This is a genomic window from Lelliottia sp. (assembly GCF_045627565.1).
GTDB lineage: Bacteria > Pseudomonadota > Gammaproteobacteria > Enterobacterales > Enterobacteriaceae > Enterobacter.
Map to the genome: position 1 here is coordinate 1 of NZ_JAZQNX010000023.1, position 175,327 is coordinate 175,327.

The window sequence follows — 175,327 nt, forward strand, 5'->3', positions numbered from 1 at the left end:
GGTAAATACCGGGGGAAGCAGGCCGATCAGGAACGGCATCAAAAAGTCATGTACTACCGGCAGGTCAAGAAACTGAGCATCCGCGAAACCGCAGATGCAACAGGCTACAGTGCTTCGCAGGTTTGTCGGATACAATCGCTATATAAAAATAATGAACCAACCTGAAAAGCAGGGATAGCGGTGTTTATTTGCGGTATGGCTTTAGAGGTTAGTAGTATGATCAAGTCCGCAGTATGCCAGGAGTGGACAATGGTTCGGATTAATTTCTGTTAATAAGGAAGCATATCGCTACATATAATCTCCATAATTTGCCAAATATAAATCAATAATCCTCTGTCAGAATTTCCTTTCTGAACAGGAGATGTTATGAACAAAATAAACCATCAAATCAAATATATTGAGTATTTGTTGAGGAAATGCAGAGCAATTTTAACCAATGATATTTCATTTCATGCAGACAGGCTAACCAAGATATCTGGAACATATCCGGACTTTCGTAACCCAGTAACGCTTAATGAGAAAATTTGCCATCGCATTTTATTTAGACACGACCCATTTTATACAATGCTTGCTGATAAGCTTCTGGTCAGAGAGTATGTTGAAAAGCGGACAAATTTAATCAAGCTTAATCCTTTAGTAGGTGTTTATAACAGAGTTGATGATATTGATTTCGACAAACTCCCCCCTAAGTTTGTTTTGAAATGCAATCATGATAGTGGTAGCACGGTCATATGCACGGACAGAACGGATTTTGATCCCATTACGGTTAAAAACAAATTAAAACTATCGCTTAAAAAGAATATGTATTATACGACCCGAGAATGGCAGTATAAAAATATACAACCTGTGATTCTCTGCGAAATGTACCTTGATATTTTTTTCAACAAAAACAGGAATGTAACTCCAGAAATGATAAGAGTTCATTGTTTTCACGGTGTTGCATGTTTTATCGAGGCCGATTTTACTGACAGTGATGGAAACGGATTCATTAACGTTTATGACAGATCGTGGAATTTACAACCCTTTCAGATGGAGTACCCAAATACGCCATCCCCGGTTGATGAACCAGAATCTTTTCATCAATCTGTTATTGCTGCCCAGGAGTTAGCAAAAGAGATAGACTACTGCCGCGTCGATCTTATGCTAAAAGGAGAAGATATCTATTTCAGCGAAATAACTTTAAGTCCCAAAAGAGGCAAGCTTAAAATCACCCCTGCAATCTGGGACGCCAAACTCGGGAGTATGTGGGATCTGTCTCTTGCTAAAACAGGCCCAATCTAGCCTGTTTATTCATGCCCTTAAACAGGCCATGAGAGTTTGAAAAGTGAGCCATTTTCTTGCGTTATACCATAGCTAACATCTCCGCCGTGGGCACGCATAATTGCTTTAACTACCGACAACCCTAAACCACAGCCCTCTGGATTAACATTTTTAGCATATTCTCCTCGCTGAAAAGGCTGGAATAAGGACTTCTGGAGTTCTTCAGGAATTCCAGGTCCTTTGTCCTGAACGATAATAAAATTATCGTTTCCCACAATACCATTCTTTACTAAAAGCGTTTGTGATGTGGAATATTTTAAGGCATTGTCAAAAAGAGCGGCCAGGCACTGAGTAATACGTAAAGGATCGCAGATACAACGCTGACAGCTGAGTTCAGTCACTATGTTAAAGCGTTTTGTTTCAAAGTCGGGTAAAAAGGTATCAAGCGCACTGGTGATCAGTGTCGCAAGTTCAACTTCACTGAGCTTCAAGGAATATCCTGCTCCTCCAGAGGAACTCACGACGCGGAGATCCTCGATTAAGTTAGTCAGGCCTTCAGTTTGTTTAAGGAGGTTTCTGAACAGCAGCGGTTCTGGTTCGAATACGCCGTCAACCAGTCCCTGAAGCCTTCCCCGTAAAATAGTTACCGGTGTTCGGAGTTCATGTGCGATGGCAGCATTCCATAAATTTCTCTGTGCATCCAGCGTCTGCAATTTTTCCGCCATTTCATTAAAGTCATCGACGAGTTTATTCATCTCACCTAACTGCGAGCCCCGGCTATATGCTCTCGCGCTCAAATTTCCCTGAGAGATTTGTTTCAGGCTGTAAGCCACTTCATTCAGGGGTTTTAATATTCTTGAAGACAGTTTTACGGTAAAAAAGAGTGAAACCACCAGACTAGTGATGGAAGCGATCAAGATCCACATCCAGTCCAGGAATGTCATATTATCTTCATTGCCTGCGGCCATCCCTCCCGGTAGGTAGTCAATCAAGAAACTATAAAATAAGTACGAACCGAGTACAGCAATGACAATAATCACAAAGGTTAGCGACAACATATATGTCAAAATCTGACGACTTAGGATCGTTTCTTTGTTCATTTTTTGTCACCCAACCGGTAGCCTAATCCTCGGATGCTTTCCGGAATGCCCTTCAACCCGGCATGTTCAAGCTTTTTCCGAAGTTTACTCATATGACTGTCTACAGTGCGATCCAACGAGTCTCCCTCAGGCAAACACGCATCGAGTAACTCTTCGCGAGAACAAACTTTTCTCGGGTTTCTCGCCAGATAGGTCAGGAGCTTAAACTCTGTGGTGGTTAATACTGGCGTGGAAACCTCACCTTGAGCAGTGATTTCAACGTAAAACTCATCAGGATAAATCGTTATAAAAGGCGTTCTTAAAGGCCGTGAATGTGTAGACTCTGCAACCGGTCTGGTTCTGCGAAGTACAGCTTCAACCCTGGCAATAACCTCTGATGGATTAAAGGGTTTTATCACATAGTCATCAGCCCCGAGCCGTAGTCCCATCAGTTTATCAACGTCTTGATCAAGTGCTGTGACCATGATGACAGGGACATTAGTTTCCTTTCTTAACGTTGTAAGAACATTCCAGCCATCATATACGGGCAGGTGAATATCCAACAGCAGAAGGTCGGGCTTGTGTTGACGAGTAAGGTTGATCGCCTGCTCGCCATCTTCAGCTCTCAGGGTTTTCATACCTGCCTTATTTAAATAGCCCGTCAGTATGGCGGCGATGTCATCATCGTCTTCTGCGACGATAATCAGATTATTGTTCATATTTTTTCCACAGTGCTGATGACACCATACATTTTACCCTGAAAGACCTTTTATCGTCATGCTTAAAGATTTTTCATTTTGGCTTTATTTGACAGATATTGTTTGAAAAAGTTCATTAAAAAGTCATTGAAAACTTAACCTGCCACGCTCTCCATATCCACTACACATTTCATAAATAATTAATCAACATCACTAAGCAATAATCTACAACCATGTTGAGGGTTTGTACTGTTGTCTAAAGAGTGTTATGACGTTGACTAAATTTTTTTTCCGACGTGAGAATTTGATGGCCTCACTTTTATTTTGCATCGTTACATATGTGTTATTATCTGCCTGGCTTCACCTTGTGCATGCAATCAATGAAAAAGTAGAATCCACTTTACCCTCATCTTTACTGATTCGTGTTTTGATTATCATTGCTGTAATATCACTTACTATTCATAAAAAATCTGGGGTTTTAAAATATTTAATTGTAATGTCATTCGGTCTGGTTTTTCTATTTATAGATATCATCATTGCATTCCATCTGTTTTTGAATACTTACCCAGATATTTATGACTTTGTTTTTTATTATGAATCTTTTTTATTGATCTACTTTTGCGGACTCCCTTTTTGTTTATACATAAGAATGGTTTGATATTATGCATTGTCATGCATAATGCATAATGCATAACTTCAGGAGTGTGTACACATATCCTCCACAAAACATCCATTCACTATGGACATCATGACGTTACACTTAGCGCATATTTTTATGACAACTCTATTATGTTGCCTCGTTTCACTAGGTTGAAATAATTAACCAACGGCAGAATACTTTTACACTCCGATGCTTAATACACATTTATCATGATTAATGAAAGCAACAAAAGATCTACAGCCCCCGGGGTTTCTGTCTCACTTAAGAGACTTGCCTGGCGGAATCGAAAGAAATTGTGCATTACGTTCATGCTGGTAATTGCTGAAAACGTTGCATTCCTGCTCTATCCCATTTTGGCGGGCATGGCGATAAATGCCATTCTGGGCGGACAGACGTCAAATGCGGCTCTTTATGGCCTGATGGTTCTGTTCATGTGGTGCATGGGAGCCACCAGACGTAGTGTAGATACGCGAACGTTTGCACGTATCTACGCAAGTCTTGCTGTGACTGTAGTATTAGCCCAGCGAAAATATTCACTTAATCACTCGACTATTGCTGCGAGAGTCACTCTGTCCCGTGAATTTGTGGATTTCTTCGAGTTGCACCTTCCCGTATTGATCACCTCGATCATTTCCCTTTTCGGCGCAGCAATTATGCTGTTATGGATTGAGTTCTGGACAGGTATAGCCTGTTTGATCATCGTGGCAATACTGATGTGTTTCGCCTCAAGCTATGCCTGCAAAAATGAGACATTCTACAGGCGGCTGAACAATCGCCTTGAGAAAGAGGTCGATTATGTTAACAAGGCGTCTTTAGGTGCTCTTAAGCGACATTACGACACACTTGCCCGCCTGCGCGTGGTGTTATCCGACAGAGAGGCATTAGGATATTTATGCATAGGCCTTCTGGTCTCGGCTCTCTTTTCCATGACCATTATCAGGATGAGCATGGAATCCGGAATTAATGCCGGACATATTTATTCCGTCATGACCTATATGTGGATGTTTGCAACAAGCCTGGATGATGCACCACAACTTCTTGAGAAATTTTCCCAGCTCAGGGATATCGGTAAACGGGTTTCGACAGACGATGAGACCTCTTTATCAGGAAAACCATGCTGAATTTTTACCCTTTGTATGTTAACTGGAAGTATACCTGATGCCGCACTTTTTCATTGAGCGCCCCATCTTCGCATGGGTTATCGCCCTGTTTATTGTTCTGACAGGAATATTGTCTATTCCTCGTTTACCGGTTGCGCAATACCCTGCCGTTGCGCCGCCCGGCATTATCATTTCAGTGAGTTATCCTGGCGCCAGCCCGGAAGTGATGAATACGTCCGTCGTGTCTCTGATCGAGCGTGAAATTGCGAGTGTTGACAATTTACTCTATTTTGAATCTTCCAGTGACACGACGGGGATGGCGTCAATTACTGTAACCTTCAAACCCGGAACCGACATCAAACTCGCCCAGATGGATCTGCAAAACCAAATTAAAATCGTGGAATCTCGCCTGCCGCAGTCGGTAAGACAGAATGGGATAAGTGTTGAGGCAGCTAATTCAGGTTTTTTAATGATGGTGGGATTAAAATCCCAAAACGGAGACTATCAGGAAGCTGACTTAAGCGATTATTTTGCCAGGAATGTTACTGATGAACTCCGGCGCGTGCCCGGTGTAGGTAAAGTCCAGCTTTTTGGAGGAGAAAAGGCACTCCGAATATGGCTGGACCCGATGAAATTACACAGCTATGGGATCTCTGTTACGGATGTATTAAGCGCCATCAGTCAACAAAACGTGATTGTTTCACCGGGCAGAACCGGAGATGAACCTGCGGCTAGCGGGCAAGGTGTGACCTATCCAATAACGGTAAAAGGGCAACTCTCTTCGGTTGAAGAATTTCGCAATATCACGATTAAATCACAGGTCTCCGCCGCCAGGGTTACACTGGCAGACGTTGCCCGCGTGGAATCCGGGTTACAAAGTTATGCATTTGGGATCCGTGAAAATGGCGTGCCAGCAACGGCAGCCGCCATTCAATTGTCTCCTGGCGCAAATGCGATTAGTACTGCGTCGGGTATCCGCGCACGGTTAACAGAACTGTCCGGTGTACTTCCCGAGGGAATGACATTCACCGTGCCTTTCGATACGGCTCCGTTTGTAAAGCTATCGATATTGAAGGTCGTTGAGACATTTGTTGAAGCCATGGTTCTGGTCTTTTTCGTGATGCTGCTTTTCCTCCACAAGATACGCTGCACGCTTATTCCTGCGATTGTGGCCCCCGTGGCGCTGCTCGGCACTTTTACCGTAATGCTATTAAGCGGTTATTCCATCAATATTTTAACCATGTTTGGAATGGTGCTGGCCATCGGGATTATTGTTGACGACGCGATTGTGGTAGTAGAAAACGTCGAACGACTAATGGAAGACAAAAAAATGTCTCCACAGGATGCCACGCGAGAAGCGATGCGTGAAATTACGCCGGCCATCATTGGCATTACGCTGGTGCTTACTGCGGTGTTTATACCTATGGCCTTTGCCAGCGGATCCGTGGGTATTATTTATCGCCAGTTCAGCATTTCGATGGCGATATCCATTTTACTGTCCGCATTCCTGGCACTGACGTTAACCCCTGCGCTTTGTGCAACCTTGCTCAAACCACATGGTATTCATCAGGGTAAAAGCAGCGCATTTTCTACGTGGTTTAACGCTCACTTTCATCGCCTGACTTCGTTTTACGCCACTGGTCTGGGATTTGTTTTGAAGCGTACCGGCCGTATGATGATGATCTACGCTGCATTATGTTTGGCATTGTTTGCCGGTCTGTCTTCCTTACCATCATCATTTTTACCTGATGAAGATCAGGGCTATTTTATGTCCTCAATCCAGCTCCCTTCTGATGCCACGATGCAGCGGACACTTAAGGTTGTCGATACATTTGAAGAGGAGATCGCCCAGCGTCAGGCGGTAGAAAGTAACATTATGATCCTAGGATTTGGTTTCTCAGGATCAGGTCAAAATTCGGCCATGGCATTCACCACCCTTAAGGACTGGAAACAACGCAAAGGAACCACGGCACAGGAAGAAGCCGACCATATTCAGTCCCAAATGGCAAACGTGCCGGACGCGGTGACGATGAGTCTGCTGCCTCCGGCCATTTCTGATATGGGAACCTCATCCGGGTTCACTTACTATTTACAGGACAGAGGCGGGAAAGGATATCAGGCACTCAAGAAGGCTGCCGATGAACTTATTGTGCAGGCAAATCATAATTCTCAACTTGCTGATGTCTATATTGATGGGCTTGGTGAGGGTACAAGCCTTGCCCTGCATATCGACAGGGAAAAAGCGGAGGCCATGGGGGTGTCGTTTGATGAGATAAATCAAACCATTTCCGTTGCAACAGGTTCCAATTATGTTAATGACTATACCAATAATGGCCGGGTTCAGCAGGTTATCGTCCAGGCGGATGCGCCGTACCGGATGCAACCAGAACAACTGTTGGCTTTGTCTGTCAAAAACCGTCTGGGGCAGATGCTTCCGTTATCCACTTTTGTGACGCTTTCATGGAATATTGCACCGCAGCAGCTGATCCGCTATCAGGGATATCCTGCCATACGCATTACCGGGAGTGCCGCACAGGGAAAATCGTCGGGTACCGCAATGGCGGCAATGGACAAGCTGGCTAAGCACTTACCACCGGGGTTCGCCGGTGAGTGGGCGGGAAGTTCGTTACAGGAAAGGGAGTCCGCATCACAGCTTCCGGGTCTTATTGTGCTCTCGGTACTGGTGGTATTCATGGTGCTGGCTGCGCTTTACGAAAGCTGGTCCGTTCCCTTCGCGGTCATGCTCGTTGTTCCTCTGGGGCTGCTTGGCGCTGTGCTTGCCGTATCCGTTACGAATATGACGAATGACGTCTTTTTCAAAGTGGGCCTGATAACCCTGATTGGACTTTCCGCCAAGAATGCGATTCTGATTATCGAGTTCGCGAGACAATTGATGAATGAAGGAAAGAGCCTTATTGATGCGACATTGATGGCAGCAAAGCAGCGCTTGCGGCCAATACTCATGACTTCTCTGGCTTTCACATTAGGTGTTGTTCCGCTGATGCTCGCCAGTGGAGCCAGCGACAGCACGCAGCATGCGATTGGCACCGGTGTATTCGGCGGGATGATTAGCGGAACGCTACTGGCCATTTTCTTTGTTCCGGTATTTTTCGTGACGATCACCCGATTTACTGGCATGCAAAAAGGCAGACCTGGGAATAGCCGGAACGGCTAATCTCTGCCCTGTGTCCCGGCCAGTTTAAAGCAGGTTTCTTGCTGAACTGGCTGGCATAACATTATCAAGGACATTATGAACATCATTGTCACTCAAAGGTTAATCATTCGCCCTTTTAAGGCAGAGGATGCGGCAGCACTTTTCGATTACCTCTCTTCACCACGTGCTCCTTGCTTTAATGATGAAAAGTTACATTCGCTAGCCGAGGCGGAGAGCGACGTGGCTAAACGAGCCACGGACCCAGCGCAGTTTGCCGTTTGTCTAAAAGAAACTGATACGTTAATCGGACATTTTTTTGCGGACAATAGCGACGAGCCAGACAGCAATACCTGGTCAGTGGGCTGGCATTTTAATCAACGTTATGAACGTCAGGGATATGCGAGCGAGTCAGTTGCTGCACTATTTGATTATTTATTTAAAGTAAAAGATGCCAGGCGTTTGTATGCCTGGGTAGAAGTTTACAATCTGGCCTCTCAAAAACTCTGTGAACGTTTGCATATGCGGCATGAAGGTTGTTTTAAAGAGTTTGTCGCCTTTGAAAACGAGGATGGAAAGGCAAGATATGACGACACAAACATCTATGCGCTATTGCATAAAGAATGGACAAAGTAGAGGACTAAGAAAAATGTCAGTTCTTCGCTCAACACTTCCTGTCAACCTGGTTTCCATATCATAGATCTGATGTACAAAAAACGACCTTAACGTACAATAATTTTCGATATCCAAACTGACCCCTTGATAGCCGCTTTTGGCGCCCGAAGGAGCGGTCTGTTGAGCGTGTTAAACCAATAATCCGTGGCGGCAATGCTCGCTTCGCGCATTAAGCCTTGGCTCTGCCATTCCGGCGCAAGCCAGAACCCGCGATTGTTATCTTCCTCGTCGTACAAGCAGATGAGCCCTATCAATTCTTCTGGATTTTCATGTCGACGAATCGACCAAAACCAGGCGATTCCTTTTTCGACATCCGGCAGCGCGACGTGATTGACGTAATACTCCGCACCGTTGGGTGGATAGGGCCAGGGCACGCTGGCGACCATATAGCGAACAATTTCCCAGCGCGGATAAAGCGTCTGAATTTGCTCTGCATCCGTTGTTTCTAACGGTTTAAGTAACAAACGTTCCGTGGTGAGCGTGGGCGTGGCCATGTCAGGATCTCCCTTTTTAGTCGTTATGTTTTTGTTTACCTTCTGCTATTTTCATGAGTACCACATTCTAAAAAGCCTGAACAGCAGAGGAATGAATGACCTTAAGACGTGCAGTACCTGAGGAAGCTGAAAAACTGTGGCAAATTCGCAATCAGGCGATTCGCGCAGGCTGTCAGAGCAGTTATGACGCCGAGGTTATCGATCGCTGGACACCCGATCTGATGCCGGAAAGCTATCGTCAGGTGGTTATCGACAATCCTTTTTACGTTGCCGTTGATGAAAATGGCGAACCGGTCGCAACCGGTTATCTTGATCTGGCGATAAACAGCGTGGAGGCCGTATTTACTGTGCCGAACGCGACGGGCAAAGGGCTGGCCGGGAAGATTATTACAGCGATAAAAGAGGAAGCGCACCGACGGGGAATAAAACGGATAACACTCTCATCGACGCCCAATGCGCACGCTTTTTATCTGAAACAAGGATTCACCACGCTCGGTGAAAATCGCTATGTTTCAAAGCTTGCAGGAGCAGAACTGCGCTGTATCGATATGGCAATCATTATTGATAATAACGCCCGATAAACGGGCGGTTTCGTTACATTTTCTGAGCAATATCCCAGATAAAGCCAAAGGGAACTTTTAAGCGTGCTTTTAAATCACCCCAGAACATTTCAGTGGGTTCTTGCAGAGTAGTCGCGCCAGCGTCGACCATCTCATTTACCAAACTAACTGCATCATCAACGTACATATAAAAAATAAAATAACGATGTCTCCGGGCAGTACTGTGGTTTGCTCGGTATCGTCATTCCCGAATTAAGGCTCTCGTCTGGCAACGAAAAACAGTCGTGGAAAGGCCAGTAATATCTGTCCATTTTCCTGAATCGGATACTGCTGGACCAGCAGTTCATGATACCGCTCCAGAAACTTCAGCTGTTCATGTTCGCTTAATTCCTGCATCCACGGACGTAACCCCGTTGCACTGACCCAGTCAATAATGGCCTGATGGGAGCTCATCTTGTGATAGTACGTTGTCCGCCAGATATCCACATCGCAACCGGCTTCCGTCAAAATATCGTAGTAAGCATGAATGCCGGGCAGCGGTTCACGGGCACGATTCGGATAGCCCTGTTCGTAAGCGACTTCTCGCATCAGAACATGGCTGGGTTCATCTACGTTATCGGGCATTTGTACTGCCAGAACGCCATTGAGTTTGAGCTGGGAAATGAGGTGGGGGAGCAGCGCGTAATGATCTGGCACCCACTGCAGCGAGGCGTTGGCGTAAATGAGATCGACCGCGTGTTCTGGCTTAAATTGCCGGACGTCAGCCTCAATGAAGCGACATTCAGGCACCGCAACGCGCGCCTGTTCCAGCATCGCAGGCGAATTATCGACACCCATAATCCGGGCCAACGGCCAGCGTTGATGTAAAAGGGCGGTGCTGTTGCCAGGGCCGCAGCCTAAGTCGAGCACATCTGACACATCGTCGAGCGCAATGCGCGCGAGTAATTCCGAAGCCGGACGCGTTCGTTCCGCGCCATATTGCAGATATAAAGAGGGATTCCAGTCAGCCATGCGCACATCTCCGGGTTGCTTGTACAAAAAGTGTAGATGATCCGCTATTTTTGGTCTGTTTCGACGCTCAACTCAACCATACCATCGGCGCAGCAATTCTTCTTGCGATGGTGTCAGCTAATGCGTGTCTGATTCTCATCATTTTCTCACCACTATTTCCCGTTTTCAGATGTTGTGCTTAAATAGCTAAACCGGTTTAACAAATTTAGCTAAAGGTGAGCGTCATGAAGAAAATATGGGTTCTGGGCGATGCGGTTGTCGATTTGTTGCCCGATGGCGAAGGACGATTGCTGCAATGTCCAGGCGGGGCGCCTGCCAACGTGGCGGTCGGCGTTGCGCGTTTAGGCGGTGAGAGCGGTTTTATTGGCCGAGTGGGCGACGACCCGTTTGGACGCTTTATGCAACAAACGCTGATCGCCGAGAATGTGAGCGTGGATTCTCTGTATTTCGATGCGCAGCAACGTACATCGACGGTGGTTGTGGAATTGCAGCCCGACGGCGAGCGTTCGTTTACCTTTATGGTTCGCCCCAGCGCCGACCTGTTCTTGTCACCCCTGGATTTACCCGCTTTCCAGCAGGGGCAGTGGCTGCACACCTGTTCCATTGCGCTAAGCGCCGAACCGAGTCGCTCTACTACGTTTCAGGCGATGGATGCCGTTAAAAAGGCGGGCGGGCTAGTCAGTTTTGATCCCAATATTCGAGCCGATCTCTGGCAGGACGCCCACGTTTTGCGTGACTGTCTTGATCAGACATTACGCAAAGCCGACATGGTTAAGCTGTCGCGAGAAGAGTTAACGTTTCTTACCGGGCAACTCGCGGTCGAGGAGGGCCTGAGGCTGTTAGTGGATCAATACGCGGTGCCGACAGTGCTGGTTACGTTGGGTAAAGAGGGCGTTGTCGCCTGGCACAACGGTCAGATCACCACCTATGGCGCCCCAGTGGTCAAGAGCGTGGATACCACCGGTGCAGGTGATGCTTTTGTCGCTGGGATGCTGTATGGCCTGGCGAGCGGAACATCCGATTTCCCAACCATCATTGCGCAAGCGCAGCGCTGCGGTGCGCTTGCCACGACGGCCAAAGGGGCGATGACCGCATTACCCTATCGACGCGACCTGGATTAAAAGGACCTGTCCGCCGCGGCGCCTCGGTCTGAATTGTCGTGCGGGTCACATTTACTAAAACGGTTTAGCAAAAAAAGTTGCCCAAGCAAAATTGAGCGGTTTAGTATCTCCAAACTAAACCGGTTTAGCAATTTAGCAACTTTCAATAACCTCTTTTAGGGATGCGACAAAATGTATAAAAAACGCAGACTTGCCGTGATGATTGGCATGCTGGCCGGAAGCGCTTCTGTGTATGCTCAGACGGATATGAACAGTATCGAACACCGTCTTGCCGCGCTTGAACAACGCCTCCAGGAGGCCGAAGGACGTGCAACGGCGGCTGAAAAACGGGCGGCCGCCGCAGAACAAAAAACGCAACAACTCGTGGCCGTTCAGCAGCAAACGCAAACCAGCACCCACGACGTCGCACAGCGCACCGCTGCGTTAGAGAAGAAATCAGACTTAACCAGCGGGTTCGAGTTTCACGGTTATGCTCGCTCAGGATTGCTGATGAACGACGCAGCATCCAGCAGTAAAAGTGGTCCGTATCTGACTCCCGCCGGTGAAACGGGCGGCGCAGTGGGACGACTGGGTAACGAGGCGGACACTTACGTTGAGCTGAATGTCGAACACAAACAGACGCTGGAAAGCGGGGCGACGACGCGCTTTAAAGCCATGCTCGCGGATGGCCAAAAAACCTATAACGACTGGTCAGCCGACTCCAGCGATCTGAATATTCGTCAGGCGTTTGCAGAGCTGGGCAGCTTGCCTGATTTCAGCGGCCCGCTGAAGAGCAGTACCTTCTGGGCAGGTAAGCGTTTTGACCGTGATAACTTCGACATCCACTGGCTCGATTCTGACGTGGTGTTCCTGGCCGGGACCGGCGGTGGGGTCTATGACGTCAAATGGGATGACAATTTCCGCAGCAATTTCGCCATTTACGGGCGTAACTTTGGCAGCGAAGAAGAGATCGACAACAACGTTCAAAACTACATTCTGAGCATGAATCACTTTGCGGGTCCGCTGCAGGTGATGGTGAGCGGGATGCGTGCCAAGGACAACGACGACCGTCAGGATGCTAACGGCGATCTGATCAAAACCGATGCCGCGAATAAAGGTGTTCATGCGTTGGTCGGGTTGCATAACGACAGCTTCTACGGCCTGCGTGAAGGTTCTGCCAAAACGGCAGTGCTGTACGGGCATGGTCTGGGTGCCGAAGTGAAAAGTATCGGTTCGGACGGGGCTTTGCTGTCTGAAGCGGATACCTGGCGCTTCGCAAGTTACGGTGTCACGCCTCTCGGCGGCGGATGGCATATCGCTCCAGCACTGCTGGCACAGAGCAGTAAAGATCGTTACATCAAAGGCGACAGCTACGAATGGGTCACGCTCAATACGCGCCTTATCAAGGAAGTGACGCAAAACTTCGCACTCGCCTTTGAGGGCAGCTATCAATACATGGATTTGAATCCAGAAGGCTACAAAGACCGCAACGCGGTGAACGGCAGCTTCTACAAACTGACCTTCGCACCGACGTTAAAAGCGGGCAAGATTGGCGATTTCTTCAGCCGTCCTGAATTACGGTTGTATGCGACATGGATGGACTGGAGCAGCAAACTGGATAAGTACGCCAGCGATGACGCCTTTGGCAGCAGCGGCTTCAACGCAGGTGGGGAATGGAACTTTGGGGTACAGATGGAAACCTGGTTTTAACCCTTCACGCTCCCGCCTGGCGGGGGCGTCACTTACATCATAAAAATACGTTCAGGTAGAGGTGTCTATGGATTTCGATAAAGTTGCCCACGCGCTGATTCCGCTGCTCGGTGGAAAAGAGAACATTGCCAGCGCGGCGCACTGTGCCACGCGTTTACGCCTGGTCCTGGTCGATGATGCGTTGGCTGACCAGCAGGCGATCGGCAAGGTTGACGGGGTCAAAGGGTGTTTTCGCAACGCGGGGCAAATGCAGATCATTTTCGGCACCGGCGTGGTGAATAAAGTCTACGCGGCGTTCATTCAGGCCACTGGCATAGGTGAATCCACCAAGTCTGAAGCCGCCGACATCGCGGCGCGTAAGCTGAATCCGTTCCAGCGTATCGCGCGTCTGCTGTCGAATATTTTCGTGCCGATTATTCCTGCCATCGTCGCATCGGGTCTGCTGATGGGCTTGCTGGGAATGGTAAAAACCTACGGTTGGGTGAATGCTGACAACGCGATCTACATCATGCTCGACATGTGCAGTTCAGCAGCGTTTATCATTTTGCCGATCCTGATTGGTTTTACCGCCGCCCGTGAATTTGGCGGCAACCCGTACTTGGGCGCGACGCTTGGCGGCATCCTGACGCATCCGGCGTTGACCAACGCCTGGGGTGTGGCATCGGGCTTCCATACCATGGACTTTTTTGGTCTCGACATCGCCATGATCGGTTACCAGGGTACGGTATTCCCGGTGCTGTTGGCTGTGTGGTTTATGAGCCATGTTGAAAAACAACTCCGCCGCGTGATCCCGGATGCACTGGACTTAATTCTCACGCCGTTTTTCACCGTGATTATTTCCGGCTTTATTGCATTGCTGATTATTGGCCCGGCGGGCCGCGCACTGGGTGACGGCATCTCGTTCGTACTGAGCACGCTGATTGAACATGCGGGTTGGCTGGCAGGGCTGTTATTCGGTGGCCTGTACTCGGTGATTGTCATCACTGGTATCCACCACAGTTTCCACGCTATCGAAGCGGGATTGCTGGGAAATCCGTCGATTGGTGTTAACTTCCTGCTGCCGATTTGGGCGATGGCGAACGTGGCGCAAGGCGGGGCGTGTCTGGCCGTGTGGTTTAAAACTAAGGACGCGAAAATTAAAGCGATAACCTTACCGTCCGCATTTTCTGCCATGCTCGGTATCACCGAGGCAGCCATCTTCGGGATTAACCTTCGCTTTGTGAAGCCGTTTATTGCCGCGTTGATTGGTGGTGCAGCGGGCGGCGCGTGGGTGGTTTCGGTACATGTTTATATGACGGCAGTGGGCCTGACGGCGATTCCAGGCATGGCGATTGTGCAGGCGAACTCGCTGCTGAACTACATCATCGGCATGGTCATTGCTTTTGGCGTCGCCTTTGCGCTGTCTTTACTGCTGAAATACAAAACGGACTCTGAATAATGACGATGACTTCTCGCTGGCCTGCGGTACTGCAGGCCATCATGAAAGGCCAACCGCAAGCGTTAACTGACGATCATTATCCTCAGTGGCATCTTGCGCCGGTGACCGGATTGATGAACGATCCCAACGGTTTTATCTGGTTTGCCGGACGTTACCATCTGTTCTATCAGTGGAACCCGCTGGGCTGCGATCATCGTTACAAATGCTGGGGCCACTGGAGTTCGGCTGATTTAGTGCAGTGGCAGCATGAACCGATGGCGCTGATGCCGGATGAAGAATACGACCGTAACGGCTGCTACTCCGGTAGCGCCGTGGATAATCAGGGCGTTTTGACGCTGTGCTATACCGGCAACGTCAAATTTGATGACGGCAGTCGCACCGCATGGCAATGCCTGGCAGTACAAAATGAAGCCGGTGGTTTCGATAAGCTCGGTCCAGTATTGCCGCTACCGGAGGGTTATACCGGCCATGTGCGCGACCCAAAAGTGTGGCAGCACGATGGGCAGTGGTACATGGTGCTGGGCGCACAGGATTTACAAAAGCGCGGCAAAGTGCTGCTGTATCAGTCTGCTGATTTACACAGCTGGCAGTCCTGCGGCGAGATCGCGGGCCACGGCGTGAACGGCCTGGCCGATGCAGGTTATATGTGGGAGTGTCCTGACCTGTTCGAACTGGATGATACGCACGTGTTGATCTGCTGCCCGCAGGGACTGGCGCGCGAACCGCATCGCTATCGCAATACCTATCCCTCTACCTGGATGAGCGGCAATTTTCACTATGACGATGCGAAATTTGAACATGGCGCACTGCACGAACTGGATGCCGGGTTTGAATTTTATGCGCCGCAAACGACATTAGCGGCAGATGGCCGTCGGATCCTGATTGGCTGGATGGGCGTTCCGGACGGAGAAGAGATACTGCAGCCAACCTGCGAACACGGCTGGATCCATCAGATGACGTGTCCGCGCGAGCTGCATTTCCGCGACGGAAAGCTTTGGCAAACACCGATTCGTGAATTGCAACAGCTGCGCGAGGAAGAGCAAAGCTGGCACGGAAACGCAGCGTCAGCCCCCGCGCTGGACGCCGGGCGTCTTGAGTTCGAGCTTAAAACTGACGCGGCGGTGAAGGTGAACTTCGCCAATACGCTGTGGCTCTGCCTGGACGAAAAGGGGATTAAGCTGGAACGAAAAAGCCTGCGCAACGATGAGGTATTGACGCGTTACTGGGACGGAAAGGTCACCTCTTTGCGCGTTTTATGCGACAGATCCAGTGTCGAAATTTTCATTAATGAAGGCGAGGGCGTGATGAGCAGCCGCTATTTCCCGGGCCATCCGGCGCAAATACGCTTCGAAGGTGCGTCCGTCATCACATTACGCTACTGGTCGCTTCGCGCTAGCATGATAGAATGAGGGTTTTGGCAGCCGGGTCTAAGTCGTTGTGAGAAAAACAAAACGCATCACCATTAAAGACGTAGCAGAACTGGCGGGCGTATCGAAAGCGACCGCCAGTCTGGTTTTGAATGGTCGCAGCAAAGAATTACGTGTCGCAGAAGAAACGCGCGATCGCGTGCTTGCCATTGCAAAACAGAATCACTACCAGCCCAGTATTCATGCGCGATCGCTACGGGATAATCGTAGCCATACTATCGGGCTGGTCGTGCCAGAAATCACCAACTACGGCTTTGCAGATTTTTCTCATGAGCTGGAGACGCTGTGCCGCGAAGCCGGCGTCCAGTTGCTTATCTCCTGTACGGACGAAAACCCGGGGCAAGAGACCGTGGTGGTCAACAATATGGTTTCCCGGCAGGTCGATGGTTTGATTGTAGCCTCGAGCATGTTGAATGACGCCGACTACCAAAAGCTGAGCGAACAACTGCCCATCGTGCTGTTTGACCGACATATGAATGACAGTTCGTTACCGCAGGTGATTACCGACTCCATTACGCCAACCCGTGAACTCGTCGCCGACATCGCTCGGCAGCATCCGGATGAAATCTATTTTCTCGGAGGGCAACCGCGGCTTTCGCCGACGCGCGATCGTTTAGAAGGATTCAAGCAGGGGTTAGCGCAGGCAGGCGTCACCTTGCGTCCGGAATGGATTATTCACGGGAACTATCATCCAAGTTCCGGCTACGAGATGTTCGCCGCGCTGTGTGCGCAGTTGGGGCGTCCACCGAAGGCCGTTTTCACGGCTGCCTGTGGCTTACTCGAAGGGGTGTTGCGCTACATGGGCCAGCACAATCTGTTGCAAAGTGATATGCGACTGGCCAGTTTTGACGATCACTATCTTTACGATTCTCTGGCCATCCCGATTGATACGATACGCCAGGATAATCGCCAACTGGCGTGGCACTGCTTTGATTTGATTGGCAAGTTGATTGAAGGGGACGTTCCTGATCCGCTGCAACGCAAGCTCGATGCAACGCTCCAACGGCGGCATAAAACGGCAGGGTGATCCTGCGGTTCTTTCCAGCTTTTGAATGAGCATACAACGCCATAGTACGTCACTACGCTAAAGTTATTCCTCATTCATGGTAGATATAAAACGCTTCACTGTGTGCGAACGTTCAAACCGCCGCCAGCAAAGGGCGATATCAGTATCGATCCCAGGTGAGCTCAACGCATGATAGGTGACACTTGGCGGTGAAATGGCTGCCATCGACTCCGGTACCATGGCGAACCCACAGCCTGCGGCCACCATGCTTATGGAAGAGGAAAGCTGTGACGACTGCAATATTTTCTGCATATCAATTCCGGCTCGCTCGCAGCAACCGTAAACGCTGTCGTACAAGCACGGAGCAATCTCCTGCGGGAATAACACCATCGGCGTATCCCGCAATTGCTCCAGGGCTACATCACCACTTTCTGCAAGCGGATGGTTGCGATGTAACGCGACCATCATTTGTTCTCGGTCGAGGACTTTCACTTCAAACGCCTTGCTGCTCTCGCACGGTAGACGCACAAAGGCGATATCCAGTTCACCTTCCGCCAGCATAGTCGTCAGCGATGACATATTGGCCTCTACCTGGTAAACACGCACAGCCATATTCTGTTTCTGATATTTTCGGATAAGCGCGAATATTTTGGGATGAAAGGCGTCCGAACTGGTGATTCCGATCGACAGACTGCCGTTCAGCCCGCGCGCGATACCTCGGGCTTTTTCCAGCGCGGCATCGCTCAGCGCCAGGATTTTACAGGCGTCTTCATAAAAGGCTTCTCCCGCCTCGGTTAGCTCCACACCTCGTGTCAGGCGCCTGAACAACGGTGTGCCAACTTCATCCTCAAGCCGTTTGATCTGCTGACTCAGAGGAGGCTGAGAAATACCCAGCGCTTTGGCTGCCTTGGTGAAGTGTCGCTCACGTGCAACGGCGACAAAATACCGCAGATAACGAAGTTCCATATCTAAAACGTCTCAAACCAGCATGGGATCTATATTGGAACTCTCCGCTGAATCGGGTCAACATTTATTTAACCTTTCTAAATAAAGTTGAAGAGGACGAATACGATGTTGCATTCATCTGCATGCGACTGTGAGGCCAGTTTGTGCGAGACCCTGCGCGGGTTTTCCGCCCAACATCCTGACAGCGTGATCTACCAGACATCGCTTATGAGCGCTCTGCTGAGCGGCGTGTACGAAGGGGAGACCACCATCGCCGAACTGCTGGCACACGGCGATTTTGGTCTGGGCACGTTCAATGAGCTGGACGGCGAAATGATTGCCTTCAGCAGCCAGGTATATCAATTGCGCGCCGACGGCAGCGCCCGAGCCGCCAAACCCGAGCAGAAAACACCTTTCGCAGTAATGACCTGGTTTCAGCCTCAATACCGCAAAACCTTCGATACACCGGTGAATCGACAGCAAGTCCATGAGGTGATCGACCAGCAAATCCCCTCAGATAATTTGTTCTGCGCCTTACGTATCGACGGGAGTTTCCACCATGCGCACACCCGAACCGTTCCACGCCAGACGCCGCCATACCGGGCGATGACCGATGTGCTGGACGACCAGCCGGTGTTTCGCTTTAACCACCGCGAAGGCGTGCTGGTCGGGTTCCGTACGCCGCAGCATATGCAGGGCATTAACGTGGCAGGTTATCACGAACATTTCATTACCGACGATCGTCAGGGTGGGGGGCATCTGCTCGACTACCAGTTAGAAAACGGTGTGCTGACCTTTGGTGAAATTCACAAGCTGATGATTGACCTGCCTGCCGACAGTGCTTTTTTACAGGCTGATCTCCACCCCAGCAATCTGGATGCAGCGATCCGTTCCGTAGAAAACTAACAGGAGAACCACCGTGAACAGTGATAAACAGATACGGCAGTGGGCACATGGCGCCGATATGATTGTCGGCCAGCTGGAAGCGCAGGGGGTGAAGCAGGTTTTCGGTATTCCGGGCGCAAAAATCGACAAAGTTTTCGATTCCCTGCTGGATTCCTCCATCGAGATCATTCCCGTGCGTCACGAGGCGAACGCGGCGTTTATGGCGGCGGCGGTGGGTCGGCTAACCGGTAAAGCTGGAGTGGCGCTGGTCACTTCCGGGCCGGGTTGTTCGAATCTGATTACCGGCATCGCTACGGCTAACAGCGAAGGCGATCCGGTGGTTGCGCTGGGGGGCGCCGTGAAGCGGGCGGATAAAGCCAAACTGGTGCACCAGAGTATGGACACCGTTGCCATGTTCAGCCCTGTCACAAAATATGCCGTTGAGGTCAATTCACCAGACGCTATTGCCGAAGCTGTGTCGAACGCCTTTCGCGCCGCAGAACAGGGCAGGCCGGGTGGGGCGTTTGTCAGCCTGCCGCAGGATATTGTCGATCAGCCCGTCACAGGGGCGATTCTCCCTGCCAGCACCGCCGCCATGATGGGCCCTGCGCCGGAATCGGCCATTAATGACGTGGCGAAGCTAATCGAAAACGCCAAAAATCCGGTGATCTTGCTGGGGCTGATGGCCAGCCAGCCCGCGAACAGCGTAGCGTTGCGTAAGCTGCTGGAAAAAAGCCGTATCCCGGTTACCAGCACCTATCAGGCCGCCGGAGCCGTGAACCAGGAGCACTTCACCCGTTTTGCCGGGCGCGTCGGACTCTTCAATAATCAAGCCGGCGACAGGCTGCTGCATCTGGCCGACCTGATTATCTGCATCGGCTACAGCCCCGTTGAATACGAACCTTCCATGTGGAACCGCGGCGATGCCAGGCTGGTGCACATTGATGTCCTCCCAGCCTATGAAGAACGCAACTACGTGCCCGATCTGGAGCTGATAGGGGACATTGCCGCCACGCTGGATCTGCTCGCGAGCCGAATCGTGCAGAAGCTTGAGCTCAGTCCACGTGCGTCAGAAATTCTTGTTGATCGTCAGCATCAGCGCGATCTGCTCGATCGCCGTGGTGCATCGCTCAACCAGTTTGCCTTGCATCCGCTGCGCATCGTCCGGGCGATGCAGGACATCGTGAACAACGACGTGACGCTCACGGTCGACATGGGCAGTTTTCACATCTGGATCGCCCGTTATCTCTACAGCTTCCGGGCACGTCAGGTGATGATTTCCAATGGCCAGCAGACTATGGGCGTCGCGCTACCGTGGGCCATTGGTGCGTGGTTAGTGAATCCGGGTCGGAAGGTGGTTTCGGTATCAGGCGATGGCGGCTTCCTTCAGTCAAGCATGGAGCTGGAAACCGCTGTGCGTCTCAACGCCAACGTGCTGCACATCATCTGGGTGGATAACGCCTACAACATGGTGGCAATTCAGGAAGAGAAAAAATACCAGCGTCTTTCGGGCGTGGAGTTCGGCCCGGTCGATTTTAAAGTCTATGCCGACGCCTTCGGTGCAAAAGGCTTTTCCGTGGAAAGCGCCGACGCGCTTGAACCGACGCTCCGTGCAGCGATGGATGTCGATGGCCCGGCCGTGGTGGCCATTCCCGTCGACTACAGCGATAACGCGCTGCTGATGGGCCAACTCCATCTCAGCCAGATTTTGTGAATCATGATAAGGACAAAGAAATGCAAAAAGTTGCTCTCGTAACCGGCTCAGGCCAGGGGATTGGTAAAGCGATTGCGCTTCGCCTGGTGAAAGATGGCTTTGCTGTTGCCATCGCCGACTATAACGAAGAGACGGCAAAGGCCGTCGCCGATGAGATCGTCCAAAGCGGAGGCAAAGCTATCGCCGTGAAGGTGGATGTCTCGAACCGTGAACAAGTGTTTGCGGCGGTGGAGAAAGCGCGCACCGCGCTGGGCGATTTCAACGTTATCGTCAATAATGCGGGCATTGCGCCGTCTACACCAATTGAGTCGATCACGCCAGAGATTGTCGACAAAGTCTACAACATCAATGTAAAAGGGGTGATCTGGGGTATTCAGGCCGCGATTGACGCATTTAGAAAAGAGGGGCACGGTGGCAAGATCATTAATGCCTGCTCCCAGGCGGGACATACCGGCAACCCGGAACTGGCGGTTTACAGCTCCAGCAAATTCGCGGTTCGCGGGTTAACCCAGACCGCAGCACGGGATCTTGCTCCGCTAGGGATCACCGTTAATGCCTATTGCCCGGGCATCGTCAAAACGCCCATGTGGGCGGAAATCGATCGTCAGGTGTCTGAGGCGGCCGGTAAACCGCTAGGTTATGGCACAGAAACCTTTGCGAAACGTATTACGCTCGGCAGGTTGTCCGAACCGGAAGATGTGGCCGCCTGTGTCTCTTATCTCGCAGGACCCGATTCCGACTACATGACCGGCCAGTCCTTGCTGATTGACGGTGGGATGGTATTTAATTAAGCGCTACAAAGTTCTGGTATGAGTTTACCCCTGTAGATCTACAGGGGCCTTTTAATGACTGCTAAGTTAAGAACCTTATGAGAGCCAGTATTTGCCAGAAAATCCGCACCAATACTTCAGTGCGCATAATGTATATTATGTTAAATTCAATATCTGTTAACCAACTATTGAACCAGGCTCTATCTGTATCACTTACTAATCCACCTAACTCAATGATTCCCATACCTAAACTCAATAATGCTTGCGCTACGTGAATTCTGTGATTTCACCAGTACACTGATGAGCCAGATTTCACGCAGACAATCCGGAAATACAGGGATAATTTGCCGATACGCGCGCTTTCTTGTACCCTTCCCTTGCACTTCCATCACCATAATCAGAACTGGATTCATATGGCCGATCATCTTTCTAAAGACCCGTTGCATGGCATCACGCTTGAAATGCAAATCAATGCACTCGTCGCTCATTACGGCTGGGATAAACTCGGCAAACTGGTCAACATCAATTGTTTTAAAAGTGACCCTAGCGTCAAATCCAGTCTGAAGTTCCTCCGCCGCACGCCCTGGGCGCGCGCTGAAGTTGAAGCGCTGTATCTCGATTCCCGGGAAGATTTTGCATCTGATAACGATGACGATCATAACGATGACCCCTGGGCCAACAGTCGAATGAAAAAGAGCTGATCCGATAATGCCAAAAAACGTGAAACGTGCCGGCGCGCTCATCGCCGTTGCGCTGTTGCTCGCCAGTTGTTCGTCCAAACCGCCCGTCTCTTTAGTGACGCCTCTTCCGCCGGTGGCAAAACATCCATTGACGGTTAAGTCTTCCAGGGATTCAGGACCCATGCGCGGCGTTTGGCTTGCAACCGTTTCTCGTCTCGACTGGCCGCCCGTGTCATCCGTCAATATTAGCAATCCGACTACGCGCAACGTTGTGCAGAAAAAAGCGCTGACCGATAAGCTTGATAAATTGCAGAGTCTGGGAATTAACACTGTGTTTTTCCAGGTTAAACCGGACGGCTCTGCGTTGTGGCCATCGCAGATATTGCCGTGGTCGGACACATTGACAGGGAAAATGGGTCAAGACCCTGGCTACGATCCGCTGCAATTTATGTTGGATGAAGCCCACAAGCGCGGCATGAAAGTTCACGCGTGGTTTAATCCTTATCGCGTGACGGTCAATACCAAACCCGGAACAGTTGCAGAACTTAATCGCTCTATTTCGCTCAATCCCGCCAGCGTATATATTCTTCATCGCGACTGGATTCGCACGGCCAGCGATCGTTTCGTTCTCGATCCAGGTATTCCCGAAGCCAGAGACTGGATCACCAGTATTGTGGCCGAAGTCGTCTCGCGTTACCCCGTAGACGGCGTACAGTTTGATGACTACTTCTATGCTGAGACGCCGGGTTCAACGCTGAATGATAGCCTTACGTATCAGAAATATGGCAGCGGGTTCAGTTCTAAAGCGGACTGGCGACGGAACAACACCCAACAGCTTATTGAACAAGTTTCGCGAACGATTAAGCAGTTAAATCCTAACGTTGAATTTGGCGTAAGCCCTGCTGGCGTCTGGCGGAATCGTTCACATGATCCTTTAGGATCGGAAACGTCCGGTGCGGCGGCCTACGATGAAGCCTTTGCGGATACCCGTCTATGGGTACAAAAAGGGTTGCTGGATTACATCGCCCCTCAGGTTTACTGGCCCTTTTCTCGCAAAGCGGCTCGCTACGATGTCCTGGCAAAATGGTGGGCGGACGTCGTAAAACCGACCAATACGCGTTTGTATATTGGTGTCGCGCTTTATAAAGTGGGTGAATCGTCGAAGATTGAGCCTGACTGGACCGTCAGTGGCGGTGTGCCTGAGCTGAAAAAACAGCTCGATCTGAATGAATCAGTACCGCACATTGATGGCACGATTTTGTTCAGAGAAGACTATCTGAATCAGCCCCAGGCGCAGGAAGCGGTGAATTACCTGAGAACACGCTGGGGCTCGTGAAGAATAAAAGGCCTATTCCGGTTTCGGTCCGAACATATCCAGAAGCTGTTTCTGGTCCGGCATGCCAACCACCTGCTGAAGCTCATTTTTATCATTCATATAATAAATCGCGGGCGTCGCACTGGCACCCAGATCGTCCATCAGCTTCTGATGTTGCTGAAGCTGATTAAAGGTTTCTCTCGACCTGCTGCCCTCATATTTCGGCAGTGTTTTGCCACCCGATAATTCGTATGCTTTCCAGGCTGTAACGGGGTCGGCAGCATTCAGTATCGCCGTCGCGTTGGCGCCACTTTTTGGGTTTAAAAAAGCCACCAGCAGCGTATTTAATTGCACCTTCCCTGCTTTCACCCACGGCTGCGCTTCGGTCCAAAACGTCTTACAGTAAGGGCAGAAAGGATCGGCAAAAACAAACACTTTTCTCGGGGCGGTATCTGCGCCCTCTTTCAACGGCTGAGTTTTATTGAGTGTTTGCCACATTTCTCGTCCCAGTGGGATATAAATCTCCTTCTGGAAATATTCCTCGCTGATGTTTTTCCCTTTATCGTCATACAGATAACCAGAAATAACATGTTTGCCGTCTGGCGTAAGAAACAGCGTAACGCCCATATCCTGATATTGACCTATCCAGCTTTTAACTCCGCCGGGAGCATCAATTTCTTTAATGTTTTTGATATCCTGCTGCTCGGCAAAATGCTTCACGACGGCAGGAATATCACCGGCAGCAAAGCTCAATGCGGGTAAAAAAAGTGCGATAAAATAAAGACAACGTTTCATTTTTTCTTTCCGGATAATATCGAGTATGTGCGGCAGCATAATTATTGCGAGTCGGTTAACTGAGGCCAGTAAATATCGCCAACGCCATTCAATTGTGGCCGGGCGAATAAGAATCCCTGGAAACGTTTTATTCCGACAGATTCAAGCCAGCACCACTCGTCAATTTGCTCAACCCCTTCAGCCACAAGCGTAATCTCCATATCGGTACAGCAACTGATAATGGATTTCACAATTGCCTGCTTTGGACCGCTACGATGGATATTAGTGATAATCTCGCGGTCGATTTTAATCTTGTCCGGTTGGAATTTCGTGAGAAGCGATAATCCGGCATAACCCGAACCAAAGTCATCAATCGCCAGACCAATTCCCGCCGCACGGAGCTGTTTGATGGCACTATTGAACTGGTTGAAGCCAGAAATCATCTCATTTTCAGTGACTTCTACCACGACCTGTTCCGGCAAAAGATGGTGTTTTGCAATACTTTCCACTAAAAACTCGACCGCGCCGGGTACATTTACCAGCGACATTGGCAGTAAATTAATGGCAATTTTATGATCGCTGATACCGATTTTATCAGCCAGCGCGAAGGCATAGGCTTTCGTTTGCAGGTCGATTTCGTAAATACGGTTCGGGTCCAGGGCATTAAAAAAATGCTCAGGGCTACCGCCATCGTTGCCACGGATCAGGGCTTCGAGCGATGTGATTTTACCTTCAGAAGGATCGACAATCGGCTGGAAGGCAAACTGGCAAATTTGGCTGCTTATCAAACCATCAATGCCGTCACCAAAAGGCGCGTGTTCGCGTTCAAGCTTCCAGTTCTTGGGGCAATAAACTTTTCTGCTTCCCGATTTTTTACCTTGAGTAATAAAGGTCCGAATGAATTTAAATACCCGATCGTCTGAAGTCAGATAACTGTCGAGTTTGCTATAGCGCAATACCGACGCAAGCACCGATTTTGGGCTTTCTACCTGCAGATCAAATAATACCATTCCGACGTTATCAAACCGTCTTCTTGGCCCATAATCACGCAGAAGCTCTACGACACACTGGTGCCGTTTGTCTCCACGGATTTTATGAAAAAGCTTAACGACACTCTCTTCCGTTCCTTCGAGGATCTGCAGAAAGTCCGTCCCGTTACACAGCAAAATGCCGGTAATATTCAGCCCTGCGTTGCGTAGCTTTGCCTGCTCGACAAGTGATGTCAGCGAGAATGGTTCACAGGATGAATTTAACTGGCTTCGATAAATGAGTGTAGTCAGCACAGTAATAAGTCCCGTTTTGATAATTGCGCTTATAAGCGATTGTTTATCATAATTTATAGCTCAGGACTAATGATATTACCGGAATGTGACTTTTTCAGATTTTCTGTGGTTTATATAAGTTACGAAAATGTATACAGTATTTTATTCTGAACCTGTTAGCCTTTCCGCTTGTTTCGCCATACCGTTAAAAATCGCTTCGCTGATATGTGTCGGGAAATCAACCGGTAACGACTGACGCACCCGCTCGATAACCTCATTTGTCATACCGCCCATTTCGACCATCATCTTTTTCGCGCGCGTAGCAGAAAAACCAACACGCTCGGCCGTGGCCGGGAAATGACGTGGTTGAATTTGAGCCCAGTGGTATTGCCGGTTTTTGCCCTGCAACGCCATGGCCATTTTCGCTTTTTGCGCAGAAATACCCTTTGGCCCGAAGATGGGATAGGCCGACAAAATATCATAAAGCGGCGTCATCACGTAAGCCGAATCGGGTTCGATAAACACACTGTAATTTTTTGCATGTCCATCGATCGCGCCTATCAGCCAGTAAAATATCTGCGTGCGGAAAAACGTTTCGCGATCGTGGTTTGAACGGCGCGAGCCCAGCAGCAAGGTCATGATTTCAGCGATGCCTGGCCCGCCGTGAGATTCATATTTTAGCGCAGGTGAATAGCCGAGAGCCTGACACATATCTTCTTGCGGGAGGCGCATCAGCCACTTTCCGTCTCGCGACCATTTACGATCAAAACGCTCGACAATCAGGACTTTCTTGTCGGCATATGTCGCTAACGTTGCCTCCGCCACCGCAAAACCAAATTCACGTGCAAGATGTAAACACAGCCACTCATTCTCACAGCTTTCACTCAGATCAATATTGTTCTGCTCAATTTTCCCGATGGGGAGTTTGAAAATATGGCTGGTTGGCGTGCTGCCGGTGGGCCGTTGCCAACAATCCTGATGCCAGAGCAGCGCCGTTTTTTCTTGCGCGCCGGCAATGGAGATCCTGAAGTCCTGGTCGTCGGTCATCCCCAATGGCGCATTACGATACCCTTCCAGCAGTGCCGCAATCTCGTTATTGGAAAGCGGCGTGGCCTGCATGTGCGTCACAGGGGGTATTTCACTGTTTTCCGGATAGAGCTGGATTGCCCCAACACAATCGCGGCCAACGCTTGCCAGTAAATCGAAAGGATGATCCGTGGGGATTTTAAAGCGCGTTTGCATACGCGAGATAATCGCCTGCGAGTCAGGCAGCAAATTACTAAAGAAGTTATACACCACCTCACCTTCCTGACGACGCGGCGTTAATGGTAGCGACTGTGAAATCACGCGCGCACCCGGCGTGTCGAGCCATGTCTGCGCATATTGCCAGGACATCGCTCCTTTTCCGTTACGATACAGCGTACCGACAACCGTACCGTTCATCGCAACGGTCAGTTTACTGGTTTTCATTTACCACTCCTGCGTCCAGCTGCTGTCCTTTTCTGATACCTGACCCCGGGGCACGACGTGCAGTTCTAAATCCAGTGCTGAAAGCAGACGAAACAGCGTCTCCAGCTTGCTGGTATCCGGGTTTTGTTCAAAGCCTGATACTGTGGTTTGCTTCATCCCCACGCGTTCGGCGGCTTCTGCTTGAGTCAGTTCCAGCGCTTTGCGCTGATCTCTCATGGCACTGGCCAGCATGGTTGATGTGGTAATTTTCATTCTTGCTCCCTTTTTATCCCCGATCGCAGATAAAATAAAAATATCCCCTTGCGGGGATAAAAGCAAATTATACCCGCAAGAGGATATTTACGATTTATCCCCGCCAGAGGATATCCCGCTGACGCGCTGAATCTGGTCGGGCGTTAGTACGTTGCCATTACGATCCGTGACGCGCAGTTTGGCGACGGGTTGGTGTGCCGCATCCACCAAACGCGATACCGATTCACCTTCCTGGAACAGATGTTCTTCCCCCCACTGGCGCAGGGAGACAATCAGGGGAAGCAGCGATTTCCCCTTCTCAGTCAGATGATAGGCTTTATACGCGCCGCCTTCATTTGCCGGAGCCTGCAAGAATATGCCCGCCTCAAGCAGGATTTTTAAGCGCGCCGCCAGTACATTTTTCGCAACGCCGGTGCTTTTTTGGAAATCACTAAAACGGCTCATGCCATCGAAAGCATCACGAATAATCATCAGCATCCAGCGATCGCCCAATAAATCGACAGTGCGCGCCACCGGACAGGTGGTGGTGACAAACGTTTCTTCATGCGTCATAGCAAATACTCATAAAATCTAGTTGCAAATAAAAACCAGAATGGATAATGATTAACTGGTTTTTATTTAAAACCAGATTCAAGGATAAAGCAAATGACCTGTTCGGAATACCCTGGCGTGGCAGCACCGCTATCCTCTCGCCTGATTTTACTTTTTGCGACACTCTGCGCCTTTGCCGTGGCGAACGTTTACATGACGCAGCCGCTGCTGGACCAAATCGCCCTCTCACTCGGCGAGAGAGAATCCAGAATGGGCATGATCATCACCGCGACACAAACAGGTTACGCGCTGGGGCTGATGCTGCTGGTTCCCCTTGGCGACCTGTTTAACCGCAAACGGCTGGTCACGCTCATGCTACTGGCAAGTAGCGGGTTGTTGCTCGCCGCTTCCATGGCCTCTTCTCTTTACGGGTTAAGTGGCATGCTCAGTCTGGTGGGCGCGATGGCGGTGGTCGTGCAAATCATCGTGGCGTTTGCCGCCAGTCTGTCGGCCCCGGAAAGGCGCGGTCAGGTGACAGGCATCGTCACCAGCGGTGTGGTGATTGGCATTTTACTCGCGCGTCTGGTCTCGGGATTTCTGGCGCAGTGGGCGGGCTGGAGAGTCGCCATCATGGTCTCGGCCGGTGCGATGTTCCTGATGGCGTTGCTTTTCATCCGTACTGCGCCGAATGAACCGAAAAGGGAGCTTTCACCCTCGTACAGGCAACTGATGCTGTCGGTATTTTCTCTGTGGCGAGAAATCCCTGCGCTGCGGTCTCGCGGCATTCTGGCATTGCTGATATTTATGAATTTTAGCGTGCTATGGACATCCCTGGTTTTCCCGCTCAGCCATGCGCCGTTTAGTCTGACCACTGCACAAATTGGCCTGTTCGGTCTGGCTGGCATTGCTGGGGCACTGGCGGCAAGACAAGCCGGAATCCTGGCCGATCGTGGCCACGGACAACACGTCACCGGGATTGCGCTGGTGTTGTTATTGCTCTCCTGGCTTCTAATGGCATGGGGCGGATCATCGCTGATAGCGCTGACAGCAGGCATTATTCTGCTGGATTTTTCGGTACAGGCGGTTCACGTCACCAGCCAGAGCATGATTTTTGCAACAAGACCGCACGCCACCAGCAGACTGGTTGCCGCCTATATGTTTTTCTACTCGGTCGGCAGCGCCCTCGGTGCCCTGCTCGCCACCCGGGTCTGGAGCCTATTCGGCTGGACGGGCGTGTGTCTTCTGGGTGCGACGATTAGCGCGCTGGTGCTGCTTTACTGGCTGCTGATTGACAGGATTCGGCACAGCCAGAGAACTGATTAATCCGCTCCAACATATAGTTATAAAACGGGTTCGAGGTAACACGCATCAGCGAGTCCATTCCGACGACCAGCGTCGAGGTTTCTCCGCGCAGGGACATGTTGCCCAGATTGATCCCGTAGCGCTGCGGATCGGTGGGCTGGCTGCCGTAAAGATCGTCATTGGGTGGGAACGGAATCGCGACATGCGAAAGCGAGTAGAGATCGCGCGGATAGGAGATCGTCAGCGGCTGGACGCTTTCATCCCGTTCACCGGCGCGCGTGGTTCTGGCGACCGTCTCTAAACTCTGTGCCGAGGCATTGGTGACCACCGTGGTCGTGAACCGACGCGGCGTGGCCGGTAATAGCGATTCCGCTGCCACATACGCCCCCGGGCGGAACAGGGGTCGCAGCATCGCGGCCTGGTTTATATCGAAAAGAACCAGTGCGCTACCGTTTGCCGGTAACAGGTTAAACAGCGAATCCACCACGCCACGGGTACTGACGGTTGAATCCATAACAGACTGGAAAGCCAGAACCGGCGCAAGAGTCTCGAGCTTGCCACTGCGTGCATCGTTATTGAGCTGTTTCTGCAATGCCTGCGTCAGCAGCCAGGATTGGCGCGCCGCTTTAACCGGAAACGAATTGTATTTAAACGGATTATATTCCGGCAATACGCTCAGCCAGGCCGCTTTGGCGAACGGCGGCAACAACGCCGGTAATCCTGCCAGCCCGGCGAAACGAGCAAACGCATTCACGCGGATCATTGGAGACAGCAGAATTAGCTGCTGTGGTTGGCGCAACTGCGGATCGTCGAGCGCATCGAGGGCGTATTTCATCGCCAGCGCCCCGCCATTGGAATATCCCAGCAGATGCAAAGGCACATCCTTGCCTGCAAGACGGGTCGCTTCACGGACTGCCAGCCGAGTGACCGCCATCCAGTCTTGCCAGTCGACATCGGTGAGCGCACCCGGCGCCGTACCGTGACCCGGCAGACGCGGGGCAATCGCAATAAATCCCTGCTGCTGATAGTCACTGGCAAGGCTTTTCACGCTGTACGGCGAGTCCGTCAGGCCGTGCAGCAATACCACCACGCCTTTCGGCTTTGTACTCGGCATCAAAACAAACGAGCGATTACCCTCATCAGGAAAACGGCCCGACCATACCGGGCTATTACGATAGTAACGATTGAGCGGCGTTTTTTCGTTACCCTGTAACGTATCGGTCACGTCGGTCTGCAAATCATGGAAAATCGCTGTTTCACGCGCCAGATAATCATTAAAGGTGGCCTGATCAATCTCGCGTGCCGACATCTCATTCGCCGTCCATGTATGCCACGGCTGGAGTGCGGGACCCGTTTGCGACTTATAGATCCGGACGGCCAGAAGCACAATGACCACAATGCCCAACGCCTTTGCGCCATTTTTTAGTACAGCCAACAAACGCGTTCGTCTCCGCTGCGGCAGGTTAGTCATGATATGCCCTTTCATGAAAAATTCGTTTTCTATTAAATGTTAACAGAATAGCGGATAGACGAGGCATACGCCGCTGACGTAAAGTCAACGGATGCGCCTACTTATCGTTCTACTCTTTATTTCGGGTTCAGCTTGCGCGGCTCAGCTTGTGCCGCCGCCAGGTTTTACCCAGCCCTTCCCGCAAACGGCAAAAGGGAAATGCGTGCCCCTTCCCGCGCCGTATACCGGTAACCTGGATTTTCGCAGTAAATACGAAGGGTCTGACAGCGCCCGCGCGACGTTAAATCCGGAAGCAGAAAACGCCTTTCGTCAGCAGACAAAACACATTACCGATTTCGAACGCGGCATCTCGGAAATGGTCTGGCGCTATAAACGCAGCGGCGACACGAAAACCCTTAACTGCATTCTGGACGGTTACCGCCGTTGGGCTGACGCGGATGCGCTGACGTCTACCACCGCCAATCATACGGGGCGTTCAATGCGCAAATGGGCGCTGGCAACACTTGCCACGAGTTGGCTGGAACTGGATACCCCGCAAAAAAGCACAGAAACCGAACGCTGGCTGTCAAAGCTGGCCGATCAGGTGGTGAAGGACTGGGACGGACTGCCGCTGGAAAAAACCAATAATCACAGCTACTGGGCGGCGTGGTCGGTGATGGCCGCGTCAGTGGCGCTGAATCGTCAGGATCTGTTTGACTGGTCGCTCAAGGAGTACCGCATCGCGGCTCACCAGATTGATGACAACGGACAGTTGCCCAACGAACAAAAACGCCGTGCGCGGGCGGTGGCTTATCACAACTATGCCCTTCAGCCACTGGTGATGATCGCAAGCTTTGCAAAGGCAAATCAGGTGGACGTCACACAGGAAAATCACGGTGCGCTCACGCGGCTGGCAAGCTATGTTTTGCGAGAAGATAAAACCCATCTGGAATGGCTGGAGCCGTATTGTGCGTTATCGCACTGTGACGATGCGACGTTAACACTGCGCGACGCCAGCCGTCCCTTGAAAAACCGCCGTCTGGGGGGAGATTTGACGGCGTTATATCAACCTTAGATCTGCGCCATACCGCCGTCGACAAACAGCTCAACGGCATTGATAAAGCTGGCGGCGTCGGAGGCCAGAAATGCAACGGCTTTCCCGACTTCCGCTGGCTCACCAATCCGTCCCAGCGGAACCTGCGCCGCCAGTCCATCATAAAGCCCCTGGCGCTGCTCCTCAGGAACCAATCCGCCCAATCCAGGCGTTTTGACCGGGCCCGGACTCACCACATTGACCCGAATACCACGCCCCTGCAAATCCAGCGCCCATGAGCGCGCAAAGTTTCTCACTGCCGCCTTGCTGGCGCTATAAACGCTAAAGTTGGCCGTCCCTTTTACCGAAACGGTAGACGCGGTCAGGATGATGGACGAGCCAGCACTCAGAAGCGGTAACGCCTTCTGGACAGTAAACAGTACGCCACGAACGTTAGTCCCGAATATCCGGTCAAAATGCTCTTCGGTGATGGCACCCAGCGGCAGCATGTCCCCGCCACCGGCGTTGGCAAACAAAATGTCCAGACGCCCCGACTCTTCTGCGATCTGCGCGTAGACCTTATCCAGGTCGTCCAGACGGGAGGCATCCGCCCGAATACCCGTTGCCGACGCGCCAACCAACGCGACAGCATCGTCCAGCTCAAGCTGCCGACGTCCGGTGAGGTAGACTTTTGCCCCTTGCTCCGCCAGTTCCTGCGCGGTGGCAAGACCGATGCCCGTGCTCCCGCCCGTGACCAGGGCAATCTTGCCTGAAAGTGGTTGACTCATTTTCAATCGTCCTCGACGATGTTTCGAATAGGCTGTCAGTCAGCCGGTGAACACACTCTAGTCGCAGAAGAATTAATGAAAAATTAGCAAAAATAGAAAATACTCTTTCCATAGGTGGATAATCAGGTCTCTCAAGGAGAGCGTCATTGTGGATCAATTAATGGCTATGCGCGCGTTTACGCGGGTGGTGGAAACTGGCAATTTTACGCGGGCAGCGGATTCGCTGAACCTGCCGAATGCCACGTTAAGTAAGCTGGTAAAATCTCTCGAAGCCCATCTGGGAGTGCGTCTTCTACATCGCACCACCCGCCGCGTCGTCGCCACGCCTGAGGGACAGGACTATTATGAAAAAGCCTCGCGGGTGCTCATTGATATCGAGGAGATCGACACCGCGTTTAGCGCGTCACAGCGCAGGCCGAAAGGCTATCTGCGCATTGATATCGGTGGGTCTACCGCGCGCGAAGTGCTGATCCCGGCGTTACCGGATTTTTTACAGCGCTATCCGGAAATCAAAATCGATTTAGGCGTGTCCGATCGGCCGGTGGATCTGATTAGCGGTAACGTGGACTGTGTGATCCGTGGCGGCCCACTCGATGACTCATCGCTAATTGCGCGTCATATCGGTGATGCGACGATGGTGACCTGCGCGACACCGGGATATCTGAAGGCCGCGGGTGTGCCTGCCTATCCGGATGAATTACGAAACGGGCACAAGCTGGTGAGTTATTTATCGCCACTGACGGGCAGAGCATTCCCCTTTCGCTTTATCATTGAGGGTGAAATGCGGGAATTCAAAACGCAGCATCATATCGGGGTGAACGAAAGCAATGCGCATTTGGCGGCGGCCGTGGCCGGGATGGGGATTATTCAGACCTTTTGCTATGCGGCGAAAGAGGCCCTGAAAGACGGTACGTTGGTTGAGATCCTGCAGGCATGGCGGCCCGCGAGCTACCCTTTTCATGTCGTTTATCCGCAGAACCGGCACATGACGCATCGGCTAAGGGTTTTTATCGACTGGCTTGCCGAGATATTCCCTTCTGCACTGCGCGGTTAACGCCTCTGAATTAACGCGGCTGAAATGAGCCGGGCAGTCGCCCGGCTTCATGCATGGTACTTAGTTCAGTTTGTAATCCAGCGTGATTTCCGCTTTCAGTACCTGAGAAACCGGGCATCCCGCCTTGGCTTTTTGGATAATGCCGTCGAACTGTTTCGGATCAATGCCAGGTACCGTCACTTTGCTTTGTAACGCAATTTTGCTGATGGCAAAGCCGCTGTCGGTTTTGTCGAGGGAGACATCCGCGGTGGTATCGATGGAATCTGCGGTATATCCCGACTCACCCAGCATGAGCGAAAGCGCCATCGAGAAACAGGCTGCGTGCGCTGCGCCAATCAACTCTTCCGGGTTCGTCCCTTTTTCACCCTCAAAGCGGGTATTAAAGCCGTAGGGCTGCTGATTCAAAACGCCGCTTTCCGTTGAAACCGTGCCTTTGCCGCGTTTAATGTCGCCAGACCAGTGTGCTGAACCGTGCTTATGAATCGTCATTGATGCTCTCCTTTTGGCTTACAAAGGGTTAAGTATAGAACGTCGATTCCGTTCTGAGAGGAAGCCAGAAGAGTCTTAGACCTTAGCGCACAATTGCAGCAGATGATTTGACAGGGCATCGAGAAAAGCGCGCAACGCGGCGGGCTGATAATCTCTCGACAGATAAATACCATAAATCGCGATCGGTTTTGGCGTAAATTCTGGTAACACAGGTACAAGCGCCCCGCTGCTTAGCGCCGATTGCGCCTCCAGTTCGGGTAGCATAGCGATACCGCAATCGTTGATCGCCGCCTCCATCAGCAATGACGAGATACTGGCGCTCAAATTACCGCTGACGGCGGCTGTCACCACGTGCCCTTCCTCGGTAACAAGGTTCCAGGATTGTCCGGCAAAAAAACTGTAATGCAGGCAGTTATGCCCCGCCAGATCGTCAATCGACTGGGGAAGGCCTTTGTCTGCAAGATACGCCGGAGACGCACAAAGCACGGAACGACACTCCCCGAGACGACGGGCAATCATGCCGGGCTCCGGGTTATCGGTAATGCGAATCGCCACATCAATGCGTTCGCCCACCAGACTGACCGGATGATTATTAACATCCATCTCCACGCGTAGCTGCGGATACCGCGACAGGAAATCCGGCAACATGGGCGAGACGATTTGCATCGCCGTAAAATGCGCACAGGCCACGCGTAGCGTTCCGGCGGGGACATCCTTTGCCGACTGGTCTTCGATTTCCTGCGCCAGCTGAATGATATTGCGCACCTTCAGCAAGACCTTTTCTCCGGCGGGCGTGAGCGTCAGCTTGCGCGTTGAGCGGTGAACCAGACGCGTTCCCGCCCACTTTTCCATCTGCTCCAGATAGCGGCTCACCATAGGACGAGAAATCCCCAGTGCGCGCGCGGCGGCACTCAGACTTCCCAGCTCACAAATTCGGTTATAGACCTGGGCGGCGATAACGCGATCCATTTTAACGACTCCATCTGATCGATTTATGAAACTAAGCATGTCTTGTTTCAGGAATTCTCGCAAATGAAGATATCCGTACAATAGAGACTTCTGACAATATCGAGTATCGAGACAACATCATGAAACTGAACCGCCTTGCCCTGCTTTGCACCCTGTTGACGCCTGCTGTGTTTGCCGCGCCGTTGACGCTGGATACTTACAATCCGCAGGAGAAAGGCATTTTTGCTGTCTCCTCTACGCTGGTATCGGGGCCGAAAGAAGTGGTGCTGTTTGACGCACAATTCAGCGTGAAAGATGGCGAAGCGCTGGTCGAAAAAATTCGTCGCAGCGGCAAAACGCTCAGCAAAATTGTGATCACATCGGGTGATCCCGATTTCTACTTCGGCCTACAGCCGCTGGTGAAAGCATTCCCGAACGCCAAAGTGGTCGCCACACAAAAAGTGGTCGATCACATCAAGGAAACCAAAGATGCCAAACTGGCCTTCTGGGGGCCGCAAATGAAAGACGGCGCACCGACAGAGCTGATTGTTCCGCAGGTGATCGCGTCCACAACGTTTATGGTTGACGGCGAGAAAATTGATATTGAACAACCAGACAGCTACGCGGCCTATGTGTGGATCCCTTCGGCTAAAGCGATTCTCGGCGGCACCGGCGTTTCCTGGGGGATTCACGTCTGGACAGCGGATACCCAGAGCAAAGCGAGCCGCCAGCAGTGGCAAGAGACACTTACCGAAATGGCCGCGCGTAAGCCGGCGCGTGTGATCCCGGGTCATTACCTTGGAACGCCGACTGCAGGGTCAGAAGCCATTGATTTTACCCGCACTTATCTTCAGCAACTTGAGCAGGCTTTGACGGCGCATAAGGATTCAACAGCCGTGATCGGCACGATGAAAAAACAGTGGCCAACGCTTGCAGAAGACAGCTCGCTGGAGCTGAGCGCGAAGGTCAATACCGGCGAAATGAAGTGGTAACACGATAATATTCTCCTGCTATAGTGACTTTTTTATAGCAGGAGAAAAATATGCCTTCTACCGTCAGAGGAATTGATCATATCGGTATTACAGTACCGGATATTGAGCAAGCCACACTATTTTTCGAAAAAGCGCTAGATGCTCAGGTTCTTTATCGCTCCGTTGAACCCGGGGACGATAATATCGATAACGCATCACAAGAGAAAACGCTGCGTTTATTTCCCGGCACACAAATCCGCGCTATTCGTATGCTGACGCTTCCCCACGGCCCCGGTATTGAACTGTTCGAAATGCACGGCCCGGAGCAGCAGCCTGCCGCACGCCCGAGTGATTTTGGCCTTCAGCATTTTGCTGTGTATGTCGATGATTTTTCGCAGGCTATCGCCAGATTCATAGCGGCAGGCGGTGAAATATTTACGGAACCCAAACCGCTGACATTTCCCGATGAACGCGGTGAAGGCAACGCGTTCTGCTACGGAAAAACCCCCTGGGGCAGCGTGATAGAATTAATTTCCTGGCCCTCTCCGATGCCTTACGAAAAATATATCTCGTTACGTCGCTGGAAACCGTAATACACGTTAACAACGTGGTGATTATGATATTTTTATTTCCAGGATGAATCTGAGCCACAGTTGTAAAAATATTTGCCATTCTGAATGTGAATTACGAAGTGCAAGCCGAAGCATTAAATAGATAAAAACAGATAACGACACGGAGGCAGGCAGCATGTTTACTCATTACTCAGCAAATACACAATCCGCACAACCGGACCTCGTTCATGCCATTGAACAAGGCCTGCGCGCCGAACACGGCGCGGTCACTGAAGATGACATTTTAATGGAACTGACGCGTTGGGTCGAAGCCGCGGACAATGACATCCTCAGTGATATTTATCAGCAGACCATTAACTACGTCGTGAGTGGTCAGCACGCAACCTTGTCATAACCCAAGGGGTGACATTTCGTTTGCGAAAGCAAGCGTATCCTTCAAAACTCGCAACAGAATTGAGGAGTACACATGAAATCGAACCGTCATGCACGTCATATTCTGGGACTGAACTACAAGCTCTCCAATAAACGCAAAGTCGTGATTGAGGACAGCAACGAAACGGTAGTCACCCATGCGTCCGGCAGAAAACGTCACGCGGACAAATAAATCCCCGTCAGACTGACAACACCATCGGCAAAACCGATGGTGTTTTTGTATGTGCGCGACGAGTAATTAACATTCAGCTCCTTTATACTACCATCCGACCGCAGCCCTGCCAGCAAGCCAGAAAGATGACAACCTACAGTGCCAGGGACGGATATCTAAAAATCGAGTGAGTGACATGGACAAGAAAACAAAAAAACATCGTTCCCTTTATATTCCCTATGCGGGACCGGTTCTGCTGGAGTTTCCCCTACTGAACAAAGGCAGCGCGTTTAGCGCCGAAGAGCGCAGCAGCTTCAACCTGCTGGGCTTACTGCCGGAAGTGGTCGAAACCATCGAAGAGCAAGCCGAACGCGCCTGGATCCAGTATCAGGGTTTCAAAACCGAAATCGATAAGCACATCTACCTGCGAAACATTCAGGATACTAATGAAACCCTCTTCTATCGGCTGGTGCAAAATCATCTCGAAGAGATGATGCCGGTGATCTACACCCCTACCGTTGGTGCGGCATGTGAGCGTTTCTCCGAGATTTATCGTCGTTCTCGCGGCGTGTTTATCTCTTACGAGAACCGCCACAACATGGATGACATTCTGCAAAATGTGCCAAACCACAACATCAAAGTGATTGTGGTGACGGATGGCGAACGTATTTTGGGTCTCGGCGATCAGGGTATCGGCGGGATGGGTATTCCGATCGGTAAACTCTCTCTGTACACCGCCTGTGGGGGTATCAGCCCGGCGTACACGCTGCCGGTCGTACTGGATGTCGGTACGAACAACCAGCAACTGCTGACTGACCCGTTGTATATGGGCTGGCGTCACCCGCGCGTAACGGACGACGAGTATTACCAGTTCGTCGATGATTTCATCCAGGCGGTTAAACATCGCTGGCCGGACGTTCTATTGCAGTTCGAAGATTTTGCGCAGAAAAACGCGATGCCGCTGCTCAACCGCTATCGCGATGAAATTTGCTCGTTCAACGACGATATTCAGGGTACCGCGGCGGTCACCGCCGGGACGCTGATCGCCGCCAGCCGCGCGGCGGGCAGCCAGCTGAGCTATCAAAAAATTGTCTTCCTCGGTGCGGGTTCTGCGGGATGTGGTATTGCAGAGCAGATCATCGCCCAGACTCAGCGCGAAGGGTTAAGTGAAGAGCTGGCGCGTTCACGCGTCTTTATGGTTGACCGCTTTGGCCTGCTGACGGATGCCATGCCAAACCTGTTGCCGTTCCAGACCAAACTGGTGCAAAAGCGCGAAAACCTGAAAAACTGGGACACCGATAACGAAGTGCTCTCTCTGCTGGACGTGGTACGTAACGTCAAGCCCGATATCCTGATTGGCGTGTCTGGCCAGACCGGATTATTCACCGAAGAAATCATTCGTGAGATGCACAAGCACTGCGAACGCCCGATCGTGATGCCGCTGTCTAACCCGACGTCGCGAGTCGAAGCCACGCCGCAGGACATTATCGCCTGGACCGAAGGCAACGCGCTGGTCGCCACCGGCAGCCCGTTTGATCCGGTTATCTGGAAAGACAAACTCTACCCTATCGCTCAGTGCAACAACTCCTACATCTTCCCGGGTATTGGCCTGGGCGTGATTGCCTCTGGCGCGTCGCGCATCACCGATGAGATGCTGATGTCGGCAAGCGAAACGCTGGCACAGCACTCGCCGCTGGTGAAGAATGGCGAAGGACTGGTTCTGCCGGAACTCAAAGATATTCACATCGTGTCGCGCGCCATTGCCTTTGCTGTCGGCAAAATGGCGCAGCAGCAGGGCGTGGCGGTGAAAACCTCAGCCGATGCGTTGCAGCAAGCGATTGACGAAAACTTCTGGATGCCGGAATACCGCAGCTATCGCCGTACCTCGATTTAAACCCGATGACCAACTGGCCCTCTCTGCGCAGGAGAGGGTCAGGCACTGAATCGCAACGCCTTCTTCCCCGACTAGCAAAATTCCGCCGACCCCGTTACACTCCTTTTATCCATTAACTTGATGAATATATAAGGAGGCCAATTATGCTGTACTGTGAAATTTTCAATTTTTCACATACTTTAGGTGATCGCACTAGCTCAAGCGTTATCGACTTCATGTTGCGATAACTTCTGCTTGAGCGAAGACACCCTCTACTGAATCCCTTCTCTCGGGCTTACTGAGTTATCGTCAGCGACGTTTGACGAGGCATTTTCATGCCTGTAACACTTGAGTAAGCAACAATGAGCACATTACTAACTGCACAATCTTTACGTGTTGATACCGCGTTCGCGACGCTCTTCGACTCGCTCTCCTTTACCCTGAAAAAAGGCGACCGCATTGGTTTGCTGGGTGATAACGGCTGCGGCAAAAGTACCCTGCTGAAAATCCTCGACGGTACCGATTTTCCGGCTGTCGGCACGGTCGCACTCGCCGGACACTGTCTGATGTCACGCGTGGAGCAGCATCTGCCGGAGGCTGTTTATCCTCTGACGATGATCGACGCCGTGCTGGCGCAACTCCCGACGACTGAGCGCGATAGCCTGCGCTGGAAAGCAGAAACATTGCTGGCGACGATGGGCTTCACCGCGCCAGATATGGCCCTGTTCTCCGCGACGTTAAGCGGCGGGCAACACACGCGTCTGCTGCTGGCTCGCGCGCTAATTAGCGATCCCGATCTGCTGTTGCTGGATGAACCGAGCAACCACCTTGATCTCCCCACCATGCTGTGGCTGGAGCAGTTTTTGCAGAACTGGTCCGGTAGCTTTGTGCTGGTTTCCCATGACCGTCAGCTGCTGGACGCCGTCACCAACGGAAGCTGGATTTTGCGCGATAAAACGCTGCACGCCTTCGCGCTGCCCTGCACTGCGGCACGTCATGCGCTGGCGGCACGAGATGAAAGCGATGCCCAGCGGCATAAAGCGGAGCAAAAGGAGATTGATCGTGTTACGGCGAGCGCAAAACGGCTGGCGACCTGGGGCAAGGTCTACGACAACGAAGATCTGGCCCGCAAAGCCAAACAGATGGAAAAACAGGTCGAGCGCTTAAAGGAGAGTCAGACCGATCTCACCGTGGGCAGCCCGTGGACGCTCACGCTCAGAGGTGATGCGCTGCGCGCGGATCGCTTGCTGGAGATACAACATCTTGCCGTTCCACCTGCGCCTGGGTTAACGCCCCTGTTTAACGTTGATATCGCCCGGCTTAAAAGCGGCGATCGCATCGCGATTATGGGGCGCAATGGCTGCGGTAAATCTTCGCTGATGAAGCTTATCTGGCGACAATTTACCGCCGGGCAAGACACGGATGAACTGAAAATCCACCCGCGTGCCACGCTGGGTTATTACGACCAGACGCTACATCAGCTGCCGGATGACGCGCTGCTGCTGGACGCGCTTGAGCCGTTCGCGCCCGATCCGCAGGTCCGCAAAATGGCGCTGATTAGTGCAGGTTTTCCGTGGGCGCGGCACGCGCAAAAAGTCTCAACGCTCAGCGGTGGCGAACGTTCACGTCTGCTGTTTGTCGGACTCACGCTTGCCCGCTACAGCCTGCTGATGCTTGACGAGCCGACCAACCACCTGGATATGGAAGGTAAAGAGGCGCTGGCCGACACGCTGCAACAGTTTGAGGGCGGCGTGCTGCTGGTGAGTCATGACCGGCAGTTAATCCGTCAAAGCTGTAATCGATTCTGGCTGGTCGAGGATGGAAAACTGAGCGAATGGCACGATACCGACGCGGTCTTTGAACAGCTGCGCGAAAGCAGCGGCCTGAAACCGATCGCCACGTCGCGGTCTGTTGAAGAGGATCGCCTGCCGGAATGCGACGATCTGCTTGAACGGCTGGTGACGCTGGAATCGTTGCTGGCGGAGGATTTGGCGCGTAAGCCGAAGCATCAAAAACCTCAGCTTCAGGAACAGTGGCGAAAGGAAATTGAAATTCTGGAAGCCCAGCTGTAAATCGGTGCCCGGCGGTTAAACGCCGGGCGCATTTTTTATTGCGGTTTTTTCTCTTTCCAGGCATCCCATGCCTGTTTAATTTCTTGCTTCGCGGCGGCGGCATCGTTGAAACCGCTTAGCTCGACTTTTTTGCGCCCTTCTGGCAACGCTTTATAGACGCGGAAAAAGGCTTCCAGACGCTGTACTTCGATTTTCGGCAGGTCGCTGAGTTCTTTAATGTCGTCGTAAGTTGGGTCGATTTTGCTTGCTGGAACGGCAACGATTTTGTCGTCTTTCTCGCCGCCATCGACCATTTTCAGCACGCCAATTGCGCGCAGTTTAATGAGCGTCCCCGGTGCCAAAGGCGCACGCGTATAGAAAATGACGTCCAGCGGATCGCCATCGCCTGCCAGGGACTGAGTCAGCGAGCCGTAGTTAGCCGGATAGGCCACCGGCATCGACTGGAAACGATCGGCAATAATAAAACCGGTTTTGGCGTCGGTTTCGTATTTGATAATGCCGCCCGCCGGGATCTCGGTGACGGCATAGAATTCTTCCGGGTTATTTTCTGGCTGCGGAAATTCCAGAATATTTTGTGCCTGCACGGAGGCGGACAGGAGAACGCTGACGGCGATGATTTTTTTGACCAGATGCATTGTCTTTTAACTCTTCGGTTATTGAGAAGACAACACGTTACGTTTAGCAGATGACAGAACCATGACGCCTGCATGACAGAAAATCAGGCGTTCATATGAGACTTTTTCGGTGAAGATCAGGCCAGCGCGCTGTCATTAGCCTGATTACGTTTGCCTTTTTTATAGCCGTACATCAGTAACGAAGACATGGCCGCAAACGACAGAATGGCGGCGGGTAGCGTGACGTAGCTCCAGCTGTAGCCAAGCGTGATCATCATTCCACCAAAATAGGCACCGATGGCGCTGCCGAGATTAAACGCCACCTGGCCCCCTGCTGCTCCCAGTAATTCGCCGCCTTTCGCATTCTGCAGCAACAGAATTTGCAGTGGCGCAGAGAGCGCAAAAAGTCCTGCACAGCAGATAAAGCCCATCACCAGCGAGGCCGATTTGTGCTCGCCAAAGGCAAACAGCGCCACCAGCGACAGGACGATGACCAGATCGGTGGTAGCGGCAATGCGCAGCGGACTGTAGCGTCCGGATAATTTGCCGCTCAGCATATTCCCCAACACCATACCCAGCCCCATCACCATCATTATGACCGTCATGAAGGCTTCCGAAAATCCGGAAACATTCACCATAAACGGCTTCACAAAGCTGAACCACGCGAACACGCCCGCATTGCCAAACATGGTGGCGGCAAAAATTAACCAGGGTTCCGGCTTTTTCAAAAAGTGGAATTGCTCGATCAGTCTGGCGTCCGATTTGTCGTACAGCGTGGGAACCCAGAAAATAATCGACAGGATCACCAGGGCATCAAACGCGGCAATCATGAAAAAGGTGTATCGCCAGTTGTATTCATGTCCGAGCCAGGTCCCCAGCGGAACTCCAACCAGATTCGCGACCGTCATGCCGGCAATCATTCCGGCTACGGCCAGGGTTACTTTGCCCGGCGGCGCAATTTTAGACAGGATGATCGCCCCGACGCCGAAAAACGCGCCGTGGGGAAAACCGGACACCAGTCGCCCGATGGCCAGCCAGAGATAGGAGGTAGAAAAAGTAAAAATGACATTCCCAACGACACACAGCGCGACAAGGAAGAGCAGGATCGTTTTTAATGAGAATTTGCCTGAAAACAGCGCAATGATCGGTGCGCCAATAACTACCCCGAACGCGTAATACGAAATCATGCTTCCGGCGGAAGGGATCGTGATACCAGTGTCACGAGCCAGCTCAGTTAACACGCCCATAATGCCAAATTCAGCCATTCCCAGACCAAAAGTGCCAAGAGCCAACGAAAAAATTGTTTTTTTCATACCTCAACCACTGGTTAATCACTCGCGACGGGCATTATTAAATAATCTTGTATGGTGAGCCAGCTCAAATCTGTTGGCTGACAGTTTAATCCATTAATTCAGGTGCTTTATCCAACATTATTATAATTTGGTTGTTGCATGATATTTCTTTTAAATCAAAAACTTAAAAATTTAGCGTTGAAAGCGTAGCCTCGTGATGCGAATGGGAAATAAAAAGCCCCGGCAGGTGCCAGGGCATGAGAGAGTTTAAAGTGTAGCTTTTACAGTGTGCTTTCTGCCGCTGCTTTAGCGTGTGTAATAGCGCCAGCATTGAAAATGGGGTGCTCGTGATTGTTCGTTACGTCACGAACGCGGTAGATTTTCCATGCATCATCTTCACGGCGAAGAAATACTTCAAGGTGTATACTTCTCCCGCCACCCGCCCCCTCAATTACCTGGACGACTTCACCGTTTAAAAATGGCCTTGCGTTTTCCACTCGTAGCGCAGGTATCCATTCGCGAGAGTAATCCTGGGTATACGTAAAATAGTCAGACTCTATTAACTCTTGTTCAGCGATTTCCTGAATGGCACCAATGCGAGCAAGAGTATCAGCAGAAACATATTTATGCAGTTTGTCTGCAGGGTAAGCCCTGGCTTCATCGCTGCCGAATACGAAAAGATAGGATTTATAAAATGATTCGGTAGCGTTTTGCGCACTCTGATCTTGATTGGCAGCCGAACTGCATCCCACCAGCAACATAACGAATGATAAAAATATCCTTTTCATCAATACATCCTGTAAATTTTAAAGGATGGTTGCATTTTCCGGTACCCAGGCCCCGGATACATGCTTTTTTGAACAAAGTCAGAAATCCACTGCGTGCCGTCAAACATCGTCATGTGACCTATGCCATTTCCACCGGGGTATGGCTGTATCACAGCCACACCGCCAGAAATTAACGTTGAACCGGGCGGCAGCTCACTGAATCCAGCACGCAATAATTCCGCCCCATAATCTTTTGCATAATCTGTGTTCGATACCTTCACATCGCCAGCCAGAATGGCCAGGCGGGTAAACTTAGCACATTCACTATGAGAGTGCCCCAGCGCGTGTGAACGGAGATACGAAACTGCAGCTTCTTTATTCCAACTCATTCTTAGTTCCATTAAGTAAATAAGAATGAAATTATCATATTAATCACATACAAAAATCAGGGTTAAAAGTGCTAATTTCGTTGCGTCAGATTACGTATATTATGAGGTGGATTACACTTCATAGTGCGGCCTCGCTTTTCCCGCGCGCCGGACAACCTGAGGATGACAATCATGGGTAGCAAAAAGAAAACCAGTGTCGCTGTTGATGTCGAAAAGAAAGCAGCGCTTAAGACCCAAGAGTATGAAAAAGAACTGCGTCGCCTCTACGTGGAACTGGTGAAACTCCAGCAATGGGTCGTCGCGAAGGGCCTTAAGGTGTGTATCGTGTTTGAAGGGCGTGACGGCGCGGGAAAAGGCGGCACCATTAAGGCGATCACCGAGCGCGTCAGCCCCCGTGTTTTCCGGGTGATTGCCCTGCCCGCGCCGACCGACAAAGAAAAGAGTCAACTCTATTTCCAGCGCTACGTGCCGCATCTGCCTTCTGCCGGTGAAATCATCATTTTTGACCGCAGCTGGTACAACCGCGCAGGCGTTGAACGCGTCATGGGGTTTTGTACGCCGGAACAGGTTGAAAAGTTTCTGGACGGCGCGCCGATTATTGAGCGTGCGATGGTGGATGCGGGCATTATCCTGATCAAATACTGGCTCGAAGTGACGCCAAAAGAACAGGAACGCCGCCTGCGCGATCGCATTGATGACGGGCGCAAAACCTGGAAACTGTCGCCAATGGACATTAAGTCGTTCAACCGCTGGGATGAATACACCGAAGCGCGCGACGCCATGTTTGCCGCTACCGATACCGCCTGGGCGCCGTGGTATGTGGCGCGATCGGAAGATAAAAAACGCGTGCGGCTGAATATTATCTCGCACCTGCTTTCGCAGATCCCTTACAAATCGTTGCCCGCCGAGACGGTTAAGCTGCCGAAGCGTCGAAAAATTGGCAAGATTAAACCAACCGATTATCCATTCAGGTATATTTCTGAGCGGTTTTAAGCGCGTTTTGCTCTTCGTGCAGTCGTCAGAAATAGACATAAAAAACCCGCACCGAATGGCAATCTGGTGCGGGTAATCAGCAAAATAACAGGTTTTACTTAATCCCCTCCGTACTCTCTTTTTTGGCTTCCAGCCTTTCGACGTCACGATACCAGCGCGGATGGTGTTTCTGCGCCCAGCGGCGACTGACCTTCCCTTCAACCATGCCTTTAATCGAGCCTTTCACCCAGAATGCCATATACATATGAATCAGGATGGCGTGGATCAAAATAATGGCCGACGTCGCATGGATCAGCAGACTGTAGCGAATCACCTGGATTGGGAAGTAGTGCGCAAAATAAGGACGCCAGATGATCACGCCAGTCACCAGCAGCACAAAAATCATGCTCATGATGGTCCAGAACATCATCTTTTGCCCGGCGTTGTATTTGCCTACTTTCGCCACTTTATGCTCGTTGCCTTTCAGAACTTCAACAATCCCCTTCACCCACGGAATATCCTGCTTATCCGGAATGTTGTGATGAACGAAGCGCACGAACATAAACATCAGCACCACAAAGATCAGCACGCCAAAGAACGGATGCAGAATGCGCCCCATCTGCGGTGTGCCGAAGGTTTCGGTTAGCCATTGCAGCGTTGGGAAGAAAAACGAAATCCCCGACACGGCCACGAGGAAGAAGCAGATCACCACCGTCCAGTGACAGGCGCGGTCGATAAACGTCGTGCGCATTATCATCTTTGACTTACTCATGGCGATCCTCCTCGTCATCATCCACCTCTTTGTTGGGACCGATGCCTATGTAGTGGTAAATCAGCCCGGCGAAGGTGGCGACAAAACCGGCCGCGGCGAGCGGTTTCAACGCGCCTTTCCACAAACTGATAGAGGTATCAATGGCGGGGTCTTTGGGCAGCTTATGATAAAGCTCCGGCTGATCGTTGTGGTGCAGCACATACATGACGTGCGTTCCCCCGACACCCTGCGGATTGTAAATCCCTGCGTGGTTATAGCCGCGTGCTTTCAGCTTATCGACGCGCGCCTGCGCCACATCCAGCATCTCTTTTTTGGTACCAAAGTGAATCGCGCCGGTTGGACAGGTTTTCACGCAGGCAGGCTCCTGGCCCACACTCACGCGATCCACGCACAGCGTACATTTGTATACCCGGTTATCGTCTTTGCTCAGACGCGGTACGTTGAACGGACAACCCGCGATGCAGTAGCCACAACCAATACAGTTATCCTGCTGGAAATCGACGATACCATTGGCATACTGAATAATGGCGCCTGCCGACGGGCACGCTTTAAGGCAGCCCGGATCCTCGCAGTGCATACAGCCGTCTTTGCGGATCAACCACTCCAGCTTGCCGTTTTGATCCGTTTCGCTAAAGCGCATCACCGTCCAGGATTTGGCGCTCAAATCCGCGGGATTATCGTAAACCCCTACGCAGTGCCCGACCTCATCGCGAATGTCATTCCACTCTGAACAGGCCACCTGGCAGGCTTTGCAGCCCACACAGGAGGAGACATCGATAAGCTTGGCCACTTCCGCCTTAAAATCCCGCGCACGAGGCGCGGGCGTCATCGGGTTGGTCGCGGAGCGTTTGATGATGTCTTGTGTTTCCATTGCCATTTCCTCGCTCCTTAGGCTTTCTCGATGTTAACCAGAAACGCTTTGTATTCCGGTGTTTGCGAGTTGGCATCGCCGACGTTTGGCGTCAGGGTATTGGCGATATAGCCCTTCTGCGCCACCCCTTCAAAGCCCCAGTGCAGCGGAATACCGACGGTTTCGATCTGCTGACCGTTAACCTGCAACGTTTGCAGACGACGCGTCACTACCGCGACCGCACGAATAAACCCGCGCTTGCTGCTCACGGTCACGCGATCGCCATTGGCGATACCCTTCGATTTCGCCAGCGTTTCGCTGATTTCCACAAACTGTTCCGGCTGCGCAATCGCGTTGAGTCGCGCGTGTTTGGTCCAGGTGTGGAAATGCTCGGTCAGACGATATGTGGTCCCGACGTACGGGAACGTGTCTTTCTTACCGAGGCGCAGCGCGTCGTCTTCGTACAGGCGAACCACCGGGTTTGACACCACGTTCGGGTGCAGCGGGTTTGTCCCGAGCGGGGTTTCCATCGGCTCGTAATGTTCCGGGAATGGCCCTTCGGCCAGCTTATCGAGCGCAAACAGCCGCCCAAGCCCTTCCGGCTGCATGATAAACGGCCCGGTCGCGCTACCCGGCGCGGCAGTGTTGTAGTCAGGAATATCGTTACCCACCCACTTCGTGCCGTTCCACGCGATCAGCATCCGGTGAGGATCCCACGGCTTCCCGTTAATATCCGCCGAGGCACGGTTGTACAGCACGCGACGATTGAGCGGCCACGCCCATGCCCAGCCGAGCGTATTGCCCAGTCCTGACGGATCGGCATTATCGCGGTTAGCCATCTGGTTGCCCTGTTCCGTCCAGCTTCCGGCGTAGATCCAACACGACGATGCGGTTGAACCGTCATCGCGCAGCAGCGCGAAGCTGTTCAGCAGCTGGCCTTTCTTCGCCAGCAGCGTGCCGTTAGCGTCATAGAGATCCGCCAGCGCCACACCGTTGTTCTCTTTCGCCACCTCTTCCGATTCAGGATGATCCGGCTGTTTATAGTTCCAGCTCATCTTCAGCAGTGGTTCGACGCCTTTCCCGCCTTCCGTGCGGTACATTTCGCGCAGACGGTGGTAAATCCCCGCCAGAATTTCGCCGTCATTTCGCGCTTCGCCCGGGGCATCCTGGCCTTTCCAGTGCCACTGTAGCCAGCGCCCGGAGTTGGCAATCGAGCCGTCTTCTTCCGCAAAACAGGTCGATGGCAGACGGAACACTTCGGTCTGAATCGACGCTGTGTCCACATCGTTCATCTCGCCATGGTTTTGCCAGAAGTTCGACGTTTCGGTGACCAGCGGATCAATAACCACCATGAATTTCAGCTTACTTAAGCTGCGCACCACTTTGTTTTTGTCCGGGAACGACGCGACCGGGTTGAACCCCTGGCAGATGTAGCCGGTCACGTTGCCTTTATCCATCATGTTGAAATACTTGATGACGTCGTAGGCCTGGTCCCATTTCGGTAGCCACTCAAAGCCCCAGTCGTTCTCTTTCTGCGCGGCATCGCCGTAAAACGATTTCATCAGGCTGACGAAGAACTTCGGATAGTTGCCCCAGTAGTTGACCTGATCGGCAAGCGTCGCTTTCGGCGTGTTCGCCGTGAGATAGGTCTGCAGATCGGCGTGCTTATCCGACGGCAGGCTCAGATAGCCGGTCAGGCTGGTGGACAGCAAGCCGAGATCGGTTAACCCCTGAATATTGGAGTGTCCGCGCAGGGCATTTACGCCGCCGCCCGCCATGCCCATATTGCCGAGCAGCAGCTGAATCATCGCCATGGTGCGGATGTTCTGCGCGCCCACCGTATGCTGCGTCCAGCCAAGCGCATACAGGAACGTTGTGGTTCTGTTTGCCGCGCTGGTGGAGGCCAGCACTTCACAGATTTTCAGAAAATCGGCTTTTGGCGTACCGCAGATGTTTTCCACTACGTCTGGCGTATAACGGGAAACGTGCTGTTTCAGTAAGTTCCATACGCAGCGCGGATCGGTCAGAGTTTCGTCGCGTTTGGCAAAACCATTTTCGTCAAACTGATAGTTCCAGGACGATTTGTCATACTGGCGTTTTTCAGCGTCATAGCCGCTGAAGAGGCCATCATCAAAGGCAAAATCTTCCCGCACCAGCAGATTGGCGTTGGTGTAGTGTTTGACGTATTCGGCGTTGATTTTATTATTTTCAATCAGATACAGCAGCACGCCAGACAGGAATGTAATGTCCGTACCGGAGCGAATAGGCGCATAAATATCAGCGACAGAGGCCGTCCGCGTGAACCGTGGATCGACGACGATCAGCGTCGCGTCGTTATTGTTTTTCGCTTCCATCGCCCAGCGGAATCCCACTGGATGGGCTTCAGCGGCGTTACCGCCCATCACCATCACGACATTGGCGTTTTTGATATCAACCCAGTGGTTGGTCATCGCACCGCGACCAAATGTTGGAGCAAGACTTGCTACCGTTGGTCCGTGTCAGACGCGCGCCTGGTTGTCTACCGCCAGCATGCCGAGAGAACGCACGAATTTTTGCGTCAGCATGCCCGTTTCATTACTTGCCGCAGAGGCGCACAGCATCCCTGTGGACAGCCAGCGGTTGACGGTGACGCCCTGCGCATTCTTCTCGATAAAGTTGGCGTCACGGTCGGCTTTCATTAATTTTGCGATCCGGGAAAACGCCTCGTTCCAGGAAATGCGCTGCCATTTATCTGAACCGGGCGCACGGTATTCCGGGTAACGCAGTCGGTTATCGCTGTGAACATAATCGAGCAGACCCGCACCTTTCGGACACAGCGCCCCACGGCTAACCGGATGGTCCGGGTCCCCTTCGATATGATAAATCGCTTCTTTGGCGTTCTTCGCGCCATCGCCCAGGCTATACATCAATAGCCCACATCCCACGGAGCAGTATGTGCAGGTGTTGCGGATCTCTTTGGCGCGCAGCAATTTATAGTTGCGCGATTGAGCCAGCGCTAGTTTGGGAGCAAATCCCAACGCAGCAGCTGTTGTTCCGGCCATACCGCCCGCGCAGATTTTAAAAAACTTTCTGCGGCTGACGTCCATTGCGTTCCTCGTGATAGAAATGAGTCTTCGCGCCGCAAACTATCAGCTATATCACTGCATTTTTTGCGTCAAATCAATCTCAACCCTATTCGCCCCCTTAATAGTCGCCGCTGACGACTTTGAATAATCCTTTAGGATGAGTCACTTGCTGATTGGTTAGCGAAAGCCTCTGAAAAAATGCTATAAATTTGCCCCTTAATGACAGGTCTTTGGGAACGTAATGGACAGGAAAAGAGCAACACTGATTGGCCTCGCTGCGATAGTCTTATGGAGCACAATGGTGGGGTTGATTCGCGGTGTCAGTGAAGGGCTCGGGCCCGTGGGTGGCGCGGCAATGATCTACACGCTCAGTGGATTACTTTGTCTACTGACCGTTGGATTTCCTAATCTGAAGCGTTTTCCGCCGCGCTATCTTATTGCCGGCAGCGTGCTGTTTGTCAGCTACGAAATATGCCTGGCGCTGTCGTTGGGTTATGCCAGTAATCGCCATCAGGCAATTGAAGTTGGGATGGTAAATTATCTGTGGCCGAGCCTGACGATTGTCTTTGCGATCGTGTTCAACGGGCAAAAAACGAATTTATGGGTGATCCCCGGATTACTGATTTCGTTACTCGGTGTGGGATGGGTTTTAGGCGGCGAGCAAGGGCTGCATCTCGATGAAATTGTCAGCAATATCGTCTCGAATCCGTTGAGTTATGGCCTGGCGTTTGCGGGTGCATTTATCTGGGCGGCATACTGCACCGTCACCAGTAAATATGCCAAAGGACACAATGGGATTACGCTGTTTGTGTTACTCACGGCGCTGGCGCTGTGGCTGAAATATCTGTTCAGCGATCAGCCTGCAATGGTGTTTAGCGTGCCCGTGGTGATCAAACTGCTAATGTGCGGGGTGGCGCTGGGTTTTGGTTATGCCTCATGGAATATCGGTATTCTGCACGGAAATGTGTCGGTACTGGCGACCGTTTCCTATTTCACACCTGTGCTTTCCGCCGCACTCGCCGCCGTGTTGCTTAACGCCCCGCTTTCGTTCTCCTTCTGGCAAGGCGCGCTGATGGTCTGCTCAGGGTCGCTGCTGTGCTGGTACGCGACCCGAAATAAGCAACAATAAATGATACGCGCGGCGGAGAAATCTTCCGCGCTGATGTAACGGTTAAATATTTGTGATCGCGCGTAAAAATATTCATTTATCCACTCGTGTCTGCATTCATATCCTGTTTATATTTCGCCCGTTCGAAACGTCCTCTTACATTATTACTGACAGAAACTGACAACCCACAGGTATTAATTACCGCCTATTATTCCCGCCTGACATAGCGAGGCACGCAATAATTCATTACTGAACATTGCGGAAATATCTGTGTAATATCGCTTAAGTCATTGATTGTTCATTTGCATGAGTAATCATTGGATATCAATACTCCAAAATAACAGATAATCATTATAGGTAATAAAACCTTGCTGAAACTATAAATCTATTAATTATCATAAAATGGGAATAACCGAGTGTAGAATAATAAATAACCGATATCGGTTATTTCAGGGCATTTAATAGGATCTGTGTCACACTAATTGAAATTAAAAGTAATATCTTGAAACTTATTATTGAAAGAACACTACAAGATTCTTAAAAATAGCATGCCATTGACAAACCACTTCGTTGAGAAATTGTTTAGCAATGGCTCAGGACATGCTTAAAGAAAATTATAAGGATTATTAAAAATGAAACTTAAATTAGTTGCAGTGGCAGTGACTACCCTGTTGGCAGCAGGTGCGGTAAACGCAGCAGAAGTATTTAACAAAGACGGTAACAAGCTGGATCTGTACGGTAAAGTGACCGGTCTGCACTACTTCTCTGATGACACCGACAACGACGGCGACAAAACTTACGTGCGTCTGGGCTTCAAAGGTGAAACACAGATCAACGACCAGCTGACCGGTTTTGGCCAGTGGGAATATGAGTTCAAAGGCAACAACGACGAAACCAACGGTGACAAAGGCAACAAAACCCGTCTGGCATTCGCAGGTCTGAAATTCAACGAATTCGGTTCTTTCGACTACGGTCGTAACTACGGCGTGGCTTACGACATCGGCGCATGGACCGACGTACTGCCAGAATACGGCGGAGACACCTGGACTCAGACCGACGTGTTCATGACCGGCCGTACCACCGGCGTAGCAACCTACCGTAACCAGGACTTCTTCGGTCTGGTTGACGGCCTGAACGTGGCTGCACAGTACCAGGGTAAAAACGACCGTGACGACGTCACCAAAGCGAACGGCGACGGCTGGGGTCTTTCTTCAACTTATGAATTCGACGGCTTCGGCGTGGGCGCAACCTACGCAAAAGCTGACCGTACTGACGATCAGGTACGTTACGCAGCGCAGAGCGTTCTGAATGCGTCTGGCGATAACGCTGAAGTGTGGGCGGCTGGCCTGAAATACGATGCGAACAACATCTATCTGGCAACCACCTACTCCGAAACCCGCAACATGACGGTCTTCGGCGACAAGCATATTGCTAACAAAGCGCAGAACTTTGAAATGGTTGCTCAGTACCAGTTCGATTTCGGCCTGCGTCCGTCTGTCGCTTACCTGAAGTCAAAAGGTAAAGATATTGAGACTTACGGTGACCAGGATCTGGTGGAGTACATCGAGCTGGGCGCGAGCTACTACTTCAACAAAAACATGTCTACCTACGTTGATTACAAAATCAACCTGCTGGACGACAACAAATTCACCAACGATGCGAAAATCGCTACCGATAACATCGTTGCACTGGGCCTGACCTACCAGTTCTAAGAATTTGTAAGTTAAAAAGGCCAGCCCACGTGGCTGGCTTTTTTTATCGCGGTCATCTGGCGTGATAAAGGAGTACGCCATGCAACGCTATACCGGACGCTGTTTGTGTGGGATGAGCCATTTCAGCGTCAACATTGAAAATCTGGATGTGTATGCCTGCCACTGTACGACGTGCCAGAAATGGTCGGGCGGGATTGCCATGTATATTGAAACCGCAGTTGCGCCAGCGGTGGAACAAGGTTCAATCGCCCCTTCGCACTTCTCGTCGTCGGCCCGCGGTGAGCGCTGGTTTTGTCCCGGTTGCGGCTGTCCGCTCTGGTACGAACTGACGCCAACGGAACGCTATTTTGTCCCGTGGACATTGCTGGAGCTGAGTGAAGATGAACGCCGCCGACTGGTGTTAGCCGCCGAAATCTATACCGAAACACAGCCCGCGTTCTGGCGATTGACCGGACAATACGCGCGTTTTAGCGGCACCGAAATTGAAGCGCTGGACAAAAGCTGTTCGCTGACGGCGTAACCTCACTGCTCTTTGCAGACAGGAGATCGTGTCGATAAAGATAGTGCGTGATACCCGGCATGCTTCGCGCCGCCGGGCGAATGACTACTGTTTCACTTTCGCCAGGCTAAACCAAATCCCGATCGCAAGGATTAACAGCATCCCGCCTGCGCTTCCCAACGCCACACTGTGTGAGGTGATAAACGCGGATTTTGCAGCTTCAATGACCGAGTCTGCCAGCGCTGGCGTCAAATCCTGCGCCACTTTCACGGCTTCACCAATGGATGAGGACGCTTTTTCTGCCAGCGTTTCGTTCAATCCTTGCGGCAACACAATCGACGCCGAGAAGCTGCGGGTTAACAGCAGACCAAAAATGGCGATACCTAACCCCGCGCCCAGCTCATAAGACATGGTTTCAATCGCACCGGCGGCTGCCGCTTTCTCTTTTGGCGCGGCAGCCATAATGGCAGACGTGGATGCCAACAGTGCACTGGCGGCACTAAAGCCCAGCAGCACCATCAGGCTCCACGCTTGCCACTGCTGCGTACTGAAGTCGAGCATCGATAATCCCATGAAACTCACCGCACTCAACCCCATGCCGCCCACCGCCACAATCCGCAACCCCAGACGACCCACCAGCACGCCAGCAATCGGCCCACTGAATCCGCTGGCGACCATCACCGGCAGCATAAACTTGCCCGCTTCAAACGGTGTGAAACCGTGAACAAACTGCAACTCCTGAGCCATCAACAGTTCAAAACCCACCAGCGCGATCATGGCCGTCATCGCCATCACCACACCGCTTAAAATGATGCGATTGCAAAACAGGCGCATGTCGATCATCGGCGTGCTGGCGCGTAACTGAATACGCACAAAAGCAAACAGCATGACCGCGCCCGTCAGTAATGTCCCCGCAACCAGCCACGGCGAAAGCGCCCCTTTCAACGCCGTTTTGGCGCTGTAAACCAGCAGTAAAATCGCGACGATCAACATCAGCGCATGGCTGATATTCAGCGGCTGCTCGGGACGTCCCTGCTGTTTAGGAACGAGGCGTGCCGCAAGGGCGACAACCACAAGCACAATCGGGACGTTAATCAAAAAGACCGAGCCCCAGTAGAAATGCTCCAGCAGAATGCCGCCAACCAGAGGACCAAACGCCGCACCGCCCGACCCCACCGCTGCCCACACGCCGAGGGCAATATTACGGTGACGAGGTTCGGTAAACAGCGTGCGGATCCCCGCGAGCGTTGCCGGAATAATCATCGCGGCGCCAATCGCTAGCGACGCACGCGCAGCGATAAGCCAGCCCGCCGTTGGGGAGAACGCGGCGGCCAGCGACGACAACCCAAATAACACGCTGCCGAGCATGAGCAGTTTTTTAAAGCCGATGCGATCGCCCAGCGCGCCCATCGGCAACACCATCCCGGCCATCACCAGCGAATAAATATCAATAATCCACAGCAATTCGTTGCCGCTGGCTCCGAGCGTCATGCTCAATGTCGGCGCGGCGACGTGCAGCACCGTTGCGTCAATCGCCACCGGGATATACACCAGCACGATAATCACTAACGCTAACCACTGACGAAACATAAAGATCCTTTTTTTACCTTTTCTGGACACACGTCCAGGATGCGATCCTACGGAAAGTTGAACGCGTGTCCAGCTTTTTGTTACACTCGTTTCATTACCATTGAGAGTGATGAGAAATGACCTATCTAAGCAAGGACGAACGCAGAGAAGCTATCCTTCACACCGCCATGCGCGTGGCGCTGGATGAAGGGTTTAGCGGGATGACAGTCAGGCGGATTGCCGCTGAGGCACACGTCTCCGCCGGGCAGGTTCATCATCATTTCGCCAGCATCGGCGAGTTAAAATCACAGTCATTTATCCACCTGATTCGTGCCCTGCTGGATGCCGACGTGGTCCCTGAAGGAGCCAGCTGGCGCGACCGACTCCACGGTATGCTTGGTAGCGATGAAGGCAGGCTTGAACCCTACATTCGGCTCTGGCGCGAAGCGCAGTTCCTGGCCACTCGCGACCCGGAACTTAAAGGCGCTTATGTATTAACAATGGAAATGTGGCACCAGGAAACGGTTGCTATTATTCGCGCAGGTGCTGCTGACAATGCTTTTATTTTAAAAGACCGCCCTGAAAATATTGCCTGGCGTTTGATCGGTCTGGTTTGCGGCCTGGATGGTATTTATGTTCTGGATATGCCGGAAATCGATGATGCCGCATTTAATCAGCATCTCGACAAAGCAATAACACTTGAGTTGGTTTAATACTTCTTATGGAGTATTAAGATTGTTAAGTTTTACAATTAGTAACACTTAAAGCGAATTCCCATGTCCCTTCTAATCACCGGGGTTCGCTTTTTTATCTATCCTTCAGACGTATCCCAAAACATCCCAAAATTTCACAAAGTCACACTTTATAGCAACTGTCTGTTTTCACTTTCCTTTTCTCTACGATATGGGTCAGTACGAGGGCGATATGTCACAAAAAAGTGAGAAGAAAAATCATTACCTCTTAAGTAACTGGAAACCTGAAAACGCGGAATTTTGGGAGAACAAAGGCAAATATATCGCACGACGAAACCTGTGGATTTCCGTCGCCTGTCTGTTACTGGCTTTCTGCGTATGGATGTTATTTAGCGCCGTTGCGGTAAATCTCAATAAAGTCGGTTTTAATTTCACAACCGATCAGCTTTTTATGTTAACCGCCCTTCCTTCCCTTTCGGGTGCCATATTACGCGTACCTTATTCTTTTATGGTGCCGATATTTGGTGGCCGTTACTGGACACTATTTAGCACGGTTATTTTGATTATTCCCTGCGTCTGGTTGGGGATCGCCGTTCAGGATAGCGCCACGCCGTATTGGGTGTTTATCACCATTGCGCTGCTGTGTGGATTTGCCGGCGCCAACTTCGCCTCCAGCATGGGTAACATCAGCTTTTTCTTCCCCAAATCGAAACAAGGTAGCGCCCTGGGGATCAACGGCGGTCTGGGTAATCTGGGCGTCAGCGTGATGCAAATGGTCGCGCCGGTGGTGATTTTCTTACCGATGTTTTCCTTCCTGGGCGTTCACGGTGTGCTTCAGGATGATGGCTCCATGCTCGCGCTGGCCAACGCCGCGTGGATATGGGCACCGCTGCTGTTCCTCGCCACGCTCGCCGCATTTTTTGGTATGAACGATATTGCCAGTTCAAAAGCGTCCATTGCCAGCCAGTTGCCGGTACTGAAACAGCCACATTTATGGCTGCTCAGTCTGCTCTATCTGGCGACATTCGGCTCGTTTATTGGTTTTTCAGCCGGGTTTGCGATGCTGTCAAAAACGCAGTTCCCGGACGTGAATATTCTGCACCTCGCCTTCTTCGGCCCGTTAATTGGCGCGCTGGCGCGTTCGGCGGGCGGCGTAGTGTCGGACAAGCTCGGCGGCGTGCGCGTCACACTGGTGAATTTTGTTTTCATGGCCTTGTTCAGCGCCCTGCTGTTCCTGACGCTTCCAGGAACGGGTTCCGGAAACTTTAGCGCTTTTTATCTGGTCTTTATGGGTCTGTTTCTGACAGCCGGGCTAGGCAGCGGGTCCACCTTCCAGATGATTGCTGTCATCTTCCGACAAATCACAATCTACAAGGTAAAACTGCGCGGCGGTTCGGAAGAACAAGCCCAGCAGGAAGCGGTTACCGATACCGCGGCAGCCCTCGGGTTTATCTCTGCCATCGGCGCGGTCGGGGGCTTCTTCATTCCCAAAGCATTCGGCACATCCCTCGCCATGACCGGCTCGCCGGTGGGCGCGATGAAAGTCTTCCTTGTGTTCTATATCGTCTGCGTGCTGGTGACCTGGCTGGTCTACGGCCGTCGGCAAAAGCACGTCAAATCATAACAATCCAGTTCGACACTTTGTGAGCAGTGTAACCACGGGGCAGGAGTCGCTCCGTCAGGAGAAACGTCATGAGTAAACTGTTGGATCGCTTTCGCTACTTCAAACAAAAAGGCGAGACTTTCGCCGACGGACACGGGCAGGTGTATCACACCAACCGCGACTGGGAAGACAGTTATCGCCAGCGCTGGCAGTTTGACAAAATTGTGCGTTCGACTCACGGCGTTAACTGCACTGGCTCCTGTAGCTGGAAAATCTACGTCAAAAATGGTCTGGTGACCTGGGAAGTCCAGCAGACCGATTATCCCCGTACTCGCCCTGACCTTCCCAATCACGAACCGCGCGGATGCCCGCGAGGCGCGAGTTACTCCTGGTATCTTTACAGCGCCAACCGCCTGAAATATCCCCTGGTCCGTCGCAAGCTGATCGAACTCTGGCGTGAAGCGCTGGGCCAACACAGCGATCCGGTCCTGGCGTGGAACGCCATTATGAGCGACCCGCAAAAAACCCAAAGCTACAAACAGGCGCGCGGGCACGGCGGCTTTATCCGCTCTAACTGGAAAGAGCTGAATCAACTGATCGCCGCCGCTAACGTCTGGACCATCAAACACTACGGCCCGGATCGTGTCGCCGGTTTCTCACCCATTCCGGCGATGTCGATGGTCTCTTACGCGGCAGGCACGCGCTATCTCTCCCTGCTCGGAGGAACGTGCCTGAGCTTTTACGACTGGTATTGCGATCTTCCGCCTGCGTCACCGATGACCTGGGGTGAGCAGACCGACGTCCCGGAATCCGCCGACTGGTATAACTCCAGCTACATCATTGCCTGGGGTTCTAACGTTCCGCAAACGCGTACGCCGGATGCCCACTTCTTTACCGAAGTGCGTTACAAAGGCACCAAAACCATCGCAATAACTCCCGATTTTTCGGAAGTCGCGAAACTCAGCGACCAGTGGCTGGCCCCCAAACAAGGCACCGACAGCGCGCTGGCCATGGCGATGGGCCATGTGATCCTCAAAGAGTTCCACCTCGATAATCCGAGCGAATATTTCCTCAATTACTGCCGCCGTTACACCGACATGCCAATGCTGGTGATGCTTGATGAACGCGAAGACGGTAGCCTGGTGCCGGGCCGAATGCTGCGCGCATCGGATCTGGCCGAGGGGCTGGGCGAGCAAAATAACCCTGAATGGAAAACCGTTGCGTTTGATATCGCCGGTGGGCTGGTCGCGCCGAACGGTTCGATTGGTTTCCGCTGGGGCGAAAAAGGGAAATGGAACCTCGAACCGGTGGCTGCGGGTCATGAAATCGAGCTAACGCTGTCCCTGCTGATCACGCACGACAGCGTCGCTAACGTGGCGTTCCCCTATTTCGGCGGCAACGAAAATCCGCATTTCCGCAGCGTGAAGCAAGATCCGGTGCTGATCCGCAAAGTGCCGTCCAAAACCCTGACGCTGGCGGACGGACGCCAGCAACAGGTCGCCAGCGTGTACGATCTGGTCCTGGCAAATTACGGCCTCGACCGCGGTCTTGATGATGAAAACGCGGTTAAGGATTACAGCGAGGTGAAAGCCTATTCCCCCGCCTGGGGTGAGCAAATTACGGGGGTTCCGCGTCGGCATATTGAACAAATTGCCCGCGAGTTTGCTGACACCGCGAATAAAACCCACGGCCGTTCGATGATCATTTTGGGTGCCGGTGTGAACCACTGGTATCACATGGACATGAACTACCGCGGGATGATCAACATGCTGGTCTTCTGCGGCTGTGTCGGCAAAAGTGGGGGCGGCTGGTCGCACTACGTCGGCCAGGAAAAACTGCGTCCGCAAACCGGCTGGCTGCCGCTGGCGTTTGCCCTGGACTGGCACCGTCCGCCGCGCCAGATGAACAGCACATCCTTTTTCTACAATCACGCCAGCCAGTGGCGCTACGAAAAACTCACCGCGCAGGAATTGCTTTCTCCCCTCGCCGATGCGTCGAAATTTACCGGGCATCTGATCGATTTCAACGTGCGGGCTGAACGAATGGGCTGGCTGCCCTCCGCCCCACAGCTTGATGTTAATCCGCTGCATATCAAAGCGCGTGCCGACGCAGCGGGTATGTCGCCACAGGATTACACCGTTCAGGCGCTCAAATCTGGCGATGTCCGCTTTGCCTGCGAACAGCCGGATAACGGTAAAAACCATCCACGCAATCTGTTTGTCTGGCGCTCGAATTTGCTGGGATCATCCGGTAAAGGCCACGAGTACATGCTCAAGTATCTTCTCGGCACCGAGAGCGGCATTCAGGGCGACGATCTCGGTTCAACAGATGACGTCAAACCTGAAGAGGTGGAGTGGCAAACCGCCGCCATCGAAGGCAAGTTAGATCTGCTGGTGACGCTCGATTTCCGCATGTCCAGCACCTGTCTGTTCTCCGATATCGTCTTACCAACCGCCACCTGGTACGAAAAAGACGACATGAATACCTCGGATATGCATCCGTTTATTCACCCGCTTTCAGCGGCGGTTGACCCCGCCTGGGAATCGCGCAGCGACTGGGAAATTTATAAAGGGCTGGCGAAAGTGTTCTCCGAAGTTTGCGTTGGCCATCTGGGGACCGAAACGGACGTGGTGCTACAACCCTTGCAGCACGACTCCCCGGCGGAATTATCCCAGCCGTTTGATATCCAGGACTGGCGCAAGGGCGAATGCGATCTTATCCCCGGCAAAACCGCACCCAATATCGCCGTGATTGAGCGTCATTATCCACAAACGTATGAACGCTTTACCGCGCTCGGCCCGCTAATGGACAAACTCGGTAACGGCGGGAAAGGCATTTCGTGGAACACGCAAACCGAGATCGATTTCCTCGGCAAGCTGAACTACGTCAAGCTGGATGGCCCGGCGAAGGGGCGTCCGCGGATCGATACCGCGATAGATGCGTCTGAAGTGATTCTCGCCCTCGCCCCGGAAACCAACGGCCATGTGGCAGTAAAAGCCTGGGAAGCGCTCAGTGAATTCACCGGGCGCGAACATGCGCATCTGGCGCTGAACAAAGAAGACGAAAAAATTCGCTTCCGCGATATTCAGGCGCAGCCGCGCAAAATCATCTCCAGCCCGACATGGTCAGGCATCGAAAGTGAACATGTTTCGTATAACGCCGGTTACACCAACGTTCATGAACTGATCCCATGGCGCACGCTTTCCGGGCGTCAACAGCTGTATCAGGATCATCAATGGATGCGGGCCTTCGGTGAAAGCCTGGTGGCCTATCGTCCCCCGATTGATACCCGCAGCGTGACGCACATGCGCGAGATCCCGCCGAACGGTTTCCCGGAAAAAGCGCTGAACTTCCTGACGCCGCACCAGAAATGGGGCATTCACTCCACTTACAGCGAAAACCTGCTGATGCAAACCCTGTCGCGCGGCGGGCCGATTGTGTGGATCAGCGAAACGGACGCCTGTGAGTTAGGCATTGAGGACAACGACTGGATCGAAGCCTTCAACGCCAACGGCGCCCTCACCGCCCGCGCTGTCGTCAGCCAGCGCGTACCGCCAGGCATGACCATGATGTACCACGCCCAGGAGCGCATTCTGAACATTCCGGGATCCGAAGTGACCGGGCGACGTGGCGGTATTCACAACTCGGTCACCCGCGTGTGCCCGAAACCGACACACATGATCGGCGGTTACGCCCAGTTGGCCTACAGCTTCAACTATTACGGCACCGTCGGCTCTAACCGCGACGAGTTCATCATGATCCGCAAAATGAAAAATATTCACTGGCTGGATGGCGAAGGTCGGGATCAGGTACAGGAGGCGAAAAAATGAAAATACGCTCACAGGTCGGCATGGTACTGAATCTCGACAAATGCATAGGCTGCCACACCTGTTCGGTGACGTGTAAAAACGTCTGGACCGGGCGCGAAGGCATGGAATACGCGTGGTTTAACAACGTCGAAACCAAACCGGGCATTGGCTATCCGAAAAACTGGGAAGACCAGGAGGAGTGGCAAGGCGGCTGGGTTCGGGGGATAACCGGCAAGCTGACGCCTAAGCTCGGCGGACGCGTCGGCGTGCTGTCCAAAATCTTTGCTAACCCGTCGCTACCCGGCATCGACGATTACTACGAGCCGTTTACCTTTGACTATCAGGATCTGCACCGCGCGCCCGAAGGCGATCATCTGCCCACTGCCCGCCCGCGATCGCTGATCAGCGGTAAACGGATGGACAAAATCGTCGGTGGCCCAAACTGGGAGGAGTTGCTCGGTGGCGAGTTCGAGAAACGCGCACGCGACCGTAACTTCGAGAACATGCAAAAGGAGATGTACGGCCAGTTCGAAAACACCTTCATGATGTATCTTCCGCGCTTGTGTGAACACTGCCTGAATCCAAGCTGTGTCGCCACCTGCCCAAGCGGCGCGATCTATAAGCGCGAAGAGGACGGTATTGTACTGATCGACCAGGACAAGTGCCGCGGCTGGCGTATGTGTATCAGCGGGTGTCCGTACAAAAAAATCTACTTCAACTGGAAAAGCGGTAAGTCAGAAAAATGCATCTTCTGCTATCCGCGTATTGAATCCGGCCAGCCGACCGTGTGTTCCGAAACCTGCGTCGGGCGTATCCGCTATCTGGGCGTGCTGCTGTACGATGCGGATCGTATCGAAGAAGCGGCCAGCACCGAGCATGAAACCGATCTTTACGAGCGTCAGTGCGATGTATTCCTGAACCCACACGACCCTGCAGTGATTGAAGAAGCGTTTAAACAGGGCATTCCGCAAAACGTGATTGACGCCGCGCAACGCTCACCGGTGTACAAAATGGCGATGGACTGGAAGCTGGCTCTGCCGTTGCACCCGGAATACCGCACCCTTCCGATGGTCTGGTATGTTCCGCCGCTGTCTCCGATTCAATCCTACGCCGATGCCGGTGGTCTGCCGCAAACTGACAGCATTTTGCCTGCGGTCGAGAGCCTGCGCATTCCGGTGCAGTATCTGGCGAATATGCTCAGCGCGGGTGACACCGGCCCGGTGCTGCGCGCCCTGAAACGCATGATGGCGATGCGCCATTACAAACGTTCGCAAACCGTCGAAGGGGTGACGGACACCCGCGCGATTGACGAAGTCGGTTTGAGCGTGGAACAGGTCGAAGAGATGTACCGCTATCTGGCTATCGCTAACTACGAAGACCGCTTCGTGATCCCAACCAGCCACCGCGAAATGGCGCGCGACGCCTTCCCGGAGAAAAACGGCTGCGGCTTTACCTTCGGCGACGGTTGCCACGGCTCCGACACCAAATTCAACCTCTTCAACAGCAGCCGCATTGACGCCATTAACATCGACGAGGTGCGCAAACATGGGGAGGGGGAATAATGAAAATCCTCAAAATCATTGCTCTGCTGATTGAATATCCCGACGAGACGTTGTGGGAAAGCAAAGACGAAGCGCTGTCGCTGATCGCCCAGGATGCGCCAATGCTGCTGCCCTTTGCGCGGCAGCATCTTGAGGCGTCGCTTCTCGATAAACAGGCGCACTGGTGCGAAGTGTTTGAGCGCGGTCGTTCGACGTCGCTGCTGTTGTTCGAGCATGTTCATGCAGAGTCCCGCGATCGTGGCCAGGCGATGGTTGATCTCATGAGTCAATATGAGAAAGCCGGATTGCAGCTCGATTGCCGCGAATTGCCGGACTACTTGCCGCTCTATCTGGAATATTTAAGCCTCGTTTCAGACGCTGAAGCGCGGGAAGGTCTGCAAAACGTTGCACCGATTCTGGCGCTGATAGGCGGACGGCTGAAACAGCGTGACGTCGCGCATTATCAGCTGTTTGATGCCCTGCTGGCCTTTGCCCAAAGCCCTTTAACAAGTGACAGCGTCACAAATCAGGTATCGACGGAACAACGGGATGACACTCGCCAGGCCCTGGACGCGGTCTGGGAAGAGGAACAGGTGAAATTTATTGAGGACAACGCCACCGCCTGCGACAGTTCGCCGATGCAGCAATATCAACGCCGCTTTAGCCAGGACGTCGCGCCTCAATACGTGGACGTCAGTGCCGGAGGCCCAAAATGATGCAATTCCTGAACGTCTTTTTCTACGATATCTACCCGTATATTTGCGGCACGGTATTCCTGATCGGAAGCTGGCTGCGCTATGACTACGGGCAATACACCTGGCGCGCATCGTCCAGCCAGATGCTCGATAAGCGCGGCATGGTGTTGTGGTCGAATTTGTTCCATATCGGCATTCTGGGGATTTTCTTCGGCCACCTGTTCGGAATGCTGACCCCGCACTGGGTCTATTCGTGGTTCCTGCCGATGTCGCAAAAACAGTTAATGGCGATGATTTTGGGCGGCGTGTGTGGCGTGCTGACGCTGGTTGGCGGCGCGGGATTGTTGATTCGTCGATTAACCAATCCACGTATTCGCGCCACCTCATCGACTGCCGACATTTTGATTCTGTGCATCTTGCTGATTCAGTGCGTTTTGGGGCTGGCAACGATTCCGTTTTCGGCACAACATCCGGACGGCAGCGAAATGTTAAAACTGGTCGACTGGGCGCAGAGCGTGGTCACCTTCCACGGCGGCGCATCCGCGCATCTTGACGGCGTAGCCCCTATTTTTCGCGTGCACCTTGTGCTGGGCATGACCATCTTTCTGATTTTCCCCTTCACCCGACTGGTGCACGTCTGGAGCGCGCCGGTGGAATACTTGACCCGGCGATATCAGGTGGTGAGATCGCGGCGTTGAAGCGATGTAAAAAGGGAACTATTGATATTTGGTCTTTGTGAAAAATCAAACGGTGAGCTTGTTTTACTGACAGGCTTGCCGTTAGCAACTACTGATTAAGTGACTATGACTAACGTATTACTGTTTCAATGAATGACCTGCCTTAATCTTCGATAAATCATTTTATTTGGCATTATATCGCCAACAGTATTTAGAGATCGTAAAGCCTGTGAGAGATACAGGCTTTACTCACTCTTTAAAGCTATGGTTCTCAAATTATAGACAGGCCATGTGCTTATTTCCCCGCCTGCGGATGGGTCTCAAACCCGGCCATGACTGCCGTCAGTTCCGCCAGCGTAAACCCGTGTTTCGCATCATTAACGCCCAGCCCAAATCGTTCCTGCATCAACTCATACAATTCGCTGGCATCGGCCAGAGTGCGCTGCTCGACGACTTGCGTGCCCTGCCAGTGGGTAAAATGGAAATTGGTGAGCGTTAATTTTCCGCCATCCGCCAGGTGTCGACACATCAGCAGATGATGACGGAAGTGCGATTGCGGCCAGTGGGCGGACCAGAAATTCCCCATCACGTAATCGTTGAAATACTGCGTCACCAGATCGAAGTGATACATTGACTGCCAGTGATCGTGGTGGCGGAACTGCAGCACCCAGTCGTTGCCCTCGTTCATCAGGCGATACAAACCGTGCGGCGTGGCCTGCTCCTCTCCCGCGACTAACCGAATGGGTGCCGTCAGCGTTTGACCACCGAAACCGACATCGGCAATCCAGCGCTCGCCGTTCAACTCGACCAACAACAGGCGATGCGTGCGTGGTGGCATCTGCGGCGGATTAGACAGCACTACGCGGCCCAACACGCTGCGGACGTGAAAACCGATTTCCCGCAGAACGCGTTCGAAAAGTCCATTTTGCTCAAAGCAGTAGCCGCCGCGTCTGGCGGTGATCAGCTTATCCGCGACGTTTTGCTCGTCCAGATGAATTTCTCGCGGCAGGACGACATCAATATTCTCAAACGGAATAGCGCTGTTGTGCTGCAAATGCAGCGCACGCAGGGTATCGATATCCACTTGCGCTGGCTGATACCAGTCGATACGGGCGAAATAAGCACTCAGAAATGGGGACATCATAGGGTTCCTTGAAATGATTTCCCCTTTTTATAACCTATTTTTACGTCGCCACTGGCGCAAAAATGCTTTTTAGCGACGAACACCGCGCTGCATGATTCCGAGTGCTGTGAGCATCAGCACAAGCCCTGTCATCAGGGTGAGCGTCGCCATCGCCATCCCTTGCCCAATCGAGCCTTGCTCAAACTGACGCCAGATAAAGACGGACACGGTTTGCGTTCCGGCAGGCGCCAGCAACAGCGAAGTGACCAGCTCTCGCGAGGCAATCGCAAACACCATCAACATCGCCGCCAGCAAGGCCGGTGAGACCAGCGGCAGCACGATAAACCGCAGTGCCTGAAACGCAGACGCTCCATGCACGCGCGCGGCGGGTTCGAGATTACCGCCCAGTTGGCGTAACGCGCTCCCGACATAACGCGCCGGCCACGGCAGCAGCAGACAGCAATAGGAAAGCAGCAAAATCACCCAACTGTTATAGGGCGAAATCGTCCAGAACGGTTGATTCCACAGCAGGATTAACCCGACGCCAACGACCACGCCCGGCAGCGCCGCAGGCATCAGCGACAAGGCATCAATCACGCCACGCCCTTTGATCTTTTGCACCACAACCATCCAGGAGGCGAGAAGTCCGATGCCCCCCGTGATACAGGCGGTTCCCAGCGCCAGAGAGAGACTGGTTCCGAGCGCCGACAGCGCATCGCCCTGCTGGCTAAACAGCGCCGCATAATGTGACAACGTCACGTTGCCAGCCGTCACACCACCTGACAACGAGCCTAAAATTCCCGAAAGCGCCATCGACGCGCCCGGCAGAATCACGGCAATGATCCCAACCAACGCCATCACCAGCACAACCGGTAGCGCGAACGCCCCCGCGTCTGCGCCTCTATTTTCCGTGGGTTTGCCGGTAATACTCGTGACGTCATGATGCCCGGTCAGCTTTTTCTGTAATGCCCAGGCGCACAGCGCAATCACCACCAACACCACCGACAGCATCGATGCACCCGAGAGATCGACTGGCCAGTCGGCCAGTTTTTTCTCGATATCCGTCGTCAACATCAGCACCCCGGCACGCGTTCCCAGCGCCGCCGGAACGCCAAACTCTTCGATGGCCAGCGTAAACGCCAGCAACATCCCAGCCGCCAGCGCGGGAGAGAGCATCGGCAGCGTAATGTGCCAGAACGCCCTTGCGGCATTTGCTCCGTGAACGCGCGCCACCAGTGCCAGACGCTGTCCGCTGGCCAGTAAACTGCGCGAAACCGCAAAATAGATAACCGGGAAAATATTCAGCGCCATTACCAGCACAATCCCCGTTTTACTGAACAGCAGATCGTTGAGGTTAATACCCGTCAGCTGCTGCAAATAACCGTTGGTCTGGAGCACCAGCATCCACGACAGCGCCGCAATATAAGGCGGCGTTAAAAACGGAATCAAAAACAGCAGATCCCACAGGCGTGGCAGCGGCAAAGTAAAGAGCCCACGCGCCACGCCCAGCGGAAAGCCAATCACGGCGCTGACCAGCGCTACGCCGGCTGCAATCTGCAACGTCCCGCCCAGCATCGTAGGGAGCTGAGGTTCCGCCAGTAATGTGCTCACGCCACTGAACGCGCCCGAAAGCGATCCGGCGCTAAACTGCGGGAAAATCGCCTGTAAGAGAATAAAGGAGAGCGGAAACGCCACCAGAACCATCAGCACGGCGAGCGTCATACCCGAAATAAATCGCTGTTTCACGAGGGGATCCTGAAGACGGGGTTGCCCCCGTCGGATGAATTACAGGGAGAAAAGCGTGTTGAAGCGCTTGAGGATTGCGCTGCGCTCGCTGCTGCCATCATTTTTGACTGGCAGGATTTTCAGCTCATTCAGCAGAGGGCGTTTAGCCTGAACGTCTTCGCGCGCAGGCATCAGCCAGGCGTCGGCCACCATTGACTGCCCTTCCGGTGACAGGACGTAATCGACAAACGCTTTGGCGTCGTCAGCATGCTGCGTCGATTTCAGTATCATCATTGGGCGCGGGGCAATCACCGTCCCGCTCGCCGGGAAGATCACTTTCAGCGACTCACCCTGATGAATATTGCCATAAGAAACATAGTCGACCGCGCCAAACACTGCGGCTTTTGCGCCCTGCATTACCGGCGTGACGGCCTGTGCGTTTGGGCCGCTCACGACCATGCCGTTCTTCTTCAGTTCATCAAACAGCGTCCAGGCTTTGTCGCCCATCCCATTTTGCAGACCGATCAGCAAATCCAGCGACGCGCCCGACAGCGCCGGATCCGGCGTGGTGACTTTATCTTTGAACGCATCGGTGGTCAGATCCTGCCACTCTTTGGGTTCTGGCGTACCGCTTTTGGTGTTCCACACGATCCCCAACGCAGAGATCCCCTGCGCAACGTAATCGGCAGACTTCAGTTCAGCAGGTACTTTATCGGCATTTGCGCTCTGATACGGCAACAGCCATCCGCGAGTATGCAGATCTTCAGCCGTGTCCCACGACGCAGAAATCAAAATATCGGCCTGAGGATTGGCCTGTTCGGCTTCCAGACGCGCCATCACTTTGCCGGTGGTCGCCTGGAAAATATCCACTTTCACGCCCGTTTTCTTTTCGAAACCGGTCGCCAGATTTTTTGCCAGCGATCCTGGCCCTGCGGTGTAAACCGTCAGCGCATGCGCGCTGGACATCATGACGGTCGATAGCGCCATTGCGAGCAATGCTCCCTTTTGAGCGGAAAATGACTTTTTCATGCGAACTCCCCAGAGGATGAAATCAAACGATCGGCAGCGACGCTGCCAGCAGATAAATGCACGATCCGATCGGCCAAGATTTCAGCCTCCCGGCGATCGTGGGTGACATAGACAGCCGTCGTCCCGAGCTGGCGCAACAGCGTAGCCATCTCCAGACACAGAGATTCACGCAGTTCACTATCGAGATTGGAAAGCGGTTCGTCGAACAGCAGTACGCGCGGCTCCGCGACAATTGCACGGGCGAGCGCCACGCGCTGTTGTTGACCGCCCGATAAGCCCGCCGGTTTACGGTCAGCAAAATCACAGAGTCCAACGCGTGCCAACGCCTGCGCGACGCGGGAATCGCACTCCTGGCGTCTGACGTTGCGCATTTTTAGCGGGAACGCGACGTTTTGCGCGACCGTCATGTGCGGCCACAGAGCGTAATCCTGGAAGACCATGCCGATATCGCGCGCTTCTGGCGGGAGCGACCACCCTGCTTTCGCAACCAGCCGATCGCCAAAGCGGATTTCTCCCTGTGCGGGATGCGTGAGTCCGGCAAGCAGACGCAGCAGGGTACTTTTACCGCAGCCTGACGGCCCGAGCAGCGCAACCACGCTGCCTGCGTCAATGTGCAGATCGATTTGATTTAATACCGTGTTCGCACCAAAAGCGTAGGAAACGCCATTGAGCGTGATAGATGTGAACATATTGTTATCCTCTTTGGGATTTAATGTCCGACACTGTAGGCAGGCAACATGACGAACGCGTGACGGTTATGTTGCGACTTGATTTCACGCATAATTCAGTCGTTTAATGCCGTAAAACCTCTTTAAGGAATTTCTATGAGCCACTTTCGTCCCGTCGAGTTAAAACACGCCAGTCGCCTGCTGAATCACGGCCCGACGGTGCTGATCACCAGCCGTGACGAGGCGATTGATCGTCGTAACGTAATGGCCGCGGCCTGGTCGATGCCCGTCGAATTTGAACCGCCGCGCATCGCCATCGTGGTGGACAAAAGCGCGTGGTCGCGCGAACTCATCGAGCGCAGCGGGAAATTCGGTATCGTGATCCCAGGCGTAGCGGCAGCCAACTGGACGTATGCGGTTGGTAGCGTCAGCGGACGAGACGAAGACAAATTCAACGCCTACGGCATTCCGGCGATCAACGGCCCGGTATTAGGCCTGCCAGTGATTGAAGAGAAATGTCTGGCGTGGATGGAGTGCCGTCTGCTCCCCGCGACGTCCGCGGCGGAAAAATACGACACCCTGTTTGGCGAAGTGGTCGCAGCGGCAGCCGACGAACGTGCGTTCGTGGCGGGTCGCTGGCAGTTTGATGAAGACAAATTGAATACACTGCACCATTTGGGCGCGGGGACGTTTGTTGTCAGCGGGAAAACAGTGCGAGCCCCGGAATAGGCTGCCGCAACCGGTGAATCTGTGACAGTGGCGGTGATTCCTTTCACCGCATATTGTCTGCCTGACGAGCCTGAATTGTACGTCTACGATTTTTTGTCGGGCATACACACTAGCAACAAACCGACAAAAATTACGCTCACGCCTGCAAGTTTACCGACGCTGAACGGCTCATGCAGCCAGGGTAGCCCGATAGCGGCAGCCCATACCAGCACGTAGCTTAAGCTCAGCAGCGGATAAGCCTTACTCAGGGCAATACGGCGTAAGGCCATATACCAGCAGCCCATCGAAAAGACGTAGGCGAACAAGCCGATGACCAGTGCCACGGCACCTGGCGTCACGCTCATAAACGCCGACATTAATGCCTCGGTCTGGTCCACCGGCGGAAGTGACACCATCGCCCATTTCATCATGACCTGAGCACCACTGACTAACAGCACGCTCATTAATGCCCAAACGTAACCCATCATGCGGCCCCTCCCAGGAGGATAATCCCCACGATGATCAGCAAAACGCCCACCCCATGGCGAAGCGAGATGGGCTCATGCCAGATGAAACGCGCCGCGAGCGTGATAAAAATAAAGTTCAGGCTGAGCATGGGATACGCCACACTAACCGGCACGGTCTGAAGTACAAACAGCCACAGCAGCATGGCGCAGCCCAGTAGCACCAGGCTTAGCGCCAGCCAGCCCCAAACACGTTGTCGCACTCGCGTGTGGGCGGCCTGCTTTTGGCAAAGCTGGCCGCCACAACTCAGTAGGCTGGCAAACACAATGAGCATATAACTCATGGTGTTTTTTCATAGAAGAAGAGTAAATAACGCCCTTTCTGATATACCTTATCAGGCGCAGGCACGTCACTGTCTTCCGGGACGCTATCTTTCGACAACAATTTCACCAGGGAGACGTTGCCCTCTTTACGATGTAACGCCAGCCAACTGGCGAAGTCGTCGCGAGACACAAAGTTATCTTTCGCATCAGCAAAGGTTGTCAGGCCGTAGTCAAGCTCACCCGGTTTTGCATAAAGCGTAATATCACTGCGCTTCATTTCCCAGGCGATACCTGCGCCCACCCCGACGCTGTCGGCAAGAATATAACGGCTGCTCTCCAGTTCCGGGCGCACCCGATCAACAAAAGCCTGCGGATGCTTGGAGTAGACAACTTTATCGGGAATCATGCCACCGACTAACAGCGCGATACCCAGCGGACACAACGCCGCCCACTGCCAGAGCCGGGCGTTATTCCGCGTGGTCAAGTAACCGACCAGCGCCCACACCAGGAATGCGATGCTCGCCTGAATCACTTTCAGCACTTCATGGCTGGCATAAATCGGGTGTTTCGAGATTCCCCACGGTGCCAGAACCAGCAGCACGATAAGCGCACACACTGCGCCAAATACGGTGTTAATCCAACCATTCACTTTTAGCGTGCGTGGTGTCGCCACTAATTGTGTTGCATGGCGCGCCAACAAAATGGCCAGCGGTGCGAAACACGGCAGAATATAGGTCGGAAGCTTACCTTTTGCGATGCTGAAGAACAGCAGAGGCATCACCACCCAGCCCAACAGATACAGCGTTCCGCTTTCGAGATGACGCTCATTCCAGCTGCGTTTAAGCGCGCCGGGTAATAACGCGACCCACGGCAGACAGCCCGCAATCAGGAAGGGAATGTAATACCAGAAAGGGGCTTTATGCTGCGCATCATTTTCGGCAAAACGCTGAATGTGCTCAACCCAGAAGAAATAGTGCCAGAACGTCGGTTCCGCCTTCGCAATCGCCAGCGCCCATGGCAACGTTATCAACGTGGCGCTGATTACCGCCAGCGGCCCAAACAGCAGCACCTCTTTCCAGCGTTTTTGGGCAATCACCCACGGCAAGACGCCCAGTACCGGAACGGCTAAAGCGAGGAATCCTTTGGTCATGACGCCCATGCCACAGGCCAGCCCCAGCAGAATGTACCCCCCGGCTTTACCCGCACGCGTTTGCGCATTGGCGCCTAACCAAAAACTACACATCGCCGCGACCAGCCAAAGGGTAATCATGGGGTCAAGAACGGCATATGTCCCCACGCCATAAACCAGTAAACAGGTCAGGAAAATCACCCCGGACAGCACCGCCACGGTCTTGTCACGCCAGAGGCGGAAAGCCAGCCACGCCACCATCAGCGCGCTTAAGGTTGTGGAAAATACCGCACCGAATCTGACCGAGAAATTATTATGGCCGAAGATCATCTGGCTCAGGTTGTTAATCCAGTATCCCGCGACCGGTTTTTCAAAATAGCGCACATCCAAAAAGTGCGGAACGATCCAGTTTCCGACTGACAACATCTCACGGCTGATTTCCGCATAGCGGGTTTCATCAGGCTGCCACAGCGCACGAAACTCAAGTGGAAGCAGGTAAAGCAGAGCAAAACCCAATAATAGGACGAGCGAATACTGTGCTGATTTCATCCTTAAATACCCTAAATAATTCGAATGGTAAGCAGACGTATGACAGAGATTAGGGGTCGATAAGTTGTTGGCAACCTAACCAACCTTCTCGGCCAGGAATCGCTCCGCGTACCACTTTGCCCAACGGCAATGTCGATAAGTCGTCAGGCAACAGCTCGCTTAATGGACAAAACGTAATACCTTCTTGTGCGGCCATTTCAAGCAACTCGCTAAAGTGTTTGCGCATCACAATGCCTTCCACTTCAGCGTGGATGGTGTACACCGGGGTTCCGGTGTCTTGTTTGATGCGATCGAGGATAAACCGGTTGTAGTTTTCACGGTCGACGCCCTCGCCAATCACTTCATCCCAGGTGGGGAGCGTGACCGGAATTTGCACCGTCCCGGTGCTTCCGTCCGCTAACACCGGTCGAAACGGTGTCGTTCCCCGACAGTCGCTGTTATAGCGAAAACCGAAAGACTCTTTCGCTTTTACGACACGCTGGTCGGCGCGCCACCCGGCAACGGCTGAGCAGGTCACTGGCTGTTCAATAATTTGGCTCAACGAATCCAGCCCGAGACGAATGTGTTTCTCGAGATGGGCGTTATCCCAAACCCCTGCCCAGGTTTGCCACGCAAAGTGGTCCCACGCGTGCAGACCGACTTCATGGTGGTCCGCCGCTGCTGAGATAATGTCGGCATTACCCGCGCCAATCTGGCGGCCCGGCCAGGCCGTACCCGCCAGCAAAATATCCCAGCCGTAGAGCGATGCGGCTTTTGATCGCAGCATCTTCCACAAGAATTGCGGTTTCACCAGCCGCCATAAATGGCGGCCCATGTTATCCGGCCCAACGCTGAAAAAAAAAGTGGCCTGGATACCGTGCAAACTTAAGATCTCAAGAAGATGCGGAACCCCTTGCTGGGTACCGCGCCAGGTATCGACATCAATACGCAGACCAACTTTTCTCATGCCTGAGGTTCCGTCAATTCAACCGTTTTGAGGAAGAAGTCCAGGGTTTCGTCGATCGTTTTTTCCATCTCAACCGTTGGTGTCCAGCTGATTAAGCGGTGAGCGTTACGGATGCTCGGTTTACGATGTTCGACGTCCTGGTAACCCTTGCCATAATACGTGCTGCTCTCCACTTCGCGGAAACCGGCAAACGGAGGGAAATGGTTTCGTAGCGGATGTTTTTCAAAGCTCGCCAGCAGCATTTCAGCCAGCTCTTTGATGCTCGCTTCGTTATCCGGGTTACCGATGTTGATGATTTGCCCGTCGCAGTTGCTGTTTTTGTTCTCAATGATGCGGAACAGCGCTTCGATGCCATCGCTAATATCAGTAAAGCACCGTTTTTGACGCCCGCCGTCAATCAGCTTAATCGGTGATCCTTCGACCAGGTTGAGGATCAACTGGGTGATCGCACGTGAAGAGCCGATACGCGCCGCATTCAGGTTATCAAGACGGGGTCCCATCCAGTTAAACGGCCGGAACAGCGTAAAGCGCAGCCCTTCTTTTTCGCCGTAAGCCCAGATAACACGGTCGAGTAACTGCTTAGAAACCGAGTAAATCCAGCGCTGCTTGTTGATTGGGCCGACGATCAGGTTCGAGTGATCTTCATCGAACACCTTGTCGCTACACATACCATACACTTCTGACGTGGACGGGAAGATAATGCGTTTTTGGTACTTCACGCAGTCACGAATAATCTTCAGATTTTCTTCGAAATCGAGCTCAAAGACGCGCAGCGGATTACGGGTGTATTCGATTGGCGTGGCAATCGCCACCAGTGGCAGAACGACGTCACATTTTTTGATGTGGTATTCAATCCATTCTGAGTGAATACTGATATCCCCTTCCACAAAGTGGAAGCGCGAATTGCCAATGAAACGGCTTATCGCATCGGAACCAATATCCAGGCCATAGACCTCAAAGTTGTCGTCTTGCAGTAAACGTTCCGTGAGATGGTTACCGATGAAACCGTTCACGCCAAGAATCAGCACGCGCGTGCGGCGCTTGATGGCGGAAACCGGCTGACTGCTGATAATCGCGCCAGCAACCAGGCCCAGCGTTTGTGCCAGCTGCGAGCCTTGCATGTATACGCCGTTTTCGGTTTGCCCGGTCATGATTTCCAGTGCGCCGCCGCCGGTAGCAATCACCAGTGGGCTGACAGACAGCACGGTACCCGCTTTCGCGGCCTGTAATCCGTCCAGAGCACGTGCTTTCCAGACAATAAACTTACTGCCGCCCACATAGCCAAACGCCCCCGGCCACGGGTCAGTGACCGCGCGCACCAGGTTGCTAATCTCCTGCGCCGTCGCATGCCAGTCAATGCAGCCGTCCTGTGCAGTGCGGCGGCCAAAAATGCTGGCCTGGCTGTGATCTTGTTCAACCTCAGGGAAATGCCCGGTTTTGATCACCGGCAGAATATCTTTCAACAGGTCAGACGACGCTTGGGTCAGTTTGTGATGCAGTGTTAACGCCGTTTCTTCCGGCGCAATGGCCACACGATGTTGCGCCACAATGGCACCGGCATCGGCACGGCTCACCATTTTGTGTAACGTTACACCTGTTTCCGCTTCACCTTTCACCAGCACCCAGTTCAGCGGTGCGCGACCACGGTAATGCGGCAGCAGCGAACCGTGCAGGTTAAACGCCCCTGCCGTGGCGCTATTAAGAATTTCATCGCACAGCAAGTTGCGATAATAGAACGAGAAAATCACATCCGGCTGCGCGGATTTAATACGGTCAACCCAAAGCGGGTGATTTACATCGTTGGGAGCATAAACGGGAATACCGTGCTCAGCCGCGGTGCGCGCCACTGACCCAAAGAAATGATTTTCAGAAGGAGCATCAGGATGGGTATAAATTGCTGTGATGTCATAACCCGCAGCGACCAGTGCGTTAATGCCCGCACACCCAATATCGTGATAAGCGAATACGACAGCTTTCATTGTTGATTTTCCTTTGAAGTTGAAACAGAGCCGCGGCTAACGACGCGCTGAATAAAATAACGAGGACGGGCCCGGACATCGGTGTAAATGCGGCCGATGTATTCACCCAGCAGTCCCATGGCAACAAACTGCGCGCCGATAAACATAAACAGCACGGCAAACAGCATGAACACGCCATCCGCCGCCCATTGCGGACCGAAGGCAATACGTAAAACAACCAGCAGAACCGACAGCGTAAAGCCCAGCACGGCGATAATGCTGCCGAAGACGCTGAGCATGCGCAGCGGTGTGGTGGTCAGGCAGGTCACCAGGTCGTACATGAGGTTAATCAGGCGCATAAAGCTGTATTTTGATTCCCCAAATTCACGCTCAGCGTGATGCACAGGGATTTCGATAGCCTTACGCGCAAAGGTGTTGGCCAGAATCGGTATAAAGGTGCTGCGTTCGTGACAGTGTAACATCGCGTCGATAATATGGCGGCGATACGCGCGTAACATGCACCCATAGTCGCCCATCGCTTTACCGGTGGTGCTCTGAATGAGGCGATTAATCAGCCGCGAAGCGCGTTTGCGAAACCAGGTATCCTGGCGATTCTGGCGCACGGTACCGACAACGTCATAGCCTTCATCGGCTTTCGCCACCAGACGAGGGATCTCTTCTGGCGGGTTTTGTAAATCGGCGTCCAGCGTGACAATTAAGTCCCCGGTGACGTGGCTAAAACCGGCCATTATGGCGTTGTGCTGCCCGTAATTTCGGTTGAGCAACACGGCAACGATATGGCTACCCGGCTCTTCCGCGGCATCGCTGAGCATGCTGGCAGATTCATCGCTGCTCCCATCATCTACCAGCAGAATTTCGTAATCTTTGCCGAGCAATTCACATGCGGCAGTCGTGCGCCGGATAAGCTCAGGTAAACTTTCCTGCTCGTTATAAACCGGGATCACCACGGAGACTTTGTGGATGGCTTCTACTTTGGTCATTTTAATATCCTGCAACGTCACGCAAGGCAGCGATCACGCGGGTAACATCGTCATCAGTCATCGTTGGGAATAGCGGAATAGAACAAATACGATCGCTGTTCCATTCCGTATTTGGTAATACCAGTGCCGGATAGCGCTCACGGTAATATTTCTGGGTATGAGCAGCTCTAAAATGCAAGCCCGCACCTATTCCATTTGCTTTTAATGCATCCATAAGGCCGTTGCGGGAAATACCGCAAGTAGCCTCATCCACCCGAACAATAAACAGATGCCAGGCGTGTTTATGCGCCCAGGTCGGCTGGCTCAGCGGTAAAAAAGGTGTATTAGTCAATTCTGAGAGATAACGCTCGGAAATTTCTCTACGACGCGCATTATTTTGTTCAAGCTTTTTCAACTGGACCAACGCAATCGCGGCATTTATATCGGCGAGGTTATATTTATACCCAGGAGAAATGACTTCCGCCTGGGGTGCACGCCCGAGCGTCTGCCGATCAAAGGCATCAACGCCCAGCCCGTGAAACTTCAGACTCCGCATCCGGTTGGCCAGTTGCTCATCATCCGTCACGATTAACCCGCCTTCGGCGCAGGTCATATTTTTAATGGCGTGGAATGAAAAGATGGCCGTGCCGCGATGACCGACATGACTGCCTTTATAATATGTGCCAGCAGCGTGCGCGGCATCTTCAATGACCGGGATCCCGTGGCGGTACGCAACAGCGCGAATGGCGTCAATATCGACGGGAGCACCGGCATAATGTACCGGGACAATTGCCTTTGTTCGCGGCGTGATAGCGGCTTCAATCGCTTGTGGCGTCACCATCAGCGTGTCGCGGTCAACGTCGATCATGACGGGTTCCGCACCCAGTAACACAATCATATTCAGCGTAGATACCCAGGTGAGTGAAGGCGTAATCACCTCATCACCCGCTTGAATTCCCAGCGCCATCAGCGCGACATGTATACCTGCCGTCGCGGAGCTGACCGCAATCGAATGCTGATTGCCGGTTAACGCGCAAAACGCCTGCTCGAGCGCCTGATTTTTTGGCCCCGTGGTTATCCAACCGGACTGCAAAACCTCACTCACCGCAGCGAGTTCTTCTTGCCCCATCGCAGGGCGCGAGAAAGGAAGAAATTCATTCATTGAATAATCCCATAATTAGCCAGCAACGTATTACGTTCGTCCACAATATGTTTTTCCATTCATAAAATGTGCACAGGTTTTTATCATGAAGCACGAAAATTAAATGAAACGACAACGTGAATGATTCATAACGCAGCAACCTAAACAGTTGTTAAATTAAAGCCAATCTAGCAGGTGAACCTTAGCGAAATATTAAGAGGCATGACATTGCATAAAAAAACAGAAAGAAAAGAGAGATTCACGTTCAATTATGTCTAATGGTGACAAAAGGTAATATTTTCATTTTGGTCATATTATTGTCACTTAGGTAGTATTTAACTTTAGAAAGTAAACATCTTAAGGTTAAATTAAGGTTGGTAGTGAATAAATAATGAATAATGCATTTATTACCGCTTTAGCACTCCGCGAAATCTTACGATGGCTATTTCCAGCCTGTTTATTTGTATTGTTAATCCATGATTTTTCGCAGTTGTTCAGGTCACAGCCTGACAGAGATGTGTTACGCGGTTAATTTCGCTTGAGAACGGCCGCACGACGCCAGAAACAAACAAGGTAGATATGAAGCAAATCACGTTCAGCGACTTACAGCAACAAAGCGAGCAGGCTGCAAACTCCCCACGCTTGCGTGCCCATCGAAACGTCCACCCTGAATTGAGCGACCCGGTGCAGCGCCTGGCTATCGCAATGGAACCGGGCACCTACGTTCGCCCTCACCGCCATCCGCATACTTTTGAACTGCTGACCCCCCTGAGCGGACGCTTTCTGGTACTGAATTTTGATGACAAGGGTAACGTGACCCATCGTGTTGTGTTAGGTGAGGATTGCAAGGTGCTGGAGATGGATGCTGGCACCTGGCATGCCGTGTTGTCGATGGATAAAGGCGGCGTAATTTTTGAGGTGAAACACGGGGGATATCAGCCTGTAGCAGAGCAAGATTCTGCAGCCTGGGCGCCTGCTGAAGGCGAGTCAGGAACGGCTGAACTGATGACATGGTATCGTCAGGCGCAGGTGGGCGATGGCGGTTTTACCCTGTAATGTAGACTTTGCGTGCCTTGCTACGCACCGCCCCCAACGGCAACTGGAGGTGGCGATGTGAGAAACGAAAAACCCCACCGAAGTGGGGTTTAATTTAGGTCAGATTAACCGCGCTAACTTTTTGCGCGGCTGGCGATAATATCGTCTGCCACGTTGCGTGGCGCTTCGGCGTAATGGTGGAACTCCATGCTATAGGTCGCACGGCCTTGCGACATCGAACGTAATGTCGTGGCGTAGCCGAACATCTCTGCCAGCGGAACGTCGGCACGAATAATCTGGCTGCCAAAACGTTCATCCATGCCCTGCACCATTCCGCGACGAGAAGAGAGATCGCCCATGATGTTTCCGGCGTACTCTTCCGGCGTTTCAACTTCCACATGCATCACCGGTTCAAGAATCGCCGGATCCGCTCGGCGTGCGCCCTCTTTAAAGCCAAAGATGGCTGCCATGCGGAAGGCCATTTCTGAGGAGTCCACCTCATGATAGGAACCGAACGTCAGCGTCGCTTTGACATCGACCACCGGATAACCCGCCAGCACCCCGCTGTTAATGGCCTCGCGCAGGCCTTTTTCCACTGAAGGAATATACTCGCGCGGCACCACGCCACCTTTCGTGGCATCTGCAAAGACAAAACCACTGCCGGGTTCCAGCGGTTCAAGGCTCAGCACCACATGACCGTACTGCCCTTTACCGCCGGACTGACGCACAAATTTACCTTCAATATCGCTCACCGCTTTACGCAGTGTTTCGCGATAGGTCACCTGTGGACGGCCGATATTCGCCTCTACGCCAAACTCGCGTTTCATACGGTCAACGATAATTTCCAGATGCAACTCACCCATGCCGGAAATAATCGTCTGCCCGGACTCCTCGTCTGTATGCAACCGGAACGACGGATCTTCCGCCGCCAGGCGCTGCAACGCGATGCCCATTTTTTCCTGATCCGCTTTGGTTTTCGGCTCAATCGCGAGTGAAATCACCGGCTCCGGAAATTCCATTCGTTCAAGCGTAATCACCGCGGTGAGATCGCTCAGGGTATCGCCCGTCGTGACGTCTTTCAGCCCCACGCAAGCGGCAATATCGCCCGCACGCAGTTCATCCACTTCATGACGGTCGTTGGCGTGCATCTGCACAATGCGGCCGATACGCTCTTTCTTCCCTTTCACCGGGTTGTACACCGCGTCACCTTTTTTCAGCACACCGGAATAGACGCGGATAAAGGTCAACTGGCCGACGTAGGGGTCAGTCATTAACTTGAACGCCAGCGCCGAGAACGGTTCGTCGTCACTTGGATGCCGTTCCGCGTGTTCGCCTTTTTCATCCACGCCATCAATAGCCGGAATGTCGAGCGGCGACGGCATCAGCTCAATCACCGCGTCGAGCATGCGCTGCACGCCTTTATTCTTAAACGCGCTGCCGCACAACATGGGCTGGATTTCCCCGGCAATGGTACGGATGCGCAGCCCGCTGATGATTTCGGCTTCATCGAGATCGCCGCTTTCCAGATATTTGTCCATCAACGCGTCGCTGGCTTCTGCTGCCGCAGAGACCATTTTTTCTCGCCACTCCTGAGCCGTCGCCAACAGTTCATCCGGGACGGGCGCATAGCTGAACGTCATCCCCTGGGTCGCGTCATCCCACAAAATGGCGCGCATTTTGATGAGATCCACCACGCCGGTGAAATGTTCTTCTGCGCCAATTGGAATCACAATCGGCACGGGATTGGCCTTCAGACGGTCACGCATCATCTGTACCACGCGGAAGAAATCCGCGCCCTGACGGTCCATTTTGTTGACGAAGGCCAGGCGCGGCACGTGATATTTATTCGCCTGCCGCCAGACCGTTTCCGACTGCGGCTGTACGCCACCCACTGAGTCATAGACCATGACCGCGCCATCCAGGACGCGCATGGATCGTTCGACCTCGATGGTGAAATCGACGTGACCAGGGGTGTCGATGATATTGATCCGGTGCGGCTCATAACCTCTGTCCATGCCAGGCCAGAAGCAGCTCACGGCGGCGGAGGTAATCGTAATTCCGCGCTCTTGCTCCTGCGCCATCCAGTCAGTCGTTGCCGCGCCATCGTGGACTTCACCCAATTTGTGGCTCATTCCGGTGTAGAACAGGATGCGCTCGGTGGTCGTCGTTTTACCGGCATCGATATGCGCGGAGATACCGATGTTGCGATAACGTTCGAGGGGGATGGGTCGGGGCATGATGCGTCCTTAGTCAGTTTGACTTGAGATTGACGACCGGGATGGTCGCCTTCGTGTTCGTTTGCTATAATAGTCCTATTGTACGAGTATATACGAACTATTTTTTAAGGGAGAGGCTATCATTGGTATAGCTCAACCTGATTATTACGCCCAGGAGCACTATGATCCCGAATCACCCCGAGCCTGAACAAATACTGCTGGAAAACGTGCTGTTTGCCCTTGGAAACCCGTTAAGACTGGCGATTCTGCCCCTGATCGCCGATGGCAGTGAGTTAAGCTGCAATGCCTTACGTCCGCAGGAAGTCGCGAAATCCACCATGACGCATCACTGGCGTGTATTGCGCGACAGCGGCGTGATCTGGCAACGTCCACAGGGACGCGAGAATATGATTTCATTGCGCAAAGAAGATTTGGACGCCCGTTTTCCTGGGCTGCTGAACACATTGTTGCAGGTGATGTGAAAGAGTAAGGATTGCAGGGGCAGGTCTCTATCAGGCCTGAACCAAACGCCTGAAGAGTAAATGCTGGATATCCTGTCGCTGCGACAAGATAGCGTGTGCCGTGATTGTTATCCCTTTAACGGAATACAGAACGCGATACCCGCTCTGACTGTTAAATTCACGGTATTTCGCGCATCCGAGCTTCAACAATTCTGGACAAATGTGAGCCCCTTGCGGGAATTGTCTTACCGTTTTCTCGAATTGTTCCAGAATCTCGGCCATAACAGGCCGTGGTTGGACATCAATCCGTCGCAAAAAAGCGAAGATATCCTCCATGCAATATTTTGCCGTGAGTGTATATTCAAAAACCAAATCGCTACCGTTCATAACCTTTCCCTGTCTGTTAGACACGATGTTCAGTCAATCAGCCCATCCAGTAACTGATCTTTAGAAAAGACGTTTCCTGCTGCTTTGTCTTTTTCTGAGAGCGTGAGCAGTTTCAACAATGCGATAGCGTTTTGCCGTTCCTGATGCTGTTCGTAGGATTCAATCACATACGCAGGGACGCCATTTTGCGTGACCAAAATGGGTTCTGAGAGTTCCAATGTCGCGGCATTCTTCTTCACGAAGCTAATGGTTTCAACTTTCATAAGATCAACTTTGTTGCGTTCATAAGTTTTAATATAGACCATATTTAGACTACTCTCAATGAAATGATGCTCTGAAAAATCGGAAGGTATTCCCTCACCAACGTGGTGGTTTGATGAGAAAGTCACGTGATAACAATAAGAGGAAGCGAGAATCGCTGGAAGTCGCCTCGCAAATTAACAAAGCCGCCGGGCGGCGGCTTCAGGGCATAAGCATTACATCGAATAACCCGGCTTTTTAATCAGCTCATCCAGCTTCGGGCCGATCTCCGTATCCCAGACCTGCGCTTTCCAGTCTTCCTGCTGAACCTGATTCAACGCAACGGATACTGAGCTGTCTTTGCTGTTGAAATGGCGAATAATCACCTCGGCGATATCTGCCGCCAGCGCCGTTTTTTGTTCGTCATTCAGATCACGAGGGAAACATTTGATATCAACATGTGGCATTTTCAGGCTCCTTTATGAGTAGTATTCCAGGTTATCAGATTATTTCATCAGCCTTTAACACCTTGTGCAGTTTAGAAAAGCGTCAGAACCTCAACGCACCGACATTAAGCACAGCGTTAGTAAGTGATGCCGGGGGGATTGACCTCCGATTGTTCCACCGCCTCGCCTTGTTCCCCCCAGCGCGCCAATACTTTCTGGTATTCTCCGCGCTGGATTGCGCCATTGAGCGCGGCCTGCAAGGCATACACCAGCTCGTTTCCTTTTTTGGTGGTCGTCGCGACAAAGGCTTTTTTCGGACCCAACCCCACTACACGCGTTTTACCCGTGAGCGCCTCTTTATACGCCGATACCGACTGCGGCCCAAAAAACACATCCGCCCTACCAGACTGAATGTACAAATTGCCCGACGCATCATCGGTCAGATAGACCGGAAGCGCAGGTGCTCGCCCCGCTTTTTGGTTCTCTTCGTTCCAGCCCAGCAGAATACGTTCCTGATTCGTGCCGGAACCGACAATCACTTTTTTACCGGCCAGGTCGACGGCGCTTTGAATTGAGGTCACGTCACTGGTCGATTTAACGGAAAACGCGAGAGAATCAACGCGATACGTTGCAAAATCAAACTTCTGCTTGCGCTGTTCGGTCACCGCAATATTCACCAGCGCCACATCGTACCGCCCGGCGCTGATCCCGAGCGGCCAGTCTTCCCACGCGGTGGGTACGAGTTTGAGCTTTAAGCCCAGGCTGCCCGCCAGCAGGCGCGCAATCTCCGGATCGCTGCCGATGCGGGTTCGGTTGTCGCTGGCCAGCAGCGCCAGCGGCGGCGAGTTAAGGGCTGAAATCGCCACCGTCAGCGTGCCAGGCTCCACAAATTTGTAGTTGTGGGGGATCTTTGATACTGCCTGTTGATCGACGGTGACGGGCAACGGCTGTTCATTCGCCTGTAAATCAATGCTCGCATGGCTTACCGAAACGACGCCGAAAAACACCAGAAATCCATATTTCATACTCGCTCCTTACAGCACTTTTGACAGGAACTGACGCGTTCGCGCATGCGATGGTCGGTTTAACACTTCGTCGCTACTGCCCTGTTCCACGATTTTGCCATCCACCATGAACACAATCTGGTCCGCCACTTCACGGGCAAAACCTATTTCGTGCGTCACCACAACCAGCGTGGTTCCAGAACGCGCCAGTTTTTTGATCACATCCAGAACCTCGCCCACCAGTTCTGGATCGAGCGCAGACGTTGGCTCATCAAACAGCATGACCCGCGGTCGCAGGGCGAGCGCACGCGCAATGGCGATTCGCTGCTGCTGCCCGCCGGATAAATGCCGTGACCACGCATCGGCTTTATCCCGCAGGCCCACCACATCCAGCAGGTTGTAAGCCCTGTCTACGGCAGCTTTACGGCTCAATTGCTTATGCGCAATCGGCGCTTCAATCAGATTCTCCAGCACCGTCAGATGCGGAAACAGGTTGAAATTCTGGAACACATACCCGACGTTGACGCGCTGTTTGAGGATCTCTTTCTCTTTCAGCTCGTACAGCTTGTCGCCCTGACGGCGATAGCCAATGTAGTCCCCGTCTATCTGGATAAACCCTTCGTCGACCCGTTCAAGGTGATTAATGGTGCGTAAAAGCGTCGATTTACCGGAACCTGACGGCCCCAGAATGACGGTCACTGAACCCGGCGGGATCTCCAGCGACACATTATCGAGCGCTTTATGACGCCCAAAGAATTTGCTGACGCCTGTAATCGAAATATGTCCTTCAGGAGAGGCTGGCATGGATAGGCTCCTGTGTCGTGGTAACGGAACGGGCGCGGCTGGACGTACGAGATTGATTCACCGCCGAGCGGCGCTCGCTGCGGGCCAGCCCACGTTCAACAATGTGCTGAATAGCCGACAACACGGTGGTGATCACCAGATACCAGACGGCGCCCACCATCAGCAGCGGAATGACTTCCTGAGTGCGGTTGTAGATCATCTGGATGGTGTAGAAAAGTTCCGGCATCGCCAGGACGTACACCATCGCCGTGCCTTTCGCGAGGCTGATAATTTCGTTGAATCCGGCAGGCAAAATGGTGCGAAGCGCCTGCGGCAGAATGATGCGCAAAGTGCGACGCCATGCGGGTAAGCCCAGCGCAGCAGCCGCTTCATACTGGCCGTGATCGACGCCTAAAAATCCGCCACGAATAATTTCGGCGGTGTAGGCGCTTTGCACCAGCGTCAGTCCCACAACGGCCGTGGAGAATTGCCCCAGCACGTTGATGGTTTCAAAACTCCCCCATGTGATGCCGGTGAACGGCACGCCGAGCGACAGCGTGTCGTACAGATAGGAGAAGTTATAAAGAATAATCAGCACCACAATCAGCGGCAGCGAACGGAACAACCAGATATATCCCCACGCCAGGCTACTAAGCAGCCACGACGATGAGAGCCGCGCCAGCGCCAACATGCCGCCGATCACCACGCTCAGCACGGTGCCGATAAGCGTGAGTAAAAGCGTCTGCCCGACGCCTTCGAGGATCACCGGATCGAAGAACCAGCGTGCAAACACGGCCCATTCCCAGCGCGGATTGAACGCTACCGACTGGACGACGATCGCCAGCACGAACAGTGCCGCAATTGCCCCAACTGTGCGCCACGGATAGCGCGCCGGGACCACTTTGATGGTTTCAACGTTGTTCATCGTCGTTCCTCATGCGGTTTTACTGAACGCTTCGCGTACCAGTGTTTTGGTGAAGCGCAGCCGCCCGTCAAACGGCGGCTGGCTGTACTCTTCCGGATCCCGGTGCAGATCAAACTGGGCCGCGTAGCCTTGACTCAGATACAGTTTCACCGCTTCCGGCTGACGAAAACCGGTGGTGAGGTAGATCTGGCTGTAGCCTGCCAGCACCGCCCTGCGTTCCAGTTCCTGAACCACGCGTGCGGCCAATCCCTGCTGTCGCAGGGATTTGTCGGTCCAGATGCGTTTGATTTCAGCCGTGTGTTCATCAAAAGGTTTGTATGCGCCCGTGGCGATGATCTTGCCGTCACGCTCCAGGACGATAAACAGCCCCTGCGGCGACAGATACCACTCGGTCAGTTCCACTTCTGCATCTTTGGAAAAATAGTCGCCGTAGCGGGCGGAGTACTCGCCAAATAACCCGTCAATAATGGGCTGAAGATCGGCATCCTCCGGCGAAACGTCACGAAAAAGTTCGCTCATGTTGACCTCCTTAATCGCCTAATCCCGCCGGGTTCACTTCTGAACTCGGGATACGTTCCACACCTTCCCCCCAGCGGTTCAGCACTTTGTCGTAATCACCGTTTTTGATCACGCCATTGAGTGCCGTTTGCACCGGCTCAGCTAAACCGCTGCCTTTTTTCAGCGTCACCGCGATATGCGCTGCTTTTGGCCACCCGCCGTCCACGCTGCCGACCAGCTTGGTTTTACCCGTCAGCGCCGCTTTCCACGCCCCGATAACGTTCGGACCAAAAAACGCATCGGCGCGGCCAGACTGCAGCGCCAGCGTTTGGGCGGCATCATCTTTGGTATAAACCGGAGTAAACGGTTTGAGGCCCTTCTTCTGATTTTCGGCATCCCATGCCAGCAGGATCGCTTCCTGATTCGTGCCGGAACCGACGATAATACGCAGCCCTGCGATGTCTTCAGCCTTCTCAAGCTGCTTGATCGGGCTGGTCGATTTCACGTAAAAACCGAGCGAATCTTTGCGGTAAGTGGCGAAGTCGAACTTCTCTTTGCGCTCTTTGGTGACCGTAATATTGCTGATCGCGGCATCATATTTCCCGGACGTCACCCCCAGCGGCCAGTCTTCCCAGGACGTCGGGACGATATTCAACTCCAGCCCCAGGCTGTCGGCCACCAGACGCGCGATATCGGCTTCGCTGCCTATCAACGTTTTGTTGTCATCAGCAAAAACGGTCAGTGGCGGCTGACTTAACCCCGCGATGGCCACCGTAAATTTGCCCGGTACGGCAAGATGTAAACCGGCAGGTAACTGCGCGATGGCCTGCGGATTTTTCACCGTATTGACAGGCGTTTTATTGGCTTCGAGGCTCACGCCTGTGCCGTTAATATTCACATTCTCTGCCCAGACGGCAGGGGTAAAGGCCAGCGCGAGCGCCAGAACGAGCGATGATTTTTGCATAGCGGGTGTCTCTTATTGTTGTGTGAACTGATTTTTGGGTTGGTCTAAGCCCAGACTTTCTCGCAGCGTCGTGCCGGGATATTCGGTGCGAAAAAGGCCACGCGCCTGCAATACCGGAACGACCTGGTCGACAAAGCGCGGGAATGTGTCAGGTGTGCCGCCCTGAATGATGAACCCGTCAGAGGCATATTCTTCAAACCACTGCTGCAAACCGTCGGCCACCTCTTCCGGCGTACCGGAGAAACGCGGGCGCGGCGAGGCGGCTTCGAGCGCGACCTGTCGCAGCGTTAAGTTGCGATCGCGTGCGTTACGTTTGATTTCATCGGTAGTGCTGCGAAAACTGTTTTGCCCTAAATTTCCGATATCCGGGAACGGTTCATCCAGCGGGTACTGGCTAAAATCGTGGTGTTCGAAATAGCGCCCTAAATAATTCAACGCATCATTTATGGATACCAGCGCCGCGGTACTTTGATATTGCGCCTCCACGTCGTCAGCATCTTTTCCGACAATCACGCTGACGCCCTGGAATATATGTAATTCATCAGCACGACGTCCGTGTAATTCAAGCAGCTCTTTCACGTCGTGATAAAACGCTTTGGCTTCGCCTAACGTTTCGTGATGGGTAAATATGGCATCAGCATGTTTCGCTGCTAATTTTTTCCCGTCGTCGGATGCGCCAGCCTGAAAGACAATCGGACGCCCCTGCGGCGTGCGGCCAATATTTAATGGCCCAGCAACCTGGAAGAAATCACCGTGATGATCCAGCGTGTGTAATTTTTCAGGATTGAAGAACTGGCCGCTGTCTTTATTACGCACAAAAGCGTCGCCTTCCCAGGAGTCCCACAGGCCCTTCACCACATCAAGATATTCATCGGCGATGCGATACCGTAGGGCGTGCTCGGGATGCTTTTCGCGCGAGAAGTTCTTTGCAGAACCCTCCAGCGGCGACGTCACCACGTTCCAGCCCGCGCGGCCATTGCTCAAATGATCGAGGCTGGCGAACTGGCGTGCGACGGTAAAGGGTTCGCTGTAGGACGTCGATAACGTACCGACTAATCCCAGCCGCGACGTTAAACTCGCCAGCGCAGATAATACGGTCAGCGGCTCGAAGCGATTAAGAAAATGCGGAATGGATTTTTCATTAATATAAAGTCCATCGGCAACAAATAAGAAATCAAGCTTGCCCTCCTCTGCTTTTAACGCCGTTTCTTTAACGAAATGAAAATTAATACTGGCATCCGCTGTCGCCGCAGGATGACGCCAGGCAGACATATTTCCGGACGCACCATGTAAAATGGTCCCCAGCCGCAATTGTCGGGTTGCAGACATATTCACCTCTTAATAATTAAATATGATGTAGCGCTTTTTCTGCAAGCTGCGAGAAATAATGTGCCGCGGGTTCGATTAATGCTTCATCAGGATTAAATGCCGGATGATGCAGACCAAAAGGACTGGCACTACCAATGCTGACAAACGCACCGGGAATATGCTGTAAATAGACGGCAAAATCTTCGCCGCCCATGTGCAGGTCCGCGTGCTGTGTTTCGTAGCCGGTTTCCCGCGCAATTGAGGTCGCAAAATCAGCCCAGCGTTCGTCATTCACCAGCGCCGTTGGCCCGGCATACCATGTGATATCAATTTGGGCATTAAAGGCGCTGCCAAATCCGGCAGCGATTTCCCCTACGCGCGCTTTGACATTTTGTTGAACTTCAGTGCGATGGGTACGTAATGTGCCTTCCAGCTCAACGCTTTCTGGCAGGACGTTCCAGGTGTTTCCGCCTTCGATGCGCGTGACGCTCAGCACCACCGAATCCAGGGTGTTGATGTTACGGCTCGCCACGCTTTGCAGCGCCGTTACCAGCTGGCTGGCGAGTACGATGGCGTCCGATCCTTCGTGCGGTCGCGCCGCATGCGCCCCTTTACCGGTGACGCGAAAAACGAATCTGTCGACGTTGGCGTAGAACGGCCCGCCGCGCGTGGCAAATGCGCCAACCGGTAAACCGGGTTCGTTATGCATTCCAAAAATGGCGCTGATATCCTGCAAGGCCCCCGCGCGCACCAGGCTTTTCGCGCCGCCAAAGTTCTCCTCAGCAGGCTGGAAAAGGATCCGAACCCGTCCCTGAAGATCCGCTTCGCGGGCTTTGAGCTGTAATGCGGCGCCCAGAATCACGCTGGTGTGCACGTCGTGCCCGCAGGCATGCATCACGCCGGGATTTTGCGAGCTAAATGCGACACCGCTGCGCTCCTCAATGGGTAGCGCGTCGATATCCGCACGCAGGGCAATGTGCTTACTCCCCTTGCCGATTTCGGCGACAATTCCGGTCTGCAGATCGTAGGGCAAAATATTGATATCAGCCGCCGAAAGCCACTGGCGCAGACGCGCGGTGGTTTCGACCTCTTGCCCGGAAAGCTCGGGATGGCGATGCAGTTCCCGACGCCAGTCGATCAGCTGTTTTCCGAGGCTCATACCAGCACCTCGCCGGCGAATTTTGCCTGCGCCAGCAAGCGCAGAGATTGCGTGCGGGCGCTGCCATCCGCGACAGGCGTATCAATGATGAATTCATCGATTCCATAGGTCTGGTGCAGCGCTTCCAGTTGCTCAAGCACCGCATCGGCAGTGCCTTTGATCAACGACTGCGCGCGGCGGGCAATGCGTAACGGCTCACTTCCAGCCTGACGGGCAAAAGCATAGGCCTGCTCTTCGCTGGCGACGGTGACACGCTGCCCGTTGGCCAGCTCAACGCCCCACACTTCGACTTTTTCAGCCAGGACATCAGCCTGCGCCTGAGTCGGCGCGACAATCGCCTGCACCGCCACAATGGCATGACGGATGCTGTTTTCACGCCAGGTTTTAAGCACATCGCGCAGAAGATTCGCGTCGCCATTGAGATGCGCGGCAAAGACAAAATCCCAGTCAAGCTGAGCGGCCAGACGCGCACTTTCGACACTCGCGCCCAACAGGAAACGTTCCGCTGGCACGGTGGGCAGCGGTGTCGCCTGCACGGCGTCCTGCTGCACGTCGGAAACCGGTGAAAGCCAGTGATTCAACTGCGCCAGTTGATCGGCAAACGTGCCCTTTTCCTGTTGATTAAGGCCCTGCTGCAACGCGCGCGTTGACAGCGGCAGCCCGCCGGGGGCTTTACCGACGCCCAGATCCACGCGTCCCGGCGCAATTGAGGCCAGCACGTTGAAATTTTCGGCCACTTTATACGGGCTGTAGTGCTGAAGCATCACGCCACCGGAACCGACGCGAATACGTTTTGTCTGGCCCAGGATCCAGGCAATTAGCAGCTCAGGGGACGGGCTGGCGAGTTGAGCGGTATTGTGGTGTTCGGCAATCCAGAAGCGGTGAAATCCGAGCGCTTCTGCCTGTTTCGCCAGACTTAACGTGCGCGCCAGCGCATCGGCAGGCGTTTCATTCACCGCGACGGGGCTTTTATCCAGAATGCTGATTCGCCAGGACATGTTGTGTTCTCGTTTGACTTAACATGTCGTCATTATTAAGGGGGGATTTCACCTCTGAGAAACAATTAATTTACATTTGGTTTGCCAAAAATCAGAAATACAAAGCCACGCTAAAGGGATGACTTCAATTCTGTGATGAGTTTCTCGGCGTCCTGACGTGATGTTATGCGCACAAAACGGATGTGTGCGTATTTTGGGTTTTCCATATCAGCGATATAACGTACGCGATTGCTGCGCCAGGTTTTGATCGTCCACAGCAGCACCGACTCGCGGTTAAAGAACGAGCGGCGGAAACTTTCACGATTGCCCGTGCCAGGCCACAACTCCTGTTGCGACCAGGCGCGCTTTGCCGCGCGCGATACCGCCTGCCAGAGCGTGCGAGCAAAACCGTAATCCACCCACACAATGATATCGATCTCGCGCCACTTCACTGCTCGCGTGCGGTTATAATTGCCATCCAGCACCCAGTCGGGCGAGGCGCTGAGAGCAATTTCCAGTGTAATCAGAAACTGATCGTCTGGTGTACCCTGCCAGTCTGGACGCCAGTACAAGGTGTCCATTTCGATATAGGGAAGGGATAATTCAGCGGCGAGCCGCCTGGCTAACGTCGTTTTTCCGCTGCCGCTGGTACCGATAAGATTGATTTTCACAAGATTGACCGAGGGAGTTCAGAAAGTGTACTGAACTATCATAACGTTTTATGAATGTTAATGAAACGTCACGTCGGTAAGCCAATTTTTCGCGCGCATTCATAAATACCTGCTTATTTGGCTTAAGTGGAGTATTTCATTTGCCATTTAAAATAGATAATTCATTTGTTTGCAATTTCATTACATAAGAGAACTTTAATAGATAAAATATATTTAATTTAGGTTCTTTCTTGTTCACCCCATTCTGTGGAAGAATGCGCAGGCCGTAATAAACAGAACAATAACTTTTGTCTTGCCTGAACATTTTTCGGGCGGCTTTTTATATTTTTGACATCACCATGGAGTTTTTCATGAGAAATAACACTCCTGTTACACAAAGCGAGTATTTGCTTAACGAAGAATCGACGCTTATGTCGACCACCAATACACACAGTCATATTACCTACGCTAACTCTGCCTTTATTGAAGCCAGCGGTTATAAAGAAGAACATCTTATTGGTGAACCGCACAATGTGATTCGCCATCCCGATATGCCGCCTGAGGCATTTGGTGACATGTGGTTTACCTTAAAGCAGGGCCAGAGCTGGACGGGGCTTGTCAAGAACCGTCGGGATAATGGCGATCATTACTGGGTTCGCGCTAACGTTACGCCGGTATACCAGAACGATACGCTCACCGGCTACATTTCGGTACGTAATATCCCACCCCGTACAGAGATAGAAGCCAGTGAACGTCTTTACGAACGTGTGCGTAATAATGAATTAAACGGTCATCGTTTCTTTAAAGGATTGGTTGTTCGCCGGGGTTTATTTTCATTCCTTTCACTTTTTAAAAAACTCAGCACGGCAAAAAGAGTGAACTATGGGATTGGAATGACTGCCCTTTTATCATTACTAATCATTTTGATCTCCCCCGAAAGGATAATGCAAAGCGGCGGACTTGTTGCGCTCTTTTTATTGCTTGGGGTTTATCTTAATACGCAGATCAGTCGTCCTGTCAAAACGATAGTTCGTCAAATGCAACATGTCGTTTCCGGGCGTAAAACGGATTATTACCATTTTGATCGCGTCGATGAAATTGGCATGATGATGCGTCTGGTGAATCAATCAGGTTTAAATTTACGCTCGCTTGTGGATGACGTCGGAACGCAAATCGCCGGGATAAGTACGATCAGTCAGCAGGTCGAGAAAGAAGGAGCTTCTCTACAGGCGCGTTCTGAAGAGACGGCGGATGACCTGCAGCAAACGGCCGCTGCCGTGGAAGAGATTGCCAGCGCCGTTCAGCAAACCGCCCAAACCGCAGGCGAAGCCATTTTAATGGCGGATCGTACCAGCGCCAGCGCACACAGCGGCGAAACGGCCATGAAGCAAACCATCGGCATGATGCAGTCGGTGTCGAAAGACAACAGTCAGATTGTCGACATCATTGGGGTCATCGATCGTATCGCCTTCCAGACCAATATCCTGGCCCTTAATGCCGCGGTAGAAGCCGCGCGCGCAGGCGAAGCTGGACGCGGGTTTGCGGTAGTCGCTGCCGAAGTCCGTAATCTGGCGCAGCATTCCGCTTCAGCGGCCAAAGAGATCAAAACGCTCATTGAGAAAAACGTCGCCAGCGTGAACGCGGGTGTGAATATGGTGGAACAAACCGAAACGCATCTCACAGCGATGATCGGCAATGTGCTGCAAGTGACGTCGCTTATCAAAGAGATCGGTCACGCCACGCAGGAACAGACCCTGGCGTTGACGCTCATTAACGAGTCGATTTCCCGTATTGGCACGATGACCCATAACAATACGGGCATGGTGGATAATGTGACGAATGCAGCGAATCACCTGACGCAGCGCACCACGCGTCTGCAACAGGCGATTGCGGTCTTCGGCGGTTAACGACCCTGGTACTCTTCGTCAGACACTTTTTCTAGCCATTCCACCGGGCTGCCGTTGACGGATTCGGCGATGGCGATGTGCGTCATCGCGGTCTGTGAGCTGGCCCCGTGCCAGTGTTTCACCTTGGGGGGTATCCAGGCGATATCCCCCTGATTCAGCACCTGCGCCTCTTTCCCCCACTCCTGCAACCAGCCTCTCCCTTGCGTCACGATCAGCGTTTGCCCCAGCGGATGGGTGTGCCACGCCGTGCGTGCTCCTGGCTCAAACGTCACCGTCGCACCCCCCACAGCCGCAGGTTCCGTGGCCTGAAATGGGGAATCGATGCGCACCGTTCCGCTAAACCAGGCCTCAGGCCCGCGAACTGACGGTAATGATCCACTGCGTATAATTTTCATGCTGCCTCCTGTCTGGATAGTGCGTTAACAGTAGCGCAAAGACAGGCGCAGCATTAGAGAGCATAATCAGAAAGGAACCATGAATTGAATTCATAAATGGAGTGGCAAAATGCTCAAAGACAATTTCAACGATTTGCTGTCGTTTATGGTGGTCGCCCGAGAGCGCAGTTTCACCCGCGCCGCCGCCCAGCTTGGTGTTTCGCAGTCCGCGCTTAGCCACGCGATGCGTAATCTTGAAGCCCGTCTGGACGTGCGGTTGCTTACGCGCACCACCCGCAGCGTCGTGCCTACCGAGGCGGGCGAACAGCTCCTGCTGCGCTTAACCCCGCATATAGTGGAAATCGAACAAGAACTGACGGCGCTGCGAGACAGGCGTGACCGACCCGCAGGCAATATTCGTATCAGCGCTGGCGAGCACGCCATGTCAGCCGTTCTGTGGCCAGTGCTGAAACCCTTTATGGCGCACTATCCCGACATCAATATCGAAGTGACGGTGGATAATGGCCTGACAGACATTGTGGACGGCCGTTTTGATGCCGGTGTGCGCTTAGGGGAACAGATCGCCAAAGATATGGTTGCGGTGCGTATCGCCCCGGATATGCGGATGGCTGTCGTCGGATCAGCCGCCTATTTCGCTCAATATGGCGTACCGCAAACGCCTGAAGCACTGGAAAATCATCGCTGTATCAATATGCGTCTGCCGACTTTTGGCGGCTTGTACGCCTGGGAATTTGAACAAGACGGGCGTGAAGTGCGCGTGCGCGTGGACGGTCAGTTGACGTTAACAGTCTGCCGCAACGCCTGGATGCGGCCGTTGCCGGATTGGGTTTGGCCTATGTTCCGGAAGACACCGTCGTCGATCGGGTGGCAGACGCGCAGCTGGTACGGGTGCTGGAATCATGGTGCCCGTCATTCGAAGGTTATCATCTCTATTACCCCAGCCGTCGTCAGCACACGACGGCGTTTACTTTACTGGTTGAGGCACTGCGAAATGAAAACGCTCAGTGGTCAACTATTAAGCACAACTGATGAATGAATTTACCCTCAACCGGTTTCTTCGTCTGAAATGTACTCATAATTCAGTACGTTGTTTACCTCTTCTGCTCTGACCACACGATTTCCTTCGACTTGCATCACTTTCAGCCTGGTAATATTTTGCCTCGCTTATCGATTGCGGGTAGGATGCTTCGCCATGTTTTGCCTTATCCATACGCAGAATGACTGGAAAGGCGGCATGTGCCAGTGCAGAAGCAATCGTTTGGTTCGCAGACTGCCAGCGTACGGACATCCCTAAGATGATTCAGACAGGTAAACAGGTAACTCAATGAAAACAAGCAATAAAAACGCAGCTGACCATCACGCTGCGAAACGTCGCTGGTTGAACTCTCACGAAGAGGGATATCACAAAGCCATGGGCAACCGTCAGGTGCAGATGATTGCTATCGGCGGTGCTATCGGTACAGGGTTGTTTTTAGGTGCAGGCGCACGTCTGCAGATGGCGGGGCCTGCTCTCGCACTGGTCTATCTGGTGTGCGGAATTTTCTCTTTCTTCATTCTTCGTGCGCTCGGCGAGCTGGTGTTACACCGCCCGTCCAGCGGCAGTTTTGTCTCCTATGCGCGTGAGTTCTTGGGCGAAAAAGCCGCTTACGTCGCGGGCTGGATGTATTTCGTTAACTGGGCGATGACCGGGATAGTCGATATCACCGCAGTTGCCCTTTATATGCACTACTGGGGCGCGTTTGGTGACGTACCGCAATGGGTCTTTGCCCTTGGCGCACTGGCGATTGTCGGTACCATGAACATGATCGGTGTGAAGTGGTTCGCCGAAATGGAGTTCTGGTTTGCGCTGGTAAAAGTGCTGGCGATTGTCATTTTCCTGGTGGTTGGTACGGTGTTCCTCGGCAGCGGAAAGCCGCTCGACGGCAATGCGACCGGCTTCCATTTAATCACCGATAACGGCGGATTATTCCCCCATGGCCTGCTGCCTGCGCTGGTGCTGGTTCAGGGCGTGGTCTTTGCCTTTGCGTCCATCGAACTGGTCGGTACCGCCGCGGGAGAATGTAAAGATCCGCAGACCATGGTGCCAAAAGCGATTAACAGCGTGATCTGGCGTATCGGCCTGTTCTATGTTGGCTCCGTGGTGCTGCTGGTTCTGCTGCTGCCGTGGAATGCTTATCAGGCGGGGCAAAGTCCGTTCGTGACATTCTTCTCGAAGCTTGGCGTACCCTACGTCGGCAGCATCATGAACATTGTTGTGCTGACCGCCGCGCTCTCCAGCCTGAACTCGGGTCTCTATTCGACAGGACGCATTTTGCGTTCCATGTCGATGGGCGGCTCGGCACCTAAATTTATGTCGAAAATGAGCAAGCAGCAGGTGCCTTACGCGGGCATTCTGGCGACGCTGGTCGTCTACGTTTTCGGCGTGTTCCTGAACTATCTGGTTCCTTCTCAGGTGTTCGAGATCGTGTTGAACGTGGCGGCCATCGGGATTATCGCCTCCTGGGCCTTTATCGTGGTGTGCCAGATGCGTCTGCGCAAAGCCATTAAAGAAGGTAAAGCGGCTGACGTGGCCTTCAAGATGCCGGGCGCGCCTGTCACTTCCTGGCTGACGCTGCTGTTCCTGTTCAGTGTTCTGGTGCTGATGGCGTTCGACTACCCGAACGGCACCTATACCATTGCGACCATCCCGCTGCTGGCGGTGCTGCTGATCCTTGGCTGGTTTGGCGTGCGTAAGCGCGTGAATGAGATCCACAGCACTGCGCCGGTGATGGTCGAAGATGACCAACACGACGGCCCACTGGTTGAAGAAACGTCGCGTTAAGCGTTAAACAAGCCATAAAAAAGGGAAGGCATCTGCCTTCCCTTTTCTTTTACAGCTAGTGCGATTACAGCACGATGCGAATCACATCGTCAGGCTGAGTGGCTTCTTGCTGACGGGTCGATTTCTGCTTCACCGTCACGTACAGCGTTTTGCCATCCGGTGACAGCGCCAGACTGTTTGGGAATACCGGCGTATCAAGAGTTTTGATGACTTTATAGGTTTTGGTGTCGATGATGCTGACTTTACCGGCTTCGCGGTGCGTCACATACGCTTCGTTACGGATCGGGTTAAACAGCACGGCCAGCGACTCTGGTGCGGCGATCTTTGCCATCACGCTACCATCTTTCAGGTTAACCACCAGCACTTCCGGCTGCTTTGAATCCGTCAGAAACGCGCGTTGCCCTGCGGTATCCAGACTCAGGTTCAGGTAAAAATGCTCTTTCCCGTCGTCCTGCACTTTTTTACGGTTTATGACTTTGTGAGTGGCGGTGTCGATCGTAATCAGTTCGCCGTCGGCATTGGTGGTGTACAACCGTTTTGCCTGCGCATCCAGCGCCAGACCGGTACTGTACGTTCCGGTATTCGTAATGGTGTCTTTCAGTTTCAGCGTTTCACCATCAATTACCCAAATCACGCTCTCTTTACCCACCCCGGTGATGTACACGGTATTGGTGGTGTCATCCGCCACCAGTTCGCGTGGCTGGAGAGGCTTAATAGTTTCGGTACGCTTACGATCGTCCAGCACCAGACGGCCTTTCAGTTCACCCGTTTTGGCATCAATCGCCGTGACGGCGCTGTTGGTCGTATTGCCAAACCACAGCGTTTGCGTCTTGCTGTTGATGGTTGCGCCGAAAGGTTTCAGATCGTTATGGATCGCCAGCGTCACGTCGAGCGTGACAGGATCAAGACGATACACCACGCCACCTTTGTCCGTTTTACGGCTTTGCGTGGTGGCCACCCACAGGGCATTTTCCTGCTGGCTCACGGCCATTTCGTATGCGCCCTTGCCTACTGCTTTGCGCAGCATCTCTTCTGCAGCATGAACATTGAACGAACCCGCGATCAGTAAAGAACCTAACAGCAGTGAACCACGCAGACGCGGCGAGCATAGATGAGGTAATGACATGACGACTCCCTTTGATAAAAAATGTGTAATGCCGACAGTGCTTCCTTGAGACGAAGTCATCGCTTCGTTATGTTTATTGTTGAGAATAGTAATCATTATTCCCGTGAATGTGGAGTCATTGTTTCCTGTTTCGCTCTCCGCCCTCTTTTTTATCTACACTTCTATTAACGCAATGTGCTGTTAAAGTTTTCATAATGTTTACAAAAGATTTACCATACGCACATGTGTTCCATTTGGTTCGTCACTTTCTCAACTGGCTTTTATTCATGAAAATCATTTCCGCCCGGCAGGCAACGCTCTCCCTATTATGGGTTCCGATCATCCTTGCCCCCGCAGTTGCGCTCGCCGCACAAGAACAAACGATGATCGTCAGCGCGACTCCGCAGACCGTTTCTGAACTGGATACTCCGGCCGCCATCAGCGTGGTCAACGGGGACGACATGCGTCAGGCCGCACCGCGCATTAACCTTTCGGAATCTCTCGGCAGCGTGCCCGGCTTACAGATTCAAAATCGTCAGAATTACGCCCAGGATTTACAGCTTTCGATGCGCGGATTTGGGGCGCGTTCGACCTTTGGCGTGCGCGGTATCCGTATGTATGTGGACGGTATACCGGCCACCATGCCGGACGGACAGGGACAGACGTCTAATATCGATCTTTCCAGTATTGAGAGCGTCGAAGTGCTGCGCGGTCCGTTTTCGGCGCTGTACGGAAACGCCTCGGGCGGCGTGATTAACATCGCCACTCAGACGGGTCAGCAACCGCCAACGATTGAAGCCAGCAGCTATTACGGCAGCTACGGCACCTGGCGTTACGGTATGAAAGCGACGGGGGCGATGGGCGATGGTACCCACGCCGGTGACGTGGATTACACGGTGTCGACAACGCGTTTCACCACCAAAGGCTATCGCGATCACAGCGGTGCGCGCAAAAATCTCGCCAACGCGAAACTCGGCGTGCGCATTGATGATGCCAGCAAGCTGACGCTTATCTTTAACAGCGTTGACATGAAAGCCAACGATCCGGGCGGTCTGGATTATCAGGAGTGGCGCGACAACCCGCGTCAGTCGCCGCGCGGCGATCAGTACAACACGCGCAAAACCATCAAACAAACGCAGGCGGGTTTGCGCTATGACCGTCAGCTAAGCGAGCAGGACGATCTCAGCGTGATGGCCTATGCGGGCGAGCGCGAAATGAAGCAGTATCAGTCGATCCCTTATCAGCCGCAGCTTCGCCCTACCCACTCCGGCGGCGTAATCGACATGCAGCGTCACTATCAGGGTATCGATACCCGCTGGACGCACCGCGGTGAACTGCTGGTTCCCGTAACGGTCACGACCGGTCTAAATTACGAAAACATGCGCGAAGATCGTCGCGGCTACGAAAACTTTGTTATGCGTAACGGCGTTCCTGATTACGGTGTGAAGGGCGATAAACGCCGCGACGAACGTAATCTGATGTGGAATGTGGATCCGTATCTGCAAACCAGTTGGCAGCTCACGCAAAAACTGTCTCTGGACGCGGGCGTGCGCTACAGCTCGGTGTGGTTCGATTCCAACGATCGTTACGTGCAAGGCGCAAACGGTGATGACAGCGGCGAGGCGAGCTATCACAAATGGCTCCCGGCCGGATCGCTCAAATATTCTGTGACCGACGCGTGGAATCTTTACGCTGCAGCGGGACGCGGATTTGAAACGCCGACCATCAACGAACTGTCGTATCGCTCCGGTAACCAGAGCGGCCTGAATTTTGCGCTTAAACCGTCAACCAACAATACCTACGAAGTGGGCAGTAAAACGCGCGTGGGGAACGGTTTGCTGACGGCTGCCTTATTCCGTACCGATACTGACGACGAAATCGTGGTTGATGCCAGTTCTGGCGGGCGCACCAGCTATAAAAACGCCGGAAAAACGCGCCGTCAGGGCGTGGAAGTGTCTCTCGATCAGCAGTTTGCCGAGAACTGGAAGCTGAAAATGGCGTGGACCTGGCTGGATGCCACCTATCGCACCAACGTCTGTTCTGACGCCGATTGCAACGGCAACCGCATGCCGGGGATCGCGCGCAATATGGGGTATGCGTCATTTGGCTGGCAGCCGGAAGAAGGCTGGTACGCTGGGTCTGATATTCGTTATATGAGTGACATTATGGCGGATGACGAAAACAGCGCCAAAGCCCCTTCGTATACGCTTGTTGGCCTGAATACCGGATACAAATTCAATTACGGCAATTGGGGAATGGACGTCTTTGGACGCGTCGATAATCTGTTCGACAAAGAATATGTCGGATCGGTCATCGTCAATGAGTCTAATGGCCGCTATTACGAACCGGCCCCAGGCCGAAACTACGGCGTAGGGATGTCTGTTTCATACCGATTTGAGTGATAAAAAACCCCGGCAACGCAGTGTTGCCGGGGGATTTTTACGCGGCTCTGGCGTTCTGTTCTAAGCGGAACGCCGCCACCAGTGACTCCAGCAAGCGCGCCTGATCTTCCAGCGCTCCCGCTGCTGAAGATGATGCTCCCACCAAAGACGCGTTCTGTTGCGTCGTGCTGTCCAGTTCCATTACGGCGCGGGATATCTGCTCAATTCCGCGGCTCTGCTCCTCAGACGCCGACGAAATTTCGCCCATAATATCGTTCACGCGCGTGACAGAATGCACCACCTGCTCCATGGTTTGCCCGGCCTTGGTCACCAGATCGCTGCCCGTTGTAATGCGCGAGACGGATTCACTGATCAGCAGTTCGATATCTTTCGCGGCCTGCGAACTGCGCTGGGAAAGACTGCGAACTTCACTGGCCACGACGGCAAACCCTCGGCCCTGTTCCCCGGCACGTGCGGCTTCGACGGCGGCGTTCAGCGCCAGAATATTGGTCTGGAAAGCAATGCTGTTGATCACAGCGGTAATGTCGGCGATTTTCTTCGAACTGGTGTTGATATCACTCATGGTGCTGACGACATCGCGCATCACCCGGCCGCCCTGGGTGGCGGTCTGTGACGCTTCCGCGGCCAGTTTGCTGGCGTGGCGCGCGTTATCAGCGTTGTTTTTCACCGTTGCCGTTAACTCTTCCATACTGGCTGCCGTTTCCACGACCGCGGCAGCCTGCTGCTCAGTGCGTGACGAAAGATCGGTATTTCCCTCGGCAATCTCACTCGCGGCCAGCGACACTTGCGCGACGCTGGTACGCACTTCGCCAATCATAGCACGCAGCTTGTCGTTCATGCGCCCCATCGCGCCCGTCAATTTACCGAGTTCATCATCACCCTGCGGGTGAATATCCGAACTCAGATCACCACTGGCAATCAGTTCAGCCAGCTGCAGATTGTGCCTGACCGGATGGGTAATCTGACGGGTCACCCACCATGAAACCAGTATGCCAAACAGCACGGCGACGACACCGACAATTGCGGTAATGGTGCTTGAGCTGTTGGCGAGAGAGTCGTTATGGATTTTCACCAGAGCAATAATTTCGCGAATAGACGCGCTGCTGTCATCACCTGCGGTTTTGACTTTATCTTCAGCAACTTTTAGCGCTTGCTGCGCGGTTGTATCGTCTTTATTCGCGTTAAGCGCGGCCATTGCGGTTTGCATTTCGGCAACGCTGCTTTCAAAACGCGCCAGGTTTTCGGCAATAGCATTAATAATGACGCCTTCCTGAGGAGTCCATTCCAGTGTTTTTGCTTCTGCTGTTATTTCCGCCGCGTGTTTAACGTATTTCGCCATTAACTGGCCCGATTTTTCGTCTCCGTTATACAGAAATTTAAGACGATTAATCTTGGCCTGAAAAACTTCGATGTTAACGTTATAAATAAGGTTGGTTTGTTGATAGACGTCGCGAATTTCTTTAAAGCGTAATACGCTCATGATGGTTGATACCGCCACCAGCAGCAATACCAGACCAAACCCCGCCGCGAGCTTTCTGCTCATTTTTATATTACGTAATCGTTGGCTGAAACTCATCTTCCTGCTCCTCAAAAGGCAAACGTGCCTGATCCTTTATCGGCAGGATTTTCGGTTAATGCATAGCCATCTGGTCTTATCTGTCACAGAAATGAAATAACGTTCCCGGCAAACATTCGTCACCGGGAAAATAATTAAAAATGGAGATGGTTTATATATAAAACTAAAACTGAATTAAATAACTCCCTAACTAAAATATTGTTGCAATAAGAGCGCCGTTGACTCATCGATCAGTTTATCTATCGCTTTTTGACAGGCAACGACATCACCGCGCTCAAGATCGTCCAGCAGTTGATCGTAACGATAAGGGTATTTCGCGATGTCGTGTTCATCTTCATGAAGATAGTTAAAACAGGGACCAATGCGCACCCAAAGTTGTTCAATCAGCGAGGTCAACGTTGGCATATGGGCAAATTCGTAAAGCCTGAAGCGAAATAGGCGGTTAGCATGCAACGCGCGTTGTGCATTGCCGTTACGCATCGCTTCATGAAATTTCTCCGCCAGATCGCGTAATTCTTGTACTTTGCTGGCAGACATATTTTCACACGCTGCCGCTACCGCCATGGTTTCAAGCTGTTTACGAATGGCGTTAATTTCGGTGTAGCGTTCGAGGGTGATTTCCGGTACCAAAAATGCCTGAGCGGGGGTCGCTTGTAACGCGCCTGCAGAGACCAGTCGCAACAGCGCCTCACGCACAGGAGTGATACTGGTGCCTAATTTATCAGCAATTTCTTTTGTAATAAGTCTCGCACCGGGTTTAAGTGCGCCAGCAATCAGCGCTCCCTTAAGACTGACCTCCACCTGCATAGTGAGGCTCAGACGTTGTGCTTTTTCCAGGTTTTCCAAATCAAGCATGTTAATTTCCTTCTGCTTAAAATAAGCGCTATTCACCGCCCCGTTTTGCCCCCTAACGGTGCTCGCCAGATATATCCTGTATTTTCATGCCTGGTGTTGGGAATGTCGCAAAAAATTCAAGAATGCAAAATGATGTTAATTCACACAGCTCATCTCACTCTATCGAGAGAGTGGATGGCTATGCTTGTATTATTAAAGACATTATAGTCAAAAATTAAGAATATATTATGGCGGATATTTCCGCCATATAAGCTTCAATCATTATCGTTCGCGACGCGAATGACGACTTTGCCGAAGTTTTTACCTTCCAGCAGCCCGATGAATGCCTCAGGTGCGTTTTCCAGCCCTTCTGTCACCTGTTCGCGGTACTGAATTTTGCCTTCTTTGATCCAGCGCCCCATCTCGGTCTGGAATTCATCAATGCGATGACCATAATCCTGAGCGATGATGAATCCCTGCACGCGCAGACGTTTTTTCAGAATTGTCCCCATCAGCAACGGTAAACGATCCGGCCCTGCTGGGAGTTCGGTGGCGTTATAGCCGCTGACCAGGCCACACACGGGCACGCGCGCGGAGGTGTTGAGCAACGGCAGCACCGCATCAAAGACTTTGCCGCCGACGTTTTCGTAATACACGTCAATGCCGTCTGGGCATGCTTGCGCCAGTTGTTGCGCAAAATCATCAGCATGATGGTCAAGACAATGATCGAATCCAAGCACCTCAACGGCATGACGGCATTTCTCCGCACCGCCTGCAACGCCGACCACTTGACAGCCTTTAATTTTGCCAATTTGCCCGACGGTTGCGCCGACCGGTCCGGTTGCGGCGGCGACCACCAACGTCTCGCCAGATTTAGGCTGACCGATATCCAGCAGTCCCATATACGCCGTAAAGCCCGGCATCCCCAGAATCCCAAGCGCCCACGAAGGATGCTCAAGATTTTCGCCAAGCTTAACAAGTCCTTTACCGTCTGACAGGTCATACTCCTGCCAGCCGCTGTAGCTAAGCACCCATTCGCCTTCTTTATAATCGGGGTGCCTGGATTGCTCTACGCGACTGACCGTACCGCCCACCATCACCGCGTCAATTTCCACCGGCGGAGAATAAGACGGCGCATCGCTCATACGACCACGCATGTAGGGATCGAGTGACAGCCAGATGGTGCGCAACAACACTTGCCCTTCAGCTGGCGCAGGGACGGATTGTTCTTCTAAGCGAAAATTGTCCCCAACCGGCGCACCGTGCGGGCGTGACGCTAGCACCAGTCGACGGTTTGTTTTTGCAGATTGACTCATGGTTCGCTCCTTTTTTTACAAATGACCTTTAAGACTAGACCCTGTTTGCGGTGACTGCCTTAACATTACGAGCCAGACTGATTCAGCCGAACCACCAGATAAACGCATGGCAGCTGGCTTTCATTGATAAAACGGCAGTCGTTGGGCGGCCCCAATTCCAGACAATCCCCCGCCTGCATTTCATGGCGGGTATCTCCCTCCTGGAACACCAGTTCGCCCGATTGCAGCCAGATCAGCTGCCGCGCCAGCGCATACGAGGACGCGGGCATAGGCACATCGCTGCCCGCCGGGAGCTCAACCTGGACCAAATCGATAGGCAAATCGGTACGCGGTGAAACATGACGTCGCAGATACTGGCTTTGCGGATCGCGCCAGACCGGTTGATTGGCGAAGCGTAGCAGTTTGCCCTCTTGCATTTCCGCGCGGGCAATCAACGTCGACATGCTGATACCGAACGCGCCGGAAAGACGGGCCAGAAGCGTCGCTGTCGGGCTGCTTTCACTGCGTTCAATCTTGTGGATCATGGCGCGAGACACGCCCGCCCGCTCGGCGAGTTCGCTCAGTGACCAGCCGCGCGATTCGCGCTCGAGGCGGATACGCGCACTGATCCGGTGATTCATGTCGTCTGGCATAGTATTCATGACGTCATACTATAGTGTATGAAATCGATTTCAACGCCCTGTTAATAACAAAAAAATATGGCTTATGCTGTCGTGTTTATCAACGTCGTTTGTATAATATTGTGATAAAACTGTACCACTATAGTGAACACTCTATCCTGAGGTCCTCATGATCATCCGCCATGCCAGTAAAGAAGATTGCGCCGCTATCGGCGAGATTTATAACCACGCCGTTGTGCACACTGCTGCTATCTGGAATGACACCACCGTCGATACCGAGAACCGCATTGCGTGGTTTGAAGCTCGCACGCTGATGGGGTATCCGGTGCTGGTCAGTGAAGAAAATGGCGTGGTCACGGGCTATGCGTCATTTGGTGACTGGCGTGCATTTGACGGATTTCGCCATACGGTTGAACATTCGGTCTACGTTCACCCCGACCATCAGGGCAAAGGAATTGGCCGTGAGCTGATGAAAGCGCTGATTGGTGAAGCGCGAAACATCGGCAAACACGTTATGGTTGCGGGAATTGAGGCACAAAATCACGGCTCAATTCACCTGCATAAGACGCTCGGATTTGTGATTACCGGGCAAATGCCGCAGGTCGGGACCAAATTTGGCCGCTGGCTGGATCTCACCTTTATGCAGCTTCAGCTTGACGAGCGCATCGACCCGGACTCGATCTGATGAATCAGTCATTGACGCTGGTCTTTCTGGTCGCCGCCGGGATTGGTCTGGTGGTGCAAAATACGCTGATGGTGCGCATCACCCAGTCATCTTCCACCATTTTGATCGCGATGCTGCTGAATTCGCTGGTCGGCATTGTGCTGTTCGTCAGTATTTTGCTGATTAAAAATGGCGTGTCGGGATTCAGCGAACTGGCGTCGACGATTCGCTGGTGGACGTTGATTCCTGGTTTACTGGGATCGTTTTTTGTCTTCGCGAGTATCAGTGGTTACCAGTACGTTGGAGCAGCCACGACAATTGCGGTACTGGTGGCCAGTCAGTTGATTGGCGGGCTGGTGATGGACGTGCTGAAAAGTCAGGGAATCCCCCTGCGTGCGCTGATCGGCCCGATTTGCGGTGCAGTTTTACTGGTGATTGGCGCCTGGCTGGTTGCCCGACGCCAGTTTTAAACTTTACAGGATGGTACCGCCTTTGGTGAGCTGCTCCTGTCGCGCTTCGGCATCTTCTTTGTAATGCTTGCCGTGATGGGCAATGGCGTTGCGCAGGCGCTGCTGCTGGGTATAACGATCTTCACGGCTGAGTTCCGCGTCCTCGCTCAACTCAACCAACAATTCATTCATATGCGTAATAACACTTTCTTCCACAGCGGCATCCACACGCGCCGTCACTTCATCCAGATGTGACATTGTCACTCCTTATGTATCTTTCCTCTCCCTTTCGGGAGAGGACATGTTCATTAGTTCAGCTTCGCTTTCGAGAAATCGCTGCCCATCAGGCTGACGCTATAACCCGTCACGTTGCTGCGCGTGGCGAAGAAGGTTTTGCCGTTCGCCAGCGCAATCCACGGCGCTTGCTGGTAGAAAATTTCCTGCGCCTGACCGTAGAGCTTGGCACGTGCGGCCGGGTCACTGGTCAACTTCGCTTTCTGCACCAGTTCATTGTATCCCTTATCGCACCAGCGCGCGGCATTTGAGCCGGTTTTGATGCTGTTACAGCCCAGCAGCACATCCGCAAAATTATCTGGATCGCCGTTATCGGACATCCAGCCAAACAGCGCAGAATCATGCTCGCCTTTACGCATGCCAGACAAGTATTCGCCCCACTCATAGGAGACAATTTTCGCCTTCACACCCACTTTCGCCCAGTCGTTTTGGATCATCTCCGCGATACGGCGGGAATTTGGGTTGTAAGGGCGTTGAACCGGCATTGACCACAACGTCACTTCCGCGCCCTGCTCAAGCCCAGCCTGCTTCAGCAGCGCTTTCGCCTTCTCAGGATCGTAGCTGTAGTCCTTCAACTCTTTGTCATAGCCCATCATATTTGGCGGAATCGGTGACTTCGCCACCGTACCGGAGCCCATAAAGACGGCGTTCACGATCGCTTTTTTGTCCGTGGCATAGTTAAGCGCCTGGCGTACCAGCACGTTATCAAACGGTTTTTTCTCGGTATTAAACGCCAGATAGCCGACGTTCAGCGCATCGACAGAGTGCAGCGCCAGATCTTTATTCTTCTTGATCACATCAAACTGCACCGGTGATGGCGCAGGAATGATCTGACATTCGTTGGTTTGCAGCTTCGCCAGGCGGGTTTCGACGTTTGGCGTGATGGAGAAAATCAGGTGCTTGGTCGGCACTTCGCCATCCCAGTAATTTGGGTTCGCGATATAGCGGATCAGTGAATCGACTTTGTACTGTTGCAGCACATAAGGGCCTGTACCGATAGGCCAGGTATCCACGTTGTCCGGCGTGCCTTTTTTCAGCATCACGTCCGCATATTCCGCAGACAGAATCGAAGCAAAGTCCATTCCCCAGTCCGCCAGGAACGCCGCATTCGGTTCGGTTAATACAAACTGAACGTGATAATCATCGACCTTTTTAACGTCATGAATCAGTTTATCCAGGCCGACATCGTTGAAGTATTCGTAGTTGCCCTTCGACACATTATGGTACGGATGTTTAGGGTCTTTCTGACGCATCACCGAGAAAATAACGTCATCGGCGTTAAAATCGCGCGTCGGTTTGAAGAATTTGTTGCTATTGAATTTCACCCCTTTACGCAGGGCAAAAGTATAGGTTTTGCCGTCGGGTGAAATAGTCCAGGACTCTGCCAGGGAAGGAACCGGTGTATTTTTCACCGGATCAAAGTTGATCAAACGGTTATAAAGCACCTGCGAGCTGGCGACGAATGACGGGCCTGAACTGGCAATTTGCGGGTTAAACGACTCTGGTGAGGCTTCAGAGCAATAAATAATGGTATCGCTTTTTGCCGCCCACGCAGCACTTGCCGGTAACAGTGTGCTCAGCGCTAATGCGAGCAGCGTTTTCCCTGTAGACATGGTTATAAGCCTTTTCAATTTTATTATATAGAGGGCTAATAACAGCACAGGGACGGAACAGTGGCAAATAACGAAACACTATCAGGTTATTCTAAAGCAGATAATTTCGCTGATTTTCTCGCCACTACCCGCGTATTGATTTGCCTTAAGTGCCATTGTTCGTCAAGTACTACCGTCATTTTCTATGCGTTAAGAAATCGCCCCTTTTGGCGTCTCTTCGCCCGTTTGCTTGCCCTCCGATGTCGTTAAAGTAGAGGCGTGAAAAAGTCTACAGGACCAAATCGTGGCAAAAACACTTTTACGCAGCGGCAATCTGGATGATTTTCAGGCCGTTGGCGGCGGCGGTCAGGCCGTATTTGAATCAGCATTGCAAATCCGTGAGGCGCTTCGCCTGCGCAAACAACAGGCGATCGTCGATTGTCTGGCCATTCCGCAAGTTAACGACGGCGGCGATCGCGTTGACTGGTATTCTCCCGTGGATGGCGCGGTCACCGGCTGGAGCGCCGCCGACGAAGACGCGCGCTTCCGCGCCCTGCGCTACCTGGAAAACACGATCTCCAGCGTTGAATCGCTGAGCAAAAAGAGCCTTCAGTCGCCTAAAACTGCGCAGCAGCTCTTCGGGTCTCTGCTTTCCAAAGCATTCCAGTTCCCCGGTGAAAATTTCATTTTCCTGATTGAAGGCAAGCCCGTTATCGCGTTTTGGGGTTTTGTAAACCTCAATGAGAACGCGCGCGAGGATGTTCTGGATTGCCTGCGCGAATCACTCGCGCCTGAACCAATGCCTTCTCCGATCGAGGAAGAGCCAGAGCCGGAACAGCTCCCAGTGGTGACCTTTGAAGAAGCGGACGCTCCGCTGATTGCCCCCACACCTGCGCCAGCCGTTGTGCCAGCGCCTGTGACCACGGCGGTGCTTCGCGTTACGGAAGATGATTTGTACGATGCACAGCCTGCTAAATTAGCAACGAGTGAGCCGACTGCACCCGCTCATCCTGAACCGGCAGCCGTGACGAAAAAGCGCCGCGTTCCACTCTGGACCTTGCCGGTTGCGGCGGTGATTGTCGCCGCGGTCGCGGCACCACTGCTGTGGCCGAAAGCGGCACCGTCAGCCGTTCCTGTTCCAACACCTGCGCCTGCGCCGGTGGCTATCGCGCCAAAACCGGTGCAGCCAGTAGCCGAAATCGCCATGAATCTGCCGCTCCATCAGGCCGAAATTTTGCCTGTTGCCGCGCCCGCCGTGACGCCCGCGCCGGTAGAAGAAGCAGTGATCATTTCAGCCATTCCAAAAGATGCACTGGTGATGGACGCCATGCAGGTGAAAACCGGTTCGACCAAATTCCTCAACGGGACCTGGCGCGCACTGCTTGACGTAAAAGACCCAATTACTGGCAAACCGCCGTCAATGCGTTATCAAATTCAGAACAATAAAGGCACGGCGCGTGTGGTTCACGGCGATAATGTTGTTTGCCGAACGGACATTTTCTCGGGGCTGCACAGTAACGGCGAGCTGATGATTAAAAGTCGCGGCAACGCGCGCTGCTCGGATGGTTCTCGCTACCCGATGCCAGAGATTGCCTGTAAAGCAGGGACTAACGACGTGGCAGAATGTACTGCCCGTTATGATGCCAAAACCGTCGTTCCGCTGACGTTCAAGAAAGCAGGTGCCTGATTCTATGCTGGTAAATCTTTGCGACTACAAACAAAGCGTCACGCTGATTGCGAACAGCGGCGTACAGTTTCTCGATTTCGGCCTGACGCCTCAGGACTCAGCCAGCCACGGGCGTTTTGTGCGTAAAACCGCCAACGGTCCCCTGCTACGCCTGAACTACGATCTGGTGAATGGCCGCTATACCCTGCCAGGCGCGGGTGGTGGTCATCCTGAAGTGGTGAAGCCGGAAAACACGATCCTGCTACATCAGTCACTGACGGTGCTCGACGGCGTCTGGTTGCCGGTGCCTTTCTTACGCTTTAACCCGCCGCGTACCTTTGTGGACGGCCCGGACAACTGGGCGCGCGTTCAGGTGCGTAAGCTGGAAACCCCTGACGGCGCAGGCAACACCCACCGTGTGACATTTGCGCTCGACAGTCAAATTGCTGAACACGCCACCCACGGATTGTCGCCAGTCGAGAACGATATTCTCAACGGCACCCGTTTCGCGCTGGCGTGGCGTGATGAGGAAGTACTGAATTTCCTCGATCAGACCTGGATTGACGGCTGGTTGCGCGAAGCGTTCACCGGCTATGCTACGGGCGTAGAAAACCGCTCGGATCGCGATCTGCAGCAGGCCATGCGCGGCTTTGAATATCAGGCCCACTGGCTCAACCTGATGACCATGCTCGGCGAGCAAATCACCGTCCCGGAAGTCAAATTCGTCACGCACACGCTCAGCACACCGGCGATCCCCGTCGATTTGATTCTGGATGTGGGCAACACCCACACCTGCGGCGTGATCATTGAAGATCATGGTGATGCCAACGACGGTTTACGCCAGACAGCCGAACTGCAGGTGCGCTCGTTAAGCGAACCTCAGTTCCTGAATGAGCCCCTGTTTACCAGCCGTCTTGAATTTTCTGAAGCCCGTTTCGGCAAGCAGCATTTCTCGGTCGAAAGCGGACGTGAAGACGCGTTCGTCTGGCCTTCGATCGTCCGAGTCGGTGATGAAGCGCGCAAGCTGGCGATGCAACGCCTGGGAACCGAAGGCAACAGCGGCATTTCCAGCCCGCGCCGCTATCTGTGGGATGAAACGCCGGTGGTTCAGGACTGGCGCTTTAGCCAGATGAATAGCAAAACCCAGCGCGAGCCGCTGGCGACCGCCTTCCCGCTGATGAACCTAATGAACGATGACGGGCAACCGCTGTTTACCCTGCCTCAGGATGAACGCTTACCGGTCTTTTCACCGCAATACAGCCGCAGCACGCTGATGACACATATGCTGTGTGAATTACTCGCGCAGGCGCTGGGTCAGATCAACAGCGTTGCCACGCGCTTGCGTCTGGGCTTCCCGGCCTCGCCGCGACAGCTCCGCACGCTGATCCTCACCCTGCCGTCAGCCATGCCAAAACAAGAGCGCGAAATATTCCGCCGCCGTATGTTTGAAGCCATCGCAATTGTCTGGAAAGCGATGGGCTGGCACCCGCAGGATGAAGACTTTGCCAGCCGCAAACAGCAGGATAAAAGCGTGATTCCCGTTCCGGAAATCCAGATGGAATGGGACGAAGCGAGTTGCGGACAGCTGGTGTGGCTCTATAACGAAGCCATTTCCCATTTCGGCGGTCAGACGGAAGCGTTCTTTGCCTCTCTCGCCCGCCCGGATCGCGAAGCCGAACCGAATGCATCGCCAGGCCGTGCGCTGCGTGTTGCCTCGATTGACATTGGTGGCGGCACAACCGATATGGCGATCACCCATTATCAGCTTGATGATGGCTCCGGCAATAACGTCAAAATCACCCCGCAACTGTTGTTCCGCGAAGGCTTTAAAGTGGCGGGCGATGATACGCTGCTGGATGTGATTCAACGCTACGTCCTGCCTGCGCTGCAAACGCAGTTGCAGAAATCCGGCATTGCCGACGCGTCCCTGCTGATGGCGTCGCTGTTTGGCGATTCCGGACGCATTGATACCCAGGCGGTATTGCGCCAGCAAACGGCGTTGCAGCTGTTTATGCCGATTGGCCACGCCATTCTGGCGGCCTGGGAAAGCAGTGATATCGACGATCCGCTGGCGGGTTTGCATGCCACCTTCGGCGATCTGCTGTCGCAAAAACCGACGCGCAACGTGATGAACTATCTGCAACAAGCCATTGATCATGCGCTGCCCGCAGGCTCTGCCGCCTTCGATCTGTTTGCCGTCCCGCTGCACGTGAATTTCCATGAAATGCAGGATGCGATGCTGGCCGGTCAGTTTACGCTGGCCGCCCCGTTGCACGCCGTTTGCGAAGCGATTTCGCATTATACCTGCGATATTTTGCTGATTACCGGACGCCCTGGCTGTCTGCCTGGCGTGCAGGCGTTAATTCGCCACCTGCAACCTGTTCCGGTGAATCGCATCGTCTGGCTGGATAAATACCGCGTCCATGAGTGGTATCCGTTCAGCCAGCAGGGCCGAATTGGCAATCCAAAATCAACGGCGGCTGTCGGGGCAATGCTGTGCAGCCTAGCCCTCGACCTGCGTTTGCCGCGCTTTAATTTTAAAGCGGCCGATATTGGCGCTTATTCCACCGTGCGTTATCTGGGGGTACTGGACAACACGGTCAATACGTTGCGCGAGGAAAACGTCTGGTATCAGAATATCGATCTGGACAAACCTGGCGCGAAGCTCGACACCAAACTGCATTTTCCGCTACGCGGCAACGTGACGCTGGGATTCCGTCAGCTGGAAAACGCGCGCTGGCCAGCCACGCCGCTGTATACCCTGAGCATTAACTCTGCGGAACTGGCGAAAGCCATCGCGGGAGACGGTGTATTGAACGTGCGCCTTAAATTGACCGGTGGAACCAAACAAGAAGGCCCGGAGGCCTTTGAGCTGAGCGATGCCTGGCTACAGGACGGTACTCCGGTTCCGCCTGATGCATTAACCTTTAAACTGAATACCCTGGCTGACCGCCGTCATAGCGGAAGTCATTACTGGATCGACAGCGGGAGCGTATATCTGAAATGACAGCGAAGACTGCCACCACTCAGGCCTTAATCGGGTGGATCAATGAGACGCGCCTGCACGCCCCGATGCTGGATAATGACGCCGACGCGCTGCTGGCCCGACTGACCTCGGTGCAAGCGCGTGAACAGGCGCTGGACCGCGCTATCGCCGGTCACAGCAGTATCGGATTGTATGGCCACTCTCAGGCCGCTAAAGCGCATCTGCTGGTTGCGCTGTGTGGAAGCAGCAGCGGACGACTGGATGTCGCGCCCGGTTTACGTACCTTTGACTATTTTTCACACCTGAATCCGGGGCATGCGCTGACCAATATGGCCGTGCGCTTTACTCCGTTCACACCGGCGGTGATGGATGATGCTTTCCCTATCCGTTTGAGCCTGGTGACCGAAGCCGAGCTGGTTCAGCTTTTCATTGCACGCACTACCGTACTGGGGTTGATTCGTCCGGTTGAGAAATCGGTCATAGAGGCGCGTGTGGAAAAATGGCGCGCACTGCGTCAGCCGCAGGGTGTGCCGGGAATGACGGCACAAGAAGTCGGTGCCATTGCCCGATTCTGGCGAAGCACCGTGCCGGGATCAGAGCAGCAAATGGATGATGCCCTGTGGCACCAGTTTGCGCAGCTCATTCCGTCGCTTGATTTAAGCACCCGCGCCAGCGTCTGGTCGCTGTTATGGGGTGAGCAACAGGAACTGACGCAGCAGTGGCTGAAGCTGGCGCACGTTCTGCATCAAACCGGCCATGCCAGCGAACTGGCCGCGCCGTTGAGTCTTTTGGTTGATAATTTTGGTCTGCCGAGCGAAGGGTTCCTGACGCGCGGTGAGTTCACCTCTCCTGAAGCGCAGGAGGCCGTGCTGCATCCGCTGAACGACGGCGAGATGTTGAATGCCATCAGCATTCCCGTCGACGTCCTGGCGTTTTTGTCCCGCGAACTGGTCCTCCCGGCAGAAAACAGCGTGCTGGAAAATGTCGATATTATTGATATCCCTGCCCCTTCCGATACCGAATTGTCGCCGCTGGCGCAGGCAAAATATGTCTGGTTGCTGGAACATTATCGCCAGCAGATGCAGCCGGATGTGCTGGTGATTTGCAACGCGACCGCACAGCACGAGCAGACTGCCAAAACGGCAAAAGCCCTGCTGAACTGGGTCAAAGAGACGCAAGCGGGTGAAGAGTCTGCGCTGCCGGGGCTGGTCTGGGCGATCACTCCGCATGATGCGCGCTTCACCACCAAACAAAATCTGGATGAAGCCGTACAACAGCTGCTCGGAAAACCGGGCCAGCGTTGGGGGACGTTGCAGGCTCTTGATGCGCACAGCATGCAGCGCGTCGTGGAATGGCTGATACAGGCGACGCTCCCCGCGCAGCGTCAGTCGCGGCTTCAGGCTTTGAAAACAGCACAGCAACGTGAACGACGTGCCTTGATGCAGAGCTATCTCGCGCCTGCGACAGTAAAACCGGAAGCACAGCGCACCCAGGCTGAAGCAATGGTCCGCGCATTGCAGAACAGCGCTGCGCGCCACGGCGAACTGCTGGAGGGCTTGCTGCCCCCGCTTAAAGCATTCGAAACGCTGCTTGCCGTTCAGCAGCCGCGTGAAGAACAGGTTAACGGGCTTTTCACCGACGTTATCGACCTGTTTGCTGATAATGCCAGTGAGGCTGGTGATGTTTACCAGACCAAAGATAAAGCGCGTCTGGCGCATCGCGTTTGGGTCAATCATCTGCGTCAGTGGAGTCGCAACGACGCGGCGGCCAGCAGACTGGGCCTGGACATCAACGTGCTGCCGCAGATAGCGGATACGCTGGTGTTGAGCAGCTACCGACTGGATCTTCCGAAGATGCTGCAGACCATTGTCGAAGCGGATAAAAGCAGCGCCGCCCAGCTGCATGCAGCGATTGGGAATTTCATCGGCTGGCTCGGTTACGCGCAGACCCCTGAGTCGTCTCGCCCGGCGAGCCGCGTGCGTAAAGGTCAGGCTATTTTCGTGACGCCCGTGGTCAGCAACACAACGCCACGACTCACCCGCCTGGGCGAGCAACCGGTTCATGCTGCGACGATTTATGTCTATGATTGGCTGGTCGCACTCTACACGCGCGCAATTGAAAATATTGGGTATCAACATCCGCACGACATCACGCCTGCAGCGCGTAAAGCGTTACTGGCGATTGTAAAATAGCGCCTGACGCAGGAGGAATGATGACAGATACGCTAAACACGCCAGGGGGGAATTACGTCCCTGTCATTATTCATGAGGGTCTGGCGTACGTGAGCGGTCAGTTGCCGCGCCGGGGAGAAACGCTGCTGTACACCGGTAAGGTCGGCGCTGAGGTGGATCTCGCCAGTGCTCAGGAAGCGGCCGCGTTTTGCGCAGATTTGTGCCTGGATGCAGTCTCACAGGCGGTGGGTGGCGATGATAAAATCGTGCAGGTGTTGAAAGTGGTGGGGTATATCGCCTCAGCGCCAGGATTTATTCAGCAGTCGCAGGTGATGAATGGCGCGTCCGATCGGCTCGTTGAACGACTTGGCGTGCGGGGGCAACATGCCCGTACCTCCGTTGGCGTCGCCGAGCTGCCGCGCGGCGCGCCCATTGAACTGGAGATGGTTGTTGCCGTCAGGCAGTCATCACCCTTGAAAATTGCTTTGACTGAGGCTCTGTAAGGGGCCTCATTCCTTCCGTTTGTTCATCGCCCCTCTATGCTGTTTGGTGTTTCATTTTTTCATCTTGATAAAGGGTGAAATTTCTTACGCTCTGTTTCACCGCTTACTGCAAGCCTGCCCTCCCCACTGATTCCTGCTGGACGCCGCGTGGGTTTAAACCGCTTTAACATGACAAAATTTGCGCGTGACTGCGATCATGAAGATAGCTCATGTTGTCGTGAAATTTAGTCGCTTCCCCTCACTCATTGGCTCTGGCATAAAAGAGGCAATGTTAACGAATTGGCAACATGAAGACTGATTCTCCAAATACTGGAACATCCAGCGATAAAGTCAGTTTTTACGTCAGCACTCTGGAAGCGAGATTACTATGAATAAAAATTTCACATTCACAATTAAGCACAGTCGCTTCGATGAGAATTATAACCCGTCAGAAAATACGCGTATTACCACTAACTTTGCAAATCTGGCGCGCGGCCAAAACCGTCAGGAGAACTTACGCAATACATTGGCGATGATTGACAATCGCTTCAACACATTAGCGCATTGGGATAACCCTAAAGGCGATCGTTATTCTGTCGAACTCGACATCATCACCGTTGAGATGAATATTGATGTTGATGGTAATCGCACTCCCTTCCCTGCTATTGAAATACTGAAAACCAATATTCTGGATAAGAAAACGCATCAGCGTATTGAAGGGATTGTCGGTAATAATTTCTCTTCCTACGTGCGTGATTATGACTTTAGCGTGGTGCTGTTGGATCACAATAAAGATCAAGCTGAGTTTACCATTCCTGCTAATTTTGGTGATTTGCATGGCAACATCTTCAAATATTTCGCAAATTCAATCGAATACAAAGCCAACTTCAGCAAGCCTCCAGTGATCTGCCTGAGCGTTTCGAATAAAAACAGCTATGAGCGTACCGGAAACGAGCATCCTGTTTTGGGCTTTGAATATGCGCAAAATGGCTCTTCGCTGACTGAAGAGTATTTCAAAAAGATGGGTTTGCAGGTTCGCTACTTTATGCCGCCAAACAGCGCTGCGCCGTTGGCCTTCTTTTTCTCCGGTGATCTGCTGAATGACTATACGTTTATTGAACTGATCGGCACCATCAGCACTATGGAGACATTCCAGAAAATCTATCGCCCTGAAATTTACAATGCTAACTCGGTCGCTGGGCAATATTATCAGCCTAACCTGAATAATCAGGATCATTCATTAACCAAAATTGTTTACGATCGGGAAGAACGCAGCCAGTTAGCGATTGAGCAGGGGAAATTTACTGAAACGCATTTCATCAAACCCTATAAAAATATACTTGAGAAATTTTCTGCTCCTTGCGCGCTTTAATGAATTAAAAATAAAAAGGTCACCTGTTATGAAAACATTGCTCCCAACATCGACGGCTGGCAGTTTACCTAAACCGTCCTGGCTTGCTCAACCGGAAACCCTGTGGTCTCCGTGGAAACTGGAAAATGAAGAATTAATCGCAGGAAAACAGGACGCTCTACGTTTATCTCTGGACGATCAGCTGCGGGCCGGTATCGATATCGTCAGTGATGGCGAGCAAACCCGCCAACACTTTGTCACGACCTTTATCGAGCATCTCAGCGGTGTGGATTTTGAGAAACGCGAGGTCGTTAAAATCCGCAATCGTTATGATGCCAGCGTTCCAACAGTCGTCGGTGCCGTTGCTCGCCAGAAGCCCGTGTTTGTTGAAGATGCCAAATATTTGCGTCAGCTCACCACGCAACCGATCAAATGGGCGCTGCCTGGGCCGATGACGATGATCGATACGCTTTATGATAATCACTATAAAAGCCGCGAAAAACTGGCCTGGGAATTTGCCAAAATTCTCAACCAGGAAGCCAGAGAATTAGAGGCTGCGGGTGTCGATATTATCCAGTTTGATGAACCCGCCTTCAATGTGTTCTTTGACGAGGTGAATGACTGGGGAATTGCGGCGTTAGAACGCGCCATCGAAGGCCTTAAGTGCGAAACGGCTGTCCATATCTGCTACGGATACGGCATCAAGGCCAATACCGACTGGAAAAAGACGCTGGGATCTGAGTGGCGACAGTACGAAGAGGCTTTCCCAAAACTGCAAACCTCGAATATCGATATCATTTCACTGGAATGCCACAATTCACACGTTCCTATGGATCTGCTTGAGCTGATTCGCGGTAAAAAAGTGATGGTCGGTGCCATCGACGTGGCGACCAATACCATTGAGACGCCAGAGGAAGTGGCCAGTACGTTACGAAAAGCCCTTCAGTTTGTTGATGCCGACAAACTCTATCCTTCGACTAACTGCGGTATGGCGCCCCTCTCTCGTCAGGTTGCCAACGGCAAACTCAATGCACTGAGTGCTGGTGCTGAAATTATCCGCAAAGAACTCGCGACGAAATAACGTCTCGAGAGATTGCTAACACGACGTTTTTTCACAAACTCGTTGAATTATGTCCGCTTTTGCCCTCACGCCACGTATCGAATAACATCGGCCAAAAGCAACAGCGGACAATTCCCCTTTCCCGGACCAACCATTCGATCTCCTCCATCAGTTCCAATAAAATATGGATTTTCAGGATTACCTTATGGCGACACCAGCATGAGTCGACCAAGCTTATCCTTTTTGTTTATAAGGATGCCAGGCGATGAAACGCTTATTTATGTCGGTTTTCTCCAGCCCAGAGTCGTTACTGCAGGTGATGAGTCAGCAGGAGATTATTGAAGCCGTTGAGGACGGTGACCGTATTATTATTGACCAGGATGGAAATGCCTCGGTTAACTTCAAGAGCAAAGAGGTGCGGCAAGACTTCCTGCGCCACGTTAATGCTCTGAAGAGGGCTTAATATGGGAACGGCAATATTTATGGTGCTAATGGTCTGCGGATATTGGTATACCAGCCGCGATCTCTCCACCCGTTTTAAAATCAAGCGCTCCTTCGGTTGGGATGTCTATTTTCTTGTCGCGCTGTATGGCTGTATTTTCGTGTTGCAGGGCGTGATCGCCACCGGGCTGCTCTGGTTGCTGCTGCTTGGGCTCTCTTTCGCCGATAATCGGTTCCATTTTACCTCGCAGCACTATGCTAACTGGCAAATTGATTTTATGAACTGGAGCTTTTTGGGTATTCAGGCTCCGGTGATCCTCATGTTGGCTTTTGCGATCATTTTTTGTCTCTATCGCTCCAACTGGGCTGGCAGCGCCCGGCTGGACGGCGAAGGCAGGAAACAGTTGTATAAACGCCTGGCGCGTTCGAGCGGCATCGAACAGCTGCTTTATCAATGTATGGAAGAAGGCGAACTGGCGATGGTGACGCTTAAATCGCGGCGGATTTATATCGGGATGATACATACCGCGACGCTGGAATATGAAAAGACGGCGAATATCGTACTGATCCCGATGCTCAGCGGCTATCGTGATGGCAAGAAAATGGATATGCGTATTGAGCACAACTATAGCAAGTGGTACGCCGAACATGACATTACACTCGATTCAGAACCCAGAAGCGCAATGGCGTTCCGTAGGGTAATTATGCTGGATCAAATTGAAAGCCTTTCGCTGTTTGATCCCGCCAGCGCAAGCGCGCTGGACATGGAACAGCGGCCTGACACGGTGTGATGGTGAGCAGGACAGACTGCACGCAGCGCACGGTTAGCGTACAGTCTTCCTTTTACTGAACGTTATTCTTGAACGATAGCGCCAGCATCTTTCTTGATCTTCGGCCCTTCTTTTACGCTCAGATTAAGCCCTTTGGTTTCCAGTTCGGCATGACGAATGCGCAGTCCCTGGGCGGCCTCAATATTGACATTCGTAAAGTGGAAACCGCTGAGCGGGGCTTCCGGCGTACCAATGATATAGGCGGCCGCTTTGCTATCGCCAGTAGAGGTTAAATTCTCCACGGTGATATTACTGAAGTGCGGCGTTTTATATTTGTCGAAGGGCTGTTTTGGATCGCTGTCTGGCGGATAAATTTGTTCGCCGAGCGTAAAACCGCCCTCCTGAAGCAATTTTTCAACTTCAGCTTCAACAATAGGTGCGGCTTTATAATAGGCGGAGAAGACCAGGGGCACTTCGACGTTGTGCATTTTGGTGTTGCGATACACAATATTTTTCACCTCACCGCCCTTCCCGCGCGGACTTTTAATTCGGATGCCGTACATCGATCCTTCAAAGGTATTGTTTTCCACTAGCACGTTATTCACGCCGCCTGCACTTTCACTGCCAATGGAAATTCCGCGGCCTTGTTTCAAGGTATTATTGGCAATATAGATGTTATCCACCACGCCATCCGGGAAACGGGGATCGGCTTTTTCAGCTTTGATGGCGATATGATCGTCATTGCAATCGATATAGTTATTAGTGATGCGAATATTCTGACTGTCGATAGGATCAATGGCGTCCGTATTTGGCGCATGCCATGGAGAAAGAATTCGCGTACCGTTGATATCAACATTGTGTGCATAGCGAGTCACAACGTGGAAGCTTGGCGAATGGGTTAATGTGACGCCGTCGATCAGAATGTTATGTGAACGCGTGATGTAAATCAGCCGTGGACGGTCGGTACCGCCTTTTTTACCGGTCGCGCGGATGTTTTCTCTCCAGCGCTCCCACCACACAGCGCCCTGGCCGTCGATGGTTCCTTCACCGACGATAGCGACGTTTTGCGCGTCTGCGATACTGATAAACGGCAGCCAGCCGTTTTCCGCTTCGGCATATTTCGATTTCTCATCTGCACGATATGCAGCGACTTCGGTTGAAGCCACCAGCGTGGCGTCTTTTTCCAACTTCAGCTGAATGTTGTTTTTCAGAAACAGCGGATTGGTTAAGAAATTGCCCTTCGGCACCAGAACGGTCCCGCCGCCCGCGGCAGCGCAATCATCAATGGCTTTTTGAATGGCCTCGGTATTCAGCGCAATTTGCAGGCGATGGCCTTCAGCTCCGTATTGCGTGATATTACAAATTTTATCCGGAAACTTTACTGAACTCGCTGCCTGCGCGAGGTGAAAAGGTAATATGCCGACAGCCGCCGCCGCGACCCACAGAGGGAGAGTACGAGTGGACATAACGATATCCTTTCATCATTTTGGTTTATAGTTTTGTAAAACTAGCACCGCCGTTTCTTTTTATAGAGTGTGCCGATCACGGTTTGCGGCATGTTGTTAATTTGCCTGAAAATAGTGACGCATTTTTGGGCGGATGTATGAAGGATGGCGATTTTTGAAGGTTATTCGCCACCGAGTTGCGAGCAAAAAACCATAAGTAAGACATTTCTCTGCAGATCAGAAAATGGAGAGAGCCGGCCCCATTTGTCTCTTTTCGAAGTGATAGACGCGAAGGGGAAACAGCCTGCCGGAGAAAAATGACAGGCTGACTCATAACTATTGTTTCAACAAGCGTGGCAGCTGATTTTCCAGTTCAAGCAGGCACGCATCCATCATCTTTTGCGTTTCCTGTGCGACTTTCGCGTAGTTATTGGCTTTCCAGTCGCTCAGCGGCGCTGTTGCCCGCGCTGGGGAACATTCTGAAACGACATATGCACTCAACATGTTCCCGCCTTCCGGACGTTTATAGAACTTCACGCGGTAGGTTAAATCGTAGTTGGAATTGCTGGCCGACATATCGGTATAGACGAGTGACCACTGAGCGGCTGCAATAAACAGCGGCTGTTTGTAAGCATATCCGTTACCATTTTTCTCAAGCCAGGTCTTGATTTGGCTTTCCGCTTTCGGCCCTAAATAACGCGATGTTGGTTCTGGCATGGAATCAACGGACGAGCCTTTATAGTTATCCTTATCAAATGAGCTCGTGTTGATTCCCCCACCCAGCGCGACACTTAATATCGCTAATCCCATACCTGACCCAGAATGTGCCGGTGATACTTCACGCAGCTTTAGGTCCGCGTAACGATTGTTGTTCATGTCCACTGGTGTAAAGATCGTGGCGACATCCAGCGTACTGCCGTTAGCGGCCTGAACGTTGTGTGAGTTGACTTTTCCCGCGCAGCCGGTAAGAAAAGCTAAAGACATCGCGCCCGCTATGAGTAATTTGTTCATCGTTCGTTTAAATCCCTTTTATTAATAAATAACAATACCCAAGGTAGGGTCTCCTCTGTTATTACGGACAAATTAGAAAAACCTTTACCCTTATTGATTATTTTTTAAGGGAAATTAATGACCTTAATGTAAATTAGCATTTTGCCAGGGCTGAAGTGTGTGGGTATTAAGAATGAATGCACGCACACGTTCGCTGTCATTTACCACCATTGCTGACTTCTTCTAAAGTGCGGCCCATAAAAAAAGCAACGTGTTACCCGGCCTGCGAATCGTTATAGATCCCTTGAAAATTTAAGCGCGGGTTTATACGTTAAGGGCCGCATTCGCGGCCCTTCTGCTTTTTAGATCACAACACGGTTAGAACGCCTGCCAGTCCTTTTCGGAACCGCGCGGCGCTGCCGGTTTGCCTGGTATCACCGCTGGCGAAACCTGAGTGCGCAGAGGTGCGATATTCACTTCTGAATCCCGCAGCACAAAGACCCGAATACTTTCGATCAGGATGCGCGCCTGTTCTTTTAGCGAGCCACTTGCAGCCGAGGATTCCTCAACCAAAGAGGCGTTCTGCTGCGTCGTGGTATCAATCTGGCCCATTGTGATGTTGATCTGGGTGATACCCTCGCTCTGTTCGTGGCTGGCACGCGCAATTTCATCCACTAAGGTATGGACGCTTGAGACCGTATCAACGATCTCCTGCATACCGTTATCGGCCTGTGAAACCAGCCCACGACCATCGGCAATTTTGCTGACGGAGGCGCTGATGATGTCGCGGATTTCTTTGGCTGAAGCCGAGCTTCTTTGCGCCAGCGTTCTGACCTCTCCGGCCACGACGGCAAATCCACGCCCCTGTTCCCCTGCCCTGGCGGCCTCAACGGCTGCGTTCAACGCCAGAATATTGGTCTGGAAAGCGATGCCTTCAATAACGGCAATGATATCGCCCATCTTTTCAGCACCTTTATGAATCTCTTCCATGGCCGCTGAAACGTCATGCATACGATCGCTGTTGATTTTGACAACCTGTCCAGTTTCCGTGAACAACTCATTAACACGACGGACGTTGTCAGCCGTACTCTTGATGGTGGACGTTAACTGCTCAAGCGTCGCAGCCGTTTCGACCACGCCAGCCGCCTGTTCTTCTGTACGAGAAGCCAGATCCTGGTTACCCGCATCAATTTGATCCGCCGCAACAGAGATACTTTCTGCTCCGTGTCTTACCTGAAGGACCGTTGATCCCAGCTCAGACACCATCTCTTTCAGTGCGCTCATCAGCTGACCCAGCTCATCCGTTGAGTGAACCTTAACGTCTGTCGTCAGATCACCCTGCGCTGCCCGGCTGGCTACCGTCACGGCTTCCTTCAGCGGGCGCGTAATACTGCGAGTGATATACCAGGCGATTAACGATCCCAATACAATTCCGAAGAGAACTGACAACACAATCACCAGCTCGGTGAGATTCGACGCTTTCTTAATACTGTCGTGGGTGTCGTTGATAATCTGGTTTTGCAGTTCAAGAAGCGAGCGCAGAGTCTTGTTATATTCCTGCGTAACGGGCATAAATCGGGTAGATATGAATTCACTCATATTTTCATATTTTCCCTGCTCTGCCATCTCTAGCCCCTCTTTACGCAGGACAAGATATTTCGCTCGCGTCTCCTGAATGGCGCTGAAAAAAGCTTTCCCTTTTTCAAATCGCAAAAGCGGCTTGAGGGTGGATTGCACTTCCGAGGTTCTTGCAGTGTCGTTTTTAATATTATTGAGAATTTGCTCTCGCAATTTCGGGTCCTGCGTTGCCATCGCGGCGATGGTATTTCCGCTATTTCGGTCAACCAGGTTAATCCATTCTTGTACCAGTCGTTCCTTCTGTAAATCCTGATAGATCATAGTATTAACGCTAGTGCTGTTCGACTGCGTTAATTGCCATGAAATCATCCCCATGATGAGCATCATAAATAATACAAGAAAAAAACCTACACTCAGGCGGGTTCCAACACGCATGTTGCTAATTTTCATAACTCTCCCTTTTATAATAACTCTAATGATCATCCTGGAAATTAAGAGGTACGCTTAATGTCGACAAATCATTAGAAAGCCTTACGTTAATATCGGAGGAAATAGGTTTTTCTTCAGCACTAAATCAAAATCGGCTGAAATTAACAAAATAAACGTCGAGGCTATAGAGACTAAATCTCTGGCCTGCGCAGGGATAATGGAATTTTCGCGTAGCCTTGAAGGGATCACACGAAGAGATCACTAAAGATAAGGGTGTTTGGACATATTATCGTCACGAATAGATTATTTCAGGCGTGACACCACGAAGCACTGCGCCGGACAGCACTTAACGAGTCTGAGGTGTCGGCGTAAAAACGTGAAAGCGTGTTTAGAAAAGGGAGATCAGCAACGCGACGGGGAAACTCATAGGCCAGGTAGAACCGACCAGGACAGCGCTCAGAAAACGAATCCGCTTACGGTCTTTAGACAAAAACCAGGTGATGAGCGCGCACAGTGCCGCCATGACTCCGTAAAAGACCAACATTTTTTGATACAACGTCATTTTGTGCACCTTATCTAAAATAACCGCGCGCAATATGCGTTATATGTTGATACAGATCAAGTTTTAATGTTAAAGATTATCCCCTATAACTTTATGGATAATAACAATAGAGTAATTTGCATTACATCTTCCGGGTGTTTATTTCCCCCTTACGGCATGAACCCAAACGCTTCTCAGCGAACCCGACAATCAGGAAGGGTGTTTGTACCGTCATTTAAAGAAGGAATGGCTCCCCCTCTTTCTACCCCTTTAAAGTTGTATAATAAGTGCATCTTTTGCAAAGTGGCTTCGTCAGGGTCATGCTGTAATAGTCCCAGGATCTAGAGGGAGTTAATATGCTACGCATTCCGCAGAGTTGTATTCATACCCGTTCCACACCGTTCTGGAACAAAGACACCGCCCCTGCTGGCATTTTCCAGCGCCATCTTGATCAAGGTACGCGTCCGGGCGTTTATCCCCGTTTATCAGTGAGCAAGGGCGCGGTGCGTTATCTGGGCTACGCTGACGACGTTACCCCAAACCCTGACAGCGAACTCATCATTGAAGCCGGTCACTTCGGTGTCTTTCCCCCCGAGAAATGGCATCACATTGAATTGATGAGTGACGATACCGTCTTCAGCGTCGATTTTTTTGTCGAACCCGAGGTTTTGAAATCTCTTTGAACTTCTGAACGCTTATAAGGAAACACCTATGCTTCGTATTCCTGAAAATTTTGTCCACACCCGCGCGACGCCCTTCTGGAATAAAGATTCTGCGCCAAATGCCCTTTTCACCCATCACAACACGAAAGCAGGCGTTTATGGCCGCCTGTCGGTGATGCAGGGTGCGGTGAAATATTTCGGCTTTCCGGATGCCGACGCAACCGAACCCGATCTGGAACTCGTCATTGAAGCGGGTTCATTTGGTATTTCGCCGCCAGAAAAATGGCACCGCATTGAGCTTCTGACCGACGATACCTGCTTCAGTATTGATTTCTTCGCCGACCCGCAGGCAAACCTTCAAGGCGCAGGGCTGGGTAAAGTCGTAAACACACATAAGGGGTAACACTATGGGCAAAGCAACGTATACCGTCACCGTCACCAATAACAGCAACGGCGTATCGGTGGATTATGAGACGCAAGCCCCGATGGAGCTTTTGATTCCGGATGTCGCAGCAGACGTGGTGAAGGATTTAGTGAATACCGTTCGCGGTTACGACACTGAAAACGAGCACGACGTGTGCGGTTGGTAGGAGAATCGCCGGATGACATAACATCATCCGGCGCATGCTAAATCTTTCACAACCCTTAACAACATCATCAGTATTCCGCTTGCAACAATCTTATCCAAAACCCTTGCAGTGCGAATTCATCTCTCTTTGGCCTTTGGGTATCTATTTCTGTTAAGGCTACTTCTGTCACTAGAGTTGATTATTACTTGCTGTCGATTATACGGATTGCAGTACACAATCTATCACAATGAAAATCTGTATAAATAAACAGCAACTTAAACGTCAGTCTCGATCAGGCTTTAAGATAGTGCTATAGTCGTTCCCTTTAAAATTTTACTGATTTTGTTCAGATTACCTCACGGGACAACGGGGTCACACGATGCTGTTTAGCTCATCGATATTCATATTTATATTTTTACCTATCTCTTTTATGGGGTATTTTTTCCTTAATAATCGCAGGCTAATTTCTGCAGGAAAGTGCTGGCTTGTTGCATGTAGTCTTTTTTTCTATGGTTACTGGGATGTCAGTTATCTCCCACTACTTCTTGGCTCAATTTTCTTTAATTTTATGATTGGTGGTGCTGTTTCTCCATTCACAAAGGGTATTCGCCTTGGTATCTCGAGAGGTACACTGTTAGGTATTGCCATTAGTATTAACCTGGCTTTCCTGGGTTATTATAAGTATACAAACTTTTTCATTGAAAATATAAATAGTCTAACAGAGATAGAATTAACCTTTAGAAACATCATACTTCCTCTTGGAATTAGTTTCTATACTTTTACGCAGATTGCTTTCCTCGTTGATAGCTATCGTGGACAAGTCCAGGAGTACGATTTTATAAACTATGCTCTTTTCGTAACTTTCTTCCCACACCTAATTGCTGGACCTATACTTCACCACAAAGAAATGATGACTCAGTTCAGGTCAAAATGGACCTGGGCCATTCGTTATAAAAACGTATTTATGGGTTTATTCATCTTTAGTATTGGATTATTTAAGAAAGTTATCATTGCTGATAATTTCGCAATCTATGCAGATGCTGGTTTTGCTCCCGGTGCACAGCATGATTTTGTTAGTTCATGGGTCACGAGTTTATCATATACGTTTCAACTTTATTTCGACTTCAGCGGCTACTGCGATATGGCTATTGGCGCAGCACTTCTCTTTAACATATGGCTGCCCCTAAACTTCAATTCGCCCTATAAATCCCTTGATATACAGGATTTCTGGAGGAGGTGGCATATTACTCTCGGACGTTATCTCCGTGACTATATATACATACCGCTAGGTGGTAACCGCTGTTCTAATGTGCGTGTGCATATAAATCTTTTTGTGACGTTTGTTCTGGGCGGTCTCTGGCATGGAGCAAGTTGGATGTTTGTTATTTGGGGAGCATTGCACGGAGGTGCTTTAGTTATTCACCGCTGTTGGAAAAAACTTGGGTGCAATATGCCCTCACCCTTAGCCTGGCTGATAACATTCATTTTTGTGAACATCACATGGGTGTTTTTCCGTGCTCACTCTCTTGGTGATGCAAAGAAAATACTGTCCGGAATGATTGATTTTGGCTCGTTAAACGCAATGACAATGATACAAGCGCCTACAACGATGATCGAATGGAGCGGGACACTCGGTGATACGCTTGCGAATTATCTACCTGTACCTGTTGTAGAAAACTTTATCTGTCTGATACTTATATCATTTGCTTTCATTATGACTTCCTTTAAAAATGCCTACGAGTTAACAATTATCAAAGGTTCATATGTTGCAAAAACGATTTGGATGACAGTTCTTTTTATCATTGCAATGTTTGCGACTATCCAATCCACAAGCACAGTATTCCTGTACTTTAACTTCTGAGGAAAACGATGAAAAAGTACATTAACATTTTTTTACTTGCATCGTTTATAGGCTTGTCTATAGCACCTATTGTCAACATTTCAAATGACATTAGAGGCCCTAAAGACTTGAGTCAACAAGGCATATCATGGTTCAATCGGTCTAATTTATTCAATATGGATTTTACTCTTCCGTACCTTGGATATATCTATTACAGGCTTGGCCTTTCCATCTCTCCTGAGAATACAATGATTGGAAAAGATGGATGGTTGTTTCTTGGCGACCGCCATGCCTATGTAATTTCAGAATTAAGAGGCCAAAAACCTTTTAAACGCAAAAAAATAGAGGGGTTCGCAAACGCAAGGAGTCGCTGGGACCAGATGATTAAGGAACAAGGTGGCATTGGATATTTTGTTAGCGTAGCGCCGAATTCGCACACTATTTATCGCGAAATGATGCCTGAGTGGGCCGCAAAAGCCAATACAAGTCCAAATATCAATTACCTGTTACATCAAGCAAAAGATGATAAAACACTTGCCGACCTCAGTGAGTTAATTATCTCGCATAAGAACTCTTCACCGACTCCTCTGTATTATAAGACTGATACACACTGGAATGAATTAGGTGCATGGTATGGCTATCAGGCATTAAAGAATAAAATTAGCATGGCAGATCCGTCTTTAAAGTGGGTGGAGTATAGCAACATACACTTTAACTATAATGAGAGAAATGGTGGTGACTTAAGTCGTTTCTTACGAATTTCTCCTTTTATTAAAGATACTGAAGTTGCAGTTGAAATAAAGCCGAACTCAAAGCTGCATATTACTGACTGGGTAGGTAAAACTATCAGGGATAGTGACCTCTCTGACCGTCAAGAGAATATGACGCATGAGCTGATCATAAATTCCTCGAACGCGCTTAATAATAAAAAAGTACTATGGTTAAGAGATTCTTTTGGCATGGCACTTTATCCTTATATGAATGCAACATTCTCTACAATTATGCAAAAACACTACAAGGAAGTCTTAGAAGACCCCTGCCAGCTTAAGAGAGTGATTCGTGAATTCAAGCCAGATTTAGTTATAGTAACAGTGGTAGAGCGAAACTCGCTATCAACGTTCTTCGGTAATTATCCCGAAAAGAATAGCGTGGTTTTAGAGCAAAAACAGTTGTCCTGTAAAGGGTAAACGGCACTATCAATACTCTTTATATCTACTTAAGGTGGCTTCAATAAGTCAACATTGCAGCCACCTAAAACGTCTAGTGTTTGATCATCACGTGACGGACAACGGTATAATCTTCAAGGCCATACACCGACATATCCTTGCCATACCCCGAGAGTTTCATCCCGCCGTGCGGCATTTCGCTGACCAGCATAAAATGGGTATTCACCCAGGTGCAGCCGTATTGCAGACGAGCACTCATGCGATGCGCGCGCCCGACATCCTGAGTCCAGACTGACGACGCCAGCCCATATTGCGAGTCATTCGCCCAGTCCAAAACCTGCTCTTCATCGTCGAACTCGGTCATGCTCACTACCGGACCGAATACTTCACGCTGAACAATCGCATCTTCCTGTTTCGCTCCGGCCAATAGCGTTGGCTCGAAGAAATACCCCCCGCCCTCGACTTTATTGCCACCCGTCACCACGTGGACGTGACCTAGCGCTTTCGCCTCATCAACGGCTTTACAGACGCGCTCCAGGTGCGCTGCTGAGCTTAACGGCCCCAGTTCGGTCGACTCATCCTCTGGCGCACCGGTTTTCAGTGTGGCCACCGCAGCGCCCAGTTTTGCGACTAACTGCGGATAAATGCCTTTCTGCGCGTAAATACGACATGCGGCGGTGCAATCCTGGCCCGCGTTGTAAAAGCCAAAGGTGCGAACGCCATCGACCACGGCATCGATGTCCGCATCATCAAACACGATCACTGGTGCTTTGCCGCCCAGCTCCATATGCGTGCGTTTGATGGAAGACGCCGTGTGGTTGATGATGTGTTCCCCGGTGGTAATCGAGCCGGTCAGCGAAACCATGCGCACTTTTTCATGCCCGGTGAGCGGATCACCAACGGTTTTACCGCGTCCGAACAGCACGTTTAACACGCCTGCCGGGAAAATGTCTTTGGCCAGTTCCGCCAGTTTCAACGCAGTCAGCGGCGTGATTTCAGAGGGCTTGATGACGACACAGTTGCCCGCCGCAAGCGCCGGGGCCAGTTTCCACGCGGCCATCATCAGCGGATAGTTCCAGGGGGCGATAGAGGCCACCACCCCCACCGGATCGCGACGAATCATCGAGGTATGCCCTTCCAGATATTCCCCCGCTGCCAGTCCGTTCAGACAACGCGCGGCACCCGCGAAGAAACGGAATACATCCACCACGGCTGGGATTTCATCACTGATGACACAGTGCAGCGGCTTACCGCAATTCTGCGACTCCAGACGCGCAAAGGTTTCGGCATGTTCTTCAATCACGTCAGCAAGCTTCAAAAGGCATTCAGCACGCGCCTTAGGCGTTGTGTACCCCCATTCGGAAAAGGCACGATCGGCAGCCCTGACGGCGGCATCAACCTGAGCCGCAGACGCCTCGGCGATCTCCAGCAGCACTTCGCCCGTGGCAGGATTATAGACAGGCTGTTTTTCGCCTTCTCCATTGACCAGTTCACCATTAATCAGCAGTTGATTTTGCATAGTCTTGTCCTGTTGAAATCGAAGTTATTTTCCGCTCTCGGCGACATTTTCGCCGTCGCGGGTTAGCCACCAGGCTCCCAAAATTGGAATGGTTGTCACCAGCATGACCAAAAGCGCAACCACATTGGTGACGGGCACATCGCGCGGGCGGCTGAGTTGATTTAGCAGCCACAGCGGCAGCGTGCGTTCGTGTCCCGCCGTAAAGGTCGTGACGATAATTTCATCGAACGACAGCGCAAAGGCCAGCATGCCCCCGGCCAGCAGCGCCGAGCCCAAATTGGGCATCACCACGTAGCGAAAGGTTTGCCAGCCGTCCGCGCCCAAGTCCATTGACGCTTCCACCAGGCTCCAGGAGGTGCGCCGGAAACGTGCAATCACGTTGTTGAATACCACCACCACACAGAAGGTGGCATGACCGGTGACAATGGTGAAAAATCCAGGCTCCAGATTGATGGTTTTAAATGCCGTCAACAACGCCAGCCCGGTGATAATCCCCGGCAGCGCAATCGGCAATAACAGCAGCAGCGAGATGGCGTTTTTACCGAAAAACTCACTGCGCCACAGTGCTGCCGCCGCCAGCGTACCCAGCACCAGCGCAATGGCCGTAGATAACGCCGCAATTTGAAGTGACAACGTCACCGATTCAATGATATCTCCCCGCGATGCCGCCACGCTAAACCATTTCAACGTCAACCCTTTTGGCGGGAAGCTGAACGCGGCATCTTCGGTGTTGAAAGCATAGATGGCTATAATCAGCAGCGGAAAGTGCAAAAAGATCACTCCGCCCCAGGTGGCTATTTTCAGGAACAATGGCGCGCGTTCAGAGTGCATCGAATGCTCCCAGACGTTTCACAAACGCCAGATACAGTGAGATAAGGACAATCGGCACTAAGGTGAACGCGGCCGCCATGGGCATATTGCCAATCGCGCCCTGCTGGGAATAAACCATGTTGCCGATGAAGTACCCCGGTGGGCCAACGAGTTGCGGAACGATAAAATCGCCGAGGGTCAGCGAGAAGGTAAAAATCGAGCCCGCAGCAATACCCGGGATTGCGAGAGGCAGAACCACATAACGGAAAGTCTGACGGGGCCGCGCGCCCAGATCGGCGGAGGCTTGCAAGAGCGAGGGCGGCAAACGCTCCAGCGCCGCTTGCACCGGCAGGATCATAAATGGCAGCCAGATATAGACGAACACCAGAAATCGCCCAAGTCCGGATGTTGAAAGGGTGTTTCCGCCAATGGCTGGCAGCGTCAGCACTGACATCAGTACCGGCTCGAGTCCCATATACCCAAGGAACCACTGCGCGACGCCATCTTTTGCCAGCAGCAATGTCCACGCATAGGCTTTCACGATATAACTCGCCCACATCGGCAGCATGACGGCGATATAAAAAAACGCTTTCCATTTTCCGCGAGTGTAACGCGCCATGTACCACGCCATCGGGAACGCCAGAATCGCGCTGGCAATCGTGACGGCAATCGCCATCAGCAAGGTACGCAGAATAATGTCGTAGTTGGCGGGGTTAAAAAGCGCCAGAATATTTGCAAAGGTGAGATCCGGCGTCACCGACATGGTGAAATCGTCGAAGGTATAAAATCCCTGCCACAACAGCGTCAGCAACGATCCCATATACACGATGCCGAACCACATCAGCGGACCAAGCAGCAGTAAAAACAGGCCGAGCGACGGTTTGCGCCACAGCAGCGCGGTCATGTGGCTAACGGGACCGCGAGAAGAGCGGAGGTGCGATGCGCTCATATCCATCTCACCGTTCCTCTTGCAGCGGCACCATCGCCTCACGCGACCAGGATGCCTGCACCGGTTGGCCAGGCTCAAAACCTGAAGGCAAATCAGCCCCGCTCAAGTTTGCCTGACTCACCAGCAGTTTTGCACCATCCGACAGGCGCAGCTCAAAACGGGTTGCCGCCCCCTGATACTGCACCGCCTGCACGATGCCCTGAACCTGAACTTCGCCGCTCTCATTCAGGCGAATATGTTCCGGGCGCAGCGAGTACATGCCGTCCATGCCGCAAATCTGGCGCGCAACCGCGCTATCAAAAACATTAGAAGTGCCAACGAAACTGGCAACAAACGGCGTGCGCGGACGCATATACAGTTCACGTGGGGTATCGACCTGTTCAATGCGCCCGTTATTGAACACGGCAACGCGATCGGACATCGACAGCGCTTCGCCCTGATCGTGGGTCACGAAGATAAAGGTGATCCCCAGCTCCTGCTGCAGTTTCTTCAGCTCAAATTGCATTTGCTCGCGCAGTTTCAAATCCAGCGCGCCGAGCGGTTCATCAAGCAAAAGCACGCGGGGTTCATTCACCAGCGCACGCGCAATCGCCACGCGCTGACGCTGGCCGCCAGAGAGTTGAGAGGGTTTGCGTTTTTCGGCAAAGCCTAAACCGACCTTTTCAAGCGCCTCGCGAGCCTGAACCTGACGCTGCTTTTTATCGACGCCTTTCACCATCAAGCCATAAGCGACGTTTTCGATTATCGACATATGCGGGAATAGCGCGTAATCCTGAAACACCGTGTTCACGTCACGTTCCCACGGCGGGAGTTCGCTTGCCTCTTTGCCAAAGATTTTGATCGCCCCGCCGCTGAGCTGTTCAAAACCGGCAATCAGCCGCAAGCAGGTGGTTTTGCCGGAGCCCGAAGGCCCCAGCATAGAAAAGAACTCGCCGTCACGAATGCCGATGGTGACACCGTCCACCGCCCGCACATCACCGTAAAAACGGGACACATCGCTAAACTCTACTGCGTACGTCATGTTCTGCTCCTGGGCGATTAACGGCCACCCATAATGGCGATGTAATCTTGCGTCCAGCGGCTGTACGGAACGAATTTTCCGCCTTCCGCGATCGGCGTTTTCCAGAACATGATTTTGTCGAAATAGTTATAACCGTTGGTTTCGCAGCCTTTATCACCCAGCAATGTGCTGGCCTTACAGCCTTCGGCCACAACAGGTAGAGACCCAAACCATGCGGCCAGATCACCCTGCAATTTTGGCGTGAGCGACCAGTTCATCCACTTGTAGGCGCACATCGGATGTTTAGCCTGCGCGTGTAGCATAGTGGTGTCCGCCCAGCCGGTGACGCCCTCTTTCGGAAAAACGGTCGCCACGGGCTGATTGTCCGCTTTCAGGGCGTTGGCCTGATACGGCCACGCGCTCGACGCCACAACACCCTCGTTTTTGAAGTCGCTCATCTGTACGGTGGTGTCGTGCCAGTAGCGGTGAATCAGCGCGTGCTGATCGCGCAGCACTTTCAGTACCGCCGTGTATTGTGCTTCGGTGAGCTGGTAGGGGTCAGTAATGCCTAATTCTGGCTGCGTCGCTTTCACAAACAGCGCCGCATCGGCGATGTAAATCGGCCCGTCATACGCCTGCACGCGCCCTTTGTTGGACTTTCCGTCCGGGAGATTTTGCTCTTTAAAGACAACAGCCCAGCTATCAGGCGGTGTCGGGAAGGTTTTGGTGTTGTACATCAGCAGATTCGGGCCCCACTGATACGGCGTGCCGTAGACTTTCCCGTCGACGTTAAACCATTCACCTTTGACGATGCGTGGATCGAGCGTTTTCCAGTTGGGGATCAAATCGGGATTAATCGGCTGAACGCGTTTACCCATTATCAGGCGCAAGGAGGCGTCGCCGGAGGCCGTGACCAGGTCATAACCGCCCTTTGCCATCAGACTGACCATTTCATCGGAGGTCGCGGCCGTTTTCACGTTCACCGCACAACCGGTCTCTTTTTCGAACTGCGTGACCCAGTCGTAGTTTTTATCCGTCTGGCCGCGTTCGATGTACCCCGGCCAGGCGATAATATCCAGTCTTCCTTCGCCTTTGCCGATTTCTTTCGGCGGCTCTGCGGCTTGCGCGGTCATAATGGTCATGCCGAGCGCGCACAGGCTGCTGCGGGCAAATTTTTTGCTCATTCGTATTACTCCTGTCGCAATGAAAATTTGGCGGCAGCCGTGCCGTAAAATTATCTCCCTTCATAAACGTAGACCGCGCCAATGCGCTGCACCCGCAGGCCTTGGGAAATTTCATCAGGTTGTGACCGAGGGCGCATTCCCTGTTAACTGGATTATAGACAAGGAGTTAGCGGCGGGTGACGGTATGCAGATTTCCTATGACAGACGCTGGGAATAAACCCAACGCCTGCCACAGGATAAGAATTGTTTATTTCAGCGGGGAGGTTAAGAAATACGATCTGGGGGTTATTTCAGCATGCCGTGAATTAAGTGTGCCATCTGGATGACGGCGTGTTCTTCGCGCTCGCCCCATTCCCAGGACGTATTAAAACGGAAAAAGGGTGTCCAGGTATCTGAGGTTGAGAACATTTTGCCCGGGGCAATGCTGATATGGTGCGCCAGCGCCTGCTCGCTTAATTTTCCCGCGTCTAATGGCGCAGGCAATTCCAGCCACAAAAAATAGCCGCTGTCGTTGTGATGAATTTTGACGTCGGCAGGCATATGGCGCAAAAGCGATTGCCACGCCTGTTGTTTGCGCTCGGCAAGCGTGCGCCGCAGGCGACGGAGATGAGCGTCGTAACGTTTGGTGGCAAGATAATCCACCAGTGCAAGCTGCATCGGCGAACTGGTCGAAAGCGTACTCATCAGTTGCAACTGCTGAATGCGACGCGCATGTTTCCCTGCCGCCACCCAGCCGATACGAAATCCCGCCACCAGGCATTTGGAGAACGACGAACAGTGCAGCGTCATATCATGGCGATCCCACGCCTTCGCGGGCAGCGGTTTTTCACGGCCAAAGTAGAGTTCGCTGTAAACGTCATCCTCAATCAGCGTAACGTTGTGCTTCGTTAGCAGCTCAACAAGCTGGGATTTTTTCTGCGCACTGAGCGTGAAGCCGAGCGGATTTTGACAGTTCGTCATCAGCCAGCAGGCCTTTACGGGATAATCGTTTAGCGCCTGTTCCAGCGCGTTGAGATCAATTCCCTCACGCACGTCAGTGGCAATCGACAGCGCTTTCAGCTTGAGGCGTTCAAGCGCCTGAAGCGCGCCATAGAAACAGGGGTTTTCAACGATCACCCAGTCGCCCGGCTCAGTCACGGCTTGCAAACTCAGATTGAGCGCTTCCAGCGCCCCGGCGGTGATGACGATCTCTTCAGGGGAAATATTCATGCCCTGCTGGGCATATCGGCGCGCAATGGCATGGCGCAGATCGACATTGCCCGGCGGCAGATTTTCAATCACGCTCATTGCCGTCGCGGTTTTGCTGACGTTGGCAAGCGATCGATTGAGCTGCTGAAGCGGAAAAAGCCTAGGCTCGGGAAAGGCAGAAGCAAAGGGTAAAACGGAAGGGTCGCGACTGGCCTGAAGGACATCAAAAATATAGGTGTTGATGTCAACGACTTCATCGCGCATCACCTGCGCCGGAGGCGCAGGCTGCTGCTTAACGGGCCGCGGGGCAACGTAGTACCCCGACTGCGGGCGAGCAACGATTCGCCCCTGGCTTTCCAGCGTTTGATACGCATGACCCACGGTCATGAAACTCATGCCGCTGCTGGCAACTTGCTCACGCAACGACGGTAGTTTGTCTCCCGGCAACCACACGCCAAGTTCGATTTGCGAAATGATTTGCTGCGCCAGGCGCTGGTATTTTTTCATCGGTCTCTCCTCGCTGCACACCATAGTATATCAGCAGGAGAAAAAAGGCAGATTTTATGAACTGTTATAGTTATCTACAGACGGTTCTGAAACGACTTCATGATCGAATACGTTAAGCGTTTTATTACTTGCGATAATCCAGTGACGGTTGTTGGATATGCATCGCCGCAGCTAAATGATCCAACGTCACCATAGACGATTTGCAGAAAATGCATTTCGCGCCATGTGGATTTTTTTCTGACACATCAAAAATTGACGTGCGGTATTGGGAGCCGTGACAGCACGGGCAACGGAAATGGATATAAGAAATCATATGATTCTCCTGTACGTAAAAACGTAAATAGCTAATGGGCCTTTATGGCAATAGAGGTCTGAGACAAAACTAATCAGAGTGTAGGAGAAAGACCCAAGAGGCTGCGGAGAGGCACAACGTGATGAGAAATGCTTAGATGCTACGTCAGATATTTTTTTGGAATTCAAACCGAAGGAACATTAACGCACGTTGCAGAAAAGAACGCAACCCATTTTATGCATAAACGTCATAAAAAGGATTTTTTTATATTCCATGAGTCAGTCCCCCTTGCCCTATTTACCACACGAGGACTATATCAGATTAGTAAAGATTCTCACTTTCGCAAACTGTTATACCTAAATATCGCTTTTCTGACTCTGACAGTTCCCTTTTGCGCCCTATACCATAACAGCACACCGATTGACATTGAGGCTGTGCATGTTTGGTTTAGATGCTTTTCATTTAGCGCGGATACAATTTGCTTTTACCGTGTCGTTTCACATTATTTTTCCGGCGATCACCATTGGTCTCGCCAGCTATCTGGCCGTCCTGGAAGGTCTTTGGCTAAAAACCAAAAATCCGGTATGGCGATCGCTTTATCACTTCTGGTCAAAAGTGTTCGCCGTCAACTTTGGCATGGGCGTGGTTTCCGGGCTGGTGATGGCCTATCAGTTCGGCACAAACTGGAGCGGATTTTCACAGTTCGCAGGCAGTATTACCGGCCCGCTGCTCACTTATGAAGTGTTGACCGCATTCTTCCTCGAAGCGGGATTCCTGGGCGTGATGCTCTTCGGCTGGAACAAAGTCGGTCCGGGTCTGCATTTCTTCTCAACCTGCATGGTTGCGCTAGGGACGATCATTTCTACCTTCTGGATCCTGGCGTCGAATAGCTGGATGCAAACGCCGCAGGGCTATGAAATCGTCAACGGCGTCGTCGTGCCGGTGGACTGGTTTGCCGTGGTGTTCAACCCCTCGTTCCCCTATCGGCTGCTGCACATGTCCATCGCGGCATTCTTGAGCAGTGCGCTGTTTGTCGGCGCATCGGGAGCCTGGCATTTGTTACGCGGTAACAACACGCCCGCGATTCGTCATATGTTTTCGATGGCGCTATGGATGACGCTGATTGTCGCGCCAATCCAGGCGATGGTCGGCGATATGCACGGCCTGAATACGCTAAAACACCAGCCTGCCAAAATTGCAGCTATCGAAGGCCACTGGGAAAATCCCCCCGGCGAGCCCACGCCGCTGCTGCTGTTTGGCTGGCCGGATATGGAACAGGAACGGACTCGCTATGGCCTGGAAATCCCCGCGCTCGGCAGCCTGATTCTGACGCACAGCCTGGACAAGCAAGTTCCGGCGCTTAAGGATTTCCCAAAAGAAGATCGCCCAAATTCCACTATCGTTTTCTGGTCGTTCCGCATCATGGCGGGACTCGGGATGTTGATGCTGTTGCTGGGCGCTGTCGCGTTGTGGCTGCGGTATAAACAGCGCGTTTATACCTCTCGTCCGTTCCTGTGGTTTGCCCTGCTGATGGGGCCGTCTGGTCTTATCGCGATTCTGGCGGGCTGGGTGACGACCGAAGTGGGACGCCAACCATGGGTCGTTTACGGATTGCAACGCACCAAAGACGCGGTCTCTGCACACGGCGATTTGCATATGAGCGTGAGCCTGCTGGCCTTTTTCGTGGTGTACACGTCGGTGTTCGGCGTGGGTTACAGCTATATGGTGCGTCTTATCAAAAAAGGGCCGCAGGAAGACGAAACATTTGCCACGGAACATGATGGCCGTCCCGCACGTCCGTTGTCTGCCGCCAGTACAGAATTTGTCACTAAGGAGAAACCATAATGGGGATCGACCTTTCCGTTATTTGGTTCGTAATCATCGTATTCGCCACGCTGATGTATATCGTGATGGACGGTTTCGATTTGGGGATCGGTATTCTGTTCCCTACGACGCAGGACGCGGAGGACCGCGACGTGATGGTTAATAGCGTCGCGCCTGTGTGGGACGGGAACGAAACCTGGCTGGTGCTCGGCGGCGCAGCGCTGTTCGGCGCGTTTCCGCTGGCGTATGCGGTGATTATCGACGCCCTCACCATTCCGCTTACCCTGATGCTGATCGGCCTGATATTCCGTGGCGTGGCCTTCGAGTTTCGCTTTAAAGCCACGCCCGCCCATCGACCATTCTGGGATAAAGCCTTTATTGGCGGCTCAATACTTGCCACGTTTAGCCAAGGCGTCGTGGTCGGCGCGGTGATTAATGGATTTTCTGTCACTGGACGCGCCTATAGCGGTGGGCCGTTCGACTGGCTGACGCTGTTCAACCTGTTCTGCGGCGTCGGGTTGACGGTTGCTTACGCTCTTTTGGGTGCCACATGGCTGGTGATGAAAAGTGAAAAGCCGCTGCAGGCCAGCATGCGCCGAGTGTCAAAACAGCTGCTGCTGGGGCTTTTAGCGATCATCGCGGTCATCAGCCTGTGGACACCGATGGCTCATCAGAGTATTGCCGATCGCTGGTTTAGCGTGCCGAACCTTTACTTCTTGATGCCGGTTCCGCTGCTGGTGCTCGTTCTGAGCGGCGGATTATGGAAAACCCTGAATAACGCGAACAGCCACAATACGCCGTTTGTACTAACATTAGGGCTGATTTTCCTCGGGTTCAGCGGGCTGGGTATCAGCATATGGCCGTATATCATTCCGCCGTCGATAACGTTGTGGCAAGCCGCTGCGCCACCGCAGAGTCAGGGTTTTATGCTGGTCGGCGCGCTACTGATTATACCTATCATCCTGGTCTATACATTCTGGAGCTATTACGTGTTCCGCGGCAAAGTCCAACATGGGGAGGGTTATCACTGATGCAACAACCTGTCTGGAAACGCCTGATGTGGCTGGTCATTATCTGGGGCGGTAGCGTGCTGGCTCTGGCGGCGGTGGGTATGGTCTTCCGCGTGCTAATGACTGCCGCCGGTTTTAAATCACATTAATCTCCACTGTGCCGGGTAGCATGACGTCTGCCCGGCCCCCCCCTCGCACTTTCAGATAAACACCCAAGACAACCTACGCGCTATCGTTAAAAATATTCACAGTAATGATATTTGAGAAGAAACATGAAAAAGCTCGTTGCGGTAGGTCTGTTTTCGCTGGCACTGACTGGCTGTGTGAATCCCGGTAAAACCTCTGTTCAGCCGGAACAACTTCAGGGTCACAGATTTGTACTGGAGAGTGTTAATGGTGTTGCGGTGAAGCCCAGCGCAGTACCGCCAGAAATGAGTATTGGCGATAAAATGGCGATTTCAGGTGTGATGTGCAACCGCTTTAACGGTGACGGGAAACTGTCGGAAGGCGAACTAAAAGTCAAAACGTTAGCGATGACGCGTAAACTATGTGCCGATCCTACGCTCAATGAACTCGACAGTACGATCGGCAATATGCTGCGCAAAGGCGCGCAGGTTGATCTCACGGAAGATCAGTTAACGCTGGCAACCGCAGAACAGACGTTGATGTTCAAACGCGCTGATTAATCAGTACGTTCCGCAAGTACCTACGGCAAGCGATTGTTCACTGCAGCGTTTGCCGTTGGGTAACGCGCACATGCCAATGGCGGAACCATCAAGCTGACGAGCCACGGATAACGCCCCCCCCACCATGGCACAACTCGCCTGTCCGGAGCTGGACAACGCTGCTTTCATGCCCGGCGTAACATGTGCTGCTGTCGCCTGTTGAACCGGCTCATTGCTGCATGCAGACAGCAACAACGCCGCACACCCTACCCAAAACGCTGCGCGCATTCTCTCTTCCCCATTTAAATTGCGAAACCTATGCATCATAGGCATCACACGCCGCGCCGTCGAGAGCGACAGTATGCATTTATGCACTTCTGAAACATTTTCTGTCACTTTTTATGACATAAGTTTGATCTGCTCAATGCTGCGGTGAATAACAAGGACACAAAAGCGAAAATCGCAAATGCTGACCTTTGCTAAAATAAGGGAATAATTATCAGGACTCGTCGCCGTTTCACGGATCCCTCTTTTTTTGCGCAATGTAAGGGTGTCACATGATCACTATTGACGGTAATGGCGCGGCCGCGTCCGTCGCGTTTCGCACCAGTGAAGTTATCGCCATTTACCCTATTACACCGAGTTCGACGATGGCCGAACAGGCAGATGCCTGGGCGGGCAACGGGCTCAAAAACGTCTGGGGCGATGTCCCTCGCGTCGTCGAGATGCAATCAGAAGCGGGCGCTATCGGCGCTGTACACGGCGCGTTGCAAACCGGTGCGCTGTCTACGTCGTTTACCTCCTCCCAGGGTTTACTGTTGATGATCCCCACGCTGTATAAGCTGGCAGGACAGTTAACCCCGTTTGTTTTACACGTCGCCGCTCGTACCGTGGCGACCCATGCCCTGTCGATTTTTGGCGATCACTCTGATGTGATGGCCATCCGTCAGACGGGTTGCGCGATGCTTTGCGCCAGTAACGTGCAGGAAGCGCAGGACTTTGCGTTGATTTCTCACGTGGCGACGCTTAAGAGCCGCGTGCCCTTTATTCATTTCTTTGACGGTTTCCGTACTTCCCACGAAATTAATAAAATCGTGCCGCTGGCCGACAGCACAATTCTTGAGTTGATGCCGCAGGCGGAGATCGATGCACATCGCGCCCGGGCGCTCAACCCAGAGCACCCGGTGATTCGCGGCACGTCAGCGAACCCGGATACCTATTTCCAGTCTCGCGAGGCGACAAATCCCTGGTATAACGCGGTGTACGACCATGTCGAGCAGGCGATGAATGATTTCTCTGCCGCGACGGGACGAGAATATAAACCGTTTGAATATTACGGCCATCCGCAGGCAGAGCGCGTCATCGTCTTGATGGGCTCTGCGATCGGGACATGTGAAGAGGTCGTCGATGAACTGCTTTCTCGCGGCGAAAAAGTCGGTGTGTTGAAAGTGCGTCTGTATCGCCCGTTCTCGGCGAAGCATTTGCTGTCCGTTCTGCCAGAAAGCGTGCGTTCTGTTGCCGTGCTTGACCGCACCAAAGAGCCTGGCGCTCACGCGGAACCGCTCTATCTGGACGTCATGACGGCGCTGGCCGAGGCATTCAACACCGGCGAGCGCGAAACATTGCCGCGCGTGATTGGCGGTCGCTACGGTTTGTCCTCGAAAGAATTTGGTCCCGACTGTGTGATGGCGGTGTTTAACGAACTAAGCGTCGCGAAGCCAAAACCGCGCTTTACTGTCGGCATTTATGATGACGTCACCAATCTATCGCTCCCTCTGCCTGAAGATCCGCTGCCATCGAAAGCGAAACTCGAAGCGCTATTTTATGGTCTGGGCAGTGACGGTAGCGTCTCGGCGACGAAGAACAACATCAAGATTATTGGTAACTCAACGCCGTGGTATGCGCAGGGCTACTTCGTTTATGACTCCAAAAAAGCAGGCGGCCTGACCGTTTCGCATCTGCGCGTCAGCGAGCAGCCGATCCGTTCAGCCTATCTGGTTTCGCAAGCCGATTTTGTTGGCTGCCATCAGCTGCAATTTATTGATAAATACCAAATGGCTGAACGCCTGAAACCGGGCGGTATCTTCCTGATTAACACCCCGTACAGCGCCGATGAAGTCTGGTCACGTCTACCTCGCGAAGTGCAGGCGGTACTGAATCAGAAAAAAGCCCGTCTTTACACCGTCAACGCGGCAAAAATTGCCCGCGAATGTGGCCTGGCGGCACGTATTAATACCGTGATGCAGATGGCGTTTTTCCATCTGACCCATATTCTGCCGGGTGATAGCGCACTCGCGGCATTGCAAGGTGCCATTGCCAAAAGCTACAGCAGCAAGGGCCAGGATCTGGTCGAACGCAACTGGCAAGCCTTAGCGCTGGCGCGCGAATTGATTTCTGAGATCCCGCTGCAGCCAGTCAATGACGAAAGCCCGAATCGACCGCCGGTCGTTTCCGATGCCGCACCTGATTTTGTGAAGACGGTGACCGCCGCCATGCTGGCGGGTCTGGGCGATGCCCTGCCCGTCTCCGCGTTGCCGCCAGACGGCACCTGGCCGGTGGGAACGACGCGCTGGGAAAAACGCAATATCGCCGAAGCGATCCCTATCTGGAAAGAAGAGCTTTGCACCCAGTGTAACCACTGCGTCGCGGCCTGCCCTCACTCGGCTATTCGCGCCAAAGTCGTTTCGCCGGACGAGCTGGAGAACGCCCCTTCCAGCCTGCACTCGCTGGATGTGAAATCCCGCGATATGCGTGGACAAAAATACGTCTTACAGGTCGCTCCGGAAGACTGCACCGGCTGTAATTTGTGTGTCGAAGTTTGCCCGGCCAAAGATCGTCAAAATCCAGAGATTAAAGCCATCAATATGATGTCGCGCCTGGAACATGTGGAAGAAGAAAAAGTAAATTACGATTTCTTCCTCGACCTGCCCGAAATTGATCGCAGCAAGCTGGAACGTATTGATATCCGTACGTCGCAGTTAATTACACCGTTATTTGAATATTCCGGGGCGTGCTCGGGCTGTGGTGAAACGCCTTATATTAAGCTCCTCACCCAACTGTATGGCGACCGCATGTTGATCGCTAATGCCACGGGATGTTCCTCTATTTACGGCGGCAATTTACCTTCAACGCCGTATACCACCGACGCCAACGGTCGTGGTCCGGCCTGGGCGAACTCGCTGTTTGAAGACAATGCCGAATTTGGTTTGGGTTTCCGTCTGACGGTCGATCAGCATCGCGCCCGCGTCATGCGTTTGCTTGAGCAGTTTGCCGATGAGATCCCAGAGGCACTGAACACCGCGCTACACAGCGACGCGACACCAGAAGTTCGCCGTGAACAGGTCGCCGAACTGCGACAGCATCTGGCTGGCGTTGAGGGCGCTGAACAGCTCTTAACGGATGCCGACGCGCTGGTAGAAAAATCGATCTGGCTGATTGGCGGTGACGGCTGGGCCTACGATATCGGCTTTGGGGGGCTGGATCACGTACTGAGCCTGACCGAAAACGTCAATATTCTGGTTCTCGATACGCAGTGTTATTCCAATACCGGCGGGCAAGCGTCGAAAGCAACCCCGCTGGGCGCAGTAACCAAATTTGGCGAACACGGCAAACGTAAAGCGCGTAAAGATTTGGGCGTGAGCATGATGATGTACGGTCATGTGTATGTCGCGCAGATTTCACTGGGCGCACAGCTTAATCAGACGGTCAAAGCGATTCAGGAAGCGGAAGCATATCCGGGACCTTCTCTGATAATCGCCTACAGTCCTTGCGAAGAGCACGGCTACGATCTGACGCTCAGCCACGATCAGATGCGCCAGCTCACCGCCACGGGATTCTGGCCGCTGTATCGCTTCGACCCGCGTCGTGCGGATGAAGGCAAGCTGCCGCTGTCGCTGGACTCCCGTCCACCATCAGAGGCACTTGCCGAAACCTTGCTCCAGGAACAACGCTTCCGTCGTCTGAATGCTCAGCAGCCTGAGGTGGCTGAGCAGCTCTGGAAAGATGCGGCAGCGGATCTGCAAAAACGCTACGACTTCCTGGCGCAGATGGCCGGAAAAGCAGAAAAATCCGCAAGCGAGTAATAAAAAAAGCCCGGAGCATCAACTCCGGGCTTATCCAAAAATAAAATGACTGTTATTAATTCAACAAACCACACTCATCCTTTACACGGATAAAGAATCTTAAAGGCATAAAACGGCGCTAAGTCTACCGCCCACAAAGGCGATTGAATAATTTTTATTTATTATTCTTTCGTGCAAATCATTCACGTCACTAATCGCACATTTCATGATAGTAAAAGACTAACAGCATAAGAAAATTATAATAGATATATAATTCAGCATAAGCTTACGTTATAGCGAGAAACAGAATCCTTTACGCCGAGTAAAAATGAAAAACGTTAGGCGTTTGAAAAAACCGGTATAAATTAATCTGTCATCCAGACGTGATAAGTCAGCCAGTGGACTATCTCTTATTGCTGCACTCAAAGATTTAGAGTCTGAATTTCACCTTGCACTGATACGCCAACCTGATAGATGATAAATCTCCTGTTTTGAGCTGTAAGGGAGAACTCATCATGGTCCACCACCCTGTTAGATCGTCACGCATTGCCTCTATTGCCTACGATGAGCGTAGCGCTACGCTTGAGATCCGCTTTGTCGATCGCCGGACACTTCAATACCAGCGCGTGCCAGCCCGAATCTATAACGATTTTTTGCAGGTGGTGTCCAAAGGGCGATTCTATGATGGCGTGGTTAAAGGAAAATTCACTGAAGTCAAAGTGTAGTGCCAGCCTTTATTACTGAGGATGGTTTTTCACAGTTCGAAACGAAAGAATACCTACTACCCCGTCGCTGGTCCCATCTTTTGGATGATTCACGCCATCCATCACGCCTATTTCTGTAAAATCAAAAGGACTCACCCCTTCGATGCAGGCGACATTCACACCGTATTGATCGGGATTCGAGCGGCGTTGGTGAAACGTGTAAATTCCGCAGACAGCGCAAAAAAAGTGTCGGGCTTCTTGTGTGTTAAAACGATATTCCGTCAGCAAGTCTTTGCCTTCAATAATTTGGATTCCTGATAAAGTTGCAGTCACTACCACCGCGCCACGCATACGGCAAAAAGAGCAATTACATCGGCGAACGGTATTAAAACCGTCAGCCAGTTCAACCGTAAACTTCACGCCACCGCAATGGCATTGTGCATTCAGATTTTGTGACATCTTCTGCCCTCTTTTCGATCGGTAAAATCGGAGGCCAATAAGGCCTCACGTTAAACCACTGGTTTTGGCCATCGTCTGCGCTTGAGTTTCGGGATACACGACGAAAAGGTCATTCTGGTTCCGCATAACGAACATACGGCTCCGTGAGGATGGTTCTGTTCCAGGCTGAAACACGTAAAGAAGAACTTTTTGCTGGAACACACCGGGCACTGAAAACGGATGTTGGGGATATCACCTCCAATCAAATGAATGGAGTAACTACCATAACGCAAATTTATAGGTAGAAGGGATATATCGTCTGCAAACGGAGTGAAACGTCGCTGTAAAAGTAAAGGAGAAGACAGCGATCCCCGCTGCATTTTTCATGTTTACTCTCTTCATCCATCACGCCGATAGCCTGCCCATATTCATGGCACCGAATGGAAGTGCTCCGTTTGTTTGAAAGAGGTGGTGATGTCCACTTAACCGTTGCTATGAGCACGGTTAAGTGGAATTTTTTAGATTGGTTTACGTAACCGAAAACGTATATCAGGCCAGCTTGAATATAGAGACCGTGGTTTTAAGCACCTCAGATTGATCCCGAAGAGATTTAGCCGCTGCTGAAGCTTCTTCAACGAGCGAGGCATTCTGCTGGGTCACCGTATCCATTTGAGCAACCGCCTGGTTTATCTGTTCAATTCCACGGCTTTGTTCATTGGTTGAGAGTGCAATCTCAGACATCAGCTCTGAAACTTGTTTCACAGAAGCAATAATTCTCTCCATGCTTTTACCCGTCTGTTCAACGCGTTCGCTCCCCAGCAGCACCTGTTTTCCAGAAAGCTCAATAAGCTCTTTGATCTCTTTTGCTGCCATCGATGACCGCTGCGCCAGATTTCGTACTTCAGTTGCTACAACAGCGAAGCCGCGCCCCTGCTCACCCGCGCGCGCTGCCTCAACGGCAGCGTTGAGCGCCAGAATATTAGTCTGGAAGGCTATAGCCTCGATGAGACCAATAATTGATCCTATTTTCTCAGAACTCGCTTCAATCTCTTTCATTGACGTTACGGCAGTACCCACAATGGTATTGGCTTCCTGCGCAACGTTACGCATATTTCCTGCAAGGATATCGGCCTGGCGGGTATTGTCAGAGGTGTGTTTAACCGTTGACGTCAGTTCTTCCATGCTGGCCGCTGTTTCGCCAAGCGAGGCCGCCTGAGCCTCCGTTCGTGCAGAAAGATCGGTATTGCCAGCTGCAATCTCCTCGGAAGCAGAAGCCACACTTTGGCTCGAATGGCGCACCTGCGAAATTATGTCGGTAAGGGAAAGACGCATTTCTTCCAGAGAGGTAAGCATTCCTCCAATTTCATCTTTCGAACCCGTATCGAGAGGAAGATGCAATTCTCCGGCGGCCATTTTCTCGCAATGTTGTTTTGCCGAATCAAGTCGGGAAAGAAGACGACGCCTGATTAAAATAAAGATGGCGATCATTACCATGGTAAAAATCAAGGCAAAAACAGTAATACTCAAGATGCTGTTAAAGAACCTTTTTTGAGCTTCCTGATTAAGCTGTTTCGCATAACTCTCACGGAAAGAAAGCAATTTATCCAGGGTAATTTCGAACTCACGATCAAGCGCAGGAACCGTAGTAGCCATCAGCTGGTTAAAGCGGGCGGTATCTTTATCCTTTACTGCGTCAATGAGCAGAGTTAAACCTTCATCAAGGTAACGTGTCCAGGCTTTTTTATAGGGCTCCGATAATGCGTCTTCTCCGGCAATATGAGTAGCCGACTCATAGTGCTGGAAGGCAGCAACGGCTTTCTCCTTCACGCTCATGGCACTGTTAATTGAGGATTCCGCTTTTACGTTATCGCCAAGGGACATATAAATCATTGCTTCAGATAATTTCACTCGCAGTGTTCTGCTGTGGTTGATAGGGTCAATCACCGAAAGAACCACGCGGATTTCTTTGTTTACCCGATCAAGGGAATCATTACTCCGTGTGAGTGACCAGAGATTGGACGCTGAACTAACGAGGAAAATACCCAGTAAAAATATTAATACGATTAAAGAAAAACGTCTTACAGACACAATGCTCCCCTTGTTTGACATGGCAGTGAGATAATACGTTTTCAGCTCATTAAGCTTAGTTCTGAGAGTAGTTATCGGCGCCTGCATGACAATGTTGAGTCCTAAATTAAACAATCATTTATAAACAATCACTTAAGATAAACCACACAATGTATTCTCTGCTGAATAGAAGAGCATGCATACCTTTAGAGTCAGTAAAATGGGCAAAAAAAACAACAGATCTCTTGATTATCAATATTTGCCATTTCAATAGCAGGCAAAACATTAGCCATCAATTAATTTCGCTTTTTCAGCTCGATTTCTGAAAACCTCGTATTTTTCACCCATTAAAAATAGCAAGTAAAAATGAGATTGATGTTTTCGCTCATAAAGTCTTGAAATTCACTGTGCCAATAGAATTACATTGTCAATCGTTTTGATTTACTTTTAGTTTTGCATTGCCAGAAATATCCCTTTGAGGAATGCAGATCGCATATTCCACTTAGAATTCCTCATGGTTCATTTTTTTAATCAGTCGGTTGTTTTGACTGGGTATTTACGTTGCTGGCACGCCCAATTTTTGCGCCATGATGTCTGGCCTGAGAGTTATAAGCAGTTGATTTGTTTCAGCCAACGCAACAAGCTTTGATAGGGACAGTTTTTGCAGAACCTTTGCTAACTCCGCATTAATTCCAGAGAAGATGGCTGGTTCATCGCAATTGGAAATCCGTTGAATAAGAAGAAGATACGATAGATTCAAATAATGAATTTCTTTAAGACACTGAGAAGCGGAGTACATTACTATAACCTTTAAGAGATACGTTATGGGTCCTTCCATAGTTACGTTAAAAATGGTTGTCGACAGCAAAAAACACTTCGCCGGATTATAATTTAACACATGACATTTAACTCATTATCTGGCTTGCTTTTATACGAAATACATAACATTCCAATGACTCAATATGATTCAACAATGACGAGATTTTTCTGGTCAGTATGCCTCCGTGAGCAAACCTTTAGAGTGAGAGGCGTTTTTACCAGTGAAAACAGAATATTTTTGTCAGGTTTACCTGCCAGGATAATTTGCGTTAAGGAAGGCGCACTTTATCAAGTGATACCGAACGTTAAGGATATAGCCCCTACTTTGACTTATACCCATAGAAAATGAGAGGACGTCGCCTATGAGCTTCGCGTCACCGATATATTCTCTATAACTTACAAAAACACGTTATTTAGCTATGTTACAACAAAAACCTTAAGAAAAACTTAATATTAATAATTTTAAATTTCAGAGAATATATTCTCGCTCTGCCTGTTGCAATTATGAACAGTAAAATCAGCAACGCTTCAAAAACCCAGTCATTAATTGTTACCCCCCGCTCTGAATGATGAACAAATCCGATCGGTTCATGCGTCCTGAATACGGGACTTAATACCGTCACCGATGGCCGTCATCTATCTTCATATCGGGATAATATTTAGGTTAAGGAATGACAAATGTCTTGTTGAATACTGTCGTGACTTTCGCGTCTGCGGTGTGTCGCAAATGAGTATAAAGAGAATCAAATAGCCCAGCCTCAGTCAAGCAACTCACCTGGCTACTGAATGCATCCAGGCAAGCGGTGACCCGTTTATGGTTATATCTTCTTTCGTCGCTTTGCCGAGTACATCACCTCGTCACTTTCTTTAAGCATCTCCCCTAGCGACGCGTATCGGCCCGTACCACTGTGCAACATTCCATAGGAATAGTTAATATTGTAGGGCTTGCCAGACTCTCTGTTGTAATCATTCACACTGCTTCGCAGACCTTGCAAAAAAGAGTCAGCCTGAGCCTGGTGAGTAACGAGAACGGCAAATTCATCCCCTCCAAGACGCCCTGCGATATCTCCGGGACCAAGATGCTGGTACAACAGCGCAGAGAATACTTTCAACACTTCATCACCTTCAGCATGTCCCCAGAGATCGTTGATGGGTTTGAATTTATCGAGATCAAAAAAGATAACGCTGAATGCTGCATTCTCTTCATCAAGGTTGCGGAATCTTTTTTCGCCCGTGGTGTAAAAGCCACGGCGATTAGATATGCCTGTCAGGCTATCGGTCATGGCCATGCCAATCACCTTGAATTCATCCTCTACTATAAAGGCCAAATCCCGGAGTGAGGCATTATCATCGTCGTTAAAGCCACGTGGTTTGGTATTAATCAGACACAGCGCACCAGCAACCCCTCCATCAGGCAGATGGACGGGATAACCGGCGTAGAATCGTATGTAAGGCTCACCAATAACCAAAGGGTTATCATGGAAACGTTCATCGTTAACTGCGTCGTTAACAATAAAGGGGCCTTCCTGCAAAATGACATGACCACAAAAGGAGATGTTACGGGGCGTTTCACGAGTACCTAGCCCTTCACACGCCAGCAACCACTGGCGGTCGCGATCAAGCAGGCTAATCAGTACGACAGGTACCTGAAAAATTTTCTTTGCGATGCGGGTTAAGCGATCAAAACGTTCATCTGCACCTGTATCAAGAAGGTCTGCCAGATAAAGGGATTTTAATCGTTCTTCCTCATTTTCCGGGATGCCAGGAAATTTCATATGACCTCAAAAAGCTAAACACGTTAATGCCCGATGTTTTTATGCCGTCAAGACTGACTCCGTCTTATCCGTCGTTTGAATATAGTACAAATGAAACTGCCCGCCCTCCTGAACGCTGACGGGTATCGCTGCTTTGGGTTCGTCGCTGGTTTTCACCCCGTAAGATCAGTGCCAAAAGGGTTTGAGAAAGGTAATCGCGCCCTAAAACCATACGCCTCACTGAGCCGTATTGGCGCGCGATGGAACTCTGCTGTAAAACGTGCTGGCATTCGCCGCCGCAATCCGTACCATACACCGCACACTTTCGCATGCTGGTTGTTATCCGCAGGCGCTGACCCGTCTTTTATGACCAATCCGATGGGGCACGAAAATGCGCAGAGGGTGTATGAAATCTATGCTACAGGGATAGAAGTGGCAATGCTGAACCCTACGCTTGGCTTAAAATGGATTTGTCCCGCTGGTGCCCCATTTGATATTTGAGTAAAGAATACATGCAACAGAATCAAGAAATTACCAAGAAAGAACAATACAACCTGAACAAATTACAGAAGCGTTTGCGCCGTAACGTGGGCCAGGCGATTGCTGACTTCAATATGATTGAAGAAGGTGACCGCATCATGGTTTGCCTTTCAGGGGGTAAAGACAGTTACACGATGCTGGAGATTTTGCGCAATCTGCAGCAAAGCGCACCGGTGAAATTTTCTCTCGTGGCCGTCAACCTGGACCAGAAACAGCCTGGCTTCCCTGAGCACATTCTGCCGGAATACCTTGAGCAACAGGGCGTCGAATATAAAATCGTCGAAGAGAATACCTACGGGATCGTTAAAGATAAGATCCCAGAGGGAAAAACGACCTGCTCACTGTGTTCACGTCTGCGTCGCGGCATTCTTTACCGTACTGCGACAGAGCTTGGCGCGACCAAAATCGCACTGGGCCATCACCGCGATGATATTCTGCAGACATTGTTCCTGAACATGTTCTACGGCGGCAAAATGAAAGGCATGCCACCGAAGCTGATGAGCGATGATGGGAAGCACATTGTCATCCGTCCGCTGGCGTACTGTCGCGAGAAAGATATTGAGCGCTTTGCACAAGCGCGTGAGTATCCGATAATCCCTTGTAACCTGTGCGGTTCGCAGCCAAATCTGCAGCGTCAGGTGATCGGAGATATGCTTCGCGACTGGGATAAACGTTATCCTGGCCGCATCGAAACCATGTTTAGCGCGATGCAAAACGTCGTCCCTTCACATCTGAGTGACGTTGAGTTGTTCGATTTCAAAGAGATTCAACACGGTTCTGAAGTCGTGGCGGGTGGCGATTTGGCGTTCGACCGTGAAGATATCCCGATGCAGCCAGCTGGCTGGCAGCCGGAAGAAGATGATTCGCAGCTTGATGAGATGAGACTGAATATCATCGAAGTGAAGTAAAATCATGGCGTCTCAGATAGCGCATCTGAGACGCTTTTTTTATGGCTTATTTCAGCAAGCGAACCCGGCAAGTTTTGCCTTTGATCTTACCGTTCTGCAATTGCTTCCAAACTTTATTCGCCACAGACTGACGAACCGCGACGTAGACATGCGCGGGATGCACAGCGATTTTGCCGATATCCGCCCCATCAAAGCCCATATCTCCGGTCAACGCACCCAATACATCACCTGGACGCATTTTGGCTTTTTTACCGCCATCAATACACAGGGTCGCCATTTCCGCCTTGAGTGGGACAATACCGACGTTGCTCGACGCACTCTTCCAGTTCAGTTTTAGCTGTAGCATTTCAGACAGAATGTTGGCACGTTGGGCTTCTTCTGGTGCGCAGAGGCTGATCGCCAGACCGCTGTTGCCCGCACGCGCGGTACGCCCGATACGGTGAACATGCACTTCCGGATCCCACGCCAGCTCAAAGTTAACCACCAGCTCCAGTGATTTGATGTCCAGACCACGCGCGGCAACATCCGTTGCGACCAATACGCGTGCACTGCCGTTGGCAAAACGAATCAACGTCTGATCGCGATCGCGTTGTTCCAGGTCACCGTGCAATGCCAGTGCACTCTGCCCTGCCTCTTCAAGCGCTTCGCAGACCGCCTGACAATCTTTTTTGGTGTTGCAGAAAACGACGCACGACGCTGGCTGATGTTGACTCAACAGCTTTTGCAGCAGCGGAATTTTGCCTTTTTGCGAAGTCTCATAGAATTGCTGCTCAATGGATGGCAATGCATCGACGGAATCAATTTCGATAGTCGCGGGATTTTGCTGAACGCGTCCGCTGATGGCGGCAATTGCCTCTGGCCACGTGGCAGAGAAAAGCAGCGTCTGGCGCGTGGCGGGCGCAAAACGGATTACTTCGTCAATCGCGTCGCTAAAGCCCATATCCAGCATGCGATCGGCTTCGTCCATCACCAGCGTTTGCAGCGCATCTAACGAAACCGTGCCTTTTTGCAGGTGATCGAGTAAACGCCCCGGCGTGGCGACAATAATGTGCGGCGGATGCTGGAGTGAATCGCGCTGAGCGCCAAACGGTTGACCGCCGCACAGCGTCAGAATCTTAGTGTTCGGCAGAAAACGCGCCAGGCGACGTAATTCACCGGCCACCTGATCGGCGAGTTCACGAGTGGGACACAGCACCAGCGATTGAGTCTGGAATAGACCAGCGTCAATTTGCTGTAAAAGCCCAAGACCAAATGCGGCCGTTTTCCCACTGCCGGTTTTGGCCTGCACGCGAACGTCACGTCCTTCCAGGATCGCCGGAAGAGCGGCCGCTTGTACAGGGGTCATCGCGAGGTAACCCAACTCGTTAAGATTATCGAGTTGGGCGGCAGGCAGAACGTTCAGAGTAGAAAAAGCGGTCACAATGTAGTCTCAAGGTAAAAAGTCACAGTCATTTGGCGCGTATCCTCGCAGATCTCCGTGGCTGATGCGACAATTTAATCGGTTCTTCATCTGGCGGCGGGTCCGGCATGGGTTGCGGACGAGGAATAGGATCGGGAATTGGCACCGGTTCAGTGGGGATGGAATTGGATAGCGGCGTTTGCCCGTGGAGCAATGCTAATAATGCACTCATGTTACCCTCCAGTTTATCGGCTGACTCTCTTAGGGTAGACGCTGAGATCCTACAGGCAAAAAAAAGCCGACTAATTTAGTCGGCATTGTACGAATCAATTGTGCTATGCAGTAATTCAAAAAAGGAAGTAAGACAATATGGAGCGCAACGCCCATCGCTTGACGTTGCATTCACCTGCGGGAGTAATAGTGCACCGAAAGGGGTAAACGTTTATTGACTTCGCTCAAATAAAATAGCGTTTTGAAGCGGAGTCAACGCGAGAAAAACGTAAATTTACAGCCATTTACTACGATGCAACCACCACGCAACACCCCCTATCAAAACAACTAACATGATGCAGAAAGCCGAAAAACCGAACTGATAACCACCGCCTGGAATACCACCTAAGTTGACGCCAAAGAGTCCAGTCAAAAATGTGCTGGGTAAAAAGACCATCGCCATTAACGACATGGTGTAAGTTCGGCGCGACAATGACTCCTGCATCACCTGTGCAATTTCATCACTCATCACCGCCGTACGGGCGATACAGGAATCAATTTCATCCAGACCTCTGCCCAGACGATCGGCAATATCCTGCATTCTGCGGCGCTGATCGTCGGCCATCCAGCTCAGGCGTTCGCTGGCAAGGCGAGCATAGACATCGCGCTGGGGCGTCATATAGCGACGCATCACAATCAACTGTTTTCTCAGCAACGCCAGAGAACCCCGCGGGGGGATATGCTGATCGAGCAAATTATCTTCGAGATCGATAATTTTGTCGTGCAGCTCTTCAATAAACTCACTCGCATGATCGGTCAGCGCATCGCAGACATCGACCAGCCAGCCACCGCAGTCGGCAGGCCCTGTGCCTTCTTTAAGATCGTTAACCACGTCATCAAGCGCGAGCACTTTGCGCTGACGCGTGGACACAATCAGGCGTTCGTCCATATAAAGACGCATGGCAACCAGCTGATCGGGGCGTTCGTCGGTACTGCCATTAATACAGCGCAGTGTAATAAGGGTGCCATCGCCAAGACGGCTGACGCGAGGCCGCACGCTATCGCCCGCCAGGGCATCACGTACGTTATTGGGGAGCAATGGGGTTGAAGCCAGCCATTGCGCACTGTCAGGATGGGTATAGTTCAGATGTAACCAGCAAGGATGTTCACTGTCGATGACATCGTTATCTTCCAGGTGCCGCGCCCCACCCTTACCGTCAAGCAGCCACGCAAACACCGCGTCCGGAACGTTAACCTCGGATCCTTTAATGCCTTCCACAGCGCCTCCACCATTTCGAAATCATGGTTGTCAGTCTAGCCGTCACAAAATGTTATTCAACATTTAAGCGTGCCAGTGCGCTGAATCTACTGATAAATTGTTTCTCAAAACGTAAAAAAGCCCGGCGAACCAGGCTTCTCTCTATTAATACACTTGCTCGGCTCGTCGAGGGAAGATCGCCGAGGGAGAACGTTGTCGCGCCTGGCCCGTAAATTCATCCTTTTCTTCGAGTCTGAAGTTGCGGGTGCGCGCCTGTAACTCGATGACCTGGTTTTTCAGCACATCCGAGGAGCCCGATAACTCATCGACCATCGCCACGTTGCTCTGCGTCACGCGTTCAAGCTCAGAAAGCGCCTGCGTAATTTGCGTGATCCCTTTTTCTTGCTCGGCGGTCGTCGCCGATATCTCATCCATCAATTTGCTGACATGGCCTGAGCCGTTCACAATTTCGTGCATGTTCTTTTCTGCTTCTGACACAACAGTTACGCCCTGAGTGACATTATTGCTGGTGACATCAATCAGCGATTTAATGCTTTTTGCCGCTTCGGCGCTACGATGCGCAAGATTACGTACCTCTCCAGCTACCACTGAAAAACCTTTGCCATGATCGCCCGCTCTGGCCGCTTCTACCGCCGCATTCAGCGCCAGAATATTGGTCTGGAAAGCGATGCCGTCAATCAAAGTGATGATTTCCGTCATTTGCTGGGCACATTCGGTAATGGATTGCATGTTGTGCGCAACTTGCCCCATTAACTCCCCACCCTTGCGTGCCTGGACGGTCGCGAGATTCGCGCGCTCGCTGGCCAGCCGGGTATTGTCTGCATTATTCCGGGTGCTTGCTGCCATTTGCTCCATGCTGGCCGCGGTCTGGATCAGTGAGGCGGACTGCTGCTCTGTTTTGACCGAGAGTTGGGCGCTACGGGACGACAATTGCTCAGATAGGGTCATCGCAGTATGCGACGATGCCCTGATTTCGCGAACCAGAGTGGCGATATTGCTGGATAAACTATTGATACCAGGAATTAATCGTCCAGCGCAGTTATTACCAAACTCAGGAATGGAAACAGAAAGGTTACCTGACGTGACTTCTTCGATACTTTTTTTCACCGTATTGATGGGGGTCACAAGATATTTTGTCATATACGACCAAAGCAACAAAACCGCAAGAACATTAACAATATTAACTGCAATAAAAAGTGTTGTGCTTTTTGATAAAACCAAAACTAATCCGTCAATCATAAAAAGCACAATCATCAAAAAGTAAATAATAAAAGTCCTTACGCTAATATTTCTCAGCATAATTGATCCCACGCAGCGTTTTGGAGAAGGTATTATGTTTATAGCATTCGCCCTTTCTTTTTCCACCTATTTTTAGTGGTATTTGTTATTTGCATACTGAAATCACGGATTTAGCTTAAGTCAGAATAATGGCCTTTACGGTAGCTACAACCAAGCCATAAATGCTTTTACACTGTTATTTCAGGTGATAATGACAGATTCATTAGCCAAACCAACTAATAATCGAAATCGCTTTATTAAGAAGAGGTGAAACTAATCATTAACATCATGTAGCATCACTAAAATGAAAATAGAAGAATATATTCTGCACGTATTCATGGTGCAAAATATTAACCTGTTTGTTGTTGATTTTAGATAAGCAACTAATCTTGGAATTAGTTAAAGTAAGCGTAGCGGTGTTGAATCGTGCACCGAATGAACTCATACCGATTTTTATAGCATGGGATGACATAATGCTGGATGTGTCCTGGGACCCTGTCCTTATCGCCATCTCTTTCCTGGTGGCCTTTATCGCGTCATTTGTCGCATTAGACAGTGCAGGGAAAATCTCTGGTGCCAGCCGTAAAGCCGCGTTCTGGTGGCAAATGGCTGGCGGTATTACCCTGGGAATTGGCGTCTGGTCTATGCATTTTATCGGAATGCTGTCGATGAAAATGCCGATGGCCATGAGCTATGATTTTTGGCTCACCGCCACCTCGCTAGGCGTCGCTATCCTGGCCTCGACCAGCGCGATTCATATTGCGGTACCCGGTAACGCCCTTTCTCTTTTCCGTTGGCTGTTTTCCACGTTGATACTGAGCGCGGGCGTCGTTGCTATGCACTATATCGGGATGGCCGCGTTAATGGTCCACGATCAAATCATCTGGAATATGACTATCGTTCTGATTTCAGTGTTGATTGCAATCGTCGCCTCCGGCGCGGCGCTCTGGCTTGCCTTCCACTTACGCCACCGGCATAAAGGTGTGTTTATCAACCGTATCGCGGCAGCTATCGTGATGGGGTTAGCCATCAGCGCGATGCATTACACCGGAATGAGCGCGGCCGATTTTCAGCATAACGCACACACTCTTTCTGGTGGTGTAGGCGAACTGGATCTCTCTATCTGGGTTTCGTCCACCACGCTTGTTCTGCTGGGGATTATGCTCATTATTTCACTGGTTGACTCTCATTTCCGCACTCAGCGCCTGACGGATAATTTGCGACAGTTGAATAAGCAACTGGAGCTACAGGCTCGGTTCGATGCCCTGACGGGGCTTGCTAATCGCCATCAAATGGACATCAGCCTCCAGGACTGCTTGCATACCTCGTTGCTGAATAAAAAACAGTTTGCGGTCATGTTTCTTGATATAGACCATTTCAAGCTGATTAATGATGCCTGGGGGCATCAGGTGGGCGATGAACTGTTAATCAACGTGGCTCAGCGCATTACTGCCCGGCTGGTGCCGGGTATGACCCTCGCCAGACTCGGCGGTGATGAGTTTATTCTGCTTGTGCCCGACTGTGATGACGAAAAAATAACGACGCTTTCTATGACCCTTCTCGATGAGATTCGACGCCCCTTTGCGATCTGTGGTCATGCGATCAATATCACGCTGAGTGTTGGTGTCAGCCTCTACCCCCAGCACGGCGAAACGCTCCATGAACTCAAATTTAAAGCCGATGCGGCGATGTACCACATCAAACAAGAGGGGCGTAACGGCTGGGCAATTTACCGCCCTGAGATGTCGAAAAGTATAACGGCGGAACCTTCATTTCTTCAGGATCTCACTCAGGCGCTTGAGCGTGAACAGTTTGAGCTGTGGTATCAGCCTATCTATCTTGCCGACGCTAATGAAATTCACGGTTTTGAAGCGCTGATCCGCTGGCATCATTCTGAGCAAGGTGTGCTTCTGCCGGCTGTTTTTTTACCTTCACTGGAAAAAACAGGTTTAATCATTCCCGTTGGCGTCTGGGCGATTGAACAAGCCTGCAGGCAACTGCGATTCTGGACGGAGCAAGGCTTCAGTCAGTGGACACTTTCATTTAATTTGTCTCCTGTACAATTTGAGCAACAGGATATATTTGAGATAATCACGAGCACCATTCAAAAATATAACCTTGAGCCTTCACGACTGATTCTTGAGGTCACCGAAAGCACCGCGCTTAAAAATCTTGAACGTAGCATCGAATTGTTAAATGCCTTTAGCCAGGCGGGATTTATTGTCTCTATCGACGATTTCGGTACGGGGTATTCTAATCTGCTCATGTTAAATGTCCTTCCTGCCAAAGAGTTGAAAATTGATAAAAGTTTTATCGACAGCATGTTGGATAACAATAAAAGCCAGAAAATTGTCGAAACCATAATCAACGTCGCCCGTACCATGGATATGGTCGTGGTTGCGGAGGGAATTGAAACGGCAGAACAACAGCAGATACTGGCAAATCTGGGGTGTGATTATTTGCAGGGATATTATTTTTCACGCCCCCTACCAGCCGAACAAGTTCCCTGGCTGGTATTACAAAACAAATCCGATAAACAAATCATACCCATTGGCAAAAATCACGTGGACCTTCCCCACAATTCACAAAAAAATCATGCCTGATGTGAATAAGTAGAGTATGTTTCAATAAAGCCCACGCGTGTTCATTCCGTCGTGGACATCAGGCAGCGGTACTGATGATCGGGAACACTCTATGTCGCTACCCAGCTATGAAGCGCTCAATTTTATTAAAACACCCGTTTGGTTAGTCTCATCCGTTTCTGAGCAAGTCATATTCGCTAACTTAGCGGCGACAGCCTTGATGCTGAATAAATCACTCAACGATATGCGTAACGGGGTTTTTTCAGCAAATGCCCAGCATCTGCTTTCCATGTACGTCCCGGATCTTAAATCTGAACTGGATATCATCGAAGTCTGGACAGTCTGGCGCGACCAGCAAGAAACGACGTTAAGCTGTCGGCTGTCACTCGCTCATGACGAAAACATTGGCGACGTGATTATATTTGAGGGCATTGCGTCTCAAATGCCGACGGGACTTAAAGCCAGCCGGTCAGCAAATTATCAGCGCAAAAAACAGGGCTTTTACGCCCGCTTTTTTCTGACAAATAGCGCCCCGATGTTGCTGATTGATACCGCGCGTGATGGTCAAATTGTGGATGCCAATCTGGCAGCCCTGAATTTCTACGGCTACACCCATGATGCGATATGCAGCAAGCATACCTGGGAAATAAACACGTTAGGCCGTGATATTTTACCGATCATGAATGAGGTTGCGCGCCTTCCCGGCGGGCATAAACCGCTTAATTTTGTTCACCGCCTCGCGGACGGGTCAACCCGACATGTGCAAACTTACGCTGGGCCGATTGAAATCTATGGCGATAAATTGATGCTGTGTATCGTTCATGACATCACCGAGCAGAAGCGTCTGGAGCAGGAACTGGAACATGCCGCGATGCGAGATTCGATGACTGGCCTGCTTAATCGTCGGCAATTTTATCGCATTACCGAGCAAACCAACCCGTCTTATTTACCTCTTCAGGACCAGTTCAGCTTATTGCTGGTCGATACCGACCACTTTAAAAATATCAACGATGTCTTTGGCCATCTGAAAGGTGATGAAGTCTTGATTTCGCTTTCACGCACGCTCGAAGCCTGCAGCCGTAAGGATGATTTTGTGTTTCGCTGGGGCGGCGAAGAGTTTGTTATTCTGTTGCCGCGCACGCAGCTGGATGTCGCAATGCAGGTTGCCGAAACCATTCGTGCTGCGGTTGCACGCATCGCGATTCCCGGTCTGCCGCGCTTTACCGTGAGCATCGGAGTTGCACGGCACAATCCCGATGAAAGCATTGATGAGCTTTTTAAACGGGTTGATGACGCGCTGTACCGTGCTAAAAATAATGGACGAAATAAAGTGTTGGCAGCCTAAGAACTGGTGTAATGATAAAAGCCTCGTTACAATGCCCCGCTTAAATAAACGGATTTCAGGTGGGTAGCTTTTGCTATGGAAAAAACAGAAGTAATACTCATCCTAATTATTTTAGTGATAATTATATTTGGCTTGTGGTTTATTTTCAGCGGGCAAATGTGGCATTTAGTGGCGTTCCTGGAGAACTGGCTTTACCCTTCGATTGACGCGCCATGATGCACGTATAACCCTTTGTTTCAACTACCGGAATTGTCAGCTGTTGCTGCGTGAAAAAATGCGTAAGATGATAAATGTGACCCTCCGTGATGGGTTAACACAGCATTAATCATTGGCTTATGTTGCCCGTTCTCTGACGGGCTTTTTTATTTATACCGCCTGATAAATTAATGCTTTTCGATATACATCGTCCGGCTATAAGCCACGTCTTCCGCATTATTTATCGGATAGCCTTTCACCCACGGCTTAATTAAACGTCCGTTGGTATATTGATAAATGGGTGCAATCGGCGCTTTTTCTGCAAGAATTTTCTCTGCTGAATTGTAATCTGCATTCCGCGCTTTTACCGTTGTCTCCAGCGTCGCCTGATTGATGATTTTATCGTAAGCCGGATCGTTGAAACGTGAAATATTCCCGGTGTGCGTTGAGGTGAGTAGCGACAGGAACGTTGAAGGTTCGTTGTAATCCCCGACCCATGACGCTCGAATCACGTCGAAATTACCGGTGTTGCGGCTGTCGATGTACGTTTTCCACTCCTGGTTCTGCAGCTTCACGTCTACGCCAAGATTTTTCTTCCACATCGACGCCACCGCGATCGCGATTTTTTGATGGTTTTCAGACGTGTTGTAAAGCAGCGTGAGTTTAAGCGGGCGTTGCGGACCGTATCCTGCGGCTTGCAACAGCATTTTTGCCTGCGCGTTTAGCTCCGCTTGCGACATTTGCTCAAACGGTGATGGCTCGGCCGTAAACCCTGCCGTCACGTCAGGGGTAAAGTGCCAGGCCGGTTTTTCACCGGTACCCAGGACCTTCTCGGCCATGATCCGACGGTCAATCGTCATACTCAACGCCAGACGTACGCGCGAATCCGCAGTCGGCCCCTTTTGGGTGTTAAACGCATAATAATATGTGCCGAGCTGTGGCGGCGTATAAACCTGCCCCGGGATGTCTTTCAACAGCTTCTGATAAAGATTTTTCGGGAACGATTCGGTGATATCAATATCCCCCGCCAGATAGCGTTTCGTGGCTGATGACTCCTGGTTGAGCGGCACAAACGTCACTTTTTGCAGCACCGTTTTGCCGTTATCCCAGTAATGGGTATTGGGCTCAACAACCAGTTTTTCGTTCACCACGCGGTCTTTTAAAACATATGCCCCGTTACCCACCAGCGCGCCCGGTCGGGTCCAGTCTTTATTGCCTTCAACGTTGGCTTTCTGCACAGGATAAAAAGCAAAGCTCGCCGTCAGATTGGCAAACCACGGCAACGGTTTATCCAGCTGTACACGCAGCGTTTTGGCATCAACAGCCGTCACGCCCAGTGAATTGGGCAGCGCTTTACCATCGATAATACTCTGAGCATTAGTGATCCCCGCCAGCGCCGCAAACCATGCAAACGGAGAGGTCGTTTTAGGGTCGACCAGACGCTGCCAGCTGTAAACGAAATCTTCTGCCGTCACTGGCGTCCCGTCAGACCACTTTGCGTTATCGCGCAAGGTAAACGTCCAGGTGCGGTTGTCATTACTCTGCCATTTTGATGCGACACCTGGAATCAACGCGCCCTTTTCGTTCTGATTCACCAGGCCTTCAAACAGATCCCGGATAACCTGGATTTCTGGTAACCCCACGGCTTTAGCAGGGTCGAGCGATGCTGGCTCATCTTTGATATGACGCACCAGTTCCTGTTTTTGGGCCAGTACGGTTCCCGAAGGAACATCAGCCGCATGAGAAAACGATGAGAGCCCGCACAGCCAGAGTGCGGTACAGAGCAGCGAGACAGGATGCTTCATAAGATCCCCTTTAAAAGGTCGGTGACGAGCAGATGCGTAATTATTTGTTTCAAAACAGAGAAATGCAAACTTCTTACCGCGGAAAGGTGATATCTGGCTATTTTCTCCTCACGCTGAAACTATTTGATTAACCGCGAGTTTTACACAACACTGGCAGTCATGAGCCCTTTATCAGGATTTCGTATGTCACCCAACCGCCCAAGAACGGAACGTGGTGTATTTCCACGTGGAACCGAACACTATGGCCGCTCTTTTTTGGGCGCGCCGCTGATCTGGTTCCCCGCGCCACAGGCCGATCGCCACAGTGGATTGATTATCGCGGGTACGCACGGGGATGAAAATTCATCGATTGTGACACTTTCCTGCGCGCTGAGAACGCTAGCCCCTGAGCGACGTCGTCATCATGTGGTGCTGACGGTCAATCCGGATGGCTGTCAATTGGGATTGCGCGCCAACGCGTGCGGCGTCGATCTCAACCGTAATTTCCCGGCGGCCAACTGGCGCGCAGGCGAAACGGTATACCGCTGGAACAGTGCCGCTGAAGAACGAGACGTGGTGCTACTGACCGGCGAAAAGCCCGGCTCAGAACCGGAAACTCAAGCGTTGTGCCAGCTAATCCATCACCTTCATCCCGCATGGGTTGTCACGTTTCATGATCCGTTGGCTTGCATTGAAGATCCCCGTCATACGGAGTTAGGCGAATGGTTAGGCGAGGCGTTTTCGCTACCGGTAGTGACAAGCGTGGGCTACGAAACGCCAGGGTCATTTGGTAGCTGGTGCGCCGATCTCGGCCTCCACTGCATTACTGCGGAATTCCCGCCCGTCTCCTCTGACGAAGCGAGCGAGAAATACCTCGAAGCCATGACGGGTCTTCTGCGCTGGGAATCTCAGAGATGAAGCGTACCGGTGGTGAAATTCAACGCCGGTGAAACATCCACCGCGAGCCAGGTGGGTCCATCGAGATCGGCAAAGCTGACCTGCTCCGCCAGCGGAAGCGCAGCCGTTATGGCACGTGAGGTGCAAAGCATACAGCCCAGCATGAGTGCAAACCCCTCTGCACGCGCCTGTTTCGCCAGCGCCAGTGCTTCGGTTAAGCCCCCCGTTTTATCAAGCTTGATGTTAACCATTTCATAGCGCCCTTTCAGGCTCGCCAGATTTTCGCGTGTATGACAACTCTCATCCGCGCAAATGGGCAACGGATGGATAAAGTTCGCCAGCGTCGCATCATCCTGCGCCGGTAATGGCTGCTCGAGCATAGCGACCCCCAGATCCGCGAGCAGTTGGCAGCGAGCGGCCAGGCCTTCACTTTTCCAGGATTCATTGGCATCAACAATCAGCGTTGCATCAGGGACCGCGCCACGAATCGCCACCATGCGTTCGCTGATTAAATGATCGTCTATTTTCACCTTCAGCAAACGCGCTCCAGCCTCATACAATGCTTTCGCACTGGCGGCCATCTGCTGGGGCTCACCGATCACGACGGTTTGGGCCGTGACGATGGTTTGCGGTAAAACCACACCCGCTGCGCCGGAAATCGTCTGATGATTTTTCTGCGCTTCCAGCGACCAAAGTGCGCAATCCACGGCGTTACGCGCTGCGCCTGCAGGCAAAAGTCGTTGCAAAGCATTACGCGTCACGCCTTTTTCAAGGTCAGGCAAGATAGTCATAATTTGTGCCATAACGGATGCGAGACTCTCACCGTAGCGCGGATATGGCGTGCATTCCCCCACGCCCTTTATGCCATCTTCTTCAATTTCGACAACCACGACGCTCGCTTCACTGCGACTGCCACGAGAGATCACAAACGGGGTATGCAATGGCCATGCTTCTTCATAGACCTTGACGTTTCTCATCACTCGCTCCTGTAAGGCAAATTTGGTTTGCTGTGTTATCTGCTGATGTCATACACTACCTACGACGTTAACTATTTGTAAACAGGAAGATATCTATGTCACAACTCGTTCATTTTCAGGGCAACCCAGTTACTGTTGCAGGCTCTATTCCACAGGCTGGCAGCAAAGCGCAGGCTTTTACCCTCGTAGCGAAAGACCTGTCTGATGTAACGTTGGGCCAGTTTGCTGGCAAACGCAAAGTTCTGAATATTTTCCCAAGCATTGATACCGGTGTTTGTGCGGCTTCCGTGCGCAAATTTAACCATTTGGCGACTGAAATGGACAACACCGTGGTGCTGTGCATTTCCGCTGACCTGCCGTTTGCCCAGTCCCGTTTCTGCGGTGCAGAAGGTCTGAGCAATGTCATCACCCTTTCTACACTGCGTAGCCAGGATTTTGTCGAAAACTACGGCGTTGGGATCGCAGAAGGCGCTCTGAAAGGCCTGACCGCGCGTGCGGTACTGGTCATCGATGAAAACGACACCGTTGTTTTCAGTGAACTGGTTAACGAGATCACCAACGAACCGGATTACACCGCAGCGCTGGAAGTCTTAAAAGCGTAAGCGAAAAAAAAGCCTCCATCTGGAGGCTTTTACTTTTATGACTCGTCTGTTTTCTTCTGATTCAAACCGTATTCACGCAGCTTATTGGCGATAGCCGTATGCGAAACACCTAATCGCTTCGCCAGTTTACGCGTGCTGGGATAGTTACGATAAAGCTGGGTCAGCACTGAGCGTTCAAAACGACTGGTAATATCGTCCAGCGATCCTTCCATCGCTTCTTCGCCAACCGCCAGGGTTCCGGCATCATAATCTGGCAGCAGGACATCCTGAGGGCGTAATTCATACCCTTCAAGCTGGGTCAGTGCCCGATAGACCGCATTCTTCAGCTGCCTGATATTACCCGGCCAGTTATAGCGCGTCAGCATTGTACCCAAATCGGCGGAGAGCTTCGGACGCGGCACCCCCTGCTCGTCGGCAAAACGCGCCACGAACAGTTCGGTGAGCGGCATAATGTCTTGTGGACAATCGCGTAGCGGCGGAATATTCAGCGTCAGCACGTTCAGGCGATAATAGAGATCCTCGCGGAACACCCCTTTCTGAACCAATTCAACAAGATTCTTCTGCGTGGCGCAAATCACACGGACATCAACATGCACCTCATGATCTTCCCCCACGCGGCGGAACGTCCCGTCATTCAGGAAGCGCAGCAGTTTAGCCTGCATACGCGGTGACATTTCACCAATTTCATCCAGGAGAACGGAACCGCCGGTGGCCTGCTCGAAGAAGCCTTTTTTCCCCTCAGGGGCATGACCGAAAAGCTCGCTTTCGACCGCGTCTTCGGGAATGGATGCGCAGTTTAACGCCAGATAGGGTTTCGCCGCTCGCGGGCTGGCCGTGTGAACGGCATGGGCCAGCAGATCCTTGCCGGTTCCTGTCTCGCCAGTAATGAGCAGCGGCGCGGTGAGATTCGCCAGCTTGCGCGCCTGATCGACCACGTGTCGCATCTTCGGACTCACCGCAATCATCTGGCTAAATGCCCCCACATCCTGATTGGAAAGATTCTGCAACTGTCGGCCCATACGAATGGTAGATCGCAGCATGATCACCGCACCGGTGAGTACTGCAGCGTCGTTCTCGCCCTGCAAATGAACCGGCGTGATTTCCATCAGGAAATTTTGGCCGTTGATAACGACGTGTTCGCTTAGCGTGCTCTGCGGATTGCTGTCGAGCCAACGCTGAAAATTGAATCCCGTAATCAGCTGCGAAGCAAGATGGTTGCTGAGCTTTTCCTGGCTCTGGCCGAAAAGCTGACAGCTCGCCAGGTTGGTACGCTCAACTTTGCCTTTCAAATCCAATGATAAAAAGGGCTCGGGCATCGCTTCGAGCAGCGCGCTCAGCGCCAAATGTTCACGCTCAGATGGCATCCACGGCACGGTACGCACATCCGTAACGCCAGCGATACGCCGGATTTCTGCCATCAGGCTGCTAAAGGTATTGAATTCGATTTCGGCAAAATTGAGATAAATTCGTCCAATGGGATCGATGTCGATGCCGCGTAAATCAATGTCACGCAAAACAAGGAGATCGAGTAACTCGCGGGTCAGACCGATACGGTCCTGACAGAACACTTCCAGACGCATGGGAAATTCACTCTCTAAGCCAGTAGCTTTAAATAATAAGTCAGATATCGTCTGGCTGGAAGCTCGCTGTCAACAAATATTGACAGCGAGGTGTTTTTTTAGGCGTTTTACTGCGGCTTTTTGCTCAATGTCTCTTTCAACTGCCCGATCAGTTCACGACGGAAATCCCCAAGCCTCGGTTTGTCATCATTTAGCCAGGGTAACGGACGACACAACTCCATCGCCTTAATCCCTAATCGCGCAGTCAGCAGCCCCGCACCAATCCCTTGAGCTGCTCGAGTGGATAATCGCGCAGCCAGGTCCTGGGACATCCAGTCCATCCCAACTTCTCGTACCAGCTCACTGGCTCCGGCAAAGGCCATGTTCAGCAGCACCAGACGGAACAGGCGCAAGCGACTGTAATATCCGAGTTCAATACCGTAAAGCGTCGCAATGCGGTTAATAAGTCGCAGATTTCGCCACGCGATAAAAGCCATATCCACCAGCGCCAGAGGGCTAACGGCGATCATCAACGTGGATTCCGCCGCAGACCGGCTGATCTCCCGGCGAGCCTGGGAATCAAGAACCGGCTGGACGATAGAGGCGTAGAGCGAGACGATTTCGCGATCGCTCTGCGTTTCATGAATTGCGGCATACCAACGCTGAAGAGCGGGATGAGACTGATCAATGCCCGCCTGGCTCGCCAGTTTTTCACAAAAGACGCGCCCCTTCCCGGTCGCATGGCTGTGTAATAAATCACGCGCCTCATCACGCTCATGCGCGCGCTGACGTAAACGCCACAGGCGACGCCATTCTGTCGCGACCGAACCAACACCCGCACCGATGATAAGCGCCCCGGCGGCACAACCGCCCAAAGCCACCCAGTCCTGCGTTTGCCACGCATTCATGGTCCACTGAACGCCCTGGCCGACAACGCTGATGCCGAATAACGTCAGCCCTGCCGTGACCATTTTTCGCCATAAGCTGCGTTTTGGGCGAAGCGCTGCTTCCACGACAGCCTCTGCGGGTCCTTCATCAGACAGCAACTCTTCCGCCACGGCTGGCGCAAAGTTTTCGGCTTGCGGCCCGCTAAACGCCTGAGCCGCTTTAAAGGCTTCGGCCCGCTCCTGCTCCAGCGTGCCGGGAAAATCAATACGGGGCTTTAGGGGTTCCGTCATCGCAATTTATCTCCAATCAAAAACTCCAGCGCCGCATCCAGGCGAATGTGCGGCAACGGCTGGTCAACATTCATTATTTGTGGGCGGAACGCTTCAAACTGAAAACCCTGGTTTTGCCAGAAGGCTTGTCCCGGAAGACGCGCAGGGACTTCACCGGGATAAACCGTTAACGGTTCACCGTCGCTCAGACGGTTGCCGCGCAGCGCCGGGATTTTTTCGCCATTGACGTCAATCAGCCCACTCTGCGTCGCCTGTACGGACGCCAGGCCCAGACAATCCATGCTGATTCCTTCAAACGCCGCATTTTGCCAGGCGTCCTGAACCAGCTGTTGCAGCAGCGCAACCATATTGGCATGTTGATCGACGGTCACATGATCGGCCTTGGTGGCAGCGAACAGCAATTTATCGATCACCGGCGAAAACAGTCGGCGAAATAACGTGCGCTGCCCGTAATGGAAGCTTTGCATCAACTGCGTGAGGGCCAGGCGCATATCGTTAAAGGCATGCGGCCCGCTGTTAAGCGGTTGTAGGCAATCCACTAGCACAATCTGGCGATCAAATTTGAGGAAGTGATTTTTGTAGAACCCCTTCACCACTTTCTCGCAGTAATAGTTGAAACGCTCGCGAAGCATGCCGACGTTGGTGTTTTTATCGGCCATCGCCAGCTTTGATTCCCCCCAGGCATCAACATCAGGCCATGGGAAAAATTGCAGTGCAGGCGCCCCGGCCATTTCACCCGGCAGAACAAAACGCCCCGGCTGAATGAAATGCAGCCCCTCTTTTTTGCACTGGTGGAGATAGTCGGTCCAGGCTTGCGCGATCGCGGCCAGCCGATTCTCATCTGCAGGCGCCAATGGATCCAGCCCGGCGCACAGTTCCTGCCATTTTAGAGACCACTCCGCACGTTGGCCTTGTAACAACCCCGTCATCTGGCGAGACCAGCTCAGGTAATCCTGCGCCAGCATCGGTAAATCAAGTAGCCATTCGCCGGGATAATCGACGATTTCAAGATAGAGCGTCGAGGTGTCCTTGAAATGGCGGAGCAAAGAATCATTCGAGCGGAACCGCAGCGCCAGACGAATTTCGCTCACACCACGCGTGGGGGTCGGCCATGAAGGCGGCGTGCCATAAAGCTGCGCCAGCCCTTCATCATAGGTGAAACGCGGGATGCCAAAATCACGCTGTGGTACGCGTTTTACGCCGAGTAAACGTTCCTCGCGCGCAGCACTCAGCAAGGGCAGACGAGCTCCGGTATGCAGATTGAGTAACTGATTAACCATCGCCGTAATAAATGCGGTTTTGCCGCTGCGGCTCAAGCCCGTGACCGCCAGGCGCAAATGGCGATCAACGCCTCTGTTAACCAGTGAATTCAATTCATTTTTAAATCTCTTCATCGCCATCCTGTTTTGCCCCGAAGACTGTCGATATTGACTTCAGAATACAATAAATTGGGGCAGATCGTTGATTTTCAATTCAATCTGACTGTCATTCCCCTTTTTTCTGCCGTAATATAATAAAATTCCCGCTACGATGGAGTTGTCAGGTGTATGTCACCCACAATTTATGATATTGCACGTGTTGCCGGCGTCTCAAAATCAACCGTGTCCCGTGTTCTTAACAAACAAACGAATATCTCTCCTGAAGCACAAGAGAAAGTGCTAAAAGCAATCGATGAATTAAATTATCAACCCAACAAGCTCGCCCGCGCCCTCACGACATCGGGCTTCGATGCGATCATGGTTATTTCCACCCGTTCGACCAAAACAACAGCCGGTAATCCATTCTTCTCAGATGTTCTTCACGCGATAACCGCAAAAGCAGAACAAGAAGGCTTTGACGTTATTTTACAGACTTCCAAAAACAGTGAAGATGATTTACAGAAATGTGAAAGTAAAATTAAACAGAAAATGGTGAAAGGCATTATTATGCTGAGTTCACCCGCCAATGAAGCATTTTTCCCAAGACTCGATGCGCATGGAATTCCGGTTGTGGTTATTGGCAAAGTTGAAGGTGACTTTACGAATATTTTTTCAGTAGATACGGATAACTTCCATGACAGCATGATGTTAACCGAAAAATTTATTAAACAAGGCTATCGTGATATCGCCTGCCTGCACGCTCCGCTTGAATATCTCGTCTCAATTGATCGGCTGGCGGGTTATAAAACCTGCCTTGAGAATAATCATATTGCGTTCAATTCTGATTGGGTTGTAGACGGTGGTTATACGCATGAAAGTGCGCTGGATGCCGCCTGTAAATTACTTTCCGCTGCACATCCTCCTCGCGCTGTATTTGCCACAGACAGTATGAAATTACTGGCGCTATATCGCGCTGCGGATGAGTTAAATCTGATGATACCTGAACAACTTGTTGTTGCCGGATACACCGATCCCATGCTGTCACTGATTTTGACACCTGCCCCAAGTGGTTTTGATATCCCGACGCGAAAGCTTGGTGAAGAAAGCTGCGATGTATTATTTAAACGGATCGCGGGCAAACCCGCACCACAGCGAGTCATCGTAGAAACCCATTTCACCCAGACTGCCTCTGTAGCCTGAATCCAGGGGCATATTGCCCCTGGGAAAGCACACCTAAAATGCGTAATTCACGCCGACGCCAGCATAGTGGAATCGGTCGTTTTTACCTTCATCATGGTTTTGCCATTCGTAGGCATATTCCAGCGTCATTGAGAGGCCGTTGGCAAAATCATACGCATACAGCATGCCCAAACGATTAAAGTCATGTCCTTCACGTTCAGGATCGTCTTGCCAGTCCCAATTTGACCAGCGATCCAACCCAATGCGGGTGTAGGGCGTCAATGTGGTTTGCCCCAATGCAATAGGCAGATAAGCACGAATTTCCTGGGTGGAGAATTCCCCATTATTACGACCACCGTCAATATTAAAGCCGCGTTCTAAATAGTAATTTGTTTTAAAAGAAAACGTTTTATTAATCGTCCAGGTAAATCCTGTTTCAGTCTCAACACGACTATCAGAATAGCCTGTCTTTTCGAGATCGTTTGCAAACTGATACATTGCGAACCAACCGTTAAAGCGCCAGTTATCACTCAGTTTGAGATCCCAGTCAGGTTGGATTTTGTAGCGTTGCATATTTGCACTACCGTCTTTTGCACCATGCTCATCTTTAAAATGATAACCATAATTGCGAAATCCACCTGTCAAACCAAGCGTAAAGTCGTCACTGCCAATGAAGCGATAGCGTAACTCGAATTCCGGACGATCAAAATAGGTCCCTCGAGTCATGCTACTGTAATCAACGGGTCCTTCCTGATACATAGCAAGTGAGACCGTCCAGGCATCGTAGGTGGCATTAAACCAAACGGAAGGCTCATATAAACCATCTTTATCATCACCCTGTCCTTCGACATTTTCGATTTCATACATCGCGCCAATATTAAAATCCCATTTTTTAACGGCCTCTGATGCCTGGGCGTTCATCATTCCTGCGCATAATAAAAGCGCAGCATTTCTCAGTATAGTACTCATCAATATATTCCTTTATAAAATAAGAACGACAAAATCTGGAAATACTTTCCAGTCACTGACTATTTTTATCTTATGGCAATTTCTGTATCAGCATCGAAGAAATGGCTTTTATCCATTTCAAACTGAATTGCCAGATTATCCCCAGAACGATAATCCTGTATTGTGCCTGCGCGAAGCACTAACTCGTTACCTCCGACATTGGCATAAAGCATAAACTCCGCGCCTGTGAGCTCGGCCACGCTCACTTTCGCATGTATAACGGTTGCGCACTCTTGCGCGGTTATTATATTTTCAGGCCGAATACCTAACACGACAGCTTTTCGCTGATAGCCCATCATATTAAGCGTCATGAGTTTTTCTTGGGGTATTTCGAGGCGCAACGTTTCGGTGACGAAATAGTCGCCATCTATTGCACCACGAATAAAGTTCATGGCTGGCGAGCCAATAAACCCTGCAACAAACATATTGGCCGGTTCGTTATACACCTCCTTTGGTGCCCCCACCTGCTGAATAATCCCGTCCTTCATAATCACGATACGTGTCGCCATCGTCATGGCTTCGGTCTGATCGTGCGTCACGTAAATCATGGTGGTATTCAGTTTCTGATGAAGCTTGCTAATTTCTGCCCGCATCTGCACGCGTAGCTTCGCGTCAAGGTTTGACAGCGGCTCATCCATCAGAAACACGCCCGCTTCCCGCACGATGGCACGACCCAGTGCCACACGCTGGCGCTGACCACCAGAAAGCGCGCCCGGCTTGCGCTTCAGATAGTCACGTAGTCCCAGTATTTGCGCGGCCCAGCTGACGCGCTCCTCAATCACTTTCGGCACGATCTTTTGCATTTTGAGGCCAAACGCCATGTTGTCGTAAACCGTCATGTGCGGGTACAGCGCGTAGTTCTGAAAAACCATGGCGATATCACGCGCCTTAGCGGGAACATCATTCATCACCACATCCCCGATCGTCAGTTCGCCTGCGCTAATCTCTTCGAGACCGGCAATCATGCGTAACGTTGTGGATTTTCCGCAGCCTGATGGCCCGACAAAAACGATAAATTCTTTGTCAGCAATTTCGAGGCAAAAATCCTTCACCACATGAACCTGGTTATCATAGATTTTGTGGATATGTTTTAGAGATAGCTGAGCCATTTGGTCCCCTTATAAGCACACATGTGGGCCACGTTTCGCGTCCCAGAAATCGGACAAACGCTGCCAGGTCAATTCATCCGTTGAAGAGAGTTTTAAACCGGCATCGGTGAGATCATCTCCGATGCCGACAGAGAGCATTCCAGCGGCATTGATGGCCTCAATGCCCGCCTGTGCGTCTTCAATACCCATTGCCTGTGCCGGACTGATATCTAAACCCCGACAAGCTGAGAGAAAGATCTCTGGATGGGGTTTCGAGTGCTGGATGAGTGAAGCATCCGCGCAAAAATCAAAAGCATGAGTAATGCCAAGCGATGCAAGAATCGCCGGGGCATTGAGCGATACGGAGGCCAGCCCAATGCGCACATTGGCGGCCCGTATATCGGCAAGAATTCGTGCAATTCCCGGTAAAAGAGAACCGCTGTTTAGCCCGCGTAGAGACTGCACATAGAGCTCATTTTTGGCCAACGCCAGTCGATAGCACTCCTCGTGGCTAAAGGTATTTTCCAGCCCGCCATGACGCAAAATTCGCTTTAGCGAATCCATACGGCTGATTCCCTTTAGTCCAGCGTTAAAGCTTTCATCAATCGTGATACCTATTCTTGCCGCCACTTCCCGCCATGCAAGGAAGTGCAGGTGAGCCGTATCGGTTATGACCCCATCCAAATCAAAAATGATGGCCTTGAGCATCATGCCTCCCCGCGAGTGGTAGCGGTCCCATGAGCGGCTAAATAAAAGTCATCCACTGTGAACGTATGGCTATCTAAAATCGTCAACGTTTTGCCCCACACCGTCAGCGTGACGGGTTCGGTTGTGTTAACCATCAGAGTTTGATTTTCAACAATGATATTCAGATGGGCAGTCCGCCATTTAAGGGGGAATTGCAGCCGTTGCCATTGGCCTGGCAAACGCGGTGAAAGATGCAATTCACCATCAACGATCGTTACCCCAGCGAATCCCTGAATAACGCCTGACCAGATAGCGCCTGTTGCCGCAGCATGTATGCCGTCATCAGAGCTATGCGCATCACCGCCTAAATCAATGGCCGCGCCCTCTCGCCAGAACTGATAAGCGCTGGCGACTTCCCCGCTGCGGGCAGCCACAATGCCATGGACCGACTGACTCAGTGAAGAATCGTGAATAGTCAGGGGCTCGTAATAAGCCAGATTCGCCAAACATTGTGAGTGCGTAAACTTCTCAGGCAGCAAATAGGTGAGCATGACAACATCTGCCTGTTTAAGGATTTGCATCTCATTGACTTCCGTGCGCGAGTAGTCGAGCAAAATGGTTTGCTTGCCTGCTGTGTGTTTATAGCGACTCAGATTAATTGCAGGCTTGCTCATGAACGTATCGTCCTGCGGAATGACACCGGCTTGATTTGACGCAGGCAGCCACAATCTTTCCAGGAAGTTCTGTGCCGCCTGCTCGAATCGTTCATCTTTGCGTTCAAAATGACGCATTAGCTGCAGCGCATGTGCGACGTTATGCCATGCCATATAATTGGTATAGGCATTGTTATTCACGTGTTCGGTATATTCATCGGGCCCGATAACATCATGAATTTCCAGACGACCGTTAATGTCGATCGCGCGAGCAATCCAGAAGGTCGCGGTTTCGATAAGAAGCGTGAGTCCTTCGTTGCGCATGAAAGCGCTGTCGTGAGTGGCTTGCCAGTAAGCCACTACCGCCCAGGCGATATCCGCCACGATATGGTGTTCCGCCAGAGCAGAGGCCACTTTCTGCCTGACACCGGTTCTGATGTTGATAGCCGCAAACTCAGGCGTCTCTTCCTGCCCGTTGCTGGCACTTTCCCAGGGGAACAGTGCACCGGACAATCCATTACAGCGTGCTTTTTCACGCGCTCCGGATAGATTTAGCCAGCGGTATCGCAGTAAATGACGCGCGTTTTGTGGAGAAGTAAACAGATAGAACGGCATCAGGAATATCTCGGTATCCCAGAAAATATGCCCTTTGTATCCTTCTCCAGTCAGGCCCTTAGCCCCGATGCTGCACCGTTCATCCTGTGCTGGCATCATGGTATTCAGGTGCCACACCGCGTAATCCAGTGCGAGCTGGTCCTCTGGATGTTTAGAGCACACCGTGACGCGACTGGCTTGCCAGAGATTTTCCCAGGCACAGGCCGTCATTTCCAATAATGCGTCATATCCTTTGGCCGCATGTGCCGTCAGATCGCGCAGATTGTTTCGCGCAAATGACGCCTGCGAGAGTGTTTTATCGCTTCGGTGCGTGACCCAAACTATTTTCTCAAATGTAACCTTTTGCCCCTCTTCGACCTCAAAAGAGTGATGGCAATTTAACCGCCGGTTTTTCGCTGTAAACCAGCTTTCACTTTCTGTATCCAACTGACAGCGTGCCGAGATGACCACTTCCGCTGCGCGATCCTGAGTTTCATACACGCCCTGAATATATTGCTGATCGAACACCCGAACTGAGACCTCATCCAGATGCTGTCTGCCACTATTCGTTTGCGTCGCGTCAATCCCCGTCGATAGACGCATCTGCGCTGAGCCATCAAGCGGGGTGACGGAAAATTGCAACGCAATAAGTGACAGCTGATCCATCGAGACAAAGCGGCGGCTGCTAATCCGATATCTTTTCCCTTTTGATGAGCGCCAGACTACGCTGCGACGGAGTTCACCACTAGCAAATGCCAGCTCCCGCTCCCATCGCAAAACTTCCCCACTTACCAGCGTAAAATTCTCGCCATCGAGATACAGTTCGAGACCTAAAACATCGGGCAAATTCACCAGTTCATTTGTCTCATTGCGCCCCGCACGATGATACAACCCCGCCAGATACATACCTCGCGTTTGCTGCGTGTAATGCTCTTCGTGGGTGGCACGTACACCGAGATAGCCGTTGCCACAGCACATAATTGAGGCGTATTTGTTGAGCCTTTCTGGGTCAAATGTTGATTCGTTGAGAACGGAAAGGTTTAGCATAACGCCACCCTCTCCCGTTTTTCCGATGACTCATACAGCGCCGCGACCAGCTGTTGAATAACCAGTCCCTGCTCCGCATCGGCGATCATGACGGGTTCCCCCTGAACATGACGAACAAACGCATCCATGCTGCGAATATGCCGCTGCTCATCAGCTTCATCGCGTTGGAGAAGAGTGTGCAGTTCTCCGCCAACATCGTTATAAATATGTGCCGGGAACAGTGTCGCCCCTGCTTTATCACCGCAGAAGGAGACATTCATGATCGATTGCTCACGAATATTGAGCGCAAACGAGGTCTCGAGGCGCAGTATCCCGCCGTTGCAGAACTCAATCGTGCCGAAAAGTGCATCTTCTACGGTATAGGTTTTGGGATCCCATTCCCCAAACTGACCGCTGCTCTTCGTTGTTCCCAGCCGTTGAAAGCTGTGTGCCGTGACGTATTTCACTTTCGGAAATCCCAGGACATACATCGCGGCATCCAGCATGTGAATACCGATATCAATCAGCGGCCCCCCCCCCTGTAAGGCTTTGTTCGTGAAAACACCCCAGCCGGGGACACCGCAACGTCTCAATGCCAGGGCATTGGTGACATAAATCTCACCGAATGTGCCGCTCTGCACCGCATTACGCAGTAATTGCGTATCCTGTGCGAAACGATGATGAAAATCATACGCCAGCACTTTTCCCGCTTTTCGAGCAGCCAGACGCATTTCATCAGCCTGTTTGGGATTCACGGCGGGGGGTTTTTCGCACATCACATGACAGCCTGCCTCCAGGGCTGCCATGACGTGCTCAAAGTGAAAGCGGTTCGGCGAGCAAACGCTAACGATGTCTGGCGTCGCCTCACGCAACAGGGTTTGTAGATCTTGATATGCCTTTTTTATTCCATGCCGATTAGCAAACGCCTTCGCGTGATCCAGGTGGCTGTCCAGGACAGCCACCATTTGCAGATCGTTTCGCGTGGCGTAATACGAGGCATGCACTTTATCGGCAACTTGCCCGGCACCGATAATGGCGACGCGCAGCGGCGAAGGTGTTAAAGCACTCATCACGCTCGCCATCCTTAGCAATCGCGTAAATAGTTCAATGAATCTTGATACGCCTGCGCCGGGTTTCCGGCGCGAACGCGACACTCATAAACCACAAAGCCCTGATAATTATCCGCCCGTAACTGGGTGAATAACGTTGCGAAATCGAGGGCTCCACTGCCTGGCTGATAACGATGATTGTCGGCAATGTGCACATGACCAAGCAGATCCCTGTGGGTATGTAGCGCTTCAGTCAATGAATCTTCTTCGATATTCATATGATAGAAATCACCGATGATTTTGACATGTCTGAGATCATTCTCTTCGATGTAACGGCGCGCATCAGCCAGGGTATTGATCATATGATCCTGGTAGCGGTTCAGCGGCTCAAGGTAAACGGTTGTTCCAGTCCGGGCCGCTACCGCATCCAGCCAACGCAGTGAAGCGCTCACTGCTTTACGATCGCCTTCAAGACTGCGTGGAGAAGTCATTGGAGGTAGTCGAAACGTAAACATACCCCAGGCCGCTGGGACAACAATCCCCTTACCTCCCACTTCACTCAGCGCTTGCAGAATCCGTTCGATTTGCTGTAAGCCATTCAGGCGACGTTCTTCTATGAAATCACCGATCCACCCTTCGTAACCGCCACATGCCGTTGTTACCGGCAGGCCAGTTGCTTTTATTGCGGCTTTGACTTCAGCCAGATTCTCCACCAGCAACTTGCCATCAATTTCATAACCATCAAAACCCATTGCTTTGATGTATTTGAATTTTTCAAGAATCGTTGTTGGAAAAAATGCCTGGTTTTGCGTTGCAATTTTCATTTTCAGCTCTCCATAGCTTAAAAAGTGACGCCCATTTTGATGCTCAGCTCGGGGTGTTGATCAACATACTTCATGTAGCTTTCTGCACTGGTCTCAAAACTGACCACCGGATCGATAAAATCTTCGCAGTTGAGATAGCCGTTCATCAGCAATTCCCAACATGTTTCTTCAATGCGCTTGCGGCTCCAGCGCGGATAGTCAGGATTTGGCTCACTACAGGCGCGAGAAAAAACGATCTTCGCGTTGTTGAAATGGGCTTCACGCCCCAGGTTGAAACCTTCAGAGAAGGGTTTAGCGAAGGCGACGTAAGAGATTGTTCCACCATAGGCGAGTCCGCGTAACGCCGATTGCAGCGCATCGGCGAAACCGCTGGTTTCGATAATGACATCAGCGCCCTGCTTGCCAGTCAGCTGTTTAATCTCCTGCCCCACGTCTCTGCCTATTGGATTTATGCAGAAGTCAGCACCATGACGACGGGCAATGAAGCTGCGGTGTTCGATAGGATCGACACCAATCACAATCGACGCCCCGGCTTTTTTTGCCAGTTGGATCGCTATTTGGCCTATCGCCCCTAATCCCACCACCACGACAAAATCACCGACGCGCACATTGGCATCGCGCACGCCGCTCATCGCGAATTGTGCCGGGTCGTAGCAGACCGCATTTTTCCACGAGGCGCCCTCTGGCATTTTGCGCAATTTGTAATTGTTAACGGCGTTGACAATCACCGTCTCCTGCAACGGGCCATAGCAGCAGACTGAATCACCACGTTGATACTCAGTAACCTCGTCACCGCACTCAATGATTTCACCGACGATCATGTTGCCCAACTGGAATTTGCCAAACTCTATTCCGCGAGCGGAACCCTCAGCGCGAGGCGCAAACATTTGCCATTCGGTATTGAACTCCTCATCGATAAACGGGCTTGCAGCGCGAAAATCGACCACTTCCGTGCCATGTTTTGGCGCACCGAAACGAGCTCTAATTTTGACTTCATTCGCTGCGACTGCGCGATCCTCATAGGGCATGAGCATTGCCACGCGGGGCGCTGTTGCGACTAACTTTTTCATCACTGACTCCTTGTTAAAAATGACCGTCCTTAGCCCTTTACGCCACCGGCGGTCAAACCACTTTTAATGAAACGTTCGGAAAGCGCATACATGATGACAACCGGCAATGCCGTCACCAGCGATGCTGCCATCATCCGTCCCCAGATATAGTCTGGGGTGCTGAAGAGCGTGTTAAGCCCTACCGGCAACGTAAAGTTGCTGGCACTTGAGAGGAAAATTGATGCAAAGAGATAGTCGTTCCACGCCACCATGAAACAATACACAAACACCGATACCAGCCCGGAGATGGCGAGTGGAACCGTAATACGGAAGATGATTTGTAAACGGTTTAAACCGTCCATCATGGCAGCTTCTTCGATCTCGTCTGGAATGGTGTCGAAGTAGCTTTTGAGCATGAAAACCGCAGTGGGTAAGGTTTGCGTGACCATTGTCATAACCAGCGCCATTTCCGTGTCGTAAATACCGAGGGCGGTAATGATTTTGAACAGCGGTACCACCAGCAAGATACCCGAGAACATGTACACGGTATAAAAACTGGCATTAATGGTCATACGCCCTTTGAAGCGAAGTTTTGAGAGTGCATAGGCACCCAGCGTTCCCAAAAAAACGGCGATCGCGGATGAACTCAACGAAACCACTAAACTGTTTCTGAAATAATCCACAAACGGGAAAATCATAGGATTAAAAATGTCGACGTAATGTTGCAGCGTCCATGCCTGCGGCAGAATCGTCGGGTGTAACGAGATAGCCTCTTTCGCACTCTTGAACGACGTCATCAACATGACGAAAAACGGGAATAACGTCACGACCAGAAAGAGCACCAGCCCGGCATAAAATCCGATACGGTTTAATACGCGTTTATTTGTTGCCATGGAGATTTACCCTTTTTCTGGTCAACAGAATGACGGCGAAAATAATCACAAATAGCACCACCGAAATAGCAGCGGCTTTTCCAAGGTCGTTGAAAGCAAAAGCCGTTTTGTAGAGATAAACACCCAAAATATCGACGCGGGTTGTCAGGAGATAGACATCTGCAAACATGTAGAACATCCAGATGGTTCGTAGCGTTATCACTGTTGCCAGTACGGGCATAATGGCGGGCAGCGTCACTATCCGAAATCGCTGCCATGCGCTCGCACCATCCATTTCTGCCGCTTCATAAAGGGACTTGTCGATGGTCTGTAAAATCGCCAGGAAAGAGATAAATGCGTACGGGAAATAGCGCCATATCGCGAACAGCACCACCAACACAAAACTGCTGCCCGAATTGTCAAACCACAACGGGGCATGGTCGTACAGATGCAACATGTCAACGCCGAGATAATTCACGATGCCGTAGCCATTGTTGAACATGTATTTCCACGCAAAAACGAGCGATATCGACGGCGTTACGTATGAAAGGATCATCAACGAACGCGCTGTTTTACGCAGCCGAAACTCACGGTTAAAGAAAATCGCAACGGTAAGTCCCAGTCCCGTACTCCCTGTTACCACCCACGCCGTATACCAGAAAGTCATCCACAATGAATGCCAGAACGCGGGATCGCTCAAGATGCGAATATAGTTACTGAACCCCACAAACGTTGCGTTGACACGCGGGTTAAGCGGTAATCGTAAAA

154 protein-coding genes and 5 pseudogenes are annotated in these 175,327 nt (G+C 51.8%); 71 read left to right on the forward strand and 88 right to left on the reverse strand.

Annotation, left to right across the window (positions count from 1 at the left end):
* Together ACKI5T_RS12280 and ACKI5T_RS12285 are read left to right on the forward strand one after the other, a co-directional pair.
* Positions 1–165: helix-turn-helix domain-containing protein (locus ACKI5T_RS12280; protein ID WP_407437972.1), on the forward strand; the 165-nt coding region annotated here is incomplete at its 5' end.
* Positions 166–366: 201 nt separating this feature from the next.
* Complete coding sequence (locus ACKI5T_RS12285) at positions 367–1,281, forward strand: ATP-grasp fold amidoligase family protein (RefSeq protein WP_407437756.1); 915 nt, start codon at positions 367–369, stop codon at positions 1,279–1,281.
* Between the two features lie 17 nt (positions 1,282–1,298).
* Here the strand turns inward: ACKI5T_RS12285 and ACKI5T_RS12290 are convergent, their stop codons facing one another.
* Positions 1,299–2,360, reverse strand: coding sequence for an ATP-binding protein (locus tag ACKI5T_RS12290; protein ID WP_407437758.1), 1,062 nt, complete (start codon positions 2,358–2,360; stop codon positions 1,299–1,301).
* On the reverse strand, positions 2,357–3,058 hold the full coding sequence (locus ACKI5T_RS12295; protein WP_032611657.1) for a response regulator: 702 nt from the start codon (positions 3,056–3,058) through the stop codon (positions 2,357–2,359). The genes ACKI5T_RS12290 and ACKI5T_RS12295 overlap by 4 nt, the downstream gene beginning before the upstream one ends.
* 849 nt (positions 3,059–3,907) lie before the next feature.
* Here ACKI5T_RS12295 and ACKI5T_RS12300 point away from each other — a divergent pair.
* The 3 genes from ACKI5T_RS12300 to ACKI5T_RS12310 all read left to right on the forward strand — a co-directional run bounded on the left by ACKI5T_RS12300 (position 3,908) and on the right by ACKI5T_RS12310 (position 8,585).
* Positions 3,908–4,819 carry an ABC transporter six-transmembrane domain-containing protein gene (locus ACKI5T_RS12300; RefSeq protein WP_407437760.1) on the forward strand — a complete coding sequence of 304 codons (912 nt, stop codon included), beginning with the start codon at positions 3,908–3,910 and terminating at the stop codon, positions 4,817–4,819.
* Between the two features lie 37 nt (positions 4,820–4,856).
* A complete protein-coding gene (gene kexD, locus ACKI5T_RS12305) occupies positions 4,857–7,973 on the forward strand; it encodes a multidrug efflux RND transporter permease subunit KexD (RefSeq protein ID WP_407437761.1) in 3,117 nt (1,038 codons plus the stop codon).
* 75 nt (positions 7,974–8,048) lie between these two features.
* Complete coding sequence (locus ACKI5T_RS12310) at positions 8,049–8,585, forward strand: GNAT family N-acetyltransferase (protein ID WP_407437763.1); 537 nt, start codon at positions 8,049–8,051, stop codon at positions 8,583–8,585.
* Positions 8,586–8,713: 128 nt separating this feature from the next.
* On the opposite strand, the pseudogene ACKI5T_RS12315 reads toward ACKI5T_RS12310, so the two are convergent.
* Positions 8,714–9,118, reverse strand: a pseudogene (locus ACKI5T_RS12315) (GNAT family N-acetyltransferase); the annotation flags it as partial.
* A 95-nt stretch (positions 9,119–9,213) separates the two neighbouring features.
* Here ACKI5T_RS12315 and ACKI5T_RS12320 point away from each other — a divergent pair.
* Positions 9,214–9,699, forward strand: coding sequence for a GNAT family N-acetyltransferase (locus ACKI5T_RS12320; RefSeq protein WP_407437765.1), 486 nt, complete (start codon positions 9,214–9,216; stop codon positions 9,697–9,699).
* 13 nt (positions 9,700–9,712) lie between these two features.
* Here the strand turns inward: ACKI5T_RS12320 and ACKI5T_RS12325 are convergent.
* A pseudogene (locus ACKI5T_RS12325) lies at positions 9,713–9,892 on the reverse strand (VOC family protein); the annotation flags it as partial.
* Positions 9,893–9,930: 38 nt separating this feature from the next.
* Positions 9,931–10,689, reverse strand: coding sequence for a trans-aconitate 2-methyltransferase (tam, locus tag ACKI5T_RS12330; RefSeq protein ID WP_407437766.1), 759 nt, complete (start codon positions 10,687–10,689; stop codon positions 9,931–9,933).
* Positions 10,690–10,913: 224 nt separating this feature from the next.
* Between tam and ACKI5T_RS12335 the strand changes: the two genes are divergently transcribed.
* From ACKI5T_RS12335 to ACKI5T_RS12355, 5 genes are all read left to right on the forward strand, one after another.
* Entirely contained in the window at positions 10,914–11,810 is an 897-nt protein-coding gene (locus tag ACKI5T_RS12335; RefSeq protein ID WP_407437768.1) for an aminoimidazole riboside kinase, read from the forward strand.
* Between the two features lie 171 nt (positions 11,811–11,981).
* On the forward strand, positions 11,982–13,499 hold the full coding sequence (locus ACKI5T_RS12340) for a carbohydrate porin (protein ID WP_407437770.1): 1,518 nt from the start codon (positions 11,982–11,984) through the stop codon (positions 13,497–13,499).
* A 67-nt stretch (positions 13,500–13,566) separates the two neighbouring features.
* The gene (locus tag ACKI5T_RS12345; protein WP_407437771.1) at positions 13,567–14,937 is read left to right on the forward strand and encodes a sucrose-specific PTS transporter subunit IIBC; all 1,371 of its coding nucleotides are present in this window, start codon (positions 13,567–13,569) and stop codon (positions 14,935–14,937) included.
* Entirely contained in the window at positions 14,937–16,346 is a 1,410-nt protein-coding gene (locus ACKI5T_RS12350; RefSeq protein ID WP_407437773.1) for a sucrose-6-phosphate hydrolase, read from the forward strand. The genes ACKI5T_RS12345 and ACKI5T_RS12350 overlap by 1 nt, the downstream gene beginning before the upstream one ends.
* Positions 16,347–16,374: 28 nt before the next feature.
* Complete coding sequence (locus ACKI5T_RS12355) at positions 16,375–17,391, forward strand: LacI family DNA-binding transcriptional regulator (RefSeq protein ID WP_407437775.1); 1,017 nt, start codon at positions 16,375–16,377, stop codon at positions 17,389–17,391.
* A 63-nt stretch (positions 17,392–17,454) separates the two neighbouring features.
* On the opposite strand, the gene ACKI5T_RS12360 is transcribed toward ACKI5T_RS12355, so the two are convergent.
* Positions 17,455–18,336 (reverse strand): LysR substrate-binding domain-containing protein, encoded by an 882-nt coding sequence (locus ACKI5T_RS12360; protein ID WP_407437777.1) that lies wholly within the window; start codon positions 18,334–18,336, stop codon positions 17,455–17,457.
* 105 nt (positions 18,337–18,441) lie between these two features.
* Here ACKI5T_RS12360 and budA point away from each other — a divergent pair, with 105 nt between their 5' ends.
* From budA to ACKI5T_RS12385, 5 genes are all read left to right on the forward strand, one after another.
* The gene (gene budA, locus ACKI5T_RS12365; RefSeq protein WP_407437779.1) at positions 18,442–19,221 is read left to right on the forward strand and encodes an acetolactate decarboxylase; all 780 of its coding nucleotides are present in this window, start codon (positions 18,442–18,444) and stop codon (positions 19,219–19,221) included.
* A gap of 13 nt (positions 19,222–19,234) precedes the next feature.
* Positions 19,235–20,914 carry an acetolactate synthase AlsS gene (alsS, locus tag ACKI5T_RS12370; RefSeq protein WP_407437781.1) on the forward strand — a complete coding sequence of 560 codons (1,680 nt, stop codon included), beginning with the start codon at positions 19,235–19,237 and terminating at the stop codon, positions 20,912–20,914.
* Positions 20,915–20,934: 20 nt separating this feature from the next.
* Entirely contained in the window at positions 20,935–21,705 is a 771-nt protein-coding gene (locus tag ACKI5T_RS12375; RefSeq protein ID WP_012017419.1) for a (S)-acetoin forming diacetyl reductase, read from the forward strand.
* 392 nt (positions 21,706–22,097) lie between these two features.
* The gene (locus tag ACKI5T_RS12380; RefSeq protein WP_012017420.1) at positions 22,098–22,385 is read left to right on the forward strand and encodes a VF530 family DNA-binding protein; all 288 of its coding nucleotides are present in this window, start codon (positions 22,098–22,100) and stop codon (positions 22,383–22,385) included.
* 7 nt (positions 22,386–22,392) lie between these two features.
* Positions 22,393–23,700, forward strand: coding sequence for a glycoside hydrolase family 10 protein (locus ACKI5T_RS12385; protein WP_407437784.1), 1,308 nt, complete (start codon positions 22,393–22,395; stop codon positions 23,698–23,700).
* A gap of 12 nt (positions 23,701–23,712) precedes the next feature.
* On the opposite strand, the gene dsbG is transcribed toward ACKI5T_RS12385, so the two are convergent.
* The 5 genes from dsbG to ACKI5T_RS12410 form a co-directional block, all read right to left on the reverse strand.
* Complete coding sequence (gene dsbG / locus ACKI5T_RS12390) at positions 23,713–24,474, reverse strand: thiol:disulfide interchange protein DsbG (protein ID WP_407437786.1); 762 nt, start codon at positions 24,472–24,474, stop codon at positions 23,713–23,715.
* Positions 24,475–24,515: 41 nt separating this feature from the next.
* Positions 24,516–25,736, reverse strand: a complete 1,221-nt coding sequence (locus ACKI5T_RS12395; protein ID WP_407437788.1) for a diguanylate phosphodiesterase — start codon at positions 25,734–25,736, stop codon at positions 24,516–24,518.
* A gap of 141 nt (positions 25,737–25,877) precedes the next feature.
* Positions 25,878–27,185: a type II toxin-antitoxin system HipA family toxin gene (locus tag ACKI5T_RS12400; protein WP_407437790.1), complete on the reverse strand. Its 1,308-nt coding sequence runs from the start codon at positions 27,183–27,185 to the stop codon at positions 25,878–25,880.
* Entirely contained in the window at positions 27,186–27,437 is a 252-nt protein-coding gene (locus ACKI5T_RS12405; protein WP_407437791.1) for a helix-turn-helix domain-containing protein, read from the reverse strand. It lies immediately after the preceding gene.
* 87 nt (positions 27,438–27,524) lie between these two features.
* Positions 27,525–27,989, reverse strand: a complete 465-nt coding sequence (locus ACKI5T_RS12410; RefSeq protein ID WP_407437793.1) for a winged helix-turn-helix transcriptional regulator — start codon at positions 27,987–27,989, stop codon at positions 27,525–27,527.
* A gap of 93 nt (positions 27,990–28,082) precedes the next feature.
* On the opposite strand from ACKI5T_RS12410, the gene ACKI5T_RS12415 reads away from it, so the two are divergent.
* Positions 28,083–29,291, forward strand: coding sequence for an MFS transporter (locus ACKI5T_RS12415; protein ID WP_407437794.1), 1,209 nt, complete (start codon positions 28,083–28,085; stop codon positions 29,289–29,291).
* On the opposite strand, the gene ACKI5T_RS12420 is transcribed toward ACKI5T_RS12415, so the two are convergent.
* On the reverse strand, positions 29,224–30,741 hold the full coding sequence (locus tag ACKI5T_RS12420) for an alpha/beta hydrolase (RefSeq protein WP_407437796.1): 1,518 nt from the start codon (positions 30,739–30,741) through the stop codon (positions 29,224–29,226). The two genes, ACKI5T_RS12415 and ACKI5T_RS12420, sit on opposite strands and share 68 nt — an antisense overlap.
* Positions 30,742–30,832: 91 nt before the next feature.
* Here ACKI5T_RS12420 and ACKI5T_RS12425 point away from each other — a divergent pair, with 91 nt between their 5' ends.
* Complete coding sequence (locus tag ACKI5T_RS12425; RefSeq protein WP_407437798.1) at positions 30,833–31,795, forward strand: mannuronate-specific alginate lyase; 963 nt, start codon at positions 30,833–30,835, stop codon at positions 31,793–31,795.
* Here the strand turns inward: ACKI5T_RS12425 and ACKI5T_RS12430 are convergent.
* Complete coding sequence (locus ACKI5T_RS12430) at positions 31,792–32,541, reverse strand: SDR family NAD(P)-dependent oxidoreductase (RefSeq protein ID WP_407437799.1); 750 nt, start codon at positions 32,539–32,541, stop codon at positions 31,792–31,794. The genes ACKI5T_RS12425 and ACKI5T_RS12430 overlap by 4 nt on opposite strands.
* 148 nt (positions 32,542–32,689) lie before the next feature.
* Between ACKI5T_RS12430 and ACKI5T_RS12435 the strand changes: the two genes are divergently transcribed.
* A complete protein-coding gene (locus tag ACKI5T_RS12435) occupies positions 32,690–33,595 on the forward strand; it encodes a LysR family transcriptional regulator (RefSeq protein WP_407437801.1) in 906 nt (301 codons plus the stop codon).
* Between the two features lie 60 nt (positions 33,596–33,655).
* Here ACKI5T_RS12435 and ACKI5T_RS12440 read toward each other — a convergent pair whose 3' ends face one another.
* The gene (locus ACKI5T_RS12440; RefSeq protein ID WP_059178942.1) at positions 33,656–34,084 is read right to left on the reverse strand and encodes an OsmC family protein; all 429 of its coding nucleotides are present in this window, start codon (positions 34,082–34,084) and stop codon (positions 33,656–33,658) included.
* Between the two features lie 75 nt (positions 34,085–34,159).
* On the reverse strand, positions 34,160–35,053 hold the full coding sequence (locus ACKI5T_RS12445; protein ID WP_407437802.1) for a LysR family transcriptional regulator: 894 nt from the start codon (positions 35,051–35,053) through the stop codon (positions 34,160–34,162).
* Between the two features lie 119 nt (positions 35,054–35,172).
* On the opposite strand from ACKI5T_RS12445, the gene ACKI5T_RS12450 reads away from it, so the two are divergent.
* From ACKI5T_RS12450 to ACKI5T_RS12475, 6 genes are all read left to right on the forward strand, one after another.
* On the forward strand, positions 35,173–36,024 hold the full coding sequence (locus ACKI5T_RS12450; RefSeq protein WP_407437803.1) for a Vmh family MBL fold metallo-hydrolase: 852 nt from the start codon (positions 35,173–35,175) through the stop codon (positions 36,022–36,024).
* Positions 36,025–36,074: 50 nt separating this feature from the next.
* On the forward strand, positions 36,075–36,596 hold the full coding sequence (locus ACKI5T_RS12455) for a VOC family protein (protein ID WP_407437805.1): 522 nt from the start codon (positions 36,075–36,077) through the stop codon (positions 36,594–36,596).
* Positions 36,597–36,750: 154 nt separating this feature from the next.
* A complete protein-coding gene (bdm, locus tag ACKI5T_RS12460; protein WP_012017436.1) occupies positions 36,751–36,969 on the forward strand; it encodes a biofilm-dependent modulation protein in 219 nt (72 codons plus the stop codon).
* Positions 36,970–37,041: 72 nt separating this feature from the next.
* Complete coding sequence (sra, locus tag ACKI5T_RS12465) at positions 37,042–37,179, forward strand: stationary-phase-induced ribosome-associated protein (protein ID WP_012017437.1); 138 nt, start codon at positions 37,042–37,044, stop codon at positions 37,177–37,179.
* Positions 37,180–37,354: 175 nt separating this feature from the next.
* A complete protein-coding gene (locus ACKI5T_RS12470) occupies positions 37,355–39,052 on the forward strand; it encodes an NAD-dependent malic enzyme (RefSeq protein WP_407437807.1) in 1,698 nt (565 codons plus the stop codon).
* A 341-nt stretch (positions 39,053–39,393) separates the two neighbouring features.
* Complete coding sequence (locus ACKI5T_RS12475) at positions 39,394–41,103, forward strand: ABC-F family ATP-binding cassette domain-containing protein (protein WP_407437809.1); 1,710 nt, start codon at positions 39,394–39,396, stop codon at positions 41,101–41,103.
* A gap of 35 nt (positions 41,104–41,138) precedes the next feature.
* Here the strand turns inward: ACKI5T_RS12475 and ACKI5T_RS12480 are convergent, their stop codons facing one another.
* The 4 genes from ACKI5T_RS12480 to ACKI5T_RS12495 form a co-directional block, all read right to left on the reverse strand.
* Positions 41,139–41,738: an inorganic diphosphatase gene (locus tag ACKI5T_RS12480; protein WP_407437811.1), complete on the reverse strand. Its 600-nt coding sequence runs from the start codon at positions 41,736–41,738 to the stop codon at positions 41,139–41,141.
* Positions 41,739–41,854: 116 nt separating this feature from the next.
* A complete protein-coding gene (gene araJ, locus ACKI5T_RS12485; RefSeq protein ID WP_407437813.1) occupies positions 41,855–43,030 on the reverse strand; it encodes an MFS transporter AraJ in 1,176 nt (391 codons plus the stop codon).
* Positions 43,031–43,290: 260 nt separating this feature from the next.
* On the reverse strand, positions 43,291–43,797 hold the full coding sequence (locus ACKI5T_RS12490; protein WP_407437814.1) for a YbjP/YqhG family protein: 507 nt from the start codon (positions 43,795–43,797) through the stop codon (positions 43,291–43,293).
* Positions 43,797–44,165: a hypothetical protein gene (locus ACKI5T_RS12495; protein ID WP_407437816.1), complete on the reverse strand. Its 369-nt coding sequence runs from the start codon at positions 44,163–44,165 to the stop codon at positions 43,797–43,799. The genes ACKI5T_RS12490 and ACKI5T_RS12495 overlap by 1 nt, the downstream gene beginning before the upstream one ends.
* Positions 44,166–44,336: 171 nt before the next feature.
* Between ACKI5T_RS12495 and ppk2 the strand changes: the two genes are divergently transcribed.
* Positions 44,337–45,158: a polyphosphate kinase 2 gene (gene ppk2, locus ACKI5T_RS12500; RefSeq protein WP_407437818.1), complete on the forward strand. Its 822-nt coding sequence runs from the start codon at positions 44,337–44,339 to the stop codon at positions 45,156–45,158.
* A gap of 94 nt (positions 45,159–45,252) precedes the next feature.
* On the opposite strand, the gene fdnI is transcribed toward ppk2, so the two are convergent.
* From fdnI to fdnG, 3 genes are read right to left on the reverse strand one after another with little or no spacing between them, the layout of a single operon-like run.
* The gene (gene fdnI, locus ACKI5T_RS12505; protein ID WP_041689410.1) at positions 45,253–45,909 is read right to left on the reverse strand and encodes a formate dehydrogenase-N subunit gamma; all 657 of its coding nucleotides are present in this window, start codon (positions 45,907–45,909) and stop codon (positions 45,253–45,255) included.
* A complete protein-coding gene (fdxH, locus tag ACKI5T_RS12510) occupies positions 45,902–46,786 on the reverse strand; it encodes a formate dehydrogenase subunit beta (RefSeq protein ID WP_407437820.1) in 885 nt (294 codons plus the stop codon). Before fdxH ends, fdnI begins: the two co-directional genes overlap by 8 nt.
* Positions 46,787–46,797: 11 nt before the next feature.
* Positions 46,798–49,845 carry a formate dehydrogenase-N subunit alpha gene (fdnG, locus tag ACKI5T_RS12515; RefSeq protein ID WP_407437822.1) on the reverse strand — a complete coding sequence of 1,016 codons (3,048 nt, stop codon included), beginning with the start codon at positions 49,843–49,845 and terminating at the stop codon, positions 46,798–46,800.
* Between the two features lie 220 nt (positions 49,846–50,065).
* Here fdnG and yddG point away from each other — a divergent pair, with 220 nt between their 5' ends.
* The 3 genes from yddG to ACKI5T_RS12530 all read left to right on the forward strand — a co-directional run bounded on the left by yddG (position 50,066) and on the right by ACKI5T_RS12530 (position 53,164).
* Entirely contained in the window at positions 50,066–50,953 is an 888-nt protein-coding gene (yddG, locus tag ACKI5T_RS12520; protein ID WP_407437824.1) for an aromatic amino acid DMT transporter YddG, read from the forward strand.
* Positions 50,954–51,564: 611 nt separating this feature from the next.
* Positions 51,565–52,644 (forward strand): porin OmpC, encoded by a 1,080-nt coding sequence (gene ompC, locus ACKI5T_RS12525; RefSeq protein WP_407437825.1) that lies wholly within the window; start codon positions 51,565–51,567, stop codon positions 52,642–52,644.
* 79 nt (positions 52,645–52,723) lie between these two features.
* Positions 52,724–53,164: a GFA family protein gene (locus tag ACKI5T_RS12530; RefSeq protein ID WP_407437827.1), complete on the forward strand. Its 441-nt coding sequence runs from the start codon at positions 52,724–52,726 to the stop codon at positions 53,162–53,164.
* Positions 53,165–53,248: 84 nt separating this feature from the next.
* On the opposite strand, the gene ACKI5T_RS12535 is transcribed toward ACKI5T_RS12530, so the two are convergent.
* The gene (locus tag ACKI5T_RS12535) at positions 53,249–54,733 is read right to left on the reverse strand and encodes an MFS transporter (protein ID WP_407437829.1); all 1,485 of its coding nucleotides are present in this window, start codon (positions 54,731–54,733) and stop codon (positions 53,249–53,251) included.
* Positions 54,734–54,849: 116 nt separating this feature from the next.
* Between ACKI5T_RS12535 and ACKI5T_RS12540 the strand changes: the two genes are divergently transcribed.
* The 6 genes from ACKI5T_RS12540 (at position 54,850) to narI (ending at position 63,750) form a co-directional block, all read left to right on the forward strand.
* On the forward strand, positions 54,850–55,425 hold the full coding sequence (locus ACKI5T_RS12540; RefSeq protein WP_407437831.1) for a TetR family transcriptional regulator: 576 nt from the start codon (positions 54,850–54,852) through the stop codon (positions 55,423–55,425).
* A gap of 211 nt (positions 55,426–55,636) precedes the next feature.
* Positions 55,637–57,028: a NarK family nitrate/nitrite MFS transporter gene (locus tag ACKI5T_RS12545; protein ID WP_407437833.1), complete on the forward strand. Its 1,392-nt coding sequence runs from the start codon at positions 55,637–55,639 to the stop codon at positions 57,026–57,028.
* A gap of 68 nt (positions 57,029–57,096) precedes the next feature.
* The gene (locus tag ACKI5T_RS12550) at positions 57,097–60,837 is read left to right on the forward strand and encodes a nitrate reductase subunit alpha (protein WP_407437835.1); all 3,741 of its coding nucleotides are present in this window, start codon (positions 57,097–57,099) and stop codon (positions 60,835–60,837) included.
* Positions 60,834–62,378 carry a nitrate reductase subunit beta gene (gene narH / locus ACKI5T_RS12555; RefSeq protein WP_407437837.1) on the forward strand — a complete coding sequence of 515 codons (1,545 nt, stop codon included), beginning with the start codon at positions 60,834–60,836 and terminating at the stop codon, positions 62,376–62,378. The genes ACKI5T_RS12550 and narH overlap by 4 nt, the downstream gene beginning before the upstream one ends.
* Entirely contained in the window at positions 62,378–63,073 is a 696-nt protein-coding gene (narW, locus tag ACKI5T_RS12560; protein ID WP_407437839.1) for a nitrate reductase molybdenum cofactor assembly chaperone, read from the forward strand. Before narH ends, narW begins: the two co-directional genes overlap by 1 nt.
* On the forward strand, positions 63,070–63,750 hold the full coding sequence (narI, locus tag ACKI5T_RS12565) for a respiratory nitrate reductase subunit gamma (RefSeq protein WP_407437841.1): 681 nt from the start codon (positions 63,070–63,072) through the stop codon (positions 63,748–63,750). The genes narW and narI overlap by 4 nt, the downstream gene beginning before the upstream one ends.
* Before the next feature lie 274 nt (positions 63,751–64,024).
* Here the strand turns inward: narI and nhoA are convergent, their stop codons facing one another.
* The 4 genes from nhoA to ACKI5T_RS12585 form a co-directional block, all read right to left on the reverse strand.
* On the reverse strand, positions 64,025–64,870 hold the full coding sequence (gene nhoA, locus ACKI5T_RS12570) for an N-hydroxyarylamine O-acetyltransferase (protein ID WP_407437974.1): 846 nt from the start codon (positions 64,868–64,870) through the stop codon (positions 64,025–64,027).
* Positions 64,871–64,942: 72 nt separating this feature from the next.
* Positions 64,943–66,598 carry an ABC transporter permease gene (locus ACKI5T_RS12575; protein ID WP_407437842.1) on the reverse strand — a complete coding sequence of 552 codons (1,656 nt, stop codon included), beginning with the start codon at positions 66,596–66,598 and terminating at the stop codon, positions 64,943–64,945.
* A 39-nt stretch (positions 66,599–66,637) separates the two neighbouring features.
* Positions 66,638–67,606, reverse strand: coding sequence for an ABC transporter substrate-binding protein (locus ACKI5T_RS12580; RefSeq protein WP_407437844.1), 969 nt, complete (start codon positions 67,604–67,606; stop codon positions 66,638–66,640).
* Positions 67,603–68,295 carry an ABC transporter ATP-binding protein gene (locus ACKI5T_RS12585; RefSeq protein ID WP_407437845.1) on the reverse strand — a complete coding sequence of 231 codons (693 nt, stop codon included), beginning with the start codon at positions 68,293–68,295 and terminating at the stop codon, positions 67,603–67,605. Before ACKI5T_RS12585 ends, ACKI5T_RS12580 begins: the two co-directional genes overlap by 4 nt.
* Positions 68,296–68,430: 135 nt before the next feature.
* On the opposite strand from ACKI5T_RS12585, the gene ACKI5T_RS12590 reads away from it, so the two are divergent.
* On the forward strand, positions 68,431–69,003 hold the full coding sequence (locus tag ACKI5T_RS12590; RefSeq protein WP_407437847.1) for a flavin reductase family protein: 573 nt from the start codon (positions 68,431–68,433) through the stop codon (positions 69,001–69,003).
* Between the two features lie 83 nt (positions 69,004–69,086).
* On the opposite strand, the gene arnF is transcribed toward ACKI5T_RS12590, so the two are convergent.
* Genes arnF through arnB form a run of 7 tightly spaced genes read right to left on the reverse strand, consistent with a single transcriptional unit; the run spans position 69,087 to position 76,494 of the window.
* Entirely contained in the window at positions 69,087–69,470 is a 384-nt protein-coding gene (gene arnF, locus ACKI5T_RS12595) for a 4-amino-4-deoxy-L-arabinose-phosphoundecaprenol flippase subunit ArnF (RefSeq protein ID WP_407437849.1), read from the reverse strand.
* Positions 69,467–69,790 carry a 4-amino-4-deoxy-L-arabinose-phosphoundecaprenol flippase subunit ArnE gene (gene arnE, locus ACKI5T_RS12600; protein ID WP_407437851.1) on the reverse strand — a complete coding sequence of 108 codons (324 nt, stop codon included), beginning with the start codon at positions 69,788–69,790 and terminating at the stop codon, positions 69,467–69,469. The genes arnF and arnE overlap by 4 nt, the downstream gene beginning before the upstream one ends.
* Positions 69,787–71,448: a lipid IV(A) 4-amino-4-deoxy-L-arabinosyltransferase gene (gene arnT / locus ACKI5T_RS12605; protein WP_407437852.1), complete on the reverse strand. Its 1,662-nt coding sequence runs from the start codon at positions 71,446–71,448 to the stop codon at positions 69,787–69,789. The genes arnE and arnT overlap by 4 nt, the downstream gene beginning before the upstream one ends.
* 49 nt (positions 71,449–71,497) lie before the next feature.
* Positions 71,498–72,394 (reverse strand): 4-deoxy-4-formamido-L-arabinose-phosphoundecaprenol deformylase, encoded by an 897-nt coding sequence (arnD, locus tag ACKI5T_RS12610; RefSeq protein WP_407437854.1) that lies wholly within the window; start codon positions 72,392–72,394, stop codon positions 71,498–71,500.
* Positions 72,391–74,373 (reverse strand): bifunctional UDP-4-amino-4-deoxy-L-arabinose formyltransferase/UDP-glucuronic acid oxidase ArnA, encoded by a 1,983-nt coding sequence (gene arnA, locus ACKI5T_RS12615; protein WP_407437855.1) that lies wholly within the window; start codon positions 74,371–74,373, stop codon positions 72,391–72,393. Before arnA ends, arnD begins: the two co-directional genes overlap by 4 nt.
* Positions 74,370–75,353, reverse strand: a complete 984-nt coding sequence (arnC, locus tag ACKI5T_RS12620) for an undecaprenyl-phosphate 4-deoxy-4-formamido-L-arabinose transferase (RefSeq protein WP_012017469.1) — start codon at positions 75,351–75,353, stop codon at positions 74,370–74,372. Before arnC ends, arnA begins: the two co-directional genes overlap by 4 nt.
* Before the next feature lies 1 nt (position 75,354).
* Positions 75,355–76,494 (reverse strand): UDP-4-amino-4-deoxy-L-arabinose aminotransferase, encoded by a 1,140-nt coding sequence (gene arnB / locus ACKI5T_RS12625; RefSeq protein ID WP_407437857.1) that lies wholly within the window; start codon positions 76,492–76,494, stop codon positions 75,355–75,357.
* A 558-nt stretch (positions 76,495–77,052) separates the two neighbouring features.
* Between arnB and ACKI5T_RS12630 the strand changes: the two genes are divergently transcribed.
* Entirely contained in the window at positions 77,053–77,529 is a 477-nt protein-coding gene (locus ACKI5T_RS12630) for a WbuC family cupin fold metalloprotein (RefSeq protein ID WP_407437859.1), read from the forward strand.
* Between the two features lie 113 nt (positions 77,530–77,642).
* Here the strand turns inward: ACKI5T_RS12630 and fusA are convergent, their stop codons facing one another.
* Positions 77,643–79,745, reverse strand: coding sequence for an elongation factor G (gene fusA, locus ACKI5T_RS12635; RefSeq protein ID WP_407437861.1), 2,103 nt, complete (start codon positions 79,743–79,745; stop codon positions 77,643–77,645).
* A gap of 161 nt (positions 79,746–79,906) precedes the next feature.
* On the opposite strand from fusA, the gene ACKI5T_RS12640 reads away from it, so the two are divergent.
* Positions 79,907–80,206, forward strand: a complete 300-nt coding sequence (locus ACKI5T_RS12640; RefSeq protein ID WP_407437862.1) for an ArsR/SmtB family transcription factor — start codon at positions 79,907–79,909, stop codon at positions 80,204–80,206.
* Positions 80,207–80,236: 30 nt separating this feature from the next.
* On the opposite strand, the gene ACKI5T_RS12645 is transcribed toward ACKI5T_RS12640, so the two are convergent.
* The 11 genes and pseudogenes from ACKI5T_RS12645 to ACKI5T_RS12695 form a co-directional block, all read right to left on the reverse strand.
* Positions 80,237–80,572 (reverse strand): type II toxin-antitoxin system RelE/ParE family toxin, encoded by a 336-nt coding sequence (locus ACKI5T_RS12645; protein WP_407437864.1) that lies wholly within the window; start codon positions 80,570–80,572, stop codon positions 80,237–80,239.
* Between the two features lie 29 nt (positions 80,573–80,601).
* Positions 80,602–80,835, reverse strand: a complete 234-nt coding sequence (locus ACKI5T_RS12650; protein WP_059179139.1) for a type II toxin-antitoxin system Phd/YefM family antitoxin — start codon at positions 80,833–80,835, stop codon at positions 80,602–80,604.
* A gap of 213 nt (positions 80,836–81,048) precedes the next feature.
* Complete coding sequence (gene pptA, locus ACKI5T_RS12655; protein WP_012017474.1) at positions 81,049–81,279, reverse strand: tautomerase PptA; 231 nt, start codon at positions 81,277–81,279, stop codon at positions 81,049–81,051.
* Between the two features lie 116 nt (positions 81,280–81,395).
* Positions 81,396–82,283, reverse strand: a complete 888-nt coding sequence (locus ACKI5T_RS12660; protein ID WP_407437866.1) for a transporter substrate-binding domain-containing protein — start codon at positions 82,281–82,283, stop codon at positions 81,396–81,398.
* Between the two features lie 9 nt (positions 82,284–82,292).
* Positions 82,293–83,066 carry an amino acid ABC transporter ATP-binding protein gene (locus tag ACKI5T_RS12665; RefSeq protein WP_407437867.1) on the reverse strand — a complete coding sequence of 258 codons (774 nt, stop codon included), beginning with the start codon at positions 83,064–83,066 and terminating at the stop codon, positions 82,293–82,295.
* Positions 83,050–83,970: an amino acid ABC transporter permease gene (locus tag ACKI5T_RS12670; protein WP_407437869.1), complete on the reverse strand. Its 921-nt coding sequence runs from the start codon at positions 83,968–83,970 to the stop codon at positions 83,050–83,052. The genes ACKI5T_RS12665 and ACKI5T_RS12670 overlap by 17 nt, the downstream gene beginning before the upstream one ends.
* A 9-nt stretch (positions 83,971–83,979) precedes the next feature.
* On the reverse strand, positions 83,980–84,489 hold the full coding sequence (locus ACKI5T_RS12675) for a GNAT family N-acetyltransferase (RefSeq protein ID WP_407437871.1): 510 nt from the start codon (positions 84,487–84,489) through the stop codon (positions 83,980–83,982).
* 10 nt (positions 84,490–84,499) lie between these two features.
* Positions 84,500–86,761 (reverse strand): annotated as a pseudogene (locus ACKI5T_RS12680) (NtaA/DmoA family FMN-dependent monooxygenase).
* 16 nt (positions 86,762–86,777) lie between these two features.
* Entirely contained in the window at positions 86,778–87,899 is a 1,122-nt protein-coding gene (locus tag ACKI5T_RS12685) for an amidohydrolase (RefSeq protein ID WP_407437873.1), read from the reverse strand.
* The gene (locus ACKI5T_RS12690; protein ID WP_407437875.1) at positions 87,896–88,897 is read right to left on the reverse strand and encodes an LLM class flavin-dependent oxidoreductase; all 1,002 of its coding nucleotides are present in this window, start codon (positions 88,895–88,897) and stop codon (positions 87,896–87,898) included. Before ACKI5T_RS12690 ends, ACKI5T_RS12685 begins: the two co-directional genes overlap by 4 nt.
* 110 nt (positions 88,898–89,007) lie before the next feature.
* Positions 89,008–89,547, reverse strand: a complete 540-nt coding sequence (locus ACKI5T_RS12695; RefSeq protein WP_407437876.1) for an AAA family ATPase — start codon at positions 89,545–89,547, stop codon at positions 89,008–89,010.
* Positions 89,548–89,897: 350 nt separating this feature from the next.
* On the opposite strand from ACKI5T_RS12695, the gene ACKI5T_RS12700 reads away from it, so the two are divergent.
* The gene (locus ACKI5T_RS12700) at positions 89,898–91,433 is read left to right on the forward strand and encodes a methyl-accepting chemotaxis protein (RefSeq protein WP_407437878.1); all 1,536 of its coding nucleotides are present in this window, start codon (positions 89,898–89,900) and stop codon (positions 91,431–91,433) included.
* On the opposite strand, the gene ACKI5T_RS12705 is transcribed toward ACKI5T_RS12700, so the two are convergent.
* Positions 91,430–91,828, reverse strand: coding sequence for a cupin domain-containing protein (locus tag ACKI5T_RS12705; protein WP_407437880.1), 399 nt, complete (start codon positions 91,826–91,828; stop codon positions 91,430–91,432). The genes ACKI5T_RS12700 and ACKI5T_RS12705 overlap by 4 nt on opposite strands.
* Before the next feature lie 109 nt (positions 91,829–91,937).
* Here ACKI5T_RS12705 and ACKI5T_RS12710 point away from each other — a divergent pair.
* Together ACKI5T_RS12710 and ansP are read left to right on the forward strand one after the other, a co-directional pair.
* Positions 91,938–92,857 (forward strand): annotated as a pseudogene (locus ACKI5T_RS12710) (LysR family transcriptional regulator).
* A gap of 295 nt (positions 92,858–93,152) precedes the next feature.
* Positions 93,153–94,649, forward strand: coding sequence for an L-asparagine permease (gene ansP / locus ACKI5T_RS12715; protein WP_407437882.1), 1,497 nt, complete (start codon positions 93,153–93,155; stop codon positions 94,647–94,649).
* A gap of 64 nt (positions 94,650–94,713) precedes the next feature.
* Here the strand turns inward: ansP and ACKI5T_RS12720 are convergent, their stop codons facing one another.
* Positions 94,714–95,775, reverse strand: coding sequence for a YncE family protein (locus ACKI5T_RS12720; RefSeq protein ID WP_407437884.1), 1,062 nt, complete (start codon positions 95,773–95,775; stop codon positions 94,714–94,716).
* 266 nt (positions 95,776–96,041) lie between these two features.
* On the opposite strand from ACKI5T_RS12720, the gene pqqU reads away from it, so the two are divergent.
* Complete coding sequence (gene pqqU, locus ACKI5T_RS12725) at positions 96,042–98,156, forward strand: TonB-dependent receptor PqqU (RefSeq protein WP_407437886.1); 2,115 nt, start codon at positions 96,042–96,044, stop codon at positions 98,154–98,156.
* Positions 98,157–98,193: 37 nt separating this feature from the next.
* Here the strand turns inward: pqqU and ACKI5T_RS12730 are convergent, their stop codons facing one another.
* The 4 genes from ACKI5T_RS12730 to ACKI5T_RS12745 form a co-directional block, all read right to left on the reverse strand.
* Positions 98,194–99,732 (reverse strand): methyl-accepting chemotaxis protein, encoded by a 1,539-nt coding sequence (locus ACKI5T_RS12730; RefSeq protein ID WP_407437888.1) that lies wholly within the window; start codon positions 99,730–99,732, stop codon positions 98,194–98,196.
* Between the two features lie 186 nt (positions 99,733–99,918).
* Positions 99,919–100,587: a GntR family transcriptional regulator gene (locus tag ACKI5T_RS12735; RefSeq protein WP_407437975.1), complete on the reverse strand. Its 669-nt coding sequence runs from the start codon at positions 100,585–100,587 to the stop codon at positions 99,919–99,921.
* Between the two features lie 254 nt (positions 100,588–100,841).
* The gene (locus ACKI5T_RS12740; RefSeq protein ID WP_407437890.1) at positions 100,842–101,882 is read right to left on the reverse strand and encodes an NADP-dependent oxidoreductase; all 1,041 of its coding nucleotides are present in this window, start codon (positions 101,880–101,882) and stop codon (positions 100,842–100,844) included.
* Between the two features lie 65 nt (positions 101,883–101,947).
* A complete protein-coding gene (locus tag ACKI5T_RS12745) occupies positions 101,948–102,523 on the reverse strand; it encodes a helix-turn-helix domain-containing protein (RefSeq protein WP_407437891.1) in 576 nt (191 codons plus the stop codon).
* A gap of 148 nt (positions 102,524–102,671) precedes the next feature.
* Here ACKI5T_RS12745 and ACKI5T_RS12750 point away from each other — a divergent pair, with 148 nt between their 5' ends.
* Both ACKI5T_RS12750 and ACKI5T_RS12755 read left to right on the forward strand, forming a co-directional pair.
* Positions 102,672–103,187 carry a GNAT family N-acetyltransferase gene (locus ACKI5T_RS12750; RefSeq protein WP_407437893.1) on the forward strand — a complete coding sequence of 172 codons (516 nt, stop codon included), beginning with the start codon at positions 102,672–102,674 and terminating at the stop codon, positions 103,185–103,187.
* Positions 103,187–103,636 (forward strand): DMT family transporter, encoded by a 450-nt coding sequence (locus ACKI5T_RS12755; protein ID WP_407437894.1) that lies wholly within the window; start codon positions 103,187–103,189, stop codon positions 103,634–103,636. The genes ACKI5T_RS12750 and ACKI5T_RS12755 overlap by 1 nt, the downstream gene beginning before the upstream one ends.
* Before the next feature lie 3 nt (positions 103,637–103,639).
* Here ACKI5T_RS12755 and ACKI5T_RS12760 read toward each other — a convergent pair whose 3' ends face one another.
* Positions 103,640–103,873 carry a YdcY family protein gene (locus ACKI5T_RS12760; protein WP_012017496.1) on the reverse strand — a complete coding sequence of 78 codons (234 nt, stop codon included), beginning with the start codon at positions 103,871–103,873 and terminating at the stop codon, positions 103,640–103,642.
* A 50-nt stretch (positions 103,874–103,923) separates the two neighbouring features.
* Entirely contained in the window at positions 103,924–105,522 is a 1,599-nt protein-coding gene (locus ACKI5T_RS12765) for an ABC transporter substrate-binding protein (protein WP_407437896.1), read from the reverse strand.
* 283 nt (positions 105,523–105,805) lie between these two features.
* On the opposite strand from ACKI5T_RS12765, the gene ACKI5T_RS12770 reads away from it, so the two are divergent.
* The 8 genes from ACKI5T_RS12770 (at position 105,806) to ACKI5T_RS12805 (ending at position 116,449) form a co-directional block, all read left to right on the forward strand.
* Complete coding sequence (locus ACKI5T_RS12770) at positions 105,806–107,188, forward strand: SrfA family protein (RefSeq protein WP_407437898.1); 1,383 nt, start codon at positions 105,806–105,808, stop codon at positions 107,186–107,188.
* 4 nt (positions 107,189–107,192) lie between these two features.
* Positions 107,193–110,174 carry a virulence factor SrfB gene (locus tag ACKI5T_RS12775; RefSeq protein ID WP_407437899.1) on the forward strand — a complete coding sequence of 994 codons (2,982 nt, stop codon included), beginning with the start codon at positions 107,193–107,195 and terminating at the stop codon, positions 110,172–110,174.
* The gene (locus ACKI5T_RS12780) at positions 110,171–112,345 is read left to right on the forward strand and encodes a virulence factor SrfC family protein (protein WP_407437900.1); all 2,175 of its coding nucleotides are present in this window, start codon (positions 110,171–110,173) and stop codon (positions 112,343–112,345) included. Before ACKI5T_RS12775 ends, ACKI5T_RS12780 begins: the two co-directional genes overlap by 4 nt.
* A gap of 17 nt (positions 112,346–112,362) precedes the next feature.
* Entirely contained in the window at positions 112,363–112,827 is a 465-nt protein-coding gene (locus tag ACKI5T_RS12785; protein WP_407437901.1) for a RidA family protein, read from the forward strand.
* 367 nt (positions 112,828–113,194) lie between these two features.
* Positions 113,195–114,178, forward strand: a complete 984-nt coding sequence (locus ACKI5T_RS12790; RefSeq protein WP_407437902.1) for a DUF1852 domain-containing protein — start codon at positions 113,195–113,197, stop codon at positions 114,176–114,178.
* Between the two features lie 28 nt (positions 114,179–114,206).
* Positions 114,207–115,238, forward strand: a complete 1,032-nt coding sequence (locus ACKI5T_RS12795) for a methionine synthase (protein ID WP_407437903.1) — start codon at positions 114,207–114,209, stop codon at positions 115,236–115,238.
* A gap of 244 nt (positions 115,239–115,482) precedes the next feature.
* Positions 115,483–115,680 carry a hypothetical protein gene (locus tag ACKI5T_RS12800; RefSeq protein ID WP_407437904.1) on the forward strand — a complete coding sequence of 66 codons (198 nt, stop codon included), beginning with the start codon at positions 115,483–115,485 and terminating at the stop codon, positions 115,678–115,680.
* A gap of 1 nt (position 115,681) precedes the next feature.
* A complete protein-coding gene (locus ACKI5T_RS12805) occupies positions 115,682–116,449 on the forward strand; it encodes a hypothetical protein (protein WP_012017504.1) in 768 nt (255 codons plus the stop codon).
* A gap of 62 nt (positions 116,450–116,511) precedes the next feature.
* Here the strand turns inward: ACKI5T_RS12805 and ACKI5T_RS12810 are convergent, their stop codons facing one another.
* The 4 genes from ACKI5T_RS12810 to ACKI5T_RS12825 all read right to left on the reverse strand — a co-directional run bounded on the left by ACKI5T_RS12810 (position 116,512) and on the right by ACKI5T_RS12825 (position 121,432).
* The gene (locus ACKI5T_RS12810; protein WP_407437905.1) at positions 116,512–117,894 is read right to left on the reverse strand and encodes a glycoside hydrolase family 28 protein; all 1,383 of its coding nucleotides are present in this window, start codon (positions 117,892–117,894) and stop codon (positions 116,512–116,514) included.
* 315 nt (positions 117,895–118,209) lie between these two features.
* The gene (locus ACKI5T_RS12815; RefSeq protein WP_407437906.1) at positions 118,210–118,884 is read right to left on the reverse strand and encodes a hypothetical protein; all 675 of its coding nucleotides are present in this window, start codon (positions 118,882–118,884) and stop codon (positions 118,210–118,212) included.
* A gap of 357 nt (positions 118,885–119,241) precedes the next feature.
* Entirely contained in the window at positions 119,242–120,891 is a 1,650-nt protein-coding gene (locus ACKI5T_RS12820) for a methyl-accepting chemotaxis protein (protein ID WP_407437907.1), read from the reverse strand.
* Between the two features lie 367 nt (positions 120,892–121,258).
* The gene (locus ACKI5T_RS12825) at positions 121,259–121,432 is read right to left on the reverse strand and encodes a GhoT/OrtT family toxin (RefSeq protein ID WP_071818741.1); all 174 of its coding nucleotides are present in this window, start codon (positions 121,430–121,432) and stop codon (positions 121,259–121,261) included.
* A gap of 335 nt (positions 121,433–121,767) precedes the next feature.
* Between ACKI5T_RS12825 and ACKI5T_RS12830 the strand changes: the two genes are divergently transcribed.
* From ACKI5T_RS12830 to ACKI5T_RS12850, 5 genes are all read left to right on the forward strand, one after another.
* Positions 121,768–122,094: a DUF1971 domain-containing protein gene (locus ACKI5T_RS12830; RefSeq protein ID WP_407437909.1), complete on the forward strand. Its 327-nt coding sequence runs from the start codon at positions 121,768–121,770 to the stop codon at positions 122,092–122,094.
* Between the two features lie 28 nt (positions 122,095–122,122).
* Positions 122,123–122,476 carry a DUF1971 domain-containing protein gene (locus tag ACKI5T_RS12835; protein ID WP_407437911.1) on the forward strand — a complete coding sequence of 118 codons (354 nt, stop codon included), beginning with the start codon at positions 122,123–122,125 and terminating at the stop codon, positions 122,474–122,476.
* A gap of 4 nt (positions 122,477–122,480) precedes the next feature.
* Positions 122,481–122,663: a DUF1869 domain-containing protein gene (locus ACKI5T_RS12840; protein WP_012017513.1), complete on the forward strand. Its 183-nt coding sequence runs from the start codon at positions 122,481–122,483 to the stop codon at positions 122,661–122,663.
* A 358-nt stretch (positions 122,664–123,021) separates the two neighbouring features.
* Positions 123,022–124,503 carry an MBOAT family O-acyltransferase gene (locus tag ACKI5T_RS12845; protein WP_407437913.1) on the forward strand — a complete coding sequence of 494 codons (1,482 nt, stop codon included), beginning with the start codon at positions 123,022–123,024 and terminating at the stop codon, positions 124,501–124,503.
* 8 nt (positions 124,504–124,511) lie between these two features.
* Entirely contained in the window at positions 124,512–125,669 is a 1,158-nt protein-coding gene (locus tag ACKI5T_RS12850; protein ID WP_407437915.1) for a DHHW family protein, read from the forward strand.
* A 73-nt stretch (positions 125,670–125,742) separates the two neighbouring features.
* Here ACKI5T_RS12850 and patD read toward each other — a convergent pair whose 3' ends face one another.
* The 7 genes from patD to ACKI5T_RS12885 form a co-directional block, all read right to left on the reverse strand.
* A complete protein-coding gene (gene patD / locus ACKI5T_RS12855) occupies positions 125,743–127,167 on the reverse strand; it encodes an aminobutyraldehyde dehydrogenase (RefSeq protein ID WP_407437917.1) in 1,425 nt (474 codons plus the stop codon).
* Positions 127,168–127,191: 24 nt separating this feature from the next.
* Entirely contained in the window at positions 127,192–127,998 is an 807-nt protein-coding gene (locus ACKI5T_RS12860) for an ABC transporter permease (protein WP_012017515.1), read from the reverse strand.
* The gene (locus tag ACKI5T_RS12865) at positions 127,988–128,926 is read right to left on the reverse strand and encodes an ABC transporter permease (RefSeq protein ID WP_407437977.1); all 939 of its coding nucleotides are present in this window, start codon (positions 128,924–128,926) and stop codon (positions 127,988–127,990) included. Before ACKI5T_RS12865 ends, ACKI5T_RS12860 begins: the two co-directional genes overlap by 11 nt.
* Before the next feature lie 7 nt (positions 128,927–128,933).
* Complete coding sequence (locus ACKI5T_RS12870; protein ID WP_407437919.1) at positions 128,934–129,947, reverse strand: ABC transporter ATP-binding protein; 1,014 nt, start codon at positions 129,945–129,947, stop codon at positions 128,934–128,936.
* A 17-nt stretch (positions 129,948–129,964) separates the two neighbouring features.
* Positions 129,965–131,110, reverse strand: a complete 1,146-nt coding sequence (ydcS, locus tag ACKI5T_RS12875; RefSeq protein WP_012017518.1) for a putative ABC transporter substrate-binding protein YdcS — start codon at positions 131,108–131,110, stop codon at positions 129,965–129,967.
* A gap of 285 nt (positions 131,111–131,395) precedes the next feature.
* Complete coding sequence (locus tag ACKI5T_RS12880) at positions 131,396–132,805, reverse strand: PLP-dependent aminotransferase family protein (protein ID WP_407437921.1); 1,410 nt, start codon at positions 132,803–132,805, stop codon at positions 131,396–131,398.
* Positions 132,806–132,929: 124 nt separating this feature from the next.
* Entirely contained in the window at positions 132,930–133,118 is a 189-nt protein-coding gene (locus ACKI5T_RS12885) for a cold-shock protein (RefSeq protein WP_235133335.1), read from the reverse strand.
* A gap of 417 nt (positions 133,119–133,535) precedes the next feature.
* On the opposite strand from ACKI5T_RS12885, the gene ACKI5T_RS12890 reads away from it, so the two are divergent.
* From ACKI5T_RS12890 to hslJ, 4 genes are all read left to right on the forward strand, one after another.
* Complete coding sequence (locus tag ACKI5T_RS12890; RefSeq protein WP_186752879.1) at positions 133,536–134,942, forward strand: cytochrome ubiquinol oxidase subunit I; 1,407 nt, start codon at positions 133,536–133,538, stop codon at positions 134,940–134,942.
* Positions 134,942–135,952, forward strand: a complete 1,011-nt coding sequence (gene cydB / locus ACKI5T_RS12895) for a cytochrome d ubiquinol oxidase subunit II (RefSeq protein ID WP_407437924.1) — start codon at positions 134,942–134,944, stop codon at positions 135,950–135,952. The genes ACKI5T_RS12890 and cydB overlap by 1 nt, the downstream gene beginning before the upstream one ends.
* Positions 135,952–136,080 (forward strand): DUF2474 domain-containing protein, encoded by a 129-nt coding sequence (locus tag ACKI5T_RS12900; protein ID WP_012017523.1) that lies wholly within the window; start codon positions 135,952–135,954, stop codon positions 136,078–136,080. The genes cydB and ACKI5T_RS12900 overlap by 1 nt, the downstream gene beginning before the upstream one ends.
* A gap of 123 nt (positions 136,081–136,203) precedes the next feature.
* Positions 136,204–136,617 carry a heat shock protein HslJ gene (gene hslJ / locus ACKI5T_RS12905; protein WP_407437926.1) on the forward strand — a complete coding sequence of 138 codons (414 nt, stop codon included), beginning with the start codon at positions 136,204–136,206 and terminating at the stop codon, positions 136,615–136,617.
* On the opposite strand, the gene ACKI5T_RS12910 is transcribed toward hslJ, so the two are convergent.
* A complete protein-coding gene (locus ACKI5T_RS12910) occupies positions 136,618–136,884 on the reverse strand; it encodes a DUF333 domain-containing protein (RefSeq protein WP_407437928.1) in 267 nt (88 codons plus the stop codon).
* Between the two features lie 269 nt (positions 136,885–137,153).
* Between ACKI5T_RS12910 and nifJ the strand changes: the two genes are divergently transcribed.
* Both nifJ and ACKI5T_RS12920 read left to right on the forward strand, forming a co-directional pair.
* Positions 137,154–140,678 (forward strand): pyruvate:ferredoxin (flavodoxin) oxidoreductase, encoded by a 3,525-nt coding sequence (gene nifJ / locus ACKI5T_RS12915; protein ID WP_407437930.1) that lies wholly within the window; start codon positions 137,154–137,156, stop codon positions 140,676–140,678.
* A gap of 494 nt (positions 140,679–141,172) precedes the next feature.
* A complete protein-coding gene (locus ACKI5T_RS12920) occupies positions 141,173–141,382 on the forward strand; it encodes a KTSC domain-containing protein (RefSeq protein ID WP_012017527.1) in 210 nt (69 codons plus the stop codon).
* Positions 141,383–141,394: 12 nt separating this feature from the next.
* On the opposite strand, the gene ACKI5T_RS12925 is transcribed toward ACKI5T_RS12920, so the two are convergent.
* The 4 genes from ACKI5T_RS12925 to ACKI5T_RS12940 form a co-directional block, all read right to left on the reverse strand.
* Positions 141,395–141,820 (reverse strand): GFA family protein, encoded by a 426-nt coding sequence (locus ACKI5T_RS12925; protein WP_407437931.1) that lies wholly within the window; start codon positions 141,818–141,820, stop codon positions 141,395–141,397.
* A gap of 528 nt (positions 141,821–142,348) precedes the next feature.
* On the reverse strand, positions 142,349–143,887 hold the full coding sequence (locus ACKI5T_RS12930) for a methyl-accepting chemotaxis protein (protein ID WP_407437933.1): 1,539 nt from the start codon (positions 143,885–143,887) through the stop codon (positions 142,349–142,351).
* A gap of 535 nt (positions 143,888–144,422) precedes the next feature.
* Complete coding sequence (locus tag ACKI5T_RS12935; RefSeq protein WP_407437979.1) at positions 144,423–144,704, reverse strand: flagellar transcriptional regulator FlhD; 282 nt, start codon at positions 144,702–144,704, stop codon at positions 144,423–144,425.
* A 799-nt stretch (positions 144,705–145,503) separates the two neighbouring features.
* Entirely contained in the window at positions 145,504–146,460 is a 957-nt protein-coding gene (locus ACKI5T_RS12940) for a sensor domain-containing diguanylate cyclase (RefSeq protein ID WP_407437935.1), read from the reverse strand.
* A 192-nt stretch (positions 146,461–146,652) separates the two neighbouring features.
* Here ACKI5T_RS12940 and ACKI5T_RS12945 point away from each other — a divergent pair.
* Together ACKI5T_RS12945 and ttcA are read left to right on the forward strand one after the other, a co-directional pair.
* A pseudogene (locus ACKI5T_RS12945) lies at positions 146,653–146,940 on the forward strand (tyrosine-type recombinase/integrase); the annotation flags it as partial.
* An 11-nt stretch (positions 146,941–146,951) separates the two neighbouring features.
* Positions 146,952–147,887, forward strand: coding sequence for a tRNA 2-thiocytidine(32) synthetase TtcA (gene ttcA, locus ACKI5T_RS12950; protein ID WP_407437937.1), 936 nt, complete (start codon positions 146,952–146,954; stop codon positions 147,885–147,887).
* Between the two features lie 46 nt (positions 147,888–147,933).
* On the opposite strand, the gene dbpA is transcribed toward ttcA, so the two are convergent.
* The 4 genes from dbpA to ACKI5T_RS12970 form a co-directional block, all read right to left on the reverse strand.
* The gene (gene dbpA / locus ACKI5T_RS12955) at positions 147,934–149,307 is read right to left on the reverse strand and encodes an ATP-dependent RNA helicase DbpA (RefSeq protein WP_407437938.1); all 1,374 of its coding nucleotides are present in this window, start codon (positions 149,305–149,307) and stop codon (positions 147,934–147,936) included.
* A gap of 28 nt (positions 149,308–149,335) precedes the next feature.
* Positions 149,336–149,500: a hypothetical protein gene (locus ACKI5T_RS12960; protein WP_407437981.1), complete on the reverse strand. Its 165-nt coding sequence runs from the start codon at positions 149,498–149,500 to the stop codon at positions 149,336–149,338.
* A 291-nt stretch (positions 149,501–149,791) separates the two neighbouring features.
* Positions 149,792–150,775, reverse strand: coding sequence for a zinc transporter ZntB (gene zntB, locus ACKI5T_RS12965; RefSeq protein ID WP_407437939.1), 984 nt, complete (start codon positions 150,773–150,775; stop codon positions 149,792–149,794).
* Positions 150,776–150,919: 144 nt separating this feature from the next.
* On the reverse strand, positions 150,920–152,074 hold the full coding sequence (locus ACKI5T_RS12970) for a methyl-accepting chemotaxis protein (protein ID WP_407437941.1): 1,155 nt from the start codon (positions 152,072–152,074) through the stop codon (positions 150,920–150,922).
* A gap of 452 nt (positions 152,075–152,526) precedes the next feature.
* Here ACKI5T_RS12970 and ACKI5T_RS12975 point away from each other — a divergent pair, with 452 nt between their 5' ends.
* The 3 genes from ACKI5T_RS12975 to ACKI5T_RS12985 all read left to right on the forward strand — a co-directional run bounded on the left by ACKI5T_RS12975 (position 152,527) and on the right by ACKI5T_RS12985 (position 156,196).
* Positions 152,527–154,656, forward strand: coding sequence for a putative bifunctional diguanylate cyclase/phosphodiesterase (locus ACKI5T_RS12975; protein ID WP_407437943.1), 2,130 nt, complete (start codon positions 152,527–152,529; stop codon positions 154,654–154,656).
* 91 nt (positions 154,657–154,747) lie between these two features.
* Entirely contained in the window at positions 154,748–155,980 is a 1,233-nt protein-coding gene (locus tag ACKI5T_RS12980; protein WP_407437945.1) for a diguanylate cyclase, read from the forward strand.
* Positions 155,981–156,055: 75 nt separating this feature from the next.
* Positions 156,056–156,196, forward strand: a complete 141-nt coding sequence (locus ACKI5T_RS12985) for an Ecr family regulatory small membrane protein (protein ID WP_407437947.1) — start codon at positions 156,056–156,058, stop codon at positions 156,194–156,196.
* 167 nt (positions 156,197–156,363) lie between these two features.
* Here ACKI5T_RS12985 and ACKI5T_RS12990 read toward each other — a convergent pair whose 3' ends face one another.
* Complete coding sequence (locus ACKI5T_RS12990; protein ID WP_235133344.1) at positions 156,364–157,980, reverse strand: ABC transporter substrate-binding protein; 1,617 nt, start codon at positions 157,978–157,980, stop codon at positions 156,364–156,366.
* A gap of 183 nt (positions 157,981–158,163) precedes the next feature.
* Between ACKI5T_RS12990 and mpaA the strand changes: the two genes are divergently transcribed.
* Positions 158,164–158,877 carry a murein tripeptide amidase MpaA gene (mpaA, locus tag ACKI5T_RS12995; RefSeq protein WP_407437948.1) on the forward strand — a complete coding sequence of 238 codons (714 nt, stop codon included), beginning with the start codon at positions 158,164–158,166 and terminating at the stop codon, positions 158,875–158,877.
* Here the strand turns inward: mpaA and ycjG are convergent.
* Entirely contained in the window at positions 158,868–159,833 is a 966-nt protein-coding gene (gene ycjG / locus ACKI5T_RS13000) for an L-Ala-D/L-Glu epimerase (RefSeq protein ID WP_407437950.1), read from the reverse strand. The two genes, mpaA and ycjG, sit on opposite strands and share 10 nt — an antisense overlap.
* Positions 159,834–159,928: 95 nt before the next feature.
* On the opposite strand from ycjG, the gene tpx reads away from it, so the two are divergent.
* The gene (gene tpx, locus ACKI5T_RS13005; protein WP_407437952.1) at positions 159,929–160,435 is read left to right on the forward strand and encodes a thiol peroxidase; all 507 of its coding nucleotides are present in this window, start codon (positions 159,929–159,931) and stop codon (positions 160,433–160,435) included.
* 35 nt (positions 160,436–160,470) lie between these two features.
* On the opposite strand, the gene tyrR is transcribed toward tpx, so the two are convergent.
* From tyrR to ACKI5T_RS13020, 3 genes are all read right to left on the reverse strand, one after another.
* The gene (gene tyrR, locus ACKI5T_RS13010; protein ID WP_407437953.1) at positions 160,471–162,015 is read right to left on the reverse strand and encodes a transcriptional regulator TyrR; all 1,545 of its coding nucleotides are present in this window, start codon (positions 162,013–162,015) and stop codon (positions 160,471–160,473) included.
* A 107-nt stretch (positions 162,016–162,122) separates the two neighbouring features.
* On the reverse strand, positions 162,123–163,172 hold the full coding sequence (locus ACKI5T_RS13015; RefSeq protein ID WP_407437955.1) for a TIGR01620 family protein: 1,050 nt from the start codon (positions 163,170–163,172) through the stop codon (positions 162,123–162,125).
* Positions 163,169–164,566, reverse strand: coding sequence for a YcjX family protein (locus ACKI5T_RS13020; protein WP_041689416.1), 1,398 nt, complete (start codon positions 164,564–164,566; stop codon positions 163,169–163,171). The genes ACKI5T_RS13015 and ACKI5T_RS13020 overlap by 4 nt, the downstream gene beginning before the upstream one ends.
* A gap of 153 nt (positions 164,567–164,719) precedes the next feature.
* Between ACKI5T_RS13020 and ACKI5T_RS13025 the strand changes: the two genes are divergently transcribed.
* The gene (locus ACKI5T_RS13025; protein WP_407437956.1) at positions 164,720–165,730 is read left to right on the forward strand and encodes a LacI family DNA-binding transcriptional regulator; all 1,011 of its coding nucleotides are present in this window, start codon (positions 164,720–164,722) and stop codon (positions 165,728–165,730) included.
* Between the two features lie 33 nt (positions 165,731–165,763).
* Here ACKI5T_RS13025 and ACKI5T_RS13030 read toward each other — a convergent pair whose 3' ends face one another.
* From ACKI5T_RS13030 to ACKI5T_RS13070, 9 genes are all read right to left on the reverse strand, one after another.
* A complete protein-coding gene (locus ACKI5T_RS13030) occupies positions 165,764–166,678 on the reverse strand; it encodes an OmpG family monomeric porin (protein ID WP_407437958.1) in 915 nt (304 codons plus the stop codon).
* Between the two features lie 65 nt (positions 166,679–166,743).
* Positions 166,744–167,826, reverse strand: coding sequence for an ABC transporter ATP-binding protein (locus ACKI5T_RS13035; RefSeq protein ID WP_407437960.1), 1,083 nt, complete (start codon positions 167,824–167,826; stop codon positions 166,744–166,746).
* A 9-nt stretch (positions 167,827–167,835) separates the two neighbouring features.
* Positions 167,836–168,516 (reverse strand): beta-phosphoglucomutase, encoded by a 681-nt coding sequence (gene pgmB / locus ACKI5T_RS13040; RefSeq protein ID WP_407437961.1) that lies wholly within the window; start codon positions 168,514–168,516, stop codon positions 167,836–167,838.
* The gene (locus tag ACKI5T_RS13045; protein WP_407437962.1) at positions 168,513–170,786 is read right to left on the reverse strand and encodes a glycoside hydrolase family 65 protein; all 2,274 of its coding nucleotides are present in this window, start codon (positions 170,784–170,786) and stop codon (positions 168,513–168,515) included. The genes pgmB and ACKI5T_RS13045 overlap by 4 nt, the downstream gene beginning before the upstream one ends.
* A complete protein-coding gene (locus tag ACKI5T_RS13050; RefSeq protein ID WP_407437964.1) occupies positions 170,780–171,838 on the reverse strand; it encodes a Gfo/Idh/MocA family protein in 1,059 nt (352 codons plus the stop codon). The genes ACKI5T_RS13045 and ACKI5T_RS13050 overlap by 7 nt, the downstream gene beginning before the upstream one ends.
* Before the next feature lie 11 nt (positions 171,839–171,849).
* Positions 171,850–172,638, reverse strand: a complete 789-nt coding sequence (locus ACKI5T_RS13055) for a sugar phosphate isomerase/epimerase family protein (RefSeq protein ID WP_407437966.1) — start codon at positions 172,636–172,638, stop codon at positions 171,850–171,852.
* Between the two features lie 17 nt (positions 172,639–172,655).
* Positions 172,656–173,708, reverse strand: a complete 1,053-nt coding sequence (locus ACKI5T_RS13060) for a zinc-binding alcohol dehydrogenase (protein ID WP_407437967.1) — start codon at positions 173,706–173,708, stop codon at positions 172,656–172,658.
* 29 nt (positions 173,709–173,737) lie between these two features.
* Complete coding sequence (locus ACKI5T_RS13065) at positions 173,738–174,580, reverse strand: carbohydrate ABC transporter permease (RefSeq protein WP_407437969.1); 843 nt, start codon at positions 174,578–174,580, stop codon at positions 173,738–173,740.
* Positions 174,567–175,327 (reverse strand): carbohydrate ABC transporter permease (locus ACKI5T_RS13070; RefSeq protein WP_407437971.1); only part of this gene is annotated, 761 nt, incomplete at its 5' end. The genes ACKI5T_RS13070 and ACKI5T_RS13065, both read right to left, overlap by 14 nt.

Coding starts and splice junctions, on each gene's coding strand:
- ACKI5T_RS12580 (WP_407437844.1), bottom strand. CDS start 67,606: ATGAAAAAGTCATTTTCCGCTCAAAAGGGAGCATTGCTCGCAATGGCG.
- ACKI5T_RS12685 (WP_407437873.1), bottom strand. CDS start 87,899: ATGAGCCTCGGAAAACAGCTGATCGACTGGCGTCGGGAACTGCATCGC.
- ACKI5T_RS12970 (WP_407437941.1), bottom strand. CDS start 152,074: ATGCTGAGAAATATTAGCGTAAGGACTTTTATTATTTACTTTTTGATG.
- ACKI5T_RS12490 (WP_407437814.1), bottom strand. CDS start 43,797: ATGAAAAGGATATTTTTATCATTCGTTATGTTGCTGGTGGGATGCAGT.
- ACKI5T_RS12425 (WP_407437798.1), top strand. CDS start 30,833: ATGCGCCTACTTATCGTTCTACTCTTTATTTCGGGTTCAGCTTGCGCG.
- ACKI5T_RS12740 (WP_407437890.1), bottom strand. CDS start 101,882: ATGAGTCAATCTGCAAAAACAAACCGTCGACTGGTGCTAGCGTCACGC.
- bdm (WP_012017436.1), top strand. CDS start 36,751: ATGTTTACTCATTACTCAGCAAATACACAATCCGCACAACCGGACCTC.
- ACKI5T_RS12910 (WP_407437928.1), bottom strand. CDS start 136,884: ATGCGCGCAGCGTTTTGGGTAGGGTGTGCGGCGTTGTTGCTGTCTGCA.
- ACKI5T_RS12815 (WP_407437906.1), bottom strand. CDS start 118,884: ATGAACAAATTACTCATAGCGGGCGCGATGTCTTTAGCTTTTCTTACC.
- ACKI5T_RS12860 (WP_012017515.1), bottom strand. CDS start 127,998: ATGCACTCTGAACGCGCGCCATTGTTCCTGAAAATAGCCACCTGGGGC.
- ACKI5T_RS12720 (WP_407437884.1), bottom strand. CDS start 95,775: ATGTCATTACCTCATCTATGCTCGCCGCGTCTGCGTGGTTCACTGCTG.
- ACKI5T_RS12410 (WP_407437793.1), bottom strand. CDS start 27,989: ATGACGCATGAAGAAACGTTTGTCACCACCACCTGTCCGGTGGCGCGC.
- ACKI5T_RS12340 (WP_407437770.1), top strand. CDS start 11,982: ATGTATAAAAAACGCAGACTTGCCGTGATGATTGGCATGCTGGCCGGA.
- arnE (WP_407437851.1), bottom strand. CDS start 69,790: ATGAGTTATATGCTCATTGTGTTTGCCAGCCTACTGAGTTGTGGCGGC.
- ACKI5T_RS12420 (WP_407437796.1), bottom strand. CDS start 30,741: ATGACTAACCTGCCGCAGCGGAGACGAACGCGTTTGTTGGCTGTACTA.
- ACKI5T_RS12645 (WP_407437864.1), bottom strand. CDS start 80,572: ATGAACGGTAGCGATTTGGTTTTTGAATATACACTCACGGCAAAATAT.
- ACKI5T_RS12775 (WP_407437899.1), top strand. CDS start 107,193: ATGCTGGTAAATCTTTGCGACTACAAACAAAGCGTCACGCTGATTGCG.
- ACKI5T_RS12810 (WP_407437905.1), bottom strand. CDS start 117,894: ATGTCCACTCGTACTCTCCCTCTGTGGGTCGCGGCGGCGGCTGTCGGC.
- ACKI5T_RS12495 (WP_407437816.1), bottom strand. CDS start 44,165: ATGAGTTGGAATAAAGAAGCTGCAGTTTCGTATCTCCGTTCACACGCG.
- ACKI5T_RS12665 (WP_407437867.1), bottom strand. CDS start 83,066: ATGCCAGCCTCTCCTGAAGGACATATTTCGATTACAGGCGTCAGCAAA.
- ACKI5T_RS12850 (WP_407437915.1), top strand. CDS start 124,512: ATGAAAAAGTACATTAACATTTTTTTACTTGCATCGTTTATAGGCTTG.
- ACKI5T_RS12755 (WP_407437894.1), top strand. CDS start 103,187: ATGAATCAGTCATTGACGCTGGTCTTTCTGGTCGCCGCCGGGATTGGT.
- ACKI5T_RS12480 (WP_407437811.1), bottom strand. CDS start 41,738: ATGCATCTGGTCAAAAAAATCATCGCCGTCAGCGTTCTCCTGTCCGCC.
- ACKI5T_RS12920 (WP_012017527.1), top strand. CDS start 141,173: ATGGTCCACCACCCTGTTAGATCGTCACGCATTGCCTCTATTGCCTAC.
- nifJ (WP_407437930.1), top strand. CDS start 137,154: ATGATCACTATTGACGGTAATGGCGCGGCCGCGTCCGTCGCGTTTCGC.
- dsbG (WP_407437786.1), bottom strand. CDS start 24,474: ATGAAACGTTGTCTTTATTTTATCGCACTTTTTTTACCCGCATTGAGC.
- ACKI5T_RS12760 (WP_012017496.1), bottom strand. CDS start 103,873: ATGTCACATCTGGATGAAGTGACGGCGCGTGTGGATGCCGCTGTGGAA.
- ACKI5T_RS12975 (WP_407437943.1), top strand. CDS start 152,527: ATGCTGGATGTGTCCTGGGACCCTGTCCTTATCGCCATCTCTTTCCTG.
- ACKI5T_RS12405 (WP_407437791.1), bottom strand. CDS start 27,437: ATGAAAATTACCACATCAACCATGCTGGCCAGTGCCATGAGAGATCAG.
- ACKI5T_RS13055 (WP_407437966.1), bottom strand. CDS start 172,638: ATGAAAATTGCAACGCAAAACCAGGCATTTTTTCCAACAACGATTCTT.
- ACKI5T_RS12730 (WP_407437888.1), bottom strand. CDS start 99,732: ATGAGTTTCAGCCAACGATTACGTAATATAAAAATGAGCAGAAAGCTC.
- nhoA (WP_407437974.1), bottom strand. CDS start 64,870: ATGTCCCCATTTCTGAGTGCTTATTTCGCCCGTATCGACTGGTATCAG.
- ACKI5T_RS12360 (WP_407437777.1), bottom strand. CDS start 18,336: ATGGAACTTCGTTATCTGCGGTATTTTGTCGCCGTTGCACGTGAGCGA.
- tpx (WP_407437952.1), top strand. CDS start 159,929: ATGTCACAACTCGTTCATTTTCAGGGCAACCCAGTTACTGTTGCAGGC.
- ACKI5T_RS12880 (WP_407437921.1), bottom strand. CDS start 132,805: ATGAAAAAATACCAGCGCCTGGCGCAGCAAATCATTTCGCAAATCGAA.
- ACKI5T_RS12415 (WP_407437794.1), top strand. CDS start 28,083: ATGACCTGTTCGGAATACCCTGGCGTGGCAGCACCGCTATCCTCTCGC.
- fdnI (WP_041689410.1), bottom strand. CDS start 45,909: ATGAGTAAGTCAAAGATGATAATGCGCACGACGTTTATCGACCGCGCC.
- ACKI5T_RS12450 (WP_407437803.1), top strand. CDS start 35,173: ATGAAACTGAACCGCCTTGCCCTGCTTTGCACCCTGTTGACGCCTGCT.
- ACKI5T_RS12705 (WP_407437880.1), bottom strand. CDS start 91,828: ATGAAAATTATACGCAGTGGATCATTACCGTCAGTTCGCGGGCCTGAG.
- ACKI5T_RS12700 (WP_407437878.1), top strand. CDS start 89,898: ATGAGAAATAACACTCCTGTTACACAAAGCGAGTATTTGCTTAACGAA.
- ACKI5T_RS13015 (WP_407437955.1), bottom strand. CDS start 163,172: ATGACGGAACCCCTAAAGCCCCGTATTGATTTTCCCGGCACGCTGGAG.
- ACKI5T_RS12800 (WP_407437904.1), top strand. CDS start 115,483: ATGAAACGCTTATTTATGTCGGTTTTCTCCAGCCCAGAGTCGTTACTG.
- yddG (WP_407437824.1), top strand. CDS start 50,066: ATGGACAGGAAAAGAGCAACACTGATTGGCCTCGCTGCGATAGTCTTA.
- pgmB (WP_407437961.1), bottom strand. CDS start 168,516: ATGATGCTCAAGGCCATCATTTTTGATTTGGATGGGGTCATAACCGAT.
- ACKI5T_RS12585 (WP_407437845.1), bottom strand. CDS start 68,295: ATGTTCACATCTATCACGCTCAATGGCGTTTCCTACGCTTTTGGTGCG.
- budA (WP_407437779.1), top strand. CDS start 18,442: ATGTTGCATTCATCTGCATGCGACTGTGAGGCCAGTTTGTGCGAGACC.
- ACKI5T_RS12445 (WP_407437802.1), bottom strand. CDS start 35,053: ATGGATCGCGTTATCGCCGCCCAGGTCTATAACCGAATTTGTGAGCTG.
- ACKI5T_RS12530 (WP_407437827.1), top strand. CDS start 52,724: ATGCAACGCTATACCGGACGCTGTTTGTGTGGGATGAGCCATTTCAGC.
- ACKI5T_RS12765 (WP_407437896.1), bottom strand. CDS start 105,522: ATGTCTACAGGGAAAACGCTGCTCGCATTAGCGCTGAGCACACTGTTA.
- ACKI5T_RS13025 (WP_407437956.1), top strand. CDS start 164,720: ATGTCACCCACAATTTATGATATTGCACGTGTTGCCGGCGTCTCAAAA.
- ACKI5T_RS12540 (WP_407437831.1), top strand. CDS start 54,850: ATGACCTATCTAAGCAAGGACGAACGCAGAGAAGCTATCCTTCACACC.
- araJ (WP_407437813.1), bottom strand. CDS start 43,030: ATGAAAAAAACAATTTTTTCGTTGGCTCTTGGCACTTTTGGTCTGGGA.
- ACKI5T_RS12750 (WP_407437893.1), top strand. CDS start 102,672: ATGATCATCCGCCATGCCAGTAAAGAAGATTGCGCCGCTATCGGCGAG.
- arnB (WP_407437857.1), bottom strand. CDS start 76,494: ATGAATGAATTTCTTCCTTTCTCGCGCCCTGCGATGGGGCAAGAAGAA.
- narI (WP_407437841.1), top strand. CDS start 63,070: ATGATGCAATTCCTGAACGTCTTTTTCTACGATATCTACCCGTATATT.
- ACKI5T_RS12375 (WP_012017419.1), top strand. CDS start 20,935: ATGCAAAAAGTTGCTCTCGTAACCGGCTCAGGCCAGGGGATTGGTAAA.
- ACKI5T_RS12805 (WP_012017504.1), top strand. CDS start 115,682: ATGGGAACGGCAATATTTATGGTGCTAATGGTCTGCGGATATTGGTAT.
- ACKI5T_RS12990 (WP_235133344.1), bottom strand. CDS start 157,980: ATGAAGCATCCTGTCTCGCTGCTCTGTACCGCACTCTGGCTGTGCGGG.
- ACKI5T_RS12690 (WP_407437875.1), bottom strand. CDS start 88,897: ATGTCCTGGCGAATCAGCATTCTGGATAAAAGCCCCGTCGCGGTGAAT.
- sra (WP_012017437.1), top strand. CDS start 37,042: ATGAAATCGAACCGTCATGCACGTCATATTCTGGGACTGAACTACAAG.
- ACKI5T_RS12320 (WP_407437765.1), top strand. CDS start 9,214: ATGACCTTAAGACGTGCAGTACCTGAGGAAGCTGAAAAACTGTGGCAA.
- ACKI5T_RS12285 (WP_407437756.1), top strand. CDS start 367: ATGAACAAAATAAACCATCAAATCAAATATATTGAGTATTTGTTGAGG.
- ycjG (WP_407437950.1), bottom strand. CDS start 159,833: ATGAGAAACGTCAAGGTCTATGAAGAAGCATGGCCATTGCATACCCCG.
- ansP (WP_407437882.1), top strand. CDS start 93,153: ATGAAAACAAGCAATAAAAACGCAGCTGACCATCACGCTGCGAAACGT.
- fdxH (WP_407437820.1), bottom strand. CDS start 46,786: ATGGCAATGGAAACACAAGACATCATCAAACGCTCCGCGACCAACCCG.
- ACKI5T_RS12925 (WP_407437931.1), bottom strand. CDS start 141,820: ATGTCACAAAATCTGAATGCACAATGCCATTGCGGTGGCGTGAAGTTT.
- cydB (WP_407437924.1), top strand. CDS start 134,942: ATGGGGATCGACCTTTCCGTTATTTGGTTCGTAATCATCGTATTCGCC.
- tyrR (WP_407437953.1), bottom strand. CDS start 162,015: ATGCGTCTGGAAGTGTTCTGTCAGGACCGTATCGGTCTGACCCGCGAG.
- arnA (WP_407437855.1), bottom strand. CDS start 74,373: ATGAAAGCTGTCGTATTCGCTTATCACGATATTGGGTGTGCGGGCATT.
- ACKI5T_RS12310 (WP_407437763.1), top strand. CDS start 8,049: ATGAACATCATTGTCACTCAAAGGTTAATCATTCGCCCTTTTAAGGCA.
- kexD (WP_407437761.1), top strand. CDS start 4,857: ATGCCGCACTTTTTCATTGAGCGCCCCATCTTCGCATGGGTTATCGCC.
- ACKI5T_RS13045 (WP_407437962.1), bottom strand. CDS start 170,786: ATGCTAAACCTTTCCGTTCTCAACGAATCAACATTTGACCCAGAAAGG.
- ACKI5T_RS12300 (WP_407437760.1), top strand. CDS start 3,908: ATGATTAATGAAAGCAACAAAAGATCTACAGCCCCCGGGGTTTCTGTC.
- ACKI5T_RS12745 (WP_407437891.1), bottom strand. CDS start 102,523: ATGAATACTATGCCAGACGACATGAATCACCGGATCAGTGCGCGTATC.
- ACKI5T_RS12940 (WP_407437935.1), bottom strand. CDS start 146,460: ATGAAATTTCCTGGCATCCCGGAAAATGAGGAAGAACGATTAAAATCC.
- ACKI5T_RS12675 (WP_407437871.1), bottom strand. CDS start 84,489: ATGAGCGAACTTTTTCGTGACGTTTCGCCGGAGGATGCCGATCTTCAG.
- fusA (WP_407437861.1), bottom strand. CDS start 79,745: ATGCCCCGACCCATCCCCCTCGAACGTTATCGCAACATCGGTATCTCC.
- ACKI5T_RS12650 (WP_059179139.1), bottom strand. CDS start 80,835: ATGAAAGTTGAAACCATTAGCTTCGTGAAGAAGAATGCCGCGACATTG.
- ACKI5T_RS12890 (WP_186752879.1), top strand. CDS start 133,536: ATGTTTGGTTTAGATGCTTTTCATTTAGCGCGGATACAATTTGCTTTT.
- tam (WP_407437766.1), bottom strand. CDS start 10,689: ATGGCTGACTGGAATCCCTCTTTATATCTGCAATATGGCGCGGAACGA.
- ACKI5T_RS12470 (WP_407437807.1), top strand. CDS start 37,355: ATGGACAAGAAAACAAAAAAACATCGTTCCCTTTATATTCCCTATGCG.
- arnD (WP_407437854.1), bottom strand. CDS start 72,394: ATGAGAAAAGTTGGTCTGCGTATTGATGTCGATACCTGGCGCGGTACC.
- arnF (WP_407437849.1), bottom strand. CDS start 69,470: ATGATGGGTTACGTTTGGGCATTAATGAGCGTGCTGTTAGTCAGTGGT.
- ACKI5T_RS12385 (WP_407437784.1), top strand. CDS start 22,393: ATGCCAAAAAACGTGAAACGTGCCGGCGCGCTCATCGCCGTTGCGCTG.
- ACKI5T_RS12545 (WP_407437833.1), top strand. CDS start 55,637: ATGTCACAAAAAAGTGAGAAGAAAAATCATTACCTCTTAAGTAACTGG.
- ACKI5T_RS12590 (WP_407437847.1), top strand. CDS start 68,431: ATGAGCCACTTTCGTCCCGTCGAGTTAAAACACGCCAGTCGCCTGCTG.
- ACKI5T_RS13030 (WP_407437958.1), bottom strand. CDS start 166,678: ATGAGTACTATACTGAGAAATGCTGCGCTTTTATTATGCGCAGGAATG.
- ACKI5T_RS12440 (WP_059178942.1), bottom strand. CDS start 34,084: ATGACGATTCATAAGCACGGTTCAGCACACTGGTCTGGCGACATTAAA.
- ACKI5T_RS13035 (WP_407437960.1), bottom strand. CDS start 167,826: ATGGCTCAGCTATCTCTAAAACATATCCACAAAATCTATGATAACCAG.
- narH (WP_407437837.1), top strand. CDS start 60,834: ATGAAAATACGCTCACAGGTCGGCATGGTACTGAATCTCGACAAATGC.
- ACKI5T_RS12900 (WP_012017523.1), top strand. CDS start 135,952: ATGCAACAACCTGTCTGGAAACGCCTGATGTGGCTGGTCATTATCTGG.
- ACKI5T_RS12845 (WP_407437913.1), top strand. CDS start 123,022: ATGCTGTTTAGCTCATCGATATTCATATTTATATTTTTACCTATCTCT.
- ACKI5T_RS12670 (WP_407437869.1), bottom strand. CDS start 83,970: ATGAACAACGTTGAAACCATCAAAGTGGTCCCGGCGCGCTATCCGTGG.
- ACKI5T_RS12290 (WP_407437758.1), bottom strand. CDS start 2,360: ATGAACAAAGAAACGATCCTAAGTCGTCAGATTTTGACATATATGTTG.
- ACKI5T_RS12345 (WP_407437771.1), top strand. CDS start 13,567: ATGGATTTCGATAAAGTTGCCCACGCGCTGATTCCGCTGCTCGGTGGA.
- ACKI5T_RS12295 (WP_032611657.1), bottom strand. CDS start 3,058: ATGAACAATAATCTGATTATCGTCGCAGAAGACGATGATGACATCGCC.
- ttcA (WP_407437937.1), top strand. CDS start 146,952: ATGCAACAGAATCAAGAAATTACCAAGAAAGAACAATACAACCTGAAC.
- ACKI5T_RS12350 (WP_407437773.1), top strand. CDS start 14,937: ATGACGATGACTTCTCGCTGGCCTGCGGTACTGCAGGCCATCATGAAA.
- ACKI5T_RS12980 (WP_407437945.1), top strand. CDS start 154,748: ATGTCGCTACCCAGCTATGAAGCGCTCAATTTTATTAAAACACCCGTT.
- ACKI5T_RS12335 (WP_407437768.1), top strand. CDS start 10,914: ATGAAGAAAATATGGGTTCTGGGCGATGCGGTTGTCGATTTGTTGCCC.
- arnT (WP_407437852.1), bottom strand. CDS start 71,448: ATGAAATCAGCACAGTATTCGCTCGTCCTATTATTGGGTTTTGCTCTG.
- ppk2 (WP_407437818.1), top strand. CDS start 44,337: ATGGGTAGCAAAAAGAAAACCAGTGTCGCTGTTGATGTCGAAAAGAAA.
- narW (WP_407437839.1), top strand. CDS start 62,378: ATGAAAATCCTCAAAATCATTGCTCTGCTGATTGAATATCCCGACGAG.
- ACKI5T_RS12475 (WP_407437809.1), top strand. CDS start 39,394: ATGAGCACATTACTAACTGCACAATCTTTACGTGTTGATACCGCGTTC.
- ACKI5T_RS12455 (WP_407437805.1), top strand. CDS start 36,075: ATGCCTTCTACCGTCAGAGGAATTGATCATATCGGTATTACAGTACCG.
- ACKI5T_RS12780 (WP_407437900.1), top strand. CDS start 110,171: ATGACAGCGAAGACTGCCACCACTCAGGCCTTAATCGGGTGGATCAAT.
- ACKI5T_RS12790 (WP_407437902.1), top strand. CDS start 113,195: ATGAATAAAAATTTCACATTCACAATTAAGCACAGTCGCTTCGATGAG.
- ACKI5T_RS12400 (WP_407437790.1), bottom strand. CDS start 27,185: ATGAAAACCAGTAAACTGACCGTTGCGATGAACGGTACGGTTGTCGGT.
- pptA (WP_012017474.1), bottom strand. CDS start 81,279: ATGCCACATGTTGATATCAAATGTTTCCCTCGTGATCTGAATGACGAA.
- ACKI5T_RS12550 (WP_407437835.1), top strand. CDS start 57,097: ATGAGTAAACTGTTGGATCGCTTTCGCTACTTCAAACAAAAAGGCGAG.
- ACKI5T_RS12985 (WP_407437947.1), top strand. CDS start 156,056: ATGGAAAAAACAGAAGTAATACTCATCCTAATTATTTTAGTGATAATT.
- ACKI5T_RS12430 (WP_407437799.1), bottom strand. CDS start 32,541: ATGAGTCAACCACTTTCAGGCAAGATTGCCCTGGTCACGGGCGGGAGC.
- ACKI5T_RS12795 (WP_407437903.1), top strand. CDS start 114,207: ATGAAAACATTGCTCCCAACATCGACGGCTGGCAGTTTACCTAAACCG.
- mpaA (WP_407437948.1), top strand. CDS start 158,164: ATGTCACCCAACCGCCCAAGAACGGAACGTGGTGTATTTCCACGTGGA.
- ACKI5T_RS12630 (WP_407437859.1), top strand. CDS start 77,053: ATGAAGCAAATCACGTTCAGCGACTTACAGCAACAAAGCGAGCAGGCT.
- ACKI5T_RS12640 (WP_407437862.1), top strand. CDS start 79,907: ATGATCCCGAATCACCCCGAGCCTGAACAAATACTGCTGGAAAACGTG.
- ACKI5T_RS13065 (WP_407437969.1), bottom strand. CDS start 174,580: ATGGCAACAAATAAACGCGTATTAAACCGTATCGGATTTTATGCCGGG.
- ACKI5T_RS12835 (WP_407437911.1), top strand. CDS start 122,123: ATGCTTCGTATTCCTGAAAATTTTGTCCACACCCGCGCGACGCCCTTC.
- arnC (WP_012017469.1), bottom strand. CDS start 75,353: ATGACCAAAGTAGAAGCCATCCACAAAGTCTCCGTGGTGATCCCGGTT.
- ACKI5T_RS12735 (WP_407437975.1), bottom strand. CDS start 100,587: ATGCTTGATTTGGAAAACCTGGAAAAAGCACAACGTCTGAGCCTCACT.
- patD (WP_407437917.1), bottom strand. CDS start 127,167: ATGCAAAATCAACTGCTGATTAATGGTGAACTGGTCAATGGAGAAGGC.
- hslJ (WP_407437926.1), top strand. CDS start 136,204: ATGAAAAAGCTCGTTGCGGTAGGTCTGTTTTCGCTGGCACTGACTGGC.
- ACKI5T_RS12785 (WP_407437901.1), top strand. CDS start 112,363: ATGATGACAGATACGCTAAACACGCCAGGGGGGAATTACGTCCCTGTC.
- ACKI5T_RS12660 (WP_407437866.1), bottom strand. CDS start 82,283: ATGAAATATGGATTTCTGGTGTTTTTCGGCGTCGTTTCGGTAAGCCAT.
- ACKI5T_RS12830 (WP_407437909.1), top strand. CDS start 121,768: ATGCTACGCATTCCGCAGAGTTGTATTCATACCCGTTCCACACCGTTC.
- pqqU (WP_407437886.1), top strand. CDS start 96,042: ATGAAAATCATTTCCGCCCGGCAGGCAACGCTCTCCCTATTATGGGTT.
- ACKI5T_RS12825 (WP_071818741.1), bottom strand. CDS start 121,432: ATGACGTTGTATCAAAAAATGTTGGTCTTTTACGGAGTCATGGCGGCA.
- ydcS (WP_012017518.1), bottom strand. CDS start 131,110: ATGAGCAAAAAATTTGCCCGCAGCAGCCTGTGCGCGCTCGGCATGACC.
- ompC (WP_407437825.1), top strand. CDS start 51,565: ATGAAACTTAAATTAGTTGCAGTGGCAGTGACTACCCTGTTGGCAGCA.
- ACKI5T_RS12380 (WP_012017420.1), top strand. CDS start 22,098: ATGGCCGATCATCTTTCTAAAGACCCGTTGCATGGCATCACGCTTGAA.
- ACKI5T_RS12535 (WP_407437829.1), bottom strand. CDS start 54,733: ATGTTTCGTCAGTGGTTAGCGTTAGTGATTATCGTGCTGGTGTATATC.
- ACKI5T_RS12840 (WP_012017513.1), top strand. CDS start 122,481: ATGGGCAAAGCAACGTATACCGTCACCGTCACCAATAACAGCAACGGC.
- ACKI5T_RS13060 (WP_407437967.1), bottom strand. CDS start 173,708: ATGAAAAAGTTAGTCGCAACAGCGCCCCGCGTGGCAATGCTCATGCCC.
- ACKI5T_RS12870 (WP_407437919.1), bottom strand. CDS start 129,947: ATGACGTACGCAGTAGAGTTTAGCGATGTGTCCCGTTTTTACGGTGAT.
- ACKI5T_RS13020 (WP_041689416.1), bottom strand. CDS start 164,566: ATGAAGAGATTTAAAAATGAATTGAATTCACTGGTTAACAGAGGCGTT.
- ACKI5T_RS12865 (WP_407437977.1), bottom strand. CDS start 128,926: ATGAGCGCATCGCACCTCCGCTCTTCTCGCGGTCCCGTTAGCCACATG.
- ACKI5T_RS12935 (WP_407437979.1), bottom strand. CDS start 144,704: ATGGAAGGACCCATAACGTATCTCTTAAAGGTTATAGTAATGTACTCC.
- ACKI5T_RS12885 (WP_235133335.1), bottom strand. CDS start 133,118: ATGATTTCTTATATCCATTTCCGTTGCCCGTGCTGTCACGGCTCCCAA.
- ACKI5T_RS12820 (WP_407437907.1), bottom strand. CDS start 120,891: ATGAAAATTAGCAACATGCGTGTTGGAACCCGCCTGAGTGTAGGTTTT.